This is a genomic window from Pseudomonas sp. BF-R-30, assembly GCF_019956175.1.
Classification (GTDB): domain Bacteria; phylum Pseudomonadota; class Gammaproteobacteria; order Pseudomonadales; family Pseudomonadaceae; genus Aquipseudomonas; species Aquipseudomonas jessenii.
In genome coordinates, this window is sequence record NZ_JAHBDE010000066.1 from 1 (window position 1) to 230686 (window position 230686).

General features: G+C 59.3%; 201 protein-coding genes, 1 tRNA gene, 1 other RNA gene and 3 pseudogenes (1 of these 206 cut by a window edge). 110 read left to right on the forward strand and 96 right to left on the reverse strand.

From position 1 onward, the window contains the following. Positions 1-546: 546 nt before the first annotated feature. Positions 547-681: pseudogene (locus tag KGB20_RS24480) on the reverse strand (IS3 family transposase); the annotation flags it as partial. An 843-nt stretch (positions 682-1524) separates the two neighbouring features. Between KGB20_RS24480 and KGB20_RS24485 the strand changes: the two are divergent. Beyond that, positions 1525-1800, forward strand: a complete 276-nt coding sequence (locus tag KGB20_RS24485; RefSeq protein WP_150724743.1) for a pyocin activator PrtN family protein — start codon at positions 1525-1527, stop codon at positions 1798-1800. A gap of 1 nt (position 1801) precedes the next feature. On the opposite strand, the pseudogene KGB20_RS24490 reads toward KGB20_RS24485, so the two are convergent. Further along, a pseudogene (locus KGB20_RS24490) lies at positions 1802-2092 on the reverse strand (tyrosine-type recombinase/integrase); the annotation flags it as partial. 703 nt (positions 2093-2795) lie between these two features. Here KGB20_RS24490 and KGB20_RS24495 point away from each other — a divergent pair. Together KGB20_RS24495 and KGB20_RS24500 are read left to right on the forward strand one after the other, a co-directional pair. Next, positions 2796-3074 carry a hypothetical protein gene (locus KGB20_RS24495; RefSeq protein WP_223533103.1) on the forward strand — a complete coding sequence of 93 codons (279 nt, stop codon included), beginning with the start codon at positions 2796-2798 and terminating at the stop codon, positions 3072-3074. Next, the gene (locus KGB20_RS24500; RefSeq protein ID WP_150724740.1) at positions 3071-3346 is read left to right on the forward strand and encodes a pyocin activator PrtN family protein; all 276 of its coding nucleotides are present in this window, start codon (positions 3071-3073) and stop codon (positions 3344-3346) included. Before KGB20_RS24495 ends, KGB20_RS24500 begins: the two co-directional genes overlap by 4 nt. Here the strand turns inward: KGB20_RS24500 and KGB20_RS24505 are convergent. Further along, on the reverse strand, positions 3321-4472 hold the full coding sequence (locus tag KGB20_RS24505) for a site-specific integrase (RefSeq protein WP_150724811.1): 1152 nt from the start codon (positions 4470-4472) through the stop codon (positions 3321-3323). The two genes, KGB20_RS24500 and KGB20_RS24505, sit on opposite strands and share 26 nt — an antisense overlap. Positions 4473-4575: 103 nt before the next feature. Here KGB20_RS24505 and dusA point away from each other — a divergent pair, with 103 nt between their 5' ends. Beyond that, complete coding sequence (gene dusA, locus KGB20_RS24510) at positions 4576-5586, forward strand: tRNA dihydrouridine(20/20a) synthase DusA (protein ID WP_223533105.1); 1011 nt, start codon at positions 4576-4578, stop codon at positions 5584-5586. 178 nt (positions 5587-5764) lie between these two features. Continuing rightward, positions 5765-6691: a transaldolase gene (tal, locus tag KGB20_RS24515; RefSeq protein WP_223533107.1), complete on the forward strand. Its 927-nt coding sequence runs from the start codon at positions 5765-5767 to the stop codon at positions 6689-6691. 204 nt (positions 6692-6895) lie between these two features. Here the strand turns inward: tal and rssC are convergent, their stop codons facing one another. The 3 genes from rssC to KGB20_RS24530 all read right to left on the reverse strand — a co-directional run bounded on the left by rssC (position 6896) and on the right by KGB20_RS24530 (position 9638). Further along, a complete protein-coding gene (gene rssC, locus KGB20_RS24520) occupies positions 6896-7378 on the reverse strand; it encodes an anti-sigma factor antagonist RssC (protein WP_057715633.1) in 483 nt (160 codons plus the stop codon). Further along, on the reverse strand, positions 7378-8559 hold the full coding sequence (gene rssB / locus KGB20_RS24525) for a two-component system response regulator RssB (RefSeq protein ID WP_057715634.1): 1182 nt from the start codon (positions 8557-8559) through the stop codon (positions 7378-7380). Before rssB ends, rssC begins: the two co-directional genes overlap by 1 nt. 389 nt (positions 8560-8948) lie before the next feature. Beyond that, entirely contained in the window at positions 8949-9638 is a 690-nt protein-coding gene (locus tag KGB20_RS24530; protein WP_150812442.1) for a VacJ family lipoprotein, read from the reverse strand. 201 nt (positions 9639-9839) lie between these two features. Here KGB20_RS24530 and KGB20_RS24535 point away from each other — a divergent pair, with 201 nt between their 5' ends. Together KGB20_RS24535 and KGB20_RS24540 are read left to right on the forward strand one after the other, a co-directional pair. Then, positions 9840-10460 carry a phosphatase gene (locus KGB20_RS24535; RefSeq protein ID WP_057715636.1) on the forward strand — a complete coding sequence of 207 codons (621 nt, stop codon included), beginning with the start codon at positions 9840-9842 and terminating at the stop codon, positions 10458-10460. Positions 10461-10572: 112 nt separating this feature from the next. Further along, a complete protein-coding gene (locus KGB20_RS24540) occupies positions 10573-10836 on the forward strand; it encodes a DUF4404 family protein (protein ID WP_150812440.1) in 264 nt (87 codons plus the stop codon). 174 nt (positions 10837-11010) lie between these two features. Here the strand turns inward: KGB20_RS24540 and queF are convergent, their stop codons facing one another. Further along, entirely contained in the window at positions 11011-11841 is an 831-nt protein-coding gene (gene queF / locus KGB20_RS24545) for an NADPH-dependent 7-cyano-7-deazaguanine reductase QueF (RefSeq protein WP_154910061.1), read from the reverse strand. A gap of 61 nt (positions 11842-11902) precedes the next feature. Next, positions 11903-12424 carry a plastocyanin/azurin family copper-binding protein gene (locus KGB20_RS24550; RefSeq protein ID WP_154910060.1) on the reverse strand — a complete coding sequence of 174 codons (522 nt, stop codon included), beginning with the start codon at positions 12422-12424 and terminating at the stop codon, positions 11903-11905. 155 nt (positions 12425-12579) lie between these two features. Between KGB20_RS24550 and KGB20_RS24555 the strand changes: the two genes are divergently transcribed. Next, a complete protein-coding gene (locus KGB20_RS24555; RefSeq protein ID WP_154910059.1) occupies positions 12580-13260 on the forward strand; it encodes a heavy metal response regulator transcription factor in 681 nt (226 codons plus the stop codon). After that, positions 13260-14609, forward strand: coding sequence for a heavy metal sensor histidine kinase (locus tag KGB20_RS24560; protein ID WP_154910058.1), 1350 nt, complete (start codon positions 13260-13262; stop codon positions 14607-14609). Before KGB20_RS24555 ends, KGB20_RS24560 begins: the two co-directional genes overlap by 1 nt. Before the next feature lie 124 nt (positions 14610-14733). Here KGB20_RS24560 and KGB20_RS24565 read toward each other — a convergent pair whose 3' ends face one another. The 3 genes from KGB20_RS24565 to KGB20_RS24575 form a co-directional block, all read right to left on the reverse strand. Beyond that, entirely contained in the window at positions 14734-15978 is a 1245-nt protein-coding gene (locus tag KGB20_RS24565) for a lipoprotein-releasing ABC transporter permease subunit (protein WP_057715642.1), read from the reverse strand. Between the two features lie 66 nt (positions 15979-16044). Further along, complete coding sequence (gene lolD, locus KGB20_RS24570; protein ID WP_173677889.1) at positions 16045-16728, reverse strand: lipoprotein-releasing ABC transporter ATP-binding protein LolD; 684 nt, start codon at positions 16726-16728, stop codon at positions 16045-16047. A gap of 7 nt (positions 16729-16735) precedes the next feature. Next, positions 16736-17986, reverse strand: coding sequence for a lipoprotein-releasing ABC transporter permease subunit (locus KGB20_RS24575; protein WP_102668916.1), 1251 nt, complete (start codon positions 17984-17986; stop codon positions 16736-16738). Positions 17987-18080: 94 nt separating this feature from the next. Between KGB20_RS24575 and KGB20_RS24580 the strand changes: the two genes are divergently transcribed. Continuing rightward, positions 18081-18662, forward strand: coding sequence for a PilZ domain-containing protein (locus KGB20_RS24580; RefSeq protein WP_150812437.1), 582 nt, complete (start codon positions 18081-18083; stop codon positions 18660-18662). Positions 18663-18676: 14 nt separating this feature from the next. Next, a complete protein-coding gene (locus tag KGB20_RS24585; RefSeq protein ID WP_007984279.1) occupies positions 18677-19399 on the forward strand; it encodes a glycerophosphodiester phosphodiesterase in 723 nt (240 codons plus the stop codon). Positions 19400-19441: 42 nt separating this feature from the next. Here the strand turns inward: KGB20_RS24585 and sthA are convergent, their stop codons facing one another. The 3 genes from sthA to KGB20_RS24600 form a co-directional block, all read right to left on the reverse strand. Continuing rightward, on the reverse strand, positions 19442-20836 hold the full coding sequence (sthA, locus tag KGB20_RS24590) for a Si-specific NAD(P)(+) transhydrogenase (protein ID WP_007984277.1): 1395 nt from the start codon (positions 20834-20836) through the stop codon (positions 19442-19444). Positions 20837-21043: 207 nt separating this feature from the next. Further along, entirely contained in the window at positions 21044-22081 is a 1038-nt protein-coding gene (locus KGB20_RS24595; RefSeq protein WP_223517936.1) for an FAD:protein FMN transferase, read from the reverse strand. Between the two features lie 295 nt (positions 22082-22376). Next, positions 22377-23840 carry a glyceraldehyde-3-phosphate dehydrogenase gene (locus tag KGB20_RS24600; protein ID WP_090454111.1) on the reverse strand — a complete coding sequence of 488 codons (1464 nt, stop codon included), beginning with the start codon at positions 23838-23840 and terminating at the stop codon, positions 22377-22379. A 363-nt stretch (positions 23841-24203) separates the two neighbouring features. On the opposite strand from KGB20_RS24600, the gene mfd reads away from it, so the two are divergent. The 3 genes from mfd to KGB20_RS24615 are packed head-to-tail and all read left to right on the forward strand — an operon-like array spanning position 24204 to position 30942. Next, on the forward strand, positions 24204-27653 hold the full coding sequence (gene mfd, locus KGB20_RS24605) for a transcription-repair coupling factor (RefSeq protein ID WP_159389608.1): 3450 nt from the start codon (positions 24204-24206) through the stop codon (positions 27651-27653). Between the two features lie 10 nt (positions 27654-27663). After that, a complete protein-coding gene (locus KGB20_RS24610) occupies positions 27664-28242 on the forward strand; it encodes a CsiV family protein (protein WP_150812434.1) in 579 nt (192 codons plus the stop codon). A gap of 6 nt (positions 28243-28248) precedes the next feature. Beyond that, positions 28249-30942, forward strand: a complete 2694-nt coding sequence (locus KGB20_RS24615; protein WP_223517934.1) for a DEAD/DEAH box helicase — start codon at positions 28249-28251, stop codon at positions 30940-30942. Between the two features lie 143 nt (positions 30943-31085). Here KGB20_RS24615 and KGB20_RS24620 read toward each other — a convergent pair whose 3' ends face one another. From KGB20_RS24620 to KGB20_RS24630, 3 genes are all read right to left on the reverse strand, one after another. After that, positions 31086-31823: an S-methyl-5'-thioinosine phosphorylase gene (locus KGB20_RS24620; RefSeq protein WP_223517931.1), complete on the reverse strand. Its 738-nt coding sequence runs from the start codon at positions 31821-31823 to the stop codon at positions 31086-31088. A gap of 12 nt (positions 31824-31835) precedes the next feature. Continuing rightward, positions 31836-32846: a beta-N-acetylhexosaminidase gene (gene nagZ, locus KGB20_RS24625; RefSeq protein ID WP_056722002.1), complete on the reverse strand. Its 1011-nt coding sequence runs from the start codon at positions 32844-32846 to the stop codon at positions 31836-31838. Between the two features lie 158 nt (positions 32847-33004). After that, on the reverse strand, positions 33005-33712 hold the full coding sequence (locus KGB20_RS24630; protein ID WP_007974041.1) for a TetR/AcrR family transcriptional regulator: 708 nt from the start codon (positions 33710-33712) through the stop codon (positions 33005-33007). Positions 33713-33941: 229 nt separating this feature from the next. Between KGB20_RS24630 and lexA the strand changes: the two genes are divergently transcribed. Both lexA and sulA read left to right on the forward strand, forming a co-directional pair. Next, positions 33942-34550: a transcriptional repressor LexA gene (gene lexA, locus KGB20_RS24635; RefSeq protein ID WP_150812432.1), complete on the forward strand. Its 609-nt coding sequence runs from the start codon at positions 33942-33944 to the stop codon at positions 34548-34550. Between the two features lie 10 nt (positions 34551-34560). Continuing rightward, positions 34561-35037: an SOS-induced cell division inhibitor SulA gene (sulA, locus tag KGB20_RS24640; protein ID WP_008052977.1), complete on the forward strand. Its 477-nt coding sequence runs from the start codon at positions 34561-34563 to the stop codon at positions 35035-35037. A gap of 92 nt (positions 35038-35129) precedes the next feature. Here the strand turns inward: sulA and KGB20_RS24645 are convergent, their stop codons facing one another. The 7 genes from KGB20_RS24645 to KGB20_RS24680 all read right to left on the reverse strand — a co-directional run bounded on the left by KGB20_RS24645 (position 35130) and on the right by KGB20_RS24680 (position 43713). Beyond that, positions 35130-35363, reverse strand: a complete 234-nt coding sequence (locus KGB20_RS24645; protein ID WP_046041430.1) for a hypothetical protein — start codon at positions 35361-35363, stop codon at positions 35130-35132. A gap of 94 nt (positions 35364-35457) precedes the next feature. After that, a complete protein-coding gene (locus tag KGB20_RS24650; RefSeq protein ID WP_150671813.1) occupies positions 35458-35982 on the reverse strand; it encodes a DUF6586 family protein in 525 nt (174 codons plus the stop codon). A 247-nt stretch (positions 35983-36229) separates the two neighbouring features. Next, positions 36230-38857 (reverse strand): type I DNA topoisomerase, encoded by a 2628-nt coding sequence (gene topA, locus KGB20_RS24655; RefSeq protein ID WP_150812430.1) that lies wholly within the window; start codon positions 38855-38857, stop codon positions 36230-36232. Positions 38858-38971: 114 nt separating this feature from the next. After that, complete coding sequence (locus KGB20_RS24660) at positions 38972-39208, reverse strand: DUF1653 domain-containing protein (protein ID WP_057715655.1); 237 nt, start codon at positions 39206-39208, stop codon at positions 38972-38974. 95 nt (positions 39209-39303) lie between these two features. Then, the gene (fadA, locus tag KGB20_RS24665) at positions 39304-40479 is read right to left on the reverse strand and encodes an acetyl-CoA C-acyltransferase FadA (protein ID WP_223533109.1); all 1176 of its coding nucleotides are present in this window, start codon (positions 40477-40479) and stop codon (positions 39304-39306) included. A gap of 29 nt (positions 40480-40508) precedes the next feature. Continuing rightward, entirely contained in the window at positions 40509-42656 is a 2148-nt protein-coding gene (fadB, locus tag KGB20_RS24670; protein ID WP_057715656.1) for a fatty acid oxidation complex subunit alpha FadB, read from the reverse strand. 619 nt (positions 42657-43275) lie between these two features. Further along, positions 43276-43713: a hypothetical protein gene (locus KGB20_RS24680; protein WP_090454096.1), complete on the reverse strand. Its 438-nt coding sequence runs from the start codon at positions 43711-43713 to the stop codon at positions 43276-43278. 104 nt (positions 43714-43817) lie between these two features. Here KGB20_RS24680 and KGB20_RS24685 point away from each other — a divergent pair, with 104 nt between their 5' ends. After that, positions 43818-44258: a universal stress protein gene (locus tag KGB20_RS24685; RefSeq protein WP_046041383.1), complete on the forward strand. Its 441-nt coding sequence runs from the start codon at positions 43818-43820 to the stop codon at positions 44256-44258. A gap of 190 nt (positions 44259-44448) precedes the next feature. On the opposite strand, the gene KGB20_RS24690 is transcribed toward KGB20_RS24685, so the two are convergent. Further along, positions 44449-46368: an ATP-binding cassette domain-containing protein gene (locus KGB20_RS24690; RefSeq protein ID WP_008022990.1), complete on the reverse strand. Its 1920-nt coding sequence runs from the start codon at positions 46366-46368 to the stop codon at positions 44449-44451. 215 nt (positions 46369-46583) lie between these two features. Between KGB20_RS24690 and KGB20_RS24695 the strand changes: the two genes are divergently transcribed. Next, positions 46584-48512, forward strand: a complete 1929-nt coding sequence (locus tag KGB20_RS24695) for a transglycosylase SLT domain-containing protein (protein ID WP_223533111.1) — start codon at positions 46584-46586, stop codon at positions 48510-48512. A 99-nt stretch (positions 48513-48611) separates the two neighbouring features. Here the strand turns inward: KGB20_RS24695 and KGB20_RS24700 are convergent, their stop codons facing one another. Then, positions 48612-50399: an ABC transporter transmembrane domain-containing protein gene (locus KGB20_RS24700; RefSeq protein ID WP_223511003.1), complete on the reverse strand. Its 1788-nt coding sequence runs from the start codon at positions 50397-50399 to the stop codon at positions 48612-48614. Between the two features lie 251 nt (positions 50400-50650). Between KGB20_RS24700 and KGB20_RS24705 the strand changes: the two genes are divergently transcribed. After that, positions 50651-50830, forward strand: coding sequence for a PA1571 family protein (locus KGB20_RS24705; protein WP_223533113.1), 180 nt, complete (start codon positions 50651-50653; stop codon positions 50828-50830). Positions 50831-51001: 171 nt separating this feature from the next. Here KGB20_RS24705 and pdxB read toward each other — a convergent pair whose 3' ends face one another. Then, the gene (gene pdxB, locus KGB20_RS24710; protein ID WP_223533115.1) at positions 51002-52144 is read right to left on the reverse strand and encodes a 4-phosphoerythronate dehydrogenase PdxB; all 1143 of its coding nucleotides are present in this window, start codon (positions 52142-52144) and stop codon (positions 51002-51004) included. Positions 52145-52399: 255 nt separating this feature from the next. Between pdxB and KGB20_RS24715 the strand changes: the two genes are divergently transcribed. After that, complete coding sequence (locus KGB20_RS24715; RefSeq protein WP_057715662.1) at positions 52400-53794, forward strand: MATE family efflux transporter; 1395 nt, start codon at positions 52400-52402, stop codon at positions 53792-53794. A 126-nt stretch (positions 53795-53920) separates the two neighbouring features. On the opposite strand, the gene tusA is transcribed toward KGB20_RS24715, so the two are convergent. Both tusA and rlmM read right to left on the reverse strand, forming a co-directional pair. Then, positions 53921-54172 carry a sulfurtransferase TusA gene (gene tusA / locus KGB20_RS24720; RefSeq protein WP_056721984.1) on the reverse strand — a complete coding sequence of 84 codons (252 nt, stop codon included), beginning with the start codon at positions 54170-54172 and terminating at the stop codon, positions 53921-53923. A gap of 196 nt (positions 54173-54368) precedes the next feature. Next, positions 54369-55442, reverse strand: a complete 1074-nt coding sequence (rlmM, locus tag KGB20_RS24725; protein ID WP_057715663.1) for a 23S rRNA (cytidine(2498)-2'-O)-methyltransferase RlmM — start codon at positions 55440-55442, stop codon at positions 54369-54371. Positions 55443-55740: 298 nt separating this feature from the next. On the opposite strand from rlmM, the gene acnA reads away from it, so the two are divergent. The 23 genes from acnA to KGB20_RS24840 all read left to right on the forward strand — a co-directional run bounded on the left by acnA (position 55741) and on the right by KGB20_RS24840 (position 83310). Beyond that, entirely contained in the window at positions 55741-58482 is a 2742-nt protein-coding gene (gene acnA / locus KGB20_RS24730; protein ID WP_223533117.1) for an aconitate hydratase AcnA, read from the forward strand. 271 nt (positions 58483-58753) lie between these two features. After that, positions 58754-59542: a CPBP family intramembrane glutamic endopeptidase gene (locus tag KGB20_RS24735; RefSeq protein ID WP_223533119.1), complete on the forward strand. Its 789-nt coding sequence runs from the start codon at positions 58754-58756 to the stop codon at positions 59540-59542. Positions 59543-59758: 216 nt separating this feature from the next. After that, positions 59759-60193: a low molecular weight protein-tyrosine-phosphatase gene (locus tag KGB20_RS24740; RefSeq protein WP_150812422.1), complete on the forward strand. Its 435-nt coding sequence runs from the start codon at positions 59759-59761 to the stop codon at positions 60191-60193. Between the two features lie 24 nt (positions 60194-60217). Further along, entirely contained in the window at positions 60218-62455 is a 2238-nt protein-coding gene (locus KGB20_RS24745) for a polysaccharide biosynthesis tyrosine autokinase (protein WP_223533120.1), read from the forward strand. Positions 62456-62509: 54 nt separating this feature from the next. After that, complete coding sequence (rfaH, locus tag KGB20_RS24750; RefSeq protein WP_159389600.1) at positions 62510-63016, forward strand: transcription/translation regulatory transformer protein RfaH; 507 nt, start codon at positions 62510-62512, stop codon at positions 63014-63016. A gap of 616 nt (positions 63017-63632) precedes the next feature. Next, positions 63633-65024, forward strand: coding sequence for an undecaprenyl-phosphate glucose phosphotransferase (locus tag KGB20_RS24755; protein ID WP_223533205.1), 1392 nt, complete (start codon positions 63633-63635; stop codon positions 65022-65024). 110 nt (positions 65025-65134) lie between these two features. Beyond that, positions 65135-66415 carry a flippase gene (locus KGB20_RS24760; RefSeq protein WP_223533123.1) on the forward strand — a complete coding sequence of 427 codons (1281 nt, stop codon included), beginning with the start codon at positions 65135-65137 and terminating at the stop codon, positions 66413-66415. Positions 66416-66460: 45 nt separating this feature from the next. Continuing rightward, the gene (locus KGB20_RS24765) at positions 66461-67672 is read left to right on the forward strand and encodes a polysaccharide pyruvyl transferase family protein (protein WP_223533124.1); all 1212 of its coding nucleotides are present in this window, start codon (positions 66461-66463) and stop codon (positions 67670-67672) included. A 233-nt stretch (positions 67673-67905) separates the two neighbouring features. Continuing rightward, on the forward strand, positions 67906-69096 hold the full coding sequence (locus KGB20_RS24770) for an oligosaccharide repeat unit polymerase (protein ID WP_223533126.1): 1191 nt from the start codon (positions 67906-67908) through the stop codon (positions 69094-69096). Continuing rightward, complete coding sequence (locus KGB20_RS24775; RefSeq protein ID WP_223533128.1) at positions 69093-70004, forward strand: glycosyltransferase family 2 protein; 912 nt, start codon at positions 69093-69095, stop codon at positions 70002-70004. The genes KGB20_RS24770 and KGB20_RS24775 overlap by 4 nt, the downstream gene beginning before the upstream one ends. Positions 70005-70009: 5 nt before the next feature. Beyond that, entirely contained in the window at positions 70010-71107 is a 1098-nt protein-coding gene (locus KGB20_RS24780) for a glycoside hydrolase family 99-like domain-containing protein (protein ID WP_223533130.1), read from the forward strand. Between the two features lie 442 nt (positions 71108-71549). Beyond that, positions 71550-72503, forward strand: a complete 954-nt coding sequence (locus tag KGB20_RS24785) for a glycosyltransferase family 2 protein (protein WP_223533132.1) — start codon at positions 71550-71552, stop codon at positions 72501-72503. Further along, on the forward strand, positions 72503-73573 hold the full coding sequence (gene rfbB, locus KGB20_RS24790; protein WP_223533134.1) for a dTDP-glucose 4,6-dehydratase: 1071 nt from the start codon (positions 72503-72505) through the stop codon (positions 73571-73573). Before KGB20_RS24785 ends, rfbB begins: the two co-directional genes overlap by 1 nt. 90 nt (positions 73574-73663) lie before the next feature. After that, complete coding sequence (rfbA, locus tag KGB20_RS24795; protein WP_223533136.1) at positions 73664-74539, forward strand: glucose-1-phosphate thymidylyltransferase RfbA; 876 nt, start codon at positions 73664-73666, stop codon at positions 74537-74539. Then, positions 74539-75081, forward strand: a complete 543-nt coding sequence (rfbC, locus tag KGB20_RS24800) for a dTDP-4-dehydrorhamnose 3,5-epimerase (protein ID WP_223533138.1) — start codon at positions 74539-74541, stop codon at positions 75079-75081. The genes rfbA and rfbC overlap by 1 nt, the downstream gene beginning before the upstream one ends. 2 nt (positions 75082-75083) lie before the next feature. Beyond that, complete coding sequence (gene rfbD, locus KGB20_RS24805; RefSeq protein ID WP_223533140.1) at positions 75084-75974, forward strand: dTDP-4-dehydrorhamnose reductase; 891 nt, start codon at positions 75084-75086, stop codon at positions 75972-75974. 140 nt (positions 75975-76114) lie between these two features. Continuing rightward, complete coding sequence (locus tag KGB20_RS24810; protein ID WP_218542920.1) at positions 76115-76414, forward strand: hypothetical protein; 300 nt, start codon at positions 76115-76117, stop codon at positions 76412-76414. A gap of 87 nt (positions 76415-76501) precedes the next feature. Next, complete coding sequence (locus tag KGB20_RS24815) at positions 76502-77608, forward strand: polysaccharide biosynthesis/export family protein (protein ID WP_223533142.1); 1107 nt, start codon at positions 76502-76504, stop codon at positions 77606-77608. A 14-nt stretch (positions 77609-77622) separates the two neighbouring features. After that, positions 77623-78282, forward strand: coding sequence for a YjbF family lipoprotein (locus KGB20_RS24820; RefSeq protein WP_223533143.1), 660 nt, complete (start codon positions 77623-77625; stop codon positions 78280-78282). Between the two features lie 38 nt (positions 78283-78320). Further along, positions 78321-79052 carry a capsule biosynthesis GfcC family protein gene (locus tag KGB20_RS24825; protein WP_223533145.1) on the forward strand — a complete coding sequence of 244 codons (732 nt, stop codon included), beginning with the start codon at positions 78321-78323 and terminating at the stop codon, positions 79050-79052. Beyond that, a complete protein-coding gene (locus KGB20_RS24830; RefSeq protein ID WP_223533146.1) occupies positions 79049-81142 on the forward strand; it encodes a YjbH domain-containing protein in 2094 nt (697 codons plus the stop codon). Before KGB20_RS24825 ends, KGB20_RS24830 begins: the two co-directional genes overlap by 4 nt. Next, on the forward strand, positions 81139-81522 hold the full coding sequence (locus KGB20_RS24835) for a VanZ family protein (protein WP_150812403.1): 384 nt from the start codon (positions 81139-81141) through the stop codon (positions 81520-81522). The genes KGB20_RS24830 and KGB20_RS24835 overlap by 4 nt, the downstream gene beginning before the upstream one ends. Before the next feature lie 222 nt (positions 81523-81744). Next, positions 81745-83310, forward strand: coding sequence for a methyl-accepting chemotaxis protein (locus KGB20_RS24840; RefSeq protein WP_159389584.1), 1566 nt, complete (start codon positions 81745-81747; stop codon positions 83308-83310). A gap of 194 nt (positions 83311-83504) precedes the next feature. Here the strand turns inward: KGB20_RS24840 and KGB20_RS24845 are convergent, their stop codons facing one another. Continuing rightward, positions 83505-84182: an alpha/beta family hydrolase gene (locus KGB20_RS24845; RefSeq protein ID WP_223473362.1), complete on the reverse strand. Its 678-nt coding sequence runs from the start codon at positions 84180-84182 to the stop codon at positions 83505-83507. A gap of 94 nt (positions 84183-84276) precedes the next feature. Between KGB20_RS24845 and ccoN (KGB20_RS24850) the strand changes: the two genes are divergently transcribed. From ccoN (KGB20_RS24850) to ccoP (KGB20_RS24885), 8 genes are all read left to right on the forward strand, one after another. Beyond that, positions 84277-85701 carry a cytochrome-c oxidase, cbb3-type subunit I gene (gene ccoN / locus KGB20_RS24850; protein ID WP_223533148.1) on the forward strand — a complete coding sequence of 475 codons (1425 nt, stop codon included), beginning with the start codon at positions 84277-84279 and terminating at the stop codon, positions 85699-85701. A 10-nt stretch (positions 85702-85711) separates the two neighbouring features. Next, on the forward strand, positions 85712-86320 hold the full coding sequence (gene ccoO, locus KGB20_RS24855; protein WP_057715669.1) for a cytochrome-c oxidase, cbb3-type subunit II: 609 nt from the start codon (positions 85712-85714) through the stop codon (positions 86318-86320). 18 nt (positions 86321-86338) lie between these two features. Beyond that, a complete protein-coding gene (locus KGB20_RS24860) occupies positions 86339-86536 on the forward strand; it encodes a cbb3-type cytochrome oxidase subunit 3 (protein WP_159390382.1) in 198 nt (65 codons plus the stop codon). Beyond that, positions 86533-87486, forward strand: coding sequence for a cytochrome-c oxidase, cbb3-type subunit III (ccoP, locus tag KGB20_RS24865; RefSeq protein ID WP_223533150.1), 954 nt, complete (start codon positions 86533-86535; stop codon positions 87484-87486). The genes KGB20_RS24860 and ccoP (KGB20_RS24865) overlap by 4 nt, the downstream gene beginning before the upstream one ends. Before the next feature lie 482 nt (positions 87487-87968). Continuing rightward, positions 87969-89411: a cytochrome-c oxidase, cbb3-type subunit I gene (gene ccoN, locus KGB20_RS24870; RefSeq protein ID WP_008050393.1), complete on the forward strand. Its 1443-nt coding sequence runs from the start codon at positions 87969-87971 to the stop codon at positions 89409-89411. Then, positions 89411-90019, forward strand: coding sequence for a cytochrome-c oxidase, cbb3-type subunit II (gene ccoO, locus KGB20_RS24875; protein ID WP_009042961.1), 609 nt, complete (start codon positions 89411-89413; stop codon positions 90017-90019). The genes ccoN (KGB20_RS24870) and ccoO (KGB20_RS24875) overlap by 1 nt, the downstream gene beginning before the upstream one ends. Positions 90020-90024: 5 nt before the next feature. Next, positions 90025-90210, forward strand: a complete 186-nt coding sequence (locus KGB20_RS24880) for a CcoQ/FixQ family Cbb3-type cytochrome c oxidase assembly chaperone (protein WP_003175465.1) — start codon at positions 90025-90027, stop codon at positions 90208-90210. Beyond that, a complete protein-coding gene (ccoP, locus tag KGB20_RS24885; protein ID WP_150812399.1) occupies positions 90207-91184 on the forward strand; it encodes a cytochrome-c oxidase, cbb3-type subunit III in 978 nt (325 codons plus the stop codon). The genes KGB20_RS24880 and ccoP (KGB20_RS24885) overlap by 4 nt, the downstream gene beginning before the upstream one ends. 70 nt (positions 91185-91254) lie before the next feature. On the opposite strand, the gene KGB20_RS24890 is transcribed toward ccoP (KGB20_RS24885), so the two are convergent. Further along, positions 91255-92259, reverse strand: coding sequence for a metallophosphoesterase family protein (locus tag KGB20_RS24890; protein WP_223533151.1), 1005 nt, complete (start codon positions 92257-92259; stop codon positions 91255-91257). Positions 92260-92509: 250 nt separating this feature from the next. On the opposite strand from KGB20_RS24890, the gene KGB20_RS24895 reads away from it, so the two are divergent. The 9 genes from KGB20_RS24895 to KGB20_RS24935 all read left to right on the forward strand — a co-directional run bounded on the left by KGB20_RS24895 (position 92510) and on the right by KGB20_RS24935 (position 102252). Further along, on the forward strand, positions 92510-93508 hold the full coding sequence (locus KGB20_RS24895; RefSeq protein ID WP_150812398.1) for a metallophosphoesterase family protein: 999 nt from the start codon (positions 92510-92512) through the stop codon (positions 93506-93508). A gap of 255 nt (positions 93509-93763) precedes the next feature. Continuing rightward, positions 93764-95179, forward strand: coding sequence for a cytochrome c oxidase accessory protein CcoG (gene ccoG / locus KGB20_RS24900; RefSeq protein WP_223533153.1), 1416 nt, complete (start codon positions 93764-93766; stop codon positions 95177-95179). Positions 95180-95190: 11 nt separating this feature from the next. Continuing rightward, a complete protein-coding gene (locus KGB20_RS24905; protein ID WP_057715675.1) occupies positions 95191-95730 on the forward strand; it encodes a FixH family protein in 540 nt (179 codons plus the stop codon). Positions 95731-95852: 122 nt separating this feature from the next. After that, positions 95853-98303 carry a heavy metal translocating P-type ATPase gene (locus KGB20_RS24910; protein ID WP_223533155.1) on the forward strand — a complete coding sequence of 817 codons (2451 nt, stop codon included), beginning with the start codon at positions 95853-95855 and terminating at the stop codon, positions 98301-98303. Between the two features lie 22 nt (positions 98304-98325). Beyond that, complete coding sequence (gene ccoS / locus KGB20_RS24915; RefSeq protein ID WP_056721958.1) at positions 98326-98544, forward strand: cbb3-type cytochrome oxidase assembly protein CcoS; 219 nt, start codon at positions 98326-98328, stop codon at positions 98542-98544. Beyond that, positions 98537-99220 carry a sulfite exporter TauE/SafE family protein gene (locus KGB20_RS24920; RefSeq protein WP_150812395.1) on the forward strand — a complete coding sequence of 228 codons (684 nt, stop codon included), beginning with the start codon at positions 98537-98539 and terminating at the stop codon, positions 99218-99220. Before ccoS ends, KGB20_RS24920 begins: the two co-directional genes overlap by 8 nt. 195 nt (positions 99221-99415) lie before the next feature. Further along, entirely contained in the window at positions 99416-100798 is a 1383-nt protein-coding gene (gene hemN, locus KGB20_RS24925) for an oxygen-independent coproporphyrinogen III oxidase (RefSeq protein WP_154860818.1), read from the forward strand. A 90-nt stretch (positions 100799-100888) separates the two neighbouring features. Next, positions 100889-101623 (forward strand): fumarate/nitrate reduction transcriptional regulator Fnr, encoded by a 735-nt coding sequence (gene fnr / locus KGB20_RS24930; protein ID WP_150812394.1) that lies wholly within the window; start codon positions 100889-100891, stop codon positions 101621-101623. A gap of 80 nt (positions 101624-101703) precedes the next feature. Beyond that, positions 101704-102252, forward strand: coding sequence for an adenine phosphoribosyltransferase (locus tag KGB20_RS24935; protein WP_027921719.1), 549 nt, complete (start codon positions 101704-101706; stop codon positions 102250-102252). A 128-nt stretch (positions 102253-102380) separates the two neighbouring features. Here the strand turns inward: KGB20_RS24935 and KGB20_RS24940 are convergent, their stop codons facing one another. From KGB20_RS24940 to dnaX, 5 genes are all read right to left on the reverse strand, one after another. Continuing rightward, positions 102381-103529, reverse strand: a complete 1149-nt coding sequence (locus KGB20_RS24940) for an acyl-CoA dehydrogenase family protein (RefSeq protein ID WP_223533157.1) — start codon at positions 103527-103529, stop codon at positions 102381-102383. Between the two features lie 183 nt (positions 103530-103712). After that, complete coding sequence (gene recR, locus KGB20_RS24945) at positions 103713-104315, reverse strand: recombination mediator RecR (RefSeq protein WP_150812392.1); 603 nt, start codon at positions 104313-104315, stop codon at positions 103713-103715. A gap of 79 nt (positions 104316-104394) precedes the next feature. Next, complete coding sequence (locus KGB20_RS24950; RefSeq protein ID WP_150812391.1) at positions 104395-105426, reverse strand: NADP-dependent oxidoreductase; 1032 nt, start codon at positions 105424-105426, stop codon at positions 104395-104397. Positions 105427-105702: 276 nt separating this feature from the next. After that, complete coding sequence (locus KGB20_RS24955; RefSeq protein ID WP_007971455.1) at positions 105703-106041, reverse strand: YbaB/EbfC family nucleoid-associated protein; 339 nt, start codon at positions 106039-106041, stop codon at positions 105703-105705. Between the two features lie 67 nt (positions 106042-106108). Further along, positions 106109-108196 carry a DNA polymerase III subunit gamma/tau gene (dnaX, locus tag KGB20_RS24960; protein ID WP_223533159.1) on the reverse strand — a complete coding sequence of 696 codons (2088 nt, stop codon included), beginning with the start codon at positions 108194-108196 and terminating at the stop codon, positions 106109-106111. 123 nt (positions 108197-108319) lie between these two features. Between dnaX and KGB20_RS24965 the strand changes: the two genes are divergently transcribed. Next, positions 108320-109117 carry a substrate-binding periplasmic protein gene (locus KGB20_RS24965; RefSeq protein ID WP_154946546.1) on the forward strand — a complete coding sequence of 266 codons (798 nt, stop codon included), beginning with the start codon at positions 108320-108322 and terminating at the stop codon, positions 109115-109117. A 60-nt stretch (positions 109118-109177) separates the two neighbouring features. On the opposite strand, the gene ffs is transcribed toward KGB20_RS24965, so the two are convergent. The 6 genes from ffs to KGB20_RS24995 all read right to left on the reverse strand — a co-directional run bounded on the left by ffs (position 109178) and on the right by KGB20_RS24995 (position 118416). Next, an RNA gene (gene ffs / locus KGB20_RS24970) (signal recognition particle sRNA small type) lies at positions 109178-109274 on the reverse strand. Between the two features lie 111 nt (positions 109275-109385). Then, entirely contained in the window at positions 109386-110552 is a 1167-nt protein-coding gene (locus KGB20_RS24975) for a putative zinc-binding metallopeptidase (RefSeq protein WP_223533161.1), read from the reverse strand. Positions 110553-110704: 152 nt separating this feature from the next. Further along, positions 110705-113062, reverse strand: coding sequence for an NAD-dependent DNA ligase LigA (ligA, locus tag KGB20_RS24980; protein ID WP_223533162.1), 2358 nt, complete (start codon positions 113060-113062; stop codon positions 110705-110707). A 91-nt stretch (positions 113063-113153) separates the two neighbouring features. Next, on the reverse strand, positions 113154-114008 hold the full coding sequence (gene zipA / locus KGB20_RS24985; RefSeq protein WP_008050196.1) for a cell division protein ZipA: 855 nt from the start codon (positions 114006-114008) through the stop codon (positions 113154-113156). A 257-nt stretch (positions 114009-114265) separates the two neighbouring features. Next, complete coding sequence (gene smc, locus KGB20_RS24990; protein WP_150812384.1) at positions 114266-117754, reverse strand: chromosome segregation protein SMC; 3489 nt, start codon at positions 117752-117754, stop codon at positions 114266-114268. 2 nt (positions 117755-117756) lie between these two features. Continuing rightward, positions 117757-118416: a GntR family transcriptional regulator gene (locus KGB20_RS24995; protein WP_102668964.1), complete on the reverse strand. Its 660-nt coding sequence runs from the start codon at positions 118414-118416 to the stop codon at positions 117757-117759. Positions 118417-118693: 277 nt separating this feature from the next. Between KGB20_RS24995 and xdhA the strand changes: the two genes are divergently transcribed. The 4 genes from xdhA to guaD all read left to right on the forward strand — a co-directional run bounded on the left by xdhA (position 118694) and on the right by guaD (position 124842). Beyond that, entirely contained in the window at positions 118694-120148 is a 1455-nt protein-coding gene (gene xdhA / locus KGB20_RS25000; protein WP_150812383.1) for a xanthine dehydrogenase small subunit, read from the forward strand. Next, the gene (xdhB, locus tag KGB20_RS25005) at positions 120141-122540 is read left to right on the forward strand and encodes a xanthine dehydrogenase molybdopterin binding subunit (protein ID WP_150758869.1); all 2400 of its coding nucleotides are present in this window, start codon (positions 120141-120143) and stop codon (positions 122538-122540) included. Before xdhA ends, xdhB begins: the two co-directional genes overlap by 8 nt. 146 nt (positions 122541-122686) lie before the next feature. Further along, the gene (xdhC, locus tag KGB20_RS25010; RefSeq protein ID WP_057715689.1) at positions 122687-123529 is read left to right on the forward strand and encodes a xanthine dehydrogenase accessory protein XdhC; all 843 of its coding nucleotides are present in this window, start codon (positions 122687-122689) and stop codon (positions 123527-123529) included. An 8-nt stretch (positions 123530-123537) separates the two neighbouring features. Further along, the gene (gene guaD, locus KGB20_RS25015; protein ID WP_154860679.1) at positions 123538-124842 is read left to right on the forward strand and encodes a guanine deaminase; all 1305 of its coding nucleotides are present in this window, start codon (positions 123538-123540) and stop codon (positions 124840-124842) included. Positions 124843-125006: 164 nt separating this feature from the next. Here guaD and KGB20_RS25020 read toward each other — a convergent pair whose 3' ends face one another. Further along, positions 125007-125771: a GntR family transcriptional regulator gene (locus KGB20_RS25020; RefSeq protein WP_007971481.1), complete on the reverse strand. Its 765-nt coding sequence runs from the start codon at positions 125769-125771 to the stop codon at positions 125007-125009. Between the two features lie 342 nt (positions 125772-126113). On the opposite strand from KGB20_RS25020, the gene KGB20_RS25025 reads away from it, so the two are divergent. After that, a complete protein-coding gene (locus KGB20_RS25025) occupies positions 126114-127328 on the forward strand; it encodes a benzoate/H(+) symporter BenE family transporter (RefSeq protein ID WP_150812380.1) in 1215 nt (404 codons plus the stop codon). Between the two features lie 111 nt (positions 127329-127439). Here KGB20_RS25025 and KGB20_RS25030 read toward each other — a convergent pair whose 3' ends face one another. Beyond that, positions 127440-127784 (reverse strand): YggL family protein, encoded by a 345-nt coding sequence (locus tag KGB20_RS25030; RefSeq protein ID WP_007971486.1) that lies wholly within the window; start codon positions 127782-127784, stop codon positions 127440-127442. 234 nt (positions 127785-128018) lie between these two features. Between KGB20_RS25030 and dacB the strand changes: the two genes are divergently transcribed. Continuing rightward, entirely contained in the window at positions 128019-129479 is a 1461-nt protein-coding gene (dacB, locus tag KGB20_RS25035) for a D-alanyl-D-alanine carboxypeptidase/D-alanyl-D-alanine-endopeptidase (protein ID WP_150812379.1), read from the forward strand. Positions 129480-129599: 120 nt separating this feature from the next. Here the strand turns inward: dacB and KGB20_RS25040 are convergent, their stop codons facing one another. Both KGB20_RS25040 and rlmKL read right to left on the reverse strand, forming a co-directional pair. Then, on the reverse strand, positions 129600-131999 hold the full coding sequence (locus KGB20_RS25040) for a diguanylate cyclase (protein ID WP_154946552.1): 2400 nt from the start codon (positions 131997-131999) through the stop codon (positions 129600-129602). 213 nt (positions 132000-132212) lie between these two features. Then, on the reverse strand, positions 132213-134483 hold the full coding sequence (gene rlmKL, locus KGB20_RS25045) for a bifunctional 23S rRNA (guanine(2069)-N(7))-methyltransferase RlmK/23S rRNA (guanine(2445)-N(2))-methyltransferase RlmL (protein ID WP_057715695.1): 2271 nt from the start codon (positions 134481-134483) through the stop codon (positions 132213-132215). A 530-nt stretch (positions 134484-135013) separates the two neighbouring features. On the opposite strand from rlmKL, the gene rmf reads away from it, so the two are divergent. Further along, positions 135014-135229 carry a ribosome modulation factor gene (gene rmf, locus KGB20_RS25050; protein ID WP_003223300.1) on the forward strand — a complete coding sequence of 72 codons (216 nt, stop codon included), beginning with the start codon at positions 135014-135016 and terminating at the stop codon, positions 135227-135229. Between the two features lie 249 nt (positions 135230-135478). Here the strand turns inward: rmf and KGB20_RS25055 are convergent, their stop codons facing one another. Then, positions 135479-136498, reverse strand: coding sequence for a quinone-dependent dihydroorotate dehydrogenase (locus KGB20_RS25055; RefSeq protein ID WP_090454050.1), 1020 nt, complete (start codon positions 136496-136498; stop codon positions 135479-135481). Between the two features lie 227 nt (positions 136499-136725). Here KGB20_RS25055 and KGB20_RS25060 point away from each other — a divergent pair, with 227 nt between their 5' ends. The 8 genes from KGB20_RS25060 to cobA all read left to right on the forward strand — a co-directional run bounded on the left by KGB20_RS25060 (position 136726) and on the right by cobA (position 148303). Continuing rightward, positions 136726-137937 (forward strand): CmpA/NrtA family ABC transporter substrate-binding protein, encoded by a 1212-nt coding sequence (locus KGB20_RS25060; protein ID WP_223508575.1) that lies wholly within the window; start codon positions 136726-136728, stop codon positions 137935-137937. Positions 137938-137952: 15 nt separating this feature from the next. Then, complete coding sequence (locus tag KGB20_RS25065) at positions 137953-138528, forward strand: ANTAR domain-containing response regulator (RefSeq protein WP_008048624.1); 576 nt, start codon at positions 137953-137955, stop codon at positions 138526-138528. A 339-nt stretch (positions 138529-138867) separates the two neighbouring features. After that, complete coding sequence (locus KGB20_RS25070; protein ID WP_057715698.1) at positions 138868-140079, forward strand: nitrate/nitrite transporter; 1212 nt, start codon at positions 138868-138870, stop codon at positions 140077-140079. 7 nt (positions 140080-140086) lie between these two features. Beyond that, entirely contained in the window at positions 140087-141754 is a 1668-nt protein-coding gene (locus KGB20_RS25075) for a bifunctional protein-serine/threonine kinase/phosphatase (RefSeq protein ID WP_223533164.1), read from the forward strand. Between the two features lie 289 nt (positions 141755-142043). Next, on the forward strand, positions 142044-144497 hold the full coding sequence (nirB, locus tag KGB20_RS25080) for a nitrite reductase large subunit NirB (RefSeq protein WP_223533166.1): 2454 nt from the start codon (positions 142044-142046) through the stop codon (positions 144495-144497). Then, entirely contained in the window at positions 144494-144811 is a 318-nt protein-coding gene (gene nirD / locus KGB20_RS25085; protein WP_046042889.1) for a nitrite reductase small subunit NirD, read from the forward strand. Before nirB ends, nirD begins: the two co-directional genes overlap by 4 nt. Then, the gene (locus KGB20_RS25090; RefSeq protein WP_223533168.1) at positions 144811-147528 is read left to right on the forward strand and encodes a nitrate reductase; all 2718 of its coding nucleotides are present in this window, start codon (positions 144811-144813) and stop codon (positions 147526-147528) included. The genes nirD and KGB20_RS25090 overlap by 1 nt, the downstream gene beginning before the upstream one ends. A 10-nt stretch (positions 147529-147538) precedes the next feature. Beyond that, entirely contained in the window at positions 147539-148303 is a 765-nt protein-coding gene (cobA, locus tag KGB20_RS25095) for a uroporphyrinogen-III C-methyltransferase (RefSeq protein WP_154946558.1), read from the forward strand. A 73-nt stretch (positions 148304-148376) separates the two neighbouring features. Here cobA and KGB20_RS25100 read toward each other — a convergent pair whose 3' ends face one another. The 8 genes from KGB20_RS25100 to ppsA all read right to left on the reverse strand — a co-directional run bounded on the left by KGB20_RS25100 (position 148377) and on the right by ppsA (position 156531). Beyond that, entirely contained in the window at positions 148377-149408 is a 1032-nt protein-coding gene (locus tag KGB20_RS25100; protein WP_057715703.1) for an OmpA family protein, read from the reverse strand. Between the two features lie 107 nt (positions 149409-149515). Further along, positions 149516-150106: an RNA polymerase sigma factor SigX gene (sigX, locus tag KGB20_RS25105; protein ID WP_081498059.1), complete on the reverse strand. Its 591-nt coding sequence runs from the start codon at positions 150104-150106 to the stop codon at positions 149516-149518. A 90-nt stretch (positions 150107-150196) separates the two neighbouring features. Further along, positions 150197-151021, reverse strand: coding sequence for a mechanosensitive ion channel family protein (locus KGB20_RS25110; protein WP_008048604.1), 825 nt, complete (start codon positions 151019-151021; stop codon positions 150197-150199). Positions 151022-151023: 2 nt separating this feature from the next. After that, complete coding sequence (locus KGB20_RS25115; RefSeq protein WP_008017601.1) at positions 151024-151272, reverse strand: hypothetical protein; 249 nt, start codon at positions 151270-151272, stop codon at positions 151024-151026. A 62-nt stretch (positions 151273-151334) separates the two neighbouring features. Beyond that, complete coding sequence (locus tag KGB20_RS25120; RefSeq protein WP_150812371.1) at positions 151335-152330, reverse strand: zinc transporter ZntB; 996 nt, start codon at positions 152328-152330, stop codon at positions 151335-151337. Between the two features lie 26 nt (positions 152331-152356). Beyond that, the gene (gene rraA / locus KGB20_RS25125) at positions 152357-152848 is read right to left on the reverse strand and encodes a ribonuclease E activity regulator RraA (RefSeq protein ID WP_008027412.1); all 492 of its coding nucleotides are present in this window, start codon (positions 152846-152848) and stop codon (positions 152357-152359) included. A gap of 120 nt (positions 152849-152968) precedes the next feature. Further along, positions 152969-153958: an alpha/beta fold hydrolase gene (locus tag KGB20_RS25130; protein WP_223533169.1), complete on the reverse strand. Its 990-nt coding sequence runs from the start codon at positions 153956-153958 to the stop codon at positions 152969-152971. Positions 153959-154155: 197 nt separating this feature from the next. Continuing rightward, positions 154156-156531 (reverse strand): phosphoenolpyruvate synthase, encoded by a 2376-nt coding sequence (gene ppsA / locus KGB20_RS25135; RefSeq protein ID WP_090454035.1) that lies wholly within the window; start codon positions 156529-156531, stop codon positions 154156-154158. Between the two features lie 174 nt (positions 156532-156705). On the opposite strand from ppsA, the gene KGB20_RS25140 reads away from it, so the two are divergent. Then, positions 156706-157524 carry a pyruvate, water dikinase regulatory protein gene (locus KGB20_RS25140; protein ID WP_008048584.1) on the forward strand — a complete coding sequence of 273 codons (819 nt, stop codon included), beginning with the start codon at positions 156706-156708 and terminating at the stop codon, positions 157522-157524. A gap of 126 nt (positions 157525-157650) precedes the next feature. On the opposite strand, the gene prpD is transcribed toward KGB20_RS25140, so the two are convergent. From prpD to KGB20_RS25170, 6 genes are all read right to left on the reverse strand, one after another. Further along, positions 157651-159135, reverse strand: a complete 1485-nt coding sequence (gene prpD / locus KGB20_RS25145) for a 2-methylcitrate dehydratase (protein ID WP_223533171.1) — start codon at positions 159133-159135, stop codon at positions 157651-157653. Between the two features lie 126 nt (positions 159136-159261). Further along, the gene (gene prpF, locus KGB20_RS25150; protein ID WP_102668985.1) at positions 159262-160452 is read right to left on the reverse strand and encodes a 2-methylaconitate cis-trans isomerase PrpF; all 1191 of its coding nucleotides are present in this window, start codon (positions 160450-160452) and stop codon (positions 159262-159264) included. Positions 160453-160518: 66 nt separating this feature from the next. Next, entirely contained in the window at positions 160519-163113 is a 2595-nt protein-coding gene (gene acnD / locus KGB20_RS25155; RefSeq protein WP_223533173.1) for a Fe/S-dependent 2-methylisocitrate dehydratase AcnD, read from the reverse strand. A 205-nt stretch (positions 163114-163318) separates the two neighbouring features. After that, positions 163319-164446, reverse strand: a complete 1128-nt coding sequence (gene prpC, locus KGB20_RS25160) for a 2-methylcitrate synthase (protein WP_008048580.1) — start codon at positions 164444-164446, stop codon at positions 163319-163321. Between the two features lie 185 nt (positions 164447-164631). Then, a complete protein-coding gene (prpB, locus tag KGB20_RS25165; protein WP_008017616.1) occupies positions 164632-165522 on the reverse strand; it encodes a methylisocitrate lyase in 891 nt (296 codons plus the stop codon). Next, a complete protein-coding gene (locus KGB20_RS25170; protein ID WP_008048579.1) occupies positions 165519-166238 on the reverse strand; it encodes a GntR family transcriptional regulator in 720 nt (239 codons plus the stop codon). Before KGB20_RS25170 ends, prpB begins: the two co-directional genes overlap by 4 nt. Positions 166239-166535: 297 nt before the next feature. Between KGB20_RS25170 and KGB20_RS25175 the strand changes: the two genes are divergently transcribed. From KGB20_RS25175 to pabB, 4 genes are all read left to right on the forward strand, one after another. Next, positions 166536-167072: an ATP-dependent zinc protease gene (locus tag KGB20_RS25175; RefSeq protein ID WP_046042906.1), complete on the forward strand. Its 537-nt coding sequence runs from the start codon at positions 166536-166538 to the stop codon at positions 167070-167072. A 5-nt stretch (positions 167073-167077) separates the two neighbouring features. Further along, positions 167078-168613: an inactive transglutaminase family protein gene (locus tag KGB20_RS25180; protein WP_057715711.1), complete on the forward strand. Its 1536-nt coding sequence runs from the start codon at positions 167078-167080 to the stop codon at positions 168611-168613. After that, complete coding sequence (locus KGB20_RS25185; RefSeq protein WP_154860692.1) at positions 168613-169599, forward strand: alpha-L-glutamate ligase-like protein; 987 nt, start codon at positions 168613-168615, stop codon at positions 169597-169599. Before KGB20_RS25180 ends, KGB20_RS25185 begins: the two co-directional genes overlap by 1 nt. A gap of 191 nt (positions 169600-169790) precedes the next feature. Further along, the gene (gene pabB, locus KGB20_RS25195; RefSeq protein WP_223533175.1) at positions 169791-171134 is read left to right on the forward strand and encodes an aminodeoxychorismate synthase component I; all 1344 of its coding nucleotides are present in this window, start codon (positions 169791-169793) and stop codon (positions 171132-171134) included. A 110-nt stretch (positions 171135-171244) separates the two neighbouring features. On the opposite strand, the gene thrH is transcribed toward pabB, so the two are convergent. Next, a complete protein-coding gene (thrH, locus tag KGB20_RS25200; protein ID WP_057715714.1) occupies positions 171245-171862 on the reverse strand; it encodes a bifunctional phosphoserine phosphatase/homoserine phosphotransferase ThrH in 618 nt (205 codons plus the stop codon). A gap of 173 nt (positions 171863-172035) precedes the next feature. On the opposite strand from thrH, the gene KGB20_RS25205 reads away from it, so the two are divergent. The 3 genes from KGB20_RS25205 to KGB20_RS25220 all read left to right on the forward strand — a co-directional run bounded on the left by KGB20_RS25205 (position 172036) and on the right by KGB20_RS25220 (position 175651). Continuing rightward, complete coding sequence (locus KGB20_RS25205) at positions 172036-172776, forward strand: phosphoadenylyl-sulfate reductase (protein WP_223504004.1); 741 nt, start codon at positions 172036-172038, stop codon at positions 172774-172776. Between the two features lie 548 nt (positions 172777-173324). Next, the gene (locus KGB20_RS25215; RefSeq protein WP_057715716.1) at positions 173325-174866 is read left to right on the forward strand and encodes an NCS1 family nucleobase:cation symporter-1; all 1542 of its coding nucleotides are present in this window, start codon (positions 173325-173327) and stop codon (positions 174864-174866) included. Between the two features lie 56 nt (positions 174867-174922). Further along, positions 174923-175651 carry an aspartate/glutamate racemase family protein gene (locus KGB20_RS25220; RefSeq protein WP_007988885.1) on the forward strand — a complete coding sequence of 243 codons (729 nt, stop codon included), beginning with the start codon at positions 174923-174925 and terminating at the stop codon, positions 175649-175651. 133 nt (positions 175652-175784) lie between these two features. Here KGB20_RS25220 and KGB20_RS25225 read toward each other — a convergent pair whose 3' ends face one another. Next, positions 175785-176708 carry a LysR family transcriptional regulator gene (locus KGB20_RS25225; protein ID WP_223533177.1) on the reverse strand — a complete coding sequence of 308 codons (924 nt, stop codon included), beginning with the start codon at positions 176706-176708 and terminating at the stop codon, positions 175785-175787. Positions 176709-176832: 124 nt separating this feature from the next. Here KGB20_RS25225 and KGB20_RS25230 point away from each other — a divergent pair, with 124 nt between their 5' ends. Beyond that, entirely contained in the window at positions 176833-177579 is a 747-nt protein-coding gene (locus KGB20_RS25230; protein ID WP_154946566.1) for a 3-oxoacyl-ACP reductase family protein, read from the forward strand. A 137-nt stretch (positions 177580-177716) separates the two neighbouring features. On the opposite strand, the gene KGB20_RS25235 is transcribed toward KGB20_RS25230, so the two are convergent. Then, entirely contained in the window at positions 177717-178412 is a 696-nt protein-coding gene (locus tag KGB20_RS25235) for an HAD-IA family hydrolase (protein ID WP_090454016.1), read from the reverse strand. A 247-nt stretch (positions 178413-178659) separates the two neighbouring features. Between KGB20_RS25235 and KGB20_RS25240 the strand changes: the two are divergent. Beyond that, a pseudogene (locus tag KGB20_RS25240) lies at positions 178660-181991 on the forward strand (RHS repeat-associated core domain-containing protein). Positions 181992-182046: 55 nt separating this feature from the next. On the opposite strand, the gene KGB20_RS25245 reads toward KGB20_RS25240, so the two are convergent. The 10 genes from KGB20_RS25245 to KGB20_RS25290 all read right to left on the reverse strand — a co-directional run bounded on the left by KGB20_RS25245 (position 182047) and on the right by KGB20_RS25290 (position 187099). Next, on the reverse strand, positions 182047-182256 hold the full coding sequence (locus KGB20_RS25245; RefSeq protein ID WP_150812362.1) for a hypothetical protein: 210 nt from the start codon (positions 182254-182256) through the stop codon (positions 182047-182049). A 107-nt stretch (positions 182257-182363) separates the two neighbouring features. Continuing rightward, positions 182364-182546: a hypothetical protein gene (locus KGB20_RS25250; protein ID WP_150812361.1), complete on the reverse strand. Its 183-nt coding sequence runs from the start codon at positions 182544-182546 to the stop codon at positions 182364-182366. 16 nt (positions 182547-182562) lie between these two features. After that, positions 182563-183042 (reverse strand): YMGG-like glycine zipper-containing protein, encoded by a 480-nt coding sequence (locus KGB20_RS25255; RefSeq protein WP_150812360.1) that lies wholly within the window; start codon positions 183040-183042, stop codon positions 182563-182565. 115 nt (positions 183043-183157) lie between these two features. Further along, the gene (locus KGB20_RS25260) at positions 183158-183526 is read right to left on the reverse strand and encodes a hypothetical protein (protein ID WP_007988063.1); all 369 of its coding nucleotides are present in this window, start codon (positions 183524-183526) and stop codon (positions 183158-183160) included. Positions 183527-183837: 311 nt separating this feature from the next. Beyond that, positions 183838-184026, reverse strand: coding sequence for a hypothetical protein (locus KGB20_RS25265; RefSeq protein WP_057716647.1), 189 nt, complete (start codon positions 184024-184026; stop codon positions 183838-183840). Between the two features lie 146 nt (positions 184027-184172). Beyond that, entirely contained in the window at positions 184173-184493 is a 321-nt protein-coding gene (locus tag KGB20_RS25270; protein WP_057715723.1) for a YbjQ family protein, read from the reverse strand. Next, positions 184490-185833: a serine hydrolase domain-containing protein gene (locus tag KGB20_RS25275; protein ID WP_223533179.1), complete on the reverse strand. Its 1344-nt coding sequence runs from the start codon at positions 185831-185833 to the stop codon at positions 184490-184492. The genes KGB20_RS25270 and KGB20_RS25275 overlap by 4 nt, the downstream gene beginning before the upstream one ends. A gap of 59 nt (positions 185834-185892) precedes the next feature. Continuing rightward, positions 185893-186225, reverse strand: a complete 333-nt coding sequence (locus KGB20_RS25280) for a type II toxin-antitoxin system HicB family antitoxin (RefSeq protein ID WP_150812359.1) — start codon at positions 186223-186225, stop codon at positions 185893-185895. Further along, the gene (locus tag KGB20_RS25285; RefSeq protein WP_218542839.1) at positions 186222-186476 is read right to left on the reverse strand and encodes a type II toxin-antitoxin system HicA family toxin; all 255 of its coding nucleotides are present in this window, start codon (positions 186474-186476) and stop codon (positions 186222-186224) included. Before KGB20_RS25285 ends, KGB20_RS25280 begins: the two co-directional genes overlap by 4 nt. A 533-nt stretch (positions 186477-187009) precedes the next feature. After that, positions 187010-187099 (reverse strand) — tRNA-Ser (locus tag KGB20_RS25290). Between the two features lie 308 nt (positions 187100-187407). Here KGB20_RS25290 and KGB20_RS25295 point away from each other — a divergent pair. The 3 genes from KGB20_RS25295 to KGB20_RS25305 all read left to right on the forward strand — a co-directional run bounded on the left by KGB20_RS25295 (position 187408) and on the right by KGB20_RS25305 (position 190165). Further along, positions 187408-188097 carry a crotonase/enoyl-CoA hydratase family protein gene (locus KGB20_RS25295; RefSeq protein WP_057715728.1) on the forward strand — a complete coding sequence of 230 codons (690 nt, stop codon included), beginning with the start codon at positions 187408-187410 and terminating at the stop codon, positions 188095-188097. Between the two features lie 214 nt (positions 188098-188311). Further along, positions 188312-189034 carry a lysophospholipid acyltransferase family protein gene (locus tag KGB20_RS25300; protein WP_057715729.1) on the forward strand — a complete coding sequence of 241 codons (723 nt, stop codon included), beginning with the start codon at positions 188312-188314 and terminating at the stop codon, positions 189032-189034. Positions 189035-189193: 159 nt separating this feature from the next. Continuing rightward, positions 189194-190165, forward strand: a complete 972-nt coding sequence (locus tag KGB20_RS25305) for a magnesium and cobalt transport protein CorA (RefSeq protein WP_218542837.1) — start codon at positions 189194-189196, stop codon at positions 190163-190165. Between the two features lie 100 nt (positions 190166-190265). Here the strand turns inward: KGB20_RS25305 and KGB20_RS25310 are convergent, their stop codons facing one another. From KGB20_RS25310 to KGB20_RS25320, 3 genes are all read right to left on the reverse strand, one after another. Beyond that, positions 190266-190988 carry an amidotransferase gene (locus KGB20_RS25310; protein WP_159389556.1) on the reverse strand — a complete coding sequence of 241 codons (723 nt, stop codon included), beginning with the start codon at positions 190986-190988 and terminating at the stop codon, positions 190266-190268. A 95-nt stretch (positions 190989-191083) separates the two neighbouring features. Continuing rightward, a complete protein-coding gene (locus KGB20_RS25315; protein ID WP_223533181.1) occupies positions 191084-193228 on the reverse strand; it encodes a 3-hydroxyacyl-CoA dehydrogenase NAD-binding domain-containing protein in 2145 nt (714 codons plus the stop codon). 24 nt (positions 193229-193252) lie between these two features. After that, positions 193253-194458: an acetyl-CoA C-acetyltransferase gene (locus KGB20_RS25320; protein ID WP_007993058.1), complete on the reverse strand. Its 1206-nt coding sequence runs from the start codon at positions 194456-194458 to the stop codon at positions 193253-193255. A gap of 595 nt (positions 194459-195053) precedes the next feature. Here KGB20_RS25320 and KGB20_RS25325 point away from each other — a divergent pair. Continuing rightward, on the forward strand, positions 195054-195881 hold the full coding sequence (locus KGB20_RS25325) for a c-type cytochrome (protein ID WP_223533183.1): 828 nt from the start codon (positions 195054-195056) through the stop codon (positions 195879-195881). A gap of 171 nt (positions 195882-196052) precedes the next feature. Here KGB20_RS25325 and KGB20_RS25330 read toward each other — a convergent pair whose 3' ends face one another. From KGB20_RS25330 to KGB20_RS25375, 10 genes are all read right to left on the reverse strand, one after another. Continuing rightward, positions 196053-196862 carry a transglutaminase N-terminal domain-containing protein gene (locus tag KGB20_RS25330; protein WP_057715735.1) on the reverse strand — a complete coding sequence of 270 codons (810 nt, stop codon included), beginning with the start codon at positions 196860-196862 and terminating at the stop codon, positions 196053-196055. Further along, positions 196859-197809, reverse strand: a complete 951-nt coding sequence (locus KGB20_RS25335) for an alpha-E domain-containing protein (protein WP_057715736.1) — start codon at positions 197807-197809, stop codon at positions 196859-196861. Before KGB20_RS25335 ends, KGB20_RS25330 begins: the two co-directional genes overlap by 4 nt. A 12-nt stretch (positions 197810-197821) precedes the next feature. Further along, positions 197822-199231 carry a circularly permuted type 2 ATP-grasp protein gene (locus KGB20_RS25340; RefSeq protein ID WP_046042936.1) on the reverse strand — a complete coding sequence of 470 codons (1410 nt, stop codon included), beginning with the start codon at positions 199229-199231 and terminating at the stop codon, positions 197822-197824. Positions 199232-199596: 365 nt separating this feature from the next. Next, on the reverse strand, positions 199597-199941 hold the full coding sequence (locus tag KGB20_RS25345) for a ribonuclease E inhibitor RraB (protein WP_007971898.1): 345 nt from the start codon (positions 199939-199941) through the stop codon (positions 199597-199599). 209 nt (positions 199942-200150) lie between these two features. Beyond that, positions 200151-200384, reverse strand: a complete 234-nt coding sequence (locus KGB20_RS25350; protein ID WP_150812355.1) for a hypothetical protein — start codon at positions 200382-200384, stop codon at positions 200151-200153. Between the two features lie 216 nt (positions 200385-200600). Continuing rightward, positions 200601-201476, reverse strand: a complete 876-nt coding sequence (gene speE / locus KGB20_RS25355) for a polyamine aminopropyltransferase (RefSeq protein WP_057715739.1) — start codon at positions 201474-201476, stop codon at positions 200601-200603. Positions 201477-201702: 226 nt separating this feature from the next. After that, complete coding sequence (locus KGB20_RS25360; protein ID WP_057715740.1) at positions 201703-201894, reverse strand: PLD nuclease N-terminal domain-containing protein; 192 nt, start codon at positions 201892-201894, stop codon at positions 201703-201705. An 80-nt stretch (positions 201895-201974) separates the two neighbouring features. Further along, entirely contained in the window at positions 201975-202505 is a 531-nt protein-coding gene (locus KGB20_RS25365) for a hypothetical protein (RefSeq protein ID WP_223533185.1), read from the reverse strand. 235 nt (positions 202506-202740) lie between these two features. Beyond that, on the reverse strand, positions 202741-203259 hold the full coding sequence (locus tag KGB20_RS25370; RefSeq protein WP_057715742.1) for an ankyrin repeat domain-containing protein: 519 nt from the start codon (positions 203257-203259) through the stop codon (positions 202741-202743). Between the two features lie 97 nt (positions 203260-203356). Then, positions 203357-205195 carry a long-chain-acyl-CoA synthetase gene (locus tag KGB20_RS25375; protein ID WP_223533187.1) on the reverse strand — a complete coding sequence of 613 codons (1839 nt, stop codon included), beginning with the start codon at positions 205193-205195 and terminating at the stop codon, positions 203357-203359. 357 nt (positions 205196-205552) lie between these two features. Between KGB20_RS25375 and KGB20_RS25380 the strand changes: the two genes are divergently transcribed. Continuing rightward, entirely contained in the window at positions 205553-205831 is a 279-nt protein-coding gene (locus KGB20_RS25380) for a DUF3509 domain-containing protein (RefSeq protein ID WP_057715744.1), read from the forward strand. 107 nt (positions 205832-205938) lie between these two features. Here KGB20_RS25380 and mtnC read toward each other — a convergent pair whose 3' ends face one another. The 5 genes from mtnC to aroC are packed head-to-tail and all read right to left on the reverse strand — an operon-like array spanning position 205939 to position 210082. After that, positions 205939-206622 (reverse strand): acireductone synthase, encoded by a 684-nt coding sequence (mtnC, locus tag KGB20_RS25385; RefSeq protein WP_223533189.1) that lies wholly within the window; start codon positions 206620-206622, stop codon positions 205939-205941. A gap of 4 nt (positions 206623-206626) precedes the next feature. After that, on the reverse strand, positions 206627-207172 hold the full coding sequence (locus KGB20_RS25390; protein WP_102672392.1) for a 1,2-dihydroxy-3-keto-5-methylthiopentene dioxygenase: 546 nt from the start codon (positions 207170-207172) through the stop codon (positions 206627-206629). 20 nt (positions 207173-207192) lie between these two features. Next, positions 207193-207813, reverse strand: a complete 621-nt coding sequence (locus KGB20_RS25395; protein WP_057715747.1) for a methylthioribulose 1-phosphate dehydratase — start codon at positions 207811-207813, stop codon at positions 207193-207195. Next, positions 207810-208961 carry an MFS transporter gene (locus tag KGB20_RS25400; protein WP_090453989.1) on the reverse strand — a complete coding sequence of 384 codons (1152 nt, stop codon included), beginning with the start codon at positions 208959-208961 and terminating at the stop codon, positions 207810-207812. The genes KGB20_RS25395 and KGB20_RS25400 overlap by 4 nt, the downstream gene beginning before the upstream one ends. 29 nt (positions 208962-208990) lie before the next feature. Next, complete coding sequence (gene aroC / locus KGB20_RS25405) at positions 208991-210082, reverse strand: chorismate synthase (RefSeq protein ID WP_057715749.1); 1092 nt, start codon at positions 210080-210082, stop codon at positions 208991-208993. A gap of 83 nt (positions 210083-210165) precedes the next feature. Between aroC and KGB20_RS25410 the strand changes: the two genes are divergently transcribed. Together KGB20_RS25410 and KGB20_RS25415 are read left to right on the forward strand one after the other, a co-directional pair. Next, positions 210166-211164 (forward strand): alpha/beta hydrolase, encoded by a 999-nt coding sequence (locus tag KGB20_RS25410; protein ID WP_223533191.1) that lies wholly within the window; start codon positions 210166-210168, stop codon positions 211162-211164. Between the two features lie 88 nt (positions 211165-211252). After that, entirely contained in the window at positions 211253-212044 is a 792-nt protein-coding gene (locus KGB20_RS25415) for a hypothetical protein (RefSeq protein WP_223533193.1), read from the forward strand. Positions 212045-212206: 162 nt separating this feature from the next. Here the strand turns inward: KGB20_RS25415 and prmB are convergent, their stop codons facing one another. Then, entirely contained in the window at positions 212207-213115 is a 909-nt protein-coding gene (gene prmB / locus KGB20_RS25420) for a 50S ribosomal protein L3 N(5)-glutamine methyltransferase (RefSeq protein ID WP_057715752.1), read from the reverse strand. Between the two features lie 238 nt (positions 213116-213353). Here prmB and KGB20_RS25425 point away from each other — a divergent pair, with 238 nt between their 5' ends. The 5 genes from KGB20_RS25425 to KGB20_RS25445 all read left to right on the forward strand — a co-directional run bounded on the left by KGB20_RS25425 (position 213354) and on the right by KGB20_RS25445 (position 216131). Then, positions 213354-213944: a cysteine hydrolase family protein gene (locus KGB20_RS25425; RefSeq protein ID WP_056721821.1), complete on the forward strand. Its 591-nt coding sequence runs from the start codon at positions 213354-213356 to the stop codon at positions 213942-213944. A gap of 131 nt (positions 213945-214075) precedes the next feature. Beyond that, positions 214076-214396, forward strand: coding sequence for a hypothetical protein (locus tag KGB20_RS25430; protein ID WP_008048404.1), 321 nt, complete (start codon positions 214076-214078; stop codon positions 214394-214396). Between the two features lie 78 nt (positions 214397-214474). Then, the gene (locus KGB20_RS25435) at positions 214475-215032 is read left to right on the forward strand and encodes a Smr/MutS family protein (protein WP_057715753.1); all 558 of its coding nucleotides are present in this window, start codon (positions 214475-214477) and stop codon (positions 215030-215032) included. A 77-nt stretch (positions 215033-215109) separates the two neighbouring features. Continuing rightward, positions 215110-215655: a GTP cyclohydrolase I FolE gene (folE, locus tag KGB20_RS25440; protein WP_007988130.1), complete on the forward strand. Its 546-nt coding sequence runs from the start codon at positions 215110-215112 to the stop codon at positions 215653-215655. A gap of 104 nt (positions 215656-215759) precedes the next feature. After that, the gene (locus tag KGB20_RS25445) at positions 215760-216131 is read left to right on the forward strand and encodes a glutathione S-transferase N-terminal domain-containing protein (protein ID WP_046042961.1); all 372 of its coding nucleotides are present in this window, start codon (positions 215760-215762) and stop codon (positions 216129-216131) included. Positions 216132-216288: 157 nt separating this feature from the next. On the opposite strand, the gene KGB20_RS25450 is transcribed toward KGB20_RS25445, so the two are convergent. After that, positions 216289-217455 carry a PLP-dependent aminotransferase family protein gene (locus KGB20_RS25450; protein ID WP_150812348.1) on the reverse strand — a complete coding sequence of 389 codons (1167 nt, stop codon included), beginning with the start codon at positions 217453-217455 and terminating at the stop codon, positions 216289-216291. An 82-nt stretch (positions 217456-217537) separates the two neighbouring features. Here KGB20_RS25450 and KGB20_RS25455 point away from each other — a divergent pair, with 82 nt between their 5' ends. The 3 genes from KGB20_RS25455 (at position 217538) to KGB20_RS25465 (ending at position 220350) form a co-directional block, all read left to right on the forward strand. Further along, complete coding sequence (locus tag KGB20_RS25455) at positions 217538-217984, forward strand: MarR family winged helix-turn-helix transcriptional regulator (protein WP_102671808.1); 447 nt, start codon at positions 217538-217540, stop codon at positions 217982-217984. Between the two features lie 317 nt (positions 217985-218301). Beyond that, entirely contained in the window at positions 218302-219651 is a 1350-nt protein-coding gene (locus KGB20_RS25460) for an NCS2 family permease (protein ID WP_057715756.1), read from the forward strand. A 72-nt stretch (positions 219652-219723) separates the two neighbouring features. After that, a complete protein-coding gene (locus tag KGB20_RS25465) occupies positions 219724-220350 on the forward strand; it encodes a LysE family translocator (protein WP_154946576.1) in 627 nt (208 codons plus the stop codon). A 209-nt stretch (positions 220351-220559) separates the two neighbouring features. On the opposite strand, the gene uraH is transcribed toward KGB20_RS25465, so the two are convergent. Beyond that, the gene (uraH, locus tag KGB20_RS25470; RefSeq protein WP_003223171.1) at positions 220560-220913 is read right to left on the reverse strand and encodes a hydroxyisourate hydrolase; all 354 of its coding nucleotides are present in this window, start codon (positions 220911-220913) and stop codon (positions 220560-220562) included. 434 nt (positions 220914-221347) lie between these two features. Here uraH and puuE point away from each other — a divergent pair, with 434 nt between their 5' ends. The 9 genes from puuE (at position 221348) to KGB20_RS25515 (ending at position 229491) form a co-directional block, all read left to right on the forward strand. After that, the gene (gene puuE / locus KGB20_RS25475) at positions 221348-222274 is read left to right on the forward strand and encodes an allantoinase PuuE (RefSeq protein ID WP_057715758.1); all 927 of its coding nucleotides are present in this window, start codon (positions 221348-221350) and stop codon (positions 222272-222274) included. Beyond that, positions 222271-222786: a 2-oxo-4-hydroxy-4-carboxy-5-ureidoimidazoline decarboxylase gene (uraD, locus tag KGB20_RS25480; RefSeq protein ID WP_154860708.1), complete on the forward strand. Its 516-nt coding sequence runs from the start codon at positions 222271-222273 to the stop codon at positions 222784-222786. Before puuE ends, uraD begins: the two co-directional genes overlap by 4 nt. A gap of 90 nt (positions 222787-222876) precedes the next feature. Beyond that, a complete protein-coding gene (alc, locus tag KGB20_RS25485) occupies positions 222877-223872 on the forward strand; it encodes an allantoicase (protein ID WP_057715760.1) in 996 nt (331 codons plus the stop codon). Between the two features lie 120 nt (positions 223873-223992). Next, on the forward strand, positions 223993-224496 hold the full coding sequence (locus KGB20_RS25490; protein WP_007993087.1) for an ureidoglycolate lyase: 504 nt from the start codon (positions 223993-223995) through the stop codon (positions 224494-224496). Between the two features lie 50 nt (positions 224497-224546). Next, positions 224547-225851, forward strand: a complete 1305-nt coding sequence (locus KGB20_RS25495) for a urate hydroxylase PuuD (protein WP_057715761.1) — start codon at positions 224547-224549, stop codon at positions 225849-225851. Positions 225852-226015: 164 nt separating this feature from the next. After that, positions 226016-227374 (forward strand): nucleobase:cation symporter-2 family protein, encoded by a 1359-nt coding sequence (locus KGB20_RS25500; RefSeq protein ID WP_057715762.1) that lies wholly within the window; start codon positions 226016-226018, stop codon positions 227372-227374. 167 nt (positions 227375-227541) lie between these two features. Continuing rightward, complete coding sequence (locus KGB20_RS25505) at positions 227542-228327, forward strand: outer membrane protein OmpK (protein ID WP_154946577.1); 786 nt, start codon at positions 227542-227544, stop codon at positions 228325-228327. After that, entirely contained in the window at positions 228327-228665 is a 339-nt protein-coding gene (locus KGB20_RS25510) for a hypothetical protein (protein ID WP_223533195.1), read from the forward strand. The genes KGB20_RS25505 and KGB20_RS25510 overlap by 1 nt, the downstream gene beginning before the upstream one ends. A 40-nt stretch (positions 228666-228705) precedes the next feature. Further along, positions 228706-229491 (forward strand): outer membrane protein OmpK, encoded by a 786-nt coding sequence (locus KGB20_RS25515; protein WP_057715764.1) that lies wholly within the window; start codon positions 228706-228708, stop codon positions 229489-229491. Positions 229492-229606: 115 nt separating this feature from the next. On the opposite strand, the gene KGB20_RS25520 is transcribed toward KGB20_RS25515, so the two are convergent. Next, positions 229607-230686, reverse strand: the 3' portion of a protein-coding gene (locus tag KGB20_RS25520) for a patatin-like phospholipase family protein (RefSeq protein WP_090453970.1). It continues 93 nt past the right edge of the window; 1080 of the gene's 1173 nt are visible here — the last part of the coding sequence; the start codon falls outside the window, past its right edge — the gene reads right to left on this strand; it ends in the stop codon at positions 229607-229609.

Consider the following 230686-nt stretch of genomic DNA (forward strand, 5'->3'; position numbering starts at 1 on the left):
TGTAGAACCTTGCTGAAGGGCACCGATGCGATATTGATCAACTATGGTGCCTTAAGCGGACTCACTCAGCGAACAGCCGTCGGCTCTTCGCGCCGACAAGGCCCTAATGCGTTTTTACACACTCTGGGCCAAGAGGAGCCGTTCGACTAAGGACGGCTTCCGGTCAAATCTTCGGATAGCGTGGTCTGTGTCCCTACTTGGTGAGCGGCAAATTCCTCAGCCCCAAACCTCTGAACCTCCATGCCGATATTACTCAGTCGCTCCAACCGGGCGCTTTCTCCCAGTACATAGGGCTCCTGGTCTTGACGCGGAATTCACTTATATCTTGTGGTATCGAGCGCGGACGTGTGACAAGCCGACGCCAAACGCCTTTCGCGGTTAACGCTTCGGCTTTCCGTGATCAGTTGGTGATAACAGTGCATTGATCCATGGAGACAGCTCCCGAAGTACCTTCGACGAAAATCGCAGTTTGACAGCTCATGACAAACGCCTTGCCATTGGTCTGGGCGCGACCCGCTTGAATTCCGGGCGCAGCTCAGCCTACTCGTTTTGCTGCCGCTGCGTCTGGGGCTTGCTATAGAGCTTGATCCAGGCATACAGACTGTGCACTGACACGCCCAGCCATGCGTCTACTTCGGCAACGGATAGGTTGCGTTCGATCAATTGCTTGTCCGCTTCGATCTTGAATTCTTAGGGGTAACGCTGACGACTCATAGCGCCTCCTATTTGGGCCTCATTATCAGGCTCAGAGGTGTCCAGCTTTCTGGCGAAAACGGACTTTTCAATTCGCTTACGAGTTACTCGTAGGTTCTTCTCGATCTGCAAAAACGACTCCCGGATCACTGACGGGCACCTATGAGGAACTCATAGGTGCCTTTCAATACGAAAGGACCGTGCGATTTTCGAAATAGTGCACCTATGAGTAACCTGCAGGCCACAGCAGATCCATTGATGTGTTGTACGTGGTTACTGGGGTCAGAACGCCTACGCCTGTCGGAGCTTTAAGTAACGAAGAAGAGGAGCTGATAACGCAATACCGCAGAATTCCTGAGGATGACCAAAAAACTGTCCGCCGCTTTCTAAATGCTTTGGAGCCGACGCTGCGCGCGATGCGCGCCAAGCTGTAACAAATTATGTAGTTGTACAAGTATTCGTATCAAAGCCACACGCGTACTCCGTTTCAATCCAATAACGTCGATTCAGCAATGCACTTTATGGAGTGAGCATGTTGGATCGCGCACCTGAGCAGATCGTTAGCTTTCTGGAATGGCAAGCGTGCGTTGAGGATGAGTGGCGTTTCGACGACCTGGTGATTCACCTGGTTCGCAGATCAAGTCTTTCACTTGGTTAAGCACTCTTACGGCCGCTGATGAAAAAAAGAGGTGTCGAGGAGGTGCAACTCCCCGACACCGACCATCTTTGAAAGGAGAGAACCATGCAAGCTCAAACCCGCAACGGTGGCGCTATCGAGTCTACAACGAACATACAGCTCGCCAAAATTAGCCATCTACAAGGAGCAAGGCCATGAAAACCCTATTTGTTCTCATGGCACAATATAACGGCCTGGCGATCATTCCCTTAGCGCAAGTCTGCCACGACTACTTCACTCACCTAACCCCTGACATGTTTCAACGAAAGGTTATGGCGGGACAAATTAAAATCCCCATCACTCGCCTGGAAGCAAGTCAAAAAAGCGCGAAAGGAGTTCATATCTCGGATCTTTCCGCGTACCTGGACGCGCAACACGCTGCAGCTGTCAAAGAAAGCAATCAGTTAAACAGCGCACCACGCGGAAGCTGATTTACTTCAACGTCTTCGCGGCCAATTTCACGGGCGCCTGTAGGATCTGCTCCAGCCAGTCCCAATTTGCGTATGCATCACCTCGACCGCGTAGATGAGTGTAACGCCGCATTGAGTTCCAATCTCGATGCCCCGACACACTCGCTACCCGAGGAATGTCCCAGTCCATTTCGAAAAGCCGGCTAACGCCATCGTGGCGCAGGTCATGAAAGTGCAGATCCTCGATGCCAAGTATCTGACAAACCCTGGTCCACGAAGTGGATACAGACTCAGCGCTGTACGGAAATATCTCAGGTACCCTTTGGGTTGAGCAGCGCGGTTCGGATGAGGTTGGAGGCAACGTACGTGGAGCGCTGGCAACGATCAGCAAGAACGAAGAGTTCATCAACATGACGCTAGCGGTGCTCATGACGCCTGAGTGAGCAAGTCTCGAGCTTGGTAGGCTACGTGCGGCCAAGGAACTTGCTCTCCACCCATACGACTCGAGTCCCCATCCCAACCTCTGAAGCTTGGACGGCGCGTTTCTTATTTTCCATAAAAATGTCTCACATCAAGGGAAACACAACCGTGTTCCAAGTGGGCTTAGGAGGACTATAAGGAAGGCTCATGCTTGTGAAAAATCATGATATCTGGGAGTAAGGGTGGCTTTTTTTAAGGCTGGATGGGGGGGTAAGCGGCCGTCAAACCAGTACCACCTGAGAGAGTTCCTCTCCAAAATACAGCTGCGCGATACCACGAGCTTGGGCATGCCGTAATTGGGCCCCTTGGAGATGCAGAGATGAATCCAGTGACTCCTGACGGTCGCTACTTTGTAGTCAAAGACCAGCTGTGGCGCTCCACCAACCCATCGCTCAGTGAGGATGTGCGGCAGCTGTTGATCAACGATCTCATGGCAGCGCGACGTGGCCATAAGAGCTGGATCCCGCCCGCTTTTCGTTGTGCCACCGGAGCAGCAATGCAGTCACCTCTTCGCGTAAGCGGCTATTCGCTACAGCATGATGGATGATTGCAAGCCGTTGCTAGCTGAACAGTGGAACTGTCGAACGACAGTAGATGATCAAGACTCCCTGAACAGTGACGCCGCCGTCGCCGCGATTGCTTTCGCATTGGAGAAGGCTTCCGGCGATATCGACGATATTGAATTCCTTCGCTGCTGGAACGAAGGCGACTTCGACTCAATTCGGGACGAGTGGCCTGAGGCACCGGAAGAGGTATTCATTGGCGCAGATCCGCTGTATTGCAGAAAAGCTGAAGATCAAGAGGCCAACCCATGAACACAGCCTTCATCCTGACGGCGCAATACAATGGTCGCGCCCTCATTCCGCTGGACCAGGTGTGCAAGGACTACTTCACACACTTGACCACCGAAATGTTCCAGCGAAAGGTCTTGGCTGGTCAGATCAAAATCCCGATCACTCGCCTAGAGCCAAGCCAGAAAAGCGCAAAAGGGATCCACATCACCGACCTCGCGGCCTACCTCGACTTACAGCGGGAAGCCGCAGTCAAGGAATGCAACCAACTCAACGGCTTAAAACGCGCCTCTTAAGCCATTTCATTGATGCGGCACCTAGCTGTACGGGCGCCTTCAATATTTTGTCATGCCACTCCCAGCCAATGTAAGGATCCCCTCTGCCACGCAGATGGGTATAGCGCCTCAGAGAGTTCCAGTCCCTGTGTCCTGAAACACTCGCTACACGTGGGATATCCCAATCCATTTCAAACAATCGGCTAACACCGTCGTGCCTCAGATCATGGAAGTGCAAGTCTTCAATGCTTGTAAACTTGCAGGCTTTCGCCCACGACGTAGAAATAGATTCAGGGCTATACGGGAATATATCGTCGCCAGCCTTGGGCATTGTCTGAAGTATCCGCCACGCCTCATCCGGCAAGTAACACCAAACATCATTGCCGATCTTCTGGCCAGGGTTCTTCATATCCCGGACCATCACCCGCTGACCGGCCTCATCAACATCAGCCCAGCGAATGCGCGTAATTTCATCGAGTCGCCGCGTGGAAAAGATCGCGAAGCCCACAACCTTGAGCATATTGATGGAACTTCGCCGGCGCCCCTGCATTTCCTCATAGTAACTAAGTATCTTTCCTAACTCAGCCAACGACGAACGACGGTCCCTCTCCCGGCTCTTCAAGTTGTAACCGAGCTTTCGCAATACCTTACGCGCGTCACCCATTGCATGCGGATCAACTTGATAACCCCAGGCGGGCCGGGCAATTGATAACACCGCGCCAAGGTGGGCAAGATCATTGCCTGCGGTCTGAGGCTGCACCCCACCACCTGCTTTACTCATACGCCAGAGTGCGTAGTCCACCAACTGCTGACTGTTTAGGTCAGAATCAACCAACTTACCAAAGTCCGTTTCCGCAATGGCGTTCAACGTGGCCTTCTTTGTTTTCCCCAGCGGTCGGGCTTTCTCCATTTCATCCAGGTAGCGGGTGATCATGTCGCTGACCGTGACCCCCGTTCGGTTCGCCCGCTCAATTGCACCAGGCTCATCCAGCTCCGCGCCGCGCTTTCGCGCCCAAGCCTGAGCTGCCTGTTTTCGGGCGAAGGTCTGACTCTCTTGGTAGACTTGCACTCCGTCGCGCTTGATGCGGATCTGAGCTGTGTAGCTCACACTCCCATCCGCCAGTTTTCTTGCCCTGATAGTCGCCATATCGAAAGTGGTACGCGTCAGTTTTGAAGTGGTACATCGTACCACCGACATTCAAAAAACGCCCGAAAACGCCCTAAAACACGCTAAAAACACGTAGAGCAAAATGGTACAGAACCCCCACTCCAGACCAGTAAATCCAAGACCTGCACTGTCTCGGCGGTTTAGTGTTGCGCCCATGATGGATTGGACCGACCGCCACTGCCGCTTCTTCCTGCGCCTGCTGTCGAAAAACGCCCTGCTCTACACCGAAATGGTCACCACCGGTGCCCTGCTCAACGGTGATCACGACCGTTTCCTGCGTCACAACGAAGCCGAGCATCCGCTGGCGTTGCAGCTTGGCGGTAGCGTGCCGCTGGACCTGGCCGCATGTGCGCGCATGGCGCAGGAGCATGGTTACGATGAGGTGAACCTGAATGTCGGCTGCCCAAGTGATCGGGTGCAGAACAATATGATCGGCGCGTGCTTGATGGGGCATCCGCAGTTGGTGGCCGATTGTGTGAAGGCGATGCGTGATGCGGTGTCGATTCCGGTGACGGTCAAGCACCGTATCGGGATCAATGGCCGGGACAGTTACGAGGAGCTGTGTGATTTCGTCGGCACGGTGCGGGATGCCGGGTGCACCAGTTTTACCGTGCATGCGCGGATCGCGATTCTGGAGGGGCTGTCGCCGAAGGAGAACCGTGACATCCCGCCCCTGCGTTATGACGTGGCAGCGCGGTTGAAGGCGGATTTTCCTGAGCTGGAGATTATCCTCAACGGCGGGATCAAGACGCTGGAAGCTTGCCACGAACATTTGCAGACGTTTGACGGCGTGATGTTGGGCCGCGAGGCGTATCACAACCCTTATGTGATGGCCGAGGTGGACCAGCAGCTGTTCGGCAGCGCGGCGCCGGTGATCAGCCGGGCTGAGGCGCTGGCGCAGTTGCGTCCTTATATAGCGGCGCATATCGCTGCAGGTGGTTCGATGCACCACATCACTCGCCATGTGCTTGGGCTGGGCACCGGGTTCCCGGGAGCACGCAAGTTTCGGCAGTTATTGTCGGTGGACATTCACAAGGCCAAAGAGCCTTTGGCGTTGCTGGATCAAGCGGCGGAGTTGCTTGAGGGGCGTTAACGGTCGGTCTTGTTGAACCTGTGGGGCGTTTTGGCATCGTATTCTTCGATACCGCACCCCACCTTTCAAACACCTGTTTTCAGGTTGTTGCCACAGGGGGCATTGATACACGTACACGCCCTTGAGTGGCTGTCAGCGCTCGGGTAATGTCATCAGACCCATAGGACAGAGCACGCTCATGACTTCCAAGCTGGAACAACTCAAACAAATGACAACCGTGGTTGCCGACACCGGCGACTTCGAAGCTATCGCTCGCGTTAAGCCCGTGGACGCCACCACCAACCCTTCCCTGCTGCTCAAGGCCGCGGCCATTCCTGCGTATGCCGAGCTGCTGAACGCCTGCGTCAATGACTGCAAGGGCGATGTGGGCCTGGCCAGCGACCGTTTTGGTGTGGCCGTGGGGCAAGAAATCCTGAAAGTGATTCCGGGCCGCATTTCCACCGAAGTGGATGCGCGCCTGTCGTTCGACACTGATGCCATGCTCAAGCGCGCGCATCGCCTGATCGAGCTGTACGACAAGGCCGGTATTGGCCGCGACCGCGTGCTGATCAAGATCGCGTCCACCTGGGAAGGCATCCGCGCTGCCGAGATCCTGGAAAAGGAAGGCATCCAGACCAACCTGACCCTGCTGTTCTCCTTTGCCCAGGCGGCCGCCTGTGCCGACGCCGGGGTGTTCCTGATTTCGCCGTTCGTGGGCCGTATCTACGACTGGTACAAGAAAGCCAACGGCAACGACTACACCGGCGCGGATGATCCGGGCGTGCAGTCGGTGACGCGCATCTACAACTACTACAAGGCCAATGACTACAAGACCGTGGTCATGGGGGCGAGCTTCCGCAACCTGGGCCAGATCGAGCAACTGGCCGGCTGTGACCGCCTGACCATCAGCCCGGACCTCATCGACAAGCTGGCCGCGGATACCGGCAAGCTGGAGCGCAAACTGGCGCCTGGCCATGCCGGTGAAGCGCGCCTGAGCCTAAACGAATCGCAGTTCCGCTGGCTGTCCAACGAAGATGCGATGGCGACCGAGAAACTCGCTGAAGGCATTCGTCAGTTCGCGCTGGATCAGGAGAAGCTCGAGGCGTTGTTGCAGGCCAAGCTGTGATTTGAGTGGGTGTAATGCAAAAAGGGCGAACCTGTGAGGGTTCGCCCTTTTTTGTATGTGTTTGGTGACTGGCAGGACGCCATCGCGAGCAAGCTCGCTCCCACAGGAGTTCGCGGGATGACTGAGGTCGTGTGCTAAACGAGGACCTGTGGGAGCGAGCTTGCTCGCGATGGGGGTCTGGCTGACCCACATCAATTCAGGGGATCAATGGCGTTCGAGCGCATTCACCAGGTCATGGAAGGCTTCACGATTGGTGTCGTTCAGGCCCATGAGGATCTTGTGCGCTTCGAGCACCTTGATCCGCACCACTTCTTCGGACTGATCCTGGTCTGGCAGGTCGTCCAGGCATTCCGGGCACGGCACCGGCTTGTCAACGATGTTGAACACCTGCTCGAAGCCCATGGACTGCAGCAGCCGCGTGATGTCTTCGTGGGTGGTGACGACGGTCGGCAGCAGGCCAACCTTCTGCCGCGACAGGATCGACAGCTTGGCCAGCAGGCCAAGTGTGGTGCTGTCGATGCTGCGGGTTTCGGTCAGATCGATCACGATCGAATTGAAATTCAACGCGCTGAAGATCCGCTCAATAGTCGCATCCAACGCCGAACACAGGGTCAGGCGAACTTCACCGACGAACTTCAGGACGAAGGTGCCATCCTGCTCGGCGAACTGGATTCTACCGGTACTCATCAAAGATTCCTGCTCAACACCAACAGGGCGATATCATCCGGCATCTCCCCTAGCGTGGCCAATCCAAAAACCTGCCGCAGCCCATCCAGGGTGCCGCCCGCAGCCTTGACCCGTTGGGGCAACGCCGCTTCTTTCTCTTTGAGTGTGGGTTCTGGCAAAAGATCCAGAATGCCATCAGACATCAGCGTCAGGCTGAACGTCGGTGGCAGTTCCAGCACGTGGTCTTCGTAGGTGGCTTCGTTGAAGAGGCCCACCGGCAGACCACGCCCTTGCAGATAACGAACACTGTCTGGCGTGTACAACACTGGCAACGGCAAATGACCGCCGATGCTATAGGTCAACAAACCGGTCTCCTCGTCGATGACTCCACCGACCATTGTGACGTGTTTACCCAGCTTACAACTGATCAGGCCCCGGTTGATATGACCAAGAACCTCTGAAGGCTTGAATTCCGGCAGGGTGCCGCTGCGCTTGGATTCGAACAGCAAGCGCGTGGTCATGAACTTCAACAGCACGGTGACGAAGGCTGAGGAGGCGCCGTGACCGGAAACGTCCGCCAGGTAAAAGGCGACCCGGCGCTCGTCGACCCGGAAGTAGTCGACGAAATCACCCGACAGGTACAGCGACGGGATGATCTGGTGAGCAAACTTGAACTCGTCGATGGTCCAGGGGCTGACCGGCAGCATGTTCATCTGCACCTGGCGACCGGCGTTCTGGTCCTCCTGGAGCAGGTTCAGGCTGGCTTCGAGCTCGCGATTGGCCTTCTCCAGCTTCTCGCGGTAGCGCTGGTTCTCCAGCAGCAGGCGCGCACGATCCAGGGCCCGGCGCACAGAGTGCTCGAGCACAGCCAGATCTTCGAGAGGCTTGATCAGGTAGTCCGCCGCGCCCAGGCGCAGGGCTTCGACCGCGTCATTCATCACGCCGGCACCCGACACCACGATCACCGGGGTTTGCGGCGACAGTTCGGTGACCTGGCGAATGAGTTCGAGTCCACCCATCTGCGGCATGCGCAGATCGCAGATGACCAAGTCGGGCTTGTCTTGCTCGAATACCTGAAGACCCTGCTGACCATTGCTGGCCTGCAAGACGCTGAAACCACTGTCTTCCAAATAGGCGGCGAGGCTCGCGCGCACTACTTCGTCATCATCGATTATCAGCAGCGTGGCACTGGTTTTTGGCATGTGGGCAAACGGCGCCAGAATTAGGTTGGCGTAGCAGGCGGGGATTTTGGCCCGGCGCTGACTACTGGATTCGCTTTCTAGCCTCTCTGTCGCACCGCTTTCGGGCAATTGCCCTACACACGTGTCCACCAGAGGTGCCCTTCTAAGGCGCAGACGGTACTCCCATCCGCGGGGCGTTTCAAGCTCACGCCGATGGTCGCCTGACGTCTTTATTTGTAAAATCACCGAGAGTTATAAGAACAGGCAAATCCGTAACCCAATGGAAGGTTCGAACCTGCGAGTCAAACCGGCCGGGACTACAGTGAAAACCGCGATTTCATCCGCATGCGGCTTTTCGCAGACAAAAAAGGCGGCCTTGATGGCCGCCTTTTTCAGTTTACCGGTCGAGATCAAAAATCGTCTTCGACCTGACCGTCCTTCACCTTGAATTCACGGTTCTGCAAGTATGCATTACGGATGAAGGTGTACTTGTCGCCGGTGATCAGCTTCTCGCTCGACAGCAGGTTGGCACGGGTATCGATGATGTCCAGGGCGTGGAACGAGTTACGCACCGAAACGTCGTTTACGTAACGATAAGCGCCGGTGTAGCTGTCGACGTACTTGGACGGCGTATCACGCAAGGTGCTTGGCCCCAGCAGCGGCAGCATCACGTAAGGGCCGCTGCCGACACCCCAGTAGCCCAGCGTCTGACCGAAGTCTTCGTCATTGCGCTGCAGGCCCATTTTCGTGCCGACATCAATGACGCCCAGCAAGCCGAAGGTGGTGTTGAAAATGATTCGTGCGGTATCAACGCCTGCGGCACGAGGTTTGGCCTGCAGGATATCGTTGGCCAGGTTGCGCACATCGCCGATATTACGGAAGAAGTTGTGAACGCCGTCTTCGACAAACTGCGGCGTCACGTACTGGTAGCCCTGGGCCAGGGGTTTGAGCGCGTAGGTGTCGATCACATCGTTGAACTTGAAAATCGGGCGGTTGACGCTTTCCCAAGGATCCTCTTCCGTGGCTGCCTGGGCAGCGAACGGAACCAGCATCACACTGGCGCATACACAAATCCTGGCTAGATGATTGCTCCAGCGCATAGAAAAAAACTCCTTGGTTTGTACTGGCTCGGGCACTTGGCCCAGGCAATAAGTTGGCAAGTATAAGACGTAAACGCCGTTTAACGCACTTTGTACGAGATCCACACGGAAGGAATCGTGCCAAATGTGAGCGTTTCACATCCATGTCATTCAACTGTCACCGTCGTCCACTAGCCTTCAGGCTATTTCAGGGACGTCCACATGCCGCTCGCCGAAGCCTTGCCCCAAACCGCACCCAGCCTGACCGCCGTACTGTTCGGCCTCAGTGGCTGCCTGGTGGATTTCGGCGCGCACACGCACCGGCACGGCAGCCACTCGGCCGAACACGCCGAGGCCACGCCCGGCGCACTGGATAGCCTGCGCAGCTTGCAGCGCCAGCAAATCCCCTGCGCCTGGCTCGATGAACTGCCCCCTGCCCTCAGCCAATCCCTGGCCGCGGCGCTGCCGGAATGGATCAAACCCTCGCAACATTCAGCTACAAACAACCCATGGCCCGCCCCGAATGCCTGCTGGCACGCCTTGATGACCCTGAACGTCGAGCGACTCGACGGCTGCGTACTGGTGAGCGGTGAACCCCGTTTGCTGCAAGCGGGTCTCAATGCCGGGTTGTGGACCATCGGTCTGGCGTCCTGCGGCTCGCTGTGCGGGCTGGCGCCCGAGCAATGGCAAGCGCTGCCCCCGCAGGAGCGCGACATCAAACGTGCCAAGGCGACGATGCAACTGTTTGGCCTGGGCGTGCATTCGGTGATCGATCATCTCGGTGAACTCGACACCTGCCTGGCCGATATCAGCTTGCGTCGGCTCAAGGGCGAAAAGCCCTGATCGAGATCATGCACGTTGGCCGCGAGTGGATTAATCTAAAGGTCAGCCATCGACCTTTGGCCTGCCGCCATGGTCTATGCCAGTGCCTATCGATAAAAGAAGGAAGAACGCCATGCCTGCCCGCGAACTGCAAGAACAGCTCAATGCCCTGCGCGAGCAATTGGAACAGAATCCTCCATTGTCTGAAGCCGAACGCGCAGAGTTGAGCGAACTGATGCAACAGATCGAGTTGAAGCTTGAACTCGAAACCAAAACCCAGGATTCCAGCCTCGCCGATGGCGTCAACCTGGCTGTCGAGCGCTTTGAACTCGAACACCCTACCCTTGCCGGCACCCTGCGCAACATCGGGCAGGCCTTGGCCAATATGGGAATCTGAACCCCGCCAGACGCAAAAAAGCCCTGCTAGTGATAGCAGGGCTTTTTTGCGTCTGCACTTGGCAATGCACGTCCCCTGTGGGAGCGGGCTTGCTCGCGAAAGCGGTGGGTCAGTCAACATCATCGTTGAATGTGAAGCCGCCTTCGCGAGCAAGCCCGCTCCCACATTAAAGCGTTACTGGCGGACCAGGCGATGGTTCGGCAGCTGCACCTCTTCAGTGCTGCGATACGGGTTGATATCCAGCCCGCCACGACGCACATAACGCGCATACACCGTCAGTTTCTCTGGCTTGAGCAACCGCTGCAGGTCGAGAAAGATCCGCTCTACACACTGTTCATGGAAGTCCGAGTGTTGGCGGAAGCTGACGATGTACTCGAGCAGGCTCGCATGATCCAGCGCCGCGCCACGGTACTCCACCGCGACGCTGCCCCAGTCCGGCTGGCTGGTGACCGGACAGTTGGACTTGAGCAAATGACTGTGCACGCTCTCCTCGACAATGCGCGAATCATCGCAACGCAGCAGTTCCGGCCGTGGATGCTCGTAGTTGCTGACGCTGATATCCAATTCATCGATGCACACGCCCGGCAAGGCCACGACGCCTTCGCTCTCGACCTCCTTGAGACTGCGAATGCGCACACCCACCGGCTTGCCGGCAGCCGCCGACAAGTCCTTGGCCAGCGTCGCCTCAAGGCTCGCGGTATCGGCAAACGGCGTCTGGTTCAGGGAGTTGAGATAGAGCTTGAACGACTTCGACTCGATGATGTTCGGCGAATCCGCCGGAATGCTGAATTCACCGATCGCCACCACCGGCTTGCCCGACGGCAGCAGCCAGGACAGCTCGAAGCAGTTCCAGAAGTCCACGCCTTTGTACGGCAGGGTTTGCGCCGTCAGGCCCAGCTCCGCCCACTTCGTGGTGCGCGGGATCGGGAACAGCAAGGACGGCGTGTAGGTGGCGATGTATTCGCTGGACTTGCCCAGCGGCGAGTGTTCGGCTGCGGGATGCATGGCGGAAACCTGACTGAAGAATCAGCGGATTCTATCAGCCTTTGCTCCCGCCTTTGAGTGCTTACTGACTGACAGTCAGTTTGCCGACCATGCCGGCCTGGTAATGGCCGGGAATATTGCAGGCAAACTCAAGGCTGGTGGCCTTGCTGAAGGTCCAGGTCAGCTCGGCGGTCTTGCCCGGTTCCACCAGCACGCTGTTGGGGTCATCATGCTTCATGCCGTGGTTCATTTTGCTGTGATCCATGCCGGCCATTGCCTTCATACCGGTTGGCGCCAGCATGCCGCTCTGTTGCATCTGCAACATTTCCTGCTGGTGCCTGGCGTGCAACGCCGCATCCCCCAAGTTGAACTCATGCAGCAACTGGCCTTTATTGACCAGCACGAAGCGCACGGTTTCCCCGGCCTTGATATCGAGGGACTTCGGCGTGAAGGACATGTCCCCCATCACCACCTCGATGCTGCGGGTCGCCTTGGCCGCCGAGGCCGGTTGACCGAAATCGTAGGTACGTCCGGCGTCTGCCCACACCGGTGAACTCAGCGCCAGCAAACACAGGATTTGCGCCACGGATTTGCGTAAAAACATCGTCATACTCCAACAAGTTAAGGCTCAGCATGCGCAAAACTCTAAACTGCTGCCACTGCCCGCAACCTGACAGCCAGATTACAACTTTGTCAGGTTGCCCTGTGCGAATGCTGCCCACGGTATAAAGCCTTCGTTCCACTTGCCATGAGTCGCCCATGAAACTGCTGATCGTCGAAGACCAACCGAAAACCGGCCATTATCTGCGCCAGGGCCTGACCGAGGCCGGGTTCAACACGGAACTGGTGGCCGACGGCAACGCCGGCCAGCAATTGGCCCTCAGCGGCGAATATGCCCTGCTGATTCTTGATGTAATGCTGCCGGGTCGTGATGGCTGGCAAATTCTCCAAGCAGTGCGCAGCGCCGGCCTGGACACGCCGGTACTTTTTCTGACCGCCCGTGACGCCGTGGAGGACAGGGTTCACGGCCTCGAACTGGGTGCCGATGACTATCTGGTCAAGCCGTTTGCCTTCTCCGAACTGCTGGCCCGGGTCCGCAGCCTGTTGCGTCGCGGCAGCACCACGCCGCAGGAGACCAGCCTGCAACTGGCCGATCTGCGCCTGGACCTGATCCGGCGCCGGGTCGAACGCAGCGGCCAGCGTATCGACCTGACCGCCAAGGAATTCGCCCTGCTGGAAATGCTCCTGCGCCGCCAGGGCGAAGTCCTGCCCAAGTCGCTGATTGCGTCCCAGGTCTGGGACATGAATTTCGACAGCGACACCAATGTCATCGAGGTGGCGATCCGTCGCCTGCGCCTGAAGATCGACGATGAATTCCCCAACAAGCTGATCCATACCGTACGCGGCATGGGCTACGTCCTTGAAGAGCGTCCCGCCTGATGCGCCGTCTCTCCTTGAGCAGCCGCCTGGCGCTGCTGTTTGCCGCATGCACCGCCGTGGTCTCGTTGTTCGCCGGGGTGCTGTTCAGCCGCGCCAGCGAGGCGCACTTCGTTGAACTCGACCAGCAACTGCTGGACGGCAAGCTGATTGGCTTGCGTCGGGCCCTGCACGACTTACAGTCGAGTGACAGCGAAGTAAAACTGGCCGAGGAGTTGAGCCGGCAGGCTGACCTGTCCCTGCGAATCACCGGCAGCGACGGCCAGCGCTGGTATGACAGTTCGACCAACATCCCCCAGGTATTGCCGCACCGGTCCGGATTGTCGACGGTGAGCCATGAAGGCACAGATTACCGCGTCCTCAATGCGCCGCTTTTCGCGGACAAACCCGAGTCACCGAAACTGACCCTGCTGTTGGACATCACCCATCACCAGCACTTTCTGCAACGCATGCAGCATTTGATCTGGCTGACCGTCGGCCTGTCAGCCCTGGCCACCGCACTGCTGGGCGCCTGGGCGGCACGCAGCGGCTTGCGCCCGTTAAGGCGGATCAGCGCGGTGGCCAGTGGTGTTTCCGCGCAATCGCTGAACTCGCGGCTACCTGAAGAAAACATGCCGCCGGAACTGGCGGAAATGGCCCACAACTTCAACGCCATGCTCGGACGCCTCGACGACTCGTTTCAGCGCCTGTCGGCCTTCTCCGCCGACATTGCCCATGAACTGCGCACGCCATTGTCGAACCTGCTGACCCACACCCAGGTCACCCTCACCCGCCCTCGCCCCATCGAGGACTACCGCGAAGCCCTGCACAGCAACCTCGAAGAGCTGCAATGGATGGCGCAACTGGTCAACGACATGCTCTATCTGGCCAAGGCTGACCATGGACTGTTAATCCCCAAGCGCGAACCGTTGGAACTGGGACAGGAAACGGATCTGCTGCTGGAGTTTTTTGCGCCGCTGGCGGAAGACGCGCAGGTAAAACTGAGTCGTGACGGCAATGCCCGCCTCGAAGGTGACCGCAGCATGTTGCGCAGGGCACTGTCGAACCTGCTGGACAACGCACTGCGGTTCACACCGGTCGATGGCGAGGTTCGGGTGCGAATCGTCGATCAGCCAAAAGAGTTGCGCCTGACCGTTGAAAACACCGGCCAACAGATTTCCAAAGATCTATTGCCGCGCCTGTTTGACCGGTTTTACCGGGCCGATCCTGCGCGTCGTGAAGGCAGTAGCGAACATGCGGGGCTGGGACTGGCGATCACCCAATCGATCATCCGTGCCCATGGCGGGCAGATTCGTTGCGAATCGGAGAATGGGTGGACGCGGTTTGTGATCGAGTTGCCAAGGGGGGATTGAGGCCAGCAGCTCCGGCCCCTTCGCGAGCAAGCCCGCTCCCACAGTGTTTTGTGGCGTTCACATCATCTGTGTACGACGCAGATCCCTGTGGGAGCGGGCTTGCTCGCGAAGGCGGTGTAACGGCTTACGAATAGCGCAACGCATGAGCCGGCTCGATCTTCGCCGCACGCCAGGCCGGGTAAACCGTGGCCAGGAAGCTCATGACAAACCCCGCCGTGCAGATCAGCGCCACATCCGCGCCTTGCAGCTCAGACGGCAGGTTACTGACGAAGTACACGTCGGAACTGAAGATGTGCTGCCCGCTGACCCGCTCGATCCAGCCTACGATCTGGCTGACGTTCAGTGCGGCAATCACGCCCAATACACCGCCAATCAAGGTGCCGACGATGCCGATCACCGTGCCCTGCACCACGAAGATCGCCATGATCTGCCGTGGCGTGGCGCCGATGGTGCGCAGGATCGCGATGTCCGCTCCCTTGTCGTTCACCACCATGATCAGGGTCGCGATGATGTTGAACGCCGCCACCGCGACGATCATCAGCAACAGCAGGCCGATCATGGTTTTTTCCATCTTCATCGCGCTGAACAGGCTGCCCTGGGTGTGGGTCCAGTCGTCAGCCTTGTAGGCGGCGCCCAGCCCCGTGGCGATGTCGTTCGACACTTGCGGCGCGGCATACAAGTCCTTCACCGCCAGGCGCACGCTCTGCACCTGATTCGGCTCCCAGCGCTGCATCTGCGCGGCATCGGCCATGTGGATCAGCGCCATGGTGCCGTCCAGTTCCGCACCGACCTTGAACACGCCGACCACATTCAGCCGCTGCATGCGCGGAGTAATGCCGCCCGGCGCATTGCTGACCTCAGGCACGATCAAGGTGATCTTGTCGCCCACGTTCAAGCGGAAGCGGCGCGCCGTGATCTGCCCGATCACCACGCCGAATTCGCCCGGCTTCAGGGCTTCCAGGCTCCCCTGAACGATGTGCTTGGCGACGATCGACACCTGGCCTTCCAGCGCCGGGTCGACACCGCTGACCTGGATCGGCTGCATCGTGCCCTTGTAGGACAGCATGCCCTCCATCTCGGTGAACGGCACCGCCGCCGTCACTTCCGGGTTTTTCATCGCGGCCGCCGCCACGGGCTTCCAGTCGTCAATCGGGTTCACGCCGACGATGGTGGCGTGCGGCACCATGCCAAGGATGCGCGAGCTCATTTCGCGCTGGAAGCCGTTCATCACCGACAGCACCACGATCATCGCCAGCACGCCGAGGGCGAGGCCGATCATCGAGGTCATCGAGATGAAGGAAACAAAGCGATTGCGGCGCTTGGCGCGGGTATAGCGCGTGCCGATAAAGATCGATAACGGTCTGAACATTCGCTGGGGCACCGTATAAAAATAAAAGACCCGACGCACCTTTCGGTCGCGTCGGGTTTCAATCCGTTAGATGGGAGTCAGGCAACCTTCCTGCAAGTGCAGGACGCGGTCCATCTGGCGGGCGAGGTTCATGTCGTGGGTCACCACCAGGAACGCCGTGCGCATCGAGGTGCTGAGCTCCAGCATCAAGTCCTGGATCCCCTGGGCGGTGTGGGAATCGAGGTTGCCGGTCGGCTCGTCGAGCATCACCAGGCCTGGATTGTTCACCAGGGCGCGAGCGATGGCCACACGCTGACGCTCACCACCGGACAGTTCGGCCGGCTTGTGCTCCAGGCGATGCCCCAGCCCTACCCGCTCCAGCAACGCCGTGGCACGCTGACGCGCTTCGGGGATCGCGGTCTTGCCGATCAGCAGCGGCATGCAGACGTTTTCCAGGGCGGTGAATTCCGGCAGCAGGTGGTGGAACTGGTACACGAAGCCGAGGGCGCGATTACGCAGCAGGCCGCGCTTCTTCTCGCTCAGCGCCGACAGTTCTTCACCGTCGAGCCAGACGCTGCCCTTGGTCGGTGTATCGAGGCCGCCCAGCAGGTTGAGCAAGGTACTTTTGCCCGAGCCCGACTTGCCGACAATCGCCACACGCTCGCCCGGGTGCAACTCCAGTTGCAGACCGGCCAACACTTCCACCGATTCCGGGCCTTCCTCGTAGGATTTGCCCAGGCTGCGGCAGCTCAAGATTGCTTTATCACTCATGCCCGACTCACTCATAACGTAGCGCCTCCGCAGGCTGGGTGCGCGCGGCACGCCAGGCTGGATACAGGGTGGCGAGGAAACTCAGGACCAACGCCGCGGAGCAGACCATCACGACGTCCTGGCTCTGCACCTGCGACGGCAGGTAATCGATGAAGTACACGTCGGCGTTGAGGAACTTGTGCCCGATCAGGCCTTCGAGGGCCGAGATCGCGGCGCTGACGTTCAGCGCCGCGAAGATCCCGACCACCGCGCCGATCGCGGTACCGACTACGCCAATGACGGTGCCTTGCACCATGAACGTGCGCATGATCGTGCCTGGTGTGGCGCCCAGCGTGCGCAGGATCGCGATGTCGCCCTTCTTGTCATTCACCACCATCACCAGCGTGGAAATGATGTTGAACGCAGCGACGGCAACGATCAGCAGCAGCAAAAGGCCGATCATGGCTTTTTCCATGCGGATCGCCTGGTACAGGTTGCCGTGGGTGCGGGTCCAGTCGCGGGCGTAGTAGCGGTCTTCGCCGAGGTCGCGGGCGATGCTCCACGCGGTGCGCGGCGCCTGGAACAGATCGTCGAACTTCAGGCGCAGGCCCTGGACCTGATCCGGTTTCCAGCGGTGCAGCCGGGCCAGGTCCTGCAGGTTGGTGACGCCAAGATAGCCATCGAGCTCACCGGCGCCGACATGGAAGATGCCGACCACGGTAAAGCGCTTCATGCGCGGGAACATCCCGGCCGGGGTCACCGTGACTTCGGGCGCGACGAAGGTCAGCTTGTCACCGATGGCCGCACCGAGCTTGGCCGCAGCCTTGTCGCCGATGACGATGCCGAACTCCCCCGGCACCAGGTCGTCGAGTTTTCCCTGGGTCATGAATTGATCGATGATCGACACTTGGCGCTCTTGCGCCGGGTCGATGGCATTGAGCAGGACTTTCGAGACCTTGCCGTTATTGGTCAGCAAACCCTGCATTTGCGTAAACGGCGCCACGGCCGTCACCTGCGGGTTCTGCTTGACCTTCGCGGCCAGGCCTTGCCAATCGCTGATCGCCTCACCGGACTCGATGGTCGCGTGGGGCACCATGCCCAGCACGCGGGTGCGCATCTCATGATCGAAGCCGTTCATCACCGACAGCACCACGATCATCACGACCACGCCAAGGGCGAGCCCGATCATCGAAGTCAGGGAAATGAATGACACAAAATGATTGCGACGCTTTGCACGGGTGTAACGCGTGCCGATAAATACGAAGAGAGGTCTGAACATGTCGGGGCTTGTTCGGAGGGAAAAGGAACGTCCTTGTGGCGGGGGTCGATAACCAGCTTTACACTCAGACCACCGCCGCTACCATGGGTTCGCCATGTCGACATTAGATGAAGAAGATCGCCGCGAATACTACCGTATCGAGGATACGATCGCACTGGAAATTCGGCCCCTGTCCGCTACTGAAGCCACAGGCCAGGAAGTGTTGCAGGATGCTTCTCCACTCTTCAACTTGCTCAGCGAACTGCACCTGAGTGAATTCGAGTCGCAACACCTGTTACGCCAGATCAGCGAACGCGACCGGAACCTCGCGGCGTTCCTCAAATCCCAGAACAAACGCATCGACTTGCTGAGCCAGGTGATCGCCATCACCGTACTCGGGCAGATCGGCGAACCGCAGCCAGTGATCATCTCCGAAGGCGGCATCGACTTTCAGCATCCATCGCCCATTGCCGCCGGCGCACGCCTGTCGGTCAAACTGGTATTGATGCCGCAGGCCCTGGGCCTGCTGCTGCGCGCCCGCGTCACCCATTGCGACCGCAAGGGCGACGGCTATGACGTCGGCACCGAGTTCGAACACCTGACCGACGCCCAACGCCAACTGCTGGCCCGCCACATCTTGCAAAAGCAGGCCCAGGAACGACGCCTGGCCCGCGACCAACTCGAATCAGGCAATTAAATTAAGGAAGAACCGTGACCCTCATCTACGGCCATCGCGGCGCCAAGGGCGAAGCACCGGAAAACACCCTGACCAGCTTTCAGGAATGTCTCAAGCACGGCGTGCGTCGCTGCGAACTGGACCTGCACCTGTCCATGGACGGCGAGCTGATGGTCATCCACGACCCGACCCTCAAGCGCACCACCGACCGTCGCGGCAAGGTCGTCGAACACACGGCGGCCGAGCTTGTGACCTATGACGCACGCAAGGGTGGACCGGGCTGGATCAAGCCTTGCCCGATTCCGACGCTGGAAGAACTGTTCGAGAAATGCGACTTCGATCACTGGCAGCTGGAAGTCAAAAGCGCATCACGGATGCGTGCCGCGACCACCGTGCTGGCGATTCGCGAAATGGTGCAGCGTCATGGCCTGATGGACAAGGTGACCATCACCTCGAGTTCCCGTGAAGTGCTCAAGGCTGCGCTGGAGTTGGTGCCGGACGTATCCCGCGGGCTGGTGGCCGAGTATGCCTGGCTTGACCCACTGAAGGTCGCCGCCAGCTATGGCTGTGAGATTCTGGCGCTGAACTGGACCCTGTGCACGCCGGAACGCCTGCAAAGGGCGCAGCGTCAGGGGCTGCATGTGTCGGTATGGACCGTCAACGAGCCCGCGCTGATGCGCAGACTCGCCGACTTCGGCGTTGACAGCCTGATTACAGACTTTCCCGGTTTGGCCACCGCCACGCTCGAGAATTGCTGAAATCGGTCTCCCCGGCCGGCTCAGGCCACCGGCCGGAGCCCGTCAAAAAAGCCGGTTGAGGCCGTCGTACGCGGCTACCCGATAGGCTTCGGCCATGGTCGGGTAGTTGAACGTGGTGTTGACGAAGTACTTCAACGTGTTGAGTTCGCCCGGCTGGTTCATGATCGCCTGACCGATGTGCACGATCTCCGACGCCTGATAACCGAAGCAGTGAACACCCAGCACTTCCAGGGTTTCACGGTGGAACAGGATCTTCAGCATGCCTTGCGGCTCGCCGGCGATCTGCGCCCGCGCCATGCTCTTGAAGAAGGCCTTGCCCACTTCGTACGGCACCTTGGCCTGGGTCAGTTCCTGCTCGTTCTTGCCGATCGAACTGATCTCCGGAATGGTGTAGATGCCGGTCGGCACGTCATTCACAAAGCGCCAGCTACCGTTATCGACGATGCTGCCGGCGGCCGAGCGACCCTGGTCGTGGGCGGCACTGGCCAGGCTTGGCCAGCCGATCACGTCGCCGGCGCCGTAGATGTTCGGCACGCAGGTGCGGTATGCCTCGTCGACTTCGATCTGGCCACGGCTGTTGACCTTCACGCCGATGTTTTCCAGACCCAACTGATCGGTGTTGCCGGTACGACCGTTACACCAGAGCAAGGCGTCGGCCTTGATCTTCTTGCCGGACTTGAGGTGCAGGATCACGCCGTTGTCCACGCCTTCGACGCGGTCGTAGTCTTCGTTGTGGCGAACCGTGATGTTGTTGTTGCTGAAGTGATAACTCAGGGCCTGGGAAATTTCCGAGTCGAGGAAGCTCAGCAGTTGCCCACGGTTGTCCACCAATTCAACCAATACACCCAGACCGCTGAAGATCGAGGCGTATTCGCAACCGATCACGCCGGCGCCGTAAACGATGAGTTTACGCGGGGTGTGGCCGAGGCTGAGGATGGTGTCGCTATCGTAGATACGCGGGTGGTGGAAATCGATGTCCGCCGGGCGATAAGGACGCGAACCGGTGGCGATGATGATGTGCTTGGCCACCAGTTTCTCGACCACGCCGTTGGCGCAGACCACTTCGATGGTTTGCTCGTCGGCGAAGCTGCCGGTGCCGAAGAACACGTCGACGCGGTTACGGGCGTAGTAGCCGGTACGCGAAGCGACTTGCTTGGAGATGACTTTCTCGGCGCTTTTCAACACGTCCGGGAACGAGAACCAGCGCGGCTCACCAATGGCCCGGAACATCGGGTTGGTGTTGAATTGCATGATCTGCCGCACCGAGTGACGCAGTGCCTTGGACGGGATGGTGCCCAAGTGAGTGCAGTTGCCGCCGACCTGGCGACGGCTATCGACCATCGCCACCTTGCGCCCTGCCTTGGCGGCGTTCATTGCCGCGCCTTCCCCTGCCGGGCCGGAACCCAACACCACCACGTCGTAGTTGTAGACAGCCATGCGTACTCCTCAGAACAGGCCGCGGTACCCTCGGCACCTGCGGCTAAATCACGCCAATGCGTGGCATGAAGGAACAATTTGGGGCCAGTGCAGAACCCGGACACAGTCTATAGAAGCGTCAACGCCGCGCACATTAACCCTTGGTCGCGTCGTAGGCTACTTTTGCCTGCGCTACAACGCCAGTTTTCAATGCTCAAATCGCCGAAATCATTCGGTTTTTTCGCCACTGATGCGTTCAAAAGCGGGACTGCTGCGTGTGACGAAACCTGTATCGGCACGAATCACAAAAAATGCGCCGATATCGTGTTTTTCTGCGTAGTCCCAACCGCGCTCCGGGCCGAGAATCAGCAACAGCGTCGATAAGCCATCGGCCATCAGCGCCGAAGGATGAATCACTGTGACGGACGCCAGGGTGTGTGAGACCGGCGCACCGGTGCGGGCATCAAAGGTGTGGGAAAAACGCTGTCCGTCCTGCTCGAAATAATTCCGGTAGTCGCCGGAAGTGGACAGGCCATAGCCGTCGACGACAATGACCCGTTCCGCCACCTGCCGATCATCCCGCGGCTCTTCCAGGGCAATGCGCCACGGCGAGCCGTCAGCCTTCCTGCCGGACGCCTTGAGCTCACCCGTGGCCTCGGCGAGGTAGTCATGGATGCCCATCGCCTCGAGTCTTGCGGCAATCGTGTCCACCGCATAACCGGCGGCGATGCTGTTGAAGTCAACCTCGACGGCGGCGTCCTTGCACAACCGGTCACCATCGATGCGCAAGTGTTCATGGCCGACGCGCTTGCGGGCTTCGGCAAGCGCTTCGGCGGTCGGGACTTTTTCCCCGCGGGCCTGCGGGCCAAATCCCCAGAGGTTCAGCAACGGCTCCACCGTCAGATCGTAGGAACCGTCGCTTTGCACCGACAGCTGCTCGCCCACGCGGACCAGTTCGAGGATCGACGCCGGCATTGCATGACAGCCGTTGGCCGGTAACGCATTGAAGCGCTCGATGTCCGAGTCGCTGCGGTAGGTCGACATTTGCCGGTCAATGTCAGCGAGGATCTGCTCGACCTGGACACGGACTTCGTCCGGCGCCGGAAGGTCGGCATGGCGCACATACTTGATCGAATAAGTGCTGCCCATGGTCGGGCCGCCGAAGCTCTCCAGAGTGTCGCCGTTGCCGCAGCCTGATAGTGCGCCGAGCAGCAAAAGTGCCACCCCCTGCCACCTGATCAACAATTCCCGAGCTCCCCAATGCATCCCCTGACACATCGCCAGGGCCAGCCATTATGCGATAGAACCGTGGGAGCGGGCTTGCTCGCGAAGAGGTCATCACATTCAGCATTGATATCTCTCTCAGACCGCTATCGCGAGCAAGCTCGCTCCCACATTGGATAGCTGGCGTGATCACTACCGTGCAAACACCACCACACCCTGTGGGAGCGAGCTTGCTCGCGATGAGGCCAGTGCGAACAACACATCCCCCAATAGACAAAAGCAGCACAAACAAAAACGCCCCGACCAAGGCCGGGGCGTTTTCATGTGCAGCTAAGGCTTAGCGCGGGAATGCTGGCGGGTTTACACCGGCCATGTCTTCCATCACGCGAACCACCTGGCAGCTGTAACCGAACTCGTTGTCGTACCAGACGTACAGAACAACGCGGTTATCCTGGGTGATGGTCGCTTCAGCGTCCACTACGCCTGCGTGGCGCGAGCCAACGAAGTCGGTGGAAACCACTTCCTGGGAGCTGACGTAGTCGATCTGCTTGTGCAGATCCGAGTGCATGGCCATCTGGCGCAGGTACTCGTTGATCTCTTCGCGAGTGGTGGCCTTTTCCAGGTTCAGGTTCAGGATAGCCATCGACACGTTCGGCGTAGGAACGCGAATCGCGTTACCGGTCAGCTTACCCTTCAACACTGGCAGAGCCTTGGCGGCTGCAGTGGCGGCACCGGTCTCGGTGATTACCATGTTCAGCGGCGCGGCGCGGCCACGACGGCTGCCCTTGTGGAAGTTGTCGATCAGGTTCTGGTCGTTGGTGAACGAGTGAACGGTTTCGACGTGACCGTTGACGATGCCGTACTTGTCATTCACAGCTTTGAGCACCGGCACGATGGCGTTGGTGGTGCACGAAGCGGCCGAGATGATCTTGTCGTCAGGGGTGATTTCGCCGTGGTTGATGCCGTGCACGATGTTCTTCAGCGCGCCCTTGCCAGGTGCGGTGAGGATTACGCGGGCAGCGCCCGGGCAAGCCAGGTGCTGGCCCAGGCCATCGGCGTCACGCCATACACCGGTGTTGTCGACGATCAGAGCGTTTTCGATGCCGTACTGGGTGTAGTCGACTTCGGCCGGGCTCTTGGCGTAGATAACCTGGATCAGGTTGCCGTTGGCGGTGATGGTGTTGTTGGCTTCATCAATGGTGATGGTGCCATCGAACGGGCCATGAACCGAGTCGCGACGCAGCAGGCTGGCACGTTTGACCAGGTCGTTCTCGGCGCCCTTGCGGACCACGATGGCGCGCAGACGCAGGCCGTCGCCGCCACCGGTTTTCTCGATCAGGATGCGCGCCAGCAGACGGCCGATACGACCGAAGCCGTACAGGACAACGTCGGTGCCTTTGCGGGCGGAAGCGTTCTGCTGGCCAACCACGTCGGCCATCTCTTCACGGACGAACTGCTCGGCACTACGGCCATTGCCTTCGGCCTTGTATTTGGCCGCCAGCTTGCCCAGGTCTACCGAAGCGGCACCGAGCTTGAGCTCGCTCATCGCCTTGAGCAGCGGGAATGTTTCGTGGACGGAGAGTTCGGTTTCGTCGGTCTGGCGATGACGGGCAAAGCGGTGCGCTTTGAGGATCGAAATCACCGAGCGGTTGATCAGGCTGCGGCCATAGATCGAGCTCACCACGTTGTTATTGCGGTAGAGCTGACCGATAAGCGGAATCATCGCTTCTGCGAGTGCTTCACGGTCGATCCATTCACCAAGACACTGGTCGGGCTTCTGAGTCACGGGAACCTTCCACATGTAGGGGCAGAAAAAAGGGGCTACATTATGCCGCCGAGTGACAGCGGTAGCAATGCGCGCCCGTCGCGCTTTACGTAACAAATCGTCGTTCAAAAAAATTACGCCTCGCTCCAGCCCAATAAAACCGGGGCTTTCAGCACAGTCAATTTTTTGGAGCCAAAGTCTCCTTATCCGTAACCCTCCGTAACACTCGTTGTTTTTGCCACTACATATTCATTAATTTTAGGTAAAAAAGCGCAGAATTTTGTCTTTACCACTACATTTCGCCAAACCCGTACTTTAGACACAGTCAGCAACTGACAGGCGGCATCGTAGACCGCTACAATTACCGACTTTGTCGCAACGCTTGGAGCTCAACCTTCCGTGCCCGTTCTGCGTCTACCGCTTCTCCCTGCCGCGGCAGGTAAACAGCACTGGGGCAACCTGCCCGGTGCCGCCCTGAGCCTGGCCATCGCCGAGGCCGCCAGCGCTGCCAAGCGCTTTACCCTGCTGCTGACCGCCGACAGCCAAAGTGCCGAACGGCTGGAACAGGAGCTGGCTTTCTTCGCCCCGGATTTGCCCGTACTGCACTTTCCCGACTGGGAAACCCTGCCCTACGACCTGTTCTCGCCGCACCAGGACATCATTTCCCAGCGCATCGCCAGCCTGTACCGGTTGCCGGAACTGAGCCATGGCGTGCTGGTGGTGCCGATCACGACCGCCCTGCATCGCCTCGCGCCGACCAAATTCCTGCTCGGCAGCAGCCTGGTGCTGGATATCGGCCAGAAGCTCGATGTCGAGCAAATGCGCACCCGGCTCGAAGCCACGGGCTATCGCTACGTCGATACGGTGTATGAACACGGCGAGTTCACCGTTCGCGGTTCGCTGATCGACCTGTTCCCGATGGGCAGCAAGCTGCCGTATCGCATCGATCTGTTCGACGACGAAATCGAAACCCTGCGCACCTTCGACCCGGAGAACCAGCGTTCGATCGACAAAGTCGACTCGGTCAAGCTGTTGCCGGCCAGGGAGTTTCCGCTGCAGAAAGAAGCGGTCACCCGTTTCAAGGCGCGGTTCCGCGAGCGTTTTGACGTCGACTTCCGCCGTTGCCCGATCTTCCAGGACTTGAGCAGCGGGATTACCCCGGCCGGTATCGAGTACTACCTGCCGCTGTTCTTCGAAGAAACTTCGACACTGTTCGATTATTTGCCCCAGGACACGCAAGTGTTTTCCCTGCCGGGCATCGAGCAAGCCGCGGAAAACTTCTGGAACGATGTGCGCAATCGCTATGAAGAACGCCGCGTCGACCCGTCCCGTCCTTTATTGCCACCCGCCGAACTGTTCCTGCCAGTGGAAGACTGCTTCGCGCGCCTGAAGAACTGGCCGCGCGTGGTGGCCAGTCAGCAGGATGTAGAAAGCGGTGGCGGTCGCGAGCGCTTCCCGGCTCGCGAGTTGCCCAACCTGGCGATCGAAGCCAAGGCCACTCAGCCAATGGCGGCACTTGCTGGTTTCCTCGACCAGTTCCCCGGTCGCGTACTGTTTACCGCCGAATCGGCAGGCCGCCGCGAAGTGTTGCTGGAGCTGCTGGAACGCCTGAAGCTGCGACCGAAAACCGTCGACAGCTGGCCGGACTTTGTCGCCGGCAAGGAACGGCTGGCGATCACCATCGCCCCGCTCGACGAAGGCTTGCTGCTCGATGACCCGGCCCTGGCCCTCGTCGCCGAAAGCCCGCTGTTCGGCCAGCGCGTGATGCAGCGCCGTCGCCGCGAAAAACGCGCCGATGCCAACAACGATGCCGTCATCAAGAACCTCACCGAGCTGCGCGAGGGTGCGCCGGTGGTGCACATCGACCACGGTGTCGGCCGCTACCTGGGCCTGGCGACCCTGGAAATCGACAGCCAGACCGCTGAATTCCTCGCCCTGGAATACGCCGAAGGCGCCAAGCTTTATGTGCCGGTGGCCAACCTGCACCTGATCGCCCGCTACACCGGCAGCGACGATGCCCTGGCCCCGCTGCATCGCCTGGGCTCCGAGACCTGGCAGAAAGCCAAGCGCAAAGCCGCCGAACAGGTGCGTGACGTGGCCGCCGAGTTGCTCGACATCTATGCACGTCGCGCTGCCCGCGAAGGCTACGCTTTCGCCGATCCGAAGGCCGACTACGCCACCTTCAGCGCCGGTTTCCCGTTCGAAGAAACCCCGGACCAGCAAACCACCATCGAAGCGGTGCGCGAAGACATGCTTGCGCCCAAGCCGATGGATCGCCTGGTGTGCGGCGACGTCGGCTTCGGCAAGACCGAAGTGGCAATGCGCGCCGCGTTCATTGCGGTGCACGGCGGTCGCCAGGTGGCGATCCTGGTGCCGACCACCCTGCTCGCCCAGCAGCACTACAACAGCTTCCGCGACCGCTTTGCCGACTGGCCGGTGAGCGTGGAAGTGATGAGCCGCTTCAAGTCGGCCAAGGAAGTGAATGCGGCGGTCGCGGACTTGGCCGAAGGCAAGATCGACATCGTCATCGGCACGCACAAGCTGCTGCAGGACGACGTGAAGATCAAGAACCTCGGGCTGGTGATCATCGACGAAGAGCACCGTTTCGGTGTCCGTCAGAAAGAACAGCTCAAGGCCCTGCGCAGCGAAGTCGACATCCTGACCCTGACCGCCACGCCGATTCCGCGCACGCTGAACATGGCGGTGTCGGGCATGCGCGACCTGTCGATCATCGCCACGCCGCCGGCCCGGCGCCTGTCGGTACGCACCTTCGTCATGGAGCAGAACAAGAGCACGGTCAAAGAGGCCTTGCTGCGTGAGTTGCTGCGTGGCGGCCAGGTCTACTACCTGCACAACGACGTGAAGACCATCGAGAAATGCGCTGCCGATCTGGCCGAACTGGTGCCGGAAGCGCGGATCGGCATCGGCCACGGGCAGATGCGCGAACGCGAACTCGAACAGGTGATGAGCGACTTCTACCACAAGCGCTTCAACGTGCTGATTGCCTCGACCATCATCGAGACCGGCATCGACGTACCGAGCGCCAACACCATTATCATCGAGCGTGCCGACAAGTTCGGCCTGGCACAGTTGCACCAGTTGCGCGGCCGGGTCGGACGCAGCCACCACCAGGCGTACGCCTACCTGCTGACGCCGCCACGCCAGCAAATCACCCCGGACGCGGAAAAGCGCCTGGAAGCGATTGCCAACACCCAGGACCTCGGCGCTGGCTTCGTGCTTGCCACCAACGACCTGGAAATCCGTGGCGCCGGCGAACTGCTCGGCGACGGCCAGAGCGGGCAGATCCAGGCCGTCGGCTTCACGCTGTACATGGAAATGCTCGAGCGCGCGGTGAAGTCGATCCGCAAGGGCGAACAGCCAAACCTCGATCAACCGCTTGGCGGCGGTCCGGAAGTCAACTTGCGGGTACCGGCGTTGATCCCGGAAGACTACCTGCCGGATGTCCATGCCCGCCTGATTCTCTACAAGCGCATTGCCTCGGCCACCGACGAGGACGGCCTCAAGGATTTGCAGGTGGAGATGATCGACCGTTTCGGCCTGTTGCCGGAACCGACCAAGAACCTGATCCGCATCACTGCATTGAAATTGCAGGCCGAGCAACTGGGTATCAAGAAAGTCGATGGCGGCCCTCAAGGCGGTCGCGTCGAGTTCGCCGCACAGACGCCGGTCGACCCGCTGACCCTGATCAAACTGATCCAGAGCCAGCCAAAACGCTACAAGTTCGAAGGTGCCACGATGTTCAAGTTCATGGTTCCGATGGAGCGCCCGGAAGAGCGCTTTAATACTGTAGAGGCGCTTTTCGAGCGCCTCGTTCCGAAAACTGCTTGAAGGACGCCGCATGCGCCTGTTTCGCTCACTGACCCTGCTGACCCTGTTGATGCCAGCGCTGGTCGCACCCACGGCATATGCCGATGACCTGTATCAGGTCGAAATGATTCTGGTCCGTCAAAACACCGTGCCGGCAATCGTCAGTCGCGCCGCGCCGGAAGACTGGGCCGCTGGCGCCCAACCGGTCAACCCCGACAGCCTGCGCACGCCAAGCCTCAATGGCGAGGTGGAAAAACTCACCAGCAGCGCTGACTACACGGTGTTGCTGCACAAGGCCTGGCAACAGCCCCTCGGCGAAACCGCCAGCAAAGTGGCGATCAGCGACGGCAAGGAACAGTATGGTCAGTACCCGATCGAGGGCACACTGAACATGAAACTGGGGCGCTTTACCGACGTCGACGCCGATTTCTGGGTCAACCAGATCGATGCCAATGGCATGGTGACGGCCAGCGAGCGCTTGAAACAGGAAAGCCACACCAAAAACGGCCAATTGAACTTCCTCGACAACGGCCACCTCGGCCTGCTGATCAAGATCACCTCGCTGACCGCCCCCGCCCCCCGAGCAGCTCCCGAAGAAATTCCGGACTGATTCCCAATGTCCGCGACCCTGAGCAAACCCCTGGCACCGTCCTGGGTCAGCCGATTCAAGGAACAGAGCCTGGAGCGTGGCCGCCGCTACGCGCTGGAGAATCGTGTCAGGATCGTCGAAGCCGGCGACGCAACCATCGTCGCCGCGTGTGAAGGCTCGGGCGGTAACGTTTACCGTCAGACCATTCGCCTGCGCGAGTCAGCCAAGGGCACTCTGCTGATGGTCGACGCCACCTGCTCCTGCCCGGTCCACAGCAACTGCAAACATTGCGCGGCGGTGCTCCTGCAAGTGCAGGAAACCCTCGACTACCCCGCTGCCGCCAAAGATGCCGAACTCCTGGAAAAACTCCAGGCAGTCCTGGAAAACCGCAGTCCGAAAGCACCGCCGCAAGTGCTGGTGGACAATGTGCAGCCCGTTCCGCGCCTGTGGCTGGCCAGCATCGAGTTCAGCGCGTTCGAACCGCGCAACGGTCGAATGCAGCGTTACATCCAGCATCGCGCGGCGCTGTCTTTCAGTTACCTGGACGAGTACGTTTCCGGGCAGAAAAACACCGACATCCTGATTCGTCAGGAAACCCAGACGCTGCGGATAAAACGCCACCCGGAAGTGGAACAGTCCTACCGAGAGCAACTGCGAATCCTCGGCTTCAAAATCGCCACCCGGCAAAGCAAGGCCCTGCCGGAAAGTGCCGGCGAGCTGTTCGAGATGGTCAATGACAGCGCCTGGCTGACCTTTACCCTCAATGAACTGCCGAAGTTGCGCACCCAGGGCTGGGAATTGCAGATCGATGAGGACTTCGGTTTCGACCTGACGGCGGTAGACGACTGGTACGCCACCGTCGAACAGGCACCGGAGCGCGACTGGTTCGACCTGGAACTGGGGATCATCATCAACGGCGAACGCCTGAGCCTGTTGCCGATCCTGCTCAACCTGATGCGCTCCCACACCGAAATCCTCAACCCGGAGCGCCTTGCCCGACGCCGCGACGACGAGCTGATCCTGGTCAATATCCCCAATCGCCCGAACTCCGGACACGGCCCGCTGCAAGTCGCCCTGCCCTTCGGCCGCTTGAAACCGGTGCTGGCCACCCTCGGCGAGTTCTACCTGCAGGAGCCCGGCGACACCACGCTGCGCCTGAGCAAGGCCGATGCCACACGCCTGAACCCACTGGAAGACATGCCACTGCTCTGGGAGGGTGGCGAACAGATCCGCACCTTTGCCCAGCGCCTGCGCGACATCAAGGACCACACGGCCGTCGCCCCGGACGGCCTGAATGCGACGTTGCGTCCGTATCAGCTTGAGGGCTTGAGCTGGATGCAATCGCTGCGGCAACTGGAAGTGGGTGGAATCCTTGCGGATGACATGGGCCTGGGCAAAACCCTGCAGACACTGGCGCACGTCCTGAGCGAGAAAAACGCCGGTCGTCTCGATCGTCCGTGCATGGTGGTGATGCCGACCAGCCTGATCCCCAACTGGCTCGACGAAGCGGCGCACTTCACGCCGCAGCTCAAGGTACTGGCGCTGTACGGTGCCAGCCGCAAAAAACACTTCGACAAGCTGGCCGACTACGATCTGATCCTGACCACCTATGCGCTGCTGCCCAAGGATGTCGAACGCCTGGCGGCGCAGCCCTTGCACATACTGGTGCTGGACGAAGCGCAATACATCAAGAACCCGACCAGCAAGGCCGCCCAGGCTGCCCGCGAGCTCAATGCCCGGCAGCGCCTGTGCCTGAGTGGCACGCCGCTGGAAAACCATCTCGGTGAACTCTGGTCGCTGTTTCACTTCCTGTTGCCCGGCTGGCTGGGCGACGTCAAAAGCTTCAACCGCGATTACCGCGTGCCGATTGAAAAACGCACCAGCGAGGTCAGGCTCCAGCACCTCAACGGCCGGATCAAACCTTTCCTGCTGCGCCGCACCAAGGAACAGGTTGCCACCGAGTTGCCGCCGAAAACCGAGATCATCCACTGGGTCGAACTCAATGAGGCCCAGCGCGACGTGTACGAAACCATGCGCCTGGCCATGGACAAGAAAGTCCGCGACGAGATCACCCGCAAAGGCGTGGCCCGCAGCCAGATCATCATTCTTGAAGCCCTGCTCAAGCTGCGACAGGTGTGCTGCGATTTGCGCCTGGTCAACGAGGCGACCCTGCCAAGCCGTGGCAGCACGTCAGGCAAGCTCGATAGCCTGATGGAAATGCTCGAGGAATTGTTCGAGGAAGGTCGGCGGATCCTGCTGTTCTCGCAGTTCACTTCAATGCTGTCACTGATCGAAGACGAACTGAACAAGCGCGGCGTGGCCTACGCTCTGTTGACCGGCCAGACCCGCGACCGCCGCACACCGGTGAAGGAATTCCAGAGCGGCAAGCGTCAGATTTTTCTGATCAGCCTGAAGGCCGGTGGCGTTGGCCTGAACCTGACCGAAGCGGACACGGTGATTCATTACGACCCGTGGTGGAACCCGGCGACGGAAAACCAGGCGACCGACCGCGCGTATCGCATCGGCCAGGAGAAGCCGGTGTTCGTCTACAAACTGATTGCGCGCGGCACGGTGGAAGAAAAGATTCAGCACCTGCAAAAGGAAAAATCCGACCTCGCGGCCGGCGTATTGGATGGGCGCAAGGCCGGGGACTGGAAACTGCAGAGCGATGATATCGAGGCGCTGTTTGCGCCGCTGCCGGAAAACCTCGAAAAACGCTGAGACTTTCGGTGCCTGATCCGGCCTCTTCGCGAGCAAGCCCGCTCCCACAGTGGTTTTGTGTTGCCTCCACTGTTGAAGCTAAACACAATTCGAATGTGGGAGCGGGCTTGCTCGCGAAGGAGTCGACTCGGTGTATCGTCTGATCAGCCCTTGAGCACCCGCGCCAGCGTCGACTTCACCTTGCCCATGCCGTCATGCAACGCCTGCTCGATCTCGGCCATGGTGATCACCGCCGTCGACTTGCCCGCCGCCGGGTTCACCACCAGCGCCAGACAGGCGTAATCGAGTTCCAGCTCGCGGGCCAAGGCGGCTTCCGGCATACCGGTCATGCCGACGATGTCGCAGCCATCGCGCTCCAGCCTGGCGATTTCAGCCACCGTCTCCAGGCGCGGCCCTTGAGTGCAGGCATACACGCCATGACTGCTGTAGCCCACGCCTTCCGCCGCCAATGCCGCAATCAGTTGCTGACGCAACGGTTCGCTGTAGGGGTAGCTGAAGTCGATATGGGTGACGTGCTCCAGGTCATCGGCAAAGTAGGTGTGCTCACGACCGCTGGTGTAGTCGATCAACTGATGTGGCACGCAGAAATGCCCGGTGCCCATCGCGGCATGGATGCCGCCCACGGCGTTGACTGCCAGAATGGCTTCGGCACCGGCCTGCTTCAGCGCCCAGAGGTTGGCGCGGTAGTTGACCTGATGCGGTGGAAAACGATGGGGATGACCGTGACGCGCGAGGAACAGTACTTCCTTACCGGCATACTCGCCGATCTGAACGTCGGCCGAAGGTGCGCCATAAGGCGTGTCCACTGCCAGTGACTGGCGAATGCTCAGGCCTTCGAGTTGAGCCAGGCCAGTGCCACCGATAATCGCGTAAACCGTCATAACAAACAGTCCTTAATCAATCAATTGAGCTTCTTTGAGCGCGCCGACAGCGGCCAGCCAGCGCGGGTCTTGACGGTATTCGGTGCTGGCAAACGACTGGCCGCGCATCCGCGCAATGCGCTCGGAAGGCTTGACCTTCAGACGCTGGGCAGCGCTCAGGGCCAGTTCGGCGGCCGCACGGTCATTGCACACCAGGCCCATGTCGCAACCGGCAGTCAGCGCCGCTTCGATACGGCTGGCGGCATCGCCGACCACGTGAGCGCCCGCCATGGACAAGTCGTCACTGAAGATCACGCCATCGAACTGCAACTCGCCACGCAGGATGTCCTGCAACCAGCGGCGGGAGAAGCCGGCGGGCTGGGAATCGACTTGTGGATAAATGACGTGGGCCGGCATGACCGCGGCCAGTTGCTTGCTCAGCTTGGCAAACGGCACCAGGTCATTGGCACGGATCTCGTCGAGGCTGCGTTCGTCGTTGGGAATCGCGACGTGAGAATCCGCTTCAGCCCAGCCGTGGCCGGGGAAGTGCTTGCCGGTGGCAGCCATCCCGGCGCTGTTCATCCCGCGGATGAATGCACCCGCGAGCAAGGCAGCGCGCTCGGGATCACCTTCGAACGAACGGGTGCCAACAACGGCGCTGCGCTGGTAATCCAGGTCCAGCACCGGGGCAAAGCTCAAGTCCAGGCCGACAGCCAACACTTCGGTGGCCATGATCCAGCCGCACTGCTCGGCCAGGTATTCGGCGTTCGGGTTGTCGGCAATGGCGCGCATGGCGGGCAATCGCACGAATCCCTGGCGCAGGCGCTGCACGCGGCCGCCCTCTTGATCCACCGCCAACAGCAGATCGGGACGAATGGCGCGAATGGCCGCACTCAGCTCGCGCACTTGACGCGGATGTTCGATGTTGCGGGCAAAGATGATCAGGCCACCCACTTCGGGCTGGCGCAACAATTGGCGATCTTCAGCCGTCAGCCAGGTACCGGCGACGTCCACCATCAACGAGCCTTGCAAGCCAGCAGTCATAGAAATTCCTTGATAACAGAAAACCCGGCCCACACGAATTCGCCGCCAGACGCTATGCCCGGCAGGTCGGCGATTTCAATGGGAAACGGGTTCAGAACGAGAGTCGGCATGGGCGGCTAGCTTAGCGGATGTCAGCTGCCGCGCCCACCCGTGTGCGGTTAAACCTTGGCGGCAACCGGTGTCGATTTGCTACGCGGACGCAACTGGGCCGTGGCCATGGCCGTGTCGGTAACGCCGGATTCGGCGCGCATGCCGGCAGCCAGGAACGGCACCATCAGGCGCATGACCTGCTCGATCGAGGTGTTCACGCCGAAATCGGTTTCGGCAATCGCGCGCAAGGCCTTGATACCGGACATGCTGAACGCCGCCGCACCCAGCATGAAGTGCACGCGCCAGAACAGTTCGATAGGTGGAATACGTGGCGCCGCTTCGTTGACCAGCATCATGTAGCGGCGAAACACCTTGCCGTACATGTCTTCCAGATAACGACGCAAGTGCCCCTGGCTCTGACTGAACGCCAGCCCCAGCAAACGCATGAAGATAGACAGGTCGTTGCCACTGCGCGGCTGCACCACCAGTGCCTGCTCCACGAGGATTTCCAGCAACTCTTCGAGTGTCGGCTTGATTTCAGGCTTGGCCTGACGCCGCTCCAGCTCTTTATCGAGGCTGATGCAGAATGGCCCGAGGAACCGCGAGAAAACCGCTTGAATCAACGCCTTCTTCGAACCGAAGTGATAGTTCACCGCCGCCAGGTTGACACCCGCCTTGCTGGTGATCAGACGCAACGAGGTTTCGGCGAAACCTTTTTCCGCGAACAACTGCTCGGCGGCATCAAGAATGCGTTCAACGGTTTCCGACTGGGCCATGGCTACTCCGCCTGACAAACACTTGTTTGAAACATACGTTTCAGCCTGTGCATTGTCAAGTCTGGCAGTTCGTTTCGGGAATGGTCGGTCAGACATTTAACCACACAACGGCAAAGCTTCAATCCACCAGCTGTTTGACCGTCCGGCGGCGACTGAAAAATGGAGCATTGCCAAGACCGCCTTACTGTATATAATCCCAGTCACTGTATAAAAAAACAGAGCGATCGATATGCTAAAGCTGACGCCACGACAAGCAGAGATTCTGGCCTTCATCAAGCGCTGCCTGGAAGACAACGGGTACCCACCCACCCGCGCGGAAATCGCTCAGGAACTGGGTTTCAAGTCACCCAATGCGGCGGAAGAACACCTCAAGGCACTGGCCCGCAAGGGTGCAATCGAGATGACGCCTGGCGCCTCCCGTGGCATCCGCATTCCCGGCTTCGAAGCCAAGACCGACGATTCCACCCTGCCGATCATTGGCCGGGTAGCAGCCGGCGCCCCGATTCTTGCGCAGCAACACATCGAAGAGTCCTGCAACATCAATCCCGCCTTCTTCCATCCCCGCGCCGACTACCTGCTGCGCGTCCATGGGATGAGCATGAAGGATATCGGCATTTTCGACGGCGACCTGCTGGCGGTCCACACCACCCGCGAAGCCCGTAACGGCCAGATCGTCGTTGCGCGGATCGGCGACGAAGTGACCGTCAAGCGCTTCAAGCGTGACGGCAGCAAAGTCTGGCTGATCGCCGAGAACCCCGAGTTCGCCCCTATTGAAGTGAACCTTCAAGACCAGGAACTGGTGATCGAAGGCTTGAGTGTCGGCGTCATTCGCCGCTAAAGGAGGCACCATGCAGTTCCCACAGACATCACCACAGCAAACCCAACTGCCGTTGTTCGAAGCGTTCATGGCACAGCCATTGGCGCCGATCCTGAAAGACGTAGTCGAGTCCCCCTGGAGCGCCGAACCTGACGCTTTCAGCGAGCTGTCACTGCGTGGTGCAGCCGGGAACTGCCTGAGCCTTCTGGCACCGATCCTCAGGGAATTGAGCCAGGACCAGGACGCACGCTGGCTGACACTGATCGCGCCACCCGCCAGCCTGACTCAAGCCTGGCTGCGAGATGCCGGCCTTAACCGCGAGCGCATTCTGCTGCTGCAACCGCGGGGCACCCAGAGCGCCCAGCAACTGACTTGCGAAGCCCTGCGCCTGGGTCGTAGCCACACGGTGGTCAGCTGGATCAACCCGCTGAGCCCCCAATCGCGACAACAACTGATCAGCGCCGCCCGTACCGGGGACGCTCAGAGCCTGAATATTCGACTGGGTTAACCGGCGGACAAACGCGTGATTCACCGCGCAAGGCTTCTCCAGGGACAGAGAAGCCGATGAGTAACGACATCAGGAAAAGCGACAGGCGGCGGTCAATGAAGAACCCGCGACCCCTCTTCCTTGTCGAATTCGCCTTCAACCAGGCGACCGGCCATCTGAACACCGACGCTCAACATCGCCTTGGCGACTTCCACGTGCTGCCCTTGCAGGAATGCCTTGGCGTCCTCGGAGAAATCCAAAGTAACCAGAGAACCCTCGTCCTCGGCCCTGCGCAGCTCGATACGGCCGTCTGGTAACTCGACAATTTCTAGAAAGGACGTTGGCATAAAGGACTGTTCTCCACGAAAGGCGGGGATTATATAGGCATCGGCCAGGCTTCGCTCGGGATCTTGACCAGATGCCATCCCAAAACTGTTTCTGTCAGCACTCGTTCAAGCCTTCGCGAAAGCGGATCGCCAGCGCTTTCAGGTTCTGACGCCAGCTCTCCAGCTCCTCCCGACTCAGCTCTTGCGGCGCCTCCTCTTCATCCAGATTGACAGCCAGGATCAGTGGCTGGGTCACGTCGCCTTTTGGCTTGTGGGGCGCGCGCGGCGGCTGAAACAACGCAGCATGGGCAGCCAACAACTTGGCCAGCCAGGTCTCCGGGTTATTGGCCAGCTCGACCAGCTCAGCCATTTCCGGAATGGCGATGGTGTCCAGCACCTCGCGAGTCAGCAACAACTCTGCACGGGGCGCATTGGCCTGAGGCAAGCGATAGAAGCCGGCGATCTCGTGACACAGGCCCAGCAGCGCGCCGTACAGATGAAACAGCGCGGATTCGCGCCCGGCCTGGATCAGCGCCAGCGAATTCATCGCCCGCCCCTCTTCAGTGCGGGCCAGCGCTTCGAGCGACAAGCCGGCGAAATAAATCTTCTGATTGGTGCGGGTGTACAGTTCGTGGGCCATGACGGCAGCCTCCACAACGAAATAATTGCTTCACGCAGGTCTGACAGTGTCGTGGATCAGCCGATCCGACCGCAAGCCCAAAACAAAAAAGCCGCATGAAAACCCAAGGGTTCTCATGCGGCCTTGCGCATTGACTGTAGGAGCGAGCTTGCTCGCGATGGGCCTGAGAACAACGCGGGCATTCTGAAGGCCCGCGTCATCGTTGACGACAATCGCGAGCAAGCTCGCTCCTACAGGGGGCGCGGCTTTAAGCCTTGGCTGCCGGACGCTTGTCTTCGACCGCCCACTTGCCGCCGTCGTAGAACGCTTTCCAGCCAGTCGGCTTACCGTCAACTTCGGTCTGCACGTACTGCTCCTTGGTCTTGCGGCTGTAACGAATCACGGCTGGCAGACCATCCGGATCTTTCTTCGGCGCTTCGCAGAGGAAGTGATACTTCGGATCGATCTCATCCTTGTGCGGGATGATTTCCATCACCAATGGAGCACGAGTCTCGCGGTTTTTCGGGAACTGGCTGGCCGCCAGGAACAGACCGGATGCACCGTCGCGCAGAATGTAGGTGTCGTTGACCTTTTCGCACTTCAGCTCAGGCATCTTCACCGGATCCATCTTCGGCGGCGCGGCATCACCACTCTTCAGCAGTTTGCGGGTGTTCTTGCAGGTGGCATTGGTGCAACCGAAGAACTTGCCGAAACGGCCGGTCTTGAGCTGCATCTCGCTACCGCACTTGTCGCACTCCAGGCTCGGACCTTCATAGCCCTTGATGCGATAGGTGCCCTCTTCGATTTCGTAGCCATCGCAATCCGGGTTGTTACCGCAGATGTGCAGCTTGCGCTTCTCATCGAGCAGGTAGGCGTCCATCGCCGTGCTGCAGATCGGGCAGCGATGCTTGCCACGCAACACCAGCGACTCCGACTCACCCTCGTCGTCCGCAGCGATTTCATCGCCCGGCACCAGGTTGACGGTGGCCTTGCAGCGCTCTTTCGGCGGCAGGCTGTAGCCCGAGCAACCGAGGAACACGCCGGTCGACGCGGTACGGATCTGCATCGGGCGACCGCAGGTGGTGCACGGAATGTCAGTCATGACAGGCTGATTGGCCCGCATGCCGTGTTCCGGGCTTTCGGCTACTTCGAGTTTCTTCTTGAAGTCGCCGTAGAACTCGTCGAGCACGTTTTTCCAGTCGCGTTCGCCCTGGGCCACGTCATCGAGATGCTCTTCCATGCCGGCGGTGAAGCCGTAGTCCATCAGGTTGGAGAAGCTTTCGGCCAGACGCTCGGTGACGATGTCGCCCATCTTTTCCGAATAGAAACGACGGTTGTGCAGCGCCACGTAGCCGCGGTCCTGAATGGTCGAAATGATCGCCGCGTAGGTCGAAGGACGACCGATGCCGCGTTTTTCCATTTCTTTTACCAGGCTGGCTTCCGAGTAACGCGCCGGCGGCTTGGTGAAGTGCTGGGTCGGATCAAGCTTGATCAGCTTCATCGCGTCGCCCTGGGCCATGTCCGGCAGTACGTCGTCATCGCCCGGCTTGGCGATTTGCGGCATGACGCGGGTGTAACCGTCGAACTTCAGGATGCGGCCCTTGGCGCGCAGCTCGAAGTCGCCGGCACCGACAGTGACCGTGGTCGACAGGTATTGCGCCGGCAGCATCTGGCAAGCGAGGAACTGGCGCCAGATGAGCTCGTAGAGGCGCTCAGCGTCACGCTCCATGCCCGACAGCTTGCTTGGCTCGGTATTGGCGTCGGACGGACGAATCGCTTCGTGAGCCTCTTGTGCGCCTTCCTTGCTGCTGTAGACGTTCGGGGTTTCCGGCAGGTATTTCTTGCCGAATTCGCCTTCAATATAGGTACGCGCCATCGCCACGGCATCAACCGAAAGGTTGGTGGAGTCGGTACGCATATAAGTGATGTAGCCAGCTTCGTAAAGACGCTGGGCCATCATCATGGTCTTCTTCACACCGAAGCCCAGGCGATTGCTTGCGGCTTGCTGCAAGGTGGAAGTGATGAAGGGTGCCGACGGCTTGCTGCTGGTCGGCTTGTCTTCGCGCTTGACGATGCTGTAGCTGGAAGCCTTGAGCTTCTCCAGCGCGGCCATGGCCTGGGTTTCATTGAGCGGCTTGAAGGCTTCGCCTTTCTCGCGGGCCACGTCGAAGCGCACGGTCGCGCCTTTTGCGGTGCCGAGGTCGGCGTGAACTTCCCAGTACTCTTCCGGGTTGAACGCGCGGATTTCACGTTCGCGCTCGACCACCAGCTTCACGGCAACCGACTGCACGCGACCGGCGGACAGACCGCGAGCGATCTTGGCCCACAGCAGCGGCGAAACCATGTAACCCACCACGCGGTCGAGGAAGCGACGCGCCTGCTGGGCGTTGACGCGGTCGATATCCAGCTCGCCTGGTTTCGAGAAGGCTTCCTGAATCGCCTTCTTGGTGATTTCGTTGAACACCACGCGCTTGTAGCGGGTGTCGTCACCACCGATGGCTTCGCGCAGGTGCCAGGCAATGGCTTCCCCCTCGCGGTCCAAGTCGGTTGCGAGATAGATGGTGTCAGCATCCTTGGCGAGCCGGCGCAGCTCTTCGATGACTTTTTCCTTGCCCGGGAGGATCTCGTACTTGGCTTTCCAGCCATGATCCGGATCGACACCCATGCGCGCGACCAGCTGCTTGCGCGCTTTTTCTTTCGGCGACAGTGCCGGCGCTTCACCCGCAGCAGCCTTGCCGCGCTTGGCGGCTGGCTCTTTGCTGGCGCTAGCCGAACCGCTGGTGGGCAGGTCTCGGATATGGCCGATACTCGACTTCACCACGTATTCGTTGCCCAAATACTTGTTGATGGTCTTGGCCTTAGCCGGGGATTCCACAATGACCAGCGATTTGCCCATGGATCAGAAAATTCCTGAATTCGAGAAGTGAAAGGCGGTTGGCGCCTGACGCGGCACCGCTATATATAGTGGCTACAAGATGAGGTCAAGCGCAGGGCTCTGCGCGCACTCCCCTTATGGCTGCGGAAAAACGCTCGGTTCGGCCTGCACCAAAGCAAAGCGTGGCACCTGTTCGCCGTCAACCTCGACGGACTCCAGGAACATGCTCAAGGGACGCACCCAAAAGCCGTAATCGCCATACAGGGCTTGGTAGAAGACCACTTCTTCTTCGGTTTCCGAATGCCGCGCAACACTGAATACGCGGTACTGCGGACCTTTGTAATGTTGGTAGAGCCCAGGTTGTATCGGCATGCTTTGGCCCTCACTCAAATTTTTTCAAAATAAAAAAATAAATCCGGAAAAACAAAAACCGGGGCACTTGGCCCCGGCTTCCATCAACGAGACGCTTAAACGCGTTCGAAGACGGTGGAGATGCCTTGGCCGAGACCAATGCACATGGTGGCTACCCCGAAGGTACCGCCATTCTGCTTCATCACATTGAGCAAAGTGCCGGAGATACGCGCACCGGAGCAACCGAACGGGTGGCCCAGGGCGATCGCGCCGCCGTGCAGGTTAACCTTCTCGTTCATCTTGTCGAGTACTTTCAGATCTTTCAGCACTGGCAGAGCCTGTGCGGCGAAAGCTTCGTTGAGCTCGAAGAAGTCGATGTCGGAAATGCCCAGACCCGCGCGCTTCAGTGCTTTTTGTGTGGCCGGTACTGGACCATAGCCCATGATTGCCGGATCCACACCTGCCACTGCCATCGAACGAATCACCGCCAGAGGCTGGATACCCAGATCCTGCGCACGCTGCGCCGACATCACGATCATGCACGAGGCACCATCGGTGATCTGCGACGAGGTACCGGCTGTCACGGTGCCGCCCTTCGGATTGAACGCCGGCTTCAGAGCCGCCAGGCTTTCCAGGGTGGTTTCCGGACGAATGGTTTCGTCGAAGTCGAAGGTTTTCAGGAAACCGTTCTCGTCGTAGCCCTGCATCGGGATGATTTCGTCTTTGAACTTGCCTTCCACGGTCGCCTTGTGGGCGAGTTGGTGGGAGCGCACGCCGAAAGCGTCCTGCTGCTCGCGAGTGATGCCGTGCATCTTGCCCAGCATTTCCGCGGTCAGGCCCATCATGCCCGAGGCTTTCGCCGCGTACAGCGACATGTGCGGGTTCGGATCGACACCGTGCATCATGCTCACGTGACCCATATGCTCGACGCCACCAACCACGAAAACGTCACCGTTGCCGGTCATGATCGCTTGCGCGGCAGTGTGCAGAGCGCTCATCGACGAGCCACACAGGCGGCTGACGGTCTGGCCGGCCGAAGTGTGCGGGATCTGGGTCATCAGCGACGCCATGCGCGCGATGTTCCAGCCCTGCTCCAGGGTCTGGTTCACACAGCCCCAGATCACGTCTTCGACTTCGTTCGGGTCGACCTTGACGTTACGTTCCAGCAGTTTGCTGATCAGGTGCGCCGACATGTCTTCGGCACGGGTGTTGCGGTGCATGCCGCCCTTGGAGCGGCCCATCGGAGTACGACCGAAGTCGACAATCACGACGTCTCTAGGATTCAAGCTCATAAGTTCACTCTCACTCTAGTTGGGGGCGCTTAACCGAAGAAGCTCTGGCCGTTCTTGGCCATTTCGCGCAGCTTCGCGGTCGGGTGGTACAGCGCGCCCAAATCAGCGTACTGGTCAGCCAGGGCAACGAACTCTGCCACACCGATCGAATCGATGTAACGCAGCGCACCGCCACGGAATGGAGGGAAACCAATACCGTAGACCAGACCCATGTCGGCTTCGGCAGCGGTTTCGACGATGCCGTCTTCCAGGCAACGCACGGTTTCCAGGCACAACGGGATCATCATCCAGTTGATGATGTCTTCGTCGGTGACTTCGCGCTGCTCGTAAACGATCGGCTTGAGCACTTCCAGTACCGAAGGATCGGCAACCTTCTTCTGCTTGCCTTTCTTGTCGGTCTCGTAGGCGTAGAAGCCCTTGCCGTTCTTCTGGCCCAGGCGCTTGGCTTCGTAGAGCACGTCGACGGCCGAGCGACGGTCGTCCTTCATGCGGTCCGGGAAGCCTTCAGCCATCACGTCACGACCGTGGTGACCGGTGTCGATGCCGACCACGTCCATCAGGTACGCCGGGCCCATAGGCCAGCCGAATTTTTCCATGATCTTGTCGATACGGACGAAGTCCACACCGGCGCTGACCAGCTTGGCGAAACCACCGAAGTACGGGAACAGGACGCGGTTGACCAGGAAGCCCGGGCAGTCATTGACCACGATCGGGTTCTTGCCCATTTTCTTGGCGTAGGCAACGGTGGTGGCAACAGCCAGCTCGCTGGACTTCTCGCCACGGATCACTTCCACCAGCGGCATCATGTGCACCGGGTTGAAGAAGTGCATGCCGACGAAGTTTTCCGGACGCTTGAGGGCCTTGGCCAGCAAGGTGATGGAAATGGTCGAGGTGTTGGACGCCAGGATGGTGTCCTCCTTGACCTTGTCTTCAACTTCGGCCAGTACCGCTTGCTTGACCTTCGGGTTCTCGACGACCGCTTCGACCACCAGATCCACGTGACCGAAGTCGCCGTACGACAGGGTTGGACGGATGCCGTTGAGCACTTCAGCCATTTTCGCGGCGGTCATGCGACCTTTATCAACGCGGCCGACCAGCAGTTTGGCGGCTTCGGCCAGCCCCTGCTCGATACCGTGCTCGTTGATGTCCTTCATCAGGATCGGCGTGCCTTTGGAAGCCGACTGATAGGCGATACCGCCACCCATGATGCCGGCGCCCAGTACGGCGGCCTGCTTCACGTCCTTGGCGATTTCGTCGTAGGCCTTGGCCTTTTTCTTCAGTTCCTGATCGTTCAGGAACAAGCCGATCAGGCTCTGCGCAGCAGAGGTCTTGGCCAGTTTGACGAAACCTGCAGCTTCAATTTCCAGCGCCTTGTCGCGACCGAAGTTCGCGGCTTTCTGGATGGTCTTGATCGCTTCAACCGGCGCCGGGTAGTTCGGACCAGCCTGGCCGGCCACGAAACCCTTGGCGGTTTCGAAAGCCATCATTTGTTCGATGGCGTTCAGCTTCAGCTTTTCCAGCTTCGGCTGGCGCTTGGCCTTGTAGTCGAACTCGCCGGAGATGGCGCGCTTGATCAGTTCCAGCGCGGCATCCTGCAGTTGCTCAGGAGCAACCACGGCGTCGACGGCGCCGACTTTCAGCGCGTCTTCAGGACGGTTTTCCTTGCCGGCGGCGATCCATTCGATGGCGTTGTCGGCACCGATCAGGCGCGGCAGGCGCACAGTACCGCCGAAGCCCGGGTAGATGCCCAGCTTGACTTCCGGCAGACCGATCTTGGCCTTGGTGGACATGACGCGGTAGTCCGCCGCCAGGCACATTTCCAGACCGCCACCCAACGCGATGCCATTGATCGCGGCGACGGTCGGGACGTTGAGGTCTTCGAAATCGCTGAAAATCTTGTTGGCTTCGAGGTTGCCAGCAACAAGTTCTGCATCCGGCAGCTTGAAGTTGTCGACAAATTCGGTGATGTCGGCGCCGACGATGAACACGTCCTTGCCACTGCTGACGATCACGCCCTTGATCGAAGCATCTGCCTTGATGGTGTCTACGGCCTGACGCAGTTCGTTCAGGGTTAGACGGTTGAACTTGTTGACGGACTCACCCTTGAGGTCGAACTTCAGTTCGACGATGCCACTTTCAAGAGCCTTAACCGTGATGGCTTTACCTTCGTAAATCATCAACTGATCTCCACGATATGGAAGCTGAACAGTACACGTCGGACGCAGGCGAACGGCTTGGCAGGGACGTTGATCGTCAATGCTACGCCCATTCCCCCGGCACACCCGCCAACGCGATAGTCGGGATTCTGTAGGAGCGGTCTGAAATACAAACGCTCAATTCATACGCCCGTTTGATTTGGGTACGTCACCTTCACGGAATTTCCGACAATTGTCAATCGCCCGAAACATGGGTTGAAACGCGACTTTCCGGTCATATCCGTACTGCGAAGACCTTAAACACGCTTGAGCATGCAAGGTCATTCATAGAATCAATTGTTAGAAAGTTCGCCCTAATTCGCTGCAGCCCGTGTTTAACAAGCTACGCTGGCGGAACCCAGGGGAAAATTGTGAACGCTTTTGGCGAATGCCCAGCGTAAGATCAGCCAACACCGTTTTTACCGGCCTGCCTGGCCAACTCCAGCCCGATGATGAATGTCGGGCTTTTTATTGCCTGCGAAAAACACCTGTAGGAGCGAGCCTGCTCGCGATGGACGTCAACGATGACGCGGGAAGCCTGGCACCCCGCGGCGCTCTCAGGTTCATCGCGAGCAGGCTCGCTCCTACAAGGGATCGGGTTTCAGGCGAGGGCTTTGAGGGTGGCGTCGATCTGCTGCAACACCTCAGCCTCGCCCTTCTCGCCCCAGTACAACGTGATCATTTGCTTGTCCGCCTCGACTTTGTAGACGTTGGCCGGCAATTTTTCGAAATGATCGAGCAGTGCCCTGTCTTCACAGATTTCCTGCCATTGATTGACCCAGACACCCGGTGATTTTTGCCAGTAACTCCAGCACGCCGGCTGATTGCCACGTCGAGGTCGATGGTACTGGGCGCAGGGGCTCGGCGGCTCCTGGCTGAGCCAGTGCGGCCACTCCTGAGGCGCCAATTGCATGGCCAGCCCGATGCGTCGAGCCTCCATCCGCAAGGCGATGCGCCCGCTCTGAACTCGCGACGGCCGCAACCATGCCAGCGGACTCAGCACCACCAGCAGGATTGACACCACTATCCAGACCGTCATATCTGTACTCCCGAATTTGAATGAGCCCATTGTGTCACTTTGGAACCAATGCGCTTGAAACCAGCCATACTTACCAATATTGCATCCCTCAGGAGGAGCACCTCATGCCCTACAACCATATTCTGGTCGCTGTAGATCTGACCGAAGAGTGCGACCCTGTGATTCACCGCGCTCGCGAACTGTCGGTGAGCAACGGTGCGAAATTGTCGCTGGTGCACATTGTCGAGCCGATGGCGATGGCCTTCGGCGGCGACGTGCCGATGGACCTGTCACAACTGCAACAGCAGCAGTTCGATCAGGCCAAGGAGCGCCTTGACCGCTTGATCCTGAAATACCCGGAACTCTCCAGGGAATACAGCCACCTGACCTACGGACAGCCACGCCAGGAGATCCACCACCTGGCCAAGGAGCAAACCTGCGACCTGATCGTGGTGGGCAGCCATGGCCGGCATGGTCTGGCACTGTTGCTGGGCTCCACCGCCAATGACGTGCTGCATGGCGCGCCTTGCGATGTGCTGGCGGTGCGCTTGCAAAACAAAAGCTGACAACACCCCCTGTAGGAGCGAGCCTGCTCGCGATGGTCGTCAACGATGACGCGGGCAGCCTGACACCCCGTGGCGCTCTCAGGTTCATCGCGAGCAGGCTCGCTCCTACAGGGGATCGTTTCGATCCAATTTCATATGAAAAGCCCGGCGTTCATCACTGAACGCCGGGCTTTTTTTGTTACCGGATCAATCAGGCATCCAGCTCGGCCCAACGCTCGACCATGATGTCGAGTTCAGCCTGCAACTGCTCCAGCTGAGCAATCACCGCAGCCGTTTCGGCCGCCGGACGCTGATAGAAGCCGGCATCCGCCATCTGTGCTTCAACGGCGGCAATCTGCTGCTCCATGGCCTCGATCTGCCCCGGCAACGCTTCCAGTTCGCGCTGCAATTTGTAGCTGAGCTTTTTCTTCGCCACTGGCGCTTCGACAGCTGCCGCAACCGGCGCAGGCTCGGCCTTCACCACCGCGGAGTTCAGGTCTGCCTTGCCGGACTTGCTCTCGGTCACGCCCAGCAGACGCGGCGAGCCGCCCTGGCGCAGCCAGTCCTGGTAGCCACCGACGTACTCGCGAACCTTGCCTTCACCTTCAAAGACCAGGGTACTGGTGACCACGTTGTCGAGGAATGCCCGGTCGTGGCTGACCATCAGTACGGTGCCGTTGAAGGTCAGCAAGACCTCTTCCAGCAGCTCGAGGGTTTCGACGTCGAGGTCGTTGGTCGGTTCGTCGAGTACCAGCAGGTTCGCCGGCTTGCTGAACAGCTTGGCCAGCAACAGACGGGCACGCTCACCACCCGACAGCGCCTTGACTGGCGTGCGAGCACGCTGCGGGCTGAACAGGAAGTCGCCGAGGTAACTCAGCACGTGGCGGCTCTGGCCGTCGATATCGATGAAGTCGCGACCTTCGGCCACGTTGTCGATCACGGTTTTTTCCAGATCCAGCTGATGGCGCAACTGGTCGAAGTAGGCGACATCGATCCGGGTGCCCTCTTCCACTTTGCCGCTGGTCGGCTGCAAGCCGCTGAGCATCAGCTTCAACAGGGTGGTCTTGCCGGTACCGTTGGCGCCGAGCAGACCGATACGGTCGCCGCGCTGCAGCACCATGGAGAAGTCCTTGATCAGGAACGGACCGTCCGGGTGAGCGAAACTCACGTTATCGAGGACCATGACCTGCTTGCCGGACTTGTCGGCGGTTTCCAGCTGGATATTGGCCTTGCCGGTACGCTCACGACGCTCGCTGCGCTCGACACGCAAGGCTTTGAGCGCACGTACACGACCTTCGTTACGGGTGCGACGGGCCTTGATGCCCTGGCGAATCCACACTTCTTCCTGGGCCAGGCGCTTGTCGAACAGCGCGTTGGCGGTCTCCTCGGCCGCCAGTGCGGCTTCCTTGTGCACGAGGAAACTGGCGTAGTCGCCGTTCCAGTCGATCAGGCCGCCGCGATCCAGTTCGAGGATGCGGGTTGCCAGGTTCTGCAGGAAAGAACGGTCGTGCGTGATGAACAGCACGGCGCCCTGGAAATCCTTCAGCGCTTCTTCAAGCCAGGCGATGGCACCGATGTCCAGGTGGTTGGTCGGTTCGTCGAGCAGCAGCAGGTCCGGCTCGGACACCAGGGCCTGGGCCAGCAGGACGCGACGACGCCAGCCGCCGGACAACTCGGCGAGGGTCTTGTCGGCCGGCAGTTGCAGGCGGCTCAAGGTGCTGTCGACGAGGGTCTGCAAGCGCCAGCCATCGCGGGCTTCGAGGTCGTGCTGGACGTGCATCAGCTTGTCCAGATCGGCGTCAGTGACGATGTTCTGGCTCAGGTGGTGATATTCGGCGAGCAAGGCGCCAACGCCGTCCAGGCCTTCGGCCACCACGTCGAACACTGTCCGCTCGTCGGCCACCGGCAATTCTTGCGGCAATTCGCCGATCTTGAGCCCGGGTGCGCGCCAAACGGAGCCGTCATCGGGCTTCTGGTCGCCCTTGACGAGCTTCATCATGCTGGACTTGCCAGTGCCGTTGCGGCCGATGATGCACACCCGCTCACCACGGGCGATCTGCCAGGACACCTTGTCCAACAACGGCATAGCGCCGAAAGCAAGGGACACATCGCTGAATTTGAGCAGGGTCATGAGCTTCTCCAAAAACCGGGCGCGCATTCTACCTGACTTGAGGCTTCAGAAGGCCGGCAATTTCACTCTCGTAGCACTCTGCATGACAAATGTTGCGAACTGATGCGGGAAGACCCGCAAAGCTTTCACCGGCTGCTGGCAAAAGGCTAAGCTACAGACAATTCAGCGCGGGCCTGGCCCGCGCTTGTCATGATTTTTCTCTGCCCGGACGTCTCATGCGCAGTCGCCTTTTCAATCTTTTATCTGCTTTTTTACTGTCTGCCGCTGCCGTTCAATCCGCCCAGGCGGTGGACCTGTCCACCCAACGCCAGTATTACGATGAAGCCAAGCGCGCCCTGGCCAAGGGCGATAGCGGCCCGTATTTCCGTTACAGCCAGGCCCTCGCCGATTATCCTCTGGAACCCTACCTGGCGTACGACGAGCTGACAGCGCGCCTGAAAACCGCGAGCAACGCCGAAATCGAGAAATTCCTCGCCGAACACGGCGACCTGCCCCAGGCCAACTGGATGAAGTTGCGTTGGTTGCGTTGGCTGGCGGAACGGGGCGACTGGGCGACCTTCGTCAAGTACTACGACCCAAAAATGAACTTCACCGAACTGGACTGCCTGAATGCGCAGTACCAGATCAGCCACAACCTCAAAGCCGAAGGTTACGCCAACACTGAAAAGCTCTGGCTGACCGGTAAATCCCAGCCCCAAGCCTGCGATGCCCTGTTCGGCATGTGGGCCGCCGATGGCCAGTTGACCGAGCAAAAACGCTGGGAACGCGCGAAACTCGCTGCCCAGGCGCGCAACTATCCCCTGGCCAACAGCCTGATCAACGGCATGACCACCCTCGCCCCTCGCGGTCGTTTGCTGGTGGACGTGGCGCAGAAACCGGAACTGCTCAACCAGCCGTCACGCTTCACCCCGGCCGATGAAGCCATGTCCGATGTGGTCAGCCTCGGCCTGCGCCGCCTGGCTCGTCAGGACCCGGACAGGGCCATGAATCTGCTCGACGGTTACGCCAGCAGCATGCATTTCTCCCGGGATGAAAAAGTGGCGATCGCCCGGGAAATCGGGCTGACCCTCGCCAAACGTTTCGACAGTCGAGCCCTGGACGTCATGACCAAATACGATCCGGAACTGCGCGACAACACGGTTTCCGAATGGCGCTTGCGCCTGCTCCTGCGCCTGGCGCGCTGGGACGATGCCTATCAGTTGACCCGCCGCCTGCCCCAGGACCTGGCCACCACCAACCGCTGGCGTTACTGGCAGGCCCGCACCCTGGAGCTGGCGCAACCGCAGAACCCGGAAGCCCAGACCCTTTATCGAAGCGTGGCTCGTGAGCGCGACTTTTATGGGTTCCTCGCGGCGGATCGCTCGCAGTCACCCTATTCGCTGAACAACAAGCCGCTGGTGATGAGCCAGGCGCTGATCAACAAAGTGCGCAACACCCCCGGCATACGTCGTGCCCTGGAGTTCCACGCTCGCGGGCAAATCGTCGACGGGCGCCGCGAGTGGTACCACGTCAGCCGTCACTTCAGCCGCGACGAAATGGTCGCCCAGGCCAAACTGGCCTACGACCTGAAATGGTACTTCCCGGCCATTCGCACCATCAGCCAGGCGCAGTACTGGGACGACCTGGATATCCGTTTCCCGATGGCCCACCGCAACACGCTGGTGCGTGAAGCGAAGAATCGCGGCCTGCATCCGAGCTGGGCGTTTGCCATCACTCGCCAGGAAAGCGCCTTCATGGAAGATGCCCGCTCCGGGGTCGGCGCCTCGGGCCTGATGCAACTGATGCCCGCCACCGCCAAGGAAACCGCACGCAAGTTCAGCATTCCCTATAGCTCGCCACAGCAACTGTTCAACCCGGACAAGAACATCCAACTCGGCGCCGCGTACCTGAGCCAGGTGCACAGCCAGTTCAACGGCAACCGCGTCCTCGCCTCCGCCGCCTACAACGCCGGCCCGGGCCGAGTGCGCCAATGGCTGCGCGGTGCGGACCACCTGAGTTTCGACGTGTGGGTGGAAAGCATTCCGTTCGACGAAACCCGCCAGTACGTGCAAAACGTGCTGTCGTATTCGGTGATCTATGGCGAGAAGCTCAACTCACCGCAGCCGATCGTGGATTGGCATGAGCGGTATTTCGACGATCAATGATCACTGCAGGAGCGAGCCTGCTCGCGATGGACATTAGAGTGCCGCTGGGTGTCAGGCATCCCGCGTCATCGTTGACGACCATCGCGAGCAGGCTCGCTCCTACAAGAGTTCCCCGGCGTTAATCAATCCATCACTGAACTGCAGCGCCGCCAACCGCGCATACAACGCATTGCTGGCAATCAGCTCCAGATGCGTGCCCACCGCCACCAGTTTCCCCTGGTCCATCACCGCAATTCGGTCGGCGTTTTTCACCGTGGCCAGGCGATGGGCGATCACCAGGGTGGTCCGGTTTTTCATCAGTGTCGGCAGCGCCTGCTGGATCAGGTGTTCGCTTTGGGCGTCAAGGGCGCTGGTGGCTTCGTCCAGGAGCAGGATCGGCGCGTCCACCAGCAGCGCACGGGCAATGGCCAGGCGTTGGCGCTGGCCGCCGGACAAGCCGAGGCCGCCGTCCCCCAGATGAGTCTGGTAACCATTGGGCATGGCTTCGATAAAGTCATGGGCGTAAGCGACTTTTGCCGCTTCCTGTACCTCGGCCAACGTCGCCTGCGGATTGCCGTAGCGAATGTTTTCTTCAATGCTGCCGAAAAACAGCGCCGGGGTTTGCGACACCAGGGCAAAACAGCGACGCAGGTCCAGCGGGTCGAGTTGAGTCAACGGCACGCCATCGAGCAGGATGCGCCCCTCGGCCGGGTCGTAAAAACGCAGCAGCAGGTCATACACCGTGGACTTTCCGGCCCCCGATGGCCCGACCAGCGCCAGCGTCTCACCGGCATTGACGGTCAGGCTCAACCCGTCGACAGCATAACTTTCCGGCCGCGACGGGTAGGAAAAACGCACATTGTGCAGTTGTAGTTGGCCATTGACCCGCTCCGGCAGCTTCACCGCGCCCGCCACCGGCGGCAGGATGATGTTTTCCGAACGCAGCAACTCGGCAATCCGCTCGGCCGCGCCGGCTGCCCGCTGCAACTCGCCAATCACTTCGCTCAACGTGCCGAACGCGCTGCCGACAATCAGGCTGTAGAACACGAACGCCGCCAGCTCGCCAGCGGAAATTCGCCCGGCGATGACGTCCATGCCACCAACCCAGAGCATCACCCCGACCGCACCCAGGACCAGCACGATCACCAGGGTAATCAGCCAGGCCCGCTGGAAGATGCGCTTGCGCGCGGTGTTGAACGCCTCTTCCACCGTCACGGCAAACCGTCGCTCGTCCTGGGCCTGATGGTTGTAGGCCTGCACGGTCTTGATCTGCCCCAGGGTTTCGGACACATAACTGCCGATATCGGCAATCCGGTCCTGACTCAGGCGTGAGAGGTTACGCACCCGGCGTCCGAAAATCAGGATCGGCGCGATCACCAGGGGCAAGGCAACCACCACGATGCTGGTGAGTTTGGGGTTAGTGATGAACAGCAGGACGATCCCACCGATCACCATCAGCAAATTGCGCAGGAACAATGACAGCGAAGAACCGATGACCGATTGCAGCAGCGTGGTGTCGGCGGTCAGGCGGGACTGGATTTCCGAGCTGCGATTGTCTTCGTAAAACCCCGGGTGCAGGTAAATCAGATGATTGAACACGTTGCGGCGGATATCGGCGACGCAGCGCTCGCCGATCCACGACACCAGGTAAAACCGTGCAAAGGTTCCGATCGCCAATCCCGCCACCAGTAACATGAACAGACCGATGGACTGATTGAGCAGATGCGGTGACTGGGTCATGAACCCCTCGTCCACCAACAGGCGGATGCCTTGCCCCATGGACAAGGTGATGCCAGCGGTGACGATCAACGCCAGCAAGGCGCCAAAGGCCTGCCAGCGATATGGCGCGATGAAGCGACTGGCCAGGCGAATGGCACGGCGGTGACGGGCAGAGAGCATCGTAATCATCCTGGACAAGGCAGTCATTAGGGTCAGCCTATACCGCTCAATGGGGTGGTTTGCTGCAAATCACAATGAGTCGGGTTAATTATGTCCACCAAGACTAGAGGCTAGACACTATTGGTCTAAAGTTCGGGTAGCCACGCGAAGGCATTTCTGCTGGACTGGTTCTGTCCCCCCGGAAAGATCGCAGGGAGTTGTCATAGCCCGGTCACCTGGCGGTTCTACAGTAAGCTAACAACCTGATGAGGAGACAGGCCATGTCCTTGCAACACAGCAGCGATGACAAGATTCAAGTGATCCGCACGCAACCAGACCAGTCTCTGGGTTGCTCGATTATTGACGAGCAGGGTCGCGAAGTACCGATCACTGAAAAAATGATCCAGAAAGCTTGCAGCGAACTGGATAAGCGATTGGTCAAACCTGCCAAACAAAAGTGATATAGCCACCGTCTTCTTGACCCGGCCCATTGTTGGCCGGGTTTTTTATGGGCGCCTGTCCGGACATTGTGGGGCGCCCTTCGCGAGCAAGCCCGCTCCCACAAGGGATTTTTGGTGCATATAGATCCGGTGTGGGAGCGGGCTTGCTCGCGAAGGGGCCACCGCGGTCTATCAGGCTGCCGTTGCCCCCAACGCCGCCACAATCCTCTGCAACTCAGGCGCATCCCCCTCGATCCGCACCTGCAATCCGTCGATCTCACGGCGCGAAGGATAATTCTTGCGCAACGCATCAAATGCCGCTCGCTGCTCGCTGACACTGCCGACAAGGCTGCGACGGAAGTCCGCATCGTCACGTCGCGGGTCATACACGCCACGGCACAGCATCGCCAACGCCCAGGCCGGGTCGCTTTGTGCATTGAGGGTCACGTGCGACAGCCACGGAGCCGGCAGCAAATCGCCCAGGCTGACCTGGGCTGGCTGCCCAATGAAATCGCAATAGGCCTGATAAATCTGCGCGGTGCCCCGCTGCTTGCCGTCGAGGCTGTAACCGGCAATGTGTGGCGTTGCCAGCACGCAGAGTTCGGCCAGCGCCACATCGACTTCAGGCTCGCCTTCCCAGACATCGAGCACCGCTTGCAGGTCTTCGCGCTCCAGCAGCACGTCGCGCAGCGCTGCATTGTTGACCACCGGCCCGCGACTGGCATTAATCAGCCAGGTGCCGGACCTGAGCTGGTTCAGGCGTTTTTCATCGAACAAATGCCAGGTCGATTGCTGACCCTGTTTTGTCAATGGCGTGTGCAGACTGATGACGTCGCACTCGTCGATGATCTGCTCGAGGCTGACGTAGTCTCCACCTTCCGCAGTTTGCCGTGGCGGATCGCACACCAGCACCTTCCAGCCCAGGCCTTGCAAGACCTTGACCAGGCGTCCACCCACCTCGCCGGCACCGACCACGCCGTAGGTACGCCGGGTCAGGTCGACGCCCTCGATTTCGGCGAGGGTCAGCAGACTGCCGAGCACATAGTCGACCACACCACGGGCATTGCAGCCCGGCGCGCTGGACCAGGTGATACCGGCCTGCTGAAAGTAATTCAGGTCCAGATGATCGGTGCCGATGGTGCACGTACCGACAAAGCGCACCTTGCTGCCCTCGAGCAGCGCGCGATTGACGTTGGTCACCGAGCGCACCAACAGCACATCGGCCTGCTCGACCGTGGCACGGTCGATGGCGCGACCCGGTACCCGGCGGATTTCACCGAAGCCTTCGAAGAAGGCATCGAGCAGAGGGATATTTTCGTCGGCAACAATCAGCATGGCAGGCTCCTTTGGCGGGTTGGCAGTGTAGGCGCAGAATTCATCTCTGTGTAGGAGCGAGCATGCTCGCGATGGGCGTTAACGATAACGAGGGCTGCCTGAATGAACGCGGTGCCCTCACATCCATCGCCAGCGAGCTCGCTCCTACAGGGAGAGCGGAGCGATTACAAATAGCCAACACAGTCTTTTCCTGACCGAAGCGTCAACGCGTAGAATGCGCAGCCCTGCGCATCAAAACCTCTGGACGCTTCGCTTGTGAATTCCGTGACTGACACTACCGCCGCCCCACGCACGACCCCGGTTCGCCTGGAACTCAAGGGCCTGCTCGGCCTGGCCCTGCCGATCATGATCGCGCAACTGGCCACCACGGCCATGGGCTTCGTCGATGCGGTGATGGCCGGCCGCGTCAGCCCACGGGACCTGGCATCGGTGGCCCTGGGCAACTCGATCTGGATTCCGGTCTACCTGTTGATGTCCGGTGTCCTGCTGGCAACCACACCCAAGGTCGCGCAACGCTTTGGCGCCGGGCAGTTTGACGAAATCGGCCCGCTGGTACGCCAGGCGCTGTGGCTCGCATTGTGTGTCGGGTTGATCGGCAGCGGCCTGTTGCTCGGCGCCGAGCCGATCCTGCACTGGATGAAAGTCGATCCGCAATTGATCGAGCCGAGCATGGGTTACCTGCACGGGATCGCCTTCGGCTTGCCGGGCATGGCGTTCTATTACGTGCTGCGCTGCTACAGCGATGGCATGGGTCGGACCCGTCCGAGCATGGTCATCGGCTTGTGCGGGCTACTGCTGAACATCCCGCTGAACTACACGTTGATCTATGGCCATTTCGGCGCACCGGCCCTGGGCGGCGTCGGTTGCGGCTGGGCCAGCGGCATCGTGATGTGGTTCATGGCGTTGAGCATGGCCGGCTGGACCTTCTGGGCCCCGTTCTATGCCCGAACCCGTGTGCTGGTGCGCTTCGACCGGCCGAAATGGGCCGTGATCAAGCGCCTGGTCAGCATTGGCCTGCCGATCGGTATCGCCGTATTCGCCGAGTCCAGCATCTTCGCGGTCATCGCCCTGTTGATCGGCAGTCTCGGCTCCACCGTGGTGGCCGGGCATCAAATCGCCCTGAATATCAGCTCGTTGCTGTTCATGATTCCTTATTCGCTGGGCATGGCGGTAACCGTGCGGGTCGGCCAGGCACTGGGGGCCGGCAATCCCTGGCAGGCGCGCTTCGCGGCGAAGGTCGGGCTCGGCGCGGCACTGGTGTTCGCGGCGTTTTCGGCGGCCCTGATCCTGCTCCTGCGCGAACCTATCGCCTCGATCTACACGCCTGACAAGGCCGTGATCCAGATTGCGTCGATGTTGATTGTGTATGCCGCGCTGTATCAGTTTTCCGATGCCATCCAGGTGATCTGCGCCGGTGCGCTGCGTGGGTACCAGGACACTCGGGTGACGATGATCCTGACCTTGTTCGCCTATTGGGGCATCGGCCTGCCGGTCGGCTACGTGCTGGGACTGACCGATTGGTTCGGTCCGGCCAGCGGCCCGAGCGGGCTGTGGGAAGGGTTGATTGCCGGTTTGAGCTGTGCGGCGCTGATGCTGTCGATCCGACTGACGCTCAGTGCGCGCCGGCGGATTCGTAACAGCCAGGGTTGATCGCCACAACCCTGTAGGAGCGAGCTTGCTCGCGAAGGTCGTGAACGATAACGCGCAAAAACCAGATGCCCAACGGCGCCTTCGTTATCTTCGCGAGCAAGCTCGCTCCTACAGGGGGGTTGTTGCTTAAACAGACTTCTTGCGAATCCAGTAGAGGTAGGTGCCCTCATCTTCGTGCTGTGCCACCAGTTCGTGGTCGAGAAACACACAGAACTTGGGAATATCGCGACGGGTCGACGGGTCAGTGGCGATCACCTTGAGCAGGCCGCCGGGCACCAGATCACGGATGTGCTGATGCAGCATCATCACCGGCTCGGGGCAGTTGAGGCCGGTGGCGTCGAGGGTGCCGTCTACCGGCGTATCAAGCATTTCACTCATGATTCACTCCTGAAGCTGGCCGGCATTGTCGCGCATTGCCGGGTGTAACGTCATCTGTGGCATTACGCCGCCCTTGTGGGATGACCACTGACCTGTGGGAGCGGGCTTGCTCGCGAAAGCGGTGTGTCAGCAGCGTTGACGTCGACTGACACGACGCCTTCGCGAGCAAGCCCGCTCCCACATTGGTCCATCGGTATCAGCGGGATTTCGGTTTCTTCACGTCCAGTCGACGCAAATGGCAGGTCACTTCCTCGCGGTCGTGGTACAGCTGCTTGCAGCCAATCTCGACCTTGATACCCCGGGCCTTGAAGCCATCGGCAATGCGCTCGAGCAAACGCTTCACTTCGGCATAGCGCTGTTTCATCGGCAGCTTGAGATTGACCACCGCCTCGCGACAATGGCCGTCGCCGATCCACTCTTCCAGCATCGCGGCGTTGCGTGCCGGCTTCTCGACGATGTCGCAGACCATCCAGTCCACCGGTTGCTTGGGCTTGAAGGTGAAACCGTCAGCCATCAAATGCTGCACCAGACCGGTGTCCATCAGGCTTTCGGCCATCGGGCCGTTGTCGATGGCCGTAACCAGCATGCCACGGTTGACCAGTTGCCAGGTCCAGCCACCAGGGGCGGCCCCCAAGTCAACGCCGGTCATGTCGCCATGCAGGCGCTCGTCCCACTGGTCGCGCGGGATGAAGTGGTGCCAGGCCTCTTCCAGCTTGAGGGTCGAGCGGCTCGGCGCCTCGCGGGGGAACTTCAAACGGGGAATGCCCATCGGCCACATCGCCGAGTTGTTCGACTCCGCCAGGCCCATGAACACTTCACGACCGCTCTTGAACGTCAGCAGCAAACGCGGCTTGTGGGCATCTTCCACCAGCTTGCCGGCCGCCATCAGCGCCTTGCGCAGGTGCACTTCGAATTTCTTGCAGAAGTTCGACAGTTCCTTGCCGTCGTTGGTGTCGACCATTTCCAGCCACAGGCTGCCGCACAGCGGAAAGTCCGCCATATGCGCAAGGATCACGCTGATGCGGTCGGTTTCCGGCAGATCGATGAAAATCCCCCGGGCCCATTGGCGCGGGAAGATCAGCTCGGCAAAACGCTGCCCGCGCATCAGGCGCTCGGCGCCGTCTTCTTCGGTGCAGACAAACTCGGCGCAGGCAGTTGCCGCCTTGGCCTTGGCATAACCGGCCACGTTCAAGCGCGCGGCGAGGTCGGAAATCTCGGAACAGACTTCGCCTTCGAAGCCCGGCCGGCAATGCATAAAGAGGGTGTTCATTAATACTCCTGGACCCTGTAGGAGCGAGCCTGCTCGCGATGGACTCAAGGGCGGCGCGTTTATTCAGGAAACACGCGTTATCGTTAACGTCCATCGCGAGCAGGCTCGCTCCCACAAAGAGAGACCGCTTGCCCTGAAGCAAAGCCTGTCACGAAAACCGGCGCATGATAGCCGAGATCGGAAGCTGGAGCTTGCCGATAGAGCCCGGTTATTAGCCAGCTACTGAAAACAGAGCTAGGTTTAATGTTCTGCCCATCCCCTCAGTCCGTAGCCGTGCGGACTCAAAGGAGTGATTGCAATGCCGTCCCTCGATAGCCTGAATACGCTCAAGACCCTGCAAGTCGGCAACAAGACCTACCACTACTTCAGCCTGCCCGAGGCCGCCAAAAGCCTGGGTGATCTGGACAAGTTGCCGATGTCGTTGAAAGTCCTGCTGGAAAACCTGCTGCGCTGGGAGGACGAAAAAACCGTCACCGGTGCCGACCTCAAGGCACTGGCCGCGTGGCTCAAGGAGCGTCGTTCCGACCGCGAGATCCAGTACCGCCCCGCGCGGGTGCTGATGCAGGACTTCACCGGCGTGCCGGCGGTGGTCGACCTGGCCGCGATGCGCGCGGCGATGGCCAAGGCCGGCGGCAATCCGCAACGGATCAACCCGCTGTCGCCGGTGGACCTGGTGATCGACCACTCGGTGATGGTCGACAAGTTCGCCAGCAGCAGCGCTTTCGAGCAGAACGTCGACATTGAAATGCAGCGCAATGGCGAGCGCTATGCGTTCCTGCGCTGGGGCCAGAGTGCCTTCGACAATTTCAGCGTGGTGCCGCCGGGCACCGGGATCTGCCACCAGGTGAATCTTGAGTACCTCGGCCGCACGGTCTGGACCAAGGACGAGGACGACCGCACTTACGCCTTCCCGGACACACTGGTTGGCACCGACTCCCACACCACCATGATCAACGGCCTCGGCGTGCTTGGCTGGGGTGTCGGCGGTATCGAGGCGGAAGCGGCGATGCTCGGGCAACCGGTGTCGATGCTGATTCCCGAAGTCATCGGTTTCAAACTCACCGGCAAGCTCAAGGAAGGCATCACCGCCACCGACCTGGTGCTGACCGTGACCCAGATGCTGCGCAAGAAAGGCGTGGTGGGCAAATTCGTCGAATTCTACGGCGACGGCCTTGCCGACCTGCCCCTGGCCGACCGCGCGACCATCGCCAACATGGCCCCGGAATACGGCGCCACCTGCGGTTTCTTCCCGGTGGACGACATCACGCTGGAATACTTGCGTCTGTCCGGCCGGCCCCTGGAAACGGTGCAACTGGTCGAGGCCTACAGCAAGGCCCAGGGCCTGTGGCGCCTGCCCGGCCAGGAACCGGTGTTCACCGACAGCCTGGCGCTGGACATGGGCAGCGTCGAAGCCTGCCTCGCGGGGCCGAAACGCCCGCAGGACCGGGTGACGCTGCCGAATGTCGCGCAAGCGTTCAGCGACTTCACCGACCTGCAATTCAAGCCCACCAGCAAGGAAGAAGGCCGTCTGGAAAGTGAAGGCGGTGGCGGTGTTGCCGTCGGCAATGCCGATATGGCCGGCGAAGCGGATTACGATTACGAAGGCCAGACCTATCGCCTGAAAAACGGCGCCGTGGTCATCGCCGCGATCACCTCCTGCACCAACACCTCCAACCCCAGCGTGATGATGGCCGCCGGGCTGGTGGCGAAGAAGGCCGTGGAAAAAGGCCTGAAACGCAAACCCTGGGTGAAGAGCTCGCTGGCCCCCGGCTCGAAAGTGGTCACCGACTACTACAAGGCGGCCGGCCTGACCCAGTACCTCGATGAATTGGGCTTTGCCCTGGTCGGCTATGGCTGCACCACTTGCATCGGCAACTCGGGGCCGCTGTCGGAGCCCATCGAGAAAGCCATCCAGCAAGCCGACCTCACCGTGGCCTCCGTGCTCTCGGGCAATCGCAACTTCGAAGGCCGGGTGCATCCATTGGTGAAAACCAACTGGCTGGCCTCCCCGCCGCTGGTGGTGGCCTATGCGCTCGCCGGCACGGTGCGCACCGACCTCAGCCGCGAGCCACTGGGCGATGGCAAGGACGGCAAACCGGTGTACCTGCGGGACATCTGGCCAAGCAGCAAGGAAATTGCCGACGCCGTGAATCAGGTCAACACCGCCATGTTCCACAAGGAGTACGCCGAAGTGTTTGCCGGTGACGAACAATGGCAGGCGATCAAGGTTCCGCAGGCGGCGACCTATGTCTGGCAGGACGACTCGACTTACATCCAGCACCCGCCGTTCTTCGACGACATCGGCGGCCCAGCGCCCGTGGTCAAGAATGTCAGCGGCGCCAGGATCCTCGCACTGCTCGGCGACTCGGTGACCACCGACCACATCTCCCCGGCCGGCAACATCAAGGTCGACAGCCCGGCAGGGCAATACCTGCGCGACAAAGGCGTGGAACCGCGGGACTTCAACTCCTACGGCTCGCGGCGTGGCAACCATGAAGTAATGATGCGCGGCACCTTCGCCAACATTCGCATACGCAACGAAATGCTCGGCGGCGAAGAAGGCGGCAACACCCGCTACATTCCCACCGGGGAAAAAATGTCGATCTACGACGCCGCCATGCGCTATCAGGCTTCGGGCACGCCGCTGGTGGTGATCGCCGGCCAGGAATACGGCACCGGCTCGAGTCGCGACTGGGCGGCCAAGGGCACCAACCTGCTGGGGGTGAAAGCGGTCGTCGCCGAAAGCTTCGAACGGATTCACCGCTCCAACCTGGTGGGCATGGGTGTGCTGCCGTTGCAATTCAAGCTGGATCAGAACCGCAAGAGCCTGAAGCTGGGCGGCAGCGAAACTCTGGACATCCTCGGCTTGACCGGCGTCGAGCTGACGCCACGGATGAACCTGACGCTGGTCATCACCCGCGAAGACGGCAGCCGCGAGAAGATCGAGGTGTTGTGCCGCATCGATACGTTGAATGAGGTGGAGTACTTCAAGTCCGGAGGGATTCTGCATTATGTGTTGCGGCAGTTGATTGCTTCGTAACTGATGAGCAATACACAGACAGACACCGCCTTCGGGCGGTGTTTTTGTTTATGTCGCCTACATCCCTATAATCGCGTGCCACTTGAAATGGAATCGCCCCAAATATTGTGTCCGACACACAACCTGTGGGAGCGAGCTTGCTCGCGATCGGTCGATACATTCAGCATCAATGTTGCCTGACACTCCGTCATCGTCGGAACGCCGCCCGGAGCAAGCTCGCTCCCACAGGGGATTAGGGGTGCACAGCGTAATCCCGACACAAGGACTTTACATGCTTGCCCTGCCATGGACTTTTCTGGCCCTGCTCTGCCTCGGCTACGGATTGGCGCTGACCCACGGTCACCTCGATTGGCTGGCGGCAATCTCGGTAATGCTGCTGTTGATCGCAGGCTTCACCGTTCGCCAACAAGTAATCCCTGGTCTACGCATCCTCGGCCACGGCCTGTTCATCGCCTTGGCGCTAGCCCTGGCATTGCACTGGCTACCGGGCTTCCATAACGGTCGCGGCATTGCTCTGCAGCGCTTCAGCGAAAACGCCGTGCCGTTTTCCATGTTCCTGAACCTGGATAAACCCCTGATCGGCTTCTGGCTGCTGTTGGCCTGCCCATGGATAGTCGGTCGCTGCTCGTTGCGCTCCTTCCTGTATGCCACCGTGCTGTCACTGGCGTTGAGCGCCGTGCTGGCATTGGGCGGCGCACTGTTGCTGGGCATCATCGCCTGGGCGCCGAAATGGCCGGACCAGGCCTGGCTATGGATGCTCAACAACCTGCTGCTGGTAACCCTGGTCGAGGAAGCGTTGTTTCGCGGCTATATCCAGGGCGGACTGAGCCGGATCATGAAAACCCTGCCCCAGGGTGAAACCCTCGCCCTGCTGCTGGCGTCTCTGATCTTCGGCCTGGCCCACGCCGGGGCTGGCTGGCAATGGGTGGTACTGGCGAGTCTGGCCGGGGCCGGTTACGGCCTCGCCTACCGTTTCGGTGGATTGGGCGCAGCCATCCTCAGCCACTTCGGCTTGAACCTGATGCACTTCGCACTGTTCACCTACCCGATGGCGGGATAGTCACCGCGACGAACCAAACAACCGTATGACAGAAAGTAACAGCCGAGCCTTGACCCTCCCCCCCTACACCACTAGAGTGCACGCTTTTAAAATGGCCCCGGTAGCAGTTAGCCACCGGAGATAGCCGTACAGTTGCGCGGGAACGGAATCCAGACGCCTCTCCTTCCTTCTGCCTGTGCGGTTTTCACACTTGATATCGCAACTTGCGCAGCCCCTATGTTCAATAAAATCCTGGTCGTTTGCATCGGCAACATCTGCCGAAGCCCCACCGTCGAGGCCCTGCTGAAAAGCAGACTGGCCGAGCGCGGCATTGATGTGAGTTCAGCGGGCATTCACGCCCTGGTGGACAAACCCATGGACAGCACCGCGCTGCAAGTCTTGCGCGAACACAATGGCGACCACCCGGACCACAAAGGCCGGCAACTGACCCGCGAACTGCTGCAACAGGCTGACCTGATCCTCACCATGGAAACAGGCCACGTTAAACGCATCGTGCAAATGGCGCCGGAAGCACAGGGCAAAACGTTCCTGCTGGGCAAGTGGCAGAACAACCAGGAAATCCCCGACCCCTATCGCCAACAGAAGGTCGCCTTCGAACACGTCTACCAACTGATGACGCAAGGCGTCGACAGCTGGTCGCAAAAACTATAATCACCCCTTGTAAAAGTACCCCGCATGCAAAGCCCAAACAGCCTCCCCATCCAGGAACACCGCGACGACGATGACGACATCGATCTGCTCGCACTCTTCGGCACCTTGATCGATAGCAAGTGGATCATTGTTGGCATCACTGCGTTCTTTTGCGTGGTGGGTGTTGCGTATGCACTGTTGTCGACGCCGGTTTACCTGGCGAATGCGCTGGTGCAGGTTGAAGAGAAAAAAGGCGGCATGGCTGCGCTGGGCGGCATGGGGGAAATGAGTGAGTTGTTCGGTGGCACCTCTCCGGCGGTGACCGAGATTGAGCTGCTTAAATCCCGCGCGGTACTGGGTAAGGCTGTGGAGAACCTGAAACTCGACATTATTGTTGAGCCGAACTATTTCCCGCTGATTGGCCATTTTCTGAGCCGGCGCTTTGAGCCGGTGAGTGAAAACCAGGTGGCCTCGCCACTGCTCGGTCTCAACAGCTTCACTTGGGGTGGAGAAAAGCTCGATATCTTCCAACTGGAAGTGCCGGATTCCTATCTGGGCAAGGGGTTGACACTACGCTCTGAGGGAAATGGTGCCTTTACTCTGCTGAATGACGATGACGAAGCCCTCCTCCATGGTCAGGCGGGTGAGAAGCTCGAACAGAATGACTTCAAACTACAAGTCTCCGCCCTGAACGCCAATGCGGGCGCGCTGTTCACTGTCACCAAACAGCGTCGTCTAAACACCATTCTGCAATACCAGGAAGATGTATCGGCTGGCGAGCGCGGCAAAGAATCCGGCATCATTGCGCTATCGTTAGAGAATGAAGATCCAGATCTGGCCAACAAAGTACTGGACGAGATCAACCGGCTCTACGTACTGCAGAACGTCCAGCGTAACTCCGCCGAAGCCGCGCAAAGCTTGGAGTTTCTGCGCACCCAATTACCGGATGTACGCAAGCAGCTAGAGAAAGCTGAAGGCCAACTGAACGCTTACCAGACCAGTGCTCGCTCGGTAGACATCACCATCGAGACCAAAGCTGTGCTCGATCAAATTGTCGCATTGGAAACATTGATCTCCGAATTAAAACTCAAGCAAGCAGAAATGGAGCACCGCTTTACCCGCGAGCACCCCGCGTACCAAGCGTTGATGACCCAGATGGGCCAGCTTGATCAGCAGAAACGCGGATTGGAAAAAAAGGTCAAGAACCTGCCGGAAACCCAGCAGGAACTGTTGCGCCTGGCTCGCGACATGCAAGTTACCACTGAGATCTACACGCAACTGCTGAACAAAACCCAAGAGCTGGATATTGTCCGAGCCGGTACGGTAGGTAACGTCCGCGTGATCGACTCGGCGGATGCGAACATCGAAAAACCGGTCAAACCGAAAAAAGCGCTGATCGTTTTGATCGCAACGCTGCTCGGCGCCCTGATTGCCGTGGCCTACGTACTGGTTCGTAAAGCGATGAATCGTGGCGTCGAGGACCCAGAGGTCATCGAGCAACTCGGCATCCCGGTTTACGCGTCGATCCCTCTCAGCAAGGGCCAGTCCCAGATTGAAAGTACGCTGAAAGGCAACAACCGCGCGTCTACCGGCTCCCTGTTGCTAGCCGTGAACAACCCTGCCGACCTCGCCGTCGAATCATTGCGCAGCCTGCGTACCAGCCTGCACTTCGCGACCCTTGAAGCGAAGAACAACATCCTGATGATTTCCGGCCCAAGCCCGGCCGTGGGTAAATCCTTCGTTTCCTGCAACCTGGCAGCCATCATTGCCCAGACCGGACAAAAGGTACTGCTGGTCGACGCCGACATGCGTAAAGGCTACCTGAACAAAATGTTCCGCATGGACGTGAGCAACGGTTTGTCCGACCTGCTCGCCGGCAAAATTGACCTGAACAAGGCAACCCACTCCACCGAAGTGGACAACCTGCACGTCATCACCCGCGGTCAGATCCCACCTAACCCATCCGAACTACTGATGCACAGCAACTTCACCCAGTTCCTGGAGCAAGTCAGCAGCCAGTACGACCTGGTGATCATCGACACCCCGCCCATCCTCGCAGTGACCGATGCCGCTCTGGTGGGCCGCCAGGCTGGCACAAGCCTGATCGTGACCCGTTTCGGCGTAAACGCCGCCAAAGAGATCGCAGTGACCAAGCGCCGCTTCGAACAGAACGGCATCGTGGTCAAAGGTGCGATTTTCAACGCCGTGGAACGCAAGGCTTCAGCGTACGGCTACGGCAGCTACAGCTATTATCAATACGAATACGCCTCGGACAAAAAGTGACACCGGACATCAGGGCAGCGCCGCTGCCCTGATTCACCCATGAGAGCCCTCAGCATGCCTCGCCCGCACCCGCCCCCACGCTGGTACCTGATCCAGTGCAAACCTCGGCAAGACGCCCGCGCCGAGGAAAACCTGATTCGCCAGAGCTTCACTTGCTACCGACCAACTCAACGGATCGAACGTATTCAGCGCGGTCGCCGCAGCACGTCAGTGGAGTCTCTCTTCCCCGGCTACCTTTTTATCCAGCTCGACCAACTCAACGATAATTGGCACCCGATCCGCTCTACCCGCGGAGTCAACCAACTGGTGACGTTCGGCAAACTACCGATTGCGGTCGCTGACGATCTCATCGAGCAATTGCAACAGCAACTCAACGAGGCACCAGTCGAGTCCGCAGCACTCGAACCCGGCGACAGAGTGCGCATCAACCGCGGCAGCTATAAGGAACTGGAAGCGATTTTCCTGGCCCGCGACGGCGCCGAACGCATCGTGATCCTGCTCCAGCTCCTGCACCGCGAACACACCCTCAGCATCCCGATTGACGCAATAGAAAAAACCTGATTGCCTCTATCGTTTTGCCCACCTAAAACAACAAAAATAAACACCAATGGCTGACTTGCGAGCGCTGAAATTGCTTGCAGTGTCGAACCATGCCAGAACCACAGCAAATCTGGCTAAAAACGCTCCTCGCCCAATAAAAACGCCGCTTTTATAGGATCCATCCTACAAATTCGTCTTCACTTTTCCTACGAATTCAGTAGAATGCACCCTCGGCTGAGGTTAACTACTTCACTCCGGCAGGATGCCTTGCACAGCCCCCCCGTTGTGCCGCAGTCAAGGAACAGACGCATAGTCCTCTGCTGAGCCATAGCTCGGCCTGCCCGATTGACTCCCTTATCCCCCAAATAAACCGCCAGCGCTCGCGCATCGGTTCATTCGTCGCACCCACGGCGCACGTTCTCAGGAAACCAACGGTCAATCCTGGGGCGGTAGCGTGCCCAAAACCTTGATATTGGCCAAGGCGAGTGCGTTCCCTGTCACGGATAAGGGAAACGCCACGACACAGACCGGTTTGTGCCAGAGGCTCAAACAGCAATCAAAGCTGCATGGCGTGAACACTCCAGACAGCAGGCATGCCCAGGAAGGCTATGTCCAAATCGACCCAAGGGACATTATTTTGATTCGCAAGCGCAACACCACGCTACCAGCCGGTCGCGGTCTTACGTTCTGGACCCAATGGCTTGCCGCAATCTGCGCACTTATCCTCCTGCTCTGTGCGCTGGCAACCATGAAGACCGGGGAAGTCGAAGCCCACTACCGGATACTCTCGGCATTCATACTGCTCGGCTCGGTACCCGCCTACTCCATGATGAAGGTCTACCATAAACACCATGGTTATTTGGTAGGACTAGGCCGATTGTTGGCTGGCTGGCTGGTGCTAATCTCCGGCTTGACCGTCGTGGCTTTTATCACCAAAACCAGTGAGCTTTTTTCCCGCGAAGTTATTATTGGCCTCGCGCTCGGCGGTTTCGCACTCCAAGCCTGCCTCTATGTGCCGCTGCACAACCTCTCCCGGCGTTACCAGCAAAAGCTGCAAGCCGCCCGCACCTCGCTAATTATCGGCACCGGCGACCTGGCCCAAGAACTCGCGGACAAATTGGTTCGCAATAGAAACGAACCACTGGTTGGCCTGGTAGCCGCAGACGACCACCCCTCGCCCAGCAATGGCCTGTACCCGGTGATTGGCAGCCTTGCCCACCTGCGGGACCTGATCGCAACCCATCAGATTCGGCGCCTCTACATCGCATTGCCGCTGACAGAAGCCGAACAGATCGAAGGCCTGTACATCGACCTGCTGGACTCCAGCGTCGACGTCATCTGGACCCCGGACCTGCAAAGCCTGATCCTGCTCAACCACTCCGTAAGTGATATCGAAGGCCTTCCCGCCATTCACTTGAACGAGAGCCCACTGACATCCTACCCCACCGCCGCCGCCTCTAAAGCGATAATGGACCGGACCGTCGCACTTATCGCGATCATTCTCCTTAGCCCGGTACTGTTGGCCACCGCCATCGCCGTCAAATGCTCATCCCCTGGCCCGATCCTGTTCAAACAGAAACGCCACGGCTGGAACGGCAAGATCATCAAGGTCTGGAAGTTTCGCTCGATGCGTATGCACGACGACCAGGAAGTCAAACAGGCCAGTCGTGACGACCCCCGCATCACCCGTGTCGGCCAATTCATTCGCCGCACTTCCATCGATGAATTGCCACAACTGTTTAATGCCTTGCAAGGCCGCATGTCGCTGGTTGGCCCGCGCCCTCACGCCGTGGCCCATAACGATTATTACACCGGCAAGATCGATGCCTATATGGCTCGACATCGAATCAAACCGGGGATTACTGGATTGGCGCAGATCAGTGGCTGCCGTGGTGAGACTGAAACGCTCGACAAGATGGAAAAACGCGTAGAGTTGGATCTGGCGTACATCAATAACTGGTCACTGTGGCTAGATATCAAAATTTTAATCAAGACGCCGCTTACCCTGTTGTCAAAGGATATATATTAAAAAGCGCGCCCCTAATTTGTAGGAGCGCCGTCCCGGCGCAGTATAAAAAATGCGCAGCCCTGATTTGCTAAAAATACAGAGAGCTCACTTTGCACGCTGTAAAGAAAATCTTGCAAAATCAAACGGTTCAGCGATATTTCTTCAATTCGTCTTGGATGCTGGCAGAGCAAATCCTACGCATACTTTCAGGCGTGTTTGTTGGAATCTACATTGCTCGCTACTTAGGACCTGAGCAGTTTGGTATGTTGACCTATGTTCTGGCGATATCCACTTTTATATTGTGCGTTGCGCGCCTGGGGATGGATGCGGTTCTCATCAAAGAGTTAGTTAATACTCCTGAAAAAAATAAAGAATTGATGGGCACGGCTTTCTGGCTAATGATGCTAGCTGCGCTGACTTGTTACATAGTGGCAGCGCTTGGTATATCGCTTACCGACGAGATCAACAGTGTAAAAATTTACGCGTATATAGTATCTGCGAGCACCTTCTTTACTTCGTTTTTGGTAGTTGATTATTTTTTTCAGTCTCAAATAAAAGCTAAATACTCTGCCATTTGCAAGACACTAGCCTTACTTTGCATGTCAATTGCTAAACTAGCGCTTATTTTTTCGGACGCGGAAATATTTTGGTTCGCCATAGCCTCTCTACTTGACCATGTGGTACTTGCTGTTTTTCTGTTGTTTGCAGCACTCAGAACACGAGAAATAAACTTTCTCGGGCACTTTAATCTAGTTGACGCCAAATTAATGCTAAAAAGTTCATGGCCTATGGTGATAACAGCTGTGGCTTCCCTAGTGTTCATGCGAATTGATCAAGTGATGATACGCAGCATGCTTGGCCTACATGAGCTTGGAATATATTCCGCAGCAGTAAAAGTGTATGAGTCCTGGATTATTTTGCCTTATGTGATAACGATTTCTTTATTGCCTGCAATTGTGAAACTTAAACAAGGCGACGAACAAAACTATCACCGAAAACTTTGCCAACTGTTCCGCGCAGTGATATGGCTAAGCGTGGTCGCCGCATTTTTTGTGTCGCTGCTTAGCACACCCATTATGACGATTGCATTTGGCTCGCAGTACACTGAATCAGCTTCAGTTCTCAGTATCGTTATGTGGACTGCAGTTTTTGCTTCGATGAGTTCCGTTTCCGCACGCTATTTCAATGCAGAAAATATGGAAAAGAAGATCGCATTGCGGACCGCAATTGCCGCCGCAGTCAATATCGCTCTAAACCTTCTACTAATTCCTCGATATGGAATCGAAGGGGCTGCAATAGCTACTTTTTGTTGTATTTTTTTTACCGCTTACCTGATGGACTGGATGGACAAAGATCTTCGAGTACTTTTGAAGATAAAACATCATGCTATCTTTTTCATGTCGACAAAGTAGCCAGCTGCCCTCTTGATAGCTTTCAGAAAAGGCTTGAGTTATTAAATGAAAAAATTCCACATCGTAGGCGCCTTCGATCGTCACAATTACGGCGACATACTTTTCCCACTAATCCACTCAGCAATAATCAAGTCGACTACAAACACCCCAACAGAAATAAATTTTTACGCCATCACTTCCGCTGACCTGACATCACAAGGCGGGGTTGTGACCCAGTCTATAAAGGCACTCATTCAGAACTCGCCAGGCGAAGATGATGTCGTGATAATGAGCGGTGGTGATATTTTATGTGTAGATTGGCCGACCATGGCGGGACATGTATGCTCACCAGCTATCTTTTTCGCAATTCGTGCATTCAGGAAAATTTTTGGTTTCAGAGTAGCCAACTACTTGACGAAAAATGCTCTCCTACAAAAAAATGAGTTCCCTTACATTCTTTCCCGCGTAAACCTAAACTCAAAAGTGTATTACTCTTGCGTTGGAGGATCGGGCTTTAACTCTAAAAAGAATCAGGACCACATTGGTAGAGTTGCAGCAGAAATCAAACAAACCGATGGTATTTCTGTTCGTGATTTGAGCGTACAACAACTGCTCGCAAAAAATGGTGTTGAAGCAAGGCTCGTTCCTGATAGCGCTCTTGTAATGTCTGACATATTTCCTCTCGAAGGCCTTGAAACAAGGGAATGGAAGAAAAACCTTCGTAAAACGCCAGGATTTTCATCAACAAACTATATTGTTTTTCAAGGTGCCAAGAGCTTTATATCTGCAAAACTTGAAGATATATCGGAGCAATTATTCACCATAAGTAAGACAACCGGGCTGTCCATCCTCTTACTTCCTATCGGCCGCGCCACAGGCCACGAAGATCAAGTTGCACTTGAGCGATTATACAAATTACTCGGCAGCATGGGTATTCCTAGCGCAATTCAGGATAGTGCACACGTTCTGGATATCATGGCAAGCATAGCTCTAAGCAAAAGCTATATTGGAACAAGCTTACATGGTGCCATTACAGCTTACTCATTCGGTCATAAAGTATGCGGAATCGCGACCGAAAAAGTTAAAAAGCTACATAATTTCGTATCAACATGGATGCAGGAAGAGGATTATCACTTAGCAAATAAAACAACTTTTGCCGAGGAGTTTATATACCTAATTAAAGATAGTTACCGCATCAAAAACTCTGAAAAACTTGAAAAACACAAAAAAGCCATTTATCAGGAACTAGCAATTTATCGCGAATCCCAAAAGACATAGATAAATAAATCGAAACCATTAAACCCAAATAACACCCAAAACTTCCAAATTAACTAAAATCATTATACTAACTCAGAAAAACTTCCATCTCGATGACCTGGAATATCAGCACATCTAAATATTTTGTACACCCCTAAAGCTGCTGCAAAATTAATCGAAATCACGAGAAACGCAAGGTCCAATTTTACAGCAAAGCACGAAGTCCTTAAAACCCAATAATTCTGGCGTAATGTATGGCTCTCTGTAACCCTTACCTGCTTTCTGCCGCAGGTTTCATATTTGCGTACCTACTCTTTGCGCTTAGGCTTTCTGGCTTATACCCCGCTCCCACACTTAGTGTGTTTATTTTTATTTCCGTTTTTGTCTTGCTAACAGTACTTCTCGGCATCTCTTTCAACAAAACCATCAAACACCCACTAAGCCAATCCAAAAAAGAAGAGCTCAAACCGAACACCAAAAGATTCACTATAACTTATTTTGGATTATTGCTATTTTTCATAATTGAGCTTGGGTACAATCAAAAAATCCCACTACTAGAAGCAATTAAGGGGAGCAAATACAACTATCAAGACTTTAGCTTTCCACTTCTTCACATACTATTCACCTCATTTACTTCATTCTTCTCTGTACTATGTTTTTTCGTATACCTTAAATCCAAAAACAAGCGATACCTTGTATACTTTGCAACAGGGCTACTCATATTCTTAACACTTATTTATCGCAGCAACATTGTAGTAATATTATTGTCTTGCGGATTTATCTATTTAAGTCATCGAAAGATTAGCACCAGCAAAATCCTGAAGGCTTTCGGTTTTGTTTTGCTCCTGCTTTATGCATTTGGCTTAGTCGGCGACGTCAGAACCAGATCGCAAATTGGTGACGACAGTGACTTCACCGTAGAGAGCTTAATGAAGGCGACTTATGCCGATGAAGTCTTTCAAAATGCACCATCGCTACACATGTTTTACTGGAGCTATTTATATATAAGCTCGCCCGTAGCGAACTTTCAAAAAACAATTAATGACCTTTCCTATTCTAATAACAACTACGACCCTTACGACTTTATAATTTACGAAGTTTTCCCTGATGTTATAGGAAAGCGTATTGCCGAGTACTACGAGCTTCAAGGGGGAGATTCACCCATGTCAAAAATCATACCCTTTCTCAATGTTGGTACAGCATTTGCTGATGCGTTCGTTTTTTTAGAGTGGTACGGAGTTATCATAATCGCTATATGCATGCTGATCACGCCCTACATAGTATACAAACTAACCCCTAGAAAATTACTGATAGTCAATCTTTCAGTTTGCTCAGTTACGCTTAGTCTTTGTACGTTTTCAAACATGCTGGTTTATGCAACTTTAACGCTGCAGCTTTTTTACCCTGCATTAACATCGAGCATATTTTTCAGGCGAACATCGTGAAAACCGTCAATGTAATTTTATCTACTTTTAACGGCGAAAAATACTTAACAGACCAACTTGATAGCATATTTAATCAAGATGAAATCCGTTTAACTATTACAATTCGAGACGATGGCTCGAGCGATAGTACAGCCGATATAATTAAAAATTACTTAAAAACAAACAAAGAGAATGTATTCTTTATAACTGGCAAAAACATAGGGGTCATTAATAGTTTTTGGCTTCTTTTGGAGCATGAATCAAATAACCAAGCAGATTACATAGCATTCTGTGATCAAGACGATGTATGGGAGCCGAGAAAAATCATCTCTGCTATCAAAGCTCTTGAATCGTCAAAAACCGACCAACCGAAGCTTTATTACTCATCAAAGAAAATTGTTGATAAGCATTTAAAAATTACTGGATTTGAAAAATCAAAACAACATAAAGACTTTCACAATGTGCTTGTTGAAAACTACGCAACTGGATGTACCACTGTAATAAACCAAGCGCTCAGAAAAGTTGTATTGAATAGTCAAAAAGACAACTGCATCATGCATGATTGGTGGATTTTATTAACTGCTTATGCCTGCGGACAAATTATTGTTGACGAGTCCGCCCACATACTCTACAGACAACATGAAAACAACGTCGTAGGCTCTACGCACAAACTGGGCTATTGGCTAAAAAAAATATCCAGAATACGATCCGAACATAAAGGACGAATTTTTACGCAAGCAAGGACATTTAAAAATAACTTTTATCCCGAATTACATGACGCAGATAAAATTATGTTAGATCGATTCATCCACTCAGAGAATTCATTTTTTGCGCGATTACATCTAATATTTCTCTGTAAAGGATTTAAAGTGTCTTTCAGTGAAAAAATTTTATTTTCAATTAAATATTTAGCCGGTTTTAGTGGGTGATCCATATGAAAAAGTTTTGTTTTTATTTACCTCAATTTCACCCGATCGAAGAAAATAACCAATGGTGGGGAAAAGGTTTTACTGAATGGTCTAACGTAACTCAATGCACTCCGCGATTTAAGGGGCATAGGCAACCACAACTGCCAACTGACATGGGGTTCTATGATTTACGCTTGAACGAAGTACGTGCTGCCCAAGCAGAACTTGCGCGTACCTATGGCATTGATGGGTTCATCTATTATCATTATTGGTTTCATGGAAAAAGGCTACTGGAGAATCCAGTCGACCAGTTAACCAGCTCTGACGAACCAAACTTTCCATTCGCGTTATGCTGGGCAAATGAAACTTGGACTCGAGCTTGGGACGGTCAAGAAAAAGAGATTTTGATTAAACAAACATATTCTAGCGAGGATCATATTTCACACTGCGAACATCTCGTAAATCTATTCAAAGATAAACGTTACATTCGAATTGATAACAAGCCACTATTCATGATCTATCGACCAGGAAAAGTCGAAAATTTAATTGAATTTGTCACGCAACTAAAGTTAAGAGCAGTGGAGGAAGGCTTCGTCGATGTCTACATTTGCGGCGTAAAGAGTTCATTCGGTGACGAATTTGATACTCATCAAAGTAATAGCGTATTCGACGCCGTGGTTGACTTCCAGCCGAATTCAGACGACTTTCCCAGAGGGGAAACGGCATACACGAAAGCAGCAGTACTCTCCAAAAAAATACTGCCCGACACCCTATATCAAAAACTAAAGACATCCACAAGCGGCAATAAAGTCATAAGTTACAAAAAACTCGTCACCATAAAAGAAAACCAAAAATACGACTATCATAAGCGCGTCATACCATGCGTATTCCCATCTTGGGACAATAGCCCACGAAGAAAGACTGCAACAATCATCCAAAATGACCAGCCTGAAATATTCGGCCAATGGTTGGAGCTAGCTAAAACAGTATCTTCCCGCTACCCCGAGCCTGAGCAATTTGTAATGATCAACGCATGGAATGAATGGGCGGAAGGTTGCCATCTTGAGCCTGACTCAGTTATGGGCCATTCATTCCTTGAGGCTGTTAAAAAAACATTTTCATAACGCTTGATAGCCATTTAGTTAAAGTAAAATAATATTTCGCACTGTTATATTTGGTGAAGTGACATTTGTCGGTTGTTTTTGCGAAACTCTTATTAAGCACAAGCCTTCAAAAACCCATCTACCTGACATGACAGCGTCGGTACCAAGCATAAAAAATCAATTGAAAAAAACAAAAGTTGTAGCCTCGGTTAAGTGCGATGTAAGAGATCCATCTAGCTGGTTCCCAAGGGATCGAATCGCATCAACTGCAAATTTTATCCTTGATAAACTCTTGGGGCTCCATCATCCCTTTTGATCGGGTACCCATACGCAAATTAGTGCGTTCCAACATTTTTCCCATCTAATTGGTGGAAACAGTTATCCCTATCTCTACATCTTAGAAATTGCTTTGGCCAAATGGAAGCAAAGCTATCTTGGAAAATGGAAATATTGGCGAGGCAGCATGTCGGTTTCAATTGACACACCCCAAAGACGCATCGCTTGTATAGTGCCTACCTATAACGGGCGAGACGATCTTGCTCGTCTCTTGGACTCACTCGATAAGCAAAGCACCAAGTTTGACCTATACGTGGTTGATTCCAGTTCCGTTGACGGGACTTTTGAGTTGGCTCTTCGCCGCGTCACGAACGTCATAACCATCCCCAGTCGTGAGTTTAATCACGGCGGCACCCGACAGATGATGGTTAACCAAAACCCTGGTTATGAGTTTTATGTGTTCCTTACTCAAGATGCATATCTAGAAGACTCAAGGGCAATTGAGCGATTGATCGTCCCTTTCGTTGATGAACAAGTGGGAGCTGTATGCGGCCGACAGTTGCCTCACATTGATGCCTCTCCACTGGCTCAACACGCACGTTTTTTCAACTACCCCACAAATTCAAAAATCAAGTCTCTTGATGATGTAGCAGAACTGGGTTTGAAGACCCCTTTTGTTTCTAACTCATTTACTGCTTATCGTGGAAGCGCCTTACAAGAGGTGGGTGGATTTCCCAAGCATGTAATACTTTCCGAAGACATGTTTGTTGCTGCCAAGATGCTCTTAAACGGTTGGAAAATTGCTTACTCGGGAAATGCACGATGCCGACACTCGCACAACTATACGATCAAGGAAGAGTTTTGCCGCTATTTTGATCAGGGTGTTTTTCATGGACGTGAAGCGTGGATCAGTGAGCACTTTGGTGGGGCTGGCGGGGAAGGACTGCGCTATGTGAGGTCTGAATTGAAGTTTCTCGGCATTTCCCGCCTTCATCTCTGGCCCTCAGCTATCCTGCGCAATGCTTGCAAACTACTGGCTTTCAAGCTCGGTCAAAAAGAGCAGCACATGTCGATTGGGTTAAAGAAAAAACTAGGTATGTACAAAGGCTATTGGAATAGCTCTTACGCGGAGAAACACTGATGCGAGTTCTTGTTACCGGCGGCGCAGGCTTTATCGGCTCTGCCGTAATTCGCCACCTTATAGAAAACACCGCCACCGAGGTCGCCAACCTCGACAAACTAACCTATGCTGGCAATCTCGAGTCGCTGGCGTCAATTGCCGATTCGCCGCGCTATCACTTCTATCTCGCGGATATCTGTGATGAAACAACACTGGATGCAATGTTTGCCGAGTTCCAGCCCACCGCGGTGATGCACTTGGCAGCCGAGTCCCATGTCGATCGTTCGATCGACGGACCGTCTGACTTCATCCAAACCAATATCGTCGGCACTTACGGCTTGCTCGAAGCGGCCCGCCGTTACTGGAATGCTCTGCCTCCAAATGAAAAAAGCGGATTCCGCTTCCACCATATATCCACCGATGAGGTGTATGGCGATCTGGAAGGCACGGATGACCTTTTCACCGAAACCACGCCTTATGCGCCAAGCTCGCCGTATTCCGCCTCCAAGGCAAGTTCGGATCACTTGGTCCGCGCCTGGCAACGTACCTATGGGCTGCCAGTGCTTGTGACCAACTGCTCTAACAACTACGGGCCGTACCACTTTCCAGAGAAGCTGGTGCCACATGTAATTCTTAACGCCTTGGCGGGCAAGCCGTTGCCGGTGTATGGCGATGGTTCGCAAATTCGCGACTGGTTGTATGTGGAAGACCATGCTCGGGCATTGGTAGAGGTAGTGAGCAAAGGCATAGTAGGTGAAACCTATAACATCGGCGGCCATAACGAAAAACGCAACCTGGAGGTGGTGGAAGCCATTTGTGAGTTGCTGGATGAGTTGGTGCCACTAGAGGCGGATCGCGAGCAAACTCGCTCCTACAAGGAGTTGATCACTTTCGTGAAGGATCGGCCGGGACATGATCGGCGCTATGCCATTGATGCGTCGAAAATCGAACGTGAACTAGGCTGGGTGCCGCAGGAAACATTTGAGACTGGCCTGCGCAAGACCGTGCAGTGGTATCTGGATAATCGCCAGTGGTGGCAGCGCGTGTTGAGTGGGGATTATCAATTGGGCCGCTTGGGTAGTGATCTTTAGCTCAACATTTACTCATCGGGGGTGGCGTTCCTGCGGAACGGTGCGCCCCTGGATTCAGATTTAATTCAGATTTTTTAAAGGACATTTTATATGAAAGGCATCATCCTGGCCGGTGGCTCCGGTACCCGCCTGCATCCCATCACCCGTGGCGTATCCAAGCAACTCCTGCCAGTTTACGACAAGCCGATGATCTATTACCCATTGTCGGTACTGATGCTCGCGGGCATCCGCGAAGTGCTGATTATCTCTACTCCTGAAGATTTACCGAACTTTCGCAAGTTGCTGGGTGATGGTTCGGAGTTTGGTATTGAACTCAGCTATGCCGAGCAGCCTTCGCCAGACGGGTTGGCCCAAGCCTTTTTGATCGGTGAAGCCTTTATTGGTGACAGCAACGTTTGCTTGATCCTCGGCGACAACATTTTTTATGGCCACGGTTTCAGTGCGATGCTCCATGAGGCGGCCAGTCGTGGCACCGGTGCGACAGTATTCGGCTATCACGTCAATGACCCGGAGCGTTTCGGGGTAGTTGAGTTCGATGCGGGTAACAAGGCGATTTCCATCGAGGAAAAACCCAAGATGCCGAAGTCCAACTATGCAGTCACCGGCCTGTATTTTTACGACAATTCGGTGGTGGAAATTGCCAAGCAGGTAAAGCCCTCTGTTCGTGGCGAACTGGAAATCACCGATGTGAACAATGCTTACCTGCAGAGGGGTGATTTGCATGTGAGTTTGTTAGGGCGTGGTTTTGCGTGGCTGGATACCGGCACCCATGACTCACTAATGGAAGCCAGTCACTTCGTTCACACCATTGAGGCGCGCCAGGGCTTGAAAGTCGCCTGTCTGGAAGAGATTGCCTATCATCAGGGCTGGCTGTCAGCCGATCAGTTGGCTAGCCAAGCCGAGGCACTGAGCAAGACCGGATACGGAAAATATCTGCAGGGTCTGCTGGTGCAGGAGCTTGCGTAATGAAGGTCATTGAAACAGCGTTGGCGGGCGTCTTGATCATCGAGCCGAAGGTTTTTGGCGATCAGCGTGGCTTCTTTCTCGAAAGCTTTCAGACCGAGCGTTATCGCGAGTTGGGTATTGAGTTGCCCTTCGTGCAGGATAATCACTCACGCTCGCAGCGCGGTGTGCTGCGCGGTTTACACTTTCAGCGCACCCGCCCGCAAGGCAAATTGGTCAGCGTCAGTTGTGGCTCAGTGTATGACGTGGCGGTGGATATCAACCCCGACTCACCGACCTGTGGTCAGTTCGTTGGCGTCGAACTGAACGATGAAAATCATCGTCAGCTCTGGGTACCACCGGGCTACGCTCATGGTTTCTGCGTGCTCAGCGAGGTTGCGGACTTTCAGTACAAGTGCACCGATCTGTACTATCCCGAGGACGAGGGCGGGCTGATCTGGAATGACCCTGAAGTCAATATTCCCTGGCCTATCGAAAACCCGAATCTTTCAGGCAAGGATCAGTGCAACCCCACACTGCGCCAACTGCTGGGCAATGAGGACTGAGCATGCGCGTATTGATTACGGGTGCCCAAGGTCAGCTTGGCCACGAACTGATGCGCTTGGCGCCACAAGGTTTTGAAACCGTTGGGATGGGATCGGCAGAACTTGATATCAGCGATGCCGAGCGGGTGGCCGTTTTGGTTGCCGAGCTACAGCCACAGCTGATCATCAATGCTGCAGCCTACACAGCGGTAGACAAGGCCGAAAGCGACATGGAGCGCGCCTGGGCTGTTAACCGCGATGGTGTCGCCCATCTCGCAGTTGCCGCCGAACGGCTGAGTATCCCGCTGCTGCATATATCCACCGATTATGTATTTGCCGGTGATGCCCGCGAACCTTATCGGGAGTGCGGTCCTACAGGTCCTACCGGGGTGTACGGAGCGAGCAAGCTGGGGGGGGAGTTGGAGTTGGCTGCAAAATGCAGTCGCTACATGATCCTGCGTACCAGCTGGGTGTTCGCAGCCCAAGGCAATAACTTCGTCAAGACCATGCTGCGACTGGGTCGTGAGCGGGATCAGTTGGGCGTCGTGGCCGATCAGCAGGGTTGCCCGACTTCAGCTGCGAGCATCGCCCGCGCTTTGTGGACACTGGCAATGCAGTATCGTGATCTGGGTTCACTGCACTGGGGCACCTATCACTTTAGCGGTACCCCGGCATGTACCTGGCATGAATTTGCCCTGGAGATTTTCCGCCAAGGGCATCAGCAAGAATTAATAACCAAAATACCGCAGGTACGCGGCATCGATTCGGTTGAATATCCTACGCCGGCGAAGCGGCCAGCCTGGTCGGTAATGGATTGCTCGAAATTGCGGGAACAGCTAGGTATTTCGCAACCAGACTGGCGCCTGGAGCTTGCCGCTGTCATAACTGAATTAGCGCAATCGGAAGTCGCTTGAGAAACATGCTTCACTTATGTAACTGCATAGAAAAGCGGAAAAAGCCTTCCTCTAAACAGCTCTAACTTGCATTTCAGACACCTACTGAAATACCCTTAACCCAATAACCCCAAAGGATTATCCTTTCAAGGAGCATGAACATGAAAAAGCTACTGGCCATCGCCCTCGCCACCTCCATCAGCCTGCCATTGATGGCTGCTGGAACCGCACCTGCAAAAGCCCCTACCACCGCCGCTACAGCGCCTGATGCAACTTCTGGCCTGTCCCTGTCCACTCCAATCGCTGGCGGTGTAACCGTCGGTACTGGTCTGGCAATCGGCGCTGGCGTAATCGCTGCCGGTGTTGCTGCTTCCAACAGCGGTGGCGGCGGCGGTAACGACGGTACCCCAGGTACTACCGGCACCACTGGTACTACCGGCACTACTGGCACCACTCGGTAACAGCCCCCCGCTTAAAGTTCGATACGCTAACCTCCCAGCCTTGCTGGGAGGTTTTGTTTTGCCTATTCCCTTCGAGCAATTTCTACAATGAATCGCGCGCTTCCCTTGGCCATGCTGGTTGGCCTGACCCTGCAAGGTTGCATTTTCTCCCCTGGTCAGCACATGGACACGGGTAATCTGGTACGTGAAGGTTCGCCGGAAAGCAGCCGTATCGAGCTGGTTCCGATTACACCGAAGCTGGTCGCTATTGAGGCGGCGGCAGACCACTCCAACGTGGTAGCCCCGGAGCTGCTGCGCTATCAACCGGCCGAGTACCGGCTTGGTGCTGGCGACTTGGTCTACATCACCGTTTGGGATCACCCCGAGCTGACTGCTCCGTCCGGTCCACAGCAGCAAATTGAAGCAAACGGACGCCTGATTCGCCCGGATGGCACGCTCTTCTACCCCTATGTAGGCACCATCGAAGCAGCCGGCAAAACCATTGACGAACTGCGTTCAATCATTGCCTCACGCCTGGCCAAGGTTGTTGCCGAACCCCAGGTGGATGTCAGCGTCCTGCGTTTTGTCAGTCAGAAAGTGATCCTCTCGGGGGCTTTTGGTAAAACTGGCCAGTTGCCGATCACCAACACGCCTTTGAGCCTGTTGGACGCTGTTGGCCAAGGCTCAGTACAAACCGGCACTGCCGATATTTCCGGACTGGTGCTCAAGCGCGACGGCCGTGAATACCTGATCGATCTCGACGCGCTCAATCGCAAGAACTCGAACCTGCACAATCTCTACCTGAAAGACGGCGATCAGCTCCACCTGCCCTACAACGACCAGAAAAAAGTCTATCTGTTAGGTGAAGTCACGGCAGCCCGTCCGCTTGTTTTCAAGGGCAGCAACATGAATCTCACCGATGCCCTTGGCAGTGTTGGCGGCCTACGTCAGGAAACCTCCAGCGGCAAGGAGGTTTATGTAATCCGTGGAGTTGAGAATCTGGCAGACGAACCAGTCAAGGTGTTCCAGATCGACTTGAAGTCGCCGTCTGCGTTTGCCCTTGCCCAGCAGTTCAAACTGAAGCCCCAGGATGTGGTTTATGTCGGCCCGGCCGATGTCACCCGCTGGAACCGCTTTATCAGCCAGGTCTTCCCAACTGCCAACCTGCTGCGTACGGGTGTTGCTATTCAAGATGACATGGGCAGCGAAAACTAAGATTTGGAATTCTTGTGAAATTTCTGCGACTGGCCACCCTGGCGGTGGCCTCCTTGCTGGTGAGCGCCTGCAATCCGTTGATGACCGCTTCCATGGACACGCTGAAGGCCGCGTTCGAAGGGCCTGAGCCCTTGGAGCTGACTCGCCAGCAGGTCGATGCAACGCCTTACTACCAGATCACCATCGCGGCCCCTACGGGTGAAGCCGTGATGGCGTTAGTGCGTCTGCAGGATGGCGTGGGCTTCTGGATGGCCTCGACTCGCCAGATCCTGATGCTCGAGGACGGCCTGGCCATTCGCAGTGTCGGTTTCAACGACAATCTGGATGGCACTCGCTTCGACGGCGTGTCCCCGTTCAAGACCGGACTGCACCGTATTCCCGATGGCCTGCAAACCCGACGTCAGGTGGACTTTAACGACGGTTATCGAATGGGTGTCAGCGTGACCAGCCGTTTCAACAGGAAAGGCCTGGAGACCGTGCACATCCTCGACCGCGATGTGGAACTGCTGCGCGTGGACGAAGAGATCGCGATGGACGGCCTGGGCTTCACCGCGCAGAACCGCTACTGGGTCGACCCCACCGATGGTTTCATCATGGCCAGCGAGCAACACCTGACCCCCGAATTGCCCCTACGCATTGTTCAAGTGCGCCCGAATAAGCCGGTAGTGCAATGATTTTTCGCTCTTCCTGGCTGCTTTGCTGCAGCCTGCTCATGACTTTTGCCGCAAATGCTGACTCACTGGTCACGGTGCAGGGCGATGCCGCCAAGCCCGGGCGTTACTCGATTGTGGACGGCACACGCCTGCATGACGTGCTGCTGGAGGCTCAGGTGAGTCCCAAGGCTTATCTGCTCGGGGCCGCCTGGTTGCATACCCCTCTGCGTGATGCGCAAGAGCGTCTCAAGGTTGGTGTTCTTTTCGATCTGTCGACCTTGCACAGTAATGCGTTAGTAGGCGATCAGGCTGGATTGGCGGCACTTGCCGCACGTCTTCGCGACAAGGTGCAGGCCATGCCGGTGACCGGGCGCAAGGTCGCCCAACTTGACCCGGTGCAGGTTGAATTGAACCGCGTTAACAACCGTTTCCTGAATGACGGCGATGTACTGCTTTACCCACTTCGCCCAACCACGGTTCGGGTCGAAGGCGCGGTGCTGGGTGAGTGCGAATTGCCGTTCCAACCGTTACAAGCAGCGATCGAATATCTCAAGGCTTGCCCCCGCGATCCAAACGCTGACGCCGACTGGCTCTTCGTGATTCAGCCTGACGGCCGGGTATTCAAAGGCGGCGTGGCTCTATGGAACGAAACCACATCCGTACCTCCGGCTCCGGGAGCACGCATTTACGTGCCGGTGCACAACAGCAAACAAGGCGATCCCACGTCTGATCTGAATACCGAACTGGCTGCCTTCATTGCCACCCAGCCTTTGCTGGAGGTGAAGCCATGAAGTATCACTTGATCCCTTGCTTATTGCTGGGTTGCAGCACGTGGGCGGTGGCAGAGCCGCGCTATACCCAGAACGATTTCGGCGGTGTGGGCCTGCTGCAAACGCCTACTGCGCGCATGGCGCCTGCGGGTGAGTTGTCACTGAACGCTAACCGTACCGATCCTTACAGTCGTTATAGCGTGTCCTTTCAGCCGTTCGATTGGTTGGAGGGTTCGTTCCGCTACACCGCTATTACCAACCGCGATTATGGTTCGGAAGAGTTGAGTGGCAACCAAAGCTATAAGGACAAGGCGATCGACGCCAAAGTGCGTCTGCTCGAAGAGTCTCACTGGATACCGCAAGTGGCGCTGGGTGCGCGAGACATTGGCGGTACCGGCTTGTTCTCCAGCGAATATTTTGTCGGCAACAAACGCTTTGGCAATTTTGACCTGAGCCTGGGCCTGGCATGGGGTTACATCGGCAATCGTGGTGACATGGAGAATCCGTTGGGCTGGCTCGACGACAAGTTCGATGAACGTCCCACTACCAACAATAGTCAGGCGGGTGACTTTAACGGTAACCAGTACTTCCGCGGTTCGCCCTCCTTCTTCGGCGGCGTAACTTACCAAACGCCCTGGGACCCACTGTCTCTGAAGCTCGAATATGAAGGCAACGACTACCAGCACGAACCCCAGAACAACAACCAGGTCCAGGACTCGCCAATCAACCTCGGCTTCGTTTTCAAAGCCAACGACTGGATCGATCTGCACGCTGCCTGGGAACGCGGCAACACCGCGATGTTCGGCATCACCATGCACACCAACTTTGCCACCCGCAAGGCGCCGACCAAGAGCTTCGATCCCAAGCCCGAGCCTGTGTCCGACACCAAACCCATGGTCGCGCCGCAAGATGTGCAGTGGGCCGGTGTCGCCAAGCGCCTGCAAACCAACGCGGGCTACACGGTTTCGCGCATCACCCAGCGGGATTCCGAAGTCATTGTTTATGGCGAGCAAGGCCGTTATTTCCATACGCCGAAAGCCGTTGGCCGCGCTTCGCGCATTCTGGACAACAGCGTCAACGACGAAATCGACTGGTTCACCATGGTCGACACGCGCTACAGCCTGCCGGTCGAGGAAGTCAGCCTGCCTCGCGATACCTTCCGTGAAGTGGTGCAAGAGGATCGTCCGCTGGAAGACCTGCGTCGGGTGACCGAGATGAACGTCCCGGTACCGCATCAGGAAAAGACCCTGTTCGAGCAAAAGCCTGACCCGCTCAGCTATGGCTTGGGTCTGGGCTACAAGCAAAACGTCGGCGGCCCCGACGGGTTCCTGTTGTACCAGTTCAGTGCGGACTTGAATGGCGAGTATCGCTTCAAGCCTGATCTGTGGTGGAGCGGCACCCTGAGCGCGAACCTGGCGAACAACTTCGACAAGTTCAAGTACGACGCACCTAGCGGTCTGCCACGTGTGCGTACCGACCTGCGCCAGTACATGACGACTTCGGAAGTCACCATGCCGACCTTCCAGATGAACAAGGTCAAACAGCTGGATGAGGACCTTTACGGCATGCTGTACGGCGGCTATCTGGAATCGATGTTCGCCGGTGTCGGTGGCGAAGCGCTGTATCGTCCGATGGGCGAGCGCTGGGCCGTGGGTGTGGACATGAACTGGGTCAAGCAGCGTGACTTCGATCAGGGCTTTGGTCTGCGTGACTACGACACCATCACCGGCAATGCCACGCTTTACTATCGCAGTTCGTTCCAGGACATTCTCGGTGCGGTCAGCGTTGGACGTTATCTGGCCAAGGACTATGGGGTTACCCTGGACCTGTCCCGTGAATTCAACAATGGCGTGCGTTTCGGTGGCTGGATGACGGTGACCAATGCGACCAAGGAAGAGTACGGCGAAGGTAGCTTCGGCAAAGGCATTTACTTCTCGATTCCGTTCGACGAATTGATGGCCAGCTCCACCACCCGCCGTGCCAGCCTGGCGTGGACGCCGCTGACCCGTGACGGTGGTGCCGCACTGGCGCGCAGCTACTCGCTGTATTCCCTCACGGAGCGTCGCAACATCGACCTGTTCCACAACAACTTCTACAAGGTCACCGAATGAAGCAGCGAGTCCTGCAAGCCCTGCCCAAACTGGCGTTTTTCGTGATCTTGCTGGTGCTGTGTTTCGCCGGGATGCGCGGCGAGCCGGTGCCTCAGGTGTTCGAGAACCAGGACAAGCTGCATCACTGGGCAGGTTTCGCCTGCCTGACGGTGAGCGCCTATCTGGCGTTCCCCGGCACGCGGTTGATCTGGCTGTTGTTCTGGCCGTTGGTGGGCTCGGTGGTAATTGAGCTGGAACAGAGCTTCATGCCGCTGCGCAGCGCGTCATGGGGTGACATGGTGGCCAATGCCACCGGCGTGACGTGCGGTATGTTGGTGATTCTGGCGTGGCGCGGGTATCGGAACACCCAGCTCAAAAAGGCTTCCGAGCTGGCGTCGTGAAGCGCTAGCCGAGCTTCTGTAGGAGCGAGCTTGCTCCGGGCGGCGCTCCGACGATGTTCGTTCAGTTAACGTTGATGTTGTCTGATAGACCATCGCGAGCAAGCTCGCTCCTACAGGGGTTTTGTGTTCATCCCTTGGCAGCGCATCGGCTGTTGAAAAATAAACTCAACAAATCCCCTCCCCCGCCGACACCCTGTCAAAGCCTCACGGATTGAAAACGCCATGCGTAACAACCAGCCTATTACACAACGCGAACGAACCTTCCCCGCTCAGCAACGGTTGATTTCCACCACCGATGCCAAGGGCATGATCACCTACTGTAACGATGCTTTCGTTGAGATCAGTGGGTTTTCCCGAGAGGAATTGATTCGTGCGCCGCATAACCTGGTGCGTCACCCCGACGTGCCGGCAGCGGTGTTCGCGCACATGTGGGGCACGCTCAAGCAAGGCTTGCCCTGGATGGGCATTGTGAAGAACCGCTGCAAGAGCGGCGATCACTACTGGGTTAACGCCTATGTGACACCGATCTTCGAAGGCAATCAGGTGATCGGTTACGAGTCGGTGCGAGTCAAGCCCACCGCCGAGCAGATCCGCCGTGCCGAAGCGCTCTACCAGCGCATCAACCAGGGCAAGTCGGCTGTTCCCTCCTCGGATAAATGGTTGCCGATGCTGCAGGACTGGCTGCCGTTCATTCTGGTCAGCCAATTGAGCTTCATGATCGGTGCCTCGTTGAACTCCCACTGGGGGTTTGCCCTGGCTGCGGGGCTCTCGGTGCCACTGGGCCTGATGGGCCTCCAGTGGCAACAGCGAGGCCTCAAGCGTTTGCTGCGCCTGGCCGAGCAGACCACCTCCGATCCGTTGATCGCACAGATGTACACCGACAGTCGCGGCGCCCAGGCGCGTCTGGAAATGTCCATCCTCAGTCAGGAAGCACGCCTGAAAACCTGCCTGACGCGTCTGCAGGACACGGCCGAACACCTGACCGATCAGGCCCGACAGTCCGACGCCCTGGCGCACAACAGCTCCAGCGGCCTGGAACGTCAACGGGTCGAGACCGAGCAAGTGGCCACCGCGGTCAACCAGATGGCCGCGACCACCCAGGAAGTCGCCAGCCATGTGCAGCGTACCGCTGACGCCACCCAGGAAGCCAATCGCCTGACCGGTCGTGGTCGTGACATCGCCGGGGAAACCCGCGAAGCCATCCAGCGCCTGTCGGTGGTGGTCGGTGAAACCGGCGTGACCGTGACCCAACTGGCCAAGGACAGCAACGAAATCGGTGGCGTGGTCGACGTGATCAAAAGCATCGCCGACCAGACCAACCTGCTGGCCCTGAACGCCGCCATCGAAGCGGCCCGTGCCGGCGAGATGGGTCGTGGTTTTGCGGTGGTGGCCGACGAAGTCCGTCAGCTGGCGCAACGCACCAGCGAGTCCACCGGGCAGATTCACGCGCTGATCGCCAAGCTCCAGCACACCGCCGGCACCGCCGTGCAAACCATGGAAGCCGGGCATCGTCAGGCGGAAGAAGGCGTGGCGCGGGTACTGGAAGCGGACCAGGCGCTGGTGGGGATCAGCGAAGCGGTGGCCAACATCACCGACATGACCACCCAGATCGCTGCCGCGACTGAAGAGCAAAGTGCCGTGGCCGAAGAGATCAGCCGCAACATCAGCAACATTTCGGAACTGGCGGACCAGACCTCGGAACAGGCGCAGAACTCGGCGTTGCTGAGTGAAGAGCTGACCAAGACTGCCAATACCCAGTACTCGTTGGTGGAGCGGTTTAACCGCTGATTGTGGTTGATTCATAAAAAACCCGGACAGTAGAAGCTTCCGGGTTTTTATTGCCACTCTGAAAGTGATGTTGCCTGGCAGGTCGCATTCGCGAGCAAGCCCGCTCCCACATTCGACCGTATTTTTCTGTTAGAACCCGGTCAACTGTGGGAGCGGGCTTGCTCGCGAAGAGGCCCTCAAGGGCATTAAAAATCTCACTGAAGAAATGCAGCCACCTTCTGCGCCGCAGCCGCCAAATGCTGCTCATGGCTAAACCCCGAAGCCTTCAGCGGCTTCAAGTCATGATCCCCCGCCACCAGCCAGAACACCTCGATACCCGGCGATAGCGCATAACCCTCGACCGCCTCCCGGTTGCCCAACGCATCGCGTTCACCTTGCACGATCAAGGTCCGCGTCTTCAGCCCCGCCAAATGCTCAACCCGTGGCTTCTCCGGTTTGCCCACCGCATAGAACGGATAACCCAGGCACACCAGCCCATCCGCGCCCAACTCATCCGCCAGCAGACTGGCCATGCGCCCGCCCATGGACTTGCCGCCGATGGCCAGCGGCCCAGTGACATGGCGTCGCACCTGGGCATACACCTCACGCCAGCATTCCAGCAGTTTCGGCGCGGGGTTCGGCGGACGTCTACCGCCATCGAGGCGCCGTTGCGCCATGTAGGGAAACTCGAAGCGCAACACGTTGACGCCTTGAGCGGCGAGGCGTGCAGCCATGTCGCTCATCCAGTCGCTGTCCATCGGTGCGCCGGCGCCATGGGCGAGGATCAGCGTCGCCGCAGCCTTGCCAGCGGCGGCATTCCACAACCATCCATGATCCCGCACGCACTGCGCCCATTGATCCCCGTCAATACCGGCCTTGTGCCCTTTGTCCATGCTTGCCTCGCTTTTAGTCTGCCTATAACTCCGGCCGAAGGGTGCACTGCCTTGCGCTGCGCGCTCACTTCGGCTGAACCGTGGATGGGGAACCATGAACACTTCTATCAGTACCGCCTACAACTACAAGGTGGTCCGCCAATTCACCATTATGACGGTGGTGTGGGGCATCGTCGGCATGGGGCTCGGGGTTTTTCTCGCTGCCCAGTTGGTCTGGCCCGAACTCAACTTCAATCTGCCGTGGACCAGCTTCGGCCGTTTGCGCCCACTGCACACCAACGCGGTGATCTTCGCGTTCGGCGGCTGCGCGTTGTTTGCCAGTTCGTTCTATTCGGTGCAACGCACCTGCCAGACCCGGTTGTTTGCGCCGAAAATCGCCGCGTTCTGCTTCTGGGGCTGGCAGCTTGTGATTCTCCTGGCAGCCATCAGCCTGCCGCTGGGCTACACCAGCTCCAAGGAATACGCCGAGCTGGAATGGCCGATCGACATCCTGATCACCATTGTCTGGGTCGCCTACGCCATCGTGTTCTTCGGCACGATCATGCAGCGCAAGACCAAGCACATCTATGTCGGTAACTGGTTCTTCGGTGCGTTCATCGTCACCGTGGCGATCCTGCACATCGTCAACAACATGGAACTGCCGGTCAGCTTCACCAAGTCCTACTCGCTGTACTCCGGCGCCACCGATGCGATGGTGCAATGGTGGTACGGGCACAACGCCGTAGGCTTCTTCCTCACCGCCGGTTTCCTCGGAATGATGTATTACTTCGTGCCGAAACAGGCCGAACGTCCGGTGTACTCCTATCGTTTGTCCATCGTGCACTTCTGGGCGCTGATCACCCTTTACATCTGGGCCGGTCCGCACCACTTGCACTACACGGCGCTGCCGGACTGGGCGCAGTCGTTGGGCATGGTGATGTCGCTGATCCTGCTGGCGCCGAGCTGGGGCGGGATGATCAACGGCATGATGACCCTGTCCGGTGCCTGGCATAAGTTGCGCAGCGACCCCGTCCTGCGCTTCCTCGTGGTGTCGCTGGCGTTCTACGGCATGTCGACCTTCGAAGGGCCGATGATGGCGATCAAGACGGTCAACGCCCTCTCCCACTACACCGACTGGACCATCGGCCACGTACACGCAGGCGCCTTGGGCTGGGTGGCGATGATCTCCATCGGCGCGCTGTACCACATGATCCCGAAAGTCTTCGGACGCGAGCAGATGCACAGCATCGGCCTGATCAACGCGCACTTCTGGCTCGCCACCATCGGCACCGTTCTGTACATCGCCTCGATGTGGGTCAACGGCATCGCCCAGGGCCTGATGTGGCGTGCGGTGAACGAGGACGGCACGCTGACCTACTCCTTCGTCGAAACCCTGGTGGCCAGCCACCCAGGCTTCGTCGTGCGGCTGGTGGGTGGCGCGATCTTCCTCAGCGGCATGTTCCTGATGGCCTACAACACCTGGCGCACCGTGCGGGCCTCGCAGCCTGCCGAAGTCGCCGCTGCCGCGCAGATGGCCTGAGGAGTCCGCCATGAAACACGAAACTATCGAGAAAAACGTCGGCCTGTTGCTGCTGCTGATGATCCTGGCCGTGAGCATCGGCGGCCTGACCCAGATCGTCCCGCTGTTCTTCCAGGACGTGACCAACAAACCGGTGGAAGGCATGAAGCCCTACACCGCGCTGCAACTGGAAGGTCGCGATATCTATATCCGCGAAGGCTGTGTCGGCTGTCACTCGCAGATGATCCGTCCGTTCCGCGCCGAGACCGAACGCTACGGGCATTACTCGGTGGCCGGTGAAAGCGTGTGGGATCACCCGTTCCTGTGGGGCTCGAAACGCACCGGGCCGGACTTGGCGCGGGTCGGCGCGCGCTACTCCGATGACTGGCACCGCGCGCACTTGTACAACCCGCGCAACGTCGTGCCGGAGTCGAAGATGCCGGCGTACCCGTGGCTGGTGGCCAACCCGGTCGACAGCAGTCATACCGAAACCAAGATCAAGGCCATGCGTACCCTGGGCGTGCCGTACACCGACGAAGACATCACCGGCGCCGTCGCTTCACTCAAGGGCAAGAGCGAAATGGATGCATTGGTCGCCTACCTGCAAGTGCTCGGCACTGCCATCAAGAGCAAGAGGTGAGCCATGCCCCTGTCTTTTATAGAGATCGAATTGAGCACTGGGATGATCCGCGGCCTGGGCACCGTCGTGGTGTTCGTGGCCTTCGTCGGCCTGACACTGTGGGTATTCAACGGCAAGCGTAGCCCGGAATTCGCCGAAGCGCGCCTGCTGCCGTTCGCCGACGAGCCACAACCCGACATCACTGACGAATCAGCAACAAGGAGTACCCGGCCATGACCACCTTCTGGAGTACGTGGATCTGCGTACTGACCATCGGCAGCCTGATCGGCCTGACCTGGTTGCTGCTCAGCACCCGCAAGGGCGAAACCAAGGGCAGTGTCGACCAGACCATGGGCCACAGCTTCGACGGTATTGAGGAGTACGACAATCCGTTACCGCAATGGTGGTTCATGCTGTTCGTTGGCACCCTGGTGTTTGCCGTCGGCTATCTGATCCTCTATCCGGGCCTGGGCAACTGGAAAGGCATCCTCCCCGGCTACGAAAACGGCTGGACCGGGGTGCACGAATGGGAAAAGGAAATGGCCAAGGCGGACACGAAGTTCGGGCCGATCTTCGCCAAATTCGCGGCAATGCCCGTGGAAGAAGTGGCCAAGGACCCGCAGGCTCTGAAAATGGGCGGCCGCCTGTTTGCCTCCAACTGCTCGGTGTGCCACGGCTCGGACGCCAAGGGTGCATTCGGCTTTCCCAACCTGACCGACAGCGACTGGCGCTGGGGTGGCAACCCGGAAACCATCAAGACCACCGTCATGGGCGGCCGGATGGCGATGATGCCGGCCTGGGGTGAAGTCCTGGGGGAGGACGGTGTGAAAAACGTCGCTGCGTATGTGCGCCATGGCCTGGCCAAGCTGCCATTGCCTACCGACAGCAAAGCCGACCTGCAAGCCGGACAGCAAGCCTTCAGCACCACCTGCGTCGCCTGTCACGGAGCTGACGGCCAGGGCACTGAAGCCATGGGCGCACCGAACCTGATCCACCCGGCCGGCTTCATTTACGGTACAAGCCTGACGCAGCTTGAACAGACGATTCGGCATGGTCGCCAAGGCCATATGCCGGCGCAGAACGAACTGCTGGGCAACGATAAGGTGCAGTTGCTGGCTGCGTATGTGTACAGCCTGTCTCACGGTTTGAATACCGAGCGCCTGCAGGCTGAAGACAACCGCAAATAAATTCCGACCGCTCTGCTGCCGCATTCTCACGGATGCGGCAGTTCCCTGCCCCTTTGCGACCCATTGTCGCACCCTCGCACAGACTTTCTTTCGGAACCCCGGATTCGAGTCTAAGCTTCCCCCGATGCGGACTGGCCGGTGCCGGTTCCAGGTCGACCCTGAACGATGTGTTCGACGAATCTGCCCGATGACAGGCCGCAAAGGCTGGTAGATACCGGCTGTCGCGCCAGTTGCCTTCGGTCAGCCAAACGTTGCGTTTGAACACACCGCGTTACATCCGACCTGACCCCCTCGCCTGATCAGTCCGCCGGGACGTTTTGCCCACGGGCAATTTTGTCCCTACGCGGCGCATGGAAAGGCCGCAGAATCAGCTTTTGAAAGCATTGACCCAGGTCATGGCGCGTTGCAATGACCCCCTGCTTTCTCCATACTTGCGGCCGATTTTTAATCCTAATAAAACACCCAAACCGTGGAACCTTAGAATGAGCACAGCAATCAGTCCGACTGCTTATAACTATAAGGTAGTCCGCCAGTTCGCCATCATGACGGTGGTCTGGGGGATCCTTGGCATGGGGCTTGGTGTCTTCATCGCCTCGCAACTGGTCTGGCCGGAGTTGAACTTCGGTCTGGCATGGACGAGCTTTGGACGCCTGCGCCCGTTGCACACCAACCTGGTGATTTTCGCCTTCGGTGGATGTGCACTGTTTGCCACTTCTTATTACGTCGTGCAGCGAACCTGCCAAACGCGACTGATTTCCGACAGCCTCGCCGCCTTCACCTTCTGGGGATGGCAAGCGGTGATCGTCGGCGCGATCATTACCTTGCCGATGGGTTTCACCACCACCAAGGAATACGCGGAACTGGAATGGCCCCTGGCTATTCTGCTGGCCATTGTCTGGGTCACCTACGGTCTGGTGTTCTTCGGCACCATCGTCAAGCGCAAGACCAAGCACATCTATGTGGGTAACTGGTTCTACGGCGCGTTCATCGTCGTGACCGCGATGCTGCACATCGTCAACCACATGTCGCTGCCGGTCAGCCTGTTCAAGTCCTACTCGGCCTACTCGGGCGCGACGGACGCGATGATCCAGTGGTGGTACGGCCACAACGCCGTGGGCTTCTTCCTGACCACCGGCTTCCTGGGCATGATGTACTACTTCGTGCCGAAACAGGCCGAACGTCCGATCTACTCCTATCGCCTGTCGATCGTGCACTTCTGGGCGCTGATCACCCTGTACATCTGGGCCGGTCCGCACCACCTGCACTACACCGCACTGCCGGACTGGGCTCAGTCCCTGGGTATGGCAATGTCGATCATCCTGCTGGCGCCAAGCTGGGGCGGCATGATCAACGGCATGATGACCCTGTCGGGCGCCTGGCATAAGCTGCGCACCGACCCGATCCTGCGCTTCCTGGTCGTCTCCCTGGCGTTCTACGGCATGTCGACCTTCGAAGGCCCGATGATGGCCATCAAGACCGTCAACTCCCTGTCGCACTACACCGACTGGACCATCGGCCACGTACACGCCGGCGCTCTGGGCTGGGTTGCGATGATCTCGATCGGCGCCATCTACCACATGATCCCGAAACTGTTCGGTCGTGCGCAGATGCACAGCACCGGCCTGATCAACACCCACTTCTGGCTCGCGACCATCGGTACCGTGCTCTACATCGCCTCGATGTGGGTCAACGGCATCACCCAGGGCCTGATGTGGCGTGCAATCAACGATGACGGCACCCTCACCTACTCGTTCGTCGAAGCGCTGCAAGCCAGCCACCCGGGCTTCATCGTCCGAGCCCTGGGCGGTGCGTTCTTCGCCACCGGCATGTTGTTCATGGCCTACAACGTATTCCGTACCGTACGCGCCTCGAACCCGGCTGAAGCCAAAGCCGCCGAACAGATTGCCGTAGTTGGAGCTCACTGATGAAGCATGAAGCAGTCGAGAAGAATATTGGCCTGCTGGCCTTCTTCATGGTCATCGCCGTCAGCATCGGCGGCCTGACCCAGATCGTTCCGCTGTTTTTCCAGGATGTCACCAACAAGCCGGTCGAGGGCATGAAGCCCCGCACCGCCCTTGAACTGGAAGGCCGGGACGTTTATATCGCCAACGGTTGTGTCGGCTGCCACTCGCAGATGATCCGCCCGTTCCGTGCTGAAACCGAACGCTATGGCCACTACTCGGTCGCCGGTGAAAGCGTCTGGGACCACCCGTTCCTGTGGGGTTCCAAGCGTACCGGTCCGGACCTGGCCCGCGTCGGCGGTCGTTACTCCGATGACTGGCAGCGTGCGCACTTGTACAACCCGCGCAACGTGGTGCCTGAGTCGAAAATGCCGGCCTACCCGTTCCTCGTGGAAAACAAGCTCGACGGCAAAGACACCGCCAAGAAAATGGAAGTCTTGCGCACGCTCGGCGTCCCTTACACCGACGAAGACATCGCCGGCGCCAAGGATGCTGTGAAGGGCAAAACCGAAATGGACGCGCTGGTGGCCTATCTGCAAGGCCTGGGCACCATCATCAAAAGCAAACGGTGATCTAAATGGATATCGGGATGATTCGTGGCCTGGGCACCGTCGTTGTGATGGTGGCCTTCATCGGTCTGGCGCTGTGGGTATTCAGCCCCAAGCGCAAGTCTGAGTTTGAAGACGCGACCTTGCTGCCTTTTGCGGATGATCCCGAAGCCATCAAGCACGTCGAGCAAGCTTCTAGGAGTAACAAAGAATGACTACATTCTGGAGTCTGTACGTCACAGTCCTCAGTCTCGGTACGATCTTTTCCCTGACCTGGCTGCTGCTGTCGACCCGCAAGGGCCAGCGCACCGAACAGACAGACGAGACCGTCGGGCACTCCTTCGATGGCATCGAGGAGTACGACAACCCGCTGCCGAAATGGTGGTTCATGCTGTTCGTGGGCACCATCATCTTCGCACTGGGCTACCTGGTTCTGTATCCGGGCCTGGGTAACTGGAAAGGCCTGCTGCCGGGTTATGGCTACCTCGACAACGAGAAGCAGACCCCGTTCGCCAACGGCCAGACCGGCTGGACCGGCGTTCACGAGTGGGAAAAGGAAATGGCCAGGTCGGACGCCAAGTTCGGTCCGATCTTCGCCAAGTTCGCGGCCATGCCGATCGAAGAAGTGGCCAAGGACCCGCAAGCCCTGAAGATGGGTGGCCGCCTGTTCGCCTCCAACTGCTCGGTTTGCCACGGTTCCGACGCCAAGGGCGCCTACGGCTTCCCTAACCTGACCGACGCCGACTGGCGCTGGGGCGGCGACGCACAAGCCATCAAGACCACCATCATGGGCGGCCGTCACGCGGTGATGCCTGCGTGGGCTGAAGTGATCGGCGAGCAAGGCGTGGCCGACGTGGCCGCGTTTGTCCTGACCAACCTCGATGGCCGCAAGCTGCCGGAAGGCGCCAAGGCCGACCCGGTTGCCGGGCAGAAACTGTTCGCCACCAACTGCGTGGCGTGCCACGGCCCGGAAGGCAAGGGTACGCCAGCGATGGGCGCACCTGACCTGACTCACCCGGCAGCGTTCATCTACGGCTCGAGCTTCGCTCAACTGCAGCAGACCATCCGTTACGGCCGTCAGGGCCAGATGCCTGCGCAAGAGGCAATGCAGGGTAACGACAAGGTTCACCTGCTGGCCGCTTACGTCTACAGCCTGTCTCACGGTGAGAAGGCAGCGGACGCCGAGTAAGGCAAACGCTTGAAGCAACAAAAAACGGCCCCGCCAATGTGAATTGGCGGGGCCGTTTTGTTCTTGATGCCTATTTCATGACCGGTATCGTCTGGACGACCTTGCGACTTGGCCAGTTATTGCCTCTAACAACGCTAATGGCGAGCGACTGCTTATCATCGGAAAAGCTGGCAATAAGATACGTTTGCTGAGAAGCCGAACCGCTAAGAAATACGGGCACATAACCAAAACGCTCAGATTTTCCCCAATCGAACCAGCTGCCGGCCCCCCAGTGGTCGTGTCCACCAAAAATCGCCGTCACCCGGTACGTTTCGATCATCTGCTGAAACCTGGCGATCTGCTCACTCGTTCCTTTCCAGTCATACACCTTGTGCATATTAAGAATAATGATCTTGCCCTGCTGGCGGGCACTTCTTAAATCCCGCTCAAGCCAATCGAGTGCAGGCGTGATCTCAAAAGCGGTCGGTCCCAGTGGATTTCCGGACGAAAACTCCACAGCGTAGGTCGGTTCGTTATGCAACTGCACCATATGCACATCACCGAAGTTCTTCGAATAGGCAAGACTGCCATAATAAATCTTCCCCAGACCTGAGCTTCTAATTCCAAGATCCATTGAATCGGCCTTCCCCCAATAACGTTCCTTGAGTTCAACGATACTGCCCGCGGCGCAATTATTCAGAAAACAGTCGTCAACGTTATTCGCGTAATCATGATTACCCAGCCCATAATCATAAATACCTTCAAGTTTCCTCTCGAATACCTCTTTCATATACGAGCGTTCACTACCATGACCGAACGCCGTGATATCGCCATTGATCATCACGGGTATACGGGATGCACCGCCATTGCGCCTCCTGAAATCTGCAATGTCGGAATATTGCAACTCTACCAACTCCTTCGCACGCGCATCGTTGCCTGGAAGTCCTTCATCGGTGAGATCGCTCCAGGGGTACTGCGGATCCGAGACCAGAACCAGATGCTTCGGTGTTTCGGTTGCTGCAACGGCAAGGAGCAGGGGACATAGCAACGAGAATGCAGTCGCCACCAGCAGACCATATTTTCCATGTAAGTTCATAAAAATCCATTTCATCAATAATTAATAGTTACTCCGCAGTAGCGGCGTCCCGCCAGACACTAATCAACCACACAAATAAACCAAACAACAAAACCAATAGAGCAAATTTCCAGTCAATCGCGGAAACATGTCTTATCAACTAAACATCAACGCCAGATTGCTTCGGCAAAAACCGTCACATACACTCACCTATTTCGACAACCCCCGAACTGTAAGACAACCAACTTCAACAAAACGGAAATGGACTTCCATGAGCATTTCAAATAGCTGCAAACTACTTTTCTTACTGGTATTGACCGGTGTTCCCGTCATGTACTCGATGGCCAGCCAATCCCAGCCACAACACCTGGTGTTTGCTGCGGAACCTAAGTATCCCTCCAGTGAAAAATCCGATAACAAAGAACACGAATCCGCAGCCGACAAGGAAGCGCGATCAAAATGGCTGATCAACGCCCAGTACAGCAGCATCGCCGACTTCAGGAACCAACTTGGGGGAGCTGCCACCGTCCCGGTGATGATCAACGGCAACCTGACCGCTTCCGGGCATCCCGGAGAACGCGCCTACGTCCATTCGGTACTGCAAGACAAACTCAACAACCTTTACGACTTTGGCCTGGGCAATCACGACTATGACTTCAATGTCGCAGCTTGCCCCGATTGCGCCGCCGGGAGCGTCGAAGACCTGAAGAATCGCTACTGGGGCAAAGTCGCCACCATGGACCTTTCCGCCAGGGCATCTGTTTTCACGAAGACCTGGTACGGCAGCCTGGCGTATTCCAGGGACTACGGCGATGTTCACCTGGTCCAACTGCACAACGAGCCCACGTACTCCGTCAACTTTTCCACTCAGTCGCTTTTCAATACGACCGCCTACGAGATCAGCGCCTCACTGGACTGGCTGGAGCGCGACCTGCAACGTGCTCGTGCCCAGGGCAAAATCATTCTGCTGAACTTGCATCAGCCGTTTAACTGGCCGGTCCAGGAGCGCGAAATCATGAGGTTTTCCCGGATGCTCGAGGACTATCGCGTGACCGCGGTGTTTTCCGCCGATGCAAACAGGCAGAACGGAAGGTACCCGGCCAGCAACTACATCTATGGTGATACGCCACTCTTCATGAGTGGCTCGGCGACCAGGCAAAGCTGGTTGTCGGCCAGTTTTTCCCCCGACAGAAAGCACCTCACCGTCAACGTCATCGCCGGCAATGACTGGCGCAATCCGGTTGCCAGCCATACCGTTCCGGTTAAATAAAACCGCCGCGACGCCATCGGAGGACCTGATGGCGTCGATGCCCGACAACCGGGCAGCTATACTGCGGATGTCAATTGACCTGCATCATGTTTTGTTACATTCGCTACACCATCCGCGGCTTTCTCCCAACGCGACCAAAGGTCGCACCCGCAGGCTAGAGCGACAGGCGTATCATTGCGCCACTGCAACACCCCTTTTTGACCGCGGTCGGCACGTACTGACCGAGGCATTTTTCCACTGCCGTGGGATGCAATGATGAGCAACCAGATTCCGGTACACGACGTCACTCCACCCACCAAGAACGCGAACAACAGCGTCGACCTCTACGCCTCCAGGGAAAAAATCTACACCCGCGCCTTCACCGGCCTGTTTCGCAACCTGCGGATGACCGGCGGAGCCCTGTTGTTCCTGCTGTATTTCGGCACGGTGTGGCTGGACTGGGGCGGTCATCAGGCCGTGTGGTGGAACCTGCCGGAGCGCAAGTTCTTCATTTTCGGCGCCACCTTCTGGCCTCAGGATTTCATTCTGCTGTCCGGCATGTTGATCATTGCCGCCTTCGGCCTGTTCTTCATCACCGTGTACGCCGGACGGGTCTGGTGCGGCTATACCTGCCCGCAAAGTGTCTGGACCTGGATTTTCATGTGGTGCGAAAAAGTCACCGAAGGTGACCGCAACCAACGCATCAAGCTCGACAAGGCGCCGATGAGCGCCAACAAGTTCGTGCGCAAGTTCAGCAAACACAGCCTGTGGCTGTTGATCGGCTTCGTTACCGGCATGACCTTCGTCGGCTACTTCTCGCCGATCCGCGAGCTGGTATTCGAATTTTTCACCGGCCAGGCGGATGGCTGGTCGTACTTCTGGGTCGGTTTCTTCACCCTCGCCACTTACGGCAACGCCGGCTGGTTGCGCGAACAGGTGTGCATCTACATGTGCCCGTACGCACGCTTCCAGAGCGTGATGTTCGACAAGGACACCCTGATCGTTTCCTACGATCCGCGCCGTGGCGAAGGCCGTGGACCGCGTAAAAAAGGTATCGACTACAAGGCCCAGGGCCTGGGTAACTGCATCGACTGCACCATGTGCGTCCAGGTCTGCCCGACGGGCATCGACATCCGCGACGGCCTGCAAATCGAATGCATCGGTTGCGCCGCCTGCATCGATGCCTGCGACGCCATCATGGACAAGATGGACTACCCGCGCGGACTGATCAGCTACACCACCGAGCACAACCTGTCCGGACAGAAAACCCATAAACTGCGCCCGCGCCTGATTGGCTATGCCATTGTGCTGCTGGCGATGATCAGCCTGCTGGTGACGGCATTCTTCATGCGTGCGCTGGTGGGTTTCGATGTCAGCAAGGACCGCGTGCTGTACCGCGAGAACGCCGAAGGCCGGATCGAAAACGTCTACAGCCTGAAAATCATGAACAAGGATCAGCGCGACCATACCTACCTGCTCGAAGCATCCGGCCTGCCGGATCTCAAATTGCAGGGTCGACGCGAGATCAAGGTCGCGGCCGGCGAGATCGTCAGCCAGCCTGCCGAGCTGTCCGTTGCACCGGAAAAACTGCCGTCGAGCACCAACGAGGTGAAATTCATCCTCAAGGACGCCGATGACGACAGCGTCCACATTGAAGCCAAGAGCCGGTTCATCGGCCCACAGAATCGTTGAGAGAACTGAACATGCCCGCAGCAAATGCCGCAAGCCCCTGGTACAAGCACCTCTGGCCGTGGATCATCATCGGGATCCTGGCCTGCTCGGTGGCCCTGACCTTGTCAATGGTGACCATCGCGGTGAACAACCCGGACAACCTGGTCAACGACAACTACTACGAGGCCGGCAAAGGCATCAACCGCTCCCTCGACCGTGAGCTGCTGGCCCAGACCCTGAAAATGCGCGCCAGCGTTCATCTCGACGGCATGACTGGCGAAGTTGACCTGCGCCTGAGCGGCGACAGCCAGCCCAAGACCCTGGAGCTGAACCTGATCTCGCCGACCCAGCCGGAAAAGGATCGCAAGATCACCCTGACCCGCAGCGAAACCGAACAGGGCCGCTACATCGGCCAGTTGAGCGACAAGATCGAAGGCCGGCGTTTTGTCGAGTTGCTTGGCACTCAGGACGAGCACATCTGGCGCATGTTCGAAGAGGAACCGGTCAGCCATGACAAGGATCTGTTGCTGGGTGACGAACCGCTGCAAGGTGCTGAAGACCTGAAGAAGTAAAAAGCCTGCGCTTCGCGCTTCGCGAGCAAGCCCGCTCCCACAGTTGATCCCTGTGGGAGCGGGCTTGCTCGCGAAGAGGCCCTACCTGACGACAGAGTTCCAGCGGCATTAATGAAAACCTCATGACCACCCCACTCCCCTGCTACCACTGCGCCCTGCCCGTCCCGGCCGGCAGCCGCTTCACCGCTGCGGTCCTGGGACAAACCCGCGAATTCTGCTGCCCGGGTTGCCAGGCCGTGGCCGAGGCCATTGTCGCCGGTGGCCTGGAAAGCTATTACCAGCACCGCAGCGAAGCCTCGGCCAACCCTGAAGCGCTGCCGGTGCAACTGGTGGATGAACTGGCGCTGTACGACCGCGCCGATGTGCAGCAGCCCTTTGTCCGCCACGATGGCGAACTGGCCGAAACCACGCTGCTGATGGAAGGCATCAGCTGCGCGGCCTGCGGCTGGCTGATCGAAAAACACCTGCGCACGATGCCGGCGGTAGCCGAAGCGCGCCTGAACCTGTCCAACCATCGCCTGCACGTACGCTGGGCCGATGGGCAGTTGCCGCTGAGCCAGGTCCTCAGCGAATTGCGTCACATCGGGTACGCCGCGCACCCGTATCAGGCCGACCGGGCCAGCGAACAACTGGCCAGCGAAAACCGCCTGGCCCTGCGCCAGCTCGGCGTGGCCGGTCTGCTGTGGTTCCAGGCGATGATGGCAACCATGGCCACCTGGCCTGAATTCAACATCGACCTCAGCCCCGAACTGCACACCATCCTGCGCTGGGTCGCGCTGTTCCTCACCACCCCGATTGTGTTCTACAGCTGCGCGCCGTTCTTCAAAGGCGCCATGCGCGATCTGCGCACCCGCCACCTGACCATGGACGTTTCGGTGTCGCTGGCCATCGGCAGCGCCTACATCGCCGGGATCTGGACGTCCATCACCGGGGTCGGCGAGCTGTATTTCGATGCCGTCGGCATGTTTGCCCTGTTCCTGCTGGCCGGGCGTTATCTGGAACGCCGCGCCCGCGAGCGCACCGCCGCCGCCACCGCGCAGCTTGTGAATCTATTGCCCGCCTCGTGCCTGCGATTGACAGCCGACGGCCAGAGCGAACGCATTCTGCTCAGTGAACTGCGTGTCGGCGATCAGGTGCTGGTTCATCCGGGCGCCATTCTCCCGGCTGACGGCAAGATCCTCGACGGCCAGTCGAGTGTCGACGAGTCGCTGCTGACCGGCGAATACCTGCCGCAACCACGCACCCCCGGCGACGCAGTCACCGCCGGCACAATGAACGTCGAAGGCGCACTGACCGTCGAGGTCCAGGCCCTGGGCCAGGACACTCGCCTCTCGGCCATCGTTCGCCTGCTCGATCGCGCCCAGGCCGAAAAACCGCGCCTGGCGGAAATCGCCGACCGCGCCGCGCAATGGTTCCTGCTGTTGTCGCTGATCGCCGCCGCCGCGATTGGCCTGTTGTGGTGGCAGTTGGATGCCTCGCGAGCCTTCTGGATCGTGCTGGCGATGCTGGTGGCGACCTGCCCGTGCGCCTTGTCGCTGGCGACGCCGACCGCCCTCACCGCCGCCACCGGCACACTGCACAAACTCGGTCTGTTGCTGACCCGCGGCCATGTGCTGGAAGGCCTGAACCAGATCGACACGGTAATTTTCGACAAGACCGGCACCCTCACCGAAGGACGCCTGGCGCTGCGCTCGATCCGCCCCCTCGGCGCGCTCGACAGCGATCAATGCCTGAGCCTTGCCGCCGCCCTGGAAAACCGCTCCGAACATCCGATCGCCCGCGCTTTCGGTCGTGCGCCGACGGCTGCCGAAGAAGTCCACAGCACACCGGGTCTTGGCCTGGAGGGGCTGGTTGATGGGCGGCGTCTGCGTATCGGCCAACCGGGTTTTGTCTGCGAACTCAGCGGCGCCATGGTGCCATCGATGCCCGAAGAACCCGGCCAATGGCTGCTACTGGGCGACAGCGAGAGGCCGCTGGCCTGGCTCGTCCTCGATGATCGCTTGCGTGCCGATGCGCCCGCGCTGCTCGCCGCGTGCAAGGCCCGTGGCTGGCGCACGCTGCTGCTGTCCGGCGACAGCTCGCCGATGGTCGCCAGCGTGGCGGCGGAACTGGGTATCGATGAAGCCCGCGGCGGCTTGCGTCCGGACGATAAACTGCAGGTCCTGCAACAACTGCACAAGGAAGGTCGCAAGGTGTTGATGCTGGGCGACGGGGTCAATGACGTGCCGGTGCTGGCGGCTGCGGATATCAGCGTCGCCATGGGCTCGGCCACCGACCTGGCGAAAACCAGTGCCGACGCCGTGCTGCTGTCCAACCGCCTCGACGCGCTGGTGCAAGCCTTCAGCCTGGCGCGGCGCACCCGTCGGGTCATTATCGAGAACCTTCTGTGGGCCGGGTTGTACAATGGCCTCATGTTGCCCTTCGCCGCCCTCGGCTGGATCACTCCGGTATGGGCGGCGGTGGGCATGTCGATCAGTTCGTTGACCGTGGTGCTGAACGCGCTGCGCCTGACTCGCATGCCGAGCGCGCCCGCCCCCGGCACCACGCCAGAAACCCGCCCGCTGCCGGCCTGAGCCGCGCGGGCATGGAGTCCAGATGCCAGCTCTTTACGTGATGATTCCCGCTGCGTTGCTGATCGTGGCCATCGCCGTCTATATCTTCTTCTGGGCGGTGGACAGCGGTCAGTACGACGACCTTGACGGCCCGGCCCACAGCATCCTGTTCGACGACCAGGACCCGAACCACACCGCCGCCGTCGACGAGGCCAGCGGCCAACCGGCCAAAACGGACGACAAGGCCCCGCCCCATGCTTGAATTGACGCCACTGCTGGTGTCTGCGGTGATCCTCGGCTTGCTCGGCGGCGGCCATTGCCTGGGCATGTGCGGCGGCTTGATGGGTGCGCTGACCCTGGCGATTCCCAAGGAGCAACGCAGCCGCCGCTTTCGTCTGCTGCTGGCCTATAACCTGGGCCGGATTCTGAGCTATGCCTGTGCCGGACTGCTGATCGGCCTGGCCGGATGGGCCGTGGCCAGCAGCCCGGCGGCGATGTTCCTGCGCATCCTCGCCGGCTTGCTGCTGATTGCCATGGGCCTGTACCTGGCCGGCTGGTGGAGCGGCCTGACCCGTATCGAAAGCCTCGGTCGAGGTCTGTGGCGGCATATCCAGCCAGTCGCCAACCGGTTACTGCCGGTGTCGAACGTTCCGCGTGCGCTGTTGTTGGGCGCGCTCTGGGGCTGGCTGCCGTGCGGCCTGGTCTACAGCACCTTGTTATGGTCGGCCAGCCAGGGCAACGCGCTGGACAGCGCATTGTTGATGCTCGCGTTCGGGCTCGGCACCTGGCCGGTGCTGCTGGCGACAGGCCTTGCCGCCGAGCGCATCACCGCACTGTTGCGCAAGCGCAGCGTGCGGATGGCGGGCGGGATGCTGGTGATGCTGTTTGGTATCTGGACACTGCCGGGACCGCATCAGCACTGGATGATGGGTCACTAGATCGGCGGCGCGCGCCCTTCGCGAGCAAGCCCGCTCCCACATCTGAAATGCGTTTCCCTGTGGGAGCGGGCTTGCTCGCGAAGAGGCCGGCACAGAAACCACAATTCTTGACCCTTGATGCAAATCAAGATCCCCCACCCCGCCCTCGCATAAAGTGGCTGACACTGCCAGCCTATCCGGGGGAATGCCCGCATGATGCTCGACGCCATTCGTTGGGACACCGATCTGATCCGCCGTTATGACCTGGCGGGACCACGCTACACCTCATACCCGACCGCCGTGCAATTCAACAGCCAGGTCGGCACCTTCGACCTGTTTCATGCCCTGCGCGACAGCCGCAAGGCCCAACGGCCGTTGTCGCTGTACGTGCATGTGCCGTTCTGCGCGAACATTTGCTATTACTGCGCCTGCAACAAGGTCATCACCAAGGATCGCGGGCGGGCGCAGCCGTACTTGCAGCGCCTGGAACAGGAAATCCAGTTGATCGCCTGCCACCTCGACCCCACGCAGAAAGTCGAGCAACTGCACTTCGGTGGCGGCACGCCGACCTTTCTCAGCCACGACGAACTGCGCCAGTTGATGGCGCATTTGCGCAAACACTTCAATTTGCTGGACGACGACTCCGGCGACTACGGTATCGAGATCGACCCGCGCGAGGCCGACTGGTCGACCATGGGTCTGCTGCGCGAACTGGGTTTCAATCGGGTCAGCATCGGCCTGCAAGACCTCGACCCGGCCGTGCAACGTGCAGTCAATCGCCTGCAAAGCCTGGAAGAAACCCGCGCGGTGATCGATGCCGCCCGCACCTTGCAGTTTCGCTCGATCAATATCGACCTGATCTACGGCCTGCCGAGACAGACACCGGAGAATTTCGCCCGCACCGTGGAAGAGGTCATCCGCCTGCAACCGGACAGACTATCGGTGTTCAACTACGCCCACCTGCCAGAACGCTTCATGCCGCAGCGGCGCATCAACAGCGATGAACTGCCGACACCGGCGCAGAAACTGGAAATGCTGCAGCGCACCATCGAGCAACTGATCGGCGCCGGTTACCGCTACATCGGCATGGACCACTTCGCCCTGCCCGACGATGAACTGGCGATTGCCCAGGAAGAATCGACCCTGCAACGCAATTTCCAGGGCTACACCACCCACGGTCATTGCGATCTGATCGGCCTCGGCGTGTCGGCGATCAGCCAGATCGGCGACCTGTACTGCCAGAACAGCAGCGACCTGAACCAGTACCAGAACGCACTCGCATCCATGCAACTGGCCACCAGCCGCGGCCTGCTGTGCAATGCCGATGACCGGCTGCGGCGTGCGGTCATCCAGCAATTGATCTGCAATTTCAGTCTCGAATACGCTGACATCGAGCAGGCCTTCAACATCGATTTCCAAGGCTACTTCGGCGAACTCTGGCCTCAACTGCAGGACATGGCCAAAGACGGGCTGATCGAACTCGATCGCGACAGGATCACCATCCTGCCCGCAGGGCGACTGTTGGTGCGCTCAGTGTGCATGGTGTTCGACGCGTACCTGGAACAACACAGTCGCCAGCGATTTTCACGGGTAATCTAATTCTGCAAGCTAGCGCCCCAGACTGGCCTCGATATCCTATGGTGAGTTACCCTTACGTCTTATGTGTGAATTCCCACAAGGATTGAAGAAATGTCCGAGCCAGTAAAACTGCGCGCTCATAATCAAGCCCATTGCAAGGATTGCAGCCTGGCCCCTCTTTGCCTGCCACTTTCGCTGAATCTGGAAGACATGGATGCGCTGGACGAAATCGTCAAACGTGGCCGACCGCTGAAAAAAGGCGAATTTCTGTTCCGTCAGGGCGATACCTTCAATTCTGTCTACGCGGTCCGTTCTGGCGCCCTCAAGACCTTCAGCCTGAGCGACACCGGTGAAGAACAGCTCACCGGCTTCCACCTGCCCAGCGAACTGGTCGGTCTGTCGGGCATGGACACTGAAAAGCACCCTGTGTCGGCACAAGCCCTGGAAACCACCTCGGTGTGTGAAATTCCTTTCGAACGTCTCGACGAACTGGCCCTGCAATTGCCGCAGTTGCGCCGTCAGCTGATGCGGGTGATGAGTCGCGAAATCCGTGACGACCAGCAGATGATGCTGCTGTTGTCGAAAAAGACCGCCGACGAACGCATCGCCACCTTCCTGGTCAACCTTTCGGCACGTTTCCGCGCCCGGGGTTTTTCCGCCAATCAGTTCCGCCTGAGCATGTCGCGTAACGAAATCGGCAACTACCTGGGCCTGGCGGTGGAAACCGTGTCCCGCGTCTTTACCCGCTTCCAGCAAAACGAGCTGATTGCGGCAGAAGGCAAGGAAATCCGGATTATCGACCCGATCCAGCTGTGCGCCCTGGCCGGTGGCTCACTGGAAGGCTGAAACAAAACGTTGCGGCTGAGCGAAACGGTTCAGCCGCCGTTATACTGCGTCGTTTGCAGCCCTGCCAGGACACCACGACGATGGTCTTCGACTCCTTCGACATCAAATCCCTCATCCGCCCTGTCATCGACTTCCCGAAACCGGGCGTGATCTTTCGCGATATCACCCCGCTGTTCCAGTCGCCCACGGCCCTGCGCCTGGTGATGGACAGCTTCGCCCACCGTTATGTCGAGGCTGACTTCACCCACATCGGCGCGATGGACGCCCGTGGCTTCCTGATCGGTTCGGTACTGGCCTATCAGTTGAACAAGCCGCTGGTGCTGTTCCGCAAGCAAGGCAAGCTGCCAGCCGACGTGCTGGCCGAGGGCTATGCGACCGAATACGGCGAAGCCTTCCTGGAAGTGCACGCCGACAGCCTGTGCGAGGGGGATTCGGTGGTGATGTTCGATGACCTGATCGCCACCGGCGGCACCCTGATTGCCGCCGCCAACCTGATCCGCCGCATGGGCGCCCGGGTGCATGAAGCGGCGGCGATCATCGATCTGCCGGAGCTGGGTGGCTCGCAGCGCCTGGAAGACATGGGCATTCCTACGTTCTGCCTGACGCAGTTTGCGTTGACTGATAAATAATCTGGCGCCTGTACTGACGCCTTCGCGAGCAAGCCCGCTCCCACAGTGAATTGCATTCTTCCTGACAGTACGCGGTCAAGTGTGGGAGCGGGCTTGCTCGCGAATGGCGTCAGCCGCCACACCGCCGATTACAGCCCCATCTGCTTGCTGATGATCTCGTTCATCACTTCCCGCGTCCCGCCGCCAATCGACAGGATCCGGTTATCGCGGTACAGCCGCTCCACCAGACTCTCGCGCATGTAACCCAGCCCACCGAGTATCTGCACCGCATCGTTCACGATCCGGTCCGCAGTATCCGTCGCAAAATTCTTGGCCATGGAAATCTCCTTGATCACACTCTGCCCCGCTGCCATTTTCGCGGCCTGGCGGTATGTGAACTCCCGGGACACCTCCAGCGCGGTCGCCATCTCGGCGAGGCGATGCTTGATCACCTGAAACTTGCCGATCGGTTTGCCAAAGGCTTCGCGCTCGCGCGCCCATTTCAGGCTCTCTTCCAACGCCAGCTGTGCGGTCATGTTGGCCATCAATGCCAACGCTAGGCGTTCGCTCTGGAAGTTGCCCATGATGCAGGCAAAGCCCATGTTCTCAACGCCGATCAGATTGCCTGCAGGTACGCGGCAATCATCGAAGAACAGTTCAGCGGTGTCTGACGCCCACCAGCCCATTTTCTTCAGCTGCCGTCCTACGGTGAAACCCGGTGTGCCCTTCTCGATCAGTAACAGGCTGATGCCACCGAAACCCGGTTCGCCCGTTCGCACGGCAACCGTGTAGAAATCCGCGCGCACGCCGCTGGTGATAAAGGTCTTGCTGCCACTGACCCGGTAGAAATCGCCGTCGCGCACCGCTCGGGTTTGCAGGTTGGCGACGTCGGAGCCACCGCCAGGCTCGGTGATGGCCAGGGCGCTGATCTTCTCTCCCGACAGCACCTGGGGCAGCACTCGATCCCGCACTTCGGGTCGGGCCCACTTGAGGATGGGCGGCAAGCCGATATCCAGCGACCCCAGGCCGGCGACCAACCCGCCTGAGCCGCAGCGCATCAACTCTTCACTGGCGGCAACCTTGGCGAACAGATCCCCTTCGTGGCTGCCTCCGTAGGCCTCCGGGTACCCGATGCCGAGAATCCCCGCCGCGCCGGCCTTGAGGTAGAGCTCGCGAGGAAAGCTTTCGGCTTCTTCCCACTGCGAGATGTCGGGAAGAATCTCGCGCTCGACGAAACGTCTGACGCTGTCACGGACCAATTGGTGGCTGGGGTCGAAGTATTCCTGAAAGGCAGACATCGGCGAGCTCCACTGAAGGGGTCAGTGAAGTTAACCGAGCGCTTGCTTGGTTTTCAACAGGATTGTGTGAATCAGCGACACCGAGGTGCGCCCTTCGCGAGCAAGCCCGCTCCCACAGGGGATTGCATTCCAAATGTGGGAGCGGGCTTGCTCGCGAAGGCGTCAGCAAAGACACCGCACAACTCAGAGCGAAATCGGCTTACGCCCGGCAAACGAATGCGCCAGCGTCCCGCCATCCACCAGCTCCAGCTCGCCACCCAGCGGTACGCCATGGGCGATGCGCGAGGCGATCAGGCCTTTGCTGCTGAGCAATTGGGCGATGTAGTGCGCCGTGGCTTCACCTTCCACGGTCGGGTTGGTGGCCAGAATGACTTCGGTGAAGGTGCCGGCCTCTTCGATCCGTGCCATCAACTGCGGAATGCCGATGGCATCCGGCCCCAAGCCGTCGAGCGGCGACAGATGGCCCTTGAGCACGAAATAGCGCCCGCGGAAACCGGTCTGCTCCACCGCATAGACGTCCATCGGCCCTTCCACCACGCAGAGCAAGGTGTCGTCGCGACGGGTATCGGCGCATTGCGGGCACAGATCATCTTCCGTCAGCGTACGGCACAAGCGGCAGTGACCGACCCCTTCCATGGCCTGGCTCAGGGCCAGCGCCAGGCGTGAGCCGCCGCTGCGGTCACGCTCGAGCAACTGCAACGCCATGCGCTGGGCGGTTTTCTGACCCACGCCTGGCAGAATTCGCAGGGCGTCGATCAGTTGGCGAATCAAAGGGCTGAAGCTCATGGTGGAAAAGTCCGACAAAACAACGAGACGCGGTTTATACCCGCGCCTCGGTTGAGCGTCAAATTGCAGCGTCAATTACTCAGTCCCGGGAAACCCGAACCACCAACTTGCCGAAGTTGCGCCCTTCCAGCAGGCCGATGAACGCATCAGGCGCCTGTTCCAGGCCATCGACCACGTCTTCGCGGAACTTCACCTTGCCATCGCGAACCCAGGGCGCCATGGCACTGAGGAATTCCGGCTGGCGATCACCATAATCATCGAACACGATGAAGCCCTGGATGCGCACTCGCTTGGTCAACAGGGTGCGCTGCAACAGTGGCAGGCGATCCGGGCCGCTCGGCGCCTCATGGGCGTTATAGGACGCGATCAAGCCACACAGCGGAATCCGTGCCTTGGGATTGAGCAATGGCACCACGGCGTCGAATACCTTGCCGCCGACGTTTTCATAATAGATGTCGATGCCCTTGGGACAGGCTTGCGCCAGTTCGTCGGCAAAGTCCGGGCTCTTGTGGTCGATGCAGGCGTCGAAGCCCAACTCGTCGACCACATAACGGCACTTTTCCGCACCGCCCGCCACACCGACCACGCGCAGCCCCTTGATCTTCGCCACTTGGCCGACCACCGAGCCCACCGCCCCGGACGCCGCTGCAACCACCAGGGTTTCGCCGGCCTTCGGCTGGCCGATGTCCATCAGGCCCATGTACGCAGTCATGCCCGGCATACCCAGTACCCCGAGAGCCATCGAAGGGCTTGGCAGCGCGGGAATCGGAATGATGCTGCGACCGTCATTGATGCTGTGGCTTTGCCAACCGGTGGCACCGACCACCAGATCACCTTCCTGAAACTTCGGATTGAGCGACCGCTCGACCCGGCTGACAGCGCCCCCGGTCATGACTTCGCCGATTTCCACCGGTGCGGCGTAGGAAGGTGCGTCACTCATGCGTCCGCGCATGTAGGGATCCAGCGACAGGAAAACGGTCTTGAGCAGCACCTGACCGTCGGCCAGGTCCGGTAGCGCCACCCGCTCCATACGGAAGTTTTCCGGCGTTGGCGCGCCCACCGGGCGAGAAGCCAGGACAATGCGTTGATTGAGGGTCAGGGGGTCGGACATGGCAGCGTCTCCTGTGATCGATGAGGTTCTGTGATGTAAGGAGCAGACCTTTGTGGTGGTATGGCGTTCGATGTTTATTCAGCAAGACCGAGGCGACTTCTTCGCGAGCAAGTCGGATCGCCGCACCGCCGCTCCCACATTTGGAATGCAATCCCCTGTGGGAGCGAGCTTGCTCGCGATGACGGCATTCCAGACACTACATCTCCAATGCCGAAAACAAAAATGCCAGGCGCAATGCCTGGCATTTTTGTAGCTCATCTGCCGCCTGAAGGCGAATCAGAATGGCAGTTTCATGCCCGGCGGCAGTTGCATGCCGGCAGTCATGCTGCCCATTTTGTCCTGGCTGTTGGCTTCGATCTTGCGCACGGCATCATTGACCGCGGATGCGATGACCGCTTCCAGCATTTCCTTGTCGTCTTCGCTCATGCCTTCGACCAGGCTTGGGTCGATGGTCACGCTCTTGACGTCATGACGACCGGTCATCACCACGGTGACCATATCGCCACCGGCCTTACCGGTGACTTCGGCGTTGGCCAGTTCTTCCTGCATCTTGGCCATTTTTTCCTGCATCTGCTGCGCCTGCTTCATCAGGCCGGCCATGCCACCTTTCATCATGGTAATCACCTCAAAAGTACTTGGATCAAAACAGCGCCCGGCCCATGCGGCCGAGCACCTTCAGTTATTAGCCCTGAGTGACCAGGGCATCGACAGGTTCAATAGTATCGTTACGGACCACCGCACCGAACTGCTGCATCATTTGCTGGATGAACGGATCACCGTGGATCGAATCCTCCGCCTCGCGCTGACGGTTGGCGCGGCGGCGCGAAGCTGCCTGGGCCGGGGTTTCCTGCTCGGGCTTGATCAGCTCGATGCTCAGGGTCAGCGTGCGCTCGTGATACTGGTTCAGCGCATCATTGAGGCGACGCTGCTGGGTGGCGTTGAACAAGGCACTGTGGGCCGGGTCCAGGTGCATCAGCCAATTATCGCCATCCACCGCGATCAGCGTGCAGTTGGCGGCGATACTGCCGGTCATGCCGGAAATCGGCAATTTCGGGAACAGCTCCAGCCATTGCAGGGCCAGACCGGTGGCCGGCATTGCCGCGGGCTCAGGCTCGGGCTCCGGAGCCGGGTCGGCGGCATGCTCGCTGGCCAGTTCGTCGAGGTAACTGTAGGCCGAATCCATGTCCGGTTCGATGTAATCCTCGTCCAGCGGCGGCTCGTCATCCAGGTCCATGCCCGGCGTCGCGGCATCGACGTCGGCCACAGAAGGTTCCGGGATCGGCGCGGCAGCCCACTCCGGGGCGTCCGGCACCGCGCTGTCCGGCGTCGGCAACGGCATCGGCGGTAATTCAGGTTGTTCGCTGGCGGTTTCCAGTACGGGCTCCACCACCGATTGCTGAACGGGCGCGGGCTCGACCGGGTCATTCCACGGCAGGTCGACAACCTCTTCGACCACGACCGCTTCAACCACAGGCACAGGCGCAGGTTCTGGCACAACGACCGGCGCAACCGGTTCCGGTGCAGGCGCTGGAGCTGGAGCTGCCACTGGCGCAGCCGCTATCGGCGCAACGGCCGCAGCGACTACCGGCGCAACAACCGGCGCGGCAGCCACTGAGTTTGCGGAATCAACTGTGGCCTGGCTGATCCCCACTGGCTTTAGCGGTTGCCTCGGGGCATCCGCGGTGTCTGCGGGCCGGAACGCCAGCATCCGCAGCAACACCATTTCAAAACCGCCCCGGGGATCCGGCGCCAGCGGCAGGTCGCGGCGCCCGATCAGGCCCATCTGGTAGTAGAACTGCACGTCTTCGGCCGGCAACGCCTGGGCCAGTGCCAACACGCGATCACGGTCGCCGTGACCGTTGTCGACACCTTCCGGCAAGGCCTGGGCGATGGCAACGCGGTGCAGCACATTGAGAATTTCCGAAAGCACGCCGTTCCAGTCCGGGCCTTGCTCGGCCAGGTGGCGGACGGCTTCGAGCAACGCCTTGGCATCGCCTTCGATCAGGGCATGCAGGACGTCGTAGACCTGCCCGTGATCGAGGGTCCCGAGCATCGCCCGCACGTCGGCGGCCATGATCTTGCCTTCACCGAAGGCAATCGCCTGGTCGGTCAGGCTCATGGCATCACGCATCGACCCGTCGGCGGCACGGCCCAGCAGCCACAGCGCATCGTCTTCGAACGGCACGTTCTCGACACCCAGGACGTGGGTCAGGTGCTCGACAACGCGTTCCGGCGTCATGTTCTTCAGGGAGAACTGCAAGCACCGCGACAGAATCGTTGCAGGAAGTTTCTGCGGGTCAGTGGTCGCCAGGATGAACTTGACGTACGGTGGCGGCTCTTCGAGGGTTTTGAGCAGTGCGTTGAAGGAATGGCTGGAGAGCATGTGCACTTCGTCGATCAGGTAGACCTTGAAGCGCCCGCGGCTCGGGGCGTACTGCACGTTGTCGAGCAATTCGCGGGTATCTTCGACCTTGGTGCGGCTCGCGGCGTCGATCTCGATCAGGTCGACAAAGCGGCCTTCGTCGATTTCGCGACACACCGAACACTCGCCACAGGGGGTCGAAGTGATACCTGTCTCGCAGTTAAGGCATTTGGCAATAATTCGCGCGATGGTGGTCTTGCCGACCCCACGGGTACCGGTAAAGAGGTAGGCGTGGTGCAGCCGCTGGCTGTCCAAGGCATTGATCAGAGCCTTGAGCACATGGGTCTGGCCGACCATTTCGCGGAACGAGCGCGGACGCCATTTACGTGCAAGAACCTGATAACTCATCGAAAACCGTCGCAGCGAAGGAAGCAGAAGCGGCTAATGCTAGCGGAGCAAGGGACAAATTGCATCCGGTGCGCTCGTGTATTGTGGCTAAGCTGCACATCGGAGGCTTTTAACGGAGTGTTTATGCGGCTGGCCTTGGGGGCATTGCTGTTGATCAGCCTGGACGGCGTGGCTGCGCAAGCACCGCTGCGCTTCGTGATATCCGACAGCTGGACCATGCCCATGGTGCAGCTTGAACGGGGCAAACCGACCCAGGGCATCCTGTATGACGTGATGCTCAGCCTCGCGACCCAGGTCGGCGTGCCGGCCGAATTCCATGTATTGCCCCGCGGGCGGGTGGAAAACGCCATGGAGCAAGGCGAGGTCGATGTCCGCTGTTATGCCGCGCAATCGTGGCTGCCCGATCGGCCTGACGATTATCTCTGGAGCATCCCGCTCTTCATTCAACCTGACGTGTTGATCACCCGGCATGCGCCGCCCGGCGCAGTCAACCCTGCCGACTTGCCGCAACAGCCCATTGGCACCGTGCTCGGTTACAGCTACCCGACCCTGCAACCGCTGTTCGACACCGGCCAACTGCAGCGCGACGACGCACGCAATCAGGAACAAGTGCTGGAAAAGCTCCTGGCCGGCCGCAATCGCTATGCCGTCAGCAATCAATGGAGCCTGGACTGGTTCAATCACCGCCTGCTGCCGGAGCAGCAACTGCAAGGCGTGGCAGTGCTGCAGGAAAACCAAATCGGTTGCTACGTTCGCAACGACCCGAAGATCCCGGTGCAGAGCATCCTGCGCACCTTGGCGCGAATGAAGATGTCCGGGGAGATCGATGAGGTTGTTCGGCTGTATATCGGTGGCGAGCCTGCGGCTGTGGATAAACCGCAAACGGCAAAAAACCGCCCTGGACAAGATCCTGGCAGCTAGCGAAAGTCTTAATTCAGAAAGATAACGCGAGAGAACACTCGCGTGGCGTTAAGGTGGTAACCCTACCAGCCACACCCCGGCACACAATGTCACCGCTGCGGCTGCTCCCTTCCAGGCCTGACCGGGTTCACGGCTGATCGTTGCGGGGGGACCGATAGGGTCACCATAACGACGCTCACCTGTCGGCGAGCCGCGCCATTGTACCTATCTGAGGCGAAGTTACAACCGTTGGTTTCGGATTAAAAACATGAGGGGCTTCAAGCACTTGCTATTGCGCCTCAAGCACCTCGTCCGCCCTGCCGCCCTCCTGCTGAATCACCAAGTGAATAAAGTGCAGCTTGGCAATGACGGATGGCGGCAGGACGAACGGATAGAAATCCGGCTGCCCCATGCTGCGTGACAATTCGTTGAGCATGCCCGCCAGTTCGATCCAGGCATTGACGAACGACAGGAACGCCGCGCCGCCGGGATGCTGCGGATCGTAAAGGGTTTGAGGCGGAAACGGCTGATAGTCGAAGTCCATTTCCCGGGCACTCATGCCAAACCCCAGCGCGGTGTCCACCGCATCCATCATGTGCAGGTAATGCGCCCAGGTTTCCGCCCAGTCTTCCCACGGATGCATGGTCGCATAGGCGCTGACGCAGTGCTGCTGCCAGTCGAGCGGTGCGCCCTGCTGATAATGCCGCTCGAGGGCTTCGGCATAGCTGGCGCGCTCATCGCCGAACAATCCGCGAAAAGGCTCAAGCCACTGGCCATTGGCGATCAATCGATCCCAGTAGTAGTGCCCGACTTCGTGACGAAAATGCCCGAGCAGCGTGCGATAGGGTTCGTGCATTTGCACTCGCACCTGCTCGCGGTGCGCATCGTCGGCTTCCTTGATGTCGAGGGTGATCAGGCCATTGGCGTGCCCGGTAGTGGGCGGTTTGCCTTCGAGGTCCACGCCGATGAAATCGAAGGCAAGGCCCGTGTCTTCATCGACGGTTTTGGGAATCACCTGTAACCCCAGGCTGAGCAGTTGCGCGACCAGACGCCGCTTGGCGGTTTCCACCTTGCGCCAGCGCTCGTGGTTGTCGGCTATCGATAGGTCAGGAATGGTGCGATTCAAGCTACAAGCCATGCACAAGGTTTCGTGATGATTGGCTGGGAGCAGCCAATTACACGCCGCAGGTGAATCGAGATTGGCGCAGCGGCGGAACGCACCAGCCTCAGGATCGGCGTCGAGCAACCAGGTGTCGGGGTGTTCAGCCGGTTGCAGCGAAGATAAACGGCTTTGCTCCGGCTGATAACCCAACGCCGCCGAACAGGCCAGGCACTGACTGTTGCGAAAAAACAGCGACTGCCCGCAACGACACGGCCAGACCTTGCTGTTGCGCGAACTTTCGCCCATGAACGGCGCGGCGATGCGCGAGCTGAGCTGTTCGAAGAAACGGTACATGGCGATCTCTCCCTGGGCTTGCCAAGACTAGATCATTCCCGAGAGGTGATCGTTCCCGCTTTCTGCGGGGCTGCTGAAATCGCCTTCGCGAGCAAGCCCGCTCCCACAGAGGAATGCGGTCTAATGTGGGAGCGGGCTTGCTCGCGAAGGCTTCACACCGAAATATCGTGCTTGCGCAGAAACTCGACAAACGCCTCTTCATCCAGCACCTTCAACCCCAGCTCATTGGCCTTGGTCAACTTCGAACCGGCACCCGGTCCAGCCACCACACAATGAGTCTTGGCCGATACGGAGCCCGCTACCTTGGCACCGAGGCTTTCGAGTTTGTCCTTGGCCACATCGCGACTCATCAGCTCCAGCGAGCCGGTCAGCACCCAGGTCTGCCCGGCCAGCGGCAAGCCTTCGACGACCTTCTTCTCGCTCTGCCAATGCATGCCGAAATCGGCCAGTTGTTTTTCGGCCGCTTCGGCCAATTGGCGATTGGCCTCGACCGCAAAGAACTCACGCACGGAATTGGCCTGTTTCTCCGGCAGCGCCTGGCGCATGTCCAGCCAGTCCGCGCCGATCACCGCCTGCAGCGAGCCGAATTTGTCCGCCAGTTTCTGCGCGCCCCCTGGACCGACCAATGGAATATGCAGCTTGTCGAGGAAACCACCCAGCGTGGTGCTCGCCGAAAACTCGGCGCCCAATTCGCCCTGATCCTGAATCTGCAAACCATGCTTGAGCAAATCAGCGATCACCTGCCGGTTATGCGCATCCTCGAAGAAGCTGTGGATCTCATGCGCGACTTCCAGGCCAACATCCGGCAAGTACGTCAGCACCTGCGGCAAGGCCTGCTGCACCCGCTCCAGCGAACCCAGGGAGCGGGCCAGGACCTTGGCTGTCTCCTCGCCGACATCGGGAATACCGAGGGCGTAGATGAACCGTGCCAGGCCCGGCTTCTTGCTGTCTTCGATGGCGCCGAGCAGGTTCTTGCTCGACAGCTCGGCAAAGCCTTCCAGATCGACGATCTGCTCGAACGTCAGGGCGTACAGATCGGCCGGCGAACTCACCAGGCCTTCGTCCACCAACTGCTCGACGCTCTTCTCGCCCAGACCCTCGATGTCCATGGCGCGACGGGAAACGAAGTGAATGATGGCCTGTTTGAGCTGCGCGCCACAGGCCAGCCGGCCGACGCAGCGATACACCGCGCCTTCACTGACCGTTTCGCGACCCTTGCTGCGTTTGATCAGTTGCGTGCGCTCGACATGGGAACCGCACACCGGACATTGCTCGGGAATCTGTACTGGCCGGGCGTTTTCCGGACGACGCTCCATGACCACTTGCACCACTTGCGGAATCACGTCACCGGCACGGCGGATGATTACCGTGTCGCCGATCATCAGGCCCAGGCGCGCGACTTCGTCCATGTTGTGCAACGTGGCGTTGGCCACCGTGACGCCCGCGACCTTGACCGGCTTCAGACGCGCCACCGGCGTCACCGCCCCGGTGCGGCCGACCTGGAATTCCACATCGAGCAGCTCGGTGAGTTCTTCCATCGCCGGGAATTTGTGGGCGATGGCCCAGCGCGGTTCGCGGGCGCGGAAACCCAGTTCGCGCTGGGAGGCAATGCTGTTGACCTTGAACACCACGCCGTCGATTTCATACGGCAGCGCGCTGCGACGCTCACCGATGTCACGGTAGTAATCCAGGCACTCGGCGATGCCGTGCGCCAGTTTCAACTCATGACTGATCGGCATGCCCCAGGCCTGGAGTTGCTGCAAATTACCGATGTGCGTATCGGCGATGTCCGCCGACACCTGGCCGATGCCGTAGCAGCAGAACTCCAGCGGGCGATTGGCGGTGATCTTCGAGTCCAGCTGGCGCAAACTGCCCGCCGCCGCGTTGCGCGGGTTGGCGAAGGTCTTGCCGCCGACTTCCAGCTGCGTGGCGTTGAGCCGCTCGAAACCGGCCTTGGACATGAACACTTCGCCGCGCACCTCCAAGGTCGCCGGCCAGCCGGTGCCGTGCAGCTTGAGCGGAATGTTGCGTACGGTGCGCACGTTGACGCTGATGTCTTCGCCGGTGGTGCCATCGCCGCGGGTCGCGCCGCGCACCAGCACGCCATCCTGATACAGCAGGCTGACGGCCAGGCCATCGAGCTTGGGCTCACAGCTATATTCAACGGTTGCGCCGCCACCGAACAGGTCGCCCGCAGGCAGGTCCAGGCCTTCGGTCACCCGGCGGTCGAACTCACGCATGTCGGTTTCTTCGAAGGCGTTACCGAGACTGAGCATCGGCACTTCGTGACGCACCTGGGTAAACGCCGACAGCGCCGCGCTGCCTACTCGCTGGGTTGGCGAGTCACTGGTGATCAGTTCGGGATTGGCCGCTTCCAGGGCCTTGAGCTCGCTGAACAAGCGGTCGTATTCGGCGTCCGGAATGCTCGGTTCGTCGAGCACGTGGTAACGATAGTTGTGCTGATCCAGCTCAGCGCGCAGCTCTAAAATACGGTTCTTGGCGGCGGTCATGGGTGTTCTCTCATAAAGCAAAAGAGCAGCCGAGGCTGCTCAATCTGTTTTGCCGATCATCCCGCGCACCGCGCGGGAATAACCATTTCAATCAACGTTTCTGGGTCAGGGCGCGGCGTTCGAACTCGACAATGCGCTGACGGTAGTGCTCGATCGTCTGGGCGGTCAGCACGCTGCGCTGGTCGTCCTTGAGCTCACCGTTGAGCTCCTGGGACAGTTTACGCGCCGCTGCCACCATCACGTCGAAGGCTTGCTTCGGATGGCGAGGACCTGGCAGACCCAGGAAGAAACTCACCGCCGGAGTGCTGAAGTGGTCGATGTCGTCCAGGTCGAATACGCCAGGCTTGACGGCGTTGGCCATGGAGAACAGCACTTCACCGTTGCCGGCCATGCTTTCGTGGCGATGGAAAATATCCATCTCGCCGAAACGCAAACCGCTCTCCAGAATGTTCTGCAACAGCGCCGGGCCCTTGAAGCCGGCAGCGTCGCGGCAGATCACGCTGATCACCAGCACTTCTTCAGCTTGCGGCTGATCCTTGTCGTTGACCGCTGGCGCGGACTTGGTGTCGTCCGGGAAATCGTCGTCGCGGCTGCTGAAGCTCGGGCCGCCGTCCAGATCCAGGCTGAGGTTCATGTCGCCCTGGGAAGGCTCGCTGTGGCCACGCTTGCCGCGTTTGGAGCCCGACTCGCGAGGCTCCCGGGCCGGCATGCTCACCGATGGCAGATCCTGCTCGTCCAGTTGCGGCTCTTTATGTGCGTCCAGCACGCGCGGCGGGCCCAGCAGCTCGGCACTGCTGTCCTCGTCCGGCAGGTTGGACAGACTTCGATCAAGACGGAACTTCAGTTTTCCCTTGCCGCCGCGCATACGGCGCCAGCCATCGAAAAGAATACCGGCAATGACAATAATGCCGATGACGATCAGCCACTCGCGCAGACCGATTTCCATGTAATCCCGTGCCTCTATAAAAAATGCTGAAAAATAAGGGGTTTACAACCTGCAAACCGCTTTAAAACGTGGCGCCAACTCTATGTTCTGACAGGCGTTTTGCCCACGTATACGAAAAATTGACATTAAACTAGCACGACCAAAGGCAACTTTACACCGTCTACCACGTTGGCTAGCGCGAATATGTCGATTGGCCAGCAAGTCGAAGCCAGGAAAAGAGTCCTACAAGCCGCAAACACTCTTCCTACAACCCCGACTCAGGCATCCACCATCGCCATCGCCTCCTCGACATCCACCGCCACCAGACGTGAACAACCGGGTTCGTGCATCGTCACACCCATCAGTTGTTCGGCCATTTCCATGGCGATCTTGTTGTGGGTGATATAGATGAACTGCACTGTCTGTGACATCTCTTTTACCAATCGCGCGTAGCGTCCAACGTTAGCGTCATCCAGTGGCGCGTCAACCTCATCGAGCATGCAGAACGGCGCCGGGTTCAACTTGAAGATCGCAAAAACCAGGGCCAATGCGGTCAGGGCCTTTTCGCCGCCGGAGAGCAAATGGATGGTGCTGTTCTTCTTTCCTGGCGGCTGCGCCATGATTGTTACCCCTGTATCGAGTAGATCTTCGCCCGTCAGTTCCAAATACGCGCGGCCTCCACCGAAAACTTTTGGGAAAAGCGCCTGTAAACCGCCATTGATCTGATCAAAGGTATCCTTGAAACGGTTGCGGGTTTCCTTGTCGATCTTGCGAATCACGTTCTCAAGGGTTTCAAGGGCTTCCACCAGATCGTCGTTCTGCGCATCCAGATAACGTTTACGCTCCGATTGTTGCTGGTACTCATCGATGGCCGCCAGGTTGATCGCGCCCAGACGCTGGATCCTGGCGGCGATGCGCTCGAGTTCTTCCTCAGCTTCCTTCTCGCTGGCCTCGGCAGTCAGTGTCGCGAGTACGCCGTGGAGATCGTAGCCGTCTTCCAGCAATTGGTCCTGCAAAGTCTTGCGGCGTACGGTCAGGGCCTGCCATTCCATGCGCTGGGTTTCGAGCTGGCTGCGAATCAACTGGGATTGCTGTTCGGCCTGGCTGCGACGCTTCTCGGCGTCGCGCAGTTCGCGGTCGGCATCTTCGAGGGCGATCTGCGCGGTCTTGAGCTCTTCGTCGACGGTCATGCGCTTGTCGAGCAACTCCTCGAGTTTCAGGCGCAGCTCTTCCAGTGGCGCCTCGCCCTCCTCCAGATTGAGGCTCAGTTGCTCGCGTTTTTCAGTCAGGCGCTCGGACTGCATCTCCAGCCGCTCCAGCGCCTGGCGCGTCGAATCATGCTGCGCCTTGAGCGAGCCCAGACGCACCGCCAGCTGATGGGCGTGATCCTTGTGCTGCCGCGCTTCCTGACGCACCCGGTCCAGACGCTCACGCAGGCTGTCGCGCTGGGCCAGCAGCAACTCACGCTGCTCGGTGTCCTGCGCCATGCTGTCGAGGGCTTCCTGCAATTGCAGGCGCGCTTCGCCGATGTTTTCGTGTTCCAGCGCTCGCTGCTCATCGAGTTCGATGAGCTCTTCGTCGAGGCGGGTACGGCGCAGGGTCAATTGTTCGGCCTTGGCCTTGCCGGCAGACAATTGAGCCTTCAACTCACCTTGCTGACGTGCTTCGTCCTGCAGCAAACGGCGCAGATGTTCGCGACCGTTCTCCTGCTGACGCTGCTGTGCCCTGAGATTTTGCAGTCGGGTTTCCAGGGTTTCGACAGCGGCTTCGCGCTCTTCGCGCTCCAGGCCCAGTTGCTGGATTTCCTGACCCCGGGCGAGCACGCCGCTTTCCGCTTCACTGGCCCGACGCACCCGCAGAAAATGCCGACCGACCCAGTAACCGTCGCGGCTGATCAGGCTCTGCCCGGCAGCCAATTGACTGCGCAAGACCAAGGCCTGTTCGAGGCTGTCCACCGGCTTGACCTGCCCCAGCCATGGCGACAGATCGAGCTGCGCCTCGACCTTGTCCAGCAGGCTGCCCGGCACCCGTACGCCATCGCTGGACGGGCTGAGCAAGCGCAAGTCGCCCTGGGCAAACCCGGACAGATCGAAATCGTTGAAATCGTCCACCAGCACCGCTTGGAGGTCGGCACCCAGCACGGTTTCCACCGCCAGCTCCCAACCCGCCTCAACCTTCAGGCCTTCGGCCAGGCGCGGGCGATTCGCAAGATTCTGTTCGCGCAGCCACTCTGCGGTACCGGTGCCCGGGTCGAGCGCGGCTTGCTGCAAAGCTTCGAGTGAAGCCAGCCGACCGTTGAGGCGCTGCAAATCGCCTTGCGCCTGCTGTTGCGCGGTCAGCGCTTGCTGCAGTTCCTGACGCAACTGCTCAAGCTTTTCGACCTGGGCTTCTTCGCTGGTCTGCAAATCCTCGAGCGTCGCTTCGGATTCAGCGAGCTGCTCGCTGAGCGCCATGATCGCCGCGTCTTCCGGGTCCGCCGAGAGCAAGGCGCGTTCTTCGCCAAGACGCTTCTGGCGATCGGCCAGGCGCTCCAGGCTGGTTTCCAGCTGCTGGATCCGCGATTGCTGCACTTCGGCCTGACGGCGCGGCTCGGCGGCGGTGAGGTTGAATGCATCCCACTGCTCTTGCCAGCCGTGCATGGTGGTTTCGGATTCTTCCAGCGCGGCAGCGGCCTCTTCGGCGGCGGCGCTGGTGACTTCCTGCTCCGGGGTGAGCATGTCCAGCTCTTCGCCGAGGGTCAGCAGCAGCGTGCGGTCGTGGCCCAGGTGCGATTCGGTTTCCAGGCGCGCGCGCTCGGCCTCTTTCAGGTCATCCTGCAACTGGCGCAAACGCTGCTGACCGTGCTGGATGCTCTGCTCGACCCGGGCAATGTCGCCGCCGACCGAGTAGAAGCGCCCCTGCACCAGGTTGAAGCGTTCCGACAGGTCGTGGTGCCCGTCACGCAGGCGCTCGATGCTTGCGTCGGCATTGCGCTGTTCGGCCACCAAGGCTTCGAAAGAAACTTCCTGGTTGCCGATGATCGCTTCACGCTGGCCGACCTGATCGTTCAGCGCCTGCCAGCGCAGGGCCGACAGTTGGGCCTTGAGCTGACGCTCCTCGCCCTTGAATTCCTGATACTTCTTGGCGGCCTCGGCCTGGCGGTGCAAGCGTTCGAGCTGACGCTCAAGCTCTTCGCGCAGGTCGGTCAGGCGCTCAAGGTTTTCGTGGGTGCGGCGGATGCGGTTTTCCGTCTCGCGCCGGCGCTCCTTGTACTTGGAGATACCCGCGGCTTCTTCAATGAAGTTGCGCAGGTCTTCGGGCTTGGACTCGATCAGCTTGGAGATCATCCCCTGCTCGATGATCGAGTAGCTGCGCGGGCCAAGGCCGGTGCCTAGGAAGATGTCGGTGATGTCGCGGCGCCGGCATTTGGTGCCGTTGAGGTAATAGGTGGTCTGGCTGTCGCGGGTCACTTTGCGGCGAATGGAGATTTCCGCATAAGCGGCGTACTCCCCGAGCAAGGTGCCGTCGGAGTTGTCGAACACCAGTTCGATGCTCGCCTGGCTCACCGGCTTGCGGCTGGTGGAGCCGTTGAAGATGACGTCGGTCATCGATTCGCCGCGCAGGTTCTTCGCCGAACTCTCGCCCATCACCCAGCGCACGGCGTCGATGATGTTCGATTTGCCGCAGCCATTGGGCCCGACCACCGCCGCCATGTTACTGGGGAAGTTCACCGTGGTCGGGTCGACGAAGGATTTGAACCCCGCCAGCTTGATGCACTTGAGCCGCAAGATCAGGCGTCCGTCAAGGCGGATATCACCAGATCGCAACTGCGCTGGGCGTAAGCCGTCAGCACTTCGCGAATCTGCACGAAGTCACGGGCCAGCACGGCAGCGAGCAAGCGCTCGAACAGCTCGAGGAATTCGCTCATCGACGCTTTGCGCTGGTCCAGCGCGAGGAAATACGCACGGCTCATGGCCGGCTGCAGATTCTCGACTGTCTCCTGCAAGTACGGGTTGTTGGCGAACGGGTACGCGGCGCGCATCACGTTGAAGCTATCGTCGACGAAAGTGCGGATGTCCTGACGCTCGTAGCTGGCAGTCAGGCGTTGCTGGATCTGCACGAACGGCGCCATGTCGGCCTGGGTTTTCCAGCCGCTGGCCACGGAGTTACCGAGCAGGATATAGAGTTCGCTCATCAGCGTGCACAGGCTCTGCACCTTGTGCGGTGTGAGCTCGGTGACGTGGGCGCCACGTCGCGGCAGGATCGCGATCAGGTGCCGACGCTCGAGGATCAGCAAGGCCTCGCGGACCGAACCGCGGCTGACGTTGAGGGCCAGCGTGACCTTCTGTTCCTGGATGCGCTCTCCGGGCTTCATTTCGCCGCGAATGATGCGTTCGGCGAGGTGGTGAGCGATTTGCTCGGCGAGGCTGTCCGGCGCCTTGAACGTCATGGTTGTCCTTCAAACTCTTTGATCTGTACAAGCGGCGCAGTGTAGCGCAATTGCTGCGTCAGGGCGGAGTGCCCGCCCGGAGGTTTTTGGCACGATTCAAGCAAATTCAAGCAAAAAGGCAGGCTATCGAACCAGCGACAATAATTAAGGAACAGGTGGTTAATCGACAAATTGCAATTTCCTGACCTTTAAGTCAGAAAATCATTGACCGAAAAGTCAGACCTGCTAAATTCAGTTCCTATCGGTTAACAACAATAATGAGTCTGCGAGGCCTTCCGTGATCCAGTTTTTACTAAACCAGGAACTCCGTAGCGAGCACGCCCTGGACCCGAACCTGACCGTGCTCAATTATCTGCGCGACCATGTGGGCAAACCCGGCACCAAAGAAGGCTGCGCCAGCGGTGACTGCGGCGCCTGCACCGTGGTGGTCGGCGAATTGCAGACCGATGATGACGGCCGCGAACACATTCGCTATCGCAGCCTCAACTCGTGCCTGACCTTCGTGTCGTCCCTGCACGGCAAGCAACTGATCAGCGTCGAAGACCTCAAGCACAAAGGTGAACTGCACAGCGTGCAGAAAGCCATGGTCGAGTGCCACGGCTCGCAATGCGGCTTCTGCACCCCAGGCTTTGTGATGTCGCTGTTTGCCCTGCAAAAGAACAGCGATGCACCGGATCATGCCAAGGCCCACGAAGCACTGGCCGGCAACCTCTGCCGTTGCACCGGCTACCGGCCGATCCTGGAAGCCGCCGAACAGTCCTGCTGCGCCAAGCAACCGGACCAGTTCGACGCCCGCGAGGCCGACACCATCGCACGCCTGAAAGCCATTGCCCCGACCGATATCGGCGAACTCAACAGCGGCGACAAGCGCTGCCTGGTGCCCCTGACCGTGGCCGACCTGGCCGACCTCTACGACGCTTATCCACAGGCCCGCCTGCTGGCCGGCGGTACTGACCTGGCGCTGGAAGTCACGCAGTTCCACCGCACCCTGCCGGTGATGATCTACGTCGGCAACGTCGCCGAGATGAAGCGCATCGACCGCTTTGACGATCGCCTGGAAATCGGCGCCGCCACGTCCCTGTCCGATTGCTACGAGGCCTTGAACGCCGAGTACCCGGACTTCGGTGAATTGCTGCACCGCTTCGCGTCCTTGCAGATCCGCAACCAGGGCACCCTGGGCGGCAACATCGGCAACGCCTCGCCGATTGGTGACTCGCCGCCCCTGCTGATCGCCCTCGGCGCGCAAATCGTGCTGTGCAAAGGCGAAACCCGCCGTACCCTGGCGCTGGAAGATTACTTCATCGATTACCGTGTCACTGCGCGCCAGGAAAGCGAGTTCATCGAGAAGATCATCGTGCCCCGCGCCAGCGTCGAAAAACTGTTCCGTGCCTACAAGGTTTCCAAGCGCCTGGACGATGACATCTCGGCAGTCTGCGCCGCCTTCAACATTCGCCTGGAAAACGGCGTCGTCGCTGAAGCCCGCGTCGCCTTCGGCGGCATGGCCGCCATCCCGAAACGCGCCGCAGCCTGCGAAGCCGCGTTGCTCGGCTCGCCATTCAACAACGCCACTGTCGAACGCGCCTGCGCTGCCCTGGGTGAAGACTTCACGCCGCTCTCGGACTTCCGCGCCAGCAAGGAATATCGCCTGCTCAGCGCACAGAACCTGCTGCGCAAATACTTCATCGAACTGCAAACACCGCACATCGAGACTCGGGTGACCGCTTATGTCTAATCATCACGCCGTAGAGAAGACCCAAGCCGAATTGGCTGAACTGTTCGCCAAGGACCTGACCACCGGTGTCGGCCGCAGCGTCAAGCACGACAGCGCCGCCAAGCATGTGGCCGGTGAAGCGCAGTACATCGACGACCGCCTGGAGTTTCCGAACCAGTTGCACGTTTATGCGCGCATGTCGGACCGTGCCCACGCCCGGATCATCAGCATCGACACTTCGCCCTGCTACGCCTTTGAAGGCGTGCGCATCGCCATCACCCACGAAGACGTGCCGGGCCTGAAGGACATCGGTCCGTTGCTGCCGGGCGATCCGCTGCTGGCGATCGATACCGTGCAATTCGTCGGTCAACCGGTGATCGCCGTGGCGGCGAAAGACCTGGAAACCGCGCGCAAGGCAGCGATGGCCGCAATCATCGAATACGAAGACCTGGAGCCTGTGCTGGACGTGGTCGAAGCCCTGCGCAAGCGCCACTTCGTACTCGACAGCCACACCCACAAACGCGGCGATTCGGCCACGGCGCTGGCCACTGCCGAACATCGCATCCAGGGCACGCTGCACATTGGTGGCCAGGAACACTTCTACCTGGAAACCCAGATCTCTTCGGTGATGCCGACCGAAGACGGCGGCATGATCGTCTACTGCTCCACGCAGAACCCCACCGAAGTGCAGAAGCTGGTGGCCGAAGTGCTGGACGTGTCGATGAACAAGATCGTCGTCGACATGCGCCGCATGGGCGGTGGTTTCGGCGGCAAGGAAACCCAGGCGGCCAGCCCTGCGTGCCTGTGCGCGGTGATCGCGCACCTCACCGGCCAGCCGACCAAGATGCGTCTGCCACGGGTCGAAGACATGCTGATGACCGGCAAGCGTCACCCGTTCTATGTCGAGTACGACGTGGGCTTCGACAGCACCGGCCGCCTGCACGGCATCAACCTGGAACTGGCCGGCAACTGCGGTTGTTCCCCTGACCTGTCGGCGTCGATCGTCGACCGCGCGATGTTCCACTCGGACAACTCGTACTACCTGGGCGATGCGACCATCAACGGTCACCGCTGCAAGACCAACACCGCGTCGAACACCGCCTACCGTGGTTTCGGCGGCCCGCAAGGCATGGTCGCCATCGAAGAAGTGATGGATGCCATCTCTCGCCATCTGGCCCTGGATCCGTTGGCCGTGCGCAAGGCCAACTACTACGGCAAGACCGAGCGCAACGTCACCCACTACTACCAGACCGTCGAGCACAACATGCTCGAAGAGATGACCGCGGAACTGGAAGAAAGCAGCCAATACGCCGAGCGCCGCGAAGCGATCCGTCGCTACAACGCCAACAGCCCGATCCTGAAAAAAGGCCTGGCACTGACCCCGGTGAAATTCGGTATTTCCTTCACCGCCAGCTTCCTCAACCAGGCCGGTGCCCTGGTGCACGTCTACACCGACGGCAGCATCCACCTGAACCACGGTGGCACCGAAATGGGCCAGGGCCTGAACACCAAGGTCGCGCAAGTCGTGGCCGAAGTGTTCCAGGTGGAAATGGACCGCGTGCAGATCACCGCGACCAACACCGACAAAGTACCGAACACCTCGCCGACCGCCGCGTCCAGCGGTGCCGACCTGAACGGCAAGGCCGCGCAGAACGCCGCCGAAACCATCAAGCAACGCCTGGTGGAATTCGCGGCTCGCCAGTACAAGGTCAGCGAAGAGGACGTGGAATTCCACAACGGCCACGTGCGGGTTCGCGATCACATCCTGACCTTCGAAGCGCTGATCCAGCAGGCGTATTTCGCCCAGGTGTCGCTGTCGAGCACCGGCTTCTACAAGACCCCGAAAATCTACTACGACCGCAGCCAGGCTCGCGGCCGTCCGTTCTACTACTTCGCCTTTGGCGCGGCGTGCTGCGAAGTGCTGGTCGACACCCTGACCGGCGAATACAAGATGCTGCGCACCGACATCCTCCACGACGTCGGCGCCTCGCTGAACCCGGCCATCGACATCGGTCAGGTCGAGGGCGGTTTCATCCAGGGCATGGGCTGGCTGACCATGGAAGAACTGGTGTGGAACAACAAGGGCAAGCTGATGACCAACGGCCCGGCCAGCTACAAGATCCCGGCCGTGGCGGACATGCCGCTGGACCTGCGGGTGAAGCTGGTGGAAAACCGCAAGAACCCCGAAGACACAGTGTTCCATTCCAAGGCCGTGGGCGAGCCGCCGTTCATGCTCGGCATCGCCTCGTGGTGTGCGATCAAGGACGCCGTGGCGAGCCTGGGCGATTACCGGCATCAACCGAAAATCGACGCCCCGGCGACGCCGGAGCGAGTGTTGTGGGGCTGTGAGCAGATGCGCCAGTTGAAGGCGGCGAAGGCTGTCGAGGCTGAGACCGAGTTGGCTTCGCTCTGAGACCGAGGTGCGGCCTTCGCGAGCAAGCCCGCTCCCACAATGGATCTCCAGTGGGCATAAATTTTGTGAATGACAGAGATCAAAATGTGGGAGCGGGCTTGCTCGCGAAGAGGCCGGTACAAACAACAGAGATGTTGAGGTGAAACATGTACAACTGGATCGACGCCCTCGCCGACCTGCAAAACCAGGGTGAGCCCTGCGTGCTGGTTACCATCATCGAAGAGCTCGGCTCGACGCCGCGCAACGCTGGCTCGAAGATGGTCATCAGCGCGAACCAGAGCTTCGACACCATCGGTGGCGGGCACCTGGAATACAAGGCCATGAAGATCGCTCGCGAGATGCTCGCCAGCGGCAAGCAGGACACCCATCTGGAGCGCTTCAGCCTCGGCGCCAGCCTCGGCCAGTGCTGCGGTGGCGCGACCGTATTGCTGTTCGAACCGATGGGCCAGGTTCAAGCGCAGATCGCCGTGTTCGGTGCCGGCCACGTCGGCCGCGCCCTGGTGCCACTGCTGGCCAGCCTGCCTTGCCGGGTGCGCTGGATCGATTCGCGGGAAGATGAATTCCCCGAGCAGATCCCCCATGGCGTGCGCAAGATCGTCAGCGAAGAACCGGTGGATGAAATCGATGATCTGCCGGCCGGCAGCTACTACATCGTGATGACCCACAACCATCAACTCGACCTCGAACTGACCGCTGCGATCCTCAAGCGCAACGACTTCGCCTACTTCGGCCTGATCGGTTCGAAGACCAAACGGGTGAAGTTCGAACATCGCCTGCGCGACCGCGGTTTCGACAACAGCGTCGTGCAACGCATGCGCTGCCCGATGGGCATCGGCGAAGTCAAAGGCAAGCTGCCTGTGGAAATCGCCATCTCCATCGCCGGCGAAATCATCGCCACCTATAACGCGAACTTCGGCCAGCAAACCTCCAGCGCCGGATCGATTGCCAAACTGCTGCCTGCCTCACGCCGCAGCCAAGCCTCCAACTGAGAATTCTCATGCCTCTGACTCGCAAAGCCTACCGCGCCGCCATCCTGCACAGCATCGCCGACCCAGCCGTCGTTGGCATCGAAGCCTCCTACGAGTATTTCGAAGACGGCTTGCTGGTTGTGGATAACGGCCAGATCAGCGCCCTCGGTCACGCCAGCGAACTGCTGCCGACCCTGCCGGCTGACGTCGAAATCACCCACTACCAGGATGCACTGATCACCCCCGGCTTCATCGACACCCACATCCACCTGCCGCAAACCGGCATGGTCGGCGCCTATGGCGAGCAACTGCTGGACTGGCTCAACACCTACACCTTCCCGTGCGAAAGCCAGTTCGCCGACAAGGCCCACGCCGACCAGGTCGCGGACATTTTCATCAAGGAACTGCTGCGCAACGGCACCACCACTGCGCTGGTATTCGGCAGCGTGCACCCGCAATCGGTGAACTCGTTCTTCGAAGCGGCCGAGCAGCTCGACCTGCGGATGATCGCCGGCAAGGTGATGATGGACCGCAACGCCCCGGACTACCTGACCGACACCGCCGAATCCAGCTACGTCGAAAGCAAGGCGCTGATCGAGCGCTGGCACGGCAAGGGTCGCCTGCACTACGCGGTCACCCCACGCTTCGCACCGACCAGCACCCCGGAACAACTGACCCTGGCCGGCCAGCTGCTGACCGAGTACCCGGATCTGTACATGCAGACCCACATCAGCGAAAACCTCAAGGAAATCGAGTGGGTCAAAGAGCTTTTCCCGGAGCGCAAGGGTTACCTGGACGTCTACGATCACTACCAGTTGCTCGGCGAACGCTCAGTGTTCGCCCACGGTGTGCACCTGTGCGATGACGAGTGCGCGCGACTGGCAGAAACAGGTTCGGCCATCTCGTTCTGCCCGACCTCGAACTTCTTCCTCGGCAGCGGCCTCTTCAACCTGCCGATGGCCGAGAAGCACAAGCTCAATGTCGGTATCGGCACCGATGTGGGTGGCGGCACCAGTTTCTCGCTGCTGCAGACCCTCAACGAAGCCTACAAGGTCATGCAACTGCAAGGTGCACGCCTGAGCCCGTTCAAGTCGCTGTACCTGGCCACCCTCGGCGGCGCCCGCGCATTGCGCCTGGAAGACAAGATCGGCAACCTGCAACCGGGCACCGACGCCGACTTCCTGGTGCTGGACTACAACGCCACGCCGCTGCTGAGCTATCGCCTGAAGCAGGCCAATAACATCGCCGAGACATTGTTTGTGTTGATGACCCTGGGGGATGACCGGACGGTGCAGCAGACCTATGCGGCGGGGAATCTGGTGCATCAGCGGTAAAAGTTTGCGCCCATAAAAAATCCCCCGTGATCATCAGATTCCGGGGGATTTTTTTGACCCTCTGTAGGAGCGAGCCTGCTCGCGATGGACTCAAGGGCGCCGCGGGTTTTCAGATGCCCCGCGTAATCGTTAACGACCATCGCGAGCAAGTTCGCTCCCACAGATCAGATTTTCGCGGGCGAACGGCCAGGCTTCTTGGTCTGCAGCAAATGCGAGAACACCGCATGCAGATCATCCGACGCACTTTCCTCATCGAGGTTGAGTTTGCTGTCGATGTGATCCATGTGATGCATCATCAGGTTCACCGCCAGTTCAGCGTCGCGCTTTTCGATGGCGTCGATCAACTGGGTGTGCTCGTCGTAGGAGCAATGGGAACGGTTGCCGCTTTCATACTGGGCGATGATCAGCGACGTCTGGGACACCAGGCTGCGCTGGAAGCTGATCAACGGGGCGTTCTTCGCCGCTTCGGCCAGTTTCAGGTGAAACTCGCCCGACAAACGGATACCGGCACCGCGATCACCGCGCGAGAAGCTGTCGCGTTCATCGTTGACCATCTGGCGCAACTCGGCAATCTGCTCGGCGGTAGCGTGCTGAACCGCCAATTCGGTGATCGCACGCTCGACCAGACGGCGGGCCATGAACACCTGACGGGCTTCTTCGACGCTCGGGCTGGCGACCACGGCGCCGCGATTCGGACGCAGCAGCACCACGCCTTCATGGGCCAGGCGCGACAAGGCGCGGCGAATGATGGTGCGGCTGACCCCGAAAATTTCCCCCAGCGCTTCTTCGCTCAACTTGGTGCCGGGCGCCAGACGCTGCTCGAGGATGGCCTCGAAGATATGCGCGTAGACAATATCGTCCTGGGTACCGCTGCGGCCGGCTTTGCCTGCTCGCGGTTGTTTCTTTAGGGGTTGCAACTGTTCGTTCATGGGCACTCGAGTCGGAAGAACTGCGGCGAATTGACCGTGACTGTAATACGGCACAGTGGGTCGCTGGCAAGTATCGCGTAAAAAACACTGCGATTGTACACAATGGAGGGTGGCAACACGACTGTACGGCTGAATGTTGCCTCGGCTGTATCGCAACGCCTGGTTACTTTTGAGTTTAGGCTTGTTCGCAGAATCCGCCTTCCTGTGGGAGCGGGCTTGCTCGCGAATGCAGTCTGTCAGCAACATCAATGTCGACTGACACGCCCTCTTCGCGAGCAAGCCCGCTCCCACAAGGTTCTGCATCGCTGCGGACATCTTCATTTGTTAAGGAACATCCCCGTCATGAACGACGCCACCCACACGCAAATCCGTCCGCTGGCCGACACCTCGCCCTCGGCCATCGTCGCCGGCTTCATCGCCATGATGACCGGCTACACCAGCTCCCTGGTGCTGATGTTCCAGGCCGGGCAAGCGGCGGGCCTGAGCAGCGGGCAGATTTCTTCGTGGATCTGGGCGATTTCCATCGGCATGGCGGTGTGCTCCATCGGCCTGTCCTTGCGTTATCGCACGCCGATCACCATTGCCTGGTCGACCCCGGGCGCAGCGCTGCTGATCACCAGCCTGGGCGGCGTGAGCTACGGCGAAGCCATTGGTGCCTATATTACCTGCGCGGTGCTGGTGACGATTTGCGGGCTGACCGGCAGCTTCGAACGACTGGTGAAAAAGATTCCGGCATCCCTGGCCGCCGCCCTGCTGGCGGGGATCCTGTTCAAGATCGGCAGCGAGATTTTCGTCGCAGCGCAACACCGCACTGCCCTGGTACTGGGGATGTTCGTCACTTATCTGGTGGTCAAGCGCCTGTCGCCGCGCTATGCGGTGTTGGCGGCATTGCTGATCGGCACGGCATTGTCAGGGTTCATGGGGTTACTGGACTTCAGCGGCTTCCACCTGGAAGTGGCCACGCCGGTCTGGACCACACCGCATTTCTCCCTGGCCGCGACCATCAGCATCGGCATCCCGCTGTTTGTCGTCGCCATGACCTCACAAAACATGCCCGGCATCGCCGTATTGCGCGCCGATGGCTACACGGTACCCGCCTCGCCGCTGATCACCACCACCGGCATCGCCAGTTTACTGTTGGCACCGTTCGGTTCCCACGGGATCAACCTGGCGGCCATCAGCGCAGCGATCTGCACCGGGCCCCACGCCCATGAAGACCGTAACAAGCGCTACACCGCAGCGGTCTGGTGCGGGGTTTTCTACGGCATCGCCGGGGTGTTCGGCGCAACGCTCGCGGCATTGTTTGCCGCGCTGCCCAAGGAACTGGTGCTGTCGATTGCGGCGCTGGCGCTGTTCGGCTCGATCATCAATGGCTTGAGCATCGCCATGAGCGAAGTGAAGGAACGTGAAGCGGCGCTGATCACCTTCATGGTCACCGCATCGGGGCTGACGCTGTTTTCCATCGGTTCGGCGTTCTGGGGGATTGTCGCGGGGGTGGTGACACTGCTGATCCTGAACTGGAGGAGCGAGCCTGCTCGCGATGGTCGTCAACGATAACGCTGGAAACCTGAGACCCCGCGGCGCTCTCAGGTTCATCGCGAGCAAGCTCGCTCCTGCAAAAAAGCAAAAAAAAACGGCGACCCTCGGGTCGCCGTTTTTTTCAGAACATCAAGCTACCGGATTGATCGGCTTTTCCGGGTACCAGACGTCCAGCAGCGGGCTGACTTCAACGCTGGTCAGCTCGGTGCGGCCTTTGAGCCAGGCTTCAACGGCAGCGCGCTGTTCAGCGCTGACCGAGCCACGCTTCTGCAGGCAAACCAGACCGTAGTCATCGCCGCCAACATAGCCCAGACCGTTGGCTTCCATGGCTTCTTTGAGGAACGCGTCGAGGAAAGCATCAATGGCTTCATCAGCCAAATCTTCTTTGAAATCCAGGTTCAGTTCGAAACCCAGCTCTTGAAATTCATCGACGCACAGTTTTTTGCGCAGACGCTGGGAACGGTTAGTCGCCATTGGAACAATCCTCTTAAGTAATAACGGGCGGCACTTTAGCAGTTTAAGCCGCCGATTGCCTGACTCTCTGGGCCACCACGCCTACCGTCGGTAAAAAAATAGCCGATCAGGATGCTCGCGCACGGCACAAGCCGTGACACCTTGGGGCATAATGCCGACACTTTCATGACCATTGAGGGAATTTATCTCCATGCCCTCTTTATATTTCCCCTCGGCTGTAGGGTTTTATTTCAGATGATCAAATCTTTACGTCCTTTGCTGTTGGCCGGTTTTCTTCTCCCCCTGGCCCTCCACGTTTGCGCCGCTCCAATCAATACCGCGTTGTCGCCCAACGTTGAAAAAGCCCTGAAAGCCAGCAAGCTGCAGGACAACGCCCTGTCGCTGGTGATGATCCCCCTCACCGGCCCCGGCACCCCGACGGTGTTCAACGCCGACGTGTCGGTCAACCCGGCATCGACCATGAAACTGGTCACCACCTACGCGGCGCTGGAAATGCTCGGCCCGAACCACCAGTGGAAAACCGAGTTCTACACCGACGGCACCCTCAGTGGCGGCATTCTCAACGGCAACCTCTACCTCAAGGGTGGCGGCGATCCGAAGCTGAACATGGAAAAACTCTGGCTGCTGATGCGCGACCTGCGCGCCAACGGCGTGACCCAGGTCACCGGCGACCTGGTGCTGGATAAAACCTTCTTCGTGCAACCGCAACTGCCGGAGTTCAATGACGACGGCAACGACGATAACAAGCCGTTCCTGGTCAAGCCCGACTCGCTGCTGGTCAACCTCAAGGCGCTGCGCTTCGTCGCGCGCAATGACTCGGGCAAGGTGCTGGTCTCGGTGGAACCGCCGATTGCGAGCATCCGCATCGACAACCAGGTCAAGGCTCTCAACTCCAAGCAATGCACCGGTGGCGTGCGCTACAACCCGGTGACTCAGGCCGACGGCAGCGTGACCGTGACGGTCGGCGGCCAACTGGGGGAAGGCTGCAGCTCGCAGACTTACCTGTCGCTGCTCGACCACGCGACCTACACCGCCGGCGCCGTCCGCGCGATCTGGAAGGAACTGGGTGGCAGCATTCAGGGCAGGGATGTGCTGGCGCCAACACCGAAAGACGCCAAGGTCCTGGCCCGGGCGTTCTCGCCGGACCTGGCGGAAATCATCCGCGACATCAACAAGTACAGTAACAACACCATGGCCCAGCAGTTGTTCCTGAGCCTGGGCCAACGCTTCCGCACCGATGCCGATGGTGACGATGCCAAGGCTGCCCAGCGTGTCGTGCGTCAGTGGCTGGCGAAAAAGGGCATCACCGCGCCGCACCTGGTGATGGAGAACGGCTCCGGCCTGTCCCGTGCCGAGCGTGTCAGCGCCCGAGAAATGGCGTCGATGCTGGAAGCTGCCTGGCACAGTCCGTATTCCGCCGAATACATCAGTTCGATGCCGATCGCCGGCACCGACGGCACCATGCGCAAACGCCTGAAGACCACTGCGATGCGCGGTGAAGCCCACGTCAAGACCGGCACCCTGAACACCGTGCGGGCGATCGCCGGTTTCAGTCGCGACGTCAACGGCAACACCTGGGCGGTGGTGGCGATCCTCAACGACAAGGCCCCGTTCGGCGCCTCGTCGGTGCTCGATCAGGTGCTGCTGGATCTGTACCGCCAACCGAAAACACCGCAAACGGCTTCGGTTCTGTAAAGCGCCACATAACCCTGTGGGAGCGGGCTTGCTCGCGAAGACGGCGGCACATCCAACATCGATGTGACTGACAAATCGCCTTCGCGAGCAAGCCCGCTCCCACAGGGATTGCATGCAACCCTAGTTCATTTCCTCTTCTACCCGATCCCTTCCTGCCTGCTTCGCCGCGTAAACCCCGGAATCCGCGCGCAACAGCAAAGCATCGGCGCCCTCCCCGACTCGCCAACTGGCAATCCCGAAACTGGCAGTGACCGTACCGACACCTTCAATGGGTGAACTGCGCAGGCCTTGCCACAATTGCTGGGCCAACATATAGGCCTGTTCGCCGCTGATATCCGGGCACAGCACCATGAACTCCTCACCGCCCAAGCGGCAGAACACATCGGTGCGACGCAGCCGGTGGCCGATCCGTTGGCACACGGCCTGCAACACCCGATCACCGATGGCATGACCATGCAGGTCATTGATGCGCTTGAAATGGTCGATATCGAGCATGATCACCGACAGATCCCCACCGCCACGCTCCACCCGGGCCATTTCGATGGTCAAGCGCTCCTGGAAATAACGCCGGTTGTGGATACCGGTCAGGGAATCGGTGACCGACAACGCGCGCAACTCTTCTTCCACCCGCTTCCTATCGGAAATGTCCGAGATGTAGCCGTGCCACAGCACACCGCCACCGGGCAGTTCCTCTGGCGTGGCCTCGCCACGTACCCAACGCAGACCCCGTTGCGGCAATTGCACGCGGTATTCCTCGCGCCAGGGGCTGAGGGTGTCGGCCGAGGCGCGGATCGAGGCACGGACACGGGTGCTGTCCTGGGGGTGAATCCGGGTGAAGATCGCTTCGGCATTGAGCAGCAGCACGTCAGGTTCCAGCTCGTAGATCTCGCGAATGCCGTCGCTGGCGTAGATCACGCTGAAACGCCCGTCGAACTCCATCTTGAACTGGTAGATGCCACCGGGCACGTGGGCGCTGAGTTTCTTCAACAACAGATCCCGCGCCGCGAGCGCCTCATGGACCCGCTTACGCTCGGTGATGTCTATGCACACCGCCAGGTGCCCGACCCACAGGCCTTGCTCGTCGAGCACTGGCGTGGCGAGCATGTTGACTGTCAAATGGCTGCCGTCGCCACGTACCAGCGTCCACTCCCGCGCCTCGTGGCTGCCCTGCGCGTCGCCTTCGACCAGCATCGCCTGGCAGGTCGGCACCGGTTTACCATAGCGTGCGCTCAACTCTGCCGAGCGAGCGACCAGCTCCCGGGGCAGGTGCAGGCTCTCCAGGGTCATATGCCCCACCACCTCGGCACTGGTATAGCCAAGCATCTGCTCAGCACCGGCGTTGAAGGTGCTGATGACACCGCGCAGGTCAGTGGCGATGATCGCGACCTGGGTGGCGGCATTCAACACACCACGCAACTGACCATGGGTGCCGCGCAGCTCCTGCTCTCGATCCCGTAGCTCCTGGGTGCGTTGCTCGACCATTTTCAACGCCCGCTGCCGCTGGCTGACCAACACATACAGCAAGGCACTGAGCATCACGCTGAGCATTCCACCCAACACCACCACACTGGTCACGGAGGAATGATTGGCCTTCACGAACGCATCGCTGGGCTGGATATCGACTTGATAGTCATGGTCGGCCATGCGCAACAGGCGCGTGGCCGTCAGCTCGCTGATGGCCGGCGGGTTGGGTGACTCGAACAGCACCTCGTGCTGGTCATCGATCGACAAATCGAGGATGCGCACCGCGAGATAGTCATGGCTGGCGTCCGGCAGTCCGTCCGCCAACAACTGGCGCATGCTGATCACGGCCATGACATAACCGTAGGGCTTCGTGGATTTGCGGTCCTGACTGCTGCGCTGCATGAGCGGCGCGACCAGCAGCACGCCGCGGGCATAAGCCGGTTCGATACTTACCAGATGCATCGGTTGTGATACCGCCATACCGCCACGCTGATCGGCCCGAGCGAGCGTGGCACGCCGCAGCGGCTGGGCCAGCAAGTCGTAACCGAGGGGAGCGCCGAGTTTGCTTTGCGTCTGGCTGTACAGCACCGCCACGTACTCATCTCGCTCGCCGGCCAGTTGCAGTTGGCCGTCGGCGTTGAGCTCTCTCAGGGTGAAGTTGTTCAAGCCCTCGTCTCGCACCCGACGCTCGAACGCCACCCGCTCGTCACGAGTGACCCGCTGGGCATAGGAATACGCTTGGGTTCGCAGCAGCAAAGGTTGGGTGTAGCCGTCGAATTCCGCTCGGGACACCGAATCGGAATTGGCGAAAAACCGGCGCAAGCCGTCGAGGCGCTGCTCCTGATCTTCGAAACGCTCTTCGATACGGCTGTAACGTTCACTGGCCAGCAGTTGGAAACGTTGCCGCAATTGATGGTGAAACAGATTCAGCGTCGACCACGCCAGCAACCCGGTGAGCACCCCGCCAACCAGCAATACCAGCAGCGCGACCAACCAGGCCGAGGCATCTTCGCTGATTATTCCCAGGATCCTGGGGCGCACGGCGTGCAACGACATAAAACGCAAACTCAAAACGCCAGGTGCGGAGAAGCCCTTTGGCCATGAACTGAGTTATAGCTATTAGCCACTAATTTGACCAGCACTGAACAACTCTGTAGGAGCGAGCTTGCTCGCGATGGTCGATAACGATAACGCGTGCTTTCTGAATACACGCGGCGCTTTCGGGTTCATCGCGAGCAGGCTCGCTCCTACAGTGAATCAGCACAGCTATCAACGAGCCGTGATTTTCCAGGCGCGATGGATCTTGGCGTTGCGGGCAAAATCCGGGTCGATGGTCTGGGCGGTGATCTCCTCGACTGCATAACGCTCGCCGAGATTGGCTTCCAGTTCAAACTTGCGGAAGTTGTTGGAGAAGTACAACACGCCGCCGGGCGCCAGTCGCGCCATGGCCAGGTCGATCAGTTGCACCTGGTCGCGTTGCACGTCGAAGACACCTTCCATGCGCTTGGAGTTGGAGAACGTCGGCGGGTCGATGAAGATCATGTCGTACTCGTCACGACTGGCTTCGAGCCACGCCATCACATCACCCTGCTCCAGACGGTTCTTGTCGGAGAAACCGTTCAACGACAGGTTGCGACGCGCCCAGTCCAGATAGGTTTTCGACAGGTCGACACTGGTGGTGCTGCGCGCGCCGCCCTTGGCCGCATGCACACTGGCCGTCGCGGTGTAGCAGAACAGATTGAGGAAGCGCTTGCCGGCCGCCTCTTTCTGGATACGCATGCGCATCGGCCGGTGGTCGAGGAACAGACCGGTGTCGAGGTAGTCGGTGAGGTTCACCAGCAGCTTCACGCCACCCTCATTGACCTCGACGAACTTGCCCTGTGCCGCCTGGCGCTCGTACTGCTTGGTGCCGCTCTGGCGCTCGCGGCGCTTGACCACCACACGGCTCTTGTCGATGTTCAACGCCTGCGGGATGGCTGCCAGGGCATCGAACATGCGGGCCGAAGCCTTTTCCGGATCGATTGATTTCGGCGCGACGTACTCCTGGACATGCACCCAATCGTGATACAGGTCGATGGCCATGGAGTATTCCGGCATGTCGGCATCGTACACGCGGTAGCAGTCGATGCCTTCACGCTTGACCCACTTGCCCAGGGCCTTGAGGTTCTTTTGCAGGCGGTTGGCGAACATCTGCCCGCCTTCGCTCAGGCGCGGCTGCTCGACCACTGGAGCCGGTGCCGGCGCCGGTTTGATCGGGTTGCCGTTTTTGTTGAACTTGCGTTCCTGCGGTTCGTTCGGCGCCTGATCGTAGGCGGCTTGCTCGCGCTCGACCTGGCGCTGCTCCGGAGTACGACGCTCGCCGGTGACGAATTGATCCGGCAACACCTTGATCAGCAACAGCTTGCACGGCAAGGCGCCGTTCCAGAACGAATACTGCTTGTGGCTGCGGATGCCCATGCGCTTGCCCAGGTCCGGGGCGCCGGTGAACACCGCGGCTTCCCAGTTGAGGCAAGCCTGACGCAGGCGTTCGCCAAGGTTCTGGTAGAGGTAGAGCAGGCTCGCCTCGTCGCCCAGACGCTCGCCGTATGGTGGGTTGCAGATCACCAGGCCTTTCTGGTTCTGGTCCGGACGCGGCTCGAAGGTCGCGACTTCACCCTGGTAGATCTTGATCCACTCACTGAGGCCGGCACGCTCGACGTTGTTGCGGCCCGGTTGAATCAGGCGCGGGTCGGCTTCGTAACCACGAATCCATAGCGGCGGCTTGGCCAGGCCGGCCGCGGCGCGTTCGGTGGCTTCTTCGTGGAGTTTTTTCCACAGCGCCGGTACGTGACCGAGCCAGGCGGTGAAGCCCCACTGCTCGCGACGCAGGTTCGGCGCCATGTCGGCGGCGATCATGGCGGCTTCCACCAGGAACGTGCCGACGCCGCACATCGGGTCGGCCAGAGCGCCGCCTTCGGCCGCGATACGGGGCCAGCCGGAACGGATCAGGATGGCGGCCGCGAGGTTTTCCTTGAGCGGCGCCGCACCTTGCTGCAAGCGATAGCCGCGCTGGTGCAGGCTGTGACCGGACAGGTCAAGAGACAGAATGGCTTCGCCACGATCCAGGCGCAGGTGAATGCGCAGGTCCGGGTTGAGCTTGTCGATGGACGGACGGTCGCCTTGCGGGGTGCGCAGTTTGTCGACGATGGCGTCCTTGACCTTCAGCGCGCCGAAGTGGGTGTTGTCGATACCTGAGCCATGGCCGCTGAATTCGACGGCCAGGGTGCCGTCATTGAGCATGTGGTCTTGCCACTCGATGTCCAGCACGCCGTGGTACAGGTCTTCGGCGTCCTTCATTTGGAAACGCTTGAGCACCAGCAGCACGCGGTTGGCCAGGCGCGACCACAGGCACAGGCGATAAGCGGTTTCCATGGTGGCCATGCCGCGTACGGCAGAGGTGTGCTCCCGCGCTTCCTCAAGGCCAAGCCCGACGGCTTCCTCGATGAGCAGGCCTTCAAGGCCTTTTGGGCAAGTGAGGAAGAGTTCGAAACGATCGGACATGGGAATTCCAGAACCTTTAGCTAAGTGACCGGGCAACGCATTGCCGGTCCGGTTTTCAATCAGGCGCTTTTCTCGAAGAGCGCCCGCGTGGCACGAAGGTGTGCCGTTCCACCCCTGCTGCTCGGGTTAAATGAGCTTAGATGCAAGGACAGATAAAAAAGTTGATGCAACAAAATGTCATAAGTCGACCCTTCGTCGAATAGTGCTTCCCGGCAACGGGAGCCATTCTCACTAAAGGATTAAGCCCATCATCCAGCGCAGAGCCGATCATACCGGGGTTTGGCCAATAAATACGCTACAAACGCTCTGTTACTTATGGCGTTAGCACATGAACGGTTACGTCCTTATGACAAAACGATCATTCCCTCGATGTGACGCATTGGTTAGAACTCAATACAGGTTGGCGCCGCAATGACGCCAACACCTTGGCTCGTCACGCCGGCAACGAGCCCCCAACGGCAGAGTTTTTCTGCCAGACCTCAATAGAGGTCGACGCGATAAATACAGTCAACAAGTGAGGGCAACACCCTATGAGAAGACTTAAGCGTGATCCGTTGGAAAGAGCATTTTTGCGCGGATATCAATATGGCGTTGGTGGTAAATCCCGTGAGCTTTGCCCATTTACTCTACCGTCGGTACGTCAAGCCTGGATTAACGGCTGGCGAGAAGGACGCGGCGACAACTGGGACGGTATGACCGGCACTGCGGGAATCCACAGACTCAACGAACTTCACGCCGTCGGCTAATTACAGGGCAGAACACTCCGACACGACAATCTGATTTGTACTGAATTAACCATGCACGTCCCATCCGGACGGCGGGCTCCGGCCCAGGGGCTCCTTTAAAGGGGCCCTTTTTTATGCCTGCTGATTGACCCGGAACAATCCCCCTGTAGGAGCGAGCCTGCTCGCGATGAACCCGAGAACACCGCGTGTATCCAGAAAGTACGCGTTATCGTTATCGACCATCGCGAGCAGGCTCGCTCCTACAAGGGATCAGCGTAGCGCTGCGATGGCGTCTACGGACTCACGAATCAGCGCCGGGCCTTTGTAGATGAAGCCCGAGTAGATCTGCACCAGGCTCGCGCCCGCGGTGATTTTCTCCGCTGCATGCTTGCCTTCGGTAATACCGCCGGCAGCGATGATCGGCAGCCGACCACCCAGCTCCGATGCCAGCACTTTCACGGTGTGGGTGCTCTTGTCGCGAACCGGCGCGCCGGACAGACCACCGGCTTCTTCGCCGTGCTCCATGCCTTCGACGCCTACACGGCTCAGGGTGGTGTTAGTCGCAATGACCGCATCCATCCCGGTTTCGATCAGCGCTTGCGCAACTTGTGCGGTTTCTTCGTCGCTCATGTCCGGCGCGATCTTGATCGCCAGCGGTACATGTTTGCCATGACGCAATGCCAGTTCCGCGCGGCGCTCGGCCAGATCGGCCAGCAACTGCTTGAGCGAGTCACCGAATTGCAGGCTGCGCAGGCCTGGCGTGTTCGGCGAGCTGACGTTGACCGTCACATAGCTGGCGTGGGCGTAGACCTTGTCCAGGCAGATCAGGTAGTCGTCCACGGCACGCTCGACCGGCGTATCGAAGTTCTTGCCGATGTTGATGCCCAGCACGCCCTTGTATTTGGCCGCCGCCACGCGGGCCAGCAGGTGATCGACGCCGAGGTTGTTGAACCCCATGCGATTGATGATCGCCTCGGCTTCCGGCAGACGGAACAGGCGTGGCTTCGGGTTGCCCGGCTGCGGACGTGGCGTGATGGTGCCGATTTCGACAAAACCGAAACCCAGTTGGGCGAAACCATCGATGGCCGCGCCGTTCTTGTCCAGGCCGGCGGCCAGCCCCACCGGATTCGGGAAGTCCAGGCCCATGACATTCACCGGCGTCTTCGCCGGGGCCTTGCACAGCAAGCCGTTGAGCCCAAGACGCCCGCCCGCGCCGATCAGGTCCAGGGACAGATCGTGGGAGGTTTCCGGGGAGAGTTTGAACAACAGCTGACGGGCCAGGGTGTACATGGGCGGATTTGACTCGATTGGCGGCGAATTGAGGCGGCGATTATAGCCGGGCACGGGGTGGCAAGCGAGGCGCGTGATCAAATCAACGGATAATGGCATATGCCTTGCACCACTCTGGGCACCAGCACCCATGCCAACGACCGAATGTGTGCAAAGACAATGGCGTCGTCCCCGGCCTGCTCATGCAAGAACTCGGGACGACGTTTTTTTTGCAAGGTGAACACGCGATGAACGAACCATCAGCCGACCCTCTGGCCTGGGTCAATGGCAGCGATGCCCCGGAAAAAACCGAAATCAATCTCGGCTTCATGGCTCTGAGCGACTGCGCCTCGGTGGTTGTCGCCGCCACCCAGGGCTTCGCCCAACCCCATGGTTTGACCCTGAACCTCAAGCGTCAGTCGTCCTGGGCCAACCTGCGGGACAAACTGGTCAGCGGCGAACTCGATGCCGCCCACAGCCTCTACGGTCTGGTTTACGCCGTTCACCTAGGGATCGGTGGCGTGGCCGCGACCGACATGGCCGTGCTGATGGGCCTGAATCAGAACGGCCAGAGCATCAACCTGTCCCGTGGTTTGCAAGCGCTTGGAGTGACCAGTCCTGAAGCACTGGAACGGCACGTGCACCAAACTCGCTCAAAATTCACCTTCGCCCAGACGTTTCCAACCGGCACCCACGCCATGTGGTTGTATTACTGGCTCGCCAGCCAGGGCATTCACCCGCTGCTGGATGTCGACAGCGTGGTGGTGCCGCCGCCGCAAATGGTCGCGCACCTGCGGGCCGGGCGTATCGACGGGCTCTGCGTCGGCGAACCCTGGTCCGCCAGCGCCGTGCAACAGGACCTCGGCTTCACCTTGGCGACGACCCAGACCATCTGGCCCGATCATCCGGAAAAGGTCCTGGGCTGCACCCGCGCCTTCGTCGAGCAATACCCCAACACTGCCCGCGCGTTGGTGATGGCGATTCTGGAGGCCAGTCGCTTCATCGAAGAAAGCAGCGAAAATCGTCGCAGCACCGCGCAATTGCTCAGTGCAGCGCAATACCTCGATGCGCCGCTGGAGTGCATCGAGCCGCGCCTGCTGGGCGACTATGTCGATGGTCTGGGCAATCGCTGGCAAGACCCACACGCCCTGCGCTTCCATGGTGAAGGCGAGGTCAATCTGCCGTACCTGTCCGATGGCATGTGGTTCATGACCCAGTTCCGTCGCTGGGGTTTGTTGCGCGACGACCCGGATTACCTCGCCGTGGCCCGTCAAGTCCAGCAACTAGACTTGTATCGTGAAGCGGCCAGCGCTGTAGGTGTCGCGGCACGGGGCAAGGAGATGCGCAGCAGTCAGTTGATCGACGGCAAGACCTGGGACGGTTCGGACCCGGCCGGTTATGCCCGCAGTTTCAAACTGCACGCCATGAGCGACAGCTCGCACCGATCCGCCAGCCGCTGACAGGAGACCATGAACATGCTGCGTATCCTGCTGATCAATGACACCGCTAAAAAAGTCGGGCGCCTGAAGGCCGCCCTGACCGAGGCCGGATTCGAAGTGATCGATGAATCCGGCCTGACCATCGACCTGCCCGAACGCGTCGAAACGGTGCGTCCGGATGTGATTCTGATCGATACAGAGTCACCGGGCCGCGATGTCATGGAACAAGTGGTGCTGGTGACTCGCGACCAGCCACGACCGATTGTGATGTTCACGGACGAACACGACCCCGATGTGATGCGACAGGCGATCAAGTCCGGTGTCAGCGCCTACATCGTCGAAGGCATTCACGCACAACGCCTGCAGCCGATTCTCGATGTGGCCATGGCACGCTTCGAAAGCGATCAGGCCTTGCGTGCCCAACTGCATGCCCGCGACCAGCAATTGGCCGAGCGCAAGCGCATTGAACTGGCCAAGGGACTGCTGATGAAAATGAAGGACTGCAACGAGGAAGAGGCCTACACACTGATGCGCCGCCAGGCGATGAGCCGCCAGCAGAAGCTGATTCAAGTGGCGGAGCAGATTATTGCCATGAGCGAGTTGCTCGGCTGAAGTGCTGTGGCGAATGTTCTATCGCCTTCGCGAGCAAGCCCGCTCCCACAAGGGCGCTACGCCGAACACGAATCACCTGTCGGAGCGGGCTTGCTCGCGAATGGCGGCAACCCGGTTTCGGTTGTTGGCACAGATCTCGCTAAGTAATCACCACAGGTAACCAACGGCGGTTGCCCCACCTACGACAAAGACGTCGCTCACCTCATTTGCCCTTGGCGGATCGGGTAGCGGCGTTTTTTCGTTTTGGCCCCACAGCACGGGGCCGGTGGTGCGGCCGTATCGGCGCCCCACCTGCAAGCTCATGACTCCTTTCGAGACTCTTCACAGCTGAGGTGCGCAATGAATTCAAGCTTCTGGAAATCCGGCCATACACCCACATTGTTCGCAGCTTTCCTCTATTTCGACCTGAGCTTCATGGTCTGGTACCTGCTCGGTCCTTTGGCGGTACAGATCGCCGCCGACCTGCACCTGACGACGCAGCAACGCGGGCTGGTGGTCGCCACGCCGATTCTGGCCGGGGCGGTGTTGCGCTTCGTGATGGGGATGCTGGCTGATCGCCTGTCGCCCAAAACCGCCGGCCTGATCGGTCAGGTCATCGTGATCTGCGCGCTGTTCGGTGCCTGGAAACTCGGAATCCACAGCTACGAACAGGCGTTGCTGCTGGGCCTGTTCCTCGGCATGGCCGGCGCTTCGTTCGCCGTCGCCTTGCCCCTGGCCTCGCAGTGGTATCCGCCGCAGCATCAAGGCAAGGCCATGGGCATCGCCGGCGCGGGGAACTCGGGCACGGTGCTCGCCGCATTGATCGCCCCGGTGCTGGCGGCGGCGGTTGGCTGGAGCAACGTGTTCGGTTTCGCCCTGATTCCGCTGATTCTGACCCTGATCGTCTTCGCCTGGCTGGCCCGCAATGCCCCCGAGCGGCCAAAAGCCAAATCCATGGCCGACTACTTCAAGGCCTTGGGCGATCGTGACAGCTGGTGGTTCATGTTTTTCTACAGCGTCACATTCGGCGGCTTCATCGGTCTGGCCAGTGCCCTGCCCGGTTATTTCAACGACCAGTACGGCTTGAGCCCGGTGACCGCCGGCTACTACACCGCAGCCTGCGTGTTCGGCGGCAGCCTGATGCGCCCCTTGGGTGGCGCGCTGGCTGACCGGTTCGGCGGCATTCGGACTCTGCTGGCGATGTACACCGTCGCGGCGATCTGCATTGCCGTGGTCGGCTTCAATCTGCCGAGCTCCTACGCCGCACTGGCACTTTTCGTCTGCACCATGCTCGGTCTGGGCGCAGGCAATGGCGCGGTATTCCAATTAGTGCCCCAGCGTTTTCGCCGGGAAATCGGCGTGATGACCGGCCTGATCGGCATGGCCGGCGGTATCGGTGGCTTTGCCCTCGCGGCCGGCATGGGCGCGATCAAGCAAAGCACCGGTAGCTATCAACTGGCACTGTGGTTGTTCGCCAGCCTCGGCGTTCTGGCCTGGTTCGGTCTGCACGGCGTAAAACGTCGCTGGAGAACCACCTGGGGTTCGGCCGCCGTGACGGCTGCGCGGGTCTGACGCCCCGATGAGCCTGCAACTGAGTTTCGCCGAAGCCAGCGCCATCGGTCCTCGCGAGGAAAACCAGGATGCCCTGCGCCTGGTCACGCCGGCTCCGGCGCTGGCCGCGAGCAAGGGTTACCTGTTCGCGATTGCCGACGGTGTCAGCCAATGCGTCGATGGCGGTCTGGCTGCCCGTTCGACGCTGCAGGCCCTGGCGCTGGATTACTACGCCACGCCGGAAACCTGGAGCGTCGCACAGGCACTCGATCGTCTGCTGCTGGCGCAGAACCGCTGGTTGCAGGCCAATGGCGGCGGACAACCGCTGCTGACCACCCTCAGTGCGCTGGTCCTGCGCGGCCGGCGTTTTACCTTGGCTCATGTCGGCGATTGTCGGGTGTATCGCTGGCACGCCGACCAATTGCAGCGAATCAGCGAAGATCACGTCTGGGACCAGCCGGGCATGCAGCATGTGCTGAAACGGGCGCTGGGGCTCGATCAACACCTGGTGCTGGATTTTCTCGACGGTGAGTTGCGCCCCGATGAGAGCTTCGTCCTGCTCAGCGACGGCGTCTGGGCCGTCCTGGGCGATACCGCCATTGCCGCGATCCTGCGCGATCAACCGGACTTGCACAGTGCTGCGAACACCCTGGTCAATGCTGCGCACCTGGCGGGCAGCCAGGACAACGCCAGCGCCCTGCTGGTGCGGGTCGATGCCCTCGGCGAAGCGAGCATTGGCGATGCGTTGATGCACTTACAGCAATGGCCACTGCCGCCTGCCCTGAAACCGGGTCAGGCGTTCGAGGGCTGGCAGGTCGAGGGGATCGTCGCACAGAGCCAGCAATCGCTGCTTTATCGCGTTCGCGACAGCCAGCAACAACCCTGGCTGTTGAAAACCCTGCCCGGTCGCCTGCACGACGATCACCAGGCCGGGCAAGCGTTACTGTCGGAAGAATGGTTTCTCAAACGCGTGGCCGGTCGACATTTTCCTGAAGTCCACTCCGCCAGTCAGCGTCAGCATTTGTACTACGTGATGCGTGAATATTCGGGCGTTACCCTGGCCCAACGACATGAGCAAGGCGGGCCGCTGCCGCTGCCCCAGTGGCAAGACATCGCCGAACGCTTGCTGCGAGCGGTCGGTCTGTTGCATCGACGGCAGATCCTGCATCGCGATATCAAACCGGAAAACCTGCTGCTGGGGGACGATGGTGAGTTGCGCCTGCTGGATTTCGGCCTCGCCTACTGCCCCGGGCTTTCGCAAGATCTGCCCTGGGCGCTGCCGGGTACACCCAGTTACATCGCACCCGAAGCCTTTCGCGGCGAAGTACCGACGCCACAACAGGACTTGTACGCCGTCGGAGTAACCCTGTATTTCCTGCTCACCGGGCATTACCCCTATGGCGAAATCGAAGCCTTCCAGCGGCCGAGGTTTGGCCTCCCGGTCAACGCCAGCCGCTACCGGCCCGATCTGCCGGACTGGATCGCCCATAGCCTGGAGCGCGCCGTGGCGGCGGCCCCCGACCAGCGTTTCGAAACAGCGGAAGAATGGCTGCTGCTGATCGAACAGGGCGAGCGCCACAGCTTGAGCGTGCGCCCCAGGCCCTTGCTGGAGCGCGAACCGCTGAAAGTCTGGCGAACATTGGCGCTGGTATCGTTGCTGCTCAATCTGGTGCTGTTGATGGTTGCGCTCCATTAGCGGGCAAAGCGCCTTGAATCGGTGCACTCCCTCACGGTTCTGCCCTTGTGAACGGGGAAAATGCCAACAAACACGGGATTTGAGCGACTTGGCATAACCACTGCATTACCTCTTTCAACAGACATACAGCGCAGGCTTCAACGACGAAGGTTGCACTTCCCGAGAGAACGGGACCAGGACAAAGGCGTCCTCGCTAGGCAACTAGCGGGACGCCTTTTTTTGTTTGCGCAAAATTTGTCGAGCACGGCCTGACCCTGATGAGGCAGGCCTGAGCTCCCCGGAGAACCTGATGAAAAAACTAAAACTGGTGATGATCGGCAACGGCATGGCCGGGGTCCGGACCCTGGAAGAGCTGCTCAAACTGAGCACGGAGCTGTACGACATCACGGTCTTCGGTGCCGAACCGCACACCAACTACAACCGCATCCTGCTGTCGCCGGTGCTGGCGGGCGAACAGACCTTCGAAGAAATCGTGCTCAACGACCTGGACTGGTACCTGGAAAACAACATCAAACTGCTGCTCAACCGCAAGGTGGTGGAGATCGACCGGGTCAAGCGCCGGGTCATTGCCGAAGACGGCAGCGAAGCCGAATACGATCGCCTGCTGATCGCCACCGGCTCGACGCCTTTCATCCTGCCCATTCCCGGCAACACCCTTGACGGCGTGATCGGCTACCGCGACATCGCCGACACCCAGGCCATGATCGACACCGCGAAAACCCACAGGCACGCCGTAGTGATCGGCGGCGGCCTGCTCGGCCTGGAGGCCGCCAACGGCCTGATGCTGCGGGGCATGCACGTCACCGTGGTGCATATCGGCGAGTGGTTGCTGGAGCGGCAACTGGACAAGACCAGCGGCCAGTTGCTGCAAACCGCGCTGGAATCTCGCGGCCTGCACTTTCGCCTGTGCGAGCAGACCCAGGCCTTGCACGACGCTGGCAACGGCCGGGTCGGTTCGGTGCAATTCAAGAACGGCGACATCATTCCCGCTGACCTGGTAGTGATGGCCGCCGGCATTCGCCCCAATACCGAACTGGCGGAGAAATCCGGCATTCCGTGCAGCCGCGGGATTCTGGTCAACGACACAATGCAAACTTACGACCCACGGATCTATGCCATCGGCGAGTGTGCCAGCCACCGCGGTATCGCGTATGGCTTGGTGGCGCCGCTGTTCGAACAGGCCAAAGTCTGCGCCAACCACCTGGCCCAACTGGGTTTTGCCACCTACAAGGGTTCGGTGACCTCGACCAAATTGAAGGTTACCGGTATCGACCTGTTTTCCGCCGGCGACTTCATGGGCGGTGAAGGCACCGAGACCATTACCCTCTCGGACCCGATTGGCGGCGTCTACAAGAAACTGGTGATCAAGGATGACGTGCTGGTCGGCGCCTGCCTGTACGGCGATACGGCGGATGGCGGCTGGTATTTCCGGCAGATCCGTGAAAACCATGCCATCAGTGAGATCCGCGATCACTTGATGTTCGGTGAAAATGCGCTTGGCGACGTAGGACATCAAGGCCAGGACAAAGCCATGAGCATGGCTGACAACGCCGAAGTCTGCGGCTGCAACGGCGTGTGCAAAGGCACCATCGTCAAGGCCATTCAGGAACACGGGCTGTTCAGTGTCGACGACGTCAAGAAACACACCAAGGCTGCCAGCTCCTGCGGCTCGTGCGCGGGTTTGGTGGAGCAGATCCTGATCAACACCGTGGGCGGCGCCGCCGACGTCAAGCCGAAAAGCGAAAAGGCCATCTGCGGCTGCAGCGATCTCAACCACGGGCAAATCCGCCAGGCCATCCGCGAGCAGCACCTGCTGACCATCGCCGACACCATGAGCTACCTGAACTGGCGCACACCCAACGGCTGCGCCACCTGCCGCCCGGCGCTCAACTACTACCTGATCTCCACCTGGCCAGGAGAAGCCAAGGATGATCCGCAATCGCGCCTGATCAATGAACGCGCCCACGCCAATATTCAGAAAGACGGCACCTACTCTGTAGTCCCGCGGATGTGGGGCGGTGTGACCAATCCTTCAGAGCTGCGGCGCATTGCCGACGTCGCCGACAAGTACAACGTGCCGATGGTCAAGGTTACCGGTGGCCAGCGCATCGACTTGCTGGGTATTCGCAAGCAAGACCTGCCGGGGGTGTGGAAAGACCTGGACATGCCGTCCGGCCACGCCTACGGCAAATCCATCCGCACAGTGAAAACCTGCGTCGGCAGCGAGTTCTGCCGCTTTGGCACCCAGAACTCCACACAACTTGGCATTGAACTGGAACATGACCTGTTCAACATGTGGTCGCCACACAAGGTGAAGCTGGCTGTCTCCGGTTGCCCGCGCAACTGCTCGGAAGCCGGTATCAAGGATGTGGGAATTATCGGTGTGGACTCCGGCTGGGAGATGTACATCGGTGGCAACGGCGGGATCAAGACCGAAGTCGCGGAATTCTTCGTCAAACTGAAAACCGCCGAAGAAGTGCGCGAATACAACGGTGCATTCCTGCAGCTCTATCGCGAAGAAGCCTTCTACCTCGAGCGCACCGTGCACTACCTGCAACGGGTCGGCATGGAACACATCAAGAAAGCCGTGCTGGAAGATCCGGAGCGTCGCAAGGCGCTCAACGATCGCCTGCAATTCTCCCTGTCGTTCGAACAGGACCCGTGGAAGGAACGCCTGGAACAGCCCCAGCTGAAAAAAGAATTCGACGTCATCCCCGTGAAAAACCTGGAGGTGCTGGCATGAACTGGCTGGATATCTGTGCACTGGAAGAGATCAATGCCCTGGGCTCGCGGATCATCGCCGGGCCAAAGGGAGACATCGCGATTTTCCGTACCAGCGACGACGAAGTGTTCGCCCTCGACGACCGCTGCCCGCACAAGGGCGGCCCGTTGTCCCAAGGTCTGGTCTACGGCAAGCGTGTGGCCTGCCCGCTGCACAACTGGCAAATCGACCTGGAAAGCGGCGAAGCCCTGGCCCCGGACATCGGCTGTGCCCATCACCATCTCGCCCGGGTGGAAAATGGCCGGGTGATGCTGGCCCTGCGGGATGCAGGCTGATGGACCGCCAGATCACTGCGTCCACCTGCTGTTACTGCGGGGTCGGCTGCGGGGTGCTGATCGAGCACGACGATTCACGCATCCTCGGCGTCAGCGGCGACCCGGCGCACCCGGCGAATTTCGGCAAACTGTGCAGCAAGGGTTCGACCCTGCACCTGACCGGCGACTTGACGGCGCGGGCGTTGTACCCCGAACTGCGCCTCGGTAAAAGCCTGGCCCGCCACCGCACCGATTGGGATACCGCCCTCGATCACGCCACCAGCGTGTTTGCCGCGACCATTGCCGAACATGGCCCGGACAGCGTGGCGTTCTACATTTCCGGGCAACTGTTGACCGAGGACTACTACGCCTTCAACAAGCTGGCGCGTGCCCTGGTAGGCACCAACAACATCGACAGCAATTCGCGCCTGTGCATGTCCTCGGCGGTGGTCGGCTACAAGCGCAGCCTGGGTGCCGACGCCCCGCCCTGCAGCTACGAAGACCTGGAGCTGAGCGATTGCGTGATGATCGTCGGCAGCAACATGGCCTACGCCCACCCGGTGCTGTTTCGCCGGCTGGAAGCAGCCAAATCCCGCCGGCCGCAGATGAAGGTCATCGTCATTGACCCACGTCGCACAGATACCTGCGATCTGGCTGACCTGCACCTGGCGATCTTGCCGGGCACCGATGTCGCCTTGTTCCATGGGATTTTGCATCTGCTGCTGTGGGAAGACTGGATAGATCGTGACTTCATCAGGGACCACACCGAAGGCCTGGCCGAGCTGAAAAACCTGGTGCGTGACTACACGCCGCAAATGGTTTCGCAGCTCTGCGGTATCAGCCTCGGGCAATTGCAGCAATGTGCCGAGTGGATCGGCACATCACCGAGCTTTCTGTCGCTGTGGTGCATGGGGCTTAACCAGTCCACCGCCGGCAGCGCGAAAAACAGTGCATTGATCAATCTGCACCTGGCCACCGGGCAGATCGGTCGTCCCGGCGCCGGACCTTTCTCCCTCACCGGTCAGCCAAATGCAATGGGTGGACGGGAAACCGGCAGTTTGTCCAACTTGCTGCCCGGTCACCGTGACGCTGCCAATGCACAACACCGTGCGCAAGTGGCGTCCTACTGGGGCATCGAGCAACTGCCGGAAAGCCCCGGGCTCTCTGCGATCGAATTGTTCGAGCAAGTGCGCAACGGCAAGATCAAGGCGTTGTGGATCGCCTGCACCAACCCCGCGCAATCCATGCCGGACCAGACGGCCGTGCGCGCAGCTCTGCAAGCCTGCCCGTTCGTGGTGTTGCAGGAAGCCTTCAGCACCACTGAAACCGCGAAGTTCGCCGACCTTCTGCTGCCCGCCGCCAGTTGGGGGGAAAAGGAAGGTTGCGTGACCAACTCCGAGCGGCGCATTTCCCACGTACGCCAGGCAATCGTCGCACCGGGTGAGGCGCGGCCAGACTGGGCAATCACCGTAGATTTCGCACAACGCCTGGAAAAACACCTGCGTCCCGGCCAAGCCAGCCTGTTTGCATTTGATAATCCAGCTCAAGTCTTTGACGAATACAAACAACTGACTCAAGGTCGCGACCTGGATCTGTCCGGTATCAGCCATGCACTGATCGATCGTCTCGGCCCGCAGCAGTGGCCCTTCCCTGCCGGTGCCGTTGAAGGCACGGCCCGGCTGTACGTCGACGGGGTATTTGCCACTGCCAATGGGCGCGCACAGTTCGTGGCCGATCCATACCGTGCCGCCAAAGAGCAACGCGATGCACGCTTCCCGCTGACCCTGATCACCGGCCGGCTGCGCGATCAATGGCATGGCATGAGCCGCACCGGCACCGCTGCGCAGCTGTTCGGTCATGTCAGCGAAGCGGAGTTGAGCCTGCACCCGGACGAACTGCGCCGCCATCGCCTGCAGCCGGGGGATCTGGTCAGCCTGAAAAGCAGGCGCGGCGCAATCGTCGTCGCGGTTGCCAGCGATGACAGCGTGCGTCCGGGCCAGGCCTTTTTGCCGATGCATTGGGGCGACCGTTTTCTCAAGGGCGGGGTGAACAGTCTCACTCTGCCCGCATTCGATCCTTTGTCGAAACAGCCCGAACTTAAACACAGCGGCGTTCGCCTGGATCCGGTGGATTTGCCCTGGAAACTATTCGCACTGATCGAGGGCGATGTTCAACGGCATTTTGAAACGCTACGACCGCTCTGTGAGGCGTTTTCCTACGTCAGTCTCAGTCTGGTTGGCCGTGAGCGCCCTGCCCTGCTTGTACGAGCTGCCAATACTTCAGCACCTTCGGCAGAGTTGCTAAGCGAAATCGATAAAAACCTGGCGCTCGATGACGGCCCGGTACTGGCTTACGACGACCCTCGACGGGCCATAGGCAAGCGCGTGCGGATCGAAAATGGCCGGATCACCGCCATTCGACTGGCCGGTGAAACCCTTGCCCAGCACTGGTTGCAGGGGCTGTGGCTCGAAGGTCGCGCGGACCAGCAACTGCGGCGCTGGCTGCTTGCGCCGCTGAGCGCACCACCGGGCAATCTCGACACGCCCTTCAACTCGAACAAGATCCTGTGCAATTGCAAGAACGTCGGCCAGAACGCGATCTGCGCCGGCATCAGCCGTGGCCTGGACTTGCAGGGGCTCAAGCAAGAACTGGGTTGCGGCACGCAATGCGGGTCCTGCGTTCCGGAAATCAAACGCCTGCTGGCTGCCACGGCGCAGCCAGTCACCGTCTTCTCGTGAGGAAAACACTATGAGTGCAAAAGTCTGGCTGGTAGGTGCGGGCCCGGGTGATCCGGAGTTGCTCACGTTGAAAGCGGTACGTGCCTTGCGCGAGGCAGATGTGGTGCTGATCGATGACCTGGTCAATGTCGCGGTACTCGAGCATTGCCCTGGGGCGCGGATCATTCCGGTGGGCAAGCGTGGCGGCTGCCGCTCTACCCCGCAAGCGTTCATCCATCGCCTGATGCTTCGTTATGCCCGGCAGGGTAAATGCGTAGCGCGGCTCAAGGGCGGCGATCCATGCATTTTCGGCCGCGGTGGTGAAGAGGCGCAGTGGCTGCGTGAGCGTGGGGTCGAAGCCGAGTTGGTCAACGGCATCACTGCCGGACTGGCGGGGGCAACGCAATGCGATATTCCGCTGACTTTGCGCGGTGTAGCCCGTGGTGTCACGCTGGTCACCGCACACACCCAGGACGACAGCCAATTGAACTGGCAGGCACTGGCCCAAGGCGGAACGACGTTGGTGGTTTACATGGGAGTGGCCAAGCTGGGTGAAATCCGTGAGCAGCTATTGGCCGGCGGCATGGCAACGGATACGCCCGTGGCCATGATTGAAAATGCCTCCTTGCCCCATCAACGGGAATGTCGGAGCACTCTCACAAACATGGATGAAGCGGCCTACAGATTCCAACTGAAAAGCCCTGCCATACTGGTGATCGGTGCAGTGGCAGCCAGTGCAACTCAATCGCTGTGGGAGCGTGAATTGCCTGTGATGGCGGCAGATCAGTCAGCGTAGTTTCAACTATTTCACCAAATTGCAGACAAAGAAAAGCCCGGCCTGAGCCGGGCTTTTCAGAGCTGCGAGCTAATTACTTAGCTTGAGCTTCAACCTGCGCTTCTACGCGACGGTTAACTGCACGACCAGCGTCAGTTTTGTTGTCAGCAACTGGGCGGGATTCGCCGTAGCCAACAGACTGAACGCGGGACGATTCAACACCGTACTGGTTGGTCAGAACTTGTTTAACGGCGTTTGCACGACGCTCGGACAGTTTCTGGTTGTAAGCGTCAGGACCGACGGAGTCAGTGTGACCTTCAACAGTAGTGCTGGTGGATGGGTACTGCTTCATGAAGTCAGCCAGGTTCTTGATGTCGCCGTAGCTGTTTGGCTTGACTACCGACTTGTCGAAGTCGAACTTCACGTCCAGCTCAACACGAACAACTTCAGCAACTGCCGGGCAGCCGTCAGCGTCAACAGTTACGTTGGCTGGGGTGTCTGGGCACTTGTCAACGTTGTCGCAAACGCCATCGTTGTCGCTGTCAGAGCAAACTTCCGGAGCTGGAACTGGAGCAGCAGCTGGCTTGCTGCCGCCGCCGAAGTTCACACCGATACCGACGCTAGGAGCCCACTCGGTGTTGCCCTGGTCGATGTTGTACTGAGCTTCAACGCCAGCACGGGCGTAGAAGTTGTCGGTGAAGTACAGCTTGGCACCGCCGCCAACGTTGGCGAAGGTGGAACGGTTACGACCGTTCGAGCCGTTCTGGTCGATGCTCTGGTCGGAGAAACCGCCCGAGACGTAAGGACGCAGCATGTCGCCTGGGTTGTTGAAGTGGTACAGAGCGTCCAGAGCGGTGTTCGCGCCCTTAACGTTCTTGCCGTCGTTTGCACGGGCGTTGTGCACTTCGTCGTAGGCCAGACGCAGTTCAACGTCGTCTGTCAGGAAGTAACCGATAGAACCACCCGGCAGGATGCCGTCGTTCTTGAAGTTACGGTCGCTATCGAAATATTGCTTCTTTGCGTAGCCTTCGATTTCAACTGCGCCTTGGCCCTGTGCCAGAGCGCCGATGGAAGTGGCGGCAATAAGAGAACCAATGGCCAAGCCCAAGGTGTTTTTCAGTTTCATCCGTTAAATCCCCATCTGGTGATTGTGAAGCAGTCCCGCAAACCGGGGGACAACTCGGCGGCAAGTCTAACAGAACTTGCCTACACGTAAGAGATATTTGCGCTGAACTAAGTTTCAGCAATGCCTGCAAATTTCTCACGCAATTTATCTAGAGCGCGTTTGTACCGCATTTTTGTTGCGCTCAAACCCATATGCATGATGTCTGCGATTTCCTGAAACTCCAGCTCTGCGACAAATCGTAGCACCAGAATTTCACGATCAATCGGGTTCACATACACCAACCAGCGATCAAGTCCGCCTTTTTCCTCAGGTTTCGGCGTCTTTTCTTCAGACGCTTCCTCGAGGGGGTCAAGACTCAATGCGTCCATCAAGCGACGCTTTCGCCGTTCCTTCCGATACTGTGTGATGCACTCGTTGTACGTGATGCTATATAGCCATGTCTTGAACTTCGATTTACCTTCGAAGTTCTTCAGGCCATACAGCACCTTCAACATGACCTCCTGACAGACATCGTCTGCGTCGCGATCGTTCCCTAGATATCGTGCGCACACGTTAAATAATGTTCGCTGGTAACGCCGCATCAGTTCTTCATAGGCGCGTGTTACGTGAAACAGCTCGGTATGCGCGCGCGCGACCAACTCCTCATCAGAGAGCTCGCGGGGGTCGTAGCGCATGGATAACGATTGGGCTTTATTCAAAACAAGTCGGGCCGACAGTCAGGTCAATGTCCGCCGCAGCCAGCGTGAGCAGGCATTTTGCGGCGGCATACATTAGCAGGGTTTGCCGGGTTAGCGGCTACTCACATGCTGCTCAAGGAGGATCCGATTGGAAAGAGAGACTAGCTCACCCTCATCGGTCAGCAATGTGGTTTTAACCGTGCCGATCTCTTCGATCTGGCCTTCGACCTCGCCAACACGCACTTGTTGCCCAACCTGGTACAGCTCACGCACGTAGATTCCCGCAAGAATCTGGCCGGCAATTTCCCGGCTTCCCAACCCCATGGCCAGCGCTACTGCCAGACCAACGGTTATCAACACAATCACGATCACATGGTTCAGCAGGTCGGTCTTGACCTCCAACTGGCTGATCGCAACCGAAATACTGATGATGATCACCAGGCCCTGGGCAATCCGCCCAAGCCCTGAAGCATAGTCCAGCCCCACGCCTTCTGCCGCTCCGCGCACCAGCCCGTTGGCCAGTTGCGCCAGCAAGACACCGACCAGCAACACCAGCGCCGCGCCGAACACCTTCGGCAAATACAACGCAAGCATGTCCAGCGTAGCTGAAACTCGCTCAAGGCCAAGGGATTCTGCGGCAGAAACCAGAAAAATCAGCAGAACGAACCAATAGACGATTTTGCCGATCAGCGTCGAAATAGGAACTTGCAACCCTGCACGGGACAGCAATTTGGTCAGGCCGGTGCCACCCATCAAGCGATCAAGGCCCAGTTTGGCGAGCAACTTCGAGAGCAAGGTGTCCAGCAGTTTGGCCACGACAAAACCCAACAGCAGCACAACCAGTGCGCCGAACAGGTTCGGAATGAAGTTCGCAACCTTGGTCCACAACGCAGTCATTGCAGTGACGAGGCTCTGAGTCCAGAGATCAAGTTCCATATTCAATCAGCCTTATCAGCAGTGCGAGCAGTAGGTTTACGAAGACGGGATACCGGCGCGACATGGGCCGATCCGTTATTCAGGGCGATCATCAGTGCGGGCAACCAGCGCCCCAGCAGGCTGAACAGATCACCGGCGCCGACCTGGCGGTTGGCGGTTTTCAGCACACGCCCCAGGCACGCATCGTCGTCCCGGGTGGACGGTGAGGCGTTGAGCATGTCGCGTAAAGACTGTTCAAACGGATCGTGCATACGCACCTCTCGTGATGTCTGTGGGAGACGCGGTCAGTTTTGGTCGGGTCACATGGTTTCCCTCAGACCCAGCGTAAACGTCGGAACAACCACCACTGCCCGAGCGCCACCGAGACCATCATCAGGCAAGCGATCAGAAAGCCGTAAGGGCTGGCAGAGAATGGAATTCCACCGACGTTGATCCCCAAAAGCCCGGCCAGAAAACTCATCGGCAAAAAGATCCCGGTGATGATCCCGAAGCGATACATCGTGCGGTTCATGCGCACGCTCAAGCGACGGTCTTCAGCCTCCAGGACCAGCCCCACCCGCTCCCGGGTCAATTCCAGCTCTTCGAGGTAGCGGGTCAGGCTGTTGTTCAATTCGTTCCAGTAATCGCCGTCATCCTCGACGAACCAGGGCAACTTGATTCGCGTCAACTGCCCGAAAATGTCCCGCTGCGGAGCCAGAAAGCGCTTCAACGCAGCCGCCCGGCGACGAATCTGCAAAACCGCCCCGTGCTCAGGAGTATACCGTTCGTCGGTATCCAGCTTTTCTTCTTCCTCATCGACCACTTCCGAGAGACAGCTGACCAGATCCTGCACCTTGTTGGTGAGGTACTGCGCCATGCAAAGGATGAGTTCGGAGGCAGTTTTCGGCCCCTTGCCCTCGGACAGTTGCACCAGCAACTCGTCAGTGGCACGCAAAGGACGCAAACGCAGGGAAATGACACGCTGGGCAGAGCCGAAAATCCGCACCGACACCATGTCTTCCGGTTCGGCGCCAGGGTTCAGATTGACCCCGCGCAAAAATAGCAGCAGTTCGCTGTCCGAAAGCTGCAAAAGTCGCGGACGGGTGTTTTCTTCGAGTAACAGGTCACAGCTGAATTCGCTCAGACCGCTGGATTTGCGCAACCAGGTCCGGGTTTGCGGATGACTGCGATCCCAGTGCAGCCACAGGCTTTCATGGGCCTGCAGCTGCAAGTCATCGAGTTCAGTCCGGGCAATCGAACGCGCACCGCCTTTACCGTCCAGCACCAGGGCATGCACCAGCCCCCATTGCGCGTTTTCTTCCTCGAACATCCGCACTCCTTTGGTCAACCGGCGCTTTATTCAGGCATTTTCAGCGGGCTGGGCGAGATGATCACGCCGTTGTTGTCCGCATAAATGTATTCGCCTGGACGGAACGTCACGCCGGCAAACGTCACCACAACGTTGAGATCGCCGAGCCCGCGCCTGTCGGATTTCCTCGGGTGGCTGGCGAGGGCCTGAACGCCCAGATCGGTCTGCGCGATGATATCGACGTCGCGGATGCAACCGTAGATCACCAGCCCTTCCCAACCGTTTTTCGCGGCTTTCTCGGCCAGCATGTCACCGAGCAACGCATGCCGCAGGGAACCGCCACCGTCTACCACCAGCACTTTGCCATTCCCCTTGAGCTCGACCTGCTCCTTGACCCGCGAGTTGTCTTCAAAGCATTTGATGGTCACGATTTCGCCGCCGAAGGAATCACGGCCGCCGAAATTGCTGAACATCGGTTCCAGCACCTGCACCAGCTCCGGATAGGCGTCGCACAGGTCAGGCGTGATGTAATGGTTCATCGAGAAACTCCTGTAAGAGGAAGACAATCGAGGATGTCGGAAAGTGACCAGAACAGCTCAATGCGTCATATCTTAGCCGCAAGCCGACCGGAGCGAAATGCCCTTCTTAGAGCGTCAGGCTCAGATTGCCGCGACCAAATCCTGTTGCGCTCCCGGCAAAGGTGTCTGCTGATCGGCCAACCAGCGCGTCACCAAAGGCCAGACTTCAGCCTGGGCTGCCTTGCTGACGAGCATTTCCACGTGACCGAAATTGTCGCCGAAGCCCTGCTCGCGCCCCAGGTTGATGAATTGCTTGTGCTCGGAACCGAACTGCTCGAACAACTTGCGACACGCCCACGCAGGATCCTGATGATCACCCGCAGCGCTCACGGCAAGCACCGGCAACCTGACCTCGGCCAAACCCGCCCACCAGTTTTTATCGGCATCGCCAAAGCGCCCGAACAGACCGTACCAGCGCATGCCTTCCAGGGCCAGGCCGATGGGCTCGTCCTCCGGACCGCGCTTGAGCCTTGAGCCGGACAACTGGGCAAAACGCTTGAGAATGAAGCGACCGCTCCACTCTACCGGTGGAATCTTCAATGGCCAGTAGGTGCGACTGACTTGTGTACCGAAAAACGCCGCCGAGGCCACGACGGGCTCACCGATGTACTCGCCACCCAGCGCTGCGGCCAGTGTAATACCGCCCAGTGAGTGACCGATCCAGTGTGGCACCTGCCCGCTCTGTTCGCGCACGAACGCGCCAATGGCCGGCAGGTCATAGCGTGCGTAGTCGGCAACACGGTTCTTGCGGTAGTCGTGGTTACGCTGGGACAGGCCGTGACCGCGCATTTCCGGAATCCAGACATCGAACCCCAGACGGGCCAGGTAAGCGCCCAACCCCAGGCCTTTGGGAGAAAACCAGAACCGGCGATTGGAAAAGCTGCCGTGCAGCAGGATCACCGGCACACCACGGGAGGACGACTCATCGGCCATGCCAAGGCGTGTCACAGCCAATTCGACGGTGAAGTCGGGACTGTTACCGGGTTTCAAACGATACACATCTTCGCTCAGATCACCGCGCCGTTCGGCACTGATCAGGGCGACAGGAAATAGGTTGCTGCTGCTTTGCATAATCTCTTGCACAAAAAAGGGCGGCATCCAGATGGAGCCCGCCCTGCTTGAATCTCATAAAGACCGCTCCCTGTAGGAGCGAGCCCTGCTCGCGAAGAACTCGGGACACCACGTTTATCCAGGATAAACGCGTTATCGTTGACGTCCATCGCGAGCAAGCTCGCTCCCACAGAAAGGGGCGGCCCGTTTACACCGGATCAGGCCGAAGCTTGACCTTCCGCCAGGAAGAACCAGGTTTCCAGTACGGAGTCAGGGTTCAACGAAACGCTTTCAATGCCCTGCTCCATCAGCCACTTGGCCAGGTCCGGGTGGTCCGAAGGACCCTGACCGCAGATACCGATGTATTTGCCGGCCTTGTTGCACGCGGCAATCGCATTGGCCAGCAGCTTCTTGACCGCCGGATTACGCTCGTCGAACAGGTGGGCGATGATGCCGGAGTCACGGTCCAGGCCCAGGGTCAGCTGGGTCAGGTCGTTGGAGCCGATGGAGAAACCGTCGAAGAACTCGAGGAACTCTTCAGCCAGGATGGCGTTGGACGGCAGTTCGCACATCATGATCACGCGCAGGCCGTTCTGGCCACGAGCCAGACCATTTTCCGCCAGCAGATCCACCACCTGGCTCGCTTCGCCCAAGGTACGGACGAACGGCACCATGATTTCGACGTTGGTCAGGCCCATCTCGTTGCGCACGCGCTTGAGGGCACGGCATTCGAGTTCGAAGCAGTCGCGGAACGATTCGCTGATGTAACGCGAGGCACCGCGGAAGCCCAACATCGGGTTCTCTTCTTCCGGCTCGTACAGCTTGCCGCCGATCAGGTTGGCGTATTCGTTGGACTTGAAGTCCGACAGACGCACGATGACCTTTTTCGGCCAGAACGCAGCCGCCAGGGTGCTGATGCCTTCGACCAGTTTCTCGACGTAGAAGCCGACCGGATCGTTGTAACCGGCGATGCGCTTGTCGACGCTTTCCTTGATGTCCAGCGGCAGGCCGTCGTAGTTCAGCAGTGCCTTGGGGTGCACGCCGATCATGCGGTTGATGATGAACTCCAGGCGGGCCAGGCCCACACCGGCGTTCGGCAGCTGTGCGAAGTCGAAGGCGCGGTCCGGGTTACCGACGTTCATCATGATCTTGAACGGCAGCTCAGGCATGGCGTCCACGGAGTTCTTCTTGATGTCGAAGCCCAGTTCGCCTTCGAAGATGAAGCCGGTGTCGCCTTCAGCGCAGGAAACGGTCACGCCCTGGCCATCTTTCAACAGCTGGGTGGCGTTGCCGCAACCTACTACCGCTGGAATACCCAGCTCACGGGCGATGATCGCCGCGTGGCAAGTACGGCCGCCACGGTTGGTGACGATCGCGCTCGCGCGCTTCATGACCGGCTCCCAGTCCGGGTCGGTCATGTCGGAAACCAGTACGTCGCCTGGCTGGACCTTGTCCATCTCGGACACGTCCTTGATGATGCGGACCTTGCCGGCGCCGATGCGCTGGCCGATGGCGCGACCTTCCACCAGCACGGTGCCGGTTTCTTTCAACAGGTAACGTTCCATGACGTTGGCCTGGGTGCGGCTCTTCACGGTTTCCGGACGGGCCTGCACGATGTACAGCTTGCCGTCGTCACCGTCCTTGGCCCACTCGATGTCCATCGGGCACTGGTAGTGCTTCTCGATGATCATCGCCTGCTTGGCCAGTTCGCTGACTTCGGCGTCGGTCAGGCAGAAACGTGCGCGCTCAGCCTTGTCCACGTCGACGGTCTTGACCGAACGACCGGCCTTGGCCTCGTCGCCGTAGATCATCTTGATGGCTTTGCTGCCCAGGTTGCGGCGCAGGATCGCCGGGCGACCCGCGGCCAGCGTGCCTTTGTGAACGTAGAACTCATCCGGGTTCACCGCGCCTTGTACGACGGTTTCACCCAGGCCGTAGGCGCCGGTGATGAACACCACGTCACGGAAGCCCGACTCGGTATCGAGGGTGAACATCACGCCGGCGGTGCCGGTTTCGGAACGGACCATGCGCTGCACGCCAGCAGACAGGGCAACCAGCTTGTGGTCGAAGCCCTGGTGCACGCGATAGGAAATGGCACGGTCGTTGAACAGCGAGGCGAACACCTCTTTGGCGGCGCGAATGACGTTTTCGACACCACGGATGTTCAGGAAGGTTTCCTGCTGGCCGGCAAAGGATGCGTCGGGCAAGTCTTCGGCGGTGGCGGAAGAACGCACGGCCACGGCCACGTCAGGGTTGCCGGCGGACAGCGTGGCGAACGCGGTACGAATTTCGGCATTCAGTTTTTCAGGGAACTCGGCTTCCATGATCCATTGGCGGATCTGGGCACCGGTCTTGGCCAGCGCATTCACGTCATCGACGTCCAGGGCATCGAGCGCATCGTGAATCTGCTGATTCAGGCCGCTCAGTTCCAGGAAATCACGATAAGCCTGAGCGGTCGTGGCGAAGCCGCCGGGCACCGATACACCGGCACCTGCAAGGTTGCTGATCATCTCGCCCAGGGATGCGTTCTTGCCCCCCACATGCTCAACATCGTGTTTGCCGAGCTTATCGAGGGAAACTACGTACTCTACCAAGGTGATCTCTCCACTAACTGTGTTGGAAAAGCTCAGAAACCGGCTGCTTAAGTGAGCATTTGCCGGTTATATGGCCTGGACCTGGAAAATAAGTGAGAATGCGGGCCAATGGCGGCCGGCAAATCGCGCCTATCATATCCAAGATTCGTCACTAGCTTAAGGCCCAAGGTGCAAATGAAACGATCTGCTTTCTTTATCTCCGATGGTACCGGCATTACCGCCGAAACCCTGGGTCAAAGCCTTCTGGCGCAGTTCGAAAACATTACCTTCAGCAAAGTCACGCGGCCGTACATCGACAACGTGGACAAAGCGCGGGCCATGGTACAACAAATCAACAAAGCCGCCGAAACCGACGGCTTCCGTCCGATTATCTTCGACACCATCGTCAATCAGGACATTCGTGAGATTCTCGCAACCTCGAATGGTTTCATGATCGACATTTTCTCGACGTTCCTGGCACCGCTTGAACAGGAACTGACCGAGCATTCTTCCTATACCGTGGGCAAGTCCCACTCCATCGGCGCCAACACCAACTACATGGAGCGTATCGAGGCCGTTAACTTCGCCCTCGACAACGACGACGGCGCCCGCACGCACTATTACGACAAGGCCGACCTGATACTAGTGGGCGTGTCGCGATGTGGTAAGACGCCGACGTGCCTGTACATGGCAATGCAGTTCGGTATCCGTGCAGCCAACTACCCGCTGACCGAAGACGACATGGAGCGCCTGCAACTGCCGTCCGCCCTGCGCGCCCACCAGCACAAGCTGTTCGGTCTGACCATCGACCCGGACCGCCTTACCGCGATCCGCAACGAGCGCAAGCCCAACAGCCGCTATTCGAGCTACGCCCAGTGCGAGTTCGAAGTTCGCGAGGTGGAAAACCTGTTCCGCCGCGAGAACATTCCGAACATCAACTCCACGCACTTTTCCGTAGAAGAAATCTCCGCGAAGATTCTCGTGGAGAAAGGTGTGGAGCGGCGTTTCAAATAGATTTGTAGCGCCTGATCTGCCGCCTTCGCGAGCAAGCCCGCTCCCACATTTGATCGTATTCCTCCTGGGTAAACTCGATCAAATGTGGGAGCGGGCTTGCTCGCGAATGAACGATAACTCGGTCTCCTAGATAACAAACAAATCCACAAACCGGTTCACCAGTGTCGCCTCAAGTTTCTGCCGATCCTTGCACAACGCAAAAATCTCTTCGCTACGCTGACTGGTGAATCGTGTCAGCAAGTTCGCCCTGAACTTGTCCTCCAGCAACGGAATGCCTTCGACCCGACGTCGACGATGCCCAATCGGGTATTCCACCACCACGTTTTCAGTACTCGACCCGTCCTTGAAAAACACCTGCACCGCGTTGGCAATGGAGCGCTTGTCGGACTCCAGATACTCACGGGTGAAACGCGGCTCCTCAACTATCACCATCTTGTCGCGCAGCACATCGATGATCGGATGCGCCTTATGGAAATCATCTTCGTAATGCTCGGCAACCAGATTGCCAAAGGCCAGCGGCACGGCAGTCATGTACTGGATGCAGTGATCGCGATCAGCGGCATTGGCCAGCGGGCCGACCTTGGAAATGATGCGAATCGCCGACTCGTGAGTGGTGATGACGATCCGGTCGATTTCGTGCAGACGATTGCGCACTTGCGGATGCAGGGTCACCGCCGCCTCACAGGCCGTTTGCGCATGGAACTCGGCCGGAAAACTGATCTTGAACAACACGTTTTCCATCACATAACTGCCGTACGGTCGCGAGAAACTGAACGCACGCTTGTCTTCAGGCTTGAGCGCCAGATCGTTGTTGGTGTGGCTGAACAATACGTCGTAAAACCCCCACTGCCTGGCACTCAATACACCGGGAATACCCATTTCGCCGCGCATCGCCATGTCCGCCAAACGCACGCCACGACTGGACGCATCCCCCGCCGCCCAGGATTTACGCGAACCGGCATTCGGCGCATGCCGGTATGTGCGCAGGGCCTGGCCGTCCGCAAAGGCATGGGACAACGCCGACAACAACTGCTCGCGATTGGCACCCATCAGCTTGGCGGTGACTGCGGTCGAGGCCACTTTCACCAGAATGACGTGATCGAGGCCGACACGGTTGAACGAGTTTTCCAGGGCAATCACGCCTTGAATCTCATGGGCCATGATCATCGCTTCAAGCACTGTGCGCACGGTCAGCGGCGCCACACCATTAGCCAGGTGCTTTTGTGATAAATGGTCGGCTACCGCGAGAATACCGCCGAGGTTGTCCGACGGATGCCCCCACTCCGCCGCGAGCCAGGTGTCGTTGTAGTCGAGCCAGCGCACGATGCAGCCGATGTCCCACGCCGCCTTCACAGGATCGAGCCGGTAACTGGTCCCCGGCACCCGGGCGCCAAATGGCACGACAGTGCCTTCTACCACTGGCCCCAAATGCTTGGTGCACTCGGGAAAACGCAGGGCCAGCAGGCCGCAACCCAAGGTATCGATCAGACAGTTGCGCGCAGTATCCAGCGCCTCTTTTGACTCGATCTTGTAGTTGAGGACGTAATCGGCAATGTCCTGCAGGACCTTGTCGTAGTCGGGGCGGTTGTTCAGGTCGACGTTGGCACTCATGTTCGATTCACTCTTGCAGGAGCGAGCCTTGCTCGCGATGGTCGTCAACGATAACGCTGGGTGCCTGACACCCCGTGGTGCTCTCAGGTCCATCGCGAGCAGGCTCGCTCCTACATAGGGTATGGGTCAGAAAGAATCACCCGGCACACGGACAAACCCTTCCATCAACACCCGTGCACTGCGGCTCATGATCGCCTTGTTCACGGTCCACTCGCCGTTGACCTGGCTGGCCTCGGCGCCGACGCGCAAGGTACCGGACGGGTGGCCGAAGCGCACCGCGTTGCGTTCGATACCGCCTGCCGCGAGGTTAACCAGCGTACCGGTGATCGCTGCCGCCGTGCCGATTGCCACCGCAGCAGTACCCATCATCGCGTGGTGCAACTTGCCCATGGACAGCGCACGCACCAGCAGGTCGACATCACCCGCCGCAATGGCTTTGCCACTGGACGATACGTAATCCGCCGGTTTGGCGACGAAGGCCACTTTTGGCGTGTGCTGGCGCTTGGCAGCTTCGTCAATGTTCGAAATCAGGCCCATGCGCAATGCGCCGTAAGCACGGATGGTTTCGAACATCAGCAAGGCTTTCGGGTCGCCGTTGATCGCGCCCTGCAACTCGGTGCCCTTGTAGCCGATGTCTTCGGCATTGACGAAAATCGTCGGGATACCGGCGTTGATCATGGTCGCCTTGAAGGTGCCGACGCCGGGCACTTCCAGGTCGTCCACCAGGTTGCCGGTAGGGAACATCGAACCGCCGCCGCCCTCTTCGTCCGCCGCCGGATCGAGGAACTCGATCTGCACTTCGGCCGCCGGGAAGGTCACGCCGTCGAGTTCGAAATCGCCGGTTTCCTGTACTTCACCATTGGTGATCGGCACGTGGGCGATGATGGTCTTGCCAATGTTGGCCTGCCACACGCGAACCACCGCCACGCCGTTGTGCGGGATGCGGCTGGCGTCCACCAGGCCATTGCTGACGGCGAACGAACCGACCGCCGCCGACAGGTTGCCGCAGTTGCCGCTCCAGTCCACGAAGGGCTTGTCGATGGACACCTGACCGAACAGGTAATCGACATCGTGATCGGCCTTGATGCTTTTCGACAGGATCACGGTTTTGCTGGTGCTGGAAGTCGCGCCACCCATGCCGTCGATTTGTTTGTCGTACGGGTCGGGGCTGCCGATCACCCGCAGCAGCAAAGCGTCGCGGGCCTGGCCCGGGACCTGTGCCGCTTCAGGCAAATCCTTCAGGCTGAAAAACACGCCTTTGCTGGTGCCGCCGCGCATGTATGTCGCTGGAATTTTGATCTGCGGTGCATGAGCCATGGTGCTCGTTACTCCTAATCTGAAAACAGACACGGGACTCAAAGTCCCGTGTCTGCAAAGCGTGTGTTAAACAGCAACCGCCGATTCTTCGAGGAAGTCCTGGGCGAAGCGTTGCAGCACGCCACCGGCTTCGTAGATCGACACTTCTTCAGCAGTGTCGAGGCGGCAGGTCACCGGCACATCGACGCGCTCGCCATTCTTGCGATGGATCACCAGGGTCAGCTCGGCACGCGGGGTGCGGTCGCCAATCACGTCGTAGGTTTCGCTGCCGTCGATGGCCAGGGTGTGGCGGTTGGTGCCCGGCTTGAATTCCAGCGGCAACACGCCCATGCCCACCAGGTTGGTGCGGTGAATGCGCTCGAAACCTTCGGCGGCAATCGCTTCCACACCCGCCAGGCGCACGCCCTTGGCCGCCCAGTCGCGGGACGAACCCTGACCGTAGTCGGCACCTGCGATGATGATCAGCGGCTGCTTGCGATCCATGTAGGTTTCGATGGCTTCCCACATGCGCATCACTTTGCCTTCCGGCTCGACGCGGGCCAGCGAGCCCTGCTTGACCTTGCCGTTTTCCAGAACCATTTCGTTGAACAGTTTCGGGTTGGCGAAGGTTGCGCGCTGCGCAGTCAAATGGTCGCCCCTATGAGTCGCGTAGGAGTTGAAGTCCTCTTCCGGCAGGCCCATTTTCGCCAGGTATTCGCCCGCGGCGCTGTCGAGCATGATGGCGTTGGACGGCGACAGGTGATCGGTGGTGATGTTGTCCGGCAGCACCGCCAGCGGGCGCATGCCCTTGAGCGGACGGGCGCCGGCCAACGCACCTTCCCAGTACGGCGGACGGCGGATGTAGGTGCTCATCTCGCGCCACTCGTACAGCGGCGCGACTTTGGGACCGGTGTCTTCGTGGATCGCGAACATCGGGATGTAGACCTGACGGAACTGCTCAGGCTTGACCGAGGCTTTCACCACGGCGTCGATTTCTTCGTCGCTCGGCCAGATGTCTTTCAGGCGGATTTCCTTGCCATCCACCACGCCCAGCACATCTTTTTCGATGTCGAAACGGATGGTACCGGCGATGGCGTAAGCAACGACCAATGGCGGCGATGCGAGGAACGCCTGCTTGGCGTACGGGTGAATCCGGCCGTCGAAGTTACGGTTACCGGACAACACAGCAGTGGCGTACAGGTCACGGTCGATGATCTCTTGCTGGATCACCGGGTCCAGTGCGCCGGACATGCCGTTGCAGGTGGTGCAGGCGAAGGCCACGACGCCGAAACCGAGCTGTTCCAGCTCATCGGTCAAACCGGCTTCATCGAGGTACAGCGCCACGGTTTTGGAGCCCGGTGCCAGGGACGACTTGACCCACGGCTTGCGGGTCAGGCCGAGCTTGTTGGCGTTGCGCGCCAGCAGGCCGGCGGCGATCACGTTGCGCGGGTTGCTGGTGTTGGTGCAGCTGGTGATGGCGGCGATGATCACCGCGCCGTCCGGCATTTGCCCCGGTACGTCTTCCCACTTCCCAGAGATGCCTTTCGCCGCCAGATCCGAAACCGCCACACGGGCGTGCGGGTTGCTCGGGCCAGCCATGTTGCGCACCACAGAGGACAGGTCGAACGTCAGGCCGCGCTCGTACTGCGCGCCTTTGAGGCTGTCAGCCCACAGGCCGACCTGCTTGGCGTAGTTCTCGACCAACTGCACCTGCTCGTCTTCACGTCCGGTGAGCTTGAGGTAGTCGATAGTCTGCTGATCGATGTAGAACATCGCCGCGGTGGCGCCGTATTCCGGGGCCATGTTGGAGATGGTCGCGCGGTCGCCGAGGGTCAGTGCCGCAGCACCTTCACCGAAGAATTCCAGCCACGCGCCAACCACTTTTTGCTTGCGCAGGAACTCGGTCAGCGCCAGCACCATGTCGGTGGCGGTGATGCCCGGCTGCAGCTTGCCGGTCAGCTCGACGCCGACGCTTTCCGGCAGACGCATCCACGATGCGCGGCCGAGCATTACGCTTTCGGCTTCCAGACCACCGACACCGATGGCGATCACGCCCAACGCATCGACGTGCGGGGTGTGGCTGTCGGTGCCGACGCAGGTATCAGGGAAGGCCACGCCGTCACGCACCTGGATCACCGGAGACATTTTCTCCAGGTTGATCTGGTGCATGATGCCGTTGCCCGGCGGGATCACGTCGACGTTCTTGAACGCCTTCTTGGTCCAGTTGATGAAGTGGAAACGGTCTTCGTTGCGACGGTCTTCGATGGCGCGGTTCTTCTCGAACGCTTCCGGATCGAAGCCACCGCGCTCGACGGCCAGGGAGTGGTCGACGATCAGTTGGGTCGGCACCACCGGGTTGACTTGCGCCGGATCACCGCCCTGCAGGGCGATGGCGTCACGCAGGCCGGCGAGGTCAACCAGCGCGGTCTGGCCGAGAATGTCGTGGCACACCACGCGGGCCGGGAACCACGGGAAGTCGAGGTCGCGCTTGCGCTCGATGAATTGCTTCAGGGATTCGGTGAGCGTGGCCGGGTCGCAGCGACGCACAAGGTTTTCCGCCAGTACACGGGAGGTGTACGGCAGGGTGTCGTAGGCGCCAGGCTGGATCGCCTCGACCGCTGCGCGGACATCGAAGTAATCCAGGTGGCTGCCGGGCAGCGGTTTACGAAATTGTGTGTTCATCGTCAGGACTCGGTCACGGTAGTTACAAAAGGTGGGGCCTGGCACAGGCACTGAACTGGACTCGGTCAAATGTGGGAGCGGGCTTGCTCGCGAAAGCGGTGTATCAGTCAACATCAATGTTGGATGTCAGTCCGTCTTCGCGAGCAAGCCCGCTCCCACAGTGGTTCCCGGTTCAGTCAGTAACCCGTGCGGTAGCCTCCACCATTCAGCGTTGTTCGATTGGTACGAACTTGCGCTGCTCAACGCCGGTGTATTCGGCGCTTGGACGGATGATGCGGTTGTTGGCACGTTGTTCGTACACGTGGGCGGCCCAGCCGGTCAGGCGCGAGCAGACGAAGATCGGTGTGAACAACTTGGTCGGGATGCCCATGAAGTGGTACGCCGAGGCATGGTAGAAGTCGGCGTTCGGGAACAGTTTCTTCTGCTCCCACATGGTCTTGTCGATGGCTTCGGATACCGGGAACAACACCTTGTCACCCACTTCGTCAGCGAGCTTTTTCGACCAGCCCTTGATCACCTCGTTACGCGGATCGTTGTCCTTATAGATCGCGTGGCCGAAGCCCATGATCTTGTCCTTGCGCTCGAGCATGCCGAGGGTGCCCTTGATCGCGTCTTCCGGCGACGAGAAACGCTCGATCATTTCCATCGCCGCTTCGTTGGCGCCACCGTGCAGCGGACCGCGCAGCGAGCCGATGGCCGCGGTGATGCACGAATACAGGTCGGACAGGGTCGAGGCGCAAACACGTGCGGTGAAGGTCGACGCGTTGAACTCGTGCTCCGCGTAGAGGATCAGCGAAACGTTCATCACCTTGACGTGCAGCTCGCTCGGCTTCTTGCCGTGCAGCAGGTGCAGGAAGTGGCCGCCGATGGACTGCTCGTCGCTCACGCAATCGATGCGCTTGCCTTCGTGGCTGAAGCGATACCAGTAGGTCATGATCGCCGGGAACGCGGCCAGCAGGCGGTCGGTCTTGTCGTGTTGCTCGGAGAAGTTGTTCTCCGGCTCCAGGTTGCCCAGGAACGAGCAGCCAGTGCGCATCACGTCCATCGGGTGGGCGTCGGCGGGGATGCGTTCCAGCACTTCTTTGAGCGCTTGCGGCAGGTCGCGCAGCTTGCTCAGTTTGGCAACGTAGGCTGCCAGTTGCGCCTTGCTCGGCAGTTCGCCGTACAGCAGCAGGTAGGCAACTTCTTCGAACTGTGCGTCAGCCGCCAGTTCACGTACGTCATAACCACGATAGGTCAGACCGGCACCCGACTGGCCCACGGTGGACAGTGCGGTTTGCCCGGCTACCTGGCCACGGAGCCCGGCGCCACTGAGTACTTTTGCTTCGGCCATTGCTGCCTCCAGTTTTCTTGAATTTGTTAGGGAATCGGCAAATACATTGATCGGGATTCACACCCGACCTTGTAGGAGCGAGCCTGCTCGCGATGCAGGTCCCGACACCACGGTGTGTCAGGGGGCCCGCGTTATCGTTGACGCCCATCGCGAGCGGGCTCGCTCCTACAGGTACAGGGGGTTCATCATTTTTTCGCGGCGAACAACGCATCGAGCTTCTGCTCGAAGGTGTGGTAGTCGATACGATCGTAAAGCTCCATGCGAGTCTGCATGGTGTCGATGACGTTCTGTTGCGTGCCATCGCGACGGATCGCGGTGTAGACGTTTTCCGCAGCCTTGTTCATGGCACGGAACGCCGACAGCGGGTACAGCACCAGCGATACGTCGGCAGCGGCCAGTTGCTCGGTGGTGTACAGCGGCGTCGCGCCGAACTCGGTGATGTTGGCCAGGATCGGCGCTTTCACGCGATTGGCGAACAGCTTGTACATTTCCAGCTCAGTGATGGCTTCCGGGAACACCATGTCAGCGCCGGCCTCGATGCATGCGGCGGCGCGATCCAGGGCAGACTCCAGACCTTCCACCGCCAGGGCGTCGGTACGGGCCATGATCACGAAGCTGTCATCGGTACGGGCATCGACTGCAGCCTTGATGCGGTCGACCATTTCCTGCTGGGTCACGATTTCCTTGTTAGGACGGTGACCGCAGCGCTTGGCGCCGACCTGGTCTTCGATGTGAATCGCCGCCGCGCCGAACTTGATCATCGACTTCACGGTACGGGCGACGTTGAACGCCGAGGAACCGAAACCGGTGTCCACGTCCACCAGCAGCGGCAGGTCGCAAACATCGGTGATGCGGCGCACGTCGGTCAGCACGTCATCCAGGCCGGTGATGCCCAGGTCCGGCACGCCGAGGGAGCCGGCAGCCACCCCGCCACCCGACAGGTAGATCGCCTTGAAACCGGCGCGCTTGGCCAGCAGCGCATGGTTGGCGTTGATCGCGCCGACCACTTGCAATGGATGCTCGCTGGCGACCGCATCGCGGAAACGCTGGCCTGGAGTGCTCTTGTTCAAACTCATGACTCACCTCGTTTGGCTGTCGGGTTAGCGCCGTCCTGGTAATGACGGGCGATGTTGCGTTTGGAGGCGCCGATGTGACGGCGCATCAACAACTCGGCCAGTTCACCGTCACGGTCGGCGATGGCATCGAGAATGCGGTGGTGCTCGGCGAACGCCTGGTGCGGGCGATTGGGCGTGGTGGAAAACTGGATGCGGTACATGCGCACCAGTTGATACAGCTCGCCGCAGAGCATTTGGGTCAGCGTACGGTTGCCGCTGCCCTGGATGATTCGGTAGTGGAAGTCGAAATCGCCTTCCTGCTGGTAGTAGCCTCTCCCGGCCTGAAACGCCTCATCGCGTTCGTGGGTTTCCAGGACCCGACGCAGCTCGTCGATTTCTTCGAGGCTCATGCGCTCGGCGGCCAGGCGACAGGCCATGCCTTCCAGGGATTCGCGGATTTCGTATAGCTCAATCAGTTCGGCGTGATTGAGCGACACCACCCGTGCGCCGACATGCGGCACGCGAACCAGCAGGCGCTGGCCTTCCAGACGGTGGATGGCCTCGCGCAGCGGGCCACGGCTGATGCCGTAGGTGCGCGCCAGTTCCGGTTCGGAGATTTTGCTGCCCGGCGCGATATCGCCTTTGACGATAGCCGCCTGAATGCGTCGGAAGACGTTCTCGGAAAGCGTCTCCGTATCGTCTTGCGTAGAAACCGGGGGATCGAGTTGATCCAGCATATTGTCGACACCTTGTAAGCCAGTGCCGCAAAAACTAGCGAATACTGGCGGCACAGTCAAAGTATAAATCGATATTGTCGACAATCTTCTGATAACCGGTTGCACCATTACGAAGCAACCGGTCTATTTATAGCCACCGGCCAGCGCTGGCGCCATCAAACCACCGTGCTAGAATGCCGCCCGCATTTGTTTGTCACATCTGCACTGCCTGTCATAAAAACCTGACAGGCATACGAGGGAGCTTGCGCAGCGATGCCAGGGCCTTGAATCAAGTCGGACCGCTGTGCATCAGGATTTATGAGACTCAAGCCCTTCCCCACCTTCCTTTATTTCCTTTGCCTGCCCGGCTTCGCAATGGCCGGGGAAAAGACCGTGTATGGCCTTAATGAGTACGCATCGCTCAATGGCATCGATCTGGAAGTGGCGGCCAAACTCGACACCGGGGCGAAAACCGCATCCCTGAGTGCACGGGATATCAAACGATTCAAACGCAACGGCGAGTCGTGGGTGCGCTTTTACCTGGCCATCGACGCCGCCCATTCGCACCCGATCGAACGCCCGCTGGCCCGTGTCAGCAAGATCAAGCGCCGGGCCGGCGACTACGATCCGGAGGAAGGCAAGAAGTACACCGCCCGCCCGGTGATCGAACTGGACATCTGCATGGGCTCGGCCCTGCGCAGCATCGAAGTGAACCTGACCGACCGCAGCGCTTTCCAATACCCGCTACTGATTGGCTCCGAAGCCCTCAAACGTTTCGATGCTCTGGTTGACCCCAGCCTTAAATATGCTGCCGGCAAACCTGCCTGCACCACCGACGCTCATACCGCCGAGTAATTCAAATGCGCTCTCTTACCCTTCACCTGAAACTGCTGATCGCCATCCTGGTGGTGCTGGGCATTTCAGTTACGGCCTATCAGATCTTCGTGCTGGGCATCCCGGTGACCGAAGACGCCACCGACGACCTGTGGAACATCGACGCCAAGGTCGAGTTCGTCGCCAGTGCCAAGGATCCGGTCAAGATCCAGATGTTCGTGCCTCCGCTGAGCCGCGACTTCGTGAGCCTCAACGAGAGCTTCATCTCCAACAACTACGGCGTGGCCGTGAACCGGGTCGACGGCAACCGCAAGGTCACCTGGTCGGCACGCCGGGCCAAAGGCAATCAGACGCTGTATTACCGCCTGGTGCTGACCAAGCGTTATTCCGGTGAGAAAGCCAAGATCAAAGGCCCGACCTTTCGCGACAGCATGACTATCGAAGGCCCGGAAAAAATCGCCGCCGAAGCCCTGCTCGCACCGATTCGCCAACACTCGGCCGATGTCGAAACTTTCGTCGGCGAAGCCATCAAGCGGGTCAACAACCTCAACGACGACAACGTGAAACTGCTACTGGCCGGTGATCCATCCGCGGCGCACAAGGCGAAAATCGTCGAGCTGCTGCTGTCCATCGCCCATGTGCCGATCGAGAAGGTCCACACCATCCGCCTGGTGGCCGATCAGCCGCAAATGCCGGAACTGTGGCTGCGCAGCTTCAATGGCACCGACTGGCTGTACTTCAACCCGGAAACCGGTGAACAGGGCCTGCCGACCGACCGCCTGCTGTGGTGGACCGGCGACGAAAACCTGATCACCGTCGATGGTGGCAAGAAAGCCAACGTGACCTTCAGCCTGAACAACAGCGAAATGAACGCCATTCGCCTGGCCAAGCTGACCGACGAAAACACCGACGCCAATTTCCTCGAGTACTCGCTGTACGGCCTGCCGCTGCAAACCCAGCAGACCTTCATGATCATGGTGATGATCCCGATCGGCGTGCTGGTGATCCTGATCCTGCGCAACCTGATCGGCATCCAGACCCTGGGCACCTTCACCCCGGTGCTGATCGCCCTGGCCTTCCGCGAAACCCAGCTCGGCTTCGGTATCGTGCTGTTTACCATCATCACGGCGCTGGGCTTGTCGCTGCGCTCCTATCTCGAACACCTGAAACTGCAAATGCTGCCGCGGCTGTCGGTGGTGCTGACGTTCGTGGTGGTGCTGATTGCGGCCATCAGCCTGCTCAGCCATAAACTCGGCCTGGAACGCGGTTTGTCGGTGGCGCTGTTCCCGATGGTGATCCTGACCATGACCATCGAACGCCTGTCGATCACCTGGGAAGAGCGCGGCGGTGGCCATGCCATGAAAGTGGCCGTCGGCACGCTGTTCGCCGCGTCCCTGGCGCACCTGATCATGAGCGTGCCGGAACTGGTGTACTTCGTATTCACTTTCCCGGCGATCCTGCTGATCCTGGTGGGCTTCATGCTGGCCATGGGTCGTTATCGCGGTTACCGCCTGACCGAACTGGTGCGCTTCAAGGCCTTCCTGAAAAAGGCTGACGCCTGATGTTCGGCCTCTGGAAGACCTGGAAGGCCCTGGAAGCCCGGGGCATCATGGGGATCAATCGGCGCAACGCAGACTACGTGCTCAAATACAACAAGCGCAGCCTGTACCCGATCGTCGATGACAAGATCATCACCAAGGAACGCGCCATCGCCGCCGGCATCCATGTGCCCGAACTGTATGGCGTGATCTCCACCGAGAAGGAAATCGACAATCTCGAAGAGATCATCGGCGCACGCAATGACTTCGTGATCAAACCGGCCCAGGGCGCTGGCGGAGATGGCATCCTGGTCATCGCCGACCGCTTTGAAGGGCGTTATCGCACCGTGTCCGGCCGGATCATCAGCCATGAAGAAATCGAACACCAGGTTTCCAGCATCCTGACCGGCCTGTACTCCCTGGGCGGTCACCGCGACCGGGCGCTGATCGAATACCGCGTGATTCCGGACCAGATTTTCAAGAGCATCAGTTACGAAGGCGTGCCGGACATTCGCATCATTGTTTTGATGGGCTACCCGGTGATGGCCATGTTGCGCCTGCCGACACGCCAGTCCAACGGCAAGGCCAACCTGCACCAGGGCGCCATCGGCGTCGGTGTGGACCTGGCCACCGGCCTGACCCTGCGCGGCACCTGGCTGAACAACATCATCAACAAACACCCGGACACCACCAATGCAGTGGATGGCGTGCAACTGCCCTACTGGGACGGTTTCATGAAACTCGCCGCTGGTTGCTATGAGTTGTGCGGCCTGGGCTACATCGGTGTCGACATGGTCCTGGACCAGGAAAAAGGCCCGCTGATTCTGGAGCTCAACGCCCGGCCGGGGCTGAATATCCAGATTGCCAATGACTGCGGCCTGACGTTGCGCACTCATGCGGTGGAAGCACGAATGGAAGAACTGAAGGCTCGCGGCGTGACCGAAACGGTCGAAGAGCGCGTGGCGTTTGTGCAGGAGATGTTTGGGCATATTCCTGCGGTCGAAGGCTGAGGCCCTTCTCTATGTAGGAGCGAGCTTGCTCGCGATGAACCTGAAAACACTGTGGGGGGTCAGGCATACAGCGTTATCGTTGACGACCATCGCGAGCGAGCTCGCTCCTACAGTACTCAATCCCCTCTAGGAGCAATTCTCCGAGGGGACTACAATCGCCACCCCGCCTCGATGGCTGACTTCCCCCGCCCATGTTGACCTGTTCCGTACACCCGCTGCCCTATCGCGCCAACCCCGCCGAATATTTCGCGGCGATTCGCCATGCGCCCGGTGCCGTCCTGCTCGACAGTGGCCGCCCCAGCGCCGACCGCGGTCGCTATGACCTGCTCAGCGCCTGGCCACTGGAACAACTGACGGTGTCGCCCGACGAAAGTGGCGATGCTTTCCTGCAACGCCTGCGCGACAACCTGACACGCCTGGGCGAAGCCATTCTGCCGGCAGATTATGAGTTGCCGTTTGCCGGTGGGTTGATCGGTTACCTGAGTTACGACTTCGGCCGACATCTGGAGCGCCTGCCGAGCCAGGCCAGTGATGACCTGCATCTGCCTGATGCGCGCTTCGGCTTGTACGGCTGGGCCTTGATCAGCGATCACCTTTCGCAGACCAGTCAATTGGTGTTCCACCCGACCCTGCCCGAGAGCGAGCGTCAGCGCCTGATCGAACTGTTCAGCCAGCCTGCGCCGCAAGCGAGCGCACCCTTCAAGCTGCTCACCCCGATGACTGCCGACTTGAGCGCCGATGAGTATCAACAGGCCATCGAGCGCATCCAGCAGTACATTCAGGCCGGCGACTGCTATCAGGTCAATTTCGCCCAACGGTTTCGCGCACCCTGCCTGGGTGATCCGTGGGCCGCTTACTGTGCGCTACGCGCTGCTTGCCCGACGCCTTTTTCCGGTTTCCAGAACTTGCCTGATGGCGATGCCGTACTCAGCCTGTCGCCGGAACGCTTCGTCAAAGTCAGCCAGGGCCATGTGGAAACCCGCCCGATCAAGGGCACTCGCCCCCGAGGCCTGACGCCCGAGCAGGACGCCGCGAACGCCGCCGAATTGCTGGCCAGCCCCAAGGACCGCGCGGAAAACCTGATGATTGTCGACCTGCTGCGCAATGACCTCGGTCGCACCTGCCGCACAGGCTCGGTACGGGTGCCGGAATTGTTCAGCCTGGAAAGCTATCCCAACGTGCACCACCTGGTGAGCAGCGTCACCGGTGAACTGGCGGATGAGCGCGATGCCCTGGACCTGATCGCCGGCAGCTTCCCCGGCGGCTCGATTACCGGCGCGCCAAAGATTCGTGCCATGCAGATCATCGACGAACTGGAGCCGACCCGGCGCGGCCTGTATTGCGGTTCGTTGCTGTACCTGGACGTACGCGGCGAAATGGACAGCTCCATCGCCATCCGTAGTTTGCTGGTCAAGGACGGGCAGGTGTGTTGCTGGGGCGGTGGCGGGATTGTCGCGGACTCGCAGTGGCAGGCTGAGTATCAGGAGTCGATTACCAAGGTGAAGGTACTGCTCGATACGCTGCAAAACCTGTAGGAGCGAGCCTGCTCGCGATGGAGCAACTGACGACGCGGGCTGTCTGGTGCCCCGCGTTATCGTTGACGACCATCGCGAGCAGGCTCGCTCCTACATATCAGGGAATGTGATTACAAGCTCAGGGTCCGGTTTGATGCCTTGATGAACTCCTGCTTCAACGCTTCAAACGTGTGCACCGCCGGGAACTGCGGGAACTGCGCAATCACGTTATCCGGCGCATGGAACAGAATCCCGGCATCGGCCTCGCCCAGCATCGTGGTGTCGTTGTAGGAATCCCCCGCCGCGATCACCCGGTAGTAGAGACTCTTGAAGGCCAGGACCGACTGACGCTTGGGATCTTTCTGACGCAGTTGATAGTCAGTGACTCGCCCAGTGTCGTCAGTAATCAGGCGATGGCAGAGCAAGGTCGGGAAGCCCAGCTGACGCATCAGCGGCTGGGAGAACTCATAGAAGGTGTCCGACAGGATCACCACCTGGAAGCGCTCGCGCAGCCAGTCGACGAACTCGATGGCGCCATCGAGCGGCTTGAGCGTGGCGATCACCTCCTGAATGTCGGAGAGCTTCAGGCCGTGCTCGTCGAGAATTCGCAGGCGCTGCTTCATCAGCACGTCGTAGTCGGGAATGTCCCGGGTAGTGGCCCTGAGGGATTCGATCCCGGTTTTTTCGGCGAAGGCGATCCAGATTTCCGGAACCAGCACACCTTCAAGATCCAGACAGGCAATTTCCACAAGACACTCCCATTTGTATTGATTATTGAGTCGAGCGAGCAAAAAGACTGCCGAACTCTAGCGATTCGGGCCTGCCTGCGCAACGCAGAGGATGCCCCGGCCTGTGCAGCTTTTTGTTACCATCGACCCCATATAGAGCGCCCAGCGCCACCGACCTGTAGGAAGCCGCCCTGATGAGCCCAACGTTCGACGTCGTGGAACTCGCCACGACCTATGCCAACAAATCCGCCCAGGACATTCTGAAACTCGCGTTTGCCGAGTTCGGCGATGACCTGTGGATATCTTTCAGCGGCGCCGAAGACGTGGTGCTGGTGGACATGGCCTGGAAGCTGAACAAGAACGTCAAAGTGTTCAGCCTCGACACCGGTCGCTTGCACCCCGAGACCTACCGCTTCATCGATCAGGTGCGCGAGCACTACAAGATCGACATCGAACTGGTGTCGCCGGACTACACGAAACTTGAGCCGTTCGTGAAGGAAAAAGGCCTGTTCAGCTTCTACAAGGACGGCCATGGCGAATGCTGCGGCATCCGCAAGATCGAACCGCTGCGCCGCAAGCTGTCAGGCGTGGCGGCCTGGGCGACCGGCCAGCGTCGGGACCAGAGCCCCGGCACCCGCAGCGCCGTCGCGGTGATGGAAATCGATACCGCGTTCTCCACCCCGGAACGCACCCTGTACAAGTTCAACCCGCTGGCGCAAATGACCAGCGAAGAGATCTGGGGCTACATCCGCATGCTTGAGTTGCCGTACAACAGCCTGCACGAACGCGGTTTCATCAGCATCGGCTGCGAACCCTGCACCCGCCCGGTACTGCCGAACCAGCATGAGCGTGAAGGCCGTTGGTGGTGGGAAGAAGCGACGCAGAAGGAATGCGGGCTGCATGCGGGGAATATCATCAGCAAGTCGAAAGCGTAAATGCCCCTGTAGGAGCGAGCTTGCTCGCGATAAACCCAAGAGCGCCATGGGGTGTCAGGAATACAGCGTTTTCATTGACGACCATCGCGAGCAAGCTCGCACCCACAAAAATGTGTACACAGGAATGTCACCATCGGTGCCATTTATGTGTGCACTTTTCGTTTCTGCGCCCCCAAAAGTTACATCCCCCCGCCTGACGTACACCGCCATGTCCTCCTGAATCCCCTTCGTAAAATAAATACCTGTTCAATCGGTCAATTTAAATTGGCTATTTTTCAGTAATTTGGCGAAACGCCATAACAAAACGAAATGAGCAGCGCGTTTCATAGAACTGCCAGCTGGCACAGTTCTGGCTTAAGTGCATACATGTTTTGTATACAATAAATTCAAAACATACACACACTTTAGATCCGCAAGCCTGAAGCGCCCTATCCCGTACAGGCTGCAGATGCCCCGTAACCAATGATATTCGCCATCCGCGACGAAGATTTGTCGAGCCAACGCTCATGCACAGTCATCGCGATGTCGAGCATCAGGAGCCTGCCGGAATGCGTACTAGTCTCTCCAATAACAACATCGCGCTGGATCTACCCTCCTCCCATTCCATCCACACCGTCGACAATCAGGCGCATCACGCCCCCGTGGTGCTCAGCCCCCGATTGCACAACAAGGACCTGGCACCGACCAAGTCCGAAGGTCGGCGCTGGGGCCGCTACAGCATCTTTGCCCTGTGGACCAACGACGTGCACAACATTGCCAACTACTCGTTTGCCATAGGCCTGTACGCCTTGGGTCTGGGTGGCTGGCAGATTCTCCTGTCCCTGGGGATCGGCGCCGCGCTGGTTTACTTTTTCATGAACCTGTCTGGCTACATGGGCCAGAAAACCGGGGTGCCGTTTCCGGTCATCAGCCGGATCAGTTTCGGCATTCACGGTGCGCAGATTCCTGCATTGATCCGCGCCGTTATCGCCATCGCCTGGTTCGGTATCCAGACGTATCTTGCGTCCGTGGTCTTTCGCGTGTTGTTAACGGCGGTCCATCCCGGGTTCGCCGACTACGACCACGACTCGATCCTGGGCCTGTCGACCCTGGGCTGGGTGTGTTTCGTCGCGATCTGGTTCGTGCAACTGGCGATCCTGGCCTATGGCATGGAGATGGTGCGGCGCTACGAGGCATTTGCCGGCCCGGTGATTTTGCTGACCGTCGCCGCCCTTGCCGCGTGGATGTACACCCAGGCCGATGCGACCATCGCCTGGTCTATCCGTGAGCCGCTGACTGGCGGTGAGATGTGGCGCAACATCTTTGCCGGCGGCGCACTGTGGCTGGCGATCTACGGCACCTTGATCCTCAACTTCTGCGACTTTGCCCGTTCTTCGCCGTGCCGCAAAACCATCAAGGTCGGAAATTTCTGGGGCTTGCCAGTGAATATCCTGGTGTTCGCCGGCATTACCGTCCTGCTGTGCGGCGCGCAATTTCAGATCAATGGCCGGATCATCGAAAGCCCGACCGAAATCATCGCCTCGATCCCCAACACCTTCTTCCTGGTGCTCGGCTGCCTGGCGTTCCTGATCGTCACCGTGGCGGTGAACATCATGGCCAACTTCGTCGCCCCGGCGTTCGTACTCAGCAACCTGGCGCCCAAGTACCTGACCTTCCGCCGCGCCGGCTTGATCAGCGCGACCATCGCTGTGCTGATCCTGCCGTGGAACCTCTACAACAGCCCGCTGGTGATCGTGTACTTCCTGTCCGGCCTCGGTGCCCTGCTCGGCCCGTTGTACGGGGTGATCATGGTCGACTACTGGCTGGTACGCAAAGGCCGGATCAACGTGCCGCAGTTGTACAGCGAAGACCCTGACGGCGCGTATTACTACAGCCGCGGTGTCAATTTGCGCGCGGTGGCGGCGTTCATTCCTGCAGCGTTGATCGCCATCGTCCTGGCATTGGTACCGGGCTTCCACAGCGTATCGCCATTCTCCTGGCTGATTGGTGCCGGTATCGCCGGGATGCTCTACCTGATCATCGCCAAGCGCCAACCGCATTACGTCGATGTTAGCGGCGAAGCCATCGCGGTCGACAACGTCAGCCACTGATCCTGTCGCGGCCCGGCGTTGTCGGGCCGCAGAACCAACTGCAATAAGGACTCCCCATGCGCATTCTCGTGGTCAACGTCAACACCACCGAATCCATCACCCAGGCCATCGCCCGTTCGGCGCAGGCCGTCGCGTCACCCGGCACGGAAATCGTCGGCCTCACCCCGCACTTCGGTGCCGACTCCATCGAAGGCAATTTCGAGAGTTACCTGGCGGCCATCGCGGTCATGGACCGGGTGATGTCCTACGACCAGCCGTTCGACGCCGTGATCCAGGCCGGTTATGGCGAACACGGCCGTGAAGGCTTGCAGGAACTGCTCAATGTGCCGGTGGTGGACATCACCGATGCCGCCGCCAGCACAGCCATGTTTCTCGGTCACGCCTATTCCGTGGTCACCACCCTCGACCGCACCGTGCCGCTGATCGAAGATCGCCTCAAGCTCTCCGGCCTCTGGGACCGTTGCGCCTCGGTACGGGCCAGTGGTTTGGCAGTACTGGAACTGGAGCACGAGCCGCAGCGCGCACTGGAGGCCATCGTCCATCAGGCCGAACTGGCGGTGACCCAGGACAAGGCCGAAGTGATTTGCCTGGGCTGCGGCGGCATGGCCGGGCTGGACGAGCAGATTCGCCGACGTACCGGGGTACCGGTGGTGGATGGGGTGACAGCGGCGGTGACCATTGCCGAATCATTGGTGCGACTGGGGCTGTCGACATCGAAGGTGCGGACTTATGCGACGCCACGGCCGAAAAACATCATTGGTTGGCCGGGGCGGTTTGCCCGGTAGACCGCGGCGCCCCCTTCGCGAGCAAGCCCGCTCCCACACTGGATCTCCGTTGAATACAGATATTGTGTCTACAACAGATCAAATGTGGGAGCGGGCTTGCTCGCGAAGGAGGCAACTCGGACCTGAGCCTGACTCAAACCGCACTGAACCTCTGCCCCAACCCTCTCTCGGCAAACTGCTCAATGACAAACTCGACAAACGCCCGGGTCTTGCCCGGCAGCAGTTTGTGTTCGGCGTAATAGATGGAGGTGTTACCGTCGTCGATGTACCAATCCGGCAGCACCCGCTGCAGCCTGCCCGACTCCAGATAGCTCGCGGCAAACGGCATGCTCACCAGCGCAATGCCCAGACCCTGCGCGGCCGTGGCGCAGGCGGCCTCGGAATCGCTCATGGTCATCCGCGCCTTGAGCGTCAACGGGCTGTGTTGCTGATTGCGATGGGTCAACTGCCAGGAGCGTACCCGACCGGTCTGCGGTGAGCGGATCAGAATCCCGTCATGGTGCTTGAGGTCATCCGGCTCGCTGATCGCTGCATGTGTCTCCAGGTAGTCCTGCGTAGCCACCAACACCCGATGCGCCGGACTCAGCCGGCGTGCCACCACGCCCTGGGGCAATTCGAAGCCGCCGCCGATGGCCGCGTCGAAACCCTGCCCGATCAGATCGACCTGGCGGTTGTCGAAGTGCCAGTCCGGGTTGATCGCCGGGAATCGCCGCAGAAACTCGCCGAGCATCGGCACAATGTACAGACAGCCAAATACTGTCCCCATGCTGACTTTCAAGGTGCCCGCCGGCTGCCCTCCGGCGCTGGCGAGATTGGCCACGGCATTCTGGATCGTGTGCAGGCTGCCGCTGACTTCGCCGAGAAACAACTGACCGGCTTCCGTCAGGGTCAGGCTGCGAGTGCTGCGCTGGAACAATCTGACACCCAGGCGCGCCTCGAGCTTGGCAACGCTCTTGCCCACCGCCGCCGGTGTCAGGCTCAAGCGCCGCGCCGCCTCAGCAAAGCTGCCGACCTCGGCACTGCGCACAAAGCATTCGATACTGCTGAAGGTTTCCATAAGCGCCACTATAAACTTTTGGTTTACACAGACTATCGCAACTATGGTCTACACAGCACGTAATCCTGAATCGATACTAGCCTCCATCAACCGGGACATCTCGCCTCGGGACTTGGAGATCGATATGACTACTCAGAACCTCAGCGGCAAAGTGGCCTTGATTCAAGGTGGTTCCCGCGGCATCGGCGCAGCCATCGTCAAGCGCCTGGCCGCTGAAGGCGCCACCGTTGCCTTCACCTACGTCAGCTCCACGGCCAAAGCCGAAGAACTGCAAGACAGCATCATCGCCAAGGGCGGCAAGGCCCTGGCCATCAAGGCCGACAGCGCCGACGCCGACGCCATCCGCGGTGCCGTGTCCGCCACGGTAGAAGCCTTCGGTCGCCTGGATATCCTGGTCAACAATGCTGGGGTACTGGCGGTCGCACCGCTGGCCGAGTTCAAACTCGAAGACTTCGACCAGACCCTGGCCATCAACGTGCGTAGCGTGTTCATCGCCACCCAGGCCGCCGCCAGACACATGACCGAAGGCGGTCGCATCATCAATATCGGCAGCACCAACGCCGACCGCATGCCCTTCGCCGGTGGTGGCCCGTACGCCATGAGCAAGTCGGCGCTGGTCGGCCTGACCAAAGGCCTGGCCCGAGATCTCGGCCCGCAAGGCATCACCATCAATAACGTGCAACCGGGCCCGGTCGACACCGACATGAATCCGGCCGAGGGTGACTTTGCGGAAAGCCTGATCCCGTTGATGGCCGTGGGCCGTTACGGCAAGGCCGAAGAGATCGCCAGCTTCGTCGCCTACCTTGTCAGCCCTGAAGCGGGCTATATCACGGGGGCCAGCCTGACCATCGACGGTGGTTTCGGCGCCTGATGCGTTAAACGCAAACCCAATGTGGGAGCGGGCTTGCTCGCGAAAGCGGTGAATCAGACGACATCAATGTTGCCTGGTACACCGCCTTCGCGAGCAAGCCCGCTCCCACATTTGCCAGAGTCGACCCGTCTTTTTAGCTAGGTCCATTCCAGCGCCGGCAAACCAAAAGCACTCGGCACAAACGCCTTCAGCGTACGAAGAATGCCATCGGCGTGTGCGTACCTGGCATCTGCCATTGCCGCATCCGGAATCGCAATTGCCGTCATCCCTGCCGCTTTCGCCGCAGTGACGCCGAAGGGCGAATCCTCGAACACCAGGCAGTCTTGCGGTGCAACACCCAGGCGCCGCGCCGCCGTCAGGAAAATATCCGGTGCTGGTTTGGCCGCGCCCACCTCGGCGTCATCGGCGGTGACGATAAAGTCGAACAAGGCGAACCAGTCGCGGTGCAATGTGGTTTTCTGGCCGAACGACTGGCTCGAAGAACTGGTGCCTACGGCAATGGGAATGTTGTTGGCCTTCAGATGCCGTACCAGTTCCTGTGCTCCGGGCATTGCCTGCGCTGTAGGAAAACGCTCGCGCATCAGCGGCTCGCGGATCACCAGAAACTCTTGCGCCGTAATCGGCAAGTCCAGCGCTTCAACCACATAGCGCGCCAGATCGCCCGCGCCCCGACCAATGATGTTCTGTTTGATGCTCCAGTCGAACGTCCGGCCGTAACGCGCGGCAATGATGGAGGTGACTTCGGTGTAGATGCCTTCTGTGTCCAGCAACAAGCCGTCCATATCGAAAATCACGGCCTTGATCGGGCCGAATGCTTTCAGTGGTGCATTCATCGCATCTGATCCGTTTTCTAAGGCATCCCGGACAGCTCAGGTACGGCCGATGCCCATGGATTAAAGGATTCAGCAGCATAGCGAGCGCCGCCGGTCTAGAGCAATGATGAAATCCCGATCGGCGCCGAATGACCCTCCGCGATTTAGCGAATCGCCCTACAGCAAGCGCCACCCTTTCCCGACTTCTTTCCTCGCCGATCCCCCGCAGAGTTTCGCGCTCCACATTCCGCCAAGCGAAAGACAGCAGATGTTCGATCCCCAAGAGGTATTGGCATGCCCCGCCAGCGGTCCCCTGATACTTTGCCCCGACAGGCATGAACGCCACGAGGACGTCTCCAGACAGGCGAAAAACCCCAATGGTGTCAGTATCGACACCGCCGAGCGAACCGCCACCCACAACGGCCCGGTGTCGATGGTTACCGGTGAAGAACTGCTGACCCTGACCGATGGCACCCTCGACGGAATCCTGCCTTTCGACTTCACCCGCCTCTATCGCACCAGTGCCGTCGAAATCGACAGCGGCCTCGGTTTTGGCTGGAGCCATTCGCTGTCCCAGCACCTGGAACTCCACGGCGAGCGGGTGCTGTGGATCGACCCCGAAAACCGCCGCACGCCCTTTCCACGGCCGACGGCGGTGCGCCCGGTGATCCACAACAGCCTGTCGCGGGCGGCGATTTACCTCGGCGAAGAGCCGGACGAACTGATCCTCGCCCTGGCCGGCCACCGCGCGCGGTTCTACCACTTTCATGACGGCCGGCTCAGCACGATCAGCGATGCCTACGGCAATCGCCTGACGGTGCAGCGGGACCGCTGTGACCGGATCCAACGCCTGGACAACGGCGCCGACCGCGCCTTATTGCTGCGTTACGACGTCAAGCACCTGGTGGCCGTCGACTATCAGGTGTTTCAGCGCGGCGACTGCGAGGCAAACACCTGGCGCACCGAACAGACACTGGTCAGCTACCGCTACGACGCCCGCCGGCGCTTGATCGAGGCAACCAACGCCGCAGGTGAAAGCGAGCGCTATGACTACGACGAGCGGCACGTCATCCTGCAACGGCAACTGGCCGGCGGCGCGAGTTTCTTCTGGGCGTGGGAACGCTCTGGCAAGGCAGCCCGCTGCATCCATCATTGGGCCTCGTTTTCGCAAATGGAGGCACGTTACGCCTGGGACGATAAAGGCTGTGTGACAGTGAACAACGCCGACGGTAGCGAAGAGATTTACGTTCATGACAACCGCGCACGCCTGGTACGCCAGGTCGGGACCGACGGCGGTGAGTTGCACAAGGCCTACGACGATCAGGGTCGCCTGATCGCCGAGCAGGACGCCCTCGGCGCCGTCACCGAATACCATTATGACGAAGCCGGCCGGTTGATCGCGCGGCGTGCGCCCGATGAGGCGCCCATGACCTGCAACTATCGGCACGGTTTCCTGCGCACCCTCACCCGTGGTCAGGCGACCTGGACCTGTCAGCGCAATGCTCAGGGCGACATCACTGCTGTTTCCGATCCCGACGGGCAGATCACCCGCTATTTCTACGACCCCAAGGGGCGCTTGCTGACAATCCGATTCCCCGATCAGAGCGGTCACCGGTTTGTCTGGAACGCCTTGGGGCAACTGTTGGAGGAGACCTTGCCGGACGGTGCCCAGCGCGCTTTTTCCTACGATGTGCTGGGCCGGCGGATTACCCGGCAGGACGAACACGGTGCCGTCACCGGCTATGAGTGGGACGCCGTGGGTCGACTGACCAGGATCACGCTGCCCACCGGTGCCTGCCGTGCCTATCGCTACAACGCCTACGGCCAGGTCACCGCCGAAACCGACGAACTGGGACGGGTAACCCGTTACGAATACGCCGACGACCTGCACTTGGTCAGCCGTCGGATCAACCCCGACGGCAGCACGCTGAAGTACGGCTACGATCATGCGCAACTGTTGCTCACCGAGATCGAAAACGAGGTCGGCGACACCTATCGGCTGGACTACACGCCTGGCGGATTGATCCGACAGGAAACCGGCTTTGATGGCCGTCGTACCACCTATGCGTATGACGGTAATGGTCAGTTGCTGAAAAAAACCGAGTTCGGCGACGACGGTTCGCAACTCGTCACACAATACCAACGCGACAGCGCCGGGCGCTTGTTGCTCAAGACCCTGCCCGACGGGATCAAAGTCGAGTACCACTACGACAACTCAGGACGACTGGTTCGCGTCGATGACGGTCAGGGCCATCCGCTGGCGTTCGAATACGACCGCCAGGGCCGGCTGATCACCGAACATCAGGGCTGGGGCACCCTGCGTTACGACTACAATGCCTGCGGTCGGGTCAAGCGGCTGCACTTCCGGACGACAGTGTCCTTCTCTACCACCATGCCAAGGGGGGCGCCCTCACTGCCATCGATCTCAATGGCACGCGCCTGACCTGCCACCGTTTTGTCGGCGGGCGCGAACGGCAACGCCAACAGGGCCTGCTGCTCAGCGATTACGCCTACGACGAGCAAGGCCGCTTGCAGGTCCATTGCGTCAGCCAAAAGCAACGAACGCTGTATCGCCGCGAGTATGCCTACAGCGCCAAGGGCAATCTCCTGCAGATTGCCGACAGCCGTCACGGCCAACGCCACTATCAATACGATGCGTTCGACCGCCTGACCGGCGTACGCCACGACCGCGATCCGTTCGCGGAGAGCTTCACCCATGATCCGGCCGGCAATCTGCTGATCCGTGGCCGTCCAGGCCCGCTCGTGCTCCAGGGCAACCGTCTGCACCGCCATTGCAACAGCCTCTACGACTACGACGCCTTCGGCAACCTGATCCGCGAACGCCGCGGCATGCCGCCCCAAGTCACCCAATACACCTATGACAGCCAGCACCGCCTGATCAGCGTCAGCACCCCGGACGGTAAAAGTGTCAGCTACCGCTACGACGCCTTCGGTCGGCGCATCCGCAAAACCGTCGACAGCCAGACCACGCAGTTTTTCTGGCAAGGCGACCAGCTCATCGCCGAAAGCGCTCCCGAGCACTACCGCAGCTACGTTTACGAACCCGGCAGCTTCCGCCCGTTGGCGCTGCTTGACGGAAAAGGCCCGGCAGGCGCCTGCCCGCTCTACTACCAACTCGACCACCTCGGTACCCCGCAGGAACTGACCAACTACGGCGGCGCTATCGTCTGGTCGGCCAAATACACCGCCCACGGCAAACTTCGTGAAGTGAGCCAGGGCGACGGCGAACGACTCAAACAGCCTCTACGGTTTCAGGGACAATACTTCGACGCCGAGAGCGGCCTGCACTACAACCGTCATCGCTACTACCATCCCGACATTGGTCGTTATCTGACGCTGGATCCGGTCATGCTGGCCGGTGGGTTGAACCCGTATCGGTACACCCGGAACCCGACGGGGTGGGTGGCTCCATTGGGATTGGGCGGGAATTGCCCGCAGGAGAACAAGCCGGGATGCTCGGTGCCGTATGGGCAAGGAAGGGCAAAGGTTGATGAGGGAGAGCCTGATGCGCCCTCTCCAAAACCGTCGAATAAATACGGGTATTGCGGAGACTCACTAGCGCCCCGGGGAATTTTCTAACCGGATTCCCCCCTCGGACCGAAGCTTTAAAGAAGCAATCGAGACCCGGGGTGCTTCACTGTCGCTTTGTAATAGCTGGCTCACCCGTGCCATCGTCCCGATCTTCTGGATTGGCCTCTATATCATCGTCGTCGCTCGGAACCTGCTCCACACCTGCATCATCATCGTCCGGTGGTCGTTGGTCGCGGCTCAAGGAATCGGTAGGCGACGGCAGCGGATACTCCGGTGTTTCATCAACGTCGGGGACTTTCCGATCAGTGTTCATATCGCACCTCTCTTGTGACCTGGAGTGCAGGCCACGACCTGGCGAGGATCCGGCGATGGACGCGTTCGATCAGCTGGACAGCTCGTCAATCCGACAGCACGATTCGATCAGTCCTCGTCCTCTTCCTCATCTTCAAACTCGATATTCCCCACATCGCCCGCATCATCAGCATCGTTAAGCGGCACCGTCGCATCGTCCATCAGCGATCCCGGATCTTCATTGCCGGGATCGTTTATAGATGGCTGTGCGCTCGGACCCTTTTCTTCCTTGCCTTCGCTTTTCGCAGTCATGGGATGCCTCGCTCAACTAGTGATGCTTATTGTGGTGCTTGTTGTGGTGCTTGTTCGAATGTTTATGTCCGCCACCGGAATGGGAGTGGCCGCTATCACTCCCCAGATCATTGCCGACCGCACCACCGGCTGCACCGCCAAGACCGGCACCGATGGCCGATCCGGTCGAACCGCCAAGACTGTTGCCGATCACTGATCCACCCGCCGCGCCCAAACCACCGCCTACCGCCGCTTCGGTGCGACTGCGCTTTGGCGCGGCAATGGCACTACCGGCCGCGCCGCCGACTCCGGCACCGACGGCCGCACCCGTGCTGCCACCCACCTGGCCACCGACAACATTGCCCAGCACCCCACCAAGACCACCGCCCACTGCGGCATCTCCATTACCTCCCGCCAGCGCCACCTGAGAAACCAACAATCCAAAAACAATCGCAGGCAACATCAATCGCCGAGCACTCTGGCTTACGGTTTTTTTGTCGTTGGTTTTCGGGTTCATGGCACGCCTCACATTCTTCAAGGGAGTATGGAAGATTTGAGCCATTGCGGCGTAAAACGTTCATAAATGAAAAAGCCCGGCATCAAGCCGGGCTCTTTTCAAATCTGGATCAGGATCAGTGACGCTTGTGACCATTGGCCAGGTTGCTGCCCACGCCGCCGCCCAATGCACCGCCCAGGCCCGCACCGATGGTGGCACCGGACTTGCCGCCGAGGCTATTGCCGATCACCGAACCACCGGCCGCGCCGACACCGCCACCGATAGCAGCGCTGGTGCGATGACCTTTTTTGGCGGCAACTGCGCTGCCTGCCGCGCCAGCGACGCCCGCACCAATCGCGGCGCCAGTGCTGCCGCCCATCTTCTGGCCGACGACGTTACCCAATGCGCCGCCCAAGCCACCGCCCAGCGCGGCAGTGCCGTCACCAGCCATTGCACCTTGAGCAACCAGAAGCCCCAGAACCAGAGCGGGCAGTGTTAAACGCATGACAAAAACCTCAAAAATAGGGGGTACACAAAAGGGGGCGAGATTGAATGCTTTTGCGCGGATAAAGTCCAGCACACCGGTCCAACTTCGCGATTGGCGAGGGTTGGACAGCGTTTACCGAAAAGGTTTTATCGCGGACAAAAAAAAGCCCGCTGGGGAAACGGGCCAGGTGTTGCTTTCTAACGGATGAGTCGAGATTACGGAGGGTGTTGTGAAAAGTTCGTGAAAGATCCCCCCCTTCAAAAAAATTGTCATAAAACTTTTCGAGCATGAAAAACCCCGCTCTATGACGGGGTCTACCTGACGTTCGATTACTTCCTGACCGGCGCTGTCACCTTGGGTAAAAATTTGCCCTTCAGTACCCGGCACGCCCTGGTCTTGATCTTGTCGACCTCAGTCTGGTCCTCGCCGAAACTGGCCACATACTGGGTCTGACCACACCGCACGGAGTTGTTGATCGGAAACTCTGCGCCATCGTCCTCGATATACGGATCAACCATCTCTCCACCCTTTTCAAAAAGCGCGATCGACAGCGGCAAGCCCTTTGCCTGAAGGAATATCGATCGCCAAGGTTTTTGAGACTAGACGGTCACTAACGGACCTGCCGTTCGGATTTCCCCGTGACCGACGAATGGCTTCTCACCTTTTACCTCAACTTGACCGCAGTCCCGGTCACAAACACCACGACCATCCCTCCCTTTCCGGCCGGCATGCTGATCTCATAATCAAGCCCGACCACCGCGTCCGCCTGAAGCGCCTGAGCCCGCTCCTTGATCTCATCGGTGGCCTGAATGCGTGCTTCCTTCAACGCTCGCTCCAGTGTCTGGGAACGCCCGCCGAAAAAGTCGCGCATCCCGGCAAACACGTCGCGGACAACGTTGATCCCTTGCACCGACTCGGCGCTGACGATGTCCAGGTAGGCGGTAATTTGCCGGCCTTCGATGGACTGGGTCGTGGTGATGATCATGGGTGTTCCTTCCTGTTCAGATAGTCAGCCAACGCGTCAAACGCCGGCAAAGTGACGGGATCATTGGCCGAGTTGTTGGCCACCGGATGGGATGCGTAGCGGACGATGACCATCTCGGCCTTCGGGTCGACATAAATGCGCTGCCCATGGACCCCACGCGCCATGAATGCCCCGCCTTCCTTGCTCGTCACCCACCACATAGACCGGTAACTCCAGTCTTTGAGCAATGTGTAACCCGCCTTGGCGAAAGCCTGCTTATCGCCGCCGCCACGGATATCGTCGATCACTGCCTCTGGCACTATCTGGTGGCCGTTGAACCGACCGCCGTTACGCAGCATCTCGCCAAAACGCGCCAGATCCCGCAACCCCGTATTCAGGCCACCACCGGCGAACGGCGTGCCGATGGAGTCCACTGTGAAATAGCCGTCCTGCTCGGCACCCAACCGGCTCCAGATGTTCTCCGACAGCAGTTGCGCAACATTGCGGCCGGTGGCGCGGGCAATGACCCAGCCCAACACGTCGGTGTTGACGGTTTTGTAGGCAAACGCTTTGCCGTGCTCGCCTTGCGGTTGCACCGTCTGCAAAAACTCGTAGTAACTGCGCGGTCCCTCATAACCCTTGGGTTTGGGTAACGGGTTGCCTGCCCGGGCATGGGCCCAGACTTCGGCATCCGGGTCCGCGTAGTCCTCGCTGTATTTGAGGCCCGTGGTCATGTCGAGCACCTGCCGTACCGTGGCGCTGCCAAACGCAGAATCCGCCAGTTCCGGTACATATTCGGCAACCCGCTTGTCAGCATCGATGCGCCCCTGCGCCACCAACATGGCACCCAGCGTGCCGACCAGGGACTTGGTCACTGACATTGCGGCGTGCTGGCCGTCCGGCTTCAACACGCCGAAGTAACGTTCGTAGACAACTTTCCCGCGGTGCATCACCACAATGCCATCGGTGTACGTGGCCGCGAGGGATTGCTCCCACGTCATCGGCGCCTTGGCGCCAAGCGGGACAAAACTGATCCCGTCGATATCTTTGCGTAGCACTGTCTCCAGAGGAACCGGAGCACCCAGGCCGCGTGAAACGTTGATCGTCGGCATCAGTTGCCGGAAATTCGAAACACTCCAGCGCATTGCCGGGAACTGGAAATAGCTGCCGTCTTCAAAACGCACGGTGCGATCAGCGGAGGGTGGCGAACCGACCATCCAGCCAAGTTTGGCCGGGTCACTGGCTTGGGCGTCGGGAAAAGTCGCAGGGGCGGATGCGAGGGCCAGTGATGACGCGGCAACTATCGACACAGCCGCAATGAGCCTGGCTGCGCCGCGAAAACTGGCGCGAGGATAGAGCATGATGTCGATTCCGTTCGAAGAGTTTGAGCAGTCTACAGCCGGATCGGCTTATTCACTGCTTAAGCATGCGCCTCGCGATCAAGAACATCAGCAACCCACTGATTGATACTTTTGTGGGCTAACTGAGCTTTCACAGCTACCGTCGCGTGAAGGGCTGGGGCCAGGCGCAGACTGAGATGGCCTGAATAGGGCTTCTGTGGGGTGCGGCCGAGTTTGGCGCAAGTCTCCAGATAATCGGTGACGGCCTCTTCGAATGCGGTGCGAAGTTCTTTGACTGACTCGCCGTGAAACCCGACAACATCCTTGATGCCCGCAATGTGGCCGACGAACAGGCCGTCTTCGTCGCTGTACTCGATTCGGGCTGAGTAGCCGTTGTAGTTCATTACGTTCACGGGGTAACTCCTGCTTGCTCAAGGAAAGCCCGGGCGTCACGCACCTGGTAGGGCTTGGCTTCTTTGTCGGGGTGGGGCCGATGAAAAGTGGCCACCACGCCATTCAGTTCAAAACGTACTCGCGATCCATTGCCTTCGATGGTTCTTGCCCCTGCAGCGCCGAACAAAGATTCGATGCGTGACCACTCCATGGTGGCCGGGGCTGGTCTTGAAAATACGGTTTTGAGGGTGCTGAGCTGTTTATTATTCATGGTATTATATCATGATACCGCACAGGGTTTAGCAACCGCGAATGACATCGCTGATGCGTGGGAGAAGCCTCTAACGCGTGCTTAAAAAAACGCCGCTTATCCAGAACAGGAAAGCGGCGTTTTTCGTGTGGAAGCGTTTGTTTTGCAAGGCAGGCAGGATATCGGGGTGACTCTCGCCGGGGTTGTAGGCAATTTCCGAGAGTTGCGTAAAGCCTTACGCTTGCTGCGTTTTTAGCTGGCCACTACCTTGCTGGTCTTAACCTGGGCGGGACACCCTTAAGTGGATCTGTATAGATACTCCCTAAGAAGACTGCATTTTTATAATCACTTCGCACGAAAGGAGACGGTTGACCGAAAGCAGGCATTAGCGAGATAGGTACTTGTCTGATGCTCTCACTCATATCGTGCGAGCTAGAACACCCCATAAATCATCTGCGTTCCCACTTTGTTCACATACGGCCCTTTTTCAGACGCCAAAAACCACAAACCCCCGACTTTCTCTAGGAAAATCAGGGGTTTGTGTTTGCAGAATGTGGCGGTGAAGGAGAGATTCGAACTCTCGATACAGTTTCCTGTATACACACTTTCCAGGCGTGCTCCTTAAGCCACTCGGACACTTCACCGTATCTCTTCAAACATGTTCTGTCTGTCGAGGCGCGCTAATGTAGTCGAAAGCTTTTCCGATGGCAAACATTTTTTTCAGAATTTTCATGCGGTTAACGCGATTCAGCGTTTCCGGTCGTTCCCGGCCATGGCAAACCGGCCAATCTCCGGCTTCGTGCCCTCTTCTATATAGAGGGGAATGCGCAGCAGGCACGGCGGGCTGCGCCTGACGGGCGGGCAAAGGGTGACTGGCGGGTCAGTCACGGCGCTTTACCTGGCTTGCGGCGGTGGGTAACGTCTGCCCAACTTTATTGAAAGGAATAGCGTCATGAGTGAGTTGATTTCCTACCATCTCGAAGACGGTATCGCGACCCTGACCCTGAGCAATGGCAAGGTCAATGCCATCTCCCCGGATGTGATTGCCGAGTTCAACGCTGCGCTGGATCGGGCAGTGGCTGATCGTGCGGTGGTGATCATTACCGGCCAGCCGGGCATTCTCTCTGGCGGTTATGACCTGAAGGTGATGACGGCCGGTCCTAGAGAGGCCGTGGCGCTGGTGACCGCCGGCTCGACCCTGGCCCGCCGCCTGCTGTCGCACCCCTTCCCGGTGATCGTGGCGTGCCCGGGGCACGCGGTGGCCAAGGGCGCGTTCCTGCTGTTGTCGGCTGACTATCGCATCGGCGTTGAAGGTGCGTTCAGCATTGGCCTGAACGAAGTGCAGATCGGCATGACCATGCACCACGCGGGCATCGAGATTGCCCGTGACCGCCTGAACAAAGTGGCGTTGCAGCGTTCGGTGGTCAACGGCGAGATGTTCAATCCACAAGGCGCCGTGGCGGCCGGCTTCCTCGATGTCGTGGTCTCGCCTGAAGAACTGCAAGGCGCGGCACTGGCGGCGGCTCGTCAGTTGAAGAAGATCAACATGACCGCGCACAAGAACACCAAATTGAAAGTGCGCAAAGCGCTGCTGGAGGCCCTGGACAACGCGATCATCCAGGATCAGGAGCATTTGGGCTAAGTCCGGATCTGCTGCAACGAAAAGCCCGACCGTCGTGTCGGGCTTTTTCATACGTGTCTGCATTAAACGTCTGTGACCGCTCTAGACCGCATCTGACCAAACAGTCGGAAACATCAGCTCAAACATCCTCGATCTCCCACTTCCCTGGGAGCAATTGCCGAAAACAGTGCACATCCGTACACTGCGCCACCTTTTGTCCCGGTGGGGCCTGTAAATGCTGTTTTTGTGCCGTATGTCATTGATGGGCCTGCACTTTATCGTGGCGGGTGTGCTGGGGGTGATGCTCGGCCTGTGCCGGCCGTTCAATCCGGACAACAGCCGCCTGTGCGCACGCCTGTACGCATGGCCGGCCATGTGCATTTTGCGTTTGCGAGTGAAGGCCGAAGTCGGGCCGTTGATGGATAAACCCGACAGCTGCGTGATCATCGCCAATCACCAGTCCAACTATGACCTGTTTGTGTTTGGCAACGTGGTGCCCCGTCGTACCGTGTGCATCGGCAAAAAGAGCCTGAAGTGGGTGCCGCTGTTCGGGCAGTTGTTCTGGCTGGCCGGCAATGTGCTGATCGACCGTGGCAATGCGCAAAAGGCACGCAAGTCGATGTTGACCACCACCCACACCCTGCAAAACAAAGACACCTCGATCTGGGTTTTCCCGGAAGGCACGCGCAACCTGGGTGAGGACTTGCTGCCCTTCAAGAAAGGCGCCTTTCAGATGGCGATTGCCGCCGGGGTGCCGATTGTCCCGGTGTGCGTCAGCAGTTACGTCAAACACATGCGGTTGAACCGCTGGCGCAGCGGGAAAATCCTGATTCGCTCGTTGCCGGCTATTCCCACCGCCGGATTGAGCCTGGACGACATGCCCCTGCTGATCGCCCAGTGCCGCGAGCAGATGCGTGAATGCATCGAATCGATGGACCGGCAACTGCAAGCTGCCTGAAAAAGAAACCCGCCTGGTGCGGGTTTTCTTTTGCCTGCGCGTCTTTGCCCAGAACTCGGCAGATTTAACTGACTCTCAAACACTGCAAGGCTAAGCTGATCCACACTGCCAATGCATTCGTTGCCAATTGAAAGCTGCCAAAAGAAGTGAACCACCATCATGGGTAGAGTTGTTGCTGCTGCGGTTTATAGCGCCGGTAAGAGAGTCACTAATATCAGCCTTGACGAAGGCGCAGCCTGGGCTGCAAAGCCCGGGCACTTTGTCTGGATCGGCCTCGAAGAGCCGAACGCCGAGGAGCTCTACAATCTGCAACGCCAGTTCAACCTGCACGAATTGGCCATCGAAGACGCCCTGGAAAAGCACAGCCGACCGAAGCTGGAAACCTTCGGCGATGCGCTGTTCATCGTGACGTATTCGCCCATCCGCCATGAGGGCAAACTCGAGTTCATCGAGACGCATATCTTTGCCGGCAATGGTTACATCATTACTGCGCGCAACGGTCACTCCGCGTCCTACGCCCATGTCCGACAGCGCTGTGAGGCGCGTCCGCTATTGCTTGAGCACGGGGAAGATTTCGTACTCTATGCCATCCTCGATTTCGTGATCGAAAACTACCAGCCGATGGGCGAAGCCATTCACGGGGAAATCGATGAGTTGGAGCGCAACGTGTTGTGCGGCTCGCTCAATGACTACGACATCCAGAAGCTACATGGCCTGCGTCGTGATGTTTTGCGCTTGCGTCGCTATGTGGCACCGATGATTGAGATCGGGGAGGAATTGCAGAGGCTGAGCTTCCCGTTCATCGACAAGAACATGCGCCCGTACTTTCGCGATGTGCAGATTCATGTAACGCGGCAGATGGAAGACCTGACGACGCTGGCGGATATTGCCAGCCAGACGATTGAGGTCGGGGTGCTGCTGGAGGCCTCTCGCCAGAGCGTGGTGCAACGCAAGTTTGCGGCCTGGGCGGCGATCCTGGCCTTCCCGACGGCGGTGGCGGGGATCTACGGGATGAACTTCCAGAACATGCCGGAGCTGAGCTGGCACTACGGGTATTTCGGGGTGCTGGGGTTTATTACGGTGGGTTGTCTGGGGTTGTGGGCGAGCTTCAAGAAATCGGGGTGGCTGTAGGAGCGAGCCTGCTCGCGAAAAACCCGAGAGCACCGCGGGCTGTCAGGTTTGGCGCGTTATCGTTCACGACCATCGCAAGCAGGGCTCGCGCCTACAGGTTTTAAACAGCTGTTGGCTTGTGCGCGACAAACCGCATCATCCACTCGGCAACCGTGGTGCCGTGGTGTTCCTGGTCCAGGCTCGCGATACCTTTGGAGTAGACCTGCTCGCCCAGTGCCTGCTGGCGAATTTCCAGCAGGGCACGGGAGTAGTCGTGGATGAATTCCGGATGCCCCTGGAAGCACAGCACCTGATCGTTGATGTGGTAGGCGGCAAACGGGCAGAAGTCGCTGGAAGCGATAACCGTGGCGTTCTCCGGCAGCGACGTGACCTGGTCCTGGTGGCTGATCAGTAGCGTCAATTCTTCGCGCACCGGGTTCATCCACGGCGCCTTGGCGGCCAATTTGTAATTGTGGGTGCCGACGCCCCAGCCCTGGGTCGCACGCTCGCTCTTGCCACCGAGCAGCAACGCCAGCAACTGATGACCGAAGCAAACGCCCAGCAGCTTGTCGCCGCGCTCGTAGCGGGTCAGCAGATATTTCTTGAGGGTTTCGATCCACGGGTCAGTGCCGAAAGAGTCGGCCTTGCTGCCCGTCACCAGGTAGGCGTCGAACGTCAGGTCGTCGCTTGGGTACTCACCCTGCACCACGTTGTAGACCGTGAACTCGGCGGCAATCGGCTGCTGCGAAAACAGGTGTTTGAACATCTGCCCGTAGCCCTGATATTGGTCAACCAATTCCGGACGCAGGTGGTCGGTTTCCAGAATGCAGATGCGTAACGACATAAAAAATACCTGACACGTGATGGGAATAATGCACACCCCAGAGCCTGCCTTGAAACGCTGTGACAAGGCAAGCCCCGAAATGCATCATCTCCCCCTTAGAACGCCTCCCCTTTGGCGGCCTTCTCCAGCAGCAAGGCAGGAGGCGCGAACCGCTCGCCATACTGTGTGGCCAGATACTGGGCTCGGGCCACAAAGTCCTGCACGCCGTACTGGTTGATGAACTGCAGCGCACCGCCGGTCCAGGCGGCGAAACCGATGCCGAAGATCGAGCCAATGTTGGCATCCGCCGTCGAGGTCAACACCCCCTCCTCCACACAGCGCACGGTTTCGATGGCTTGCACGAACAGCAGGCGATCACGCACGTCCTTGGGCGAAATCTGCCCGTCGGCTTTCTCGAAGCGGGTTTTCAACTCAGGCCACAGGTGTTTCTGGCCGCCCGCCGGATACTCGTAGAAACCTCCACCGCCAGCCTTGCCCGGACGCTTGAACTCATTGAGCAACAAGTCAATCACGGTAAATGCCGGGTGTTCTGTCAGCGGTTTGCCTTCTGCTTGCAGGTCCTTGGCCGTTTGCAGGCGAATATGGTTCATCAGGCTGAGGGAAACTTCGTCAGAGATCGCCAGCGGTCCTATCGGCATGCCGGCCTTGCGCGCTTCAGTCTCGATCATCGCCGCGCTCACGCCCTCACCCAGCATGGCAATGCCTTCATTGGTGAAGGTGCCGAACACCCGCGACGTGAAGAAACCGCGGCTGTCATTGACCACAATCGGGGTTTTCTTGATTTGCAGGACGTAATCGAAGCCGCGGGCCAGGGTTTCATCGCTGGTGTTGGCGCCCTTGATGATTTCCACCAGCGGCATTTTTTCCACGGGGCTGAAAAAATGCAGGCCGATGAACTTGCTCTGATCGGGCACGGCACACGCCAGGCCGCTGATCGGCAAGGTCGAGGTGTTGGAGGCGATCACCGCGTCCGCGCCGACGACCTTCTGCGCCGCCAACGAGACTTTGGCCTTCAAATCCCGATCCTCGAACACGGCCTCGATGATCAGGTCGCAACCGGCCAGGTCGGCATCGCTTTCGCTGGTTTGAATGCGTGACAGAACGGTGTCGCGTTGCTCGATGCTTATTTGTCCGCGAGCAACCTTCTTGTCCAGCAGCGCCGCCGAATGCGCCTTGCCCTTCTGCGCCGCCGCGAGGTTGATGTCCTTGAGCACCACATCGATCCCCGCCGACGCACTGACAAACGCAATACCGGCGCCCATCATCCCGGCGCCGAGCACGCCGACCTTGCGGGTGACATAAGGTGCAAAGCCTTGAGGCCGCGAGCCGCCGGCATTGATTTCGTTGAGCTGGAACCAGAACGTGCCAATCAGGTTTTTCGAGACCTGGCCGGTGGTCAGTTCGGTGAAGTAGCGGGTTTCGATCAAGTGCGCCGTGTCGAAGTCCACCTGGGCGCCCTCGACCGCTGCGCAGAGGATTTTCTCTGGCGCGGGCATCGTGCCCTGGGTTTTACTGCGCAGGATCGAAGGCGCAATAGCCAGCATCTGCGCAACTTTCGGGTTTGACGGTGTGCCGCCCGGAATCTGGTAACCCTTCACGTCCCAGCGCTGCACTGCCGCTGGATTGGCCAGAATCCACGTCCGCGCCTTGGCCAACAAGTCTTCGTGATCGGTCGCCAGCGCGTCGATCAATCCTGCCTGCAATGCCTGTGGTGGCCGCACTTTCTTGCCTTCAAGCAAATAAGGCAGGGCTTTTTCCAGGCCGAGCATGCGCACCATGCGCACCACGCCTCCGCCGCCTGGCAGCAGACCAAGGGTGACTTCCGGCAGGCCGAGTTGCACCGACGGGTGGTCCAGCGCCACGCGGTGATGGCAGGCCAGGCAGATTTCCCAGCCGCCGCCCAGTGCGGCGCCATTGATCGCCGCGACCACAGGCTTGCCGAGGGTTTCCAGGGCGCGCAACTGGCCCTTGAGGTTCAGCACCATGTCGTAGAAGGCCTTGGCCTGGGGTTTGCCAACCTTGATCAGCTCGTTGAGATCGCCGCCAGCGAAAAATGTCTTCTTGGCCGAGGTGATGATCACACCGGCGATGCTGTCCTTGTCGGCCACCAGGCGCGTAACGCAGTCCGCCATGGCTTCGCGGTACACCGCGTTCATGGTGTTGGCGCTCTGGCCCGGCATGTCGATGGTCAGGACGACGATCTGGTCCTGGTCTTTTTCGTAACGAATGGCTTCGCTCATAACTGGGTTCCTTGATGTCCGGGCTCAGAGGCGTTCGATGATGGTGGCAATGCCCATGCCGCCGCCGACACACAGGGTCGCGAGGCCATAACGCAGGCGCCGGGCTTCCAGCTCATCGAGCAGGGTGCCGAGAATGGCGCAGCCAGTGGCGCCCAGCGGGTGGCCCATGGCGATTGAGCCGCCGTTGACATTGACCTTGTCCGGATCGACGGCCATGTCCTTGATGAATTTCAACACCACCGACGCGAACGCCTCGTTGACCTCGAACAGGTCGATGTCTTCGACCCGCAGCCCGGCCTTGGCCAACGCCTTGCGGGTCGCCGGCGCGGGGCCGGTGAGCATGATGGTCGGATCGGTGCTGGTGACCGCCGTGGCGACAATGCGCGCCCGTGGCTGCAAGCCCAACGCCCGGCCCTTGGCTTCGGAGCCGATGAGCATCAGCGCCGCGCCGTCGACAATCCCGGAGCTGTTGCCGGGGGTGTGCACATGGTTGATCCGCTCGACATGGCTGTAGACCCGCAGCGCGGTGGCATCGAAACCCATCTGCCCCATCATCTCGAAACTCGGCTTGAGCTTGCCCAGGCCTTCCAGGGTCGAGTCGGCGCGGATGAACTCATCGTGATCGAGCAGGATGATGCCGTTCTGGTCCTGCACCGGCACCAGCGATTTGTTGAACGAGCCATCGGCCCGCGCTCGCGCAGCCTTTTGCTGGGAATGCAGGGCGTAGGCATCGACGTCCTGACGGCTGAAGCCTTCAAGGGTGGCGATCAGGTCGGCACCCACGCCCTGTGGCGTGAAGTGACTGTGCAGGTTGGTCGCCGGGTCCAGCGCCCAGGCCCCGCCATCGCTGCCCATCGGCACCCTGGACATCGACTCGACACCACCGACCACCACCAGGTCTTCGAAACCGGAACGCACTTTCATCGCGCCGAGGTTCACGGCCTCCAGCCCCGAAGCACAGAACCGGTTGATCTGTACTCCCGCCACGCTGACATCCCAATCGGCCACCTGAGCGGCAGTCTTGGCGATGTCGGAACCTTGATCACCAATCGGGGTTACGCAGCCAAGCACCACATCATCGACCTGGCTGGTGTCCAGCGCCGTGCGCTGTTGCAGTGCGGTGAGCAAACCAGCCACCAGGTTCACCGGTTTGACGCTGTGCAAGGCGCCATCGGCCTTGCCTTTGCCACGGGGCGTGCGTAACGCGTCGAAAATCAATGCTTGGGTCATGACGTCCTCGAACCGCAGTGCAGGTGGGTAAATACCGAGCGCCCACTCTTGGCCCGAGCCGCGTTTGATTCAATGACCGCAGCGCTCACAGACATTGACGCTCACGCTCAGACGAACGGTAGTCAGCTACCATTCAGGACACCAAGCTGTCTAGCCAACGGGCGCCAAAGAAGCTGGCACTAGGCCTCATGCCATTTTTAACGCGAATTTGAAGAACACCATACGAAATGGATCTAAGCCAAGCGTACCGCGGGCTCTAAGGTGAACATGTACGAAGTTGTCGTCGGGTTTTGCCGAGGCACTCGTCACTACAGGAAGTGCAACGCGCTGCCATCATGGATGCTATGCGGGCAGGCATCAGGAAATAACAAAAAAGGCGGTCAAGCCATGTTCAAACAATCGAAAGTACGTCAAGCCGGGCTCATCCTTTTCGCCACCACGCTGTTGTTGATATTGCCGAACCTGACCAAGGTCATCGGCTAGTCGCGTCTATAAAGCTACGGCGTCACAGTTTTTGAATTGCCACTCTCAAAATGTGACTGGCCCGCTACCCGGGCCAGCGTGGCTGTGCCAATCTTTGCGGCACTTGCACGACATGGACGGCGATCACTTGAAAATGCTCATTCTGCTCGGGGCCACGCTGTTCGGCTCGCCCCTGTATGCCGCACAGCTGAACCTGGAACTGGGCGCGAACAGTCGCACCTGGCAGACCGAGCAATTGCTCAAGCATCCTCAGGTTCAAACCATCGACATCAGCAACGACGTTTCCTACAAGCGGGACATGAGCTACCGCGCCGTGCCGCTGTCCGCACTGCTGACCGGCATCAAACCTGAAGACCACTTGCAAGCCGTGGCGCTGGATGGCTTTGCCGCCGAAATGACCGCCGCGCCGTTGCTCAATACCCAGGGTGCACAGGCGTGGCTGGCGATTGAAGACCCGACCAAACCCTGGCCACCGCTATCCGAAGGCAAGCCAGGCGCCGGGCCGTTCTATCTGGTCTGGAGCAATCCGCAGGCCGGCAACATCAGCCCAGAACAATGGCCATTCCAGGTGGCGAGCATCAAACGCCTGGCACCCGTGGCCGAGCGCTTTCCCGCACTGCTGCCCGATCCGGCATTGAAGGCGGATGATCCGGTGAACAAGGGATTTGCGTTGTTCCAGAAGAACTGCCTGGCCTGTCATCGACTCAATGGCGCCGGGGACGCGCAATTCGGGCCGGACCTGAATATTCCGTACAACCCGACCGAGTACTTCGGTGCGGACTTCCTCAAGCGCTACATCCGCGATCCACAGAGTTTGCGCCAGTGGCCGCAAGCGAAGATGCCCGGGTTCTCGGCCGAGGTGTTGCCCGATGGGGATCTGGGGATGCTGGTGGGGTATTTGCGGCATATGGTCGGGCGCAAGGCCCTCTCAACCAAGTAACCCCCAACTCTGTGGCGAGGGGGCTTGCCCCCGTTGGGGCGCGAAGCGGCCCCTCATCAAGGCGATGCAATCCATCAGAAAGATCGCTTTCGCCGAGTTTGCGACTGCTTCGCAGCCGAACGGGGGCAAGCCCCCTCGCCACAGAGGCTCCCTGATTTCCATGGACCGCGCCTACTGCTGCTGCACTGAAATCACCGGCGCTGGCGTCGGTGACACCAGCACCTTGGCGTGCATCTGCTCACACCCGCCGCCCCGGCGCATCCCGCGCACCGGGCAGGCATCCAGGTAATCCAGGCCCACCGCCAGTTTCAGATGGCGTTCCGGCCGGGCCAGCTCATTGGTCACGTCGAAGCTGTACCAGGCGTCATCCAGCCAGGCTTCGGCCCAGGCGTGGCTGGCCAGGTGTTCGCTGTTCTCGCTGTACAGATACCCCGACACATAACGCGCTGGAATGCCCAGGCTGCGGGTGCAGGCGAGAAACGCGTGGGTGTGGTCTTGGCACACGCCGGACCGTCCGGCAAAGGCCTGGGCCGCGCTGGTGTCCACTTCCGTGGAACCTGGCGTGTAGGTCATATGCTGGTTGAGGCCATGCATCAGATCGATCAGCGCCGTGCGATCGCGGCGTTGTCTGCATTCCTTCTCGGCGAACGCACGCAGGGCGGCGTCGGCTTCGGTCAAACGGGTGAAGCGCAGAAACGGCAGTGCCGACTGGCTCTCGTGTTCGGCCTCACGCAATTCGTCGATATCGACCTGGCCACGGGCACCGATGATGATCGCCTCATGGGGCTCGTCCATGGTCAGCACATGCAGGATGTTGCCGAACGGATCGAGTTGCGCCCGCACCGGACGTGGCAGGTCGAGCTGCCAGCTGAGTACGTGCTGGCGCTCGCTGTCGTGGGGGGTCAGGCGCAGATACTGGATGCTCGCCCGCACCTTGTCTTCGTAGTGATAGGTGGTTTCGTGGCTAATGGAAAGTCTCATGCGGCCTCCAGATAAGAACTGTGAATCGCGTTACCCAACTGGCGCACCAGCGGGATGAACTCGGTCAGCCAGGCGTGCAGGCCTTCTTCGAGAATTTCATGGATGCCGGTGTAGCGCAGGCGTGCGTCCATTTCTGCCGCCAGGCGTTGTGCCGGGCGACCGTTGGCCCCCGGCAATTGCGAGAGAATCTGGTCGATTTCTTCGGTGCAGGCGCGCAGGGATCGCGGTACATCGGCCCGCAGCAACAGCAACTCCGCCACATGCCTGGCGCCAGGGGCGTCGCGGTAGATTTCCGTGTAGGCCTCGAACGACGACAATGCCCGCAACAACGCGCTCCACTGGTAATAGGCGTGAGCGGTGCCATCGCTGACCGCTTCGGCCTGATCGCCGGCCATTTCATAGCGGGCATCGAGCAGGCGCAAGGTGTTGTCCGCCCGTTCGATAAAGGTCCCCAGACGAATGAAGCGAAACGCATCGTTACGCATGATGGTGCCGTAGGACGCACCCCGGAACAGGTGGGAACGTTCCTTGATCCACTCGCAGAAACGGCTCATGCCGTAGCGACTGAGGCCCTGTTCGGCGATGCCGCGAATTTCCAGCCAGGTGGCGTTGATGTTTTCCCACATGTCGGCGGTGATGCGCCCACGCACCGCATGGGCGCTGGCCCGTGCCGCACCGAGACAGCTGTAGATGCTCGCCGGGTTGGCCGCATCCAGGGCGAAGAAATGCAGCAGCCGTTCGGCATGCAGTTCGCCATGGCGCTCCAGGTAATCGTCCAGGGTGCCGGTGATCAACAGCGGCATGGCCAGTTCGTGCAAACCGTCGCCACGACCGTCCTGCGGCATCAGCGACAGCGAATAGCTGATGTCGAGCATCCGGGCGAGGTTTTCCGCCCGCTCCAGGTAACGCGACATCCAATACAAATCCGAGGCAGTTCTACTTAACATGACAGGCTTCCTTTAATCCTCGACCACCCAGGTGTCCTTGGTTCCACCGCCCTGGGAGGAATTGACCACCAGGGAGCCTTCGCGCAGGGCGACGCGGGTCAAGCCGCCGGGCACGACCCGGGTTTCACGACCCGACAGGACAAACGGCCGCAAGTCGATATGGCGTGGCGCAATGCCGTTTTCGACAAAGGTCGGACAGGTCGACAGCGACAGCGTCGGTTGCGCGATATACGCATGGGGCTTGGCGATGATCCGCGCACGGAAGGCTTCGATTTCCGCCGCCGTCGCCGCCGGCCCCACCAGCATTCCGTACCCGCCGGAGCCTTGGGTTTCCTTGACCACCAGTTCTGGAAGATTGGCCAGCACATGGGAAAGCTCAGACGGATTACGGCATTGCCAGGTCGGCACGTTCTTCAGGATCGGCTCTTCGTCGAGGTAGAAACGGATCATGTCGGTAACGAACGGATACACAGACTTGTCGTCCGCCACCCCCGTGCCGATGGCATTGGCCAGCACCACGTTGCCGGAACGGTAGGACGACAGCAGCCCCGGCACGCCGAGCATCGATTCCGGGTTGAAGGCCAGGGGATCGAGGAAGGCGTCGTCGAGGCGACGATAAATCACGTCGACCGCTTTCGGCCCGTCGGTGGTGCGCATGTAGACCTTGTCGTCACGCACGAACAGGTCCGCGCCCTCCACCAGTTCCACGCCCATTTCCCGCGCCAGGAACGCATGTTCGAAGAACGCACTGTTGAAGCGCCCCGGCGTCAGCACCACCACGCTCGGGTTATCGATGGGGCTTGAACTTTTCAGGGTGTCGAGCAACAAGTTCGGGTAGTGGTCGATGGGGGCAATGCGTTGCGCCGCGAACAGCTCGGGAAACAGGCGCATCATCATCTTGCGGTCTTCGAGCATGTAGCTGACACCGCTCGGCGTACGCAGATTGTCTTCGAGCACGTAGTAGGTGCCGTCGCCGTCGCGCACCAGGTCGACGCCGGAGATGTGCGAATAGATATCGCGGTGCAGGTCCAGGCCCTGCATCGCCAACTGGTACTGCTCGTTGGCCAGCACCTGCTCGGCCGGAATGATGCCGGCCTTGATGATGCGCTGCTCGTGGTAAAGGTCGGCGAGGAACATGTTCAACGCCTTGACCCGCTGGATGCAGCCGCGTTCGACAATCCGCCACTCGCTGGCGGGGATGCTGCGTGGAATGGTGTCGAAGGGGATCAGGCGCTCTGTGCCCTGTTCGTCCCCGTAGAGCGTGAAGGTAATCCCGGCGCGATGAAACAACAGATCGGCCTCGCGTCGCCGTTGTGCCAGAAGCTCGTCAGGCGTCTCGGCCAGCCAACGGGCAAACTCCCGATAATGCGGGCGGACCAGGCCGCCGGCATCGTACATCTCATCAAAATAGGTGCGGATCATGCCGTACTCCTTGTCACTCGGACGTCCAGACCTTCGCAAGGCCCGTGCCATCGGCATAAACGCTTAAATTTCAATCGGTTGGATAATCAACGCGCACGTACCGCACCAATCCTGTGCGGTAAATGCCCCAACCTGATCGCCCCCGCTTCATTGCAAGGCGTGGTGGTCGCCTATCACCAGCATAGTCAGAGTTGATTTCACTGCCCGGCAATGGGTACGGATAATCCAGGCATTCGCTGAAAAGCTCACCGGACTTCCCTTTTAGCCGCCTGCCCTGGCGGCTTTTTTTTGGTGTCCAACGCCCACAAATGAAAACGGCCAACCCGAAGGTCAGCCGTGATTGCTGATTGTCACTGTTCATAAGGTTATGCGAGTCGCCCTCGTACCTCCTGTTTCACACCCCAGCCTTCGATGATGCCGCCCAGAGGCTCGACCACTGCTTCGAAACCCTGTTCGAAGTCGCCGATATCATCGTAGGTGGCATACATGACCTTGCACAGCTCCAGCGCCCAGGCGCCGTCGTCGCGCACACTGACTTGCGCATCCAGGGATTCACCACGGTGGAAATGACCTGCCGCCCTGCGTGCCCGCTCCTCATCCGGGAAAATGGCGTAGAACTCGATGGGATGAAACCGTGAAAAGTCAAAACCGCCTTCTTTCATGCGGCGCAGCACGCTGCTGCTGATGTCTTCTTGATAGGCTGTGCTCATGAAACGTCCTCCTCAAAACGATGGATAGACTTTCCGTACTCCCTCACCCGCAACCGAACAGCGCGAGCGACGGCAACCGATGTGCCGGCGGGAAACAAGCATGGAGCTACAAGACCAGACCTTAGCGATTCATTCGCTGATCTCGCTTGCAGAGTAGCCTCAAGACAGAGCCCGTGCCAAGGCCTGGATGTGAATGCGACAGGTGTTGTTCAGATTGGAGTAATGTCGAGGATTTGAATGCTGTTCTGGGACTTGAGCTCTTTGACGCTCGCGTCACTGGTCCGCCCTTCCAGATCGTTCAGATCCAGTTCGGCGGCGACAGGAAGAAGCCGGGCCTTGATGAGCTTGGCAGCACGCTCGTAGTCCGGGCGCTCGGTGCACTCAAAGACTTCGTTGATGGTTTCGCCATGATCATCCACGAAAGTGACCTTCCACTTTTGCATTGGTGCCTCCTCGATAAAACCCATGGATGGGCTTACCTCTATCTCGACCTTGTTAGCTGGCTAATTGTTCCGGTGGATCTGCACCCATCGCAAATCTCTGTAGGAGCGAGCCTGCTCGCGAAAAACTTGAGAACGCCGCGTTAAATCAGACATCCCGCGTCATCGTTCACGTCCATCGCGAGCAGGCTCACTCCTACAGGTCTGCGTTTCAATCCATCAGTCGTTACTTGGCTTGTTCACTGCCTGCAACACGTATTGCGGCAAGGCGAAGGCGCCGATGTGGATTTCAGGATTGTAGTAGCGGGTGATGATGCCGCTGCCCGCGAAGCGTTGTTGCAGGGTTTCGCGGGACAACTTGCGATAAGCGGTATTGGTGGCGCCCCAGGCGAAGGTCATTGAACCACCGATGTAGGTCGGTACGGCGGCCTGATAGAAGTGCCAGTCCGGGAACAGGCTGCGCAGGCGACCGGCGGTGGTCTTCACTTCTTCGATCTGCATGAACGGCGTGCCGTTCTGGGTTACCAGGATGCCGCCTTCGTTCAGGCAGCGGTGGCAAGCCTGGTAGAAGTTTTCCGAGAACAGCACTTCACCCGGTCCGATCGGATCGGTGGAGTCGGAAATGATCACGTCGAACTTTTCAGTGGTGGTGGCGACGAAACGCATGCCGTCGTCGATCACCAGGTTCAGGCGTGGATCATCGAATGCACCCTTGGAGTGATTCGGCAGGAATTCCTTGCACATGTCGACCACGGTGCCGTCGATCTCGACCATGGTGATGTGCTCGACGCTGCGGTGCTTGGCCACTTCACGCAACATGCCGCCGTCACCGCCGCCGATGATCAGCACGCGCTTGGCGGCACCGTGCGCCAGGATCGGCACGTGGGTGAGCATTTCGTGGTAGATGAATTCGTCGGCTTCGGTGGTCTGGATCACGCCGTCCAGCGCCATCACCCGGCCCATGCGCGGGTTCTCGAAGATCACCAGGTGCTGGTGCTCGGTGCGCACTTCGTGCAGCAGTTTTTCCATGCGAAAACGCTGGCCGTAGCCTTCGTAGAGGGTTTCCAGGTAGTCGCTGGCGGGGATGTTGCTCATGGGAAGTGCTCCGATGAATGCGGGTGGCAACGGACGGTTACCCGCCCATGATGGCCAATCGAGCGTCTCGATTGGCCGGGAAAGGCGCGCATTCTACGTCGCGGAACATGACAGGTCGAATGTGGGAGCGGGCTTGCTCGCGAAGGCGTAGTGTCAGTCGCTATAAATGTTGACTGATTCACCGCTTTCGCGAGCAAGCCCGCTCCCACAGGTTCAGTGTCGACGCTCAGAGTTTGACGTTGCCCCGCGGCCCGGCAATGGCCCAGATGATCAGTCCCAGTACCGGCAACAGCGCGATCAGTAGTACCCAGAGGATTTTCATCCCGGTCCCGGCACTACTTTTGAAGACGTTGATGATGGCCCAGATGTCCAGGACAAAAATGATCAAGGCAACCAGGCTGTTGAACGTAGAACCCATGGTGACGCTCCCGAAAAGTGATATGCCCCCTCAGGATAGACGGTCGTCGCGAGGATTCCTTTTTATTGACAGTGTCTGGATCAGACGTGGATCGCCACTTTCAGGGCTTCCAGGGATGGCGCGGCTGTAATGCCCACTTCGGTGCACAATTCCAGCACCCGTGGCACGTCGTTGCCGTAGACCAGGACCACCTGCAACTCGTCATCGAGCAACTGGCTGAAGTTCATCAGCGTGTAGCCACCGTTTTCCTTGTTCATGCTGCTCATCTGCACCTGGATGCGGTTGAGCGCGGTCAGGGCTTCGGTCCTGGCCAGTTGCTTGGGCTTGAGATTGAACTCCACACCCGGGCCGAACGAGGCGACGATCTGCGCGAACAGGTCCATGTATGTGTCAGCCTGGAACAGCACCGTTTCCGGCAGGCTGCCGACCACCACCCACTCACCCAGCGGGATCGGGAAGGTTTCGTCGTAGTTGATGTCCGGATTGGCCATCAGAAAAGCCTCGGGATCGGCGTAGGCCTGGGCCGCTTCGTCCGCGACCTTGAGGATTTCGTCTTCGCCCATGCACCCGGAGCTGATTTTGCTGATGAGTTCGACGAGTGCGGCTTTCATGGGGAGGATCCTGTAGCGAGGTGAATTTTGAGGGCGCGAAGGATAGCGCATTAATGAGGGAAGTGCGGACCTGTGGCGAGGGGGCTTGCCCCCGTTGGGTCGCGAAGCGGCCCCAAAACATTCAATTGGGGTGTATCAGAAAGACCGCACATGCTGATTCTACGACTGCTTCGCAGCCGAACGGGGGCAAGCCCCCTCGCCACAATTGGGATTAACAGCCTCAAGTCATTCGATATCAGCCAATCAGCTTCTCAAGCTGCGCAACGGTATCGGAAGCCCCCATGGTCCTGGCAGCCTCCAGCGCGGTGATGCCATTGGCGTCCTTGGCTTTCGGGTCGGCGCCCTTGCTGATCAGGTAATCGACCACTTCGACGCGGTTGAACATCGCCGCCATCATCAGCGCCGTGCGACCATCGAAGGACGAGCCTTCAACCTGGGCGCCACCATCGACCAAGGCCTTGATCACCGCCAGGTCACCCTTGAAGGCGGCACCGGCAATCGGGCTCTGGCCGTTGTCGTTGCGGATCTCCGGGTCGGCCTTGTGCTCCAGCAGGACTTTTACCGTGTCCACATGACCGTGATACGCGGCCAGCATCAGCAAGGTATCGCCCTTGTGGTTACGCAGGTTCGGCGGCAAACCCTTGGTCAGCAGCGCGGCCATCATCGCCGCATCGCCCTCCCGTGCCTTGTTGAATACCTGTTCGGTAAATTCGGCGGCTTCTTCGGGGGTCATCTGGCGGCTTTTGTCTGACATTGGGCACTCCCTTTTCTGTCATTCGTAAAAGCCGACAGTTTCCCGAGCGCCCCCGGCACTGTCACTTGTTTTTTCTCATGGGCCGCCATAGCCAGATTCAATAGCGGTACTTGCCGCCGTGAATGTCGGACAACAACTGCTCCGTGACCTGTACATAAGTCTGCGTCCCCGGCAGCCAGGCATAGATCGGGTCATCGCCGGTTTTACCCGGGTCGAAGGCCTCGTCCTTCAGTCGGGTCTTCTGATATTTGAACGTCCCGGTGGTTTCCATTTTCACTTTCACCCGCAGGAACAACGGCACCGCATAGGCCGGCATCTGCTCGCGGGCGAAGGCCAGCAACTCACTGAAGTCCAGGGTTGCCAGGGATTCGGCGGGAGTGATCGCCGCCATCCCGGCCCGGCCATTGGTGTTGCGGATTTCCACGCCATAGGCCACGGCTTCGGAAATAAGCGGGTGTTGCAGGAGGATGTTTTCGACCTCCGTGGTCGAAACGTTTTCGCCCTTCCAGCGGTAGGTGTCGCCCAGGCGGTCGACAAACTGCGCATGCCCAAAGCCGATGTTGCGCAACAGGTCGCCGGTGTTGAAGTAGCGGTCTCCCTTTTCGAACACATCCTGAAGCACGACCTTGGCGGTTTTCTGCGGATCGGTGTAACCGTCCAGGGGGGCCTTGTCGTCGATTTTTGCCAGCAACAACCCCTGCTCACCCTTGGCGACCTTGCGCATCAGGCCATTGGCCTGTCGAATCGGCGCGCCACTGTCATGGTCGTACGCGACCAACTCCCAGGACATCAGGGAAAAACCGATGGTGTTGTCGAAATTGAGAATGTTGGTGAAACCGATATTGCCGTCGCTGGCAGCGTACAGCTCGCAGATGTGATTCACCGCAAAGCGGGTCTTGAACTCGCTCCAGGCGCCGGGGCGCAAGCCGTTGCCGATCATTTTCTTCACATCGTGCCGGCTGTCCTCGGAGCTGGGCGGTTGATCGACCAGGTAGCGGCACAGTTCGCCGACATAACCGATGGTGGTCGCCCGGTACTTGCGCGCATCGTTCCAGAACTGACTGGCGCTGAATTTGCGGCGAATGGCGAATCCGCTGGCCCCACTGACGGCCGAACCCCAGCACACGCAAAGGCCCGTGGCGTGGTACAGCGGCAAGGTGCAATAGACGACATCGTCGGGGCTCATGTCCAGGGCGATCATGCCGAAACTCGCAGAGCTGCGCATCCAGCGACCGTGCTTGAACACGCCGGCCTTGGGCAGCCCCGTGGTGCCCGAGGTGTAGATATAAAAGCAGGGATCGTCGAAGAAAATCTGCTGGCTGCTGGCCGGGTTGTCGCTGGCGTCGTCGAGGCTGACGGTCATCAGGTTGATGAAACCTTCAGGTGCGATACCGGGTTGTCGAGAGGTGTCCTGATCGGCAACGAACCAGGTTCGCGCAGCCTTGATCGACACCCGCTCACGCACCGCCAGGTACGCCGGGACCAACTCCTCACCGACAATGATCGCCACCGGCGCCACCAGGTTCACACTGTGCACCAGGGTGTCGCGGGTTTGCGAGGTATTGAGCAGCGCACTGATCGCGCCGACCTTGGCCACCGCCAGAATCGTCACCAGCAATTCCGGGCGGTTCTCGATGAAGACAGCCACCACATCACCCTTGCCGATGCCTTGGCCGATCAGGTGATGGGCGATGCGATTGGCCCATTGGTTGACCTCGGAGTAACTGAGCGTTACGTCGCCTTGCAACAGCGCCGGGCCATCCGGGTTGCGCAACGTGGCTTGCTCGAAACTCCAGCCCAAACCACACGCCTGGGTCGGGTCCTTGACGTTGGCGGCCTTCATGCCCCTCACCACCCGGGGGATGGCCTTGGCGATGGAAGGCAGCTTGCGGAGCATCATGCTCCAGGTAATCGTGTCGTTCGACGTGCGACTCATGATGCTCCCGTTCGATCTTTTTATTGTCGGGCTGCGATGACTGAGCCCGAAAATACGTCAACGGTTCTTGAGCTGTACACGCGGTTTTTGAAATGTTTTGTATCCGAGATCTTAATCCGCGATTGATACAAGGCCAATCGTGAACCCCCGCACACGCAATGGTTCCATCGAATCGCCGAGCGACCTCGCAAAATGCAGGATGCACGACGGCCGTTCATGCAGAATGCACGAAAGCAAAAATCACCACAGATACTAACTTATTGTTTTATAAGATTATTTACAAAAAACCCAGGCTGGCACAATCACTGCAACCTTCTCCGTATGCTTGCCATTCAAGAGCCAACGGAGCTGAAAGAAATGAACCTGATTCAGGAAAAATTTTCGTCCCTGTTCTCCAACTTCGAAGTCACCACCCATGCCCGGCCTGACGGTGGGATCCTGCTGACCCTGAGCGGCGGCGAAGGCAAGGTGTTCAAGCGCTCGATTTCCTATCAACAATTGCACAATGGCGACCAACTGACGTGGGTCATCAGTGCGATTCGCCGCGACCTCGCCGAACAAGCCAGTGAACTGCCGCAGATTTCCATGCTGCAGAGCCAGCAACGGTTTGCCCTGCCGACCTATCACTCGCTGTAGAAAATGTGGGAGCGGGCTTGCTCGCGAAGAGGGAGTGTCAGTCAACATCAACGTTGAATGACACACCGCTTTCGCGAGCAAGCCCGCTCCCACAGGTTGTATGGCGTTTAGAAAGTAGAGGGATTTATCCGCGCAAAGCTGTCCACGGTGACATGCCCCGCCAGTTCCCCACCCTCGCGGGCCAGCCCGCAAGTGGCCATCCCCGCCGTGCGCGCCGCGTCGAGTTCTTCGACGATGTCCGACAGAAACAGAATCTGCCCCGCCTCAAGGTTGATCGCCTGGGTGATGTTGGCGTAGGACTGCGCCTCGCGCTTGGGGCCCGAAGTGGTATCGAAATAGCCGCTGAACAGTGGCGTCAGATCCCCCGCCTCTGAGCAGCCGAAGATCAACCGCTGGGCCTGGATTGAACCGGACGAATAAACAAACAGTTGAAAGCCCTCCCGATGCCAGCGCTTGAGCGCTTCAACGGCGTCCGGGTACACGTGCCCCTTCAACTGCCCGGCCTGATAGCCCTGCTCCCAGACCATGCCCTGCAACGCTTTCAGCGGCGTGGCCTTGCGGTCTTCAGCGATCCAGCCCAACAGGATCTCGATGACCCGCTCGACGTCGGCGTCCGGTTCGTTGCTGTCGCGGCGCACGGTAGCCAGTTGCTCCGCCACATCGGCGCGTTCGGCATGCTGACGGACAAACGCCGGCAAGTGTTTGGCGGCATAGGGGAACAGCACGTCGAACACAAAACTCACCGCGCTGGTGGTGCCTTCGATGTCGGTGAGAATCGCTTTGATCGGCATCGACTCAGTCCTCCAGGCGCGGGAATCGGCTGGCGATGTCTTCGCCGGTGAAATTGGCCACCCAACCTTCCGGGTTGTTGAACAGACGGATCGCGACGAAGTGCGGATGTTCGCCCATGTCGAACCAGTGTTTGGTTCCGGCCGGCACCGAGATCAGGTCGTTTTTCTCGCACAGCACCGCGTAGACGTAATCGTCGATGTGCAGGGTAAACAGGCCACGGCCGGCAACGAAAAATCGTACTTCATCTTCGCCGTGGCGATGTTCATCGAGGAACTTGGCACGCAGTTCGGCTTTTTGCGGGTGATCGCTGTTGAGGCTGATCACGTCGACAGTGACGTAACCGCGCTCGGTCATCAGCTTGTCGATTTGCTCCTGGTAGGCGGCAATCACTTCGTCCTGAGTGGCGCCCGGCTGGATCTTCGCCGCGGCTTGCCAGCGGTCGAAGCGTACGCCCTGCTCGGCCAGGGTCGAGGCGATGTCTTCGAAATGGGTCAGCACCTTGTTGGGGATTTCAGGGCTGGAGACGTGATAGACGGACAGGCTGCTCATCAGGGCAACTCCTTAACGGTTCATGCTTTAAAGAGCGAGCGCATCTTCAACTCGCACTCGAACAAAAATTCAAAGGCCTCGATCTGCCGCAGGGCATCGCTCATGCGCGCGCCCCAGGTGTACAGGCCATGGCCACGGATCAGGTAGCCGACGCAATCGGGATGGGCGTCGAGCCAAGGCTGCACCTTGGCGGCCAGTCGCGCAATGTCCTGGTCGTTGTCGAAAATCGGCACCCGCACCCGGGATTCGTGGGTCGTCACACCGCTGAAGGCCTTTTGCAGTTCGTAGTCTTCGAACTCGATGAAGTCTTGCGGCGTCAGGCGCGACAGCACGGTGGCGTTCACGGAATGGGTGTGCAACACGGCACCGATCTCCGGGCGCCAGCTGTAGAGCTGGGTGTGCAACAGGGTTTCGGCGGACGGTTTCTTGCCCGGTTCCAGGCTGTTGCCCGACAGGTCGGTGGCCAACACGTCGTCCATGCCCAGTTGCCCCTTGTGCTTGCCGGACACGGTCAGCAAGGCTTCGCTCGGCGACAGGCGGGTCGAGTAATTACTGCTGGTGGCCGGCGACCAGCCGCGGCCATACAGAAAACGCCCGGCGTCGATGATTTCCTGGGCGAGTTGTTCACGGGTAAGGCTCATGGCCTGTCCTCTTGCATACGTGTGGCAATGATAACGGCAGCCGCGACGGCTGCGAGACTGGCAATACTAAATGTCCATGCCGCGCCGAGGGCGTTCCAGCTGTAGCCGGAATACAACGCGCCCAACGCACCGCCAGTGCCGGCCAATGCAGCGTACAGCGCCTGGCCCTGGCCTTGCTGGCGCGCACCGAAGCTACGTTGCACGAATGAAATGGCAGCGGCGTGAAAGCTGCCGAACGTCGCCGCGTGCAGGATCTGGGCAAACAACAGTACCCAAAGAAACTCTGCCAGCGAACCCAGCAACAGCCAACGCAACGCCGCCAGCAGAAAGCTGGCCATCAGCACCCGGCGCAGTGAAAAGCGCGCGAAGATCCGGCTCATGGCCAGAAACATCAGGACTTCGGCGACCACGCCGACCGCCCAGAGCATGCCGATCACACCCCGGCTGTAACCCAGGCGCTCAAGGTGCAGGGTCAAGAACGTGTAATACGGTCCGTGGCTCATCTGCATCAGCGCCACGCAGCCGTAAAACGCCAAAACACCGGGGTTGCGCAGTTGCTTGAGGAATCCCTCCCCCGCCACCCGGTTGCCCGGGGCCGGTTGGGCATTGGGCACCCACAGACTGCTGAGCACGATGCCCACCATGATCAGCACCAGCGCCGCCGGATAGATGTCCAGGCTCAGCCATTCAAACAAACGGCCCAGCGCGACCACGGTGATGATGAAACCGATCGAGCCCCACAGGCGAATCTGGCTGTAGCGCGAGGTCTGGCTCTGCAAATGCGCCAGGGTGATGACTTCGAACTGTGGCAACACCGCGTGCCAGAAGAACGCATGCAAGGCCATGACCATCGCCAGCCAGGCGTAGGTCTTGCTGACGAAGATCAGCGAAAAGGTCAGCAGCGTGCACACCGCGCCGAAGCGCACGATGGCCAGTCGCCGACCGGTGTAGTCGCCCAGCCAGCCCCAGATGTTCGGCGCTACGCAGCGCATCAGCATCGGGATCGCCACCAGCTCGCCGATCCGCGCGGCGCTGAACCCCAGGTGATCGAAGTACAGCGCCAGAAACGGCGCTGTCGAACCGAGCAAGGCGAAATAGAACAGATAGAAACTGGAGAGCCGCCAGTACGGGAGCGCCGCAGTCGCCATCAGACGGCTGCGACCATGATGTCAGCCATTTACAGCTGACCCAGCACCGGCGTGCTCACACGCACGTCGGCGTTTTGCCCACGATGGCGCAGCAGGTGATCCATCAGCACGATGGCCATCATCGCCTCGGCAATCGGCGTGGCGCGGATGCCCACGCACGGGTCGTGACGGCCCTTGGTGATCACTTCCACCGGGTTGCCATGGATGTCGATGGAACGGCCCGGCGTTGTGATGCTCGACGTCGGCTTCAGCGCCAGGTGCGCAACGATGGGCTGACCGGAGGAAATACCGCCGAGAATGCCGCCCGCGTTGTTGCTGAGGAAACCTTCCGGGGTCATTTCATCGCGATGCTCGGTGCCACGCTGGGCGACGCTGGCAAAACCGGCGCCGATTTCCACGCCCTTGACCGCGTTGATGCTCATCAGCGCATGGGCCAGCTCCGCGTCGAGGCGGTCGAAGATCGGCTCGCCCAGGCCCGGCATCACGCCTTCGGCGACCACGGTGATTTTCGCACCGACCGAATCCTGGTCGCGACGCAACTGGTCCATATAGGCCTCCAGCTCAGGCACTTTGTCCGGGTCCGGGCTGAAGAAGGCGTTCTGCTCGACCGAATCCCAGGTCTTGAACGGGATTTCAATCGGCCCCAACTGGCTCATGTAGCCGCGAATGACGATGCCCTGGCTGGCCAGGTATTTTTTTGCAATCGCACCGGCCGCGACGCGCATCGCGGTTTCACGGGCCGAGCTGCGACCGCCGCCGCGATAATCGCGCTCGCCGTACTTGTGGTGGTAGGTGTAATCGGCGTGGGCCGGGCGGAACAGGTCCTTGATCGCCGAGTAGTCCTTGGACTTCTGGTCGGTGTTGCGGATCAACAGGCCGATGGCGCAACCGGTGGTGCGGCCTTCGAACACGCCGGAGAGGATTTCGACTTCGTCGGCTTCCTGGCGTTGGGTGGTGTGGCGGCTGGTGCCGGGCTTGCGGCGGTCCAGGTCACGCTGCAGATCCTCCAGGGAAATCTCCAGCCCCGGCGGGCAGCCATCGACAATGGCGACCAACGCCGGGCCATGGCTTTCGCCCGCGGTGGTGACAGTGAACAGCTTGCCGTAGGTATTGCCGGACATGCAGGACGCTCCGTGAAATGAACCTGAATACGTAATGCGCGCCAGTATACGCAGGCTACCCAAGTAGTTCATCCTCGAACCTTATGGGTGCCCGTGAGTCCAACCGGCATCTTCTTGATAATGGCGCGATGATGCTGCGAGTTCTAGCCTTGAGCCTTACCCTGATTTCCGGCTTCGCCCAGGCGACTGTCCTGCAACGACCGATCACATTGGATACGGGCACCGGCGAGCTTTTCGGCTCGCTGTTGCTGCCAAAATCCGACAATCGAGTGCCGGTTGTCCTGATCATTTCAGGCTCCGGCCCTACGGATCGTGACGGAAACAACGCCGACGGCGGGCGCAATGACAGCCTCAAGCGCCTGGCCTGGGTGCTGGCCAAACACAACATCGCCAGCGTGCGTTACGACAAGCGTGGCGTGGCCGCGAGCCTGGCGGCGACCCCGGATGAACGCAATCTGACGGTGGAAGCTTATGTGGCCGATGCCCAAGCCTGGGGCCGGAAACTCAAGACCGATCCGCGTTTTGGCCAGTTGATCGTGCTGGGTCACAGCGAAGGCGCCCTGATCGCCAGCCTCGCTGCGCCGGATATCGATGCCGACGCGGTGATATCTGTCTCCGGCAGCGCAAGACCGGTGGATCAGGTCATTCGCGAGCAACTGGGCAATCGCCTGCCTCAACCGCTGATGCTGCGCAGCAATCAATTGCTCGACAGCCTCAAGGCCGGGAAAACCGACGACAATGTGCCGCCACCCTTGCAGGTGATTTTCCGTCCGAGCGTGCAGCCTTACCTGATTTCCCTGTTCCGCCAGGACCCGGCCGCGGCATTTGCGAAGTTGAAGATGCCAGCACTGATCATCCAGGGCAGCAACGACATCCAGGTCGGCGTCAATGACGCAAGGCTGCTCAAGGCTGCCAAACCGGACGCCGAACTGGCGCTGATCGAGGGCATGAACCACGTCATGCGCATCGTGCCCAACGACGTCAAACGCCAACTGGCCTCCTATAAGGACCCGCAGCTGCCCCTGGCGGCGGAACTGGGCACGCGAATCCTCGGTTTTATTGAAGGACTTCGCGCCAGTTAACCTCCAGTCTTGAAAAAAACGGCCGATAAGCCTTTGTCGCCAACACATTGGTTGGCGACAAGCTGAGCTTGGACAGGATCTCGCCGTTATGACTGACACCCAGACTTCACCCGACACCAGCGCTGAAAAAGACGTGCCGCCAGCGGTCGAGCTGCCCTGGGCGGACGTCCACGTCGAGCACCACAAGATGCTCCGTCTGGCACCCCTGCAGACTGACCGCAACACAGGCGGACGCCCATTGCGCTTTGTCGAGTTCGGCTATGCCGAACGCAATGACAAGACGCACAGCCTGATGCGCATGAGCATCACCCTGCCCGGCCAGCGCGTACGCAAGGAACAGAATCATCTGGACGTGTGGGTCGATCACGCCGAAAAACGCGTGCATTTCGGTCCGGAAAGCGGACTGCAGATTGAACCGCTGAACCGTGGCATTGGTCGCTACATGGCGGCCCAGGGCATCAATTGGGCGAAAAAGCGCTGGCCGACCTACACCGTCGACGGCTTCGACCTGAACAACAAGGATGCACTGAACGAAGACACCCGCCTGCGCCGCGATCATTTTTTACGCGTGCACGGTTTCGACGTGGTGTATGCCGATGCCCAGCATTTGAAAGGCAGCGTCAAGCCGGTCAAGGTCGGCGACCTCTCTGGCGACTGGAACAGCGAAAAACTGCAGGTCGTGGAAATCCTTGAGGCGGCGCAGATGCTCCAGCAAGCCGAACAGAACCTGGCCGAGCAGGAAGTCAAACTCAAGAAACACGAAGAAAAGGTCAGCAAGTACAAACGCGAAGACGCCGGGTTGCGATTCACCATCACCTGCCTGGTGGCGTTTGCGGTGTTTCAGGCGGGGTTGTTGATCTGGATTGCCACGCATCGTTGAAGGCTTGAGTTACTGCACCTTGTGGCGAGGGGGCTTGCCCCCGTTCGAGCGCGAAGCGGTCGCAAAACAGCTACCACAGACATATCTGGATAAATCTGGTGTGAGGGTTCAGGGCTGCTTCGCAGCCCAACGGGGGCAAGCCCCCTCGCCACAAATGCCCGGTCAGACGCGAGAAGCGAACAACGCCTGATGCTCACGACACTGCTGCGCGCTGAGCATGAACACACCATGGCCGCCACGCTCGAACTCCAGCCAGGCGAAGTCGACTTCCGGGTACAACGCCTCGACGTGCACCTGGCTGTTGCCCACTTCGACAATCAGCAAGCCCTTCTCGGTCAGGTGATCCGCCGCCTCGGCAAGCATGCGCCGCACCAGGTTCAAACCGTCATCACCACAGGCCAGGCCCAGTTCCGGTTCGTGCTGGTATTCGTCCGGCATGTCGGCGAAATCTTCCGCATCGACGTAGGGCGGGTTCGACACGATCAGGTCGAAACGTTGACCCGGCAAGCCCTCGAAACCGTCGCCCTGCACCGTGTACACACGCTCATCGACACCATGGCGCTCGATGTTCTGATTGGCCACTTCCAGCGCTTCGAACGACAGGTCCGCCAACACCACCTCGGCATGCTGGAACTCATAGGCGCAGGCGATGCCGATGCAACCGGAACCGGTGCACAGGTCGAGAATCCGCGCCGGCTCGGTAGCCAGCCACGGGGTAAAACGGTTTTCGATCAACTCGCCGATGGGGGAGCGCGGGATCAGCACACGCTCATCGACAATGAACGACATGCCACAGAACCAGGCCTCGCCCAGCAGATACGCGGTAGGCACCCGATCTTCGATGCGGCGCTTGAGCAAAAGCTGCAGGTGAACCACTTCGTCTTCTTCCAGATTGCAGTCGAGGTAGCTGTCGGATATTTCCCACGGCAGGTGCAACGCGCCCAACACCAATTGCCGGGCTTCGTCCCAGGCGTTGTCAGTGCCATGGCCGAAAAAAAGATCCTCCCCATGGAAGCGGCTGACGGCCCAACGGATATGGTCACGCAGGGTACGAAGGCGGGAAGTGATCACGACGGCAAACTCCAGAAAAATCGACGGGGGATTCTACCAGTCAAACGACTTCACGACGACGCGGGAAACTACCGATTCAAATGTAGGAGTTATCCATTTTTTCGCTAGGCTATTGAACAAAACGTGACTATTGACAAGGCTACAGGCCAGCAACGACGGCACCTACGATCGTAGCGATTCACAGAACCGCTCAGCCAGAGGACAATGGCGCAAAAGCCCCACTCCAAGGAGCCCCAGAATGTCTGTTCCAAAAACGATGTTTCAACTCAGCGGCCGCGGTTATGCAGCGGCCAATCTGAGCCATGCCACCCTGGTCATCATCGATGCCCAGAAAGAATACCTCAGCGGTCCCCTGGCCCTGAGCGGCATGGATGAAGCTGTCGCGAACATCAAGCAACTGCTCGCCGCTGCCCGCGCCGCCGGCCGGCCGATCGTGCATGTCCGCCACCTCGGTACCCTCGGCGGGCTGTTCAACCCACAGGGCGTAGGCGGTGAGTTCATTCCGGGCCTGGAGCCACAGAGCGATGAAACCGTCATCGGCAAATTGTTGCCAAGCGCGTTTCACGGCACCGAACTGGCACAACGCCTGGAAGACCTCGGCGCCCTTGACCTGATCGTCTGCGGCTTCATGAGCCACTCCAGCGTCAGCACCACGGTGCGTGCGGCCAAGAACCTGGGCTTCCGCTGCACCCTGGTGGAAGACGCCTGCGCCACCCGCGACCTGCCTTACAAGGGCGGCGTGCTCAGTGCCGCACACGTCCATCAGACGGAAATGGCGATCATGGGCGACAACTTCGCCACCCTCGCGCTGACCCGTGAACTGATCTGATCGACGCTCAATGAGCGGCCCGGAACGCCGCTCATCCGCAAAAGCCTCCCATTTGCCGTAATTGTCTTAGCCTCAGGAACATCCCGGTCAACTCCCGGTCGAAGGGCCGATACCCATTGAGGAAGGTCGGAATGAAGTTATCCGATGGTTTTGACGCTCGCCGCTTGCGGCCCAAAGGCCAAAGCAACTGGCGTTTTCGAATCGGCGCGACGTTCGCGGCGTTGCTGGCGATGTGCGGCGTGTTGCTCGCCATGGCCGGTGCCGCCAGCCTGCTCGGCCACGCACCCGCCCTGGGTGAATTGAACACAAGCCGCACCGGTGCTGCCGTGATCCTGGCCATCGGCCTGTTCGTGCTGTACCTCGGTGTCTGGCTATGGCGCCGTTGCCGTCGTCGCTCACGGCAGTCGCGGGAGCTGGCCATGTCCCCGCACCTGATGAAAAAACACGACTGAGCCTGGCATCGCGCGCGTTTTTGTCGCGCCCGATTCGCTTCGAGTTGGGTAAACTGGCCGCCCTTCGCGGAGGCTGACATGCAAGACGACGATTTTTCCCTGTTCAAAAGCGCGATCCAAGGCGTCAAGCCGATCAAGCACGATCGCGCCGAAACCGGCAAACCCAAGGCTGACCGCGCGCAGATTGCCAAACTGCGTCAAGCGGCCACCGTGCGCACCGAATCCACCACCGTCGACGGGCTGTCCGATCAGTTCGTCATCGACGTCGGCCCTGAAGACGAGCTGATGTGGGCCCGCGATGGCGTGCAGGAAAGCCAGATGCGCAAGCTCAAGGTCGGGCAGATTCCTTTCGAAGGCAGCCTCGACCTGCACGGCATGAGCGTGGAAAAGGCCCGGGAAACCCTCTGGGCATTTTTGGCTGAAGCCACCAAATTCGAAATCCGCTGCGTGCGCGTCACCCATGGCAAGGCTGTTCGCCTGGACGGCAAGCGGCCGATGATCAAAAGTCACGTCAACACCTGGCTGCGCCAGCATCCACAGGTACTCGGCTTTACCTCGTGCCAGGCGAAACATGGTGGTGCCGGCGCGGTTTATGTGATGCTCAAACGCACCATGATGGAAGGTCGTGACGAGTAAAGCTGACGCGTCACGCTTGCAGCGTCGTGTCCGTCACCGTACCCTTGCCCTTTGCGTAAAATCCCACAGGTAGTTTCATGTCCCTGGAACAGAATTACACGGCGATCCTCGGCCAGCTCGGCGAGGACGTTTCCCGCGAAGGCCTGCTCGACACGCCAAAACGTGCCGCCAAAGCCATGCAGTACCTCTGCCGCGGCTATGAACAGACACTGGAAGAGGTCACCAACGGTGCCCTGTTCAGCTCCGACAACAGCGAAATGGTGCTGGTCAAGGACATCGAGTTGTACTCGTTGTGCGAACACCACCTGCTGCCGTTCATCGGCAAGGCTCACGTTGCCTACATCCCGAGCGGCAAGGTCCTGGGCCTGTCGAAAGTGGCGCGGATCGTCGACATGTACGCCCGCCGCCTGCAGATCCAGGAAAACCTCAGCCGCCAGATCGCCGATGCGGTCCAGCAGGTCACCGGCGCCCTGGGCGTTGCGGTGGTGATCGAGGCCAAGCACATGTGCATGATGATGCGCGGTGTGGAAAAGCAGAATTCGACGATGATCACCTCGGTGATGCTCGGTGAGTTCCGTGAGAACGCCGCCACCCGCAGCGAATTCCTCAGCCTCATCAAGTAATTCGCGGCACGAAGAAAACCGGCGTTCATCGCCGGTTTTTTTTCGCCCGCAAAAAATCAGGTAAGCTGCGCGCCCTTATTCGTTTGCACCGTGAGGCTTTCAACGTGTTCGTAAAAGCGCTTCGTGTCGGCCTTGGCCAACTGATCATCTTCATCGACTTCATCACCCGCCCAGGCAAGAAGCAGCGCCCGGCGGAAGTTCAGGCACAGGTCAATTCGGCTGCCAAGGGCCTGACGCTGTATCAATTCCACGCCTGCCCGTTCTGCGTGAAGACTCGCCGTACCCTGCGCCGCCTGAATGTGCCGGTGGCCCTTCGCGACGCGAAGAACAACGAACAGGATCGCCAGACCTTGCTGGAGCAAGGCGGCAAGATCAAGGTGCCGTGCCTGCGCATTGAAGAGAATGGCCAGACCACCTGGATGTACGAGTCCAAGGTGATCATTGATTATCTGGACAAGCGTTTTGCGGCGGCCTGATGTTTTTGTGGTGATCTGACTGACGTCTTCGCGAGCAAGCCCGCTCCCACAGTTGACCGCATTTCCCTGTGGGAGCGGGCTTGCTCGCGAAGAGGCCGGCACAGGCACCATAAATTCAGACAAAAATAAACCGGCCCATGCGCCGGTTTATTTGTTTCTAGGCTGCTTTTGCGGCCTGAGCAGCACGCACCACCGCCGCCAACCGCTTGAGCCCCTCATCCAGCCGCGCCGGATCAATGTGGCTGAAGTTCAATCGCAGATACCCCGGATGGTTGTCCGGCTCGGGGAAGAACGGCTCCCCCGGCATGAACGCCACGTCGTTGGCCAGCGCGGCATTCAGCAAGGTGCGGGTGTCTTGCGGCTGCTTGAGTTTCAACCAGAAGAACAGCCCGCCCTGCGGCACGTTCCAGTCCGCCAGATCGGAGAAGTGCGTTTCCAGCGCAGCCTGAAACGCATCCCGACGCCCCCGATAAAAATCGCGCAACTCACTACGGTGTTGCTGATATTTCTCGGTGCCGATCCATTGCAGCGCCTGCCACTGGCCGACCCGATTGGTGTGCAAATCCGCCGATTGCTTGAGTTTCAACAGATGTGGAAACAGGTCCGGGCTGGCGATCAAGTAGCCGACACGCAAACCCGGCAACAGGGTTTTCGACACGGTCCCGGTATAGATCCAGCTGGCCTTCTTCAAGCGACTGACAATCGGCGTGGCGCTGCCACCGTCGAAGGTCAGCTCGCGGTAAGGCTCATCCTCAATCAGCGTCACGCCAAACTCATCGAGCAATGCCGCCACCGCGTTGCGTTTGGCTTCGCTGTAACGCACCGCCGATGGATTCTGGAAGGTCGGGATCAGGTAGATGAAAGCCGGGCGGTGTTGTTCCAGGCGAGCGCGTAGCGCCGTCAAGTTCGGTCCGTCAGCCTCCAGCGGCACGGTCAGGCAGTCGGCGCCGAACAGCTGGAAAATCTGCAATGCCGCCAGATAAGTCGGCGCTTCGAGCAGGATTTCGGTGCCCTTGTCGATGTACAGCTTGGCGGCCAGGTCGAGGGTCTGCTGTGAGCCGCTGACCACCAGTACCTGGCTTGCCTCACATGGCACTCCCAACGCTCGCGCCTCGGCGGCCAGCGCTTCGCGCAACGCCGGTTCGCCCTCGCTCATGCCGTATTGGCCCATGGAAACCGGCATCTCGGTCCACTCGACCTTCGGCAACATGGTTTCGGCCGGCAAGCCGCCGGCAAACGACATCACCTGCGGACGTTGGGCCGCAGCGAGGATTTCACGGATCAAAGAACTTTTAAGGCGTGAGACACGTTCGGAAAAAGCCATGGGGATCACCGGTAGCGAGGCATGTGAAAAATGAGTCAAACTTGTTGACCGAAATTACGCTTCCCCGAACGGATACGTCAATATGCTTGACCTTAAAAACCCGCTTTCCCAGCAGCAAGCCATGGAAGCGTTTTTCTTCGGCTACCAGGCCTTCACCGCCAAGGCCGATGAAATGCTCGAACGTCGCGGCCTGAGTCGGGTGCATCAGCGCATCGTGTTTTTCATCGCCCGCTATCCGAACCTGAGTGTCAAGGAACTGCTGGCTTTACTCGGTGTGAGCAAGCAGGCGTTGAACATGCCGTTGCGTCAGTTGGTCGAGATGCATCTGGTGGACAGCGTCGCGTCCGAGTCGGACAAGCGTAAGCGGCTGCTGGAACTGACCGATGACGGCGCTCGTTTCGAACAGTCGTTGCGCCGTGAGCAGGTGAAATTGCTGGAGCGGGTGTTTGCCGAGGCCGGGGAGACAGCGGTGAATGGGTGGTTGACGGTGAACCTGGCGTTGGGAAAAGGCCAGTTGTCGGCAGACTGAGTATTCAATCTGCTGGATTTGCAGTGGCTGAACCGATGCCTTCGCGAGCAAGCCCGCTCCCACAGGTGACCGCATTCCCCTGTGGGAGCGGGCTTGCTCGCGAAGGGGCCAGAACAGGCGATATATCCCTATTGCCAAACTTTTCGTCTACAAAATCAAAAACATTATTTGCTTTCTTTGTATACAAAAGCATAATCCACTTCGTGCGAGTTCCTGACCAAGCGGTCAACAAATTCGCAAGTACCTCAAAGGGCCGCTGCCACCCCTCTCGGATCCGGCCCTGGAAATAAAAATAAAACTCTTGAGGAGTACTCGCTGTGGAAAGCCGCAAATCCGAAGCACCGACGCTGGAAATCTCGCCGCCATTACGCAATGGCTTGCTGGAACGTCTGTTCAAACTCAGCTTGCACGGCACCACGGTGAAGACCGAGCTGATTGCCGGTCTGACAACCTTCATCACTATGGCTTACATCATTTTCGTCAACCCCAACATCATGGCCGACGCCGGGATCGATCACGGGGCGGCGTTCGTCGCCACCTGTATCGCCGCGGCACTCGGTTGCCTGTTGATGGGCCTGTACGCCAACTGGCCGGTCGGCCTGGCACCAGGCATGGGGCTGAACGCCTTCTTCACCTACACCGTGGTTGGCACCATGGGCTACAACTGGGAAACCGCCCTCGGCGCGGTGTTTGTGTCCGGTGTGTTGTTCATGATCCTGACCTTCTCGCGGATCCGCGAATGGCTGCTCAACAGCATCCCGGTCAGCCTGCGCTTCGCCATGGGCGCCGGCGTGGGTCTGTTCCTGGGGCTGATCGGCCTGAAAACCGCAGGTATCGTCGTCGATAGCCCGGCGACCCTGATCAAGCTCGGCTCTCTGCGCGAACCCGGTCCGCTGCTCGCCGCCGTGTGCTTCCTGATGATCGCCATCCTCAGCTATCACAAGGTGTTCGGCGCGATCCTCATCAGCATCATCACCGTGACCCTCGCCGGCTGGGGCCTTGGGCTGGTGCACTACGAGGGCATCATGTCCGCCCCACCGAGCCTGGCTCCGACCTGGATGGCCATGAACGTTGTAGGTGTATTCAACATCAGCATGGTCAGCGTGGTCCTGGCCTTCCTCTTCGTGCACATGTTCGACACCGCAGGCACCCTGATGGGCGTTGCCCAGCGTGCCAACCTGGTGGGCGCTGATGGCAGGATTGAAAACCTCTCCCGCGCCATGAAAGCCGACAGTGCTTCCAGCGTATTCGGTGCGGTAGTCGGCGTTCCTCCGGTCACCAGCTACGTGGAAAGTGCTGCCGGTGTTGCAGCGGGTGGTCGGACTGGTCTTACCGCAGTGACCGTAGGTGTGCTATTTATTGCAGCCATGTTCTTCGCACCGCTGGCCGGGATGATTCCTGCCTATGCAACCGCGGGCGCGCTGATTTATGTAGCGATGCTGATGATGGGCGGCATGGCCCACATCGAATGGGACGAAGCCACCGACAGCATTCCGGCAATTGTCACCGCCATCATGATGCCGCTGACTTTCTCGGTCGCCGACGGCATCGCGCTGGGCTTCATCACCTACGTGGCGATGAAGGCCGGTACCGGCAAGTACAAGGAAATTTCGGTGAGCCTGTGGGTGCTCTGCGCGATCTTCATCGCCAAGTTCATCTTCTTGTAAACCACACGCGGTACACGCTTGAAAACAGCCTCACCCCGTCGGGTGGGGCTTTTGTGCAAATGGAGGAAAGTGATGAGTCTGGAAACCTGGCTGCTGTTCAGCGGCGCTGCGCTGATAGTGATCCTGATCCCGGGGCCGCTGTCGTTGCTGATGATCAGCAACAGTCTGAATTACGGCCTGCGCCGCTCTTACCCGGCCTTTCTCGGCGGCGTGTCGGCATCGATCTGCCTGCTGAGTGCTTCGGCGCTGGGTCTGGGGGCGTTGTTGCTGGCGTCGGAACAGCTGTTCAGTGCCCTGAAGATTATTGGCGCCCTTTACCTGTTCTACCTCGCCTGGCAGAGCTGGCAGCAATCGCGCCTGCCTTCCCATGGCGCTGAAGTGCCACAGGCCGCGCCGGTGCCACGCTTTCGCGCACTGTTCGGGCGTGCGTTCATGCTGGGCGCAAGCAACCCGAAAGATATCCTGTTCTTCGCCGCTTTCCTGCCGCAGTTCTTGAGTGCCGAACAGCCGTTCCTCCCACAACTGCTGGTGATGATCGTGACCTGGACCGTGCTCGACCTGCTGTGCAAATTGGCCTACGGCCTCGGCGCCCATGGTGCGGCACGGTATCTGCGCAGCGGCAAGGGCCAGAGCTGGTTCAACCGGATCAGTGCGGGGTTGTTCAGTGGTGCGGGGGCTGCGTCTCTACTGAGCCGCTAACAACTGTAGGAGCGAGCTTGCTCGCGATGGACGTTAACGATGACGCGGGCCATCTGAATGCCCGCGTTGTCTGGGCCTCCATCGCGAGCAATCGAGCGTCGACCGGCTGCTCCTACAGAAGACGAAAAAAAGCCCGCAGTGTGAGCGGGCGAAAGACCAAAGAAGCTATATGCGCAGTCGCTTCCAGGTTGCAGCAGCTGCCTGGGGGATCAGCTGCCGCGATAGGTGGAGTAGCTGTAAGGCGAAATCAACAACGGCACATGGTAGTGATCCTGCTCGGCGGAGATGCCAAAACGCAGCACCACCACATCAAGGAATGCAGGCTCCGGCAGCTGAACGCCACGGGCGCGGTAGTAATCGCCGGCATGAAACTGAACCTGATAGACCCCGGTGCGGTAGTCATCGCCTTGCAGCAGCGGTGCATCGACACGGCCATCGCTGTTGGTTATCGCGCTGGCGACCAATTCCAGGTGCGATCCTTCAACGCGGTACAACTCGACCTTGATCGAGCTGCCCGGGCAACCGTGTGCTGCGTCCAAAACGTGTGTAGTCAAACGTCCCATTGGTTCTGCGCGCCTGCCTGCGTGGAGCAGTCAGACTTCGCGCCTCCCGAAGTCAGTTGAAAAGGAGACCGCACCGATTCGGAGCACGAAAAGCTGCGGCGAGCGACTGATTAAGACACTTTTCAAAAAAATTGTACACAATAAAAACGACATTTTTCGTATGACGTCCGCCATCTGCATATTTACCGCCGATTTCCCGCCAAACCGCACAGTCTATGAACCCTTCAATCAATAATTGACCAGTCAGGCAGATTTCTTGCAGGCTCACGCCAATAGCAGTAAAAGATGACAGTCGGTGAAAAATGCGAAAAATCAGGCTTACAAAGTGAATATAAAGTTGTATACAATCATCCCATCGCTGTGACGCAAGCCCGCCATCCCATTTTCAGCTGCGTCACACCAACCGTCATCATCGAATAAGAAGGAAGCCTGCAGTGAGCGCTGACTACCCACGCGACCTGGTCGGTTACGGCAGTAACCCTCCTCACCCCCACTGGCCGGGCAATGCCCGTATTGCCCTGTCGTTCGTACTCAATTACGAAGAAGGCGGCGAGCGCAACATCCTGCACGGCGACAAAGAATCCGAAGCGTTCCTCTCGGAAATGGTTTCAGCCCAGCCGCTGCAAGGCGCGCGCAACATGAGCATGGAATCCCTCTACGAGTATGGCAGCCGTGCCGGCGTGTGGCGGATCCTGAAGCTGTTCAAGGAATTCGACATTCCACTGACCATCTTCGCCGTGGCCATGGCCGCCCAGCGTCACCCGGACGTGATCCGCGCCATGGTCGATGCCGGCCACGAGATCTGCAGCCATGGCTATCGCTGGATCGACTACCAGTACATGGACGAAGCCCAGGAACGCGAGCACATGCTCGAAGCGATCCGCATCCTTACCGAAATCACAGGCACTCGCCCGCTGGGCTGGTACACCGGCCGCACGGGTCCGAACACCCGTCGCCTGGTGATGGAAGAAGGTGGTTTCCTCTACGACTGCGACACCTACGACGACGACCTGCCCTACTGGGAACCGAACAACCCGACCGGCAAGCCGCACCTGGTGATCCCGTACACCCTGGACACCAACGATATGCGCTTCACCCAGGTCCAGGGTTTCAACAAGGGCGACGACTTCTTCGAATACCTGAAAGATGCGTTCGACGTGCTCTACGCCGAAGGCGCCGAGGCTCCGAAGATGCTGTCGATCGGCCTGCACTGCCGCCTGATCGGCCGTCCGGCGCGTCTGGCTTCACTCAAGCGCTTTATCGAATACGCTAAAAGTCATGAACAGGTGTGGTTCAGCCGTCGCGTCGACATCGCGCGTCACTGGCAAGAAACCCACCCGTACACAGGGGCTGCCAAATGAGCACCTTTCAAACCGTCAAACCTTCGGCCCTGAGCCGCGACGCCTTCGTCGCCGCTTTCGCCGACATCTACGAACATTCGCCATGGGTGGCCGAGAAGGCCTACGAGCTGGGCCAGGATGCCTCGATCGATGAGATCGAAACCTTGCACCAGCGCATGAGCGACATCCTGTTGAGCGCCGATCACACCAGTCAGCTGGCATTGATCAACGCTCACCCGGACCTGGCCGGCAAAGCCGCCGTCCAGGGCCAACTTACCGAAGCCAGCACCAATGAACAGGCTGGCGCCGGTATTCACCAATGCACGGCCGAAGAGTTTTCTCGCTTCACCGAGCTGAACGACGCCTACAAAGCCAAGTTCAAGTTTCCCTTCATCATGGCGGTAAAAGGCAGCAACCGGCATCAGATCCTCGCAGCGTTCGAAACGCGCATCCACAACCCGGTCGACACCGAGTTCAAGTGCGCGCTGGCGGAGATCAACAAGATCGCCCTGTTCCGATTACTGACCCTATAGCAAGCCTGGCCCCAGCGGATTCAAGAACGCCGAAACCGCCCGGGGCCTGGCAAGTATCCCAAGCCACTTATTTAAAGGCAGACAAGAAGAATGAAAGCTTACGCCGTACCTTTCGAGAAGTTCGTCAACCTGGCCGATGCCCGCCTGGGCACCAAAATCATCTCGGTCACCGATGACTGGTTCGCAGACGCCAACCGTCTGTTCCAACCGACCCCGGCCGTATGGAAGGAGGGCGTGTTCGATGACAACGGCAAGTGGATGGACGGCTGGGAATCGCGCCGCAAGCGCTTCGAAGGCTTCGACAGCGCAGTGATCCGCCTGGGCGTACCGGGTTCGATCAAGGGCGTCGACATCGACACTTCATTCTTCACCGGCAACTTCCCGCCATCGGCGTCCCTGGAAGCCTGCTTCCTGACCGAAGGCGAGCCGAACGAAAACACCCAGTGGGTTGAAGTGCTGTCGGCCGTCGAGCTGCAAGGCAACAGCCACCACTACCACGAAATCAACAACGACCAGGCCTTCAGCCACCTGCGCTTCAACATCTACCCGGATGGCGGCGTGGCCCGTCTGCGCGTGTACGGCGTGCCGTTCCGTGACTGGTCGGCTACCGGTGACAACGAGCAAGTCGACCTGGCTGCGGCCCTTAACGGTGGTCGCGCCCTCGCCTGCTCCGATGAACACTTCGGTCGCATGAGCAACATCCTCAACCCGGGCCGTGGCATCAACATGGGCGATGGCTGGGAAACCGCGCGTCGTCGTACCCCGGGCAATGACTGGGTCATCGTCGCGCTGGGTCATGCCGGCGAAGTCGAGAAAGTCATCGTCGACACCCTGCACTTCAAGGGCAACTACCCGGACAGCTGCTCGATCCAGGGCGCGTTCGTGAAGGGCGGTACCGACAGCCAGATCGAAACCCAGTCGCTGTTCTGGCGCGAACTGCTGCCAAGCCAGAAGCTGGAAATGCACGCCGAACACACCTTCGCCGAGCAGATCAAGGCACTGGGCCCGATCACCCACATCCGTCTGAACGTGTTCCCGGATGGTGGTGTGAGCCGCCTGCGCGTTTTGGGCAAGGTCGCCAAATAAGCGGCGCGCCCTTCGCGAGCAAGCCCGCTCCCACAGGGGAATGAGGTCGAATGTGGGAGCGGGCTTGCTCGCGAAGGCGTCAGAACCAACAACACAGAACTCAACGAAAAGAAGACCAGCATGCGCACACTGACGATAGAACCGCTGACCAAAGAAGCCTTCGCCCCTTTCGGTGACGTGATCGAAACCGACGGCAGCGATCACTTCATGATCAACAACGGTTCGACCATGCGCTTCCATAAACTGGCTGTGGTCGAAACCGCTAAGCCAGAGGACAACGCGATCATCAGCATCTTCCGCGCCGACGCGCAGGACATGCCGCTGACCGTCAGCATGCTGGAGCGCCATCCGCTGGGCAGCCAGGCTTTCATTCCGCTGCTCGGCAACCCCTTTCTGATCGTGGTCGCGCCACTTGGCGATGAACCTGTATCAGGCTTGGTCCGCGCCTTCGTCACCAACGGCAGGCAGGGCATTAATTACCATCGCGGCGTCTGGCACCACCCGGTGCTGACGATCGAAAAGCGGGATGACTTCCTGGTGGTTGATCGCAGTGGCACAGGCAATAACTGCGATGAGCATTTTTTCAAAGAGGATGAGCGTTTGATCCTCGCCCCCCACCAATAAGAGAAGGTCCGATCACTCGACAACAGAGTGACGGGCGAGAGGTAAAGACTGTGGAAGCACATCTGTTGGAATGGCTGAACCTGAGCGTGCGCTGGGTTCACATGATTACTGGCGTGGCCTGGATCGGTGCGTCGTTCTACTTCGTCTGGCTGGAAAACAACCTCAATCGGGTCAATCCGAAAAGCGGTCTGGCCGGTGATTTGTGGGCGATCCACGGCGGCGGTATCTATCACCTGGAAAAATACAAACTGGCTCCACCGACCATGCCGGACAACCTGCACTGGTTCAAATGGGAAGCCTACTTCACCTGGATGTCGGGTATCGCGCTGCTGTGCGTGGTGTTCTACTCCAACCCGACGCTCTACCTGCTGGCTCCGGGCAGCACCCTGAGCGGTCCTGAAGGCGTGGCCATCGGCCTCGGCTCGCTGTTCATCGGTTGGTTCATCTACTCCTTCCTGTGCGACTCGGCCCTGGGCAAACGCCCTGCCCTGTTGGGTTTCATCCTGTTCGTCCTGATCATCGGCGCAGCCTACGGCTTCAGCAAAGTGTTCAGCGGTCGGGGTGCGTACCTTCACGTCGGCGCGATCATCGGCACCATCATGGTCGGCAACGTGTTCCGCATCATCATGCCGGCACAGCGCGCACTGGTTGCGGCGATTGCCGAGAACCGCACGCCGGATCCGGCGCTGCCGGCCAAAGGCCTGTTGCGTTCGCGTCACAACAACTACTTCACCTTGCCGGTGCTGTTCATCATGATCAGCAACCACTTCCCGAGCACCTACGGCAGCCAGTACAACTGGTTGATCCTGGCCGGGATCGCGGTACTGGCGGTGTTGGTGCGTCACTACTTCAACACCCGTCACGACAGCCACAAGTTTGCCTGGACCCTGCCGGTGGCAGCGGTGGGCATGATCTGCCTGGCTTATGTGTCCGGTCCGAAGCCGATGTCCAGCGCCCCTGAAGTGGCCAACGCTCCAGCGAAAATCGAATACCAGCCGCTGCCGGAAACCGCAGTGGGCGGTGGTTTGAAACCTGCTGAAGCCAAACCTGCACAAGCACCTGCTGCCGCTCCGGCTCAGGCATCCAATGCCGGCCCGGGTTTCGACAAGGTGCACAGCGTGATTCAGGAACGTTGCACGGTTTGCCACTCGGCCAAGCCAACCAGCCCGTTGTTCAGCGCGGCACCGGCCGGTGTGATGCTGGACACTCCCGAGCAGATCCGCCAGAACGCACCGCGAATTCAGGCGCAAGCCGTCACCAGCCAGATCATGCCACTGGGCAACATCACCCAGATGACTCAGCAGGAACGTGACCTGATCGGTGCCTGGATTGTGCAGGGAGCCCAGACCAATTAATCGCTAAAAGCATCGCGGGCAAGCTCGCTCCCACAGGTTTTGCATGGCCTGTGTGGGAGCTGGCTTGCCTGCGATTGGCCGCAACGCGGTCCACCAGATTCGAATACAGCTGCCAGCAGCACTGCAGCTGTAAATCACAAGAATAAAAAGATCCGAGGTGTTGCATGTCCGAGCTATCCGAAGCGCGCATCCCCGACGCACCCGCCATTCAGCGTTTGCCCCTCTTGCAACTGATCCTGGTCGGTTTGCAACATGTTCTGCTGATGTACGGTGGTGCCATCGCGGTACCGCTGATCATCGGACAGGCCGCTGGCCTGAGTCGTGAAGAAATCGCCTTCCTGATCAACGCCGACCTGTTGGTGGCGGGTATCGCCACCATCGTCCAGTCCCTCGGCATCGGCCCCATGGGCATTCGCATGCCGGTGATGATGGGCGCCAGTTTCGCCGCCGTCGGCAGCATGGTCGCCATGGCCGGCATGCCCGGTATCGGCCTGCAAGGGATCTTCGGCGCGACCATCGCCGCCGGGTTCTTCGGCATGATCATCGCCCCGTTCATGTCCAAAGTCGTACGCTTCTTCCCGCCGCTGGTGACCGGCACAGTCATTACCTCGATCGGTTTGTCGCTGTTCCCCGTGGCTGTGAACTGGGCCGGCGGCGGTGCCAGCGCCACTCAATTCGGTTCACCGATTTACCTGACCATTGCCGCGCTGGTGCTGGGTACCATTTTGCTGGTGCATCGCTTCATGCGCGGTTTTTGGGTCAATATTTCCGTGCTGATCGGCATGTGCCTGGGCTATGTGCTCTGCGGCCTGCTCGGCATGGTCGACCTCAGTGGCATGGCTCAGGCGCCATGGCTGCAATTCGTCACTCCGCTGCACTTCGGCATGCCCAAATTCGAACTCGCGCCGATCCTCTCGATGTGCCTGGTGGTAGTGATCATTTTCGTCGAGTCCACCGGGATGTTCCTGGCGCTGGGCAAGATCACCGGCCAGGAAGTCTGTCCACGGATGCTGCGTCGAGGCTTGTTGTGCGATGCCGGCGCTTCGTTCTTCGCCGGGTTCTTCAACACCTTCACCCACTCCTCCTTCGCCCAGAATATCGGCCTGGTACAGATGACCGGCGTGCGTTGCCGTTCGGTGACCATCGTTGCCGGCGGGTTGCTGATCGTCTTGAGCCTGCTGCCCAAAGCCGCGTTTTTGGTGGCGTCGATTCCTCCGGCAGTACTGGGCGGCGCAGCGATTGCGATGTTCGGCATGGTCGCCGCCACCGGAATCAAGATTCTCCAGGAGGCCGACATCGGTGACCGTCGCAACCAGTTACTGGTGGCGGTGAGCATCGGCATGGGCCTGATCCCGGTTGTACGCCCGGAGTTTTTCGCCCACCTGCCCGTGTGGATGAGCCCGATCACCCACAGCGGCATCGCCATGGCCACCCTCAGCGCGCTGACGCTGAACCTGCTGTTCAACATCCTTGGTGGCGCCGAACGCGCGGCCATCAACGACTGCCACGCTCACACGCATTAACCCGGAAACACACGCCCCCTGTAGGAGCGAGCCTGCTCGCGATGAACCCGAGAACACCGCGTTTATCCAGATAACACGCGTAATCGTTGACGACCATCGCGAGCAGGCTCGCTCCTACAGGGTAAGGGTTTCCTGCGCCTTAAAATAAAAACAAGAGGGAGCAACAGATGATTCGGACACAAACCAACCTGCTGTTGGGTGCTGGCCTGCTGGCCGCGAGTCAGGCCATGGCCGGTGATCTACTGCTGTGGCAGACCAACAGCCTGAGCTATCTGTATGGCAAGAACTTCGCGATCAATCCAGCGATCCAGCAGACGATAACCTTCGAACACGCCGACCGCTGGAAGTACGGCGACAACTTCATGTTCATCGACAGCACCTACTACAACGGCGAGAAAGACCGAAACAAAGGCGTTCATGCCTATTACGGCGAGTTCAGCCCACGCCTATCCTTCGGCAAGATCCTCGACCGCCGTTTCGAATTCGGCCCGATCAAGGACGTGCTGCTGGCCATGACCTACGAGAACGGTGAAGACGACACCGAGGCCTATATGATCGGTCCCGGTTTCGACCTCGCGGTACCGGGCTTCAACTTTTTCACCTTGAACTTCTATTACCGCCAGACCGAAGGCTCGCGCCCTGGCGATGATGTCTGGCAAATCAGCCCGGCCTGGTCCTACACCCTGCCACTGGGCAACTCGAACCTGTTGATCGACGGCTACATCGACTGGGTCGTGGATAACGACCAGAACGCCCGCGGCACCTATCACGCCAACCTGCACTTCAACCCGCAGATCAAATACGACCTGGGCAAAGCCCTGGGCTGGCGCGAGAAACAGGTGTATGTCGGCACCGAATACAGCTACTGGAAAGACAAATACGGCGTCCAGGACAGCTCCCGTTTCAACACCAATGAAAACACCGCCAGCCTGCTGGTAAAGGTGCACTTCTGATGCTGCTCCGCAACCGTGCCCAAAACCTGCCGTCGGTGCGCCGTTGCGGAGCACTTGAGACCTGGCCGAGGAGTCAGTATTCTCCGCGGCCGCCCGAATCCGGTTTAAAAAAAAGCCCGGATGTAAAACCTGACCAGAAAGCCAACTTATCCCGGCTCTGGCAGGCACCAAGGCACTCCAAAACCCCTCTCAATCGACCGCTCTTGAGCCGTCGAACGGGAGTTTTTTTGCTTTTTGAAAGCCTTGGCTCAGCTCTTGCTAACAGCATTAAAGCTGACCGAATGGATGATTTTTTTACCGCTACAGAAAAAGGCGCCACACCAGAGCGCCGACCTTAAAAAAATAACGTGGAACCACCTACTTTTTGGGAGCAACCGAATGAAACGTACGTGCACTAGCCTGATGCTGGCGGGATCGATGCTGGCCGGGGGCCAGGCCATGGCCGGCGATTTGCTGCAGTGGCAAAACAACAGCCTGACCTATCTGTATGGCAAGGACTTCCAGGTCAACCCGCGCATCCAGCAGACGGTGACCTTCGAACACGCCGATGCCTGGAAGTACGGCGACAACTTCTTCTTCATCGACAAAATCTTCTACAACGGCAAGGAAGACCATTTCGCGGGTGAAAACACTCACTACGGCGAATTCCAGCCACGCCTGTCGTTCGGCAAGATCTTTGACCAGAAGCTGGAGTTCGGCCCGATCAAGGACGTGCTGCTGGCCATGACGTATGAGTTCGGCGAAGACGACACCGAGTCGTACCTGGTCGGTCCTGGTTTCGACCTGGCCATTCCTGGTTTCGATTACTTCCAGTTGAACTTCTATAATCGTCACACCGAGGGTGGCCGTCCGGGTGACGATGTCTGGCAGATCACTCCGGTCTGGTCCTACACCATTCCGGTGGGTGGCTCGGACGTCCTGATCGACGGCTTCATGGACTGGGTGGTAGACAACGACGTCAACAGCAAAGGCGAGTACCACGCCAACCTGCACTTCAACCCGCAGGTCAAATACGACCTGGGCAAGGCGTTGAATCTGGGTGCCAAGCAGCTGTACGTCGGTGTCGAGTATGACTACTGGAAAAACAAATACGGTATCGAAGACAGCGAGGGCTTCAAGACCGATCAGAGCGTGACCAGCTTCCTGGTCAAGGTTCACTTCTGATCTGAACACCTCCTGTAGGAGCGAGCCCGCTCGCGATGGTCGTGAACGATAACGCTGGGGTCCTGATACCCCGCGGTGTCCTTTCGTCCATCGCGAGCGGGCTCGCTCCTACATCTCAAGCCGAAACCAAAGACTCCCCAATTCCAAGAAACCGGCACAACTCCCCGCGCTTGGCCAACGCATCCCGCCGCCCCAGTTCAATCAACTCGCTGCAATACCCCGCCTCGAACAGCAGGTAGCTCAAAACCCCCGCCCCGCTGGTCTTGGTCGCCCCCGGCCCGCGCAGAAACAGGCGCAATGCCGCCGGCAATTCCTGGCGATGACGCGCGGCAATCTCATCGATCGGCTGGCTCGGTGAAATCACCAACACGTCCACCGGCGCCACGCCTAAAGCGCGGGTGGGTGTACCGTCGGGCATCAGGTGACTGAACTGGTTCAGGCGCTGCAACAGCTCGATGTCGCTTTCCAGGCTGTCAATGAACGTACTGTTGAGCATGTGCCCGCCGATCTGCGCCAGTGACGGCTGCTGACCGGTGTAGCTACGCAACAACGGTTGTCGCGGGTCAATCCCGCGGGGGTTGCCACTGACGCCCACCACCAGCACCCGACTGGCACCCAGATGCAACGCCGGACTGATCGGCGCCGACTGACGCACCGCGCCATCCCCGAAATACTCTTCGCCGATTTTCACCGGGGCGAACAGCAGCGGAATGGCCGAACTGGCGAGCAGGTGTTCAACGGATAAACGGGTGGGAACACCGATACGCCGATGGCGCAACCAGGCATCGATCTTGCCGCCGCCCTCATAGAAGGTGACGGCCTGGCCGGACTCATAGCCGAACGCGGTGACCGCCACCGCATGCAATTGCTTCTGTGCGATCGCTTCGGCGATGCCACCCATATGCAGCTTGTCGTTGAGTAAATCCCGCAGCGGAGAACTGTTGAGCAGCGCCACCGGAACCTGGGCACCGATGCCGAGCAAACTGTGGCTGACAAAGCGGCTGGCCTGGCGGATCACCCCGGGCCAGTCGCTGCGCAACACCAGATGACTGCGAAAGCCCTGCCAGAATGCCGTCAGGCGTTCGATGGCGTTACGAAAGTCCATCGCCCCGCTGGCGAGGCTGACGGCGTTGATCGCGCCCGCCGAGGTGCCGACGATCACCGGGAACGGATTGCGGGCCCCCGGCGGCAGCAA

What these genes read in the sequence shown, in the direction of transcription:
- KGB20_RS24740 (WP_150812422.1), top strand. Translation starts at nt 59,759, where the DNA reads ATGTTCAATAAAATCCTGGTCGTTTGCATCGGCAACATCTGCCGAAGC.
- KGB20_RS25500 (WP_057715762.1), top strand. Translation starts at nt 226,016, where the DNA reads ATGTCCGAGCTATCCGAAGCGCGCATCCCCGACGCACCCGCCATTCAG.
- prpB (WP_008017616.1), bottom strand. Translation starts at nt 165,522, where the DNA reads ATGAGTTTGAACAAGAGCACTCCAGGCCAGCGTTTCCGCGATGCGGTC.
- rssC (WP_057715633.1), bottom strand. Translation starts at nt 7,378, where the DNA reads ATGAGTACCGGTAGAATCCAGTTCGCCGAGCAGGATGGCACCTTCGTC.
- KGB20_RS25390 (WP_102672392.1), bottom strand. Translation starts at nt 207,172, where the DNA reads ATGAGCAGCCTGTCCGTCTATCACGTCTCCAGCCCTGAAATCCCCAAC.
- KGB20_RS25325 (WP_223533183.1), top strand. Translation starts at nt 195,054, where the DNA reads ATGGACGGCGATCACTTGAAAATGCTCATTCTGCTCGGGGCCACGCTG.
- dnaX (WP_223533159.1), bottom strand. Translation starts at nt 108,196, where the DNA reads ATGAGTTATCAGGTTCTTGCACGTAAATGGCGTCCGCGCTCGTTCCGC.
- KGB20_RS24890 (WP_223533151.1), bottom strand. Translation starts at nt 92,259, where the DNA reads ATGAACTTACATGGAAAATATGGTCTGCTGGTGGCGACTGCATTCTCG.
- KGB20_RS25205 (WP_223504004.1), top strand. Translation starts at nt 172,036, where the DNA reads ATGAGCCCAACGTTCGACGTCGTGGAACTCGCCACGACCTATGCCAAC.
- KGB20_RS25130 (WP_223533169.1), bottom strand. Translation starts at nt 153,958, where the DNA reads ATGCAAAGCAGCAGCAACCTATTTCCTGTCGCCCTGATCAGTGCCGAA.
- KGB20_RS25465 (WP_154946576.1), top strand. Translation starts at nt 219,724, where the DNA reads ATGAGTCTGGAAACCTGGCTGCTGTTCAGCGGCGCTGCGCTGATAGTG.
- nirB (WP_223533166.1), top strand. Translation starts at nt 142,044, where the DNA reads ATGAAAAAACTAAAACTGGTGATGATCGGCAACGGCATGGCCGGGGTC.
- rssB (WP_057715634.1), bottom strand. Translation starts at nt 8,559, where the DNA reads ATGCCAAAAACCAGTGCCACGCTGCTGATAATCGATGATGACGAAGTA.
- ccoN (WP_008050393.1), top strand. Translation starts at nt 87,969, where the DNA reads ATGAGCACAGCAATCAGTCCGACTGCTTATAACTATAAGGTAGTCCGC.
- KGB20_RS25235 (WP_090454016.1), bottom strand. Translation starts at nt 178,412, where the DNA reads ATGAATGCACCACTGAAAGCATTCGGCCCGATCAAGGCCGTGATTTTC.
- KGB20_RS25255 (WP_150812360.1), bottom strand. Translation starts at nt 183,042, where the DNA reads ATGAACCCGAAAACCAACGACAAAAAAACCGTAAGCCAGAGTGCTCGG.
- KGB20_RS24495 (WP_223533103.1), top strand. Translation starts at nt 2,796, where the DNA reads ATGATGGATGATTGCAAGCCGTTGCTAGCTGAACAGTGGAACTGTCGA.
- KGB20_RS24680 (WP_090454096.1), bottom strand. Translation starts at nt 43,713, where the DNA reads ATGACGGTCTGGATAGTGGTGTCAATCCTGCTGGTGGTGCTGAGTCCG.
- KGB20_RS25220 (WP_007988885.1), top strand. Translation starts at nt 174,923, where the DNA reads ATGCGCATTCTCGTGGTCAACGTCAACACCACCGAATCCATCACCCAG.
- zipA (WP_008050196.1), bottom strand. Translation starts at nt 114,008, where the DNA reads ATGGAAATCGGTCTGCGCGAGTGGCTGATCGTCATCGGCATTATTGTC.
- KGB20_RS24975 (WP_223533161.1), bottom strand. Translation starts at nt 110,552, where the DNA reads ATGTACCGTTTCTTCGAACAGCTCAGCTCGCGCATCGCCGCGCCGTTC.
- KGB20_RS24935 (WP_027921719.1), top strand. Translation starts at nt 101,704, where the DNA reads ATGGTCTTCGACTCCTTCGACATCAAATCCCTCATCCGCCCTGTCATC.
- KGB20_RS25415 (WP_223533193.1), top strand. Translation starts at nt 211,253, where the DNA reads ATGACTGACACCCAGACTTCACCCGACACCAGCGCTGAAAAAGACGTG.
- KGB20_RS24735 (WP_223533119.1), top strand. Translation starts at nt 58,754, where the DNA reads ATGCTTGCCCTGCCATGGACTTTTCTGGCCCTGCTCTGCCTCGGCTAC.
- KGB20_RS25230 (WP_154946566.1), top strand. Translation starts at nt 176,833, where the DNA reads ATGACTACTCAGAACCTCAGCGGCAAAGTGGCCTTGATTCAAGGTGGT.
- speE (WP_057715739.1), bottom strand. Translation starts at nt 201,476, where the DNA reads ATGAGCAACATCCCCGCCAGCGACTACCTGGAAACCCTCTACGAAGGC.
- KGB20_RS24535 (WP_057715636.1), top strand. Translation starts at nt 9,840, where the DNA reads ATGCCGCTCGCCGAAGCCTTGCCCCAAACCGCACCCAGCCTGACCGCC.
- tal (WP_223533107.1), top strand. Translation starts at nt 5,765, where the DNA reads ATGACTTCCAAGCTGGAACAACTCAAACAAATGACAACCGTGGTTGCC.
- KGB20_RS24905 (WP_057715675.1), top strand. Translation starts at nt 95,191, where the DNA reads ATGCCCGCAGCAAATGCCGCAAGCCCCTGGTACAAGCACCTCTGGCCG.
- KGB20_RS24610 (WP_150812434.1), top strand. Translation starts at nt 27,664, where the DNA reads ATGCGCCTGTTTCGCTCACTGACCCTGCTGACCCTGTTGATGCCAGCG.
- rfaH (WP_159389600.1), top strand. Translation starts at nt 62,510, where the DNA reads ATGCCTCGCCCGCACCCGCCCCCACGCTGGTACCTGATCCAGTGCAAA.
- KGB20_RS24695 (WP_223533111.1), top strand. Translation starts at nt 46,584, where the DNA reads ATGCGCAGTCGCCTTTTCAATCTTTTATCTGCTTTTTTACTGTCTGCC.
- lexA (WP_150812432.1), top strand. Translation starts at nt 33,942, where the DNA reads ATGCTAAAGCTGACGCCACGACAAGCAGAGATTCTGGCCTTCATCAAG.
- KGB20_RS24500 (WP_150724740.1), top strand. Translation starts at nt 3,071, where the DNA reads ATGAACACAGCCTTCATCCTGACGGCGCAATACAATGGTCGCGCCCTC.
- dacB (WP_150812379.1), top strand. Translation starts at nt 128,019, where the DNA reads ATGATCAAATCTTTACGTCCTTTGCTGTTGGCCGGTTTTCTTCTCCCC.
- KGB20_RS25040 (WP_154946552.1), bottom strand. Translation starts at nt 131,999, where the DNA reads ATGTCGTTGCACGCCGTGCGCCCCAGGATCCTGGGAATAATCAGCGAA.
- xdhB (WP_150758869.1), top strand. Translation starts at nt 120,141, where the DNA reads ATGTCTAATCATCACGCCGTAGAGAAGACCCAAGCCGAATTGGCTGAA.
- KGB20_RS25330 (WP_057715735.1), bottom strand. Translation starts at nt 196,862, where the DNA reads ATGAGACTTTCCATTAGCCACGAAACCACCTATCACTACGAAGACAAG.
- recR (WP_150812392.1), bottom strand. Translation starts at nt 104,315, where the DNA reads ATGAGCTTCAGCCCTTTGATTCGCCAACTGATCGACGCCCTGCGAATT.
- ligA (WP_223533162.1), bottom strand. Translation starts at nt 113,062, where the DNA reads ATGACCGCCGCCAAGAACCGTATTTTAGAGCTGCGCGCTGAGCTGGAT.
- topA (WP_150812430.1), bottom strand. Translation starts at nt 38,857, where the DNA reads ATGGGCAAATCGCTGGTCATTGTGGAATCCCCGGCTAAGGCCAAGACC.
- uraD (WP_154860708.1), top strand. Translation starts at nt 222,271, where the DNA reads ATGAGCACCTTTCAAACCGTCAAACCTTCGGCCCTGAGCCGCGACGCC.
- KGB20_RS25120 (WP_150812371.1), bottom strand. Translation starts at nt 152,330, where the DNA reads ATGTTCGAGGAAGAAAACGCGCAATGGGGGCTGGTGCATGCCCTGGTG.
- KGB20_RS25375 (WP_223533187.1), bottom strand. Translation starts at nt 205,195, where the DNA reads ATGAGTCGCACGTCGAACGACACGATTACCTGGAGCATGATGCTCCGC.
- KGB20_RS25300 (WP_057715729.1), top strand. Translation starts at nt 188,312, where the DNA reads ATGCTGTTTTTGTGCCGTATGTCATTGATGGGCCTGCACTTTATCGTG.
- tusA (WP_056721984.1), bottom strand. Translation starts at nt 54,172, where the DNA reads ATGAGTGAAATGCTTGATACGCCGGTAGACGGCACCCTCGACGCCACC.
- KGB20_RS25070 (WP_057715698.1), top strand. Translation starts at nt 138,868, where the DNA reads ATGAATTCAAGCTTCTGGAAATCCGGCCATACACCCACATTGTTCGCA.
- KGB20_RS24580 (WP_150812437.1), top strand. Translation starts at nt 18,081, where the DNA reads ATGTCGACATTAGATGAAGAAGATCGCCGCGAATACTACCGTATCGAG.
- KGB20_RS24530 (WP_150812442.1), bottom strand. Translation starts at nt 9,638, where the DNA reads ATGCGCTGGAGCAATCATCTAGCCAGGATTTGTGTATGCGCCAGTGTG.
- dusA (WP_223533105.1), top strand. Translation starts at nt 4,576, where the DNA reads ATGGTACAGAACCCCCACTCCAGACCAGTAAATCCAAGACCTGCACTG.
- KGB20_RS24600 (WP_090454111.1), bottom strand. Translation starts at nt 23,840, where the DNA reads ATGTGGAAGGTTCCCGTGACTCAGAAGCCCGACCAGTGTCTTGGTGAA.
- KGB20_RS25510 (WP_223533195.1), top strand. Translation starts at nt 228,327, where the DNA reads ATGCTGCTCCGCAACCGTGCCCAAAACCTGCCGTCGGTGCGCCGTTGC.
- KGB20_RS24955 (WP_007971455.1), bottom strand. Translation starts at nt 106,041, where the DNA reads ATGATGAAAGGTGGCATGGCCGGCCTGATGAAGCAGGCGCAGCAGATG.
- KGB20_RS25100 (WP_057715703.1), bottom strand. Translation starts at nt 149,408, where the DNA reads ATGAAACTGAAAAACACCTTGGGCTTGGCCATTGGTTCTCTTATTGCC.
- rmf (WP_003223300.1), top strand. Translation starts at nt 135,014, where the DNA reads ATGAGAAGACTTAAGCGTGATCCGTTGGAAAGAGCATTTTTGCGCGGA.
- prpC (WP_008048580.1), bottom strand. Translation starts at nt 164,446, where the DNA reads ATGGCCGAAGCAAAAGTACTCAGTGGCGCCGGGCTCCGTGGCCAGGTA.
- KGB20_RS25265 (WP_057716647.1), bottom strand. Translation starts at nt 184,026, where the DNA reads ATGGTTGATCCGTATATCGAGGACGATGGCGCAGAGTTTCCGATCAAC.
- KGB20_RS24910 (WP_223533155.1), top strand. Translation starts at nt 95,853, where the DNA reads ATGACCACCCCACTCCCCTGCTACCACTGCGCCCTGCCCGTCCCGGCC.
- KGB20_RS25350 (WP_150812355.1), bottom strand. Translation starts at nt 200,384, where the DNA reads ATGCAAAAGTGGAAGGTCACTTTCGTGGATGATCATGGCGAAACCATC.
- KGB20_RS25455 (WP_102671808.1), top strand. Translation starts at nt 217,538, where the DNA reads ATGCTTGACCTTAAAAACCCGCTTTCCCAGCAGCAAGCCATGGAAGCG.
- KGB20_RS25170 (WP_008048579.1), bottom strand. Translation starts at nt 166,238, where the DNA reads ATGCTGGATCAACTCGATCCCCCGGTTTCTACGCAAGACGATACGGAG.
- alc (WP_057715760.1), top strand. Translation starts at nt 222,877, where the DNA reads ATGAAAGCTTACGCCGTACCTTTCGAGAAGTTCGTCAACCTGGCCGAT.
- nirD (WP_046042889.1), top strand. Translation starts at nt 144,494, where the DNA reads ATGAACTGGCTGGATATCTGTGCACTGGAAGAGATCAATGCCCTGGGC.
- KGB20_RS24645 (WP_046041430.1), bottom strand. Translation starts at nt 35,363, where the DNA reads ATGCCAACGTCCTTTCTAGAAATTGTCGAGTTACCAGACGGCCGTATC.
- uraH (WP_003223171.1), bottom strand. Translation starts at nt 220,913, where the DNA reads ATGGGACGTTTGACTACACACGTTTTGGACGCAGCACACGGTTGCCCG.
- KGB20_RS24920 (WP_150812395.1), top strand. Translation starts at nt 98,537, where the DNA reads ATGCTTGAATTGACGCCACTGCTGGTGTCTGCGGTGATCCTCGGCTTG.
- KGB20_RS25320 (WP_007993058.1), bottom strand. Translation starts at nt 194,458, where the DNA reads ATGACCCAAGCATTGATTTTCGACGCGTTACGCACGCCCCGTGGCAAA.
- rraA (WP_008027412.1), bottom strand. Translation starts at nt 152,848, where the DNA reads ATGAACCATTACATCACGCCTGACCTGTGCGACGCCTATCCGGAGCTG.
- KGB20_RS25435 (WP_057715753.1), top strand. Translation starts at nt 214,475, where the DNA reads ATGCAAGACGACGATTTTTCCCTGTTCAAAAGCGCGATCCAAGGCGTC.
- KGB20_RS24575 (WP_102668916.1), bottom strand. Translation starts at nt 17,986, where the DNA reads ATGTTCAGACCTCTCTTCGTATTTATCGGCACGCGTTACACCCGTGCA.
- KGB20_RS25060 (WP_223508575.1), top strand. Translation starts at nt 136,726, where the DNA reads ATGAACGAACCATCAGCCGACCCTCTGGCCTGGGTCAATGGCAGCGAT.
- KGB20_RS24595 (WP_223517936.1), bottom strand. Translation starts at nt 22,081, where the DNA reads ATGCATTGGGGAGCTCGGGAATTGTTGATCAGGTGGCAGGGGGTGGCA.
- KGB20_RS24630 (WP_007974041.1), bottom strand. Translation starts at nt 33,712, where the DNA reads ATGGCCCAGTCGGAAACCGTTGAACGCATTCTTGATGCCGCCGAGCAG.
- KGB20_RS25400 (WP_090453989.1), bottom strand. Translation starts at nt 208,961, where the DNA reads ATGGCGACTGCGGCGCTCCCGTACTGGCGGCTCTCCAGTTTCTATCTG.
- cobA (WP_154946558.1), top strand. Translation starts at nt 147,539, where the DNA reads ATGAGTGCAAAAGTCTGGCTGGTAGGTGCGGGCCCGGGTGATCCGGAG.
- nagZ (WP_056722002.1), bottom strand. Translation starts at nt 32,846, where the DNA reads ATGACTGCTGGCTTGCAAGGCTCGTTGATGGTGGACGTCGCCGGTACC.
- KGB20_RS24505 (WP_150724811.1), bottom strand. Translation starts at nt 4,472, where the DNA reads ATGGCGACTATCAGGGCAAGAAAACTGGCGGATGGGAGTGTGAGCTAC.
- pabB (WP_223533175.1), top strand. Translation starts at nt 169,791, where the DNA reads ATGTTGACCTGTTCCGTACACCCGCTGCCCTATCGCGCCAACCCCGCC.
- KGB20_RS24700 (WP_223511003.1), bottom strand. Translation starts at nt 50,399, where the DNA reads ATGATTACGATGCTCTCTGCCCGTCACCGCCGTGCCATTCGCCTGGCC.
- prpF (WP_102668985.1), bottom strand. Translation starts at nt 160,452, where the DNA reads ATGGCTCATGCACCGCAGATCAAAATTCCAGCGACATACATGCGCGGC.
- sulA (WP_008052977.1), top strand. Translation starts at nt 34,561, where the DNA reads ATGCAGTTCCCACAGACATCACCACAGCAAACCCAACTGCCGTTGTTC.
- rfbD (WP_223533140.1), top strand. Translation starts at nt 75,084, where the DNA reads ATGCGCGTATTGATTACGGGTGCCCAAGGTCAGCTTGGCCACGAACTG.
- KGB20_RS25305 (WP_218542837.1), top strand. Translation starts at nt 189,194, where the DNA reads ATGGGTAGAGTTGTTGCTGCTGCGGTTTATAGCGCCGGTAAGAGAGTC.
- mtnC (WP_223533189.1), bottom strand. Translation starts at nt 206,622, where the DNA reads ATGCCGATCAAAGCGATTCTCACCGACATCGAAGGCACCACCAGCGCG.
- KGB20_RS24880 (WP_003175465.1), top strand. Translation starts at nt 90,025, where the DNA reads ATGGATATCGGGATGATTCGTGGCCTGGGCACCGTCGTTGTGATGGTG.
- rlmKL (WP_057715695.1), bottom strand. Translation starts at nt 134,483, where the DNA reads ATGTCCGATCGTTTCGAACTCTTCCTCACTTGCCCAAAAGGCCTTGAA.
- KGB20_RS24620 (WP_223517931.1), bottom strand. Translation starts at nt 31,823, where the DNA reads ATGACGGTTTACGCGATTATCGGTGGCACTGGCCTGGCTCAACTCGAA.
- KGB20_RS25025 (WP_150812380.1), top strand. Translation starts at nt 126,114, where the DNA reads ATGAACGACGCCACCCACACGCAAATCCGTCCGCTGGCCGACACCTCG.
- KGB20_RS25395 (WP_057715747.1), bottom strand. Translation starts at nt 207,813, where the DNA reads ATGAGCCTTACCCGTGAACAACTCGCCCAGGAAATCATCGACGCCGGG.
- KGB20_RS24555 (WP_154910059.1), top strand. Translation starts at nt 12,580, where the DNA reads ATGAAACTGCTGATCGTCGAAGACCAACCGAAAACCGGCCATTATCTG.
- KGB20_RS25185 (WP_154860692.1), top strand. Translation starts at nt 168,613, where the DNA reads ATGTTCGGCCTCTGGAAGACCTGGAAGGCCCTGGAAGCCCGGGGCATC.
- KGB20_RS25075 (WP_223533164.1), top strand. Translation starts at nt 140,087, where the DNA reads ATGAGCCTGCAACTGAGTTTCGCCGAAGCCAGCGCCATCGGTCCTCGC.
- KGB20_RS25505 (WP_154946577.1), top strand. Translation starts at nt 227,542, where the DNA reads ATGATTCGGACACAAACCAACCTGCTGTTGGGTGCTGGCCTGCTGGCC.
- KGB20_RS24835 (WP_150812403.1), top strand. Translation starts at nt 81,139, where the DNA reads ATGAAGCAGCGAGTCCTGCAAGCCCTGCCCAAACTGGCGTTTTTCGTG.
- KGB20_RS24540 (WP_150812440.1), top strand. Translation starts at nt 10,573, where the DNA reads ATGCCTGCCCGCGAACTGCAAGAACAGCTCAATGCCCTGCGCGAGCAA.
- KGB20_RS25090 (WP_223533168.1), top strand. Translation starts at nt 144,811, where the DNA reads ATGGACCGCCAGATCACTGCGTCCACCTGCTGTTACTGCGGGGTCGGC.
- fnr (WP_150812394.1), top strand. Translation starts at nt 100,889, where the DNA reads ATGTCCGAGCCAGTAAAACTGCGCGCTCATAATCAAGCCCATTGCAAG.
- KGB20_RS25340 (WP_046042936.1), bottom strand. Translation starts at nt 199,231, where the DNA reads ATGATCCGCACCTATTTTGATGAGATGTACGATGCCGGCGGCCTGGTC.
- KGB20_RS25515 (WP_057715764.1), top strand. Translation starts at nt 228,706, where the DNA reads ATGAAACGTACGTGCACTAGCCTGATGCTGGCGGGATCGATGCTGGCC.
- ccoO (WP_009042961.1), top strand. Translation starts at nt 89,411, where the DNA reads ATGAAGCATGAAGCAGTCGAGAAGAATATTGGCCTGCTGGCCTTCTTC.
- KGB20_RS25370 (WP_057715742.1), bottom strand. Translation starts at nt 203,259, where the DNA reads ATGTCAGACAAAAGCCGCCAGATGACCCCCGAAGAAGCCGCCGAATTT.
- KGB20_RS25250 (WP_150812361.1), bottom strand. Translation starts at nt 182,546, where the DNA reads ATGACTGCGAAAAGCGAAGGCAAGGAAGAAAAGGGTCCGAGCGCACAG.
- KGB20_RS24840 (WP_159389584.1), top strand. Translation starts at nt 81,745, where the DNA reads ATGCGTAACAACCAGCCTATTACACAACGCGAACGAACCTTCCCCGCT.
- aroC (WP_057715749.1), bottom strand. Translation starts at nt 210,082, where the DNA reads ATGTCCGGCAATACCTACGGCAAGCTGTTCACTGTCACCACCGCGGGC.
- KGB20_RS24845 (WP_223473362.1), bottom strand. Translation starts at nt 84,182, where the DNA reads ATGGACAAAGGGCACAAGGCCGGTATTGACGGGGATCAATGGGCGCAG.
- KGB20_RS24685 (WP_046041383.1), top strand. Translation starts at nt 43,818, where the DNA reads ATGCCCTACAACCATATTCTGGTCGCTGTAGATCTGACCGAAGAGTGC.
- KGB20_RS24765 (WP_223533124.1), top strand. Translation starts at nt 66,461, where the DNA reads ATGAAAAAATTCCACATCGTAGGCGCCTTCGATCGTCACAATTACGGC.
- ccoO (WP_057715669.1), top strand. Translation starts at nt 85,712, where the DNA reads ATGAAACACGAAACTATCGAGAAAAACGTCGGCCTGTTGCTGCTGCTG.
- KGB20_RS25180 (WP_057715711.1), top strand. Translation starts at nt 167,078, where the DNA reads ATGCGCTCTCTTACCCTTCACCTGAAACTGCTGATCGCCATCCTGGTG.
- KGB20_RS25310 (WP_159389556.1), bottom strand. Translation starts at nt 190,988, where the DNA reads ATGTCGTTACGCATCTGCATTCTGGAAACCGACCACCTGCGTCCGGAA.
- rlmM (WP_057715663.1), bottom strand. Translation starts at nt 55,442, where the DNA reads ATGAACACCCTCTTTATGCATTGCCGGCCGGGCTTCGAAGGCGAAGTC.
- guaD (WP_154860679.1), top strand. Translation starts at nt 123,538, where the DNA reads ATGCCTCTGACTCGCAAAGCCTACCGCGCCGCCATCCTGCACAGCATC.
- fadB (WP_057715656.1), bottom strand. Translation starts at nt 42,656, where the DNA reads ATGATTTACGAAGGTAAAGCCATCACGGTTAAGGCTCTTGAAAGTGGC.
- KGB20_RS25215 (WP_057715716.1), top strand. Translation starts at nt 173,325, where the DNA reads ATGCGTACTAGTCTCTCCAATAACAACATCGCGCTGGATCTACCCTCC.
- fadA (WP_223533109.1), bottom strand. Translation starts at nt 40,479, where the DNA reads ATGAGCTTGAATCCTAGAGACGTCGTGATTGTCGACTTCGGTCGTACT.
- folE (WP_007988130.1), top strand. Translation starts at nt 215,110, where the DNA reads ATGTCCCTGGAACAGAATTACACGGCGATCCTCGGCCAGCTCGGCGAG.
- KGB20_RS24660 (WP_057715655.1), bottom strand. Translation starts at nt 39,208, where the DNA reads ATGCCGATACAACCTGGGCTCTACCAACATTACAAAGGTCCGCAGTAC.
- KGB20_RS25065 (WP_008048624.1), top strand. Translation starts at nt 137,953, where the DNA reads ATGCTGCGTATCCTGCTGATCAATGACACCGCTAAAAAAGTCGGGCGC.
- acnD (WP_223533173.1), bottom strand. Translation starts at nt 163,113, where the DNA reads ATGAACACACAATTTCGTAAACCGCTGCCCGGCAGCCACCTGGATTAC.
- KGB20_RS24810 (WP_218542920.1), top strand. Translation starts at nt 76,115, where the DNA reads ATGAAAAAGCTACTGGCCATCGCCCTCGCCACCTCCATCAGCCTGCCA.
- KGB20_RS24745 (WP_223533120.1), top strand. Translation starts at nt 60,218, where the DNA reads ATGCAAAGCCCAAACAGCCTCCCCATCCAGGAACACCGCGACGACGAT.
- KGB20_RS25140 (WP_008048584.1), top strand. Translation starts at nt 156,706, where the DNA reads ATGAAACGATCTGCTTTCTTTATCTCCGATGGTACCGGCATTACCGCC.
- KGB20_RS25175 (WP_046042906.1), top strand. Translation starts at nt 166,536, where the DNA reads ATGAGACTCAAGCCCTTCCCCACCTTCCTTTATTTCCTTTGCCTGCCC.
- ccoG (WP_223533153.1), top strand. Translation starts at nt 93,764, where the DNA reads ATGAGCAACCAGATTCCGGTACACGACGTCACTCCACCCACCAAGAAC.
- KGB20_RS24815 (WP_223533142.1), top strand. Translation starts at nt 76,502, where the DNA reads ATGAATCGCGCGCTTCCCTTGGCCATGCTGGTTGGCCTGACCCTGCAA.
- KGB20_RS25425 (WP_056721821.1), top strand. Translation starts at nt 213,354, where the DNA reads ATGTCTGTTCCAAAAACGATGTTTCAACTCAGCGGCCGCGGTTATGCA.
- KGB20_RS25245 (WP_150812362.1), bottom strand. Translation starts at nt 182,256, where the DNA reads ATGAACACTGATCGGAAAGTCCCCGACGTTGATGAAACACCGGAGTAT.
- KGB20_RS24895 (WP_150812398.1), top strand. Translation starts at nt 92,510, where the DNA reads ATGAGCATTTCAAATAGCTGCAAACTACTTTTCTTACTGGTATTGACC.
- KGB20_RS24780 (WP_223533130.1), top strand. Translation starts at nt 70,010, where the DNA reads ATGAAAAAGTTTTGTTTTTATTTACCTCAATTTCACCCGATCGAAGAA.
- KGB20_RS24560 (WP_154910058.1), top strand. Translation starts at nt 13,260, where the DNA reads ATGCGCCGTCTCTCCTTGAGCAGCCGCCTGGCGCTGCTGTTTGCCGCA.
- KGB20_RS25360 (WP_057715740.1), bottom strand. Translation starts at nt 201,894, where the DNA reads ATGGGTTCTACGTTCAACAGCCTGGTTGCCTTGATCATTTTTGTCCTG.
- KGB20_RS24965 (WP_154946546.1), top strand. Translation starts at nt 108,320, where the DNA reads ATGCGGCTGGCCTTGGGGGCATTGCTGTTGATCAGCCTGGACGGCGTG.
- KGB20_RS24995 (WP_102668964.1), bottom strand. Translation starts at nt 118,416, where the DNA reads ATGACGTTCAAGGCGCCGGACAGCCTCGCCGAGCAAATCGCTCACCAC.
- KGB20_RS24690 (WP_008022990.1), bottom strand. Translation starts at nt 46,368, where the DNA reads ATGACCCTGCTCAAATTCAGCGATGTGTCCCTTGCTTTCGGCGCTATG.
- rfbC (WP_223533138.1), top strand. Translation starts at nt 74,539, where the DNA reads ATGAAGGTCATTGAAACAGCGTTGGCGGGCGTCTTGATCATCGAGCCG.
- KGB20_RS24485 (WP_150724743.1), top strand. Translation starts at nt 1,525, where the DNA reads ATGAAAACCCTATTTGTTCTCATGGCACAATATAACGGCCTGGCGATC.
- acnA (WP_223533117.1), top strand. Translation starts at nt 55,741, where the DNA reads ATGCCGTCCCTCGATAGCCTGAATACGCTCAAGACCCTGCAAGTCGGC.
- KGB20_RS24785 (WP_223533132.1), top strand. Translation starts at nt 71,550, where the DNA reads ATGTCGGTTTCAATTGACACACCCCAAAGACGCATCGCTTGTATAGTG.
- KGB20_RS25030 (WP_007971486.1), bottom strand. Translation starts at nt 127,784, where the DNA reads ATGGCGACTAACCGTTCCCAGCGTCTGCGCAAAAAACTGTGCGTCGAT.
- KGB20_RS25020 (WP_007971481.1), bottom strand. Translation starts at nt 125,771, where the DNA reads ATGAACGAACAGTTGCAACCCCTAAAGAAACAACCGCGAGCAGGCAAA.
- KGB20_RS24950 (WP_150812391.1), bottom strand. Translation starts at nt 105,426, where the DNA reads ATGTCCGACCCCCTGACCCTCAATCAACGCATTGTCCTGGCTTCTCGC.
- KGB20_RS25315 (WP_223533181.1), bottom strand. Translation starts at nt 193,228, where the DNA reads ATGAGCGAAGCCATTCGTTACGAAAAAGACCAGGACCAGATCGTCGTC.
- KGB20_RS25380 (WP_057715744.1), top strand. Translation starts at nt 205,553, where the DNA reads ATGAACCTGATTCAGGAAAAATTTTCGTCCCTGTTCTCCAACTTCGAA.
- KGB20_RS25410 (WP_223533191.1), top strand. Translation starts at nt 210,166, where the DNA reads ATGGGTGCCCGTGAGTCCAACCGGCATCTTCTTGATAATGGCGCGATG.
- KGB20_RS25430 (WP_008048404.1), top strand. Translation starts at nt 214,076, where the DNA reads ATGAAGTTATCCGATGGTTTTGACGCTCGCCGCTTGCGGCCCAAAGGC.
- KGB20_RS25365 (WP_223533185.1), bottom strand. Translation starts at nt 202,505, where the DNA reads ATGAAAGCCGCACTCGTCGAACTCATCAGCAAAATCAGCTCCGGGTGC.
- rfbB (WP_223533134.1), top strand. Translation starts at nt 72,503, where the DNA reads ATGCGAGTTCTTGTTACCGGCGGCGCAGGCTTTATCGGCTCTGCCGTA.
- KGB20_RS25490 (WP_007993087.1), top strand. Translation starts at nt 223,993, where the DNA reads ATGCGCACACTGACGATAGAACCGCTGACCAAAGAAGCCTTCGCCCCT.
- KGB20_RS25115 (WP_008017601.1), bottom strand. Translation starts at nt 151,272, where the DNA reads ATGCACGATCCGTTTGAACAGTCTTTACGCGACATGCTCAACGCCTCA.
- KGB20_RS25225 (WP_223533177.1), bottom strand. Translation starts at nt 176,708, where the DNA reads ATGGAAACCTTCAGCAGTATCGAATGCTTTGTGCGCAGTGCCGAGGTC.
- queF (WP_154910061.1), bottom strand. Translation starts at nt 11,841, where the DNA reads ATGCATCCCGCAGCCGAACACTCGCCGCTGGGCAAGTCCAGCGAATAC.
- KGB20_RS24940 (WP_223533157.1), bottom strand. Translation starts at nt 103,529, where the DNA reads ATGTCTGCCTTTCAGGAATACTTCGACCCCAGCCACCAATTGGTCCGT.
- ccoN (WP_223533148.1), top strand. Translation starts at nt 84,277, where the DNA reads ATGAACACTTCTATCAGTACCGCCTACAACTACAAGGTGGTCCGCCAA.
- KGB20_RS25055 (WP_090454050.1), bottom strand. Translation starts at nt 136,498, where the DNA reads ATGTACACCCTGGCCCGTCAGCTGTTGTTCAAACTCTCCCCGGAAACC.
- KGB20_RS25110 (WP_008048604.1), bottom strand. Translation starts at nt 151,021, where the DNA reads ATGGAACTTGATCTCTGGACTCAGAGCCTCGTCACTGCAATGACTGCG.
- KGB20_RS24565 (WP_057715642.1), bottom strand. Translation starts at nt 15,978, where the DNA reads ATGTTCAGACCGTTATCGATCTTTATCGGCACGCGCTATACCCGCGCC.
- ccoS (WP_056721958.1), top strand. Translation starts at nt 98,326, where the DNA reads ATGCCAGCTCTTTACGTGATGATTCCCGCTGCGTTGCTGATCGTGGCC.
- KGB20_RS24650 (WP_150671813.1), bottom strand. Translation starts at nt 35,982, where the DNA reads ATGGCCCACGAACTGTACACCCGCACCAATCAGAAGATTTATTTCGCC.
- KGB20_RS25260 (WP_007988063.1), bottom strand. Translation starts at nt 183,526, where the DNA reads ATGCGTTTAACACTGCCCGCTCTGGTTCTGGGGCTTCTGGTTGCTCAA.
- KGB20_RS24830 (WP_223533146.1), top strand. Translation starts at nt 79,049, where the DNA reads ATGAAGTATCACTTGATCCCTTGCTTATTGCTGGGTTGCAGCACGTGG.
- KGB20_RS25270 (WP_057715723.1), bottom strand. Translation starts at nt 184,493, where the DNA reads ATGATCATCACCACGACCCAGTCCATCGAAGGCCGGCAAATTACCGCC.
- rfbA (WP_223533136.1), top strand. Translation starts at nt 73,664, where the DNA reads ATGAAAGGCATCATCCTGGCCGGTGGCTCCGGTACCCGCCTGCATCCC.
- KGB20_RS24825 (WP_223533145.1), top strand. Translation starts at nt 78,321, where the DNA reads ATGACTTTTGCCGCAAATGCTGACTCACTGGTCACGGTGCAGGGCGAT.
- KGB20_RS24705 (WP_223533113.1), top strand. Translation starts at nt 50,651, where the DNA reads ATGTCCTTGCAACACAGCAGCGATGACAAGATTCAAGTGATCCGCACG.
- pdxB (WP_223533115.1), bottom strand. Translation starts at nt 52,144, where the DNA reads ATGCTGATTGTTGCCGACGAAAATATCCCTCTGCTCGATGCCTTCTTC.
- KGB20_RS24770 (WP_223533126.1), top strand. Translation starts at nt 67,906, where the DNA reads ATGGCTCTCTGTAACCCTTACCTGCTTTCTGCCGCAGGTTTCATATTT.
- KGB20_RS24615 (WP_223517934.1), top strand. Translation starts at nt 28,249, where the DNA reads ATGTCCGCGACCCTGAGCAAACCCCTGGCACCGTCCTGGGTCAGCCGA.
- prpD (WP_223533171.1), bottom strand. Translation starts at nt 159,135, where the DNA reads ATGAGTGCCAACGTCGACCTGAACAACCGCCCCGACTACGACAAGGTC.
- KGB20_RS25450 (WP_150812348.1), bottom strand. Translation starts at nt 217,455, where the DNA reads ATGGCTTTTTCCGAACGTGTCTCACGCCTTAAAAGTTCTTTGATCCGT.
- lolD (WP_173677889.1), bottom strand. Translation starts at nt 16,728, where the DNA reads ATGAGTGATAAAGCAATCTTGAGCTGCCGCAGCCTGGGCAAATCCTAC.
- KGB20_RS25345 (WP_007971898.1), bottom strand. Translation starts at nt 199,941, where the DNA reads ATGAGCACAGCCTATCAAGAAGACATCAGCAGCAGCGTGCTGCGCCGC.
- KGB20_RS25275 (WP_223533179.1), bottom strand. Translation starts at nt 185,833, where the DNA reads ATGCTCTATCCTCGCGCCAGTTTTCGCGGCGCAGCCAGGCTCATTGCG.
- ccoP (WP_223533150.1), top strand. Translation starts at nt 86,533, where the DNA reads ATGACCACCTTCTGGAGTACGTGGATCTGCGTACTGACCATCGGCAGC.
- xdhC (WP_057715689.1), top strand. Translation starts at nt 122,687, where the DNA reads ATGTACAACTGGATCGACGCCCTCGCCGACCTGCAAAACCAGGGTGAG.
- KGB20_RS25285 (WP_218542839.1), bottom strand. Translation starts at nt 186,476, where the DNA reads ATGAATAATAAACAGCTCAGCACCCTCAAAACCGTATTTTCAAGACCA.
- sthA (WP_007984277.1), bottom strand. Translation starts at nt 20,836, where the DNA reads ATGGCTGTCTACAACTACGACGTGGTGGTGTTGGGTTCCGGCCCGGCA.
- hemN (WP_154860818.1), top strand. Translation starts at nt 99,416, where the DNA reads ATGCTCGACGCCATTCGTTGGGACACCGATCTGATCCGCCGTTATGAC.
- KGB20_RS25335 (WP_057715736.1), bottom strand. Translation starts at nt 197,809, where the DNA reads ATGTTAAGTAGAACTGCCTCGGATTTGTATTGGATGTCGCGTTACCTG.
- KGB20_RS24550 (WP_154910060.1), bottom strand. Translation starts at nt 12,424, where the DNA reads ATGTTTTTACGCAAATCCGTGGCGCAAATCCTGTGTTTGCTGGCGCTG.
- ccoP (WP_150812399.1), top strand. Translation starts at nt 90,207, where the DNA reads ATGACTACATTCTGGAGTCTGTACGTCACAGTCCTCAGTCTCGGTACG.
- KGB20_RS25295 (WP_057715728.1), top strand. Translation starts at nt 187,408, where the DNA reads ATGAGTGAGTTGATTTCCTACCATCTCGAAGACGGTATCGCGACCCTG.